The organism is Flagellimonas marina (assembly GCF_042651185.1).
Taxonomy (GTDB): Bacteria; Bacteroidota; Bacteroidia; order Flavobacteriales; family Flavobacteriaceae; genus Flagellimonas; species Flagellimonas marina.
In genome coordinates, this window is the sequence record NZ_JBHSCL010000007.1 from 57,299 (window position 1) to 287,984 (window position 230,686).

Below are 230,686 nucleotides of genomic sequence, written 5' to 3' on the forward strand. Positions count from 1 at the left end.
AGTTCCTTTGCGCTCTCTTACGGGGGATTAGCTCAGTTGGCTAGAGCGCTTGCATGGCATGCAAGAGGCCACCGGTTCGAATCCGGTATTCTCCACTAAAAATGAAGCACCTCACTAGGGTGCTTTTTTTATGGAGTATTTTGTCTACATCATATACAGCAGATTCGCTGACCGATATTATGTGGGTCATTGTCAAGATTTGGATGATAGGATGACCCGGCACAACGGAGGTAGGTCCAAATACACAAAATTGGCAACGGATTGGGAGGTAAAGCACACTGAGTGTTATTCAACCAGGTCTGAAGCTATGGCTAGGGAAAGGGAAATCAAAAGAAAGAAAAGTAGGAAGTACATTGAATTTCTCACAGCCAATAGCAAGGGCTAGAGCGTTCCGAAGGCTTTCGGAAAGGCACCGGTTCTCCCGATGGCTATCGGGACGGTATTCTCCACTAAAAATGAAGCACCTCCCTGGGGTGCTTTTTTTATGATGTATTTTTGACTATCGAGAAGTACCCGCAAGGTTGGCTACTTATCAAAAAGGGTTCATCTAGTGATAAAAAAAATAAAATATTTTTACTCTATTATGAGGACATTTTTCACAATACTACTGTTGACATTTATGACAAAACAGGGTTTTGGTCAGCTTGCGAAGAGTGCCCAAACTGTGAGTGTCAACGGTATAGAAATGTATTATGAAGTTTATGGCCAAGGAGAGCCACTGTTCCTACTACATGGCTGGACGCAATCTTCGCAGTTTTGGTCAGCTTATATACCTGAATTGGCCAAACATTTTCAGGTGTATGCTATAGACCTTAGAGGGCATGGAAGAACCTCTCCGCTAAAACCAGACTTTACCATTGAAAAATCTTCCAAGGATGTTCTGGGCCTTTTGGAATATTTGGGCTTTGAAAAAGTAAAAGCAATTGGCTTAAGTTTTGGCGGACTTACACTTCTCGAATTGGCTCGTAAGAATCCTGAAAAGATAGAATCAATGGTTTTAATTGGTGTTTCACATAACTATAACGGGTCGGATAATAGTGATGCTGCTGATTCATTTTCTTTTGAAAGCCTACCGGAGTCATTCGTAAAACAACTTAGAGAAACACATCATCATGGTGAAGACCAAGTAAAAGCGTTATTTGACCAAAACTTGGATTATCAAATTCACCTTGGTGAAGAAGAAGTGAGGGGAATAGATGCTAAAACATTCCTTATTCAGGGAGATAGTGATGAAATTCTAGGTGTGGAACCGGCCATAGAGCTTCATAAAAGATTACCCAACTCAGAATTATGGATTGTTCCCGGAACTGGACACATTGCTATTACGGGACCTAACCTAAATGATTTTCTTTTATATAGCGTTAAATTTTTCAGTAAGAATTAATTACAAAAATAGGATTGTCTAGATGACTAGGGTAATAGCGCATTTTTTGAAACTTTACCATCCTTTTAGGATGGATTTTTTGTTTTTGGCTGTTTCCTTTTTGAACTTTAGGGGATAAAACAAAAAACAAGATGAGCTTAGAAGGAAAAGTAGCATATATCACAGGAGGCACCAAGGGAATTGGATATGGCATCGCCGAAAGTTTACTGGAACAGGGAATAAAGGTTGCTATAAGTGGAAGGAGCCAGAACAGCGTAGATAAGGCGGTAAAAAGCTTGGGAAGCGATGATAATGTTTTGGGATTGGTTTCAGACGTTACCAAACAGAAGGACGAAATAGATGCCGTAGATAAGATTCTAGCCACTTGGGGTCAATTGGATATGGTCATGGCCAATGCGGGAGTGGGCATATTTGCACCAATCGACGAAATGAAGAACGAGGATTGGCACCAAATGATTAACACCAATTTGAATGGCGTTTTCCACACCCTTAAGGCTGCTGTGGAAGCCCTAAAGAAGTCTGAAGGCTATTATATGACCTTGGCCAGTTTAGCAGGGACCAATTTTTTCCCGACCGCAGCAGGATATAACGCCACTAAATTTGGGGTCGTTGGTTTTACACAAGCTGCTATGTTGGATTTACGCCCTTACAACATTAAAGTAACCACCATTATGCCGGGTTCCGTTGCCAGTCATTTTAACGACAATGATCCCTCGGAAAAAGATGCGTGGAAGATTCAACCTGAAGATATTGGAAAGTTGGTGGTTGATTTGTTGACCATGCACCCAAGAACTTTGCCCAGTAAAATAGAGGTTCGACCTACGCGTCCAGATTTAAAATAATCAGACGGCTTTTTCAGTAAGAGGCACTGCGGGATTGCAGATTTCCAAGATGAGCTGTTTTAGGGAGCCCTCAAAAGTAGATATAACTTCTGCATCAATAAGGGGGTTGTTCTTGTCCTGTGAGAAGGAGAATAACCCTTGGCCCAAATTTTTAAAGGAATAGATCCCAGCCAAAAGAGAATGGGTACCATGCTTTTTTGAATACAGCAATGCGTAGCACAATAGCTGGAACGCTTTGCTTTTATCGTAATCGGTAATAAGTGTTTCCCAGTCGGTGAGTTTTACATTTTTTGGTTCCACCTTTCCTGTTTTGTAATCAATAATTCTTGTGATGCCATCAAATTCGTCCACGCGATCTAGGGTTCCTTTGAGTTTTATGGGGAAGTCCAACTCCGGAATTTCTAGTGGTATATCATATTTTTCCTCTAGAGCCACTAATTTGATGGTGTGCCGTTGGAGTTGTTCAATTTCAATGGCCAGAAAATTCTCCAAATATTTTACAATGACATTATAGACCAGAAGAAACTTTCCTTTGGAAATATCAACTCCTGACAGATTCTTTTGAAAATGGCCCTTTACAACAGTTGGAATTTTAGGTTTTAGCAATTCAACGCTTTCTTTTGACAAGGTGGTTCCAAGTAGAGGCGTATAGAGTTCCTCCAGACTATCGTGTACGATTGTGCCAAAGGTGTTGGCTGCAATGGTTTCCTCAACTTCATCCAAATCGTTGATTTTAAGGATATTTCTCGTATAGAAGTCAATGGGATTTCTCACGTAGTTGCTGAGTGAGGTGGGCGAAAAACCACTATTGGCGAAGTCCATGATGTCAGCTATGAGCTTTGCGTCCTTGTTGATTTTCAAAGGTTGAGAAGGAGTAATGAGTGTCTGCGGAGCTGCAATAGTGTGTTTTACGAACGGTGCTATGTTTTCATCCGTCAGTAATTGGGAGATAAGCCGGCTTTTTTCACCACCCTCCAGAACATCGGGTTCGGTATTGTAAATAATGTGCACATTTTTGGCTCGCTGGATCAATCTGTAGAAATGGTAAATATAAATGGCATCTTTCTCTTTATAAGTGGGCAGGCCATAGTCCCGTTTTACATCAAAAGGGATAAAGGAATTGTTTAATTTTCCCGAAGGAAGGATACCCTCGTTAACGGAAGTGATAATAACCGTTTCAAAGTCCAGGTTTCTACTTTCCAGCATCCCCATAATCTGAAGGCCCGAGAGGGGTTCTCCAATAAAGTCCAAAGTTTCCATGGAAGCCAATTGTTTGAACAGACTTTTGATGGATTTGAGTTCGTTGATAAAATCCACGTTGGCCAAATAGTCTTTCAATTGGTTGAACAGGGTATAGAAGCGATATACCTGCTCCAGTTCCAAGGCATTTTTTTCGTTTTGAAAGATGTTCTTCAAACTATTAATGAGCTCAAGACAATTATCAATCCAATCGTTCACACAAATTTGGTGTTTGGGAAAGATAATTTTTAAAACAGCATTGGTTGTAGCGTAGTTGTTCAAGGCCTCACTGCTGAGGTATATCAAGTTTTGTTCCTTGATATCCTTGGCCAGAACTTGGGCAAAATCAACTTCACTAGCGGCAGAAATTGTTGCGCAATACGGATTTGAGATTAGTTCCAAAACATATTTATAGAACCAGCCCCTTTCTGAAGCATTGGCGTTGAGTTCCAAAAGTGCCATAAAAAAGGAGTACAGAACGGTTTTGTTTAAAGGAAGGCCCATGGTGATGTTAACTGCTTTTATAGATGGAGGCACAGCCTGCAGCATTGGTGTCAACAATGATTCATCGGCAAGTACAACAGCGGTTTTTGAAAAGTCAATAGCCTCCTTGGAATTCAAATCATTCAACAATTGCCCTACATATTTGGTCTGTGATACACTTTTGGGAACACCAGTAATGGATATGCTCTTTTCTGTCAGGAAATTGTGTTGTGGCTTCACGGAGCCTTTGTTTTTGTAGAAGGGCCAATTACGTTGGTATTCTCTAATAAAAAGCCCGGCGTCGTGAATGGGGTCATCTAAAAAATAGGAATCAATATCCCAATAAGCCTGTCCATGACCTTCTTGCAAAAAATGTTGTACAATTTTTGATTCTGCTGAGGTGAGTGCGTTGAAGCCTACAAAGATGATGGGGCTGTTTTTATGACTTTTTGAATATTCCTCCAAGCGCGTAACAGCAACTTTTGACAGCAACCCTTGATAGCCTCTCTTTTGTTGAAGTAAGGTTTCATTGAATCGGTTGTAAATGACTTCCAATTTGCTCCAAAGCTGTAGATAGTTAGCTACCAATTCGGTTTTCTCCTTTTTTACAGACCAGTGATTAATTTCTTTGATCGCGGAAAGATAATTGAGTAGGTCATGGGCCGGAATAAGGTAACCGTCCATTTCATTGAAGTCCTGCAATAGGGTCTGCCCCCATTTCAAAAAAGAAGGAAAATCATCTGGATGGTCAATCTGAATGGTTTTGTAGACCTCATACAACACCAATAACAAATCAAGGTTGGAGGTTTGCTCCATTCCTGAGATTTCTGCAATGAAATCTTGAATGGAAATGACTTTGGGGCTAAAAATATTTTTGGTCAGCTTCTCTACTAGGTATTTTTTTAAAAAAGTACCAGAACGCTTGCTTGGAAGAATAAAGGTACATTCGGAGAAATCCGTGCCCTTACTTTGGAGGTCGTTCAATACATATTCCAGAAAGCTGTGATGCATGCACTAAAATAAAAAAGGCCCCGCATTTGCGGAGCCTTTTTAAAGGAAAACTTTAGTTTTTTATTATTTGATCAAGTTGATTTCAACTCGTCTGTTTTGTGCTCTACCAGCTCTTGTGTTGTTAGTGGCGATAGGCTTAGCCTCACCATAACCAATAGCGGTCAATCTATCAGCAGCAATACCTTTGTCTACTAGGAAGTTTCTAACAGAGTTAGCTCTTTCCTCAGATAGTTTTTGGTTCAAAGACTCGCTACCTACGCTGTCAGTGTGACCTTCTACAGTAAACTTAGCGTTAGGATACTCGTTCAAGATTTGGATGATGTCAACCATTACAGAAGTAGATTCTGCTTTGATGGAAGATTTACCAGTATCGAACAAGATAGTTCTAGCGTAGTCGTTCAATTGCTTTTGAACTTCTTCAGTTACCTCAGGACAACCGTTGTTAGCAACAGTACCGGCAACATCTGGACACTGATCGTCTTTGTCAAGAACACCGTCACCGTCAGAATCTGGCCATGGGCATCCATTGTTTTCAGAAGGACCAGCTTCGTTAGGACAATCATCATCTTTATCAGCAACACCGTCACCGTCAGCATCAGGACAACCAGCTAGGGCAGGAAGACCAGGAGTGCTAGGACAAGCGTCATCTTTATCGGCAACACCGTCACCATCAGAATCAGGACATCCGTTCATTTCTTTTGGACCAGCTTCGTTAGGACAAGCATCTTTAGAATCTTCGATACCATCACCATCAGAATCAGGACAACCGTTGAAAGCTTCCAAACCAGCAACTTCTGGACAAGCATCGTCTTTGTCATAGATACCATCACCGTCAGTGTCAGTACCACCAAATTTGATGCTAAGACCTGCCAAGTGTTGGAAATGCTTGATTAGGTAGTCTTCGAAAGCATGCTTGTACTGGGTTTGCAAAGTAAGACCGATATTTTCAGAGAACCAGATGTTGATACCAACACCTCCGTTAACTGTACCGGCTCCAATTTCATCAACCCAAGTATAACCACCACCAATCTCAGCAAATGGGTCGATTGTTGTGTTCTTTAGGAAGTTGTACTTAATGGTACCATCAACAGCGTAGTGAGAAAGATCTTCTACAGACATGTCACCGATTTTCTCGATTCTGTTCAAGGAACCACGTGCACCTATGGAGAATCCGTCACCAATGTACTTGGAAACGCCTACATAGGAAACGGAAGGCAAAATATTCCAGTGGTCAGATACATTAAAGTACTCATCAAAAAGAGTAGTACTTGAAAATGGATTATTCTCGTCATTGGTTGGATATGCATCAATTGCATTCACCCCAAAACTAATCTGCCATGGATTATTCTCGTCTTGCGCTTGTATGCTGTTGATCCCTACAAATACCAGGGCAACAACCAATAATTTGCTAAGATGTTTCATGCTCAAAATTTTAAGTTTAAGTGTTTATCAGCAGCAAATGTAAGTTGTTAAGACTTATTAACAAAATCAAACTTTCTTTTTTTTTGACTCATTTGCCGTAAGAATTGATGTATTTCAACGATTTTAGACGATTTTCAACGACTTTCCTACTTTGATAAAGGCATTTATTGCATGGTCTAGATGCTCTTTTTGGTGCGCAGCCGATAATTGAACCCGAATCCGTGCCTTTCCCTTTGGCACCACGGGATAGAAGAATCCGATGACGTAAATTCCCTCATCCAGTAGCATATCGGCCATTTTTTGTGAGAGTTTTGCATCATAGAGCATCACGGGAACAATGGCAGAATCTCCGTCAATAATGTCAAATCCGGCTTCCTTCATACCTTTTTTAAAGTATTCGGTGTTGTTTTGGAGTTTATCCCGTAATGAAGTGTCCTTATCCAGCATATCAAAAACCTTTATGGAAGCTCCAACAATGGCAGGTGCCAAAGAATTGGAGAACAAATAAGGCCGTGATCGTTGGCGCAACATTTCAATGATTTCCTTTTTGCCAGTTGTATATCCGCCCATGGCACCGCCCAAGGCCTTGCCCAAGGTCCCGGTGATGATATCGATGCGGTCCATAACGCCCTTTTCTTCCAAGGTTCCCCGACCTGTTTCGCCAATAAAACCAGCGGCGTGGCATTCATCTATCATGACCATGGCATCGTATGTATCAGCCAAATCACAAATTTTATCCAATGGGGCTAAAAGTCCATCCATGGAAAAGACCCCGTCGGTCACAATAATTTTAAACCGCGCACCATCCTTAACACTCTGTTTTAACTGCTCCTCCAAATCAGCCATATTGCTGTTTTCATAGCGATACCGCTTTGCTTTACAGAGACGGACTCCATCAATAATGGAAGCGTGGTTGAGCGAATCTGAAATGATGGCATCTTCGGCGGTTAAGAGAGGCTCAAAAACCCCGCCATTTGCATCGAAGGCCGCAGCATATAATATGGTGTCCTCCGTGCCATAAAAATGGGCGATTTTTTGTTCCAATTCTTTGTGGATGTCTTGCGTACCACAAATGAACCGTACTGATGACATTCCAAAGCCGTGGGTGTCCATGACATCCTTGGCGGCTTGGATCACATCAGGGTGGGAGGAAAGCCCCAAATAGTTGTTGGCACAGAAGTTAATGACCTCCTCGCCTGTTGCTATTTTAATGACCGCGCCCTGCGATGAGGTAATGATACGTTCTTTCTTAAAAAGGCCTGCTTCCTTAATCTCTTCCAGCTCTTGGGCCAAGTGTTCTTTGATTTTTCCGTACATAGTTTTTTGTTTAGACGAAAACGGGTTTAATATTTTGGTCAATATAGACAATAATGACATTTTTAATAGTAAAATCCATCTCTTTTAGCACATCGGCATATTGGGTAATTTGCTCCTTATGCGATGGTGATGGTTTTCCGGTTTTGTAGTCAATGATGGTTGCTTCTTTATCTTTAACAGCAATCCGGTCAGGGCGAAGGGAAATCCCATTTGTAGTTAAGATTTCCCGCTCGTTGAGGATTTGATAATCTTTTGAAAAATAGGCATTTAAATCGGGATGAGTCACGACATCCATCAACTTTTGTTTGACTTCCTCCGAGGCATCCCTTTCAAAAAGCCCAGCCAATTGAAGGTTTTTCACCACCTGCGTAACTTCTTCAGCATAATTGATTTTACTGAGCGCAAAATGAATCAGGTTTCCGATTTCAATTGCCTCTTTCCGCTCATCATCCCATAACCTGCCAGATGTGGTGGCAATGGTAAATAAGGTATCTTCCTTCGGTCGGGTTATATAATCAATATGGGTGTCCAAAGAAGCGGTTGATTTAGTTTCATCCTCAGTTTCAGGAAAAGTGCCAAATGTGTAAACCTCCTGTTCATTTTTGGGAATGTTGTGGCCTTGGATATAGGCTTGAAACAAATCCGAGTAGGAAGTGGCATTTTCCGTGGAGGCTACCTCTTTTCCGGTTTCCGTAATAACAAAAAGCCCTTTAATGGGTCTGGTCAAGGCTACATAAAGCACATTCATGGCGTCCAAGACCGATTTTTGTTCTTCATCCATATAGATTTTGGCCGTTTTATCATTGTACTCCAACATGTCTTTGTTGGTATTGATGAGAAATTCTTCCAAGCCCAAATCTTTTTCGGCTTCGGTTGCAGGTACCCATGATTTCTTTTTCTTTCGTTTATCATCCAATAAAGCATTGGCAAAGGGAAAAATGACAAACGGAAACTCCAATCCTTTTGCTTTGTGGATGGTCATAATGCGCACGGCGTTCACATTATCGGGCGCGGCAATGGAAAGTGACGATTTTTTCTGCTCCCAATACTTTAAGAAGGAAAACACGCTAGGGCCCTGTCTTTTTTCAACCAGCAACACTTCGTCCATTAAAAAGGTAAGGTATGCGGTGGAGTCTGTGGCCAACTCAAATTGCACAATGGCATTTTCCAAAATAGTAAAGACCGATTGACCCTTGAATTGTGGAATTTGAAACCCATGTTGTTTGGCGAGAAAGGATTCCAACTGATTAATGTGATGTGAAATAAAGCTATGTTTATCTGTTTCATTGCGGGCTAAAAACAATAAAATTTGATAGGCTGCTTCCCGGTCATTGGCATTTTCGAATAGCCTTAAAAGGGCAATGAGGAATGTGATTTTGTCATTGTTATCCAGCAGCAACGCATCTGAAGAAATAATCGGAATGGAATGTTGCGCCAGAAAGTCTGCCAAGAGCATACCTTTATTATTATCCCTTACCAGAATACAAATATCTGAATAGGGGTGTTTGTTCGAGGTGATTTCATGGATGGTTTCCAAAACCTTTTGGCAATAGACATCGTTCTTATCCTCCACTTTGCTATCCAAAAAGGAGAGTTGGATGTACCCTCCAGGTTTGTTGTTGGTTTTTTGGTGCGAATCGTGCAGAAAGAGGTTCCGGTAGGCTTCATTTTGAAGAACGGAAGCCGCCGCCGTAAAAAATGAATTGTTAAACGCCACAATCTGGTCAAAACTCCTCCAGTTGGTGTCTAGCGAGCGTACTGAAGGTTCCACCACAAAAGGATGCGATTTCCCATTGATGAGTTCCAAAAACTGTTCGGCCCTGCCACCTCTCCAACGGTAAATGGCCTGTTTTACATCGCCTACCAAAAAGAGAGATCCTTTTTGATGGTGTTCATCCTCACTTTCGAGGGCATTGCCAATGAGGGGCACCAGATTTTCCCATTGCATTTGTGAGGTGTCCTGGAACTCATCAATAAAATAATGGCGGTATTTTTCACCCATCCGCTCATATATAAAAGGTACAGGCTGGTTTTTGATTTCCTTGGACAAAATGGCGTTCAACGCTGAAATGGGAACAATGTCGTTTTCTAGCTCAATGTTTCGTATTTCCTTGGCAATTTCGTTCAACACCGTCAGTGGGACGATGTTACCATAGATGTTCTGAAGGTAGCCGCGCTCATATATAAATTTCTTGATGGATAAAAACGCATTCAGAAGCGTCATGGCGAACTCGGTAACATCTCTTTTATCATTTGCTTTAAGAAGTTTGCCCTCAACTAAGTTGGGTTCTAACGTTTTGCTCGTATATATTTTTTTTGGGTCGAACTCGCCGTCCGCTATTTTTTTGAAATGATTGGGTAGGGTTTGTCTGGGAAAATCTGAAAACTCAAAACCCTGCAGAGCAATTTCATTCAGCATAGCTTTTGCGATTTCCGTTATTTTTTTCTCAAGAACAGTGATTTTGGAAACAATCTTTCTTTGAATCTCTTTGAAATCGTTGATGCACTTGGAACTAAGAACATCAATATGGACAGCATGGTTTTCTTGAAATAGCAACTTTCCAATGTCCAAAAGATCATAGGCAATATTCCAGCTTTTGTCATCATCAATTTTTTCCAAGGAGAAGTCAATGAGTACTTTCGTGAGTTCATCATCTGTTCCGGCTCGTTCCAGGAGTCGACCCACGGCCTCTTCCAACAGCAAGTCGGTGTCCAGTTCCACTTCAAAATTTTGCGAAAGTTGGAGGTCCCGAGCAAAAGTCTTAATCAGTTTATGGTTGAACTTGTCAATGGTGGAGACCTCAAAAAACGAGTAATTGTGCAAAATCCGTTTGAGCACCACTTTGGATTTTTGACGCAACTGATCTTCTGTCAATGATAGTTCTTGGGAAAGTTCCTGAAACAAGGCTTCCTGTTTTTTGGGGGTGGGGCTTTTTCCGAAGGCATAGAGGTTGTCCAGAATCCGGGTCTTCATTTCATCAACGGCCTTGTTGGTAAAGGTAATGGCCAAAATTTGCCTGAATGAGACTGGCGAATCATTGGACAACAATAACTTTAGGTATTCCTTGGCCAAGGCATAGGTCTTGCCCGAACCTGCAGATGCACCGTATATTTTAAAGCTGGAGTTCCCCAAGAAAACTTTTATTGCAAAATAAGAATTATCGATCTGAACTTAACACGGTTTTGGGTGCATTTGTTTGTTAAAACCCTTATTTTTACACGAATCAAGTAATAACATAAAAACACAATATTATGGCTTTTGAATTACCAAAATTACCGTATGCATACGATGCTTTGGAACCACATATAGACGCAAGGACCATGGAAATCCACCATACGAAGCATCACAATGGGTATACCACTAAATTGAACGATGCCATTGCCGGAACCGATTTGGAAGGCAAGGACATTGAGGATATTCTTTCTAATTTGGACATGTCCAATGGCGCTGTGCGAAACAATGGAGGCGGTTTTTACAACCACTCCCTTTTCTGGGAAGTAATGTCTCCCAACGGAGGAGGTGCTCCAACTGGGATTTTAGCTGCGGCCATTGACTCTGCCTTCGGTTCTTTTGAAGGATTTAAGGAAAAATTCACTACTGCGGCAGGAACTAGATTTGGTTCTGGATGGGCTTGGTTGTGCGTCCACAAAGGTGGAAAATTGGAAATTTGCTCCACACCTAATCAGGATAACCCCATTATGCCGGGTGTTGAATGCGGTGGACAACCTATTTTAGGGTTGGATGTATGGGAACATGCTTACTATTTGAACTACCAAAACAAGAGACCAGATTATATCTCAGCGTTCTTTAATGTAATCAACTGGGCAAAAGTTGCCGAGAATTACGAAGCAGGGAAATAAATACTGTTTTTTTAAGATATGAAGGCCGGACACGCAGTGTTCGGCTTTTTTTATGGATTTGATTTTTTAAAATAGAAAAGGGCGAGGAAGCCCCCGCCCTTTTCGTCCCAAATCTTACCATAAACTTAACCTACTTATGCTATGGCGAGACTAAAATACTGGTATTGTGAGAAATAACAAAGGGTTTTAGATAAATTTTTGAATTTTCAATGAAAAAGAAAACGTGCAGTTCATCGATAAAATGGATAAATCGTTGGTAGTCAAATATAAAGAAGGCGGAGTGTTCTCCGCCTTCTTTCCCCAAATCTTACCATGAACTTAACCTACTTATGCTATGGTTCTCCAAATGTAAGGCAAGGTACCATTTGCACAGTAAGCTTTTAGATGAAACCCCCTTTATTTGGTTAAAGTGTACAAAATGGGTGGTTAATTGATAAATGTCAAGAAAGGTGGACTTTTTTGGGTTTGGGAGAAGAGTAGAAAATAAAAAAGGTGGAATAGCTTCCACCTTTTTTGCCCCAAATCTTACCATGAACTTAACCTACTTATGCTATGGCAATACTAAAGTAGGTTTGCTCGTTGCCCATCGTATAAAAACCCGTTAATCTACTCGTTTCATCGACGAAATGCGCACATTGCTGCTTACGCAAAATGGAGCGTTAATACGCGCGTTCGTTTTTGCCTTCAAAAAAGTTAATGAATGCCCGGTTAACAACCCGGTTCCCTCCTGGCGTTGGATAATTTCCCGTGAAATACCAGTCCCCCAAGTTTTTTGGGCAGGCTTCGTGCAAACTCTCAATACTCTGGTATATGATGTCCACTTCGGCCTTTATACCTTCTGGACTTAGAATTTCTGCTATTTTTTTGGAAATCTGCTGTGCGGTAAAAGGCGCATAAAATTCCTTAACGTAGTTTACCACATCCTTATCCTTAGTATTTGTTTGGGTAAGACATTTTTCGTAAATCTCTTTTATCTTATGGGTAGTGCCTGCATCTTCATGAAGTGCCTTGGCCGCTTTAAAGGCCACAAAATCTTCGAGCTTGGCCATGTCAATTCCATAACAATCCGGATAACGGATTTGTGGAGCCGAAGAAACCACAATGATCTTCTTTGGTGATAATCGGTCCAAAATTTTAAGGATGCTTCGTTTAAGCGTAGTACCGCGCACAATACTATCATCTATAATGACCAAATTATCATTTTGCTTCACGGAACCGTAGGAGATGTCATAAACGTGGGTCACCAAATCATCCCTACTGCTATCTTGTGTAATAAAGGTTCGCAGTTTGGCATCCTTAATGGCCACTTTTTCTATCCTAGGCCGCACATCCAAAATCTTGTGCAGTTCTTCCCGGGTAATATTGGGACCCAGCTCAATGATTTGTTCTTCTTTTTTGTTGTTAAGGTAATTCTGGGCTTCTTTTACCATTCCGAAGAAAGAAGTTTCAGCTGTATTGGGAATATAGGAAAAGACGGTATTCTCCAAATCGTCGTCAATAGACTTCAAGATCTCTGGGAATACCAATTTGCCCAACATTTTTCGCTCCTGATAGATTTCTTTATCGCTTCCGCGTGAAAAATAAATGCGCTCAAAAGAACATGCCTTGCGTTCGGTGGGCTCCTGAATTTGTTTAATAGCGAAGTTTCCATCTTTTTTGATGATGACCGCATGTCCTGGATCCAACTCCATGACATCTTCATATTTTACATTGAAAACCGTTTGGATTGCGGGTCGTTCTGAAGCCACAACAGCAATTTCATCATCTTGGTAGTAATATGCTGGCCGTATTCCCGCAGGATCACGGATGACAAAGGCATCACCATGGCCTAGAAGACCTCCAATGGTGTAACCACCGTCCCAGTTTTTTGAGGCCTTTCTCAAGATTTTTGCCACGTTCAATCGTTCTGCGATCAAAGGGGAGGCCGCTCTTTTGTTATATCCTTCTTTCTTTATCTGTTTATAGAGCTTGGCCACGGCATCGTCCAAAAAGTGTCCGATTTTCTCCATAACCGTTACTGTATCTGCCAATTCCTTAGGGTGCTGTCCCAATTCCACCAAATTGCCAAAGAGTTCATCAACATTGGTCATGTTGAAGTTTCCAGCAACGATGAGGTTACGGTGCATCCAGTTGTTTTGTCTAAGAAATGGGTGGACACTTTCAATGCTGTTTTTACCAAACGTTCCATAGCGAACGTGTCCCATCAATAATTCCCCAATGTAGGGAATATGGCGTTTCTGCATCTCCACATCTTCCTCATATTCGGGGTGCTCGGTCATAGCCGAATTGATTCGGGCATTGATTTGGTCAAAAATATCCTGGATGGGCTGCTGTTGTGCAGACCGTACTCGGCTCATGTAGCGCTCACCAGGCTGCATATCTAGTTTAATACTGGCGAAACCAGCCCCGTCTTGTCCACGGTTGTGCTGTTTCTCCATCATTAGGTACATTTTATTTACGCCGTAAAAGGCTGTACCGTACTTTTCTTTGTAATACTCCAGAGGTTTAAGCAAACGGATCAGTGATATTCCGCATTCGTGCTTAATCGCATCACTCATAACAAACCAATACTAAAAATGCCCTGAAATTTTCAGGGCACAAATTTATGTTAATTCAATATTAAACTGGGTCAAATCCCTAAACTGCATCAGGCGGGCTTCTACCTCGTGTTTTTGTAATTCCAACATTCGTTCTGTTCCAAATTTTTCCACACAGAAAGAAGCTAGATTGGAACCATGTATAATGGCATTTTTCATATTCTCGAAGGAAATATTTCCCGTTTCCGCCAAATAGCCCGAGAATCCTCCAGCAAAGGTATCCCCTGCACCTGTAGGGTCAAAAACCTCTTCCAACGGAAGGGCGGGGGCAAAGAAAATGTTCTCTTTATGGAACAACAGAGCGCCGTGTTCCCCTTTTTTGATGACCACATATTTAGGCCCCATCTCCTGGATTTTAGCCGCAGCTTTTACCAACGAATATTCTTTGGTCATTTGACGGGCCTCTTCATCATTAATCGTAATGACATCTATTTTTTTGATGACATCCATCAGCTCATCCCAAGTATTGTCCATCCAAAAATTCATGGTGTCCAAAATGATAAGCTTTGGTCGTTCTACCATCTGATTAATTACACTCATTTGGGTATTGGGGTGCAAATTGCCCAACATGACCACATCGGCATTTTTAAAATCAGAGGGGACAACGGGGGTAAAATCTCCAAGGGTATTGAGTTCGGTGACCAAAGTGTCCCGGGAATTTAGATCATTATGATATTTACCCTGCCAAAAGAAGGTTTTGCCACCTTTTACTACTTCAATGCCGGAGATATCGATATTTCGGTCGGTCAACAAATCCAGATATGCTTGCGGAAAATCATCCCCAACAACAGAAACTATGGCGGATTTTGTCTTGAACTGTGAAGCAGCCAATCCTATGAAAGGTGCAGCACCTCCCATAATTTTACCAGTCTTGCCAAACGGAGTTTCAATGGCATCAAAAGCCACGCTACCAACAATCAGCAATTTGCCCATTCAATGAATTTTGGTGCAAATATACGCTTTGATATTCCATATTGGAATCATTGTGAAAGGATTTAAGAAAAAGAAGGGAATACAAGCTCAAGTGCAAGTTCAAAATTAAGTTCAAGCTTCAAGAGCAAACTCAAGTTCAAGTTTTCATGAGAATGATATTAAGTCTATTGTCTAGCATCTCACATCTCATGTCTATAAAACTGCTATTTCCTTCCAAAATCCGCTGGGATTTCACCCCAAGCCTTGGTCTCCCATTTTACAATAGGAGTGGTGTAGCGATTTTTTCTCAACCATTCTTCTGCACGTTCAATCAGTTCAAAAAGGACTGCGTTTTTTGGGCCTTTAGTTAGTTTGGTGCCGCATTTTCCCTTCCGTACCCATCCAATGGCAATTCGGGAATCTGAATACAGGATTCGGTCGCTGTTCTGTTTTTTCAGAAAAGCCAAACCATGTACCAGAGCCAAAAATTCACCCACATTGCTGGTGCCTTGTTGAAAAGGTCCTTGATGAAACAGCACTTTTTTGGTCTTGGTGTCCACTCCGCGATATTCCATTTTGCCAGGGTTGCCACTTGAAGCCGCATCCACGGCAATGGAATTGTAATTGGGGTCGCCAATTTTTAAAAGTTCTTCTTGGGTCAACTCCGATTTTCCTTTGGATTTGCCCTTGTATTCCAAATAATTGCTGTTGAAGGCTTTTTTGGCCTCATCAAAAGTGCCAAATGACTTGTATTGAGCACCCTTAAACCCTTCAATTTGTGCTTTGCAGTCATCCCACGACTCAAAAATACCAGGGTGTTTGCCTTTCCAAACCACATAAAACTTCTTTTTCTTCGCCATTATACAAGGAGTTTCTCTATCACTTTCGGAAAATGCTCATATTCCAATTGGTGCACTTTATCTGCTATCTTGTCGGCATCATCTGAGGGTTCCACCGCAGTTTTTGCTTGAAAAATAATGGCGCCTTCATCATAGTTTTCATTCACATAATGTATAGTGATACCTGTTTCTTTCTCTGCATTTTCCTTTACAGCCTGATGTACTTTGGCCCCGTACATGCCCTTCCCGCCATATTTGGGAAGCAAGGCAGGGTGGATATTGATGATTTTGTTGGGGAATGCTTCAATAATATTGGTAGGAATTTTCCAAAGAAAACCGGCCAGTACTATTAAATCGGGCTGAAGACTTTTTAGCACTCCAACAACAGCGTCAGAATTTTGAAAAGCAAACTTATTAAAGTAAAAAGCAGGAACTTCCAAGCGATCACACCGTTCCAAAACCTTGGCCGTTTTCTTATTGGTAAGCACAGCAGAGACTGTTACCTGTGGGTTTTCTTTAAAATAAGTGATAATGTTTTCGGCATTTGACCCGCTTCCCGATGCCAAGATGACAATTTGTTTCATCTGTTAGGAATTGATATGATTTTGGACTAACTTCAGGCGGCTAAAGTAAGATACTGAATCTTAAGATGTTTAATTTGGGGTACATTTTATCGACAAATAGTGTATTTAATCCAAAGTTTTATATTTTTGCCAACAATTAAATTTTTAAAACCACTATAATTATGTCAGACATTGCATCAAGAGTAAAGGCTATCATCGTTGATAAACTAGGTGTAGATGAGAATGAAGTTGTAGCAGAAGCTAGCTTTACCAACGACTTAGGGGCGGATTCCTTGGACACTGTTGAGCTTATCATGGAGTTTGAGAAAGAATTTGACATCCAAATCCCTGATGATCAGGCAGAAAACATTGCAACTGTTGGCCAGGCCATTAGCTACATCGAAGAAGCGAAGTAATTATATGATATATTACTAAAAGAGTATAAATTATCCATGTGATGATCGGCACATGGATAATTTTTTTTATAATTTAGGTTCAAAAGGGTAAAAAATAGTTCAATGCAGTTAAAGCGCGTAGTAGTTACTGGATTGGGAGCATTGACTCCCATAGGTAACAATTTGGAAGCTTATTGGGAAGGACTACGGACCGGAAAAAGCGGTTCTGCGCCCATCACATATTTTGATACGGAGAAGTTCAAGACAAAGTTTGCCTGTGAACTCAAAGGGTACAATCCGGAGGATTTCTTCGACAGAAAAGAGGCCAGAAAGCTTGATAGGTTTGCCCAGTATGCACTTGTATCTTCGGATGAAGCCATTGCGGATTCAGGAATAGACCTGAACGTAGTGGACAAATTTCGGGTAGGTGTTGTATGGGGTGCCGGTATTGGGGGTCTGGAAACTTTTCAGAATGAAGTAATTGGGTACGCCCAAGGGGATGGAACACCTCGTTTCAATCCTTTCTTTATACCAAAAATGATTGCGGACATTGCTCCGGGGAACATATCTATTAAACATGGATTTATGGGCCCCAACTATACCACGGTATCCGCTTGCGCCTCCTCGGCCAACGCACTTATCGATGCGCTCAATTATATCAGATTGGGCCATTGTGATGTAATTGTCACTGGAGGAAGTGAGGCCGCAGTAACCATTGCAGGTATGGGTGGGTTCAACGCCATGCACGCACTTTCCACACGAAATGATAGTCCAGAAACGGCATCAAGACCATTTGATGCAACCCGGGATGGTTTTGTGCTTGGTGAAGGTGGGGGCGCGCTCATTTTGGAAGAATATGAGCATGCCAAGGCAAGAGGCGCAAAAATCTATGCTGAGGTTTTGGGTGGCGGATTGTCCAGTGATGCCTACCATATGACCGCTCCACATCCTGAAGGTATTGGTGTGGTCAAGGTAATGGAAAACTGTTTGCAAAACGCTGGGTTAAAACCAGAGGATGTGGATGCTATCAACACTCACGGCACTTCAACTCCGTTGGGAGATGTGGCCGAATTAAAGGCCATTTCCAAAGTATTTGGAGACCATGCGCCCAAAATCAATATCAATTCCACAAAGTCCATGACTGGGCACTTGCTCGGAGCCGCAGGAGCCATAGAGGCCATTGCCTCCATATTGGCCATGGAACACAATATGGTGCCGCCAACCATTAACCATAGCGTTGTGGATGAGGAAATTGATCCCTCACTCAACTTGACCTTAAACAAGGCTCAGGAAAGAGAGGTCAATGTGGCTATGAGCAATACCTTTGGATTTGGTGGTCATAATGCCTGTATTTTGTTCAAAAAAATAGAGTAGTTTTGTAGACATGAAGCTCACCTCTAAAATATTCAATTCCCATCCGAAAACGGATGGGGATTTTTTTTTGGGGATCAAAAATATCCTTGGATTCAAGCCAAAGGACATTGAAATTTACAAGAAGGCGTTTCTCCATCGTTCCGTAAACAAAAAGGACCCAGAAGGAAACCCCATGAACTATGAGCGCCTCGAATTTTTAGGCGACTCCATGCTGGGGACCATTATTTCCAAACATTTATACAACGAAGTCCCCGAAGGAGATGAAGGCTATCTTACCAAAATGCGCTCCAAGGTAGTAAGTAGAAAACACCTGAACGAGTTGGGCAAAGACTTGAACCTTTTGCGCTTTGTAGAAAGCAGGATTCCCAAATCCCACTTTGGGGAGAACATCCACGGAAACGTATTTGAAGCTTTGGTCGGCGCCATTTATCTGGATCGTGGATATACCTATTGTGAAAAGTTTATCAATGAGCGTGTCATAGAACCCTATGTGGACATTGAGCAGCTGGAGGGTAAGGTCATCAGCTATAAGAGCTTGGTGATAGAATGGTGTCAAAAACAGAAGAAATCGTTCAACTATCATGTCTATGAAGACACAGGAAACGATGAGCTAAAACACTTCGCCGTAAAATTGACCATAGGTGATCGCATCATGGCAAAAGCTAGGGCCACTTCTAAAAAAAAGGCAGAGGAAAAGGCATCAAAAAGGGCCTATTTTGCACTTCAGAACAAAATTGAAAATCAGTAACTTTAAAAAAAGGTAAACTCAAACGTTTTCGTTGTGTTTATAAGTGTATTGTCTTGTTTCAACTAGGCAGTCAATAGGATTAAGAGTATATTTACAGTTCGTGTTAAGGGCATGTTGACAACGCATAAGATATCGGCAGACTTTTATGATGACAGCTTTAAGCTCATCGCCATACACAGTGATTTGGAGGATTATGCCATGACCTATGCCATAAATTCCAACTGCGGATTGCATTTGAAGAGGATGGCGCAAGACCTTCACCTTGATGAAAACCTATCATTTTCTGTGTTTGATTGGGACGATGAAATGAGCGACATCTACTGGACTTTGATTTCTAACAAGTGCGTTGTCGAGGAAGTTATACCTTCGGGTGGATTGTTTGAGAACAATGTTTCCGTACGAACCAGTCATTTGGTCAAAGAGCGAAAAGAGGTCGACTATTTTTTAAAAGTAGATGCCGCGGAAGATTCAGCATTCGCACAAAAGGTGAAAGCCATCAATAAAATAACCAAGGTCATAACGGCATATCCCATTGACACAGAAACCTTAAAATCAAAAAGAAATTTAATCTTTTAAAAATGCCAACTAGAAAGAAGACCAAAATTGTAGCAACGTTGGGCCCTGCCACCAGTAAGAAAGAAGTACTCAAAGAAATGATCGAGGCAGGAGTGGATGTTTTTCGAATTAATTTTTCACATGCCTCTTATGATGATGTTACAGAGCGTATTAAAATGATACGGGAGTTAAATGAGGAATTGGAGGTAAATACATCAATACTTGCAGATTTGCAAGGACCCAAATTACGAGTGGGTGTAATGGGTGGCGAGGCTGTTGTGTCGCCCGGGGATGAAATCACTTTTGCCACAGGTGAGCCTTTTGAAGGTACGGCCCAAAGGGTGTACATGAACTACAAAAGTTTCCCTGTTGATGTTAAACCTGGTGAACGTATTTTGTTGGATGATGGAAAACTCATCTTTGAGGTAAAATCCACCAATGGAAAAGATGAGGTAACGGCGACGGTAATTCAAGGGGGTCCCCTTAAATCCAAAAAAGGAGTAAACCTACCCAACACAGCTATTTCATTGCCAGCCCTTACTAAAAAAGATATTAAAGACGCCATTTATGCCATTGAACATGAAGTTGATTGGATTGCTCTTTCTTTTGTGCGTCATAGTCAAGATTTGATTGACCTACAGGAGTTGATTGCGAAACATACCGACCACAAGATTCCTATTGTGGCCAAAATTGAAAAGCCAGAAGCAGTTGATAATATCGATAAGATTGTGGCTTATTGCGATGGTTTAATGGTGGCCCGTGGAGATTTAGGGGTTGAAGTTCCCGCACATGAGGTGCCTTTGATTCAGAAAAAATTGGTGTTGAGGGCCAAAAAGGCAAGGATTCCAGTAATCATTGCCACGCAGATGATGGAAACCATGATTACCAGCCTTACGCCAACCCGCGCTGAAGTGAATGACGTGGCCAACTCCGTTATGGATGGAGCCGATGCCGTGATGCTTTCGGGAGAAACTTCTGTTGGAAACTATCCCGTTCAGGTTATTGAAAAAATGACCAGCATTTTAACCAGTGTTGAAGGTTCGAGCTTAATCAAGGTTCCACAAACACCACCGCATATACGTACCAAAAGATATATCACCAAATCGGTTTGTTACCATGCTGCGTTAATGGCCAATGAGATACAGGCAAAGGCCATTTCAACATTGACCAACAGTGGATATACGGCGTTTCAGATTTCGGCTTGGCGACCCAGTGCACACATTTTGGTGTTTACTTCCAACAAAAGAATCTTAACCCAGTTGAACCTGCTTTGGGGCGTAAAAGCCTTTTATTACGATAAGTTTGTATCCACTGACCAGACCATAGAAGATGTGAACCAAATTGCATGCAAAAAAGGATTTTTGGGGGTCGGAGACATGCTCATCAGCCTTGCGGCCATGCCCATAAAAGACAAAGGAATGGTGAACACCCTAAGGGTGACCGAGATAGAATCCTGTAACTTTTAAGAAAAGGAATTAAGCAACTTCTTTTTCAAAGGCGATAAAGTTGACCAACTTTCCGTCTTTATCCCAAATAGGGGCCCCTTTTATTTTACATTGATAAGGGGCTCCATTTTTTTTATAGTTCACCAGCATAACTTCGAAGGGGGTTTTGTTTTTAATGGCACTTGAAATAACCTGAGTGGTTTTTGGGCAGGTATCCTTCCCTTGGAATATCTTGGGTGTTTTACCTACCACCTCCTCGGGCCTATAACCATTCATGAGATACATGTTCTGGGAGGCATAAACAATGTTTACGTTGGCATCGGTTACCACCACAGTATGATTCTTATCCAAGATTTCGCGACGAAAAGGAAAAGGAGTTTTCCATTTTTCTTTCTCGGAAAGAGAACTTAGACTTTTTACGTCCTGCAGGTTTCGGCAGATACTGTCAAAAAAGGAGGCATAAAAATCCATGGAAGAAATTGGGGAGTTTCCCAACTTCATATTGCCGTAAAACTGTATAACAGCTTCTTCATAAAATCGTGCTTTCATACCCAATACTAAAAAATCATGGAAACGTGCGCAATATATTAACAGTCTTGTTTAATATTTTGTCTGGTAATGAGTGGTTTACTATCTGTAAGTATGAACAAAAAAGGAGGACTAAAAGTAGTGTAACGGAAGAATCGACCCATGAAATACGAATACAAAGATTCCAGATTAGGGGCCATTTTAGGCTTTACCGAGGATATAAAAAAAGATGAGGAACGATTTTCCATCACTTCCAAGACCATTAAATTTTTATGGAATCGAAATGATTGCCCCCTCACGATTCTGATTGATGGGATGGAATTGGAATTGGCTTCCAATCAAATGGTGACCGTTACCTATTTGCAGCATGTTTCCTATTCCCAAACACAGCTCCCCCTTTCCGCCATTCTTTTTAATAGAGAGTTTTATTGTGTTTTTGATCATGATTCTGAGGTCTCCTGTAACGGTATTTTGTTTTTTGGCACCCAAGACATTCCCATTATAACTATTCCAAAAGACCAACTGAACAAGTTCAATCTATTGCACGATATGTTTATTGAGGAATTTTCAACCTCAGATAATATCCAAGGGGATATGCTACAGATGCTCTTAAAACGATTAATCATTATGAGTACACGCTTGGCCAAGGAACAACTCATTGTAAAAACACTGGGTAACGACCAAATAGATACCATCCGACGATTCAATTTTTTGGTAGACCTTCATTATAAGACCAAGCGAAAGGTGAGCGATTATGCCGAAATGTTGTTCAAATCACCCAAGACACTCTCCAATCTCTTTTCCATTTATAACCAAAAATCACCACAGCAAATCATCTTGGAGCGTATAGCCTTGGAGGCAAAACGACTCATAAATTACACCGACAAGCAAAATCAGGAAATAGCATATGAACTGGGTTTTAATGACCCGGCACATTTCAGCCGATTCTTCAAGAAAATGACCCACATGACCCCATCCGAGTACCGTGAGAACCTTTTGACAGTAGCCTAGGGGAAAATTCATCAAGCCGTCGGGAAATCCTTCCTAACACCTGCCTTCTTTTCCGCAGCATCTTTGCCCTGTAATTTAAAACAGACAAAAGATGAAGCCCACGGAAAAATCCCTTTTCAATCTCATTGAGATTTTTAGAACGCCACAAAGAACCGAGTCACAAACCATAAAGGTCTCGGAGCATTGTGAGCAAAAGCATCATCATGATTTCTATTGTGATGCTGAGAAACCCTTTGTACAGACTTTTTAATCCATATATAATAATTCATTTAAAAATTTAAAATCATGAGCACAATCAACGTACTTAAAAGAGAAGAAGTAAGTCCGACCAATCAGGCTATTTTTGACAATCTGGAAAAAGCCTTAGGCTTTGTTCCCAACCTTTATGCCACCTACGCCCACTCGGAAAACGCGTTAGGAAACTACCTAACATTTGCCAACGCCAAAACCTCGTTGAAGGCCAAAGAAAAGGAAGTGGTAAACTTAGCGGTGAGCCAAGCCAATAACTGTTTGTATTGTTTGTCTGCACACACGGCCATTGGAAAAATGAACGGTTTTACCGACGAGCAGATTTTGGAACTAAGGGCAGGAAAGGCCTCTTTTGATGCAAAATTGGATGCTTTGGCACGTTTGGCCAAAAACATTACAGAGAGAAGAGGTGCCACAGACGCCCAAGTGTTGAACAATTTCTTTGCCGCTGGATGGACCAAGGAAAACTTAATTGACACCATTGTTTTGGTAGGAGATAAAACCATCTCAAATTATATCAACAATACTACCGAGATTCCTATTGATTTTCCCGTGGCACAGCCATTGGAAGCGGTGGAAGTTTAAAACTAAATAAGACCTGGTTTGGTCAATATGTCACATCGAGCGCAGTCGAGATGTTCTGTCAAAGGGTAACTTTTGGCGTTCTCGACTCCGCTTGAACTGGCATGTTTGGTGTTTAAAAACAATTTACCCTTATTCGGAATCTGTAAAAAGTGAAGGGGCTATATTTTTGGCCATATAAATGGGCCAATCGTTTTTAAAAAGGTGACTTTCTGTTATGGCACTTTCAAACAGTAAATAAAGCCCACCTGAAATCTTTTCAATCTCCGCTTTGGAAATTTTGGGAATGTTTTCCCCCACAACCTCACCCAAGTACAACAATAGGTCTTTCTTCTGTTTTTGAATGACACTTAGAATCTTTTTTTGCTTTGGGGAAAGTTCACCTAGGGTTTTTTGCGCCCAGCACCCTTGAAAGTTTTCTTCACGGTACATGTCCTGCAGAAGGTCAAATATGGCCAACAGTTGATTTTTGCCACTTTTTCTTCTGGCAACGTAACCTTTAAGTGAGTCCATAAAGGTATCATGACGATTTTCCAGATAGGCAACACAAATATCTTCCTTGGACTTAAAATGACTGTAGAGCGTGGCTTTGGCAATACCGCACTTTTCAATTATCTCATTAATTCCCGTGGAATTGTAACCGTTCACATAGAATAGATTGCCGGCAGTGGTAATGATATGTAAATGCAATTCAGGACGTTGCATGGCACAAATATCTGATACATTGATAGGGGCTACGCACACAAAGTAAGCAAGAAATTATTTTATGGCAATTTAAAAGTCAAGTTTTAGTTGAATGGACCCCCATTTACCAATATGTACAAGGCTCTAACTAATTAGAATAGCGAGTATTGTAAACTATTTCCTATATTGTGGAATTCAATTTTATCAATCAAAAATACAATCAAATGAGAAAATTACTTCTTGCCCTTGTTCTAGGGTTTTTATGTACACCTGTGATTTACGGACAGGGTTTTCAGTTTAAAGCGGATGATATTGACATCCCTTACAAAAAATTTACCTTAAAGAACGGACTCACCCTTTTGGTTCATGAAGATCACAAAGCACCCATCGTTGCTGTCAATGTGTGGTACCATGTGGGGTCTAAAAATGAGAAACCGGGCAAAAGTGGGTTTGCCCACCTCTTTGAGCATTTAATGTTCAATGGTAGTGAAAACTATAACACGGATTATTTCCAAGCTTTGGAAAGCATTGGAGGAACTGACCTTAATGGAACTACAAACACAGACAGAACCAATTACTTTCAGAATGTTCCCGTTTCAGCTTTGGACCAAGTGCTTTTTTTGGAATCTGACCGAATGGGACATCTCTTGGGAGCCATTGATCAAGCAAAGCTTGATGAGCAAAGAGGGGTTGTTCAAAATGAAAAAAGACAGGGTGAAAATCAACCTTATGGAATGCAATGGGATTATTTAACCAAAGCCATGTATCCAAAAGGGCACCCTTATTCTTGGACTGTAATCGGGGAGATGGAAGATTTAAACGCAGCTTCCTTGGAAGATGTTCAAGAGTGGTTTAAATCCTATTACGGAGCGGCAAATGCGGTGGTTGCCATTGCCGGGGATATTAATGCGGATGAAGTCCATCAAAAAGTCATTAAATATTTTGGGGATATCCCGTCAGGTCCAACTGTGGAACGACAAGAAGTGAACATTCCCAACAAAGTTTATGATTCTTATCAGGTTTATGAGGATCGTGTGCCCGAAACAAGAGTCCTTTTTGCATGGAACACCCCAGAAGGCGGCTCACGAGAAGACCTTCATTTTGATTTGATCTCTGCCATTCTGAGCAGTGGAAAAAATTCAAGGTTGTATAAAAAATTCATTTATGAAGATCAGTCGGCCAGCACTGCTGTTTCGTTTCAGGCGACCAGTGAAATTGCAAGTCGGTTTATAACATGGTTAAACGTAAAGCCAGGAAATGATGCGGATAAACTGGAAAAGGAACTTTGGGCGGAAATTGATAAGTTTATCAAGGAAGGCCCTACCGAAGCCGAACTCAAAAGGGTAAAAGCAAGCTACTTTGCCAATTTTATAATGGGTCTGGAACGCATAGGTGGTTTTGGAGGTGTTTCAGATATTCTGGCTTCCAATCAAACCTATCATGGTGACGCATCGTACTACAAAACAAGATTAAAATATGTTGAAGAGGCCACTACGGAGGATTTACGGAAAACTGCCGCTAAATGGCTCACAAAAGGTAAACACGTTTTGGTGTGCAAACCATTTCCGGAGTATAGTGTTGAAGAATCAACTGTTGATAGGAGCAAGCTTCCTGAACTGGGACCTCAAAAGAGCTCCAAATTCCCAGAGTTGCAGCGCACTCAACTATCCAATGGGCTTAACGTGGTTTTGGCCCAACGCAAAGGAGTTCCCACAATTGTCATCAACCTAGTAGCGGATGCAGGTTACAAAACTGACTATTTATCCAGTCCCGGAACCGCTCGTTTGGCCATGAACCTTATGGACGAAGGAACTAAGGATAAAACTTCATTGGAAATCAACGAACAACTGCAGTTATTGGGAGCATCACTGAGCACGTTTTCAAACCAAGATCAATCCAATGTACAAATGTCTACGTTAAAACAAAGCTTGGATGCAAGCTTGGACCTCTTTTTAGACGTTGTTCTGAACCCCGTGTTTCCGCAAAACGAGTTTGAGCGTTTGCAAAGCGAGCAAATCAACGACATAAAACAAGAAAAGTCTCAACCAGTAAGTATGGCTTTGAGGGTCATGAACAAATACCTTTATGGAGAAGGCCACCCCTATAGCAGCCCCTACACTGGAACGGGTTATGAGGATGCGGTTGCCAAATTGACGAGGGATGATGTGGTGAAATTTTATGACACATGGTTCAAGCCCAACAATTCTACCATAATTATTACGGGGGATGTTGAAATGAGCGAGTTAAAACCCAAATTGGAGAAGACATTGGGCAAATGGAAGCGGGGCGATGTGCCAAAAATTGCTTTCAACAAGCCAAACACCAATACCAAGAATACGCTTTATTTGATGAACAGACCAGAATCCCAACAATCTGTAATCCTAGCAGGACATTTGACCGAAAAATATGGCGATGTTTCCGAAATAGCGTTGGAGCAAATGGTGAGTATTCTAGGGGGTGATTTCACATCACGAATCAATATGAATCTGCGGGAAGATAAACACTGGTCCTATGGTGCAGGAGGTTTTGTGCTAGGCTCCAAAGAGGAACGTCCTTTTATAGTTTATGCTCCTGTACAAACCGATAAAACGGCTGAATCCGTAACTGAAATTCGAAAAGAAATATCGGAGTTTACATCTACCAGACCTGCAACCACCGCGGAACTTGAAAAAGTGAAGACCAATCAAGTGTTGAGGCTTCCGGGTCAATGGGAGACCAATAGTTCTGTTAATAGTTCTGTTCGAAATTTGGTCAGGTACGATTTGCCTGATGATTACTACCAAAAGTATGATCAGAATGTGCGAGGGCTTTCACTGGACGATATTAAAACAGTGAGTAACCAAGTGGTAAAACCAGAGGAGGTCAATTGGTTTATGGTGGGTGATAGAGCTGAGATCATTACAAAACTGGACGAACTTGGATTTGATAATATCATTGAGATTGATGCAGATGGAAATCCCATTAAGCCTGCGATGGAAACCAAGGAGGCGGACATGAAAAATTAAAAAGAGAACCTCCCACTTTGGGAGGTTTTTTGTTTCTAGCCGATATGTAGGCGTATTTAAAAATCGAACTTTAGTTGAACGGACACCGATTCTTTCTCGGGTTCCTCTTGCTTTTTTTCGGTATTTAGGTTGGCCAAAGAGATGCCCAACAATCGCACTGAATTTTGTAATTCTGATTGGTACAGCAGTTCCTTGGCCGTTTCCAGAATAAGTTCTTTGTTGGCAATATAATAGGGAAGTGTTTTGCTTCGGGTCTGCAGGGTAAAGTCACTGTACTTAATTTTCAGGGTGATGGTTTTCCCGGCAATTTTAGATTTTTGAAGCCTTCGCTCCAATTCGTTGGCAATGTTCTCCAGTTTTTCCAACATGAAGATTTCACTACTCAAATTTTCAAAGAAGGTTCGTTCTGCCCCTACGGATTTTGGGATGCGATGGGGCTTTACCGCGCTGTTGTGAACACCTCGAACCACGTAGTAATAGTATTTGCCACTTTTACCAAAGTGTTCATCCAAAAACTCAATGGACTTTTGTTTGAGGTCTTTCCCTGTAAAAATGCCTAAGCGGTACATCTTTTCAGCAGTGACTTTTCCCACCCCATAGAATTTCCGAATATCCAAATCTTCCAAAAACTGGATGACTTCCTCTGGATTCACCGTTTTTTGGCCGTTGGGTTTGTTGTAATCACTGGCCACTTTGGCAATGAATTTATTGATGGAGATTCCCGCCGAAGCGGTCAACCCAGTTTTGTCCAAAATTTTTTGACGGATTTCCTTGGCAATCAAAGTGGCGGAAGGGTTTCCTTTTTTGTTCTCTGTCACATCCAAATAAGCTTCGTCCAAGGAAAGCGGTTCCACCAAATCGGTATACTCAAAAAAGATACTGCGTATTTGCGATGAGACTTCCTTATAACGATCAAACCGAGGTTTTACAAAAATCAACTCCGGACAATTTCTTTGGGCTATGTAACCAGACATGGCACTTTTCACTCCAAACTTACGGGCTTCGTAGCTAGCGGCTGATACCACACCCCGCTTGGAGCCTCCACCTACGGCAACGGGTTTGCCCTTCAGCTCTGGGTTGTCGTGCTGTTCCACGGAGGCGTAAAACGCATCCATGTCCACATGAATGATTTTTCTTAAGGGAAAATCCAAGTCCATACTCAAATTTAGGGTATATTTAGTTTGATGGAACACTTGGAAATAGAGCGAAAATTTTTGGTGCTATCAGATGCCTACAAGCAGGAGGCTACATCACAAATACGGATAGCGCAAGGTTTTTTGAACACCGACCCTGAACGAACCGTGCGTGTTCGAATAAAAGGTGACAAAGGGTTTTTAACGGTGAAGGGAGCCAGCAACGCATCTGGTACCACGCGTTTTGAGTGGGAAACCGAAATTAGTTTACATGAGGCCACCAATTTGATTGACCTTTGCGAAGATGTGATTTTGGAAAAGGTTCGGTTTGAAGTGCCTTCGGGGAAGCATTTGTTTGAAGTGGATGAATTTTTGGGAGAAAACAAAGGCTTAATCGTTGCCGAAGTGGAGCTGAACCATGAAGATGAGGTTTTTGAAAAACCAAAATGGTTGGGGGAAGAGGTAACAGGCCAGTCCAAATATTACAATTCCCAACTCAGTAAAAATCCGTTTACGCAATGGTAATACAACCTAAAAAATGGCAAACAAGGATTAATCTGTTGAGTGTGGTTTTGGCCTGTACTGCCATTTATTTGGATTTTATGGGACATGATTTTTACCTGTTTTTTAAACCTTTGACTACCATTCTTATAGTATCCCTTTTGTTATTCACACCAAAAAAAGCCTATTCAAAATTTAAGTTGACCATGATGATTGCCTTTGGTTTTTGTCTTTTGGGCGACATCCTTTTACTCAATCCAGCTTATTTTGTTTTTGGATTGGTCGCATTTTTACTGGCACACATTCTGTTTATTGTAGCATTTATACAACACAAAGGCTTTCAGTTCCATGGGATATCTTTTATGGTAATCTTCGCGATTGGAGGCAGTATTTTCTTTTGGTTGAAACCCGATTTAGGGGATTTTATGATACCGGTTTTGGTTTATGTCCTGGTGATAACTTCCATGGCATGGCAGGGTATAAGAATGTATTTAAAAGATAAAGGAAAAGCCTACGTATGGATAGCGTTGGCCGTTATACTCTTCATGCTTTCTGATACGTTATTGGCCATCAACAAGTTTAAGGCGCCTTTCGCATATGCCAGTGTGCTGATTCTGGGGACGTACTGGTTGAGTATAGGACTACTTGTCAACTCTACTTTTACAATTGTTTGGGACAGTAAACTTAATCCAACTTCTTATCCAAAGCCAAAATAGTGTTCAACAGCACATTGGCACCGTTGGCCATATCTTCTGCAGAGGTAAATTCTTTTGGTGAATGGCTGATACCACCCTTACTGGGAACAAAAATCATTCCGGTAGGGGCAATTCGGGCCATATCCTGTGCATCGTGTCCCGCCCCACTCGGCATATATTTATAGGTAAGTCCCAGTTCCTTGGCAGAATTTTCAATCTCTTTGTAAACCAGAGGGTCTGTCAGTGCAGGTTCTGCTGTCGTGTCCAATGGATGAAACTCAATGCTAACATTGGAAGCTTCCGCGATTTCTTGGGCTCTGGCCTTTATCGCTTGGAATACCTTTTCGATAACTTCTGAGGACAAATCCCGAATTTCCAAACTCGTGACCACCTTTCCCGGAATCACATTGGGCGCTCCCGGTTCTGCCTTAATTTGGCCTACGGTTCCCACTTGTGCACCATCAAAACTGTTAGTGACTTCATTTACAGCTACAATAAATTTAGCTGCAGCCAAGAGGGCATCTTGCCGAGCATTCATTGGGGTAGTGCCCGCATGGTTGGCAAAACCGGTAAAGGTAACATCCCACCATTTTAAACCCACAATACCCTCTACAACCCCTATATCGAGATTTTCTTTTTCCAATATGCCCCCTTGCTCAATATGTAGTTCCACAAATGCCGCCATATCCCCTTTTTTTCGGATAGCTTTTGTGATTCGGGTAGTATCCCCGCCCAAACGCATAATACCCTCACCCATGGAATACCCTGTGGAGTTAACTACTTCAAAAGCAGCTCTAGTAAGATTACCAGACATAGCCCTACTGCCCATTACACCTCCTTCTTCGTTGGGAAAAATAATAACCTCCAGTGGATGCTTGGTTTTTATTTTACGGTTGTTCAGGGTTGCGATGACTTCCAAAGCAGCCATGGAACCTACACAACCATCATAATTCCCGCCATTGGGGACCCGGTCAATGTGTGAGCCAAATGAAATAGGTTTTTTGGAGGCATCGGTTCCTTTTCTTACTCCGATAATGTTTCCGGCGACATCAGTGGTGACTTCCATTCCAAAATCTTTCATAGTCTGTAACACCCAATTCCGGGCTTCAATATCAGCATCGCTAAATGCCACCCGCTCCGTTTCTCCGTTTTCTTGCTTTCCGAATTCTGCCAGATCAAAAATTCGTTTTTCCAGACGGTCTTGGTCTACCTTGATTTCTTTTTTCTGTGCGATTATGGTAGTTGCGAGCAACAACGCAAACAACGTAACGAGTCGATTAAGCATAGTTTTAGGTTTAGTGTATCCTTTTGAAAGATAAACAATTGAGGTGAGAATCACTTATATTCTAGACATTCTCAGTAGCAGGTCGGTCCAGTTTTCGGTCAACAAATTTAAGGTAAGCCCATATGGCGCTCAATCCATTACATAGGGAAAGTAGCAGCCCTACTGCCAAGAACAACCCAGCAATCAGAAAGATAGTATAGGATGAAGAGAAAAAAGTCCCGCTGTTGAGTACTCCGAGAATCAGCACGGTGGAAAACGGAAATGATAGGGCTAAAATGGCGATACCGAAATCATTGTTAAAGGTTTTTTTCTTAGGCTTGTTTTCCAATTCCAAACCGTCTACCGCGGCAATATGGGCGTAGGGCCAAAAACTACAGGCACTTAACCCGAATGCCAGGGTCAACAAGATTTCATTTTGGACTTGAATATCACCCATTATTACAAAAAGACCAGAAACCAACAAAACCAACCCTGCTCGTGCACATAGGAGTGAAAAAATCTGAAAGAACTGTTTTCTTTTGATTTTAACAGCCAATCCGATGAACAAAAGAACCAGTGGCGTCATAATGAGACTCAATTTTTCCAAGGTTTCATTCAAAAAGAAAGGGAGCGAATCCATGGTAAAACCGAAAACCAACATGAGCAGTGCCACACCTATAAAAATATTCACAGGTTCAGAAATCATAGCTTTCAGCATAGGCCCTAACTGCGCCCTTCCTTTTTTTCTTTGGTTGGATTGCAAGGCATAATGCCAATTCATGGCCACAAGATACAGGAAGAAAAGCACAAAGATTTTGTTTCCCAAATCCGCCATAGCTGCCTTTGCCAAATAATCTTCACCCAAAAATTCGAGTACAAAAGGAAAACAAGATAATCCAGGAGCCAATGATGGAATGAGGAGCTTAGCGGTTCTATATTCCGGAGTGCTTTTTCCAATGCCCATTAGAGGTAAAACTAAAGGCATGGCCAAAAACAGTAGTAGGTTGAGCCCAAGGGCGAGGAGGGGCAAAATAAGTAAATGAAGTTCTACTTTTATGCCCAACAGGGCAATAAAAATAGTGGCCGGCAAGGCAAGATTAAGAATGATTTTCTTGATGCCGGAAATTTCTTCCTTGGACTTAAATTTTACTTTAAGTAATACCCCAATGAAGATAAAAAATAGAAATACAACGGTTTTTTGTAGGCTGATATCCATTATGCTATACCAATACCTTGTTGATGGCAGCCGTGAACAGTTTCATTTCGTCCATGGTTCCCATACTTACGCGGCACCATGTTTTATCCATGAACTCAAAGGCACGAACCCCAACTTTTAGCTGGGTCATTTTGTCCAAGAATGCATTGCCATCCATTTCTATAGGGAAAATGAGGAAACTGGTATGGGAAGGCACATAGTCAAAGCCCATTTGATCTAGACTTTGGTAGACATATTCCCTACATTCTGAGTTCAAAGTTCGAGATGAATCAATGAAATCAGTGTCATCCATAGCGGCCATTGCAGCATAGACAGATGGATAGGAAATTCCCATACCACCACGGGTTATATTTTGAAGTTTTGCCAAGGTGGAATCTTGTGCTACGATATATCCAACCCTGAGACCAGCCATACCGTGAATTTTTGAGAAAGTTCTGGCAATGATGACATCCTTGCCTTCATTGATCAAGGAAACCATACTTTTTTTGGCACCCTCATCCAAGAACCATAGATAGGCTTCGTCAATAAAAACAGGCACTTTTTCTGAAACCTTGGAACAGAAATCCACAAGCTCCTCATGGTCTGTCATGGTTCCTGTTGGGTTATTGGGATTGCAGATATAAACCAATTTAGTGTCAGAATCCACAGCGGCTTCCATTGCTTTCAGATCGTGGGACCAATCATCTTTTAGGGGAACCGGTTTCCAACTGGCACCCACAGACTCAGCAACTCGAATCAAGGACATATAAGCGGGATCAGCGGAAACTACATTACCACCATTCATGAACAAGACCATGGCGGTTTTCTCCAACAAATCTGAAGATCCTGGTCCCATCATAATGTTTTTGCTTTCCACACCTTCAAAGTCGGCTATCTTATCAATGAGCTGAAATAATTCCTTCCAGGCATATCGGTTTCCTCCTGCAGCTGCGCTTTTAAATGCTTCCAAAGCCATAGGAGAAGGACCATAAGGGTTCTCATTGGCATTCAGTTTGGCCGCCAAATCTGGAAACATGGAATCTAGCTTCGGTAAAAACTCTTTAAAAAATGGACTGTAGACTGCATTTCCATTTGTGTCTAATTGCAAAGGAGCTCTTGGAGTTTCGGCTAGACCGATGTAGGGCAAGGCCATGGCCCCACCGGCGGTGAGCATACTTTTACGTAGCCAATCCCTTCTGTTGATGTTGGTTGTTCCCATGATGGTTGTTGTTTTTAGTAGTGTTCTTAAAATTAAGCGATTACAGCGCTAAATACAATCCTAAAAACATAAAAATCAACCTCTTAAATTCAATATTTTGAAAAATGGAACGTGTAATTTTTCGAAATTGAAAGCGTTTGGTGCACAATAATCTAAAAAAGTTGTCTTTTCTGCATGCAAGCTTGAAGATAAGGTAAAGGTACTGCTATAATGAGTTGCAACACGGGTACGACTTGATGTTTCCGGTTAAGAAATCAAATGGGAGATTACAATGCATTTTTGAATTGCTCCAAAAAGCGGACATCATTTTCACTCAACAAGCGAATATCCGAAATCTGATGTAAGAGCAGCGCAATACGATCTATTCCCATGCCAAAGGCAAAACCAGAGTAGACATCAGGGTCTATTCCACAGTTTTTCAGCACATTAGGGTCAACCATGCCACAGCCCATTATCTCTAACCAGCCGGTTCCTTTGGTCATTCGGTAATCGGTTTCCGTTTCCAATCCCCAATACACATCAACTTCGGCACTAGGTTCTGTAAACGGAAAGTAAGATGGACGTAATCTGATTTTTGATTTCCCGAACATCTCTGAAGTGAAATATTGCAAGGTTTGTTTCAAATCGGCGAAGGAAACATTTTTGTCTACATAAAGACCCTCCACTTGATGGAAAAAACAATGGGAACGGGCGGAAATGGCCTCATTTCTGTACACTCTTCCGGGAGAAATGGTACGGATGGGTGGTTTATGACTTTCCATATAACGTACCTGCACTGATGAGGTATGCGTTCGAAGTAAGATATCTGGATTGGTTTGAATGAAAAAGGTGTCCTGCATATCGCGGGCAGGATGGTATTCTGGCAGGTTGAGTGCCGTAAAATTGTGCCAATCATCCTCAATTTCAGGTCCTTCTGAAACATTGAAACCAATTCTTGAGAAAATATCGATGATTTGATTTTTAACAATGGAAATGGGGTGCCTGGCACCTAAGGCAATGGGCTCACCGGGACGGGTAAGGTCTCCATATTTGCCTTTGGTTTCCACTTGGCTTTCAAGCTCGGTTTTTAGCGTGTTTACCTTTTCGGTGGCGGCATTCTTCAGTTGATTAATTACCTGTCCGAACTCTTTTTTTTCACCATTGGGCACGTTTTTGAACTCGGCAAAAAAACTGTTCAAAAGCCCCTTTTTTCCCAAATACTTAATTCGGAAAGCTTCAATTTCATCTTTAGAGGTCGAGGTGAATTTCTCCACTTCAGCCAAATGTTCCTTTATGGTCTCAATCATGTTTGATGGCTGTATTGGCGGACAAATTTAGCAAATTGTCCTCGAATATGTAGGCAATTAGGCAATGTACTGCCACTCCGCCGAAAAAATGCCATAACCAGTGGGTTCCCATGGGAAAATAGGTCTGGGTAAGATCAATGCTTCTAAAGAAAATGGCAATGCCAAAAACAGCAAAGGCCAAAATCACCAAACCTATATTTCTCCCTTGGGTTTTTATGAGATACCAAACCAACGGGAAGAGTATGGTCGCCGCAGTGATTACATAACCCAATGTAATCCGCCACGGACCGGGAATGGGTAAAATGCGAAGCAAGAACGATATTCCCAAAAGCAAAACAACTAAAAGTGCGCGTTGCCACCACCGCCAAACCAATTTGAAGATAAAATAGATAACCAGCGCAGCACATAGTAGCATTATGGGCATCCAATCCAACTTTAGCCAGAATTCATGGCTTCGGGTAGCATGGTAGACTGTACCCCCAATATAACTTATACCAATGATGGGCAGTACCCAAGACAAGAAAAGATGCCTTTTTGGATTTTTGTACACTTTACACCCCCAATAGATTATCAAAGCCAAAAAAACAAGGTTACTATAGGTATTGAAGGGTTCCACGGGAAGCCTTCCTGAAACAGTTTCTAGATAAACTGGACCAGAATCGTTAGGGAACTTGAATATCAGCATTTAAAAGGTTATTAGGGTTGGGCATTGATATTATCCCCGATCCAATGTATACATGACTTAAAGGAGTCAAAAATATTTTCAGGTGGAATAAGGTCGGGTATAATGCCGATGCGTTCCATCATAAATTTGGGTTGATCTAGAATGTTCACCAAGAGTACATCAATGTTCTTTTGTTTTAGGTCTTGCAATACATCTTCCATGGCATACAATCCAGATTGGTCTAGGTACAGCATTTTTCCCATGCGGATGACCACAGTGGACGCGGTATCTGGTATTTGTGCGGCCAACTGCTGAAACTCATTGGTAGACCCAAAAAACAAAGGTCCCTTTATGTGCTTAATAAAAACTTCTTCCTTGATTTTTTGCGGAAGATCCTTTTCATCGGACCATACTTCTTCACGCAAGGGTTTTACATCTGACCTTTTTGCGGTGATATCTCCAATTTTTTTCATGAACATCAATGAAGCAATAATCAACCCTATGCCTACGGCATAAACAAGGTTCCAAGTAGAGGAAAGTACCATAACAACCAGCATTATGATAACTTCTGAACTAAGCTTCAACGGGCCTAACGTAACATCTTTTGGGAGATGGGGAATCGCTTTTAATCCTTTATAGTCCATAACCCCAATTCCTACTGTGACCAATATTCCGGCCAATACTGCAGCAGGGATTTGGGAGGCAACGGGGCCAAGGGCCAAAAGTATGATAAGAAGGAGAACTCCCGCGATCATACCGGAAAGTTTGGTTTTACCACCCGAGTTTATGTTGACCACCGTTCTGATTGTGGCACCTGCCCCGGGAATACCTCCAAAAATGGCTGCAATACTATTGCCAATGCCCTGCCCCACCAGTTCTTTGTTGGGCTTATGCTTGGTCTGGGTCATATTATCCGCTATTACCGAGGTAAGCAAGGAGTCTATGGCACCTAAAAGGGCCAGAGTGAGTGCCGTAAAAATGTAGGGCGTTATGGAACTAAGCTTAAAGGCCGTAAATATTTCTAGATTGGGAATAGGTAATCCGCTTGGAATTTGCTCAATGGGCCTGTAGTCCAAACCTAGGCCGTAGGCCAATCCAGAAACCACAACTAGCGCTACTAAAGTACTGGGAACCTTTGTGGTAATCCGCTTAAATCCATAAATGATGAATATAGTGGCCAATGCAAGCCCTAGTTCCAACCAATTGATGTTATTTAAAGCTTGAGGCAGTACCTTAAAAGTCCCTATGACCCCTGAAGCGTCTTTTGCAGCTAAGCTACTGGCTTCCTTTTGAATGTCTTCCGGGGTTATATCTTCTGCCCTTTTTATAGTTTCTTCAAAATTTTCCAACACCAAAATACCTTCACCAGCTTCTTCTTGAAGGATTTTTTCCAAGATATTTTCTTCGGCCATGGGTACAAACTGCTTTACATACGCTCCATCTTCCTTCGGATAATATCCTACGGCGGGCAGTATCTGTGTGACCAATATGATTATGCCAATGGCCGTCATAAATCCAGATATCACCGGATATGGAATGTATTTGATGTATTTGCCCAAACCAATTAGCCCCAGGCCAATTTGCATAAATCCAGCTAAAAGAAAAACGGTTAGGATAGCAGGTAATGCCTGATTCATATCTCCGTCATTGATGGCCACTATGCCAGCAATGACCACCATACTCACAGCTGTCATGGGGGCAGTGGGACCAGAGATTTGGGTGTTGGTTCCCCCAAAAAGGGCTGCAAAAAAGCTTATAAAAATGGCGCCATACAATCCAGCACTGGGCCCAAGCCCAGAGCTTACCCCAAAAGCAAGTGCCAGTGGTAAGGCCACAATACCTGCAGTAATGCCCCCAAATAAATCTCCTTTTAAATGTTTAAACATTGGTATGGTTACAATTGATTAGTTTGAAGATACTAATATTACTATACAAAAAGGCCGATGATACTAAAATCATCGGCCTCTTCAAAAGATTGTAAAAAGGGGATTACAAAAATGTTACCTTACCATCAGAGATGTCGTACATGGCACCAACAATGGCTATTTCACCATTATCTTCCATTTCTTTAAGCACTTCACTCTTCTTTCTGATGTCCTCTATGGCCATTTCAACATTTTTGACGGCAACAGCATCCACAAATTCCAGGTTTTTGGAGTTTCTTAAACTCTCATCTTGGGGTTCTGTTACGGCTTCAACCGCGGGTTCAATCTTATTGATAAGGGCAGTTAGGTTGCCCAATCGTGCATGATCACAAGCGCCTTTTACGGCCCCACAACTGGTATGTCCCAAAACGACAAGTGCTTTGGTTCCAGCCAGTTTGCAGGCAAATTCCATACTTCCTAAAATGTCATCATTAATGAAATTACCGGCAATCCTAACACTAAAAATATCCCCAACACCTTGATCAAATACCAACTCTGCGGAAACCCTGGAATCGATACAACTAAGGATGGTCGCAAAAGGGAACTGTCCATCTCTGGTGTCCTTCACCTGCTCCAAAAGGTTTCTATCGGCTTTTTGGTTTTTTTGAAAACGTTCATTGCCTTCCTTCAATAATTGAAGGGAGGACTCGGGCGTCAACTTTGCTTGTGTTTCTTTTGTATGTGCTTTCATATCAATATTTTATGCCGTTTTCTTCGGTCTTAGATTAAAAAATTCAATGTAACTCGGAGGGTTTTCAACTTCTCCTCTTTCAGAAATCAATTTTATATCGATGTTTCTGTTTTTGGCCTTGCTTGAAAAATCCTCTAGAATTTCGATGATATCATTATCCAAATAACGGGTTTTCCGAACATCCAATTCAAGATAGGAATTTTCAGGAATACGATCCAACTCTTTTAGGATGGCTCCTTTATTGATGAAGGTTACTTCTTCGGCCAAGGTCATCTTCATTCGGTTTGTACCATTGCCCTTTTCCTCAATATGAAGAAAGTGCGAGTTCTGGTAGCTTTTAATAAGGATAACTACAATACCAACACCTAGGCCCAGTCCAATACCAATCAATAGATCGGTAAACACAATGCCCACTACAGTAACTACAAATGGGATAAACTGCTTCCACCCCAATTGATACATAGTCTTGAACAGACTGGGTTTTGCCAACTTATATCCTACTATAAATAGTACGGCTGCCAATACAGAGAGAGGAATCATGTTGAGCAAGGTTGGAATCAGTAAAACCGAAATCAACAAGAAAAAACCATGAATAATGGCGGAAGCCTTGGTTCTACCACCAGATTGTATATTGGCAGAACTTCGTACAATAACCTGCGTAACGGGCAGACCACCAATCATACCAGATACGGTATTGCCCACACCTTGAGCCAACAATTCCCTATTGGTTGGTGTTACGCGCTTTTGGGGGTCTAATTTGTCAGTGGCTTCCACACATAATAAGGTTTCTAAACTGGCCACCAGTGCTACGGTAAATGCGGTAATCCAAATGTCAGGATTGCCTATTACCGAGAAATTGGGGAAGCTCAATAGGGTTCCAAAAGAATCTAAGCCATCCGGAACAGGTACGCTCACCAAATGCTCAGATGAGATACCCCAAGTGGAATTTCCCTTGGTGAACACGTAATAAAGGATACCCAATACTACCGCTACCAATGGACCTTGAATGAGTTGAAATATTTTGGCTTTCTTGCTCAGTACCCTATCCCATAAAATAAGTATGGCCAAGGCAACTATAGCAATAATTGTGGCTCCAGGGCTAATATAATTGATGGAATTGATGATTTCAGAAAAGGTATTTTCACCATCTACTTGGAAGAAGGCAAAATCGCCTTCTGGGTCTGAATCATACCCAAAAAAGTGTGGTATTTGTTTTAAGATTATGATGATTCCAATACCCGTTAGCATTCCCTTGATAACAGATGAAGGGAAATAATAGGCAATTACCCCAGCTTTGAGTAAACCAAATACAATTTGGATGATTCCACCCAAAACCACGGCCACCAAGAAATTTTGATAGCCGCCCAAGGTGCCTATGGCAGTCAATACAATGGCTGCAAGTCCTGCTGCCGGTCCGCTGACCCCAATTTGTGAGCCACTGAGTGAGCCCACGATGATTCCGCCGACAATTCCGGCGATAAGGCCAGAAAATAAAGGAGCACCACTGGCCAGTGCAATTCCCAAACATAGGGGAAGAGCCACAAAAAAAACCACTATACTGGCCGGCAAGTCATTCTTGATATACTTGAACATAATAATAAGTTAAATTAGTTGGGTCTTCAGCATTTAAATTATGTGAAGACATTTAGAAAATTGATTTGAATGTGCGCTAAGGTTACGCTAGTCTCTTGGGAGGAGGGTCAAGTATTTCAACGGTAAATTCCAAAATGGGGAAGATATACCCTAAAGCATTAAGGTTTTCTTTTTGTTGAAGTGATGAATTTAGTGGAAAAAAGTTTCGAAGCAAGAAGTACTTACTTTCAAAATTATTGACAGTAGATGGTTCGTGGTTATTGTTTTCCTCCTCTGAAGAACCTATGATCATCGCAGTACAGCACTCCCTGCCCAATAAGGGCACAAAAGGGGAGGCCATCAAAATTGTGACCAATATTACTGAAACAAAAGGAATAGCCAATAGCCTTAGCATAATGCCATTTTGAGCAAAAATAAGCCGTGGCACACAAAAAATTGTTAAATAACTTTTAAAAGTCCTTCAACAACTTGATATTATCGGTCAATAACCAGCCTGTTTGGCCGTCTGCAATCCTAATTTTACTCCAGTCGTCCAGATGCTCCAAAACGTTTACTTTGGTGCCTTCATGCAAGGTGAAGGCAGTTTCACTATTGTTGTTGGGCTCCGAGGACACCCCAACTTGTTTACTGAACACTATGGCCGGATTATCTTTTTTGAAACTTTGGTATTGAAGGTAGGCCATTAAAACACAAACAACAGCCAAGACAAGAGAAAGAATACTGGTGACAAAGGCAAATCGCTTTTGATTGGCATACCTGAGAAAGAAATAGGCCAAATAGGCCAAAACGAACAAAAAGACGAGTGAAACGGCCAAGTACGCCCATTGGTCAAATGAAAAAAGATTTACGGCAGTAGTATAAATTTGGGAGAGTTCTGTTTTGGGAATCTCCTCAATGGCATCCAAGCGCATATTTTGGGCATAGCCTAAATTATTGATAATCTCACTGTCAGTTGGATCTAACAGCAAGGCTTTTTCATAATAATAGATGCTGGGACCTATGGCGTTTTGTTTATAATAACAATTTCCAAGATTAAAATAAAGCTGTGCCGAGTGTTCCCCATTTTCCAAAATTTGCTTGTAATTCTCAATGGCCTTGGAATACTCACCTTTGTTGTATAGTTCCGTGGCTTGGTCAAATAGGTCACTGTTTTGGGAAAAACCCATTGAAAAAGAAAAGAGACCCAATACAATTAACTTCTTTAGATTCATAATTGCTTGTCCAAATTAGAGATTACCTCGCTCGCTGTATCATAATCCTTTTGCATTTGTACATCAGAAAATGGACTATAGCGTGCCATTTCGCAACTTTTCAGCAGTGCTATAAAGCCTTCCACATCATTGGCGTCTACTTTTTTATCGAGCAAGACAGAGGTGATTTTCTCCTTGCTGAATTCCGAGGTTTCAATTTTCAATTTGGCCTTTAAGTAATTGTGAAGACCTTTCTCCAATGCCACATAAAATGCCTCCTTATTGCCCAATTCTTTTTTGGCGGTGGACAGGTATTTTTTCGCCAGTTTATTGGCCTGTTTTACTTTATTTCCTTCCACATCACGTGCGATGGCCTCTCTTTTCTTGAATGAAAAAATGGCAATGGGAATCAGCAGTAACGGAACAAACATGAGCAAATAAAAAGTGTTAGAGCCAAAAAAGTAGTTCACGCCAATGGGGCTGAGGTTGGGGCTCAATTTGATAAAATGAAACTGTTTTCCTGTAGGCACAACTAGCTTCTGATTTGAAAGTGTTCCAACGGCATTGCCGGTGGAAGTGTTCATGGGTCCTTCCAAAACCTCAATATTGATTTCATCCGAATTAAGGGTCACATACCTCTGCGTATTTGGGTTGAAATAACTAAAGGAAATGCTTGGAATGGGATATTTTCCCCTAAAAGAAGGAACAATCGTGTAGTTGTTGCTCACTTTTCCCTCCATTCCAGAGGTATAGGTTTGGATGTTTTCTTCGTATTCCGGTTCATAGACTTCAAGGGAACTGGGTAGTTCCGGTTCAGGAAGTTGAAACAGCTTCAAGTTCCCTTTTCCTGAAACCTCAACAACAGCTTGAAGCGATTCCGAGGCGTTTAATTGGGTCTTGCTGGCCGTGACCGAGAAATCAAAATCACCCACAGCACCCCCAAAATTGGCTGGTTTTCCACTCTCGGGAAGTTGTTTTACGTTAATGGTCCTTCTTCCCGCAGAAACCGTTTTACTGGTTTGCGTGTATATGCGACCCCCAAAAAAGTCGCGGCGATTGGTGGGCACATCCACAAAAATTTCCAAGGAAAGGGGTTCAATTTCCAATTGACCAGCCTTCTGCGGATAGAGAACCACTCTCTTCAACACCACATAACGATACGGTTTACCCTCATACGTGCCGTTTTGGGCCGTGTGTTTGGTCACAGGAATCTCTTGGCTCCAAAAATTGTTGTACTTGGGGTTGTCCAACGGTCTATAGTTGGTGACACTGATGTTGGGACTCACGTAAAGCTTGTAAATAACGGTGACCGCTTCATTCAGGTAAGGATTTCCTTTGGAAACTTCGGCTACCAAATGAAGGCTTTCATCAGCAACATCGTCTACTGTTTTTTGATCGTTGGGCTTGTCCACTGCGGCGGTGACTTCCACCGTTTTTGGAAGCGTTTTATAAGTGTTTCCATCAATTTCTATGGTAGCTTGATTTATGGTGAAATTCCCCCTTGCCGAAGGCACCAAAATATAGGAATAGGTTTTGGAAAAACTTCGTTTTCCATTCACCCAAGAAGAACTGATGGATTGCGAGGGCCCCATCACCACCTTAAATCCTTCAAAGGGCGGCGGGCTGAAATTGTCCCCGTCTTTGTTCATGGTAAACTCTACCCGAAGCCGTTCGTTGATGCCCAGTTTTTCCTTGCTGAGGTTCATCTCAAAGGAAACCTCATCCTCTTGGGCATGGGAAGATTGGGCCACAAAAAATAATGCAGCTATCAACCATAGTATGTTTCCCTTCAACCTATACACTACCAGTCTTTTTCGTTTCTTATTTTTTTACCCTTCACTTTCATGGCCTCCATTTTTTCCTGCACCTTTTTCTCTTCGTTTTGCATGGCCTCTAACAAATTCTGAATCTGCTGTTCGGAAAGCTGATTGGGTCGTGGTTGCTGCTTTTGTTCCTGTTCATCAGGCTGGTCCCCTTGATTGGGTTTCTTCTCTTGTTCTTTTTTCTCATCACCATCACCTTTTTGATTTTCCTCAGGCTTGTCCTCTCCATTTTCGCCTTCATCACCCTTATCCTTGTTCTCATCTTCATTCTGCTCTCCTTCGTCCTGCTTGTCTTTGTTCCCTTCGTTGTTTTGGTCTTGGTTCTGATCCTTGTCTTGGTCTTGCTGATCTTGATTGTCCTTATTATCCTGGTTCTGATCGTTCTGTTGATCATTCTGTTCCTTTTCCAGCATTTTTTTGGCCAAGGCTAGATTGTATCGGGTTTCATCATCATTGGGATTGCTGCGCAACGCTTGTTTGTAGGCTTCCACCGCTTGTTGATATTCCTTGCGCTTCATATACACGTTCCCCATGTTATGGTACGCCTTATGTTTTGCAGGTTTTTCCTCGGTGGATTCACTGGCCATTTTGTAGCGCCCGAAAGCCTCACCATAACTTTCACGATTATAGTAGGCATTTCCCAAATTAAAGGGAGCTGCTACATTCTTTTTACTTTTGGAAATGGCTTTACGGTAATTGGCTTCGGCCATGGGAAAATCATTCGAGGTAAGTTCTTCATTGGCCTCGTAGGTAATGTTTGTGGAAGTTCTCAATGCTTTTTCGGCCTCTTTGTCCACAATTTCATCCTGTGCATGGGCAATTCCCACACAACAGATTAGGCCGAACAGCAATCTCATCTTACTCATCATCATGCTCATTAAAAAGATTTAGTTTTTTCAACCATTGTGTTTTTCGGTCCAAAAGGAAGATATCCAAAAATAGAAATAAAAAGCCTGCTGCGAGAAACCATTGAAATTGGTCCTTGTATTCTGCAAATTGCTTGGCTTCAAATTCTGTTTTGTCCATTTGGTTCAACAATTCCTTGATGCGGTCCACAGCTTGCTCTGTGTTGGTGCCATCAATATATTCGCCATTGCCCCGATTTGCAACCTCGGACAAAATGACCTCATTCAATTTGGAAATGACCACTTCCCCTTGATTGTCCTTCTTCAAACTTTCCACAATACCATTTCTTTTGATAGGAATGGGAGCTCCTTTGGTTTTTCCGACCCCAATGGTGAAGACCCGGATGCCATTTTGGGTGGCATTGTCCACCGCACTGATGGTATTGTCCTCTGAATGGTCTTCCCCATCCGACACAATAAATAGAACGCGGTTGGTCTGCTCGGTATCGTCATAATAGGTGCTGGCCAGGTCAATGGCGGCATCAATGGCCGTACCTTGTGACGAAAGCATATCCGTGTTCATGCTCTGCAGGAACATTTTTGCCGCACCATAGTCCGTGGTGATGGGCAATTGGGGATACGCCTGTCCAGCGTAGGCAATGATTCCTATTCTGTCACTGGCCAATTGGTTGATGATTTCTGAAACCAATCGTTTGGCCTTTTCCAGTCGGTTGGGCGCAATATCTTCTGCCAGCATACTTTTTGAAACGTCCACGGCGAAAACAATATCCACTCCTTCGCGTTTGACGGTTTCCAATTTTGTTCCGATTTTTGGGTTCACCAATCCCAAAATAAGAAAGGATAGTCCGGCCAAGAAGAAAATCAACTTTAGGGCCGATTTAAAACTCGACTTATTTGGGGCCAATCGTTTCAATAAATTGCTGTCCGCAAACTGGCGCTGGGTCCTTTTTTTCCAGAGTTGAAGAAAAAAGAAGGCCAGGACCATTACCGGAATAATGCCCAAAAGGTAGAAATATATTTTTTCGTCAAACTGAATCATTTCCTAAATAAAACTTTTGAACAGGGAATTGCGCAATCCCCATTCCAATAACAACAAGACCCCTGCCAAAAAAATGAGTGGTCTAAACTTTTCTTCGTATTTGTAATATTTGAATTCTTCTATTTCTGTTTTTTCCAAACTGTTGATTTCCTCATAGATCTCCTTCAATTTTTCGTTATCCGTGGCCCGAAAATATTTTCCGCCGGTCACTTGCGCGATTTCTTTGAGCAACTCTTCATCAATCTCCACTTGACGCATGCCATATCTAAAGGAACCATCTCGGTTATAGGCCACTGGAGAAAGGGCATTTCCATTTGTTCCCAATCCGATGGTATAGGTTTTTATGCCAAATTCCACGGCTAGATCGGCAGCGGTATTGGGCTCAATAAAGCCTGAATTGTTTACGCCATCGGTTAACAAAATGATGACTTTACTAATGGCTTTACTTTCCTTCAACCGGTTTACCGCGGTGGCCAATCCCATGCCAATGGCCGTTCCATCTTCCAGTTCACCGTAGGTGATTTGCTGTAGGGCATTGAGCACAATGGCCTTATCGCTGGTGATAGGGGTTTTGGTATAGCTTTCCCCAGCATAGCCCACCAACCCGATACGATCGTTGGGGCGCTCTTTGATGAAATTGGCGGCCACTTCCTTTAGTGCGGAAAGCCTGTTGGGTTTTAAATCGCGTGCCAACATACTTGAAGATACGTCGATGGCCATGACAATATCAATCCCTTTTGTGGTTTTGGTCCGGGTTGAAATATCTTCGGTTTGGGGACGGGCCATGGCAGTAATGATGGCCGCCAACGCCAACAACCGAAGCATAAAAAGTGCGGGTTTAACCTGGGAAGCCCAGTTGCTCACTGAAAAACCTTTGATACTGGAAATCCGTAATGAGGCCATCTCATTCTTTCGTTTGAAAAAATACCATAGCAAAGCCAGTGGAAGCAATAGAAGCAACCAGAAAAACTGTGGATTTGCAAATTCTATATTCTCAAACATTTATACCTGTGTTTTTACGTCCAAAGTGTTCAATATTCGGTCTACGATCTGTTCGGCATATTCATCGCCATCTTCCCAAGTGATGACCACCTGTTGCATAAAACCTTTTCCTCCAAAGGAAAGGATGTTGTACTTGGCCCTTTTGGAATCACTGCTCCCCGGGGCATCCAAGGTTCCCGTACCGTAGGTTTTTAATCCTTTTACACCGGATTGGGTGACAAATTCCTCTTGTTTGGTGATGATATTTTTAAGTCCAAATTTTTCAAAATTGGATAAGGTGGACCCAACAGCCGCATTAAAATCGGGGTCTGTTTCTTCTTTATAGGTCACCGAACTTGTGGATACCGAAAAGATACCGACATAACTTCCGTAGGAAAAACTTTGGAGTTCTTTGATCAGCTCTTCGGTTTCGGGCGGGAGTTTTACCTCTTGCCGGATAAGCACATCAGGTGTTTCCAATTCCACAGGAGGAAATCCGTAGGAGCTGGATACCCATTCGCCTTCCAAAAGTTCTTTGGTGGGATAGCCAAAAACAGTGTCCCGCACTTGCTTGAAACCAAAATAGGCCACGGAGATACCTCCGCCTAAAACTACCAATCCAGCAAAAATGGCTGCGGCCCAATAGATACGTTTTCGTTGTTTTTTCTTGGCAAGTTCTTCCAAGTATTCCTCATTCAACAGCAACTCCTCTTCAGTGGGTTCAGGGAGCGCCTCATGGGTTTTTACTACAATTTGCTCCACCAATTTCCGGTCTTGTTCGGCAACCGAAGTCGCTGGTTTCGATTTGGCAAATTTTACCAAATCTGCAGTTTCCAATATTTTTTTAAACTGATCTAAAGTATCATCATCAATTTTGAGTTCCCCTGCATCCCGAAGCATTTCCAATTTAGTGATTAATTGACCGGTGGTACTTTCCATGGCAGAAACGTGGACTTCATCTTCCAAATACATTCGAACGATATCTGTTAGCTCAGAATAGTAGCGTTTGTACTCATCCTGAATAAGGTATCTGGAATTTTCCAATTTTTTGAGCTCTAATAATGCACGATCATAGGGTGGAAGTAGGGCTTCTTTTTCTTCTTCGGTGAGTGGTTTTTTTCTAAGGAAGAACCAATATACCAGTCCACCAATAATAAGTAAGCCCAGCAGCACCCAAAATAATGTTTTCCAAAGTTTGGCATAACTTTTTTCTACTTGCATCAAGGGTTTGATGTCGTACATCTTTTGCTTGGTGGTGTCCACAACAACATCGGCTACTTTTATGTTGAAGGAATCCGTGAAAAAGGGTTGCTCATTTATGGCAATCCGTTGAGGTGGAATGGTATAGGCCCCACTATCAAATTGGGTAAGGGCATAAATGCGTTGAAGGGTGACTTTGCTGTTGTTTTTTAGGGTATCTCCAATAATGGCCTCTACGGTTTCTAGGGGAGAGAAAGTCTGTCCTTCCGGGAAATGGACCACATCGGTGGAGTCGGCCTCCACGGTGATTTTATATTGGATTTGCTCCCCGATTTTTATAGAAAGTGTATCCAACTCAACCGAAATATTGGGGTTTTCCTGCGAAAATCCAGAAAAGGGGTTTAGAAAAAGGCATAGCAAGATCATCAACACAAAGGGTGTCGGGACATTTCGAACTTTCAATTTTGAACTTTCAACTCGCATTATCCTCTTCGTTTAAAATAACCCAGCAATTTGCGCACATAACTTTCATCCACCCTACAGTTGATAACACCACAACCACTTTTTGTAAAGGAATCCATAAAATAATCCACTTTTTCTTTGTGGAATTGGCCATAGGCGTTCCGCACCTTTTTGGATTGTGTATTGACCAGTTGTAGCGTTCCCGTTTCGGCATCTTGCATTTGCACCATGCCCAAATTGGGGATGGACTCTTCGCGTTCATCATACACCCGAATCCCAGTAACATCGTGCTTGTTGCCCACAATGCGAAGCGTGTTGTTGTATTCATCTGCGATGAAATCGGACAGCACAAAAACAATGGCTTTTTTCTTCATCACATTGGTGAGGAACTTTAAAGCTTCGGCAATGTTGGTGCGGCTGCTCTTTGGGGTAAATTCCAAAAGCTCGCGAATGATTCGCAGTACATGGCTTTTTCCTTTTTTGGGCGGGATAAAAAGCTCCACTTCATCAGAGAACAGTATTACACCTACTTTATCATTGTTCTGCAAGGCCGAGAAGGCCAGCGTAGCAGAGATTTCCGTAATGATTTCTTTCTTGAACTGATTGGCGGTTCCGAAGAGTTCCGAGCCACTCACATCAACCATCAACATCATGGTGAGTTCACGTTCCTCCTCAAAAACTTTTACAAAAGGCTCATTGTAGCGGGCGGTAACATTCCAATCAATGGCTCTGACATCATCCCCAAATTGGTACTGCCGCACTTCACTGAAGGTCATACCCCTTCCCTTAAAGGTAGAGTGGTACTCCCCACCAAAAATGTGGTCGGAAAGACGCCGGGTCTTAATCTCAATTTTTCGTACCTTCTTAAGTAGTTCTTTTGTATCCATTGGGTTCAAGGAATAAGCTTTCTGGTTGGTTAAAGTATGTTTTTACTTTACCGAGAAACATTGAACCGTTACGGTACCTCTACCTCGTTTACAATCTTGTTTATGATTTCTTCTGAAGTAATGTTTTCCGCCTCAGCCTCATAGGTTATTCCAATACGGTGACGCAATACATCGTGGACTACGGCCCTAACATCCTCGGGAACAACATATCCCCTTCTTTTAATGAAGGCGTAGCATTTGGATGCATTGGCTAAATTGATACTTCCCCTTGGGGAGGCGCCAAAACTGATTAGGGGTTTTAGGTTTTCCAAGTTGTATTTCTCTGGGTATCGGGTAGCGAATACCAAATCCAGTATGTATTTTTCAATTTTTTCATCCATGTAGACGTCCCGAACGGCCTCTTGAGCACTCAAAATCTGTTTTAAAGTCACCACAGGCTTCACCGGCTCGTGGGCTCCTTTAAGATTTTGTCGAATAATGAGTTGTTCCTCGTTCAACTTGGGATAGTCAATAACGGTTTTTAGCATAAAACGGTCTACCTGAGCTTCAGGAAGTGGATAGGTTCCTTCTTGTTCCACTGGGTTTTGGGTGGCCATTACCAAAAAAGGAGGAGCCAGTTTAAAGGTTTCATCCCCAATGGTCACCTGCTTTTCCTGCATGGCCTCCAGCAACGCGGACTGCACTTTAGCGGGAGCTCTGTTGATTTCATCCGCCAAAACAAAATTGGCAAAAATGGGTCCCTTTTTAATGGAAAAGTCATTTTCCTTGATGTTGTAGATCAATGTTCCGATGACATCAGCAGGCAGAAGGTCGGGGGTAAACTGAATTCGGCTAAAACTTCCCTTTACCGCTTTCGCCAGCGTATTGATCGCTAGCGTCTTTGCAAGCCCGGGAACACCTTCCAAAAGAATGTGACCTTGGCCCAAAAGACCAATGAGCAATCGTTCAACCATGTGGGTCTGCCCTACAATGGCCTTGTTCATCTCAACCTTGAGCAGGTCGATAAAAGCACTTTCCTGGGCAATTTTCTCATTCACAGCACTAATATCAATAGTAGTGTTTTCTTCCATATGAAGCTTTATTGTTTGGTGTTTGTGTTGGCGTTTTAGCTAAGGGGTGCAAAATGAAAATTTATTTAAAATTCGCCTGTTAATTAATGGTTAAAAAAATTGGTAAAGCCCTAGTTTTATGAAGGATTTAAGGGTTTATTTTTATACTTTCACCCTATATGCAACAGACAGATACGTATTCCAGAATTATATCTGGAGCAATGACATGGGGAAGTTGGGGCAAAAAACTTTCCAAAAATGAAATGATCAATGTAATGCACCACTGCATTGATGCCGGATTGACCACCTTTGATCATGCTGATATTTACGGCAGTTATTCCACCGAAGCGGATTTTGGAAATGCCTTTGCTGAAAGTGGAATCAAGCGTTCAGCTATTCAACTGATTTCAAAATGTGGAATCCAAATGACCAGAGGGCGGGATAATCAGTTGAACCATTACCAATACGACAAGGATTATATCATTTGGTCGGCTGAACAATCCTTAAAAAAGTTGCACACGGAATATTTGGATCTATTGCTTTTACACAGGCCAAGTCCATTGATGGAGCCATATGAAATTTCCGAAGCTGTGAATGCATTGTTGGAAAGCGGAAAAATCAAATCATTTGGAGTGTCCAACTTTACGCCATCCCAAATCGCCATGTTGGAAAAAGCAATTCCAGTTTCGGGAAATCAGGTGGAATTTTCATTGACGCATGATGCCCCCATGTACGATGGCACTTTTGACGACTGTATCGCCAACAAACGATTGGCCATGGCTTGGAGTCCGTTGGGGAGCCTGTTCCGAGAAGACACCGAACAGACAAAGAGGATACGAAAAGCTATGAAACCTTTGATGGAAAAATATGATGCTGATGAAAGTCAGCTGCTCTTGGCGTGGATATTGAAACATCCGGCCAAGGTATTTCCGGTCATAGGAACCACAAATAAAGAGCGAATAACCTTGGCCGCCAAGGCCATAGGTTTGGATTTGGAACTTCAAGATTGGTTTGCCCTGCTTGTGGCGAGTCAAGGCCATGATGTACCTTAAAAACGAATAGTATGAAGGAGAAAATTGCACTGATTACAGGTGCTACTAGTGGAATTGGTAAGGCTACTGCCGAAATTTTTGCAAAGCAAGGAATCAATCTGGTACTCTGCGGACGCCGGAAAGAGCGGCTGGACGAATTGAAAGCAACTTTGGGAAAAACCGTAAAAGTTGAAACCTTAAGTTTTGATGTTCGGGATAGGGAAGCTGTTTTTGCATCGATAGAAAGTCTCCCGAAGGAGTTTAAATCCATTGACATATTAATAAACAATGCAGGAAATGCACATGGCCTCCACCCAATTGACAAAGGAAGTTTGGATGATTGGGATGCTATGATGGACATTAACGTAAAGGGATTACTGTACGTGACCAAAGCGGTGTTGCCCCAGATGGTGGAGCGAAAGGCTGGGCACATCATAAATGTTGGTTCCATCGCCGGTAAGGAAGTCTATCCCAATGGAAATGTGTACTGTGCCTCCAAATATGCCGTGGATGCCTTGAATCAAGGTATGCGTATCGATTTAAATGCACACGGGATTAGAGTGGGAGCCGTTAATCCAGGTATGGTTGAAACCGAGTTCAGTGATGTGCGGTTTAAAGGGGATACGGATAGGGCTGACAAGGTTTATCAAGGATTGCAACCTTTGGTTGCAGCGGATATTGCAGATGTTATTTTGTTTGTTGTCACCAGACCGTATCATGTGAATATCGCCGATTTAATGATCTTGCCCACGGCCCAAGCAAGCTGCACTGTTGTCAACAAGAAATAGATTTCTAGTTTTGGGTTGCGAGTTACGGGTTGAAAAAATATAGACATGAAAGGGTTTGAAGATTTGGAAATATGGAAATTGGCCAGAGAGATTTGCAACGATGTTTGGCATTGTATGGAAACTACTTCTTTACGCACAGATTATAGCCTTAAAAATCAAATGAACGCTTCATCAGGTTCCATCATGGACAATATTGCAGAAGGATTTGAGCGAAATGGAAATCGAGAGTTTCTACAATTTTTGAGCATAGCAAAAGCGTCTTGTGGTGAGTTAAGGTCACAATTGAACAGATGTTTTGATAGAAAACATATTAGAGAAGAAGGGTTTGAACGCATCCAATCAAAAACAATTCTGGAGGGGAAAAAGATTGGTGCATTCATGTCCTATTTAAAGAAATCTGAAAGAAAAGGGGCAAAGTATGATTGAGATGTATTTTGAGTTTAACCCGAATCCCGATTCTCGAAATCTTTAGCTATGATCAACAAACGCCTACTGGTTAAAAATCTTCTAGCGCATAACGACGAGAACAGCTTTTACGACAAAAAGCGCTTTATTTCCATAGGTGAAAAGGAAGGGAAAGCCAAGTTTTTAAAGCATGTCTGTGCTCTCGCCAACAGCAATCCCAAGAACAACAGCTTTATTGTAATTGGAGTGGAAGATTCGGATAATGAGATTGTTGGGGTTGACTTTTTTGATGATAGCAAGATTCAGAATTTGGTAAATGCCTATCTGGATAACCCGCCCATTATTTCCTATGAAAATATCCCTTTTCCCCATTTGCCCGAAGGGAAAGTAGTGGGCTTGGTCACCATTAGATCCAATGGAAAGGTCTGTGCCCTTCGAAAAAATATCTGGAAATATTACGGAGGGGCCGTTTTCTTTCGGGAAGGGAGCATAAGCCTTCCCAAGGCTTTTGATATTGAGTTGAAGGACATCAATTCTGAGGTGGTGGCCACAATTGAGCAACATGCTCGAAACAATATTGAGCTTACTCTGGATGCCGTGATCAACTTCATGAATACAAGACATCCTGATCTTACCAGTGATTACAAAGTTTTCAAGGAACAGTTTGTGGTCTGTTGGGCCGGGAACAAAAAAAAGGTAAAGAACAAGGTCTATTATTCTAGGGTGGATATTGAACTCATTAATGAACAGGTAAAGCTTTTCTACTCCGCTTTGGATGAAATCACTATTGATTACGACGATGACTCCTTCAGCACCTTGGAATATGTGCAATTGGGATTGGGTTCACAACAGAAATATTACCCTCTGGAGGAATTGATGATCACATTTTCTGAAAATGGCAAGTATACCATAAACAGCAAATTAGTGTTTGAGCCGCCCCAGTACGATAAAAAAACCTTGTACCATGTGTACAATACAAATAATGCTCTATTGCAAAAACTGGAAAAGCAAATTACCCTAACCCCCTCAGAGCAAGCGGACCTTTCCCATTTGCCAGCTACGTACCTTATTTGTTATCTGAATGGTTTTGAAGAGGCTAAAGAACAAATGGACCGCTCCAGACCCCTTCTTAAAACGTACGATGACAATGTGTATCAATCCTTGAAGGAATCACAACGAATTCTTAGAAAAGTTCGATACAATTAGGCTCTTTGCAGCCAAAACATTTGGTAAGGTAAGACTTCCAAGAGGCCACTGTTTATCTCTATTTTTTTGTTGGAAACCAAATCTTTGGGGTCACCTTGGGCAAAATACCCCAGCTTTTTGACCCAACTGGTTTCAATGACCTGCGGATTTTCGTCAAAATTGCAAATGACCAGCAGCCCTTCTTTTTTAGAATTGCTTCGCTCAAATACTAGAATGTGGTCATTACCTGTGTGATATAGTTGCACATCATTACAATCGGCAAAAACAGGGTTTTCCTTTCTGATGCGAATCAACTTTTGCAGTGCATGAAATATTTTGGCCTGGGGCCGTTTTTCGTCATCCAATTTGGCAATCATATCCCAATCCTGCATAGGTCTATTGAGCCATCTGCTGTCATTCTTTTTGGACTTGTCCTTCAGATAGGAGTAATCGTTTAGTGTACCAATCTCATCTCCAGCATAAATCAATGGAATTCCACCAAAAGCAAAAGTAATTCCATGTAGCATGATGATTTTTGCAATGGAACCTTCAATCATTTCCGGGTCATTTTGGGCCAACCCTTTTTCAAGCCCTAAGAGCGATGCAGCACTTCCAGTAATGCGCCCATCTCCCGTTTTTGGATTGTACATAAAGACTTGCCCCGTAGCGGGTGACCAATCCAACCGCTGACAATAGTAATCCAGCAAAAACTTGCGGTGCATTTCGGGGTTTAGACCTAATTCATAGAGCAGATTGTTTTCATATCCCAAACCAATATCATCATGGCAACGGATATAATTTATCCAAGTGCAGTCTTTGGGTTTGGGAGGCACATGGGCCCAACTTTTGTAGAGCAACTGTGTTTTTTTAGTGGCAATGGAATTCCACAAAAGTGCCATTAAAGAGGCATTGTATGCAATTTCACACTCGTTGCCTTCTTTTTGGTCTTCCCCAAAATATTTAATAATATCGGTGGGGGCCACAATGGCTTCGGCCAAAAGCACAACGCCAGGAGCCACCACTTGCAGGCACATTCTAAACAGTGCTATGAGATTATGGGCTTCTGGGAGGTTTTGGGAAATAGTGCCTATCTTTTTCCAAAGAAAGGCCAAGGCGTCAAATCGAACCACATCTACCCCCATGTTCACTAGTTTTACCAGATTGGCCAACATTTCCATGAAGACTTCTGGGTTGTTATAATTTAGGTCCCATTGATAGGTGTTGAAGACTGTCATGACCCATTTGTTCATCTCGGGGATATGGGTAAAGTTGCCCGGCGAGGTTTCTGGGAATACTTCTGGAAGTGTTTTTTCATATTCCTTTGGAATGGTATCATCCTCAAACGTGTAGTAATAGCCCTGATATTTTTTATCTCCTTTCATGGCTTTTTTGGCCCAAGAAAACTCGTTGGAGGTATGGTTCACCACAAAGTCCAACATGAGAAATATTCCTTGTTTACGGAACTCGGAGGTCAACTCCAATAAATCTTCCTTTGTGCCGTACTTTTTGTCCACCTCATGATAACTGTTGACCGCATAGCCACCATCGCTTTCGCCTTTGGGTCTTGTGGTGATGGGCATCATGTGGACAAAGTTGATACCCAATTCTTTTAAATAAGTAATTTTTTGCTGAAGTCCCTTTAGGTCTTTGTTGAAATGTTCCACATACAACTGCATGCCCATGATTTTTTCGGACTGGTACCAATTTCCGTCCTTCAACCGCTGTACATCTTGTTTTTTTAAGGCGTCAGGTCTTGTGGCAAATAATTTTGGGAGCTGATTCAACAACTTTTTAAAGGCTTCTGAGTGTTCTTCTTCCGCATAAAGCGAGAAAAATAAGTGTTGGATGAGACTAAGGTTCGTTGTCAACCGAAGGTCAAACAGCGCATTGGAATCTTTCTCCTTGAATTGATCGGAGACCAGTCTATGTAATTTGGCTTGGTTCATTTTACTTTTCCAACTGTTCTTTGGTGGGCAGGGATGGGATTGCGCCATAATTGGTCGTGGTAATGGCCCCGGCCTTATTGGCCATTACTACCATTTTTTCCAATACATCACAATCCTGAAAAACGGGATCAAAATTTCCCAAATCGGAGATTTGATAGAGCAAACATCCAATAAAGGCATCTCCGGCTCCAGTGGTGTCCACCGGACTTACCTCTATGCTGGGAATGAGTTTTTTTGAATCGGTGAGGCTTAATAAGGTACCTTCTTTGCCCAAGGTGACTGTGATGATTTTTGCCCCCATTTTATGAAAAAAATCACAGGCTTGGTTCACATCATCTTTTCCTGAAAGCAATTGTGCTTCCTCCAAACTAAACTTGCACAAATGGGATTTTTCAATGAAGGGCATACATTTTTTAATGAACTGTTCCTCATTTTCCTTCCAAAGATCACTTCTAAAATTGGGGTCAAAACTGATGAACATATCCTTGGTAAGCCCATCAAAAAGGTACTTTCCGTACGCTTTTTCTAAAGAACCTCCCAGAAGGGCTGTGGCCGCTCCCAAGTGTAAAATGTTGCCTTTAAGACTCTTTCGAAGCGTAGGGTCGTACTCCAGTTCTTTATCAGCTCCTCTGCTGAACACAAAATCGCGTTCGCCATCTTCGGCCAAAGAAACAAAAGCTAAGGTTGTGAAGGTTTTGGACAACTGCGCCATGGAAACATCAACACCTTCGGTTTTAAGCACGCCCAGTAAAAACTGCCCAAAAGGGTCATCACCTACGCAGCCTAAAAAAATGCTTTTTCCACCAAGTTTGGAGATGGCACAGGCCACATTGGCAGGTGCACCACCTGCTTTTTTGGTGAAATGGGTAGCCCTGGATAAATCATTTCCTTGCTTTTCCGCAACAAAATCTATCAATAATTCACCAATACAGAATACCTTTTTCATTGAACTTTTGTAATAACGTAAGGTACATAGAAAATTATTCGTTGACCAAAAAAAGATGAAGGCTTTTTGGAAATATTGGATTGTTTTGGGGCAAAACTTTAGGCAGAATTTCACATAGGTGGAATCTTTTGTCCGTATTTTTGTAAAAAATTTTCTATGCGAACATTGGTTGTGGGTGACATCCATTCTGGATTAAAGGCATTAAAGCAAATTCTATCCAAAGCAAAAGTTACCCCAGACGACCACCTTGTTTTTTTGGGGGATTATGTAGATGCTTGGAGTACTGCAGTGGAAACCATTGATTTTTTAATTGATTTACAGAAAGAGTTTAACTGCACCTTTATTCGGGGAAATCATGATGAACTTTGCAGGGATTGGTTGTTGACCAAAAAAGAGAATCCACAATGGTTGGCCCATGGTGGCACTGCCACCAGAGATTCTTATTTGAATGATGATAGGGAAGATTGGAGCTCCCATCTCGATTTTTACGCTGGGTTGGAGAACTATTATCTTGCCGATGATAACAGACTGTATTTACACGCAGGCTACACCAATTTAAAGGGGATAGAGTTTGAATATTTTGAACAATCCTTCTATTGGGACAGGACCTTGTGGGAGCTGGCCACGGCTATCGATTCAAACTTGGATCCAGAGGACCCTAAGTTTCCCAAAAGATTAACCCATTACAAGGAAGTCTTCATTGGGCATACCCCATTGTCCAAGAATACAGTGGTGGAACCACAAAGCGGTGCAAATGTCTGGAATGTAGATACCGGGGCGGCTTTTATGGGAGGACTTACCATAATGGACGTGCAAACCAAAGAGTTTTGGCAAAGTGATCCCGTTCACACATTTTATCCAGGGGAACGAGGCCGAAACTGAGACCAAAAGAGTTCAAAAATCTCATTAAACTAAAAAGCACTATATGTCAATAAAGAACATAAGATTGGAAGTAATGCAAGCCATTGAGCCCAAAGTTGAAGGGTTTATGGATTCATTTTTGATTCCAACAGAAAAAATATGGCAGCCCACAGATTTTTTGCCCGATTCCCAAAGTGAGGATTTCTATGCTCAAATTGAGCAGATTCGGGGTGAAGCAAAGGAATTGGGCTATGATTTTTGGGTGACACTGGTCGCCGATACCATTACCGAAGAAGCCTTGCCCACCTATGAATCTTGGTTGATGGATGTGGAAGGAATTGATCAGCACAGCGGAAAGGAAAATGGTTGGAGCAAGTGGGTGCGCGCATGGACCGCCGAAGAGAACCGCCATGGCGATGTTCTGAACAAGTATCTGTACCTATCTGGAAGGGTTAACATGCGGGAAGTTGAGATTTCCACCCAGCATTTAATATCAGATGGCTTCGATATCGGTACGGACAGAGATCCTTATAAAAATTTTGTATACACTACTTTTCAAGAGTTGGCCACCAATATTTCACACAAGCGCGTGGGGATGATGGCTAAGAAAAAGAGTAATGGCCTCTTAGCTAAAATGTGCAACATTATTTCAGGTGATGAAATGCGCCACCATTTAGCGTACCGGGAATTTGTGAAGACCATTTTGGAGCAGGATCCCAATGGAATGGTCCTTGCCTTTGCAGATATGATGAAGCGAAAAATTGTAATGCCTGCCCATTTTTTGAGGGAATCAGGGGGCAGTATTGGTACTGCATTTGAACAATTCTCAAATTGTGCCCAACGCTTGGGGGTTTACACGGCACAGGATTATATAGAAATCCTTAAAAAACTGAATGAGTATTGGGCCATTGGCCATTTACGAGGACTTTCGGACCAAGCGGAAAAAGCACGTGATTACCTCATGAAACTTCCAGACAGGTTGCAGCGTATTTCTGAACGCATGCAATTTTCTCCGGACCAGCATAAATTTAAATGGGTGGAGGCCAACGGAATGTTGTAGTTAAAATTTACCGGCTCTGTGCTTTTCTTGCCATTCGTGCAATTGTTCCCAATGCCCTTCATGGGCCATTTTAGCTTGCATGGGCCAAGAAGCAGGGTCATGGATTCTGTATCGTTTGCCACCAGAGTTGAGGATTTCTTGGCATTTATTGGCCGAAGTTTCGGAAAGTGCTTTCCATGTTTTAATGTCAAAATTGTGGAATAGTTCCTGAATTTTAGGCCCAATGCCTTCCACTATTTTTAAATCATCCTTTACAACTTTTTTGCCCATTGCCGCTTTGGCTACTTGTGCGTCAAAAGAGAGACTGGATTTGGTAGATGTTGAACTGGGTTTAGGTTTTGGCATCTTGGTCGCATCTGCTCGTTTTTGACAGGCCTCAAGATCTGATCGTAGTTTTGCATTTTCAATCTCCAATGTTTTTAAAAGTGATGTGTGATCAACAGTAGTGGTACTATTTCGTTTCCCAAGTAAATAGCCAATAATGCCGATGGTGATGGCGACTATCGCTAAAACAATCCAAAATAAGATGTCAAAAGTATCAGTTTCCATGGGGTTGCGTTTGATGGATACAACAACGCCATATCAAGAAGGATAAATACCTAAAATTGGGCTAGGGAAGACCTGGGGAAACAAGTCTTAAAGTATTAAAAAAACCTTAAAATTCCGAATTTAATTTATAGAATATGAGCGAGTTGCAAGCAGTTTTAGGAAAATAGAGCAAAACCTTGGGCTGAAAATCAATCAAAAAATACCAACCATACACTTTTTGAGACCACTGACACGATAGCCTCTGGAATATCCCTGAAAAGGTGGGAAATTAGCGGCAAATATTAGGTAAGAAACCCTATTTCTCCCGACAAGGTTCCGGCATTGGAGTAGGGTTTAACTAAGTTAAGTTTGAGTTAGTTAAGTTGGTTTTTTAAGATCGCCCATCCAGTGTTCATCCTAGATGGGCGGCTTTATTTTACAAGTCAAATTTAATGCCTTGGGCCAAAGGCAACTCTGTGGTATAATTAATGGTATTGGTCTGTCTACGCATATAGATTTTCCAGGCATCCGATCCACTTTCACGTCCGCCTCCAGTGTCTTTTTCACCTCCAAATGCTCCCCCAATCTCTGCGCCAGAGGTTCCAATATTTACATTGGCAATACCACAGTCCGATCCTTCTACCGAAAGAAAACGCTCGGCTTCACGCAAATTGTTGGTCATAATTGCCGATGACAGGCCTTGTCTAACACCATTTTGTATTTCCAATGCGTTTTCAAGATCACCGCGGTATTTTAAAAGGTACAAAACCGGGGCAAAAGTTTCATGCTGAACAATTTCAAAGTGGTTTTCAGCCTCGGCAATGGCAGGTTTTACATAGCATCCGCTTTCATATCCTTCACCTTCAAGCACACCACCTTCAACCAAAATGTTTCCACCTTCAGCCTTAACTTTTTCCAAGGCAGATAAGTAGTTTTTTACCGCATCCTTATCGATTAGTGGACCAACATGGTTGTTTTCATCCAACGGATTACCAATGCGTATTTGCTGATATGCATTGACAATGGCATCTTTTACTTTGTCGTAGACATCTTCATGAACAATTAGTCTTCGGGTTGAGGTGCAACGTTGTCCGCATGTTCCTACCGCCCCAAATACAGCTCCAATCACCGTGTTTTTGATATTGGCATCTGGTGTTACGATTATGGCGTTGTTTCCTCCGAGTTCCAAAAGAGACTTTCCAAGGCGTTCACCAACGGTTTTTGCCACAATTTTTCCCATTCGGGTAGAGCCTGTAGCTGAAATCAACGGGATTCGTTCATCCTTGGTCATAAACTCCCCTACGGTATAATCGCCGGTAATTAAACAGGAAATTCCCTCTGGCACACCATTTTCCGAAAAGACACGGGCAGCGATATTTTGGCAGGCAACGGAAGTCATTGGCGTTTTCTCAGAACCTTTCCAAATACAGGCGTCGCCACAAACCCAAGCTAGGGCGGTGTTCCAAGACCAAACAGCAACGGGGAAATTAAATGCAGAAATGACACCTACAACCCCAAGCGGATGATATTGTTCATACATGCGGTGGCCGGGGCGTTCGCTGTGCATGGTAAGTCCATGCAATTGTCTGGAAAGGCCCACAGCAAAATCACAGATATCAATCATTTCCTGAACCTCACCTAAACCTTCTTGGTAGCTTTTTCCCATTTCGTAGGAAACCAATTTGCCCAATGGTTCCTTTAAACGGCGGAGCTCGTCATTAAACTTTCTAACAATCTCTCCGCGTTGAGGTGCCGGCATGGTCCGCCAAATTTTAAACCCTTTTTGGGCAGAGGTGATAACTTTTTCGTAATCTTCGCGAATAGTGGCCTTTACCTTACCAACAAGGGAGCCGTCAACGGGTGAATAGGATTCTATGATTTCACCATTTGAGAACCATTCCTTACCGGTGGAAGTGCCATTATTTATTTCTTTGAGCCCAAGTTCTTCAAGGGCTTTGTCCATTCCAAAATCAATAGCAGTTTCTGACATTTATAACTTTTTATGTATGAATTGTTATATTTTTTCAAAATTACAAATAATCCTGATGGATAATGCTGTTTTAGAGGAAAAGGTGAAGCAGGAGCAGGACAATTCCGATTAAAGCTGGAAGCGCCTGTACCGTAAAGATTTTTTTTGATGCTGTTGCACCTCCATAAATTCCAGCCACGGCCACGCATCCCAAAAAGAAAAGCGCTACATAAATCTGCCAAATAGGGTCTGTAATAATCAAAGACCATAGTAAACCTGCAGAAAGAAAGCCATTATATAGCCCTTGATTGGCGGCAAGGGTCTTTGTGGGCTCAAATAAATGCTCCGGGAATTGCCGAAACACTTTTTTGGCCTTTGTGGTCCATGCAAACATTTCCAACCACAGAAAGTAGAGATGGAGCAAGGCCACGACGGCAACAATTATTTTAGCGAGGATAAGCATTATTCTTCTTTGGATACAAAGCGTTCATCAACTGGCATAACGGTGCCGCAGTTATCACAGGTGCGTAATTCTTTGGAGCCATAGAAATGTTTAAAATGGCCAAGAAAATCCTTTTCAATATCATTTAAGGTAAAATACACTTCGTAGAGTTTATGGTTGCAATTATCACAGAACCACAACAACCCATCATCGACCTTCATATCTGCTCTTTTTCGCTCCACTACCAAGCCGATGGAGCCCTCTTTCCGTGCTGGGGAATGCGGAATTTTAGCTGGATGCAGGTACATATCCCCCGGACCAAGCTTCATGGTCCTTTTCTCCCCATTTTCTTGGATATGGACTTCAATATTCCCTTCCAATTGGTAAAAAAGCTCTTCGGTTTCGTTATAATGATAATCTTTTCGGGCATTCGGCCCCGCTACGATCATAACAATATAATCGCCGGCCTCCTTATATAAGTTTTTGTTGCCAACCGGGGGTTTTAGGGTATCCCGATTTTCCTCAATCCATTTGTTCAGGTTAAAAGGTGCCTGTATCGCCATAGTGCAAGATTTTACGAAAGGTAAAAAAAACCTTTCTGGAAACATAGATTTTGCCAAAAGAAAAGCCCCTTCAGCGAGGGGCTCCATTGTTGCCTAAAACGAATGTAAAAGGGTCAGTTATTCCACTTTTAAGAATATCTGCGTGTAATAGGGTCTACCATCTTTGTCCAATTGCACGCTTAAGGTAGAATGGGTAAAATCTCCTTCCATGGCCTCTTTGTGCGATGAACTGTTCAGCCAGCCCTCTAAAGTTTTCTCTGCTGAGGTGTAATATCTTGCCACATTTTCCGATACACCTATAGCATCCGTTTCGGCTGCTATTCGGGTGGCACGGTCCTCAAAATTATCATGGCTTAACTTGCCTTTGGAAATCATGTATTGGTTGTGCTCTTCGGCATATTTATAGGAAGATGGACTGTTCTGAAGGACATTTTCACCAATTGAAGTTCTATGTTGGTTCACTAAATCCAGAAGATCTTTTTCCATTGACACGGGATCAACCGTTACTTTTTCATTGCCAAGAAATGCTTCTGTGTATTCCTGTTCGTCTTGTTGTGAGGTAGTGCTGCACATGCTAACAACAAAGGCAAGGCTTATGACCAGCAGTTTGCCATATATCTTTTTCATTTTCAGGGTGTTTTTCGGGAGTGTTCTACGTTCCCTAAGTGTTCTGCGCACTAATGTAGTTGAGAGGCTTGCATTTACCACAAAATGTCCGCAGAAGGCAAATTCTTACGTTGAATTGCAAACAGTGTCCATTTATCGAGAAAAGAAAACACTTTATATAACCTCCATGTTGGCGTCAGATGGATTTTTCTGCTCTTCTTCTTCCTCAAGTACGAGAGCAAAAACAAAGGCCCCAATTTCCTTGAGAGGCTCATAGAACACAGATTGTTTTTTGGTTTCTTCGTTAATGAGGTTCAAAGGAGTAGCAAGTCGTTCAAAAAATATCAGCATGGCACCTAATATAATGGCCACTTTGAGTGCGCCAAAAATTCCACCGGCAATCTTGTTTAATAGTCCCAACATGGCAAAATCCGCGATTTTGGTCAAGAATTTACCCGCAAAATTCACCAGAAGTATGATGGCAAAAAAGGTAATCAGGAATGCTGTCAATTTAATGTATTGGTCGCTCCAGTTCAATCGCTCTGCGAGATAATTCCCTGTGATATAGGAAAAATGGATGGCTCCATAAATTCCTGCAATGAGGGCCACGAGGGATGCCACTTCAACAAAAAGCCCATTTTTAAGACCTTTATACAGCCCCCAGACCAAAAGAATTCCCAAAACAATATCCAAAAAGCTCATACACGGGTTTTAACAAATATAGAATATTGATTTGTACCTTTGGAATTCTTATCAAGAACATGTCCAGAGACGAAAAATTAAAGGAACGGTGGGAGCTTTTGGTGGAAAAATTGTCCGCTCAGTTCTCCGATGGTGACCCCTTGGAAATGGATGGTATCATTTATTTGGTAGGGGTGCAGGAACTCGGCAATTTTCACCGAAATTTTAAAAAGGATGAGAAAATCAGCCTGATGCATATTGCCATTTGTAGGTTGTTGGAACCGTATGGCTACTACGATTTTGATTTTTTTGATGATGAAGGTTGGCCGCATTACAAAATCAAAGAGCAGTTACCACCTTTGAAGGCTGGAGAACAAACCGTTTTAATGAAGGAGGCCTTGGTCAATTATTTTTTGGAAAAAGAATATATTCTCTAATATGGAATTGCAAAAACCCTATTATGCCGTTATTTTCACCAGTACACGAACCGAGGGTGACAATGGCTATGGTCAAATGGCCGAAGAAATGGAACAATTGGCCCGACAGCAGCCCGGTTTTTTGGATTTTGAAAGTGCCAGGGATGGATTGGGGATTACCGTAAGCTATTGGGAAAGCTTGGAGGCCATTGCCAACTGGAAATCCAATATGGACCACAGAGTCGCGCAACGAAATGGCATTAAAACATGGTATTCGTGGTATAAGGTTCGGATTTGCAAAGTTGAACGGGAATATGAATTCACCAAATAAAATAATATGAGCCAGAACATTCCTTTTACAAACCTAAACCGAAAAAAGACGCTTCAAAAAATAGCAAAGGAGAACTTTGATCTTGTGGTTGTCGGCGGAGGTATTACAGGAGCCGGCATTGCTTTGGACGCCTCTTCCAGGGGACTCAAAGTCCTGTTGTTGGAAAAGGGCGATTTTGCTTCTGGCACCAGCAGTAAATCCACAAAATTGATTCATGGGGGACTCCGCTATTTAAAACAGTTCGATTTTTGGTTGGTGAAGGAGGTAGGTTCCGAAAGGGCCATTGTGCACAAATTGGCACCTCATCTTGTCATTCCCGAAAAAATGTTGTTGCCCTTAATTGAAGGGGGCTCTTATGGAAAATGGCTCACCTCCATCGGACTAAAAGTCTACGACATATTGGCCCAAGTTTCGGGGGATGATAAACGACAGATGTTGGAGAAAAAAGAGGCCTTAAAATTGGAACCTCTCTTGCCCAAAAAAATATTGAATGGAGCAGGCTATTATGCCGAGTACCGTACAGATGATGCCCGACTTACGTTGGAAAACATTAAGACCAGCCTCAAATTTGGAACACAGGCCTTGAATTATGCCCAAGTCACTGATTTTGTGTATGAAAATGAACGTGTGGCAGGCGTGCAATTTAAAGATGAGGTATTTGGGGATGAGTTCAGTGTTTCCTCAAAATATGTAATTAATGCAGCAGGACCTTGGGTGGATGAACTCAGATCCATAAACCATTCCAAAAGAGGTAAACGACTGCATTTGACCAAGGGAGTGCATCTGGTTTTTCCGAGGGAAAAGCTTCCCGTACAACAATCGGTCTATTTTGATATTCCAGATGGTAGGATGATGTTTGCCATTCCCCGTGGAAAAATTACTTATGTTGGCACTACGGACACCAATTTTAACTTGGATAAAGACCATGTGACCACAGACATTGCCGATGCCATTTATTTGATATCTGCCGTGAACAACATGTTCCCTGATATTAATTTGGAGCTAAGTGATATTGTTTCCTCTTGGGCTGGATTACGCCCTTTGATTCATGAAGAAGGGAAATCAGCTTCGGAACTTTCACGAAAGGATGAAATCTTTACCTCCGAAACGGGATTGGTGAGCATCGCTGGTGGAAAATTGACGGGCTACCGCAAAATGGCAGAACGAACGGTAAATCGAATTGCGAGGCATCTGGAAGAGAATCACGAAATGGAATTGGAACCTTGCACCACCGACAAAATACCCCTCTGTGGGAGCGATTTTAAAAAGTTCAAGCATGTGAAAAAATACATGGCCCAACTTTTTGATCGCATCAAGGACAGCGGTTTTACGGAATATGATGCTTGGTATTTGGCAACCACTTATGGCAAACAGACCGAGACCATTTTGGAGAACTATTCCGCTATTGGTGGTTCAGATGTGCACGAGCGCATGATTCGAGCCGAGGCACAATTTGCAATTGCCCATGAGATGGCCTTGAGCCCGTTGGACTTCTTTATCAGACGAACGGGGCGGCTTTACTTCGACATTGAAAGTGTACGGAAATACAATGCTCCGGTTTTTGAAGAGTTTCAGAAAGCGTACAACTATTCAAAAGAAGAAATGGATGTATTTTCCAAAGATTTAGATGTGCAATTAAAGGAGCATTCCGATTTTTCTTTGGAGCGGGATTAATCCAGCTTCTCCGTTAACTTTTCAAAAACTTTCTTGGGGTTTTTGTTTTTGTAGAGTACTTGGTAAACCGCATTGATGATGGGTGTTTTGGACTTTTTCTCCAATTTATCCATCAACAAGTGTGCACTTTGGGTTGCATAATACCCTTCGGCCACCATGTTCATTTCCATCATGGCACTTTTTACGGTGTAGCCTTTACCAATCATATTTCCGAACAAACGGTTTCTACTAAAGGTGGAGTAGCCCGTCACCAACAAATCGCCCAAATAAGCCGAAGCATTGATGTTGCGCTTCATTTTGTAGACGCGGTCAATAAATCGTTTCATCTCACGGATGGCATTACTCATCAACACACTTTGAAAGTTGTCTCCATACCCAAGACCGTGGGCAATACCTGCGGCAATGGCATAAATATTCTTCAGCATGGCAGCGTATTCGGTACCAATAATGTCATCAGAAATTTTGGTCCGGATGTAGTCACTTTTTAATGCTTGGGCCACCAGTTTGGCATTATTGGCATCGGCACAAGCAATAGTGAGATAGGACAGGCGTTCCAAAGCCACTTCCTCAGCATGACACGGCCCGGTTATCACGCCAATATTTTTAAAGGGCAAATTATAGTTTTTATGGAAGTGCTCTCCAACAATAAGTCCAGTTTCAGGAACAATACCTTTAATGGCCGAAAAAACAATCTTGTCTTCCAAAGAAGCTTCTAAGGCCTTGAGTTCGGTATCCAAAAAAGCGGATGGAATAGCGAAAATCAAGACGTCTGAGGTTTCCACAATTTGGTTGATATCATGACTGAGCACCAATTTGCCCACATCAAATTCCACAGAACTGATGTAGTTGGGATTGTGACCCTCCTTTAAAATGTGCCGAATGGCAGATTCATTCCGCATATACCACCCAACGGTAGCCATGTTCTCCGACAACATCTTTACCAGGGCGGTTCCCCAGCTTCCTCCTCCAAAAACACCAAACCTAAGTTTGTCTTCCATGCTCACAATTTAGTGAGCAAAACTAAAAAATATATCATTCTCTTTGTTAAATACTGATTATCAAAAAGTTATGTGTTTTGGCATGATGCTTGGTCTATGTAGGTTGAATGTTAAAACCTCGATTATGAAAAATGGAAAACTACTTTTTGGAATTTTACTGATAGCTTTTTTGGTCAGTTCGTGTTACACCGAGGTGATTTTGGAAGACGATTACATTGAGGCATCTCCCGTGAATACTGCTTTGGTTTTGGAATCGTATGACATTTGGTACATCGATATCAACGCTACCCAAGGAAATGGTGAAGTTCCCTTTCTGCAACGCGCCTTTACACTTTCTTTTGATAGGGGTGTGGTCTATGCCAATAACAACTTGGTGGGAATTGGAAAAACCGGAAACGGTCTGGGGATTGATGTGGGAACATACGGAACTTTCAGTGGAACGGTGGAAGTGGACCATGATGTAGATGGACTTTGGCTATTGGATGTCTATGCCGTAAACAACAATACCTTGGAATTGTACGACCCAAATTCAAATACTTCGTACGTATTGCGGGGATACCAAAGGAATAATTTTGATTATGACATGGTTTTCTATGACAATATTCACTATTTCTTACAGGAATATCAGGTTTGGGAGAAAACCTTTGTCAGTGAAGAAGGAGCCCTAAATGAGTTCGATGAAGAGAATTACCTACAGTTTTTTGCAGGCAACATAGGCACATTTAGATCGTCCATTGATGTTTCTGGAACGCCCTTGGTCAATTTACAATGGGACTATGAAGGTGATTATGAGGTGTTTGATGTGGCCAGCGACGTTACACTTAAAACTTTAACACTCGATTATGACTACTTGGGCAATGATTATTTTGAAATCTACGTTATTAATGACAGTACTATTGAGCTGTACCACGTGTCCAGCGGAACCATATATGAGTTTACAGGAAGAGGGTTCCAACAGTACTTGAAATCGGGCAATGAGACAGGTAAAATGAGGGTAAAAGCCAAGAATCCTGTAATGAATGTGGTCCGACAAAGAAAAATGTAAGGAAATAGTATGGTCCTCGACTATACAAACAAGTTTTTTGGTTGGTTATTTAGTTAAGTATCGCCCCGAGCACCTTTGCTCGGGGCGGTTCTTTTTTAGTGGTTTCTTGTTTTGTAGGCTGAAGGATTCTCCCCGCTGATCTTTTTAAAGGTTCTATTGAAATAGGACAAACTTTCAAAACCACATTCAAAACAGGTTTCGCCAATGTTCCTGCCCGTTAGGAGCAATCTCTTGGCCTGAGTAATGCGGTATTGGTTTAAAAAATTACTGAATGTACTCCCTGTATTTTTTTTGAAATATCTGCAGAAAGCTTCCTTACCAAGATTGACCGATTTAGCAATATCCTCCAAGCTAATCTTTTTGGAATAATTCTCATCTATGTAGGAATACACTTTTTGTAGACGCTCTTGTTGTTTATTGGCTTTGTCATTTATGATAGGATTTGCGTGCAATAGTTCAAATTCATCACTCTTTGCCAAAAGTTTCAGTAATTGTAAAATCTTAATGAACTGCTCAAACCGATTCATCGACTGCAATTCCATCATAATTTTTCCAACCACGGCTTTTGTTTTCCCATAAAAGGCAATACCATGTTGCGATTTGTCCAAAAGCTCATAGACATCTTCCAGTTCCTCAATTTCGGCAAAAACCTTCTCCTTAAAAGATGCGCTTATGTGAAGCACTTCTTTATGATAAGCTGTTTTAATGCCATAATCAAAATTGAGGTGGGGAATATTTGAGCCAATCAGAACCAGATCGCTACCGTTAAAGTTTGAAATATGGTGCCCTACATTGCGCTTACCATTGGCCCCTTCAATGTAGACCAACTCAAACTCTGGATGAAAATGCCAAAAAAAGAGATCGTTCAATTTAGGGTTATGCAACAAATGGAAAGAACTCTTATCGTTGGGCTGTATGTTTTCAAGTTGTATTTTCACTGAATTGCTTAAATATTTTTAAAAATAATCATTAAAAGTCAATATAGTTCAAATATTGGTCAACTCTAGGGTGGAACCCTGTACACAGCCCATGTAGTTTTGGTATATCAGTTTTAAACTAAAAAAACATGCAACAGAAAATGGAAATGGCCAATAAGGCCCATGAAGCAATACCTGGGAATCCATCCACAGCGACCAGTAGTAAAAAGAAGCTTAATGATAGATCCAATGGCGAACCCTTACGAGTGCTCTCCGAAGAAGATTGGGCCTTTTGGATAGAGAACGGCTACATTGTGATAAAAAATGCGGTTTCAAAAGAACAAGCCAAGGCTACTGCCGATTTTTTATGGGAGTTTGATGAAAAAGACCCGAGCAACCCAGAAACGTGGTACGCACCTCCGCGTGCGGAAATGAAAATGAAAGAACTCACGGGTACCGGAATGGTGGAAGTCTACAACCATCAACATTTGTGGAACAACAGACAGACTCAAAGGGTGTATGATGCCTTTGTGGACATTTGGGGCACCGAAAAGCTGTGGGTGACCATTGATAGGGCCAATTTGAATATGCCCCAACGCCCGGGAGAAAACAAAAAAGGGTTTATCCATTGGGATTATGACCCTGAGACCAGACCGCAAAATGTGCAGGGGGTTTTGGCTCTGGCTGATCAAACCGATGAAAATATGGGGGGGTTTCAATGTATTCCTTGGCTCTATCGAAATTATGATACATGGAAATTAACGCAACCTGAAGACCGTGACCATTTTCAACCTGATGTAACAGGGCTGGAAGACAAAATTGTAAAAGTAAAATTGGAAGCGGGTGATTTATTGATTTTCAACAGTACACAACCGCATGGCATCCGGCCAAATAAATCTGGAGATAAGGTTAGGATTGCGCAGTACATTTCTATGATGCCCGCTGAAGAAGAAAATATGGAAATGCGGGAATGGAGAATCAGTTCATGGAAAAATAGAATTGCTCCAGAGGGGTATGCTTTTCCTGGAGATCCAAGAAAATGGGAACAAACTAAATACAATACTGCAAAACTAAGTCCTCTTGGCGAAAAGTTATTGGGGTTAACTAACTGGTAGATTGTCAAATCCTTAAAAATCCTTGGTCCATTAGGGTCTTGTATTGAATAGTGTTATTTTTGCCCGCTTCAAGAAAGAAGCCATGAAAAAGTACCTCAATCTTTTCGACTTTTCACAAAAGGTAAACTACAGAACCGAAATATTATCTGGTCTCACCGTGGCCTTGGCCTTGGTTCCCGAAGCAATTGCTTTCGCGTTCATTGCGGGACTTTCACCTTTAACTGGACTATATGCAGCTTTTGTCATGGGTTTGGTCACCTCTATTTTGGGAGGTAGGCCCGGTATGATCTCAGGAGCAACCGGGGCAGTGGCTGTTGTCATTGTTAGTTTGGCGCAACAATACGGGGTGGAATATGTTTTTGCCACCGTAATCCTGGCCGGACTTCTGCAGATGGCTGCAGGATTGCTACGCTTGGGCAAATTGATGCGCTTGGTGCCCCAGCCCGTGATTTTCGGATTTGTAAACGGATTGGCCATAATTATTTTTATGTCACAGCTGAGTCAATTCCAGACTGCAGATGGAGCTTGGTTGACCGGCAGTACACTGTATATTTTTTTGGGATTGGTTTTTTTGACTATGCTTGTCATTTGGGGACTGCCTAAATTGACCAAGGTAATTCCTGCATCTTTGGCTGCCATTCTTTTGGTTTTTGGCATTGTGTTTTTCTTTGGGTTGGATACACGAACTATTGGGGATATTGCTTCAATTCAGGGAACCTTTCCTCCTTTCCATATTCCTGATTTGCCATTTACGCTGGAAACTTTGGAAATCATTTTTCCCTACGCCGCTATTGTAGCGGGAGTTGGGTTGATAGAAAGTTTATTGACCTTGAACATAGTAGACGAAATCACCGAAACCCGAGGTCGTGGGAACAAAGAGGCTGTAGCCCAAGGAACGGCCAATATTCTCTCAGGATTGTTTTCTGGGATGGGTGGATGTGCAATGATAGGACAAAGTTTGATCAATACTTCCAACGGTGCAAGAGCCAGATTATCTGGGATTGTAGCCGCTTTAATGCTCCTTGCTTTTATCATGTTTGGGTCTAGTTTGATTGAAAAGGTACCCATGGCCGCACTTACCGGACTGATGATCATGGTTGCACTGGGCACCTTTGAATGGGCCAGTTTGAGAACCTTTAGGCGTATGCCAAAATCTGATGTTTTGGTCATGGTTTTGGTGACCTTGGTAACCGTTTTTCTCCACAATTTGGCCTTGGCCGTTTTGGTGGGCGTTATTATCTCTGCCTTGGTGTTTGCCTGGGACAATGCCAAACGTATTCGGGCTAGAAAACGAGTTGATGAGGATGGGGTAAAACATTACGAAATCTACGGTCCCCTCTTTTTTGGAAGCACCACGCTTTTTTCAGAGAAATTTGACGTCTTGAACGATCCCAATGAAATCGTGATAGATTTTGCCGAAAGCCGATTAGTGGATATGTCGGCCATTGAAGCCGTTAACAAAATCACCGAACGTTACAAAAAAGTAGGCAAAAAAGTACACCTAAAACATTTGAGCCGAGATTGTAGAAGATTATTGGCCAATGCCGATGACATCATCGAGGTAAATGTTTTGGAAGATCCAACCTACAAAGTTGTGGTAGATAGATAAGTTATTCCCTCGTTTTTCCCATCAACACATTTACGTTGGGATTCTGCGGATTTCCACTAGCTCTGCGCATCAACACAATTTGCCCAGTGTGGTAAATGCAGTCCGAGAGCATACCGTTGAGCATGTTCCAAAAGGGAAGTTCGGTCTGCTGGTCGCTCCGCTGAAAAATAATTTTGAAAGACGCCATATCATCTGAACTTTTTCCTGATGAAGCTTCGCTGGCTGCCTTGAGATTTTCCAAGGTTTTTTGTCGTAGCTCTTCAAATGAAAAACCAGAAAGGTCTTGACGTACATTGGGTGTGGCCGAAGGGGCATTCAAGATGGTATAGGACATTCCGCAAATATGTTGCAAGGTTTCCATGGCGGTTCTTCCATCTTCCGAAGGTTTGTAGTCCAAATCTTTTTGGGTCAACCCCTCGGTAGCCCAATAAAATCGGTAGCCTAAACCATCAATCATTCGCGCTACAACATTACCGGGAGTGTATTCCTCGGCGTAATCAGGAATTTGATGATAGGGCAGTTCCATGTCTTGGGCTGTTGATTTTGAAACTAAGGTAAAGAAGAAAACTAAACCTAAAAAAGGTAGAAGGGAATGGTTTTTCATGATGCAATGCTTAGTCCATGATGGATTTTTTGGCCAAGGTAAGGCCAATTTCGTTTACTTCTTTGAGCGCTGCTGAACCGTACCATTCTTTCAATTCCATTACAAGGCTCCCTGCTTGTATGGCAGGGTCGGTTTCTGTGAGCATTTTGGCTTCTTCAATGGAATCCACATCAAAAATATAAATGCCTCTTAGGTCATCATTGCCAAAAAAAGGACCGGCCAACACCAGTTTCCCTTCTTGGGCCATTTTACCAATGTTCTGCATATGGGCGGCCTGCAATTCTGCGGCCTCTTCTTTGGAAAGGTCGCGGTTGGGACCTCGTTTCAGAAAGGCAAAAACGTACTTTTTCATCCCATAATCATCAGCACCGTACTTTTTGGCTTTTTCCGCATTATATACTACTTCTTCAGATTGAGCCCATGTTACGGAACAGCTCAATAAAACGAAAAGAAAAATTAATCTTGAATTCATAGTGATAGTTTTTACGTGTATGCCTATCGACCAAAAATAACGAATTGAGGGTCAAAACCTAGGAGTTTTATTGCCAAAAACCGGGGGTAAAAGTACGAGCTTTCATCGTGATTGCTCAATCAAAACATCCTTTATAAAAAACATTGAACGGGTGTACTTCAACATTAAAAAGTTGATTTTGAAGGGCAACATCCTCGAACAAAAGATTTTTGGCCGCTTCCAAATCCGTAGCTTCCAGAACTATCATTCCCGTATCGCTATAGCGAGCACCCATAACAATGGTATTGTCCTTTCTTAGTTTCGACAAAAATGCGGAGTGCTCCTTAAAATAGGCTTGGTCATTGGGAGCTTTATTTGTGTCCCAAAGCGAACCAATGGTATACAAGGCCACAAAGCGGGATTTCTCTTTTTCACTTTCCTGCGCAGTCATGAAAAAGGGCAAAAGGAGGAATAGTACAATGTATTTCATTATACTGGGTTTACATTTCGGGATTACAATCAGTCTTGGTCAGGGGCATTGAGGAACTGAAACTTAAGTTGTTTTTGTCCTTAAAGGCTGTGCCGGTTTCATCCAATTCGCCGTAGCCTTCAATCAACTGGTTATCTTTCACCAAAAAGGCTACTTCGCGAGTACTTTCCATACCTTCCGAAGCAAATGTATACCTGCCTATTAGAATGCTATCGTTTAAGGTTCCAGCAAAGGTTCCTGTATTTGCATCTTTTTCTTTAAGGGCATAATCTAAGTTTGCCAGAATGGTGTTGGACATATCGGTGATTTCCAAGCTGATTTTATTTCCGTTGGCATTATACGTATAGCAACCAACTTCCAATCTCGTTGATGGAGTTTCCGTTTCCTCCATTATTTCTGTGGAGGTTTCTTGTTCTGAACTTTGATTTGATTTCTCTTCTTTGGTTTTGCAACTGATTACCAGTACCGTCAAGAAGAAGGCTATTGTTATTTTTTTCATATCAATCTATTTTTTTGAAAATAAGGAGATGCTCTTTGCTGCCATTGGAAAGGGTCAGTCTATTATTTGCAATGGTATATTGGGTGCTGGCTTGAAGATTTTGCAAGAACTTTGATTCTTTATCCATCCCCGGACAGGCCATTTTGGTTCCTGCTACTTGGGTAAATCGTAAAACATCCTTCTCATAAAAAAGCCCACCTGTCATTCGGTTGCATCCTGAAAAACCGGAAAACCGATTGTTATTGATGTTTATTTCCATGTTGGGAACATCCTGTCCATTAAAGTCGGCTGGGGATACCGATTCGCCATTCATTTCTTCCAAAACCCAAATATCATGTAAACGATAATCCGTTATATAGGTCCCGCAACCTTCCAGCGCATGGGTTTCTTCATCCCCGGTTCGTTTATAGGCAATGGTTACTGTGTAAGGTGATTTTTCGCCAGACATGGCGTTGGTACATTCTTTATGGGCAATGATCACATCCAATTCCACGGCTTCCGTTTGGATGCGATACATGCTTATGTTCGAATCTTGGGCCTTAATCGGTTCGGCGTGGGGTGTATAAATGGTATCTTCCATCATGTTCAACTCCAAACTATTTTCCAGGATTTTTAAACCCCAGAAAGGTTCAGTTCCCGTAGCCTTAAAATAACTACCATCTGGGGTGACGGCCAAAGCCTCCATTTTTCTCACCTGTTTTTGTACTGTGTCGGTAGTTTTTTCAATGGCTTCATTCTCCTCGGGTGGCGACTTTTTATTTTCAATACAACCTATGAAAAGCAACAAGGTGCCCATCAGGACAATCAATTTTCTCATGGCTCAATTTTTTTGAAGCGCATCATGGGAATTTCACCTATCATGAGGTTGAGTTCACCATCTTGAATGATGTATCCATCAATCTTTTGCATCATGTTTAGGAATTGTCTTTCACCTCCACCACAGAACATCATGGTTGTGGGTCCGGGTTCTCCAAAAGAAAGAGAATCCCCATTCAATTCAAAGTCGGCAGAATAGCCATTGCAGCTATCGGTTCCGGTAACCATGTGGGTTTCTTTGTTGAAAGAAATTTGTGGTTTTTTCTCTGGGAAAAGGCCATCGAAAGCGATGCGAGGGCCAGAAATATAAATCAATTCCCAAGTGGAGTTAAAGAGTTCTTCAGAACTGTCCGGTTTTGTATTGCAGGAACCAGCCACAATCAGGACACCTAAAAAAAGGATAATAGAGGATTTCATTTGTACAGAAAATTATAGTTAATGGTACAGAAAAATACTAAAAAAAATGATGAAACCTTCAACAAATCAACTAAATACGGGAATGTTTTATTTCACTCTTTTACTCCAGACTTCATAGATGGGCTGCCCCTTGCTGCTTAATCCATAATGGTGCCAATCGCCATCAACAAGCTCATAATTGAACTGTAAACTGGCCCCCACCCGTGAGTCATCCCGAGAAAAGAAACCAATATTTTCAGTGTATTTTCCATTGGTTGTGGTATAGGTGCCACCACCGGTTCCCATAAACTCTTTGGTTTCGGTATTGAAGGCAATCCATTGGAAGCGTGTTCCGGAAAGTATTTTCATGGTCTTTCGTGGTCCGGAGGTATCTCTTTTTACAATTTGGCCATCGCGCTTGCGTCCAGATATCAACCACGCTCCTGCAAGATTGCCGGGAGAACCATCATCCAAACGGGTCCATGTTTTGTCATCTACATATAGCTTGTCTCCATCAAGCCTGTAAGGAAGACTATCTGAGGTTCCCACTAAATCGGGGTCGAAAGAGGCAAATTCCAAGGTATAGGTAAGCGATCCATTTTTAAGCGACAAGGCTCCGCCCATGGTGCCCATGAACTTACCGTTTTCTTTTTCAAAAAAGGCTTGGGAAAAATAATCACCAGAAACAATGGCCACATATTGCACCGAAACACCTTCATTATTTGTAACCGTTGACTGCCATGCGCCATTGAGGTCTTGGCCATTGGAAAGGGATATGGCCAGAAGGATGAGGATAAGGGATAGAACATATTTTTTCATAATCAATACATTTTATTGGCGTGTGCTGCTGTTTTTGGTATTTGTTGAATGGCATCCCAGTGCTCACAGATCTTCCCGTTGTTATCGAAGCGAAAAAAATCCATAGTTACATATTCGTCATTTTGGGGCCAAGTTTGATGTGTATGAAGGGCAACCAAATTACCTTCGGCGATACACCTTACAAAAGCTATGGATTTGTTGGGGTATTCTCGTTGCATTTTCTCAAAATAGGAGATAAATCCTTCTTTGCCATCAGCAACATCTGGGTTGTGTTGAATGTAGACATCCCCAACAAATTTTTCAACGGCTTCCCGTGGGCTTCCTTCATAGGCCATTTTGTAGAAGGCCATTGCATTGTTTTTGTTTGTTGCTAAATCCATGATCGGTATAAACAAAAATGCTGTTGCCTTTCAAGAAAACAACAGCATTTCAAAGATGTATGGTTGATTGTTATAATGTTCTTAGGTACTCGGCCACGTCCCTTGCCTCATCTTCGGTAAGGTTCTGGTTGAGCATAATAGCATTGTTATATTCTTTCAATAAGGCCTTTGCTATAGGGTCCTCTTTGAGCATTCCATCGGGGTTCAAGATCATGTTCATGACCCATTCCGGACTTCTTCGTTCATAAACTCCTTTCATAGCAGGACCGATCATACGTTTATCCACCATATGGCAAGCCACACAGATGGCATCGAATTTGGCCTTTCCGCGGGCAGCCATCTCTTCATCAATAGTATCTGGGAACGTCAAATCTTCAATAGGACCAACGCCCTTATTATCCAAATCCACGGGAACTCCTTCACTGGCTTTGGCATTTGTCTCTTCGGTTTTGGTGCGGCTCACTTCAAAGCCGTCGTCCTTCTTTTCTTCTTTTTTTCCGCCGCAGCTGGCCACAAAGGCTCCCAATGCAATAAAAAGGAGTAATTTTTTCATTTTGATCAATTCTGTTGTAGTTTGTGTTAATGCAGCTACTAAGATAGGTAATTGACGACTAATTTTATAGCGGTTTTTGCACTACCTCGTTCCTTTGTTGCATTTATAACCATTATTAGGGTAACTGATTGAAAAAATCCAATGCTTTTTTCTCTGTATAGGTGATGTTGTGCTTCCCCCAAAAGCCTACATGCCCACCATGTTTTGGAGTTTCCAAATACAGATTTGGATTTTGCTCCGCTTCAGAAAAGGGATAACATTCCGGGCCCAAAAAAGAATCGTCCAGTGCGTTGATGATTAAGCTGGGCACCTTTATGTTGGGCAAAAATTGGAGGGAACTGCACTGGGTGTAATAATCCAGTGCGTCTTTAAAGTTATGTGCCTTACTGGTGTAGATATCATCAAAATCCTTTAGGGTTTTTATTTTTTTGATATCAGAATCAGTGATGAGGTCAGGAAACCATTCTTGTTTTTCCCTAAGCTTGGCAATCAGGTTTCCCTTAAACCGAATGGCATATAGGATATTGTTGAATGTTAGCAATTTCTGACAAGAACTGTGCAGATTGCACGGTACGGAAACGGCCACGGCCCCTTTTATTTCTTTTGGAACAGTTTCATCTTCCCCCAAATATTTCAACACCAGGTTGCCGCCCAAACTGAAGCCTTTGATGTAGATTTCCGAATAATCCTTGGTTTTCAATATGTGGTCGATAACTTCTTTTATATCTTCCGTAACGCCAGAATGGTAGGAACGATACAAGGTATTGGTCTCACCGCTACACCCTCGATAATTTACGGCACAGGCATCATATCCATTTTGATTGAAGAGCTTGGCACTTCCTGTTATGTAAGGTCGTTGACCATCGCCTTCCAAACCATGGAGCAAGATGACCAATTTTTTTGAAGGTATTATGGAATCGCTCCAATCCAAATCCAAAAAATCTCCATCAGACAATGGTAAACGCTCCCTTTTTTGGAAAACCCCATTGACTTTTCTGAAAAGGCCGCAGTAAATGGTGGCAAAATGACCATTTTTAAAAAAGAGGGGTGGTGAATAATTGGAAGAAACGAGGGGCATTAATACAATATATTATGCTGAGGCTGCACTTTTTCGGGTAGATTGGCCTCATCCAACATGTCCCTAAGGTCTATCTCAATAGTGCGGCACAAGGCGGTCATAGGAACATCATTGATACGTCCTTCAAAGGGGTCCTCACTATTACTTCCAATTTTTTCCATGGTGGTGAAAATCCATGAGATCAATACGGAAAAGAAAACCATAAGCCCAAGGTACCACCAGTTGTGAACTTCATTTAGGCCTTGAAGCTGGGTTTCAAAAACATTAAGCAACCCAAAGGGGAGCAAAAGAATGAAAATCCAGGTAAAAACTGTACTGAAATAGGCGTATTGTCTTGGAAAAGGGGTGTTCTTAATGCGTTCGCACATTCCTTGAAGGTTATACATTTCTTCCAGGTTTCCATGCAGCACCTGTTTATCGAACTCTGTTATTTTTCCTTCCTTCAACAATTTTTTAAGTTGCTTCCCTTGATTTTTCACAAGATGGGTTGCGACATTTTTTCTATTCTCCAAATCGGATATTTCTTCTTGGGAGAGGAACAAATCCATTCCATCACAAGCAGGATTACGTTCCCCGTGCTTATCAAACAAGCGTTCCACGGCGCGGTTCTCCTTTATAGAAAAACTGTTGGGCTGGCGCAGTTGTATGCGAAGGGCATTGATCCAGGCAATATGCCTATGGATTAGGGTAATTTGGGCATTTCGGTCATTTTCCACAAAACACAATACATTGTTGGCCCAGGTACGCGAGTAATTTACGATGCCTCCCCATATTTTTCGCCCCTCCCAAAAACGGTCATAGCTTTGGCTGTTTTTGAAACCAATATAGAAGGCCACGGCAATACCTATTACCGAAAGTGGTTGGAAAGGAATATCGATGTGGGTCCAGCCCAAAGTGGCGTATACATAAAAAATAATGCCCGAATAAAGAACGAAAAAAATTAGATTTTTCCAGGCATAGCGCAGGATAATATGCCAGCTAATGTTCCTCTTGATGTACATGGGTTCAAGTGTTGGTTACACCGTACAAAATACAAAAGAAAATTACGGTAGGCTATTCTTCGGGAAAGTCTCCAAAAGTTTGGCCTGTTCTTCAATGGCCGCTTTAAATTCATTTTTAAGGTTATCAACCAATTCAGAGACGGGCAGTACATCGTCAATGGCCGTAACCCCTTGACCAGCGGACCAAATGGTTTTCCAGGCCTTGGCTTCGGTATCGAGTTCTTTTCCAAAATCGATTTTGTGGTCTTTCTTTAAATCTTCCTCGGAAATTCCGGCAGCCTTTAGGCTGGCGGCCAAAAAATTGGCATGTACTCCAGAAATGGCTGCGGTGTAGACCACATCATTGGCCCCTGCCTCAATGATCATTTTTCGATATTCGTCCGTGGCCTTGCTCTCTTCGGTGTTAATGAAACGGGTTCCCATATAGGCCAAATCTGCACCCATTTGCATGGCTGAGGCAATATCCCGTCCGGTGCTTATGCATCCGGAAAGAATGATGGTCTTGTTGAAGATTTTTTTCACTTCGGTGACCAAACTCATGGGGTTGATGTTTCCCGCGTGGCCGCCGGCACCTGCAGAGACCAAGATGAGACCATCCACCCCTGCTTCTGCCGCTTTTTCGGCATGTCTTTTTTTAATGATGTCATGAAATACCAATCCGCCATAGCTGTGTATGGCATCCACCACCATACTTACCGCACCGAGTGAAGTAATCACTAAGGGAACCTTATGCTTTATGCATAGTTTTACATCGGCCTCCAATCTAGGGTTGGTGGGATGTACAATCAGGTTTACCCCAAAAGGAGCGGCCTTTTTGCCCGTTTCTTTTTCAAATTGTTGCAGCTCTGTCTTAATTTGAATGAGCCATTCCTCGAATCCTTCGCTGGTACGCTGGTTAAGGGCGGGAAAGGTGCCAACAATGCCATTTTTGCAACATTCCACGACCAATTTCGGACCGGAAATAAGAAACATGGGTGCAGCTATTGCGGGTAGTGAAAGGTCTTTGATAAATTCAGCTTTTTGGCTCATGGACTTTGTGTTAAACTATGTTTAAAAATAGAATTATTAATGGTACTTCATTGGAATCAGTTTATAAAACTATGGTATTTTTGCCATCTATTATGCATGCATAACAAATTACCACTATGTTTTTTAAAGAATTTGAGATTCGATGGAGCGATTTGGACGCCAATCGCCATTTGGCCAACTCGGCCTATATCAACTTTATGAGCCATACTCGGATGGCATATCTCGGCCAGCTTGGCTTTAACCAAAAAAGCATGGCCGAACACAATATAGGTCCTGTGGTCTTCTATGAGCACATGTATTACTTTAAAGAGGTCTTTGCGGGAAAACCTATAAAAGTTTCCTTGGGATTTAAGGGAATGAGCGCAGATGGAATGTTCTTTGAGTTTGAACATAATTTTTACGACAGCAATGGCAAAAATTTTGCTCGATGTCAAATGATGGGGGCTTGGATTGATTTAAAGGAGCGAAAACTTATTGGATTGCCCGATGAATTTTTGGAAGCGTTCGGCAGAATGGAAAAGTCGGAGGACTTTAAGGTTCTGACCAAGGCTGATACCCGGAAGTTTGTTCAAATTCCGAAGGATCTTTAAGGTTTTGTTATTTGGAATAGCCAAACCAACTTGCCGCTTTTTTAATCAGCTTTCCAGAAATAATTTCATCTAGCCAATGCTCGTACCAGTCCAAAAAACTAGTATCTGGGGCAAAGGAGGGTTTTTGGTCCGCAGACATTTCTAGATTTACGACTTTGCCTTTGTGTGGCCCGTTCAAAATAAGTCCATGAACATAAGTACATCCTTGCGAGCCCAAAGGCAAGATTCCACCGTAGATTTTGGCAAATTCGAGATAGTAGGCTTTATCCGAAAGATTGTCCTCCTCTAAAGCTTTAGTTAGGTTTCTCCATTCTGCATCTGTCATTTTAGGAGAAAGTAGGCAGACATTTTTTAGAAATGCTTTTGGATTTCCGTAGACCAATGTGTCCAAATGATCTCCGAGGGGGTAGATTCCGTAATACGGGCCAGCTCCGGAGTTTTGGTATGATGCTCCCCCATTTCCAACCTGCAATACAAAAGCACGGTAACAATCTGGTAGCTGAATTCCAAGAGTTTTTTCAAATGCTTCCACTTGGGCAATGGTGGCCGGGGGATGAAGTTCATATTTGTGGGCCGCTGCTCCAAAGACCAAACAGCTTTTATCAACATGCTTAGCCTTCGGTAGCTTCTTCTTGATGCGGACAATTTGAGGATTCACGATGTCTTGATTCGTTCTATTACAGCTGTAATCTAGCTTTCAAAAATGGGATTTTGTCCTGCCAATTGATGAACAACCCCTTCAGCTTGACGAATAAGAAAGTGTGAAAGAATCTTTGGGGTCAGGCTCCCACCTTGGGTCTTTTCCCCGCCAAATATACCCCCAACAGCACCAGACAAGTGGCTAAGATCTTAATCAAGGTAAGATGGTCCTTGCCAGCAAATAGGGCAAACAAGATGCCAATGAGAGGTTGAATGTAGATAAACGCTCCTACGGTGGAAGCTTTAAGCTGCGTTAGGGCAAAAACGTTGAACAAATAGGTCATAAAGGTTGTGCCGATAACCACAAAGGCTATTGAGCCGTAGACCCAAAGGGGCATAGTGGTCCATTGTATTTCCAAAAACTCGGGCAAGGTTATGGGGAAATTCATAATAAAAGCCAAACTGAACAGCCATTTCATCAGATTGAAGGGATGGTACTTTTCCAACAGCTTTTTTACCAAAATAAGATATGAGCCATAGCAGGTGGCGTTCAAAATGAACAAAAAATTACCAAAGGGAATATTGGGGGCATCCTGCCTCACTTCAGCCCCAAAAAGAATGAGACCCAAAGCGCCAATAAAGCCTAAAAAAATTCCCAAACCTTTGTTCAAAGTAATTCGCTCACTGAGGAATAAGGCCGATAGAATCACCACAATAATTGGGGTAATGGTTACCAAAACCGCACTATTAATAGGTGTGGAAAGCTGTAGCCCTTTAAAAAAAGTCAACATATTGATCACCATTCCCAAAAAAGCGCAGGCAAGAATACGGCCCCAGTCTTTTTTCTCCAATTTTTCTTTGGGTCCAAAAAAGGAGATCAACCAAAATAAGAGCGTAGCCCCTCCCACCCGCAACATAATGAAGGCAAAGGGCCCAACATAATGGGGCATGGCACCTTTAGCAATAGTATGGTTTACGCCATAAATTGTAGTGGCACCCAAGGCAGCCAAAATGGCCAGTGTTCTTTTGTTCATCCGTGAAGGGCCTCTTTTGCGGCCTGGACCACTTTTTTGGAATTGCCGATAAAAATCTGTCCATCAGCCAAAACAACAGGTCGCTTTAAAAAGGTATAGTGTTCCAAGATAAGTTCCTTGTAATCGTTTTCGGAAAGCTGTTTTTCATGCAATCCTTTTTGGCGGTACAACATGGCCCTTTTGCTGAACAAGCGTTCATACCCACCGGCAAGGGTTGCCATTTCCTCCAATTGCTTCGTAGTCATTGCTTCTGACTTTATTTCTTGCAATTGAACACCCTTCAATGGCTCCAATTCTTTTAAGATGCGTTGGCAGGTAGAGCAACTGCCCAAGTGGTAAATCTTTTTCATGATCATGTTCTAAGGCACAAAGGAAGTTAAAAATGAATCAATTCGCATTAAGAAAGCGCAAATTCAACCGCCTTTTGGGCATGGATTTTTGTAGTGTCAAAGGTAGGGATTATCGCTTCATTGGCAGGAACGAGTAAAGGCAGCTCTGTACAACCCAAGATGGCACCTTCGGCACCTTGCCTAGCCATTTTTTTAATAATGTCCAGTGTTTGAACTTTTGATTCTTCGGTAAAAACTCCTTTTACCAATTGGTTATAGATGATGGACTGTAACGTATTTCTATCCTTTACATCTGGAACAATGACTTCAAGACCAAAATTTTCTATAAGTATTTTGGTGTAAAAATCATTCTCCATAGTGAATTTGGTGCCAAGGAGCGCCACTTTCTTCATTCCTTTTGCTTTAATGGCCTCTCCAGTGGCATGGGCAATATGCAAGAAAGGGATGTTGATAGCATCAGTGATGAAGTTGCTCACTAAATGAATGGTATTGGTGCAGAGCAGTACAACATCAGAACCTGCAACTTCCAACTTTTTGGCATGTGTTCCCATCAGGTTTCCAATCTTGTCCCAATCGCCTGAGAAAGAATGTTTTTCAATTTCATCAAAATCGACAGAAGTAAGAATAGCTTTGGCAGAGTGTGAGCCTCCTAATTTTTCACGAATCATTTCATTGAGATACTGGTAATATATTTTTGAGGATTCCCAGCTCATGCCGCCTATCATTCCTATTGTTTTCATATAGTGGTGTTTATTTGATTTTTGACATATTTTCTGCTCCTTCAATGGTAATGGAGGTTAGAAAATGAGATAGCTTTTGATTCATGACCCTCAGTGGATTTGGGATAGACTTCCTTGGAGGGGGACAAATACAACAATTTTCCATAATATTTATATTTCGCTAAATGTCAATATGATTGCTTAAAAAATTACAGTTCATTCTTTATAGCTTCCATATAAGCTTTGATGACTTCTTCATTTCTCTTGTAATAGGTCCATTTACCATGCCGGGTTGGAATGACCAATTTTGCATTCTGCATGGAATTGAGATAGGTTGAGACCGTGGATTGTGAGAGCCCGGTCTTATCTTGAATGTAACCCACACAAACACCATCATTAAAATGGTCAATATCTTGATGGGGCGGAAAATTTAATTCCGGGTTTTTTAACCATTTCAAAATATTAACTCTAGTTTTATTAGATAAAACTTTGTTGATTTCAACAATATCCATAGTGCAAATATAATTTAAATATTCACATATCTAAAAAAATAGAAATGTTTTAACAAAATGATGGCTTTTTAAACCTAAAAAATGGAAAAGATATTCGACATCCTCTATAAAAACAGAAAAATACTTCAAGATATCTTACAGCACACCCCAAAAGAAGAGCTGTACAAAATCCCAGAAGGATTCAACAATAATATCTGGTGGAATATTGCCCATGTAGTGGTGACCCCTCAACTTTTGGTCTATGGATTAAGTGGGTTGGAGTACACGATTGAGGAAGAGTTGATCAATACATACCGAAAGGGCACTTTTCCAAACGGAGAGCCTTCGGCCCAAGAAGTTGAAAAGGTATCCACTTATCTTTTTAGTACCGTGAAGCACATTCAGTTGGATTACGAGAAGGGCAGGTTACATGTAAAGAACTATAAAGAACTGACTACTTCGGTCAATGTTACGTTGACCAGTGCTGAAGATGCCATTGTCTTTAGTGCCTACCATGAAGGGATTCATTTAGGGGCCGTCCGTGGGCTGCAAAAAGCTTTGGCCAGCGAACATTAGGAATCGGTATTTGCTTAAAGTTAATGCTTCAATTTAGTTGAATATTCCCCATTTTGTATCTTTGAATGTATAAATGCGATTGCGCAGTACCCCAAATTGATAATACAGGTTTCTTTAATTCCAAATCGTAACCAAAATGCGAAAGACCTACTTCATCTATTTGGGCCTCTGGGCCGTGTTCGTAATTCCTATTCAGCAAATGTATTCCCAACGCGGCAACTTATCGGTTGGGGTTGTGCCAACCTACAAAACCGATGGCTATGGTGTTCAAGCCAGCTTGAATTATACCCATAGCACCACCGATTATCTTCAAGTAGCACTGGCGGCCACTTTTTCCAAAGAGCAGCCCAATTCCGGTGTTGAGTTTCCTTACCATGATTATTTGTTTAGTCTGGGGTATTTTACGACAATATTGACCTCACCCAAAAAAGGCTTCTTCTTTTATTTTGGAGGAGGGCCCTCCGTGGGGTACAAATACATCAATAACGGGGAAACCGAATTTGCTTTTAATGCCCTTTCCGCCGAAAGCAGTTTTATTTATGGGGGCTACGCTTCTTTTGAAATGGATTTCTTTATTTCTGATGCCTTTTCCTTGATTGTTCCGATAAACGGTTTTTACCATTTTAACAGCGACCTCAATGATACCACACTGTTGTTGGGGGTTGGTATTCGGTATTATTTGAAGTGAGTTGGCACAATTCTCTTTTAGGACTTTACCTTACGCTTCAAAAAAAGATTGACCTCAGCATAAGGAAGCGTTAGGATGATGGGGCCATCCGCATACGAGGCGACCTCATATTGGTTGTAGATCAACTGCACCCCATCTTTCGTATAGCCAATAGTGTTGGATAAATGAAATGCATCGCCCTCGAACATAAAACCTGTGGCATTGATGTTGCCATCTTGCGGAATTTTCTCCTGAATCCTGAACTTTGCTTCCGCAAACTTTTCAAATCCTTCAAGGTCATCAAAAAGTTCCCAGTTTTCCAGCTCGGTGCCTTTTGCTTTATCAAAATTGAGATAACTTGTGGAGCCATAGCCATGTGCACCACCCGTAAAGGTATAAGAGTTCACCACAATGGTGACCAAATGCTCATCCTCATAGATAACCTCACCATTGATTTTCGCTTCCCACCCTATTTCGTCAGTGAACTTGGTCTTCAGTTCTTTATAACTTTCAGTAAATGATGCCATGGCCTGATCAACATTCTCAATATCTTCGTTATCGCTGAAGGACAGCAAAGCAATCACCTCTTCCCGTAAACTTCGGTTTATGGCGGTGGCGACATTGGAATCATCCAAGGCATGTGGAAGGGCTATTGTGATTTCAGGACAATTCCCACAGGATTCCCCGTGCAATTCGAGCGGCTCAAAAGTAAGTTTCTGTTCTGTTTCACAACCAAAAGGAATCCAGAGGATTAAAAGTAGGCCGAAATACTTTTTCATGAGTGAGGTTTTAGGGTTCCCAAAAATAAGACTTCATTGAAAACTCCGAAAGATAGCAATACATTTGTATGAAGATCCTAAGAAAATGAGCAAAAAAGAATTACGATTCAACAGCAAGACCATTCACGGTGGGCAGCATCCAGACAAAGCGTACGGAGCCGTTATGCCCCCCATTTATCAAACCTCAACCTATGCCCAGACCACTCCGGGAGGACATAAGGGATTTGAGTACTCACGAAGTGCCAATCCTACCCGAACCGCTTTGGAGAATGCCTTGGCTAGTATAGAAAGTGGGACATATGGGTTGGCTTTTGCCAGTGGGTTATCGGCCATCGATGCAGTGATAAAATTATTGCAGCCTGGAGATGAAGTGGTCTCCACTAATGATTTATACGGAGGCAGTTACCGACTTTTCAAACAGATTTTTGAAAAATATGGCATAAAGTTTCATTTTATCGGGATGCAGGACATGGATGCCATTGAAGCTCACATCAACTCCAAAACTAAGCTGATTTGGGTAGAGACACCAACCAATCCCATGATGAACATCATCGATATAAAGGCAGCATCTGCTTTGGCCAAAAAGCATAAGCTGTTGTTAGCTGTGGATAATACGTTTGCAACACCCTATTTGCAAAGACCCTTGGAATTGGGTGCTGACATAGTAATGCACTCGGCCACCAAATATTTGGGAGGACACAGTGACATAGTTGTCGGAGCCTTGGTAGTCAAGGATAAGGAACTGGCGGATAAACTCTATTTCATTCAGAACGCCAGTGGTGCCGTGTGTGGCCCCATGGATAGCTTTTTAACGCTCCGTGGTATAAAAACGCTTCACGTGCGCATGCAACGCCATTGCGAGAATGGGGAAGCCATAGCCAACTATTTGGACAAACACCCTAAAATTGAAAAAGTCTATTGGCCTGGATTTGAATCACACCCCAACCACGACATAGCCAAGAGTCAGATGGGCGGTTTTGGTGGAATGATATCCTTTGTGCCAAAGGGGAGCAGTTATGAAGAAGCTATTAAAATTGTGGAAAAACTCAAAGTTTTCACTCTGGCCGAGTCATTGGGAGGTGTGGAAAGTTTGGCGGGTCATCCGGCAAGTATGACGCATGCAAGTATCCCCAAAGAAGAACGCGAAAAAAGTGGGGTAGTGGATGCCTTGATTCGTTTAAGCGTTGGTATTGAAGATGCCAACGATTTGATCGCCGATTTGGAGCGGGCCATAGGTTAGGAAATTGAAAAATTTTTAAAAAAAGCCCATTCAAATTGTGTAAATACCATAATTTTGCGTTCAAATTCAAAATATAATAAAACTGCCTCTTTTTAAAGTTGCAGAGACAACAAAATAGCAATCCGTTTTATGGAACAAAAAATTAAAGCATTTATGGATGAGGTCATCACTAGAAATGGCCATGAACCAGAATTCATCCAAGCGGTTCAAGAAGTCGCGGAAACCGTAATTCCGTACATCGCCAAACAAGATATTTATAACGGAAAGAATATCCTTTTGCGTATGGTGGAACCCGAACGATTGATTTCATTTCGAGTGGCATGGATAGATGATGATGGTGAGATCCATGTAAACCGTGGTTATCGTGTACAGATGAACTCAGCCATTGGACCGTACAAAGGTGGTCTTCGTTTTCATCCTACCGTGAACGCCAGTGTATTGAAGTTCTTGGCCTTTGAACAGGTCTTTAAAAACAGCTTGACCACGCTGCCCATGGGCGGTGGAAAAGGAGGTTCCGATTTTGATCCAAAAGGGAAATCGGACGATGAAATCATGCGTTTTTGCCACGCTTTCATGACAGAACTTTGCCGACATATTGGTCCGAACACCGATATTCCAGCTGGGGATATTGGCGTAGGTGCCCGTGAAATTGGATTCCTTTTTGGGATGTACAAAAAAATTCGCAATGAGTTTACTGGAGTATTGACAGGGAAAGGACTTTCTTGGGGAGGTTCTTTGATTCGTCCTGAAGCTACCGGATACGGCACTGTGTATTTCGCAGACAGCATGTTAAAGACCAAAAATGAAACCTTCAAAGACAAAAAAGTCGTAATTTCAGGCTCAGGTAATGTGGCGCAATATGCAGCCGAAAAGGTATTACACCTTGGAGGTAAGGTATTGACACTTTCCGATTCTGCCGGATTTATCTATGACAAAGACGGCATTGACGAAGAAAAGCTGGCCTTTGTCATGGATTTAAAGAATAACAGAAGAGGTAGGATTTCCGAATATGTGGATAAATACCCATCGGCAGAATTCCACAAAGGAGAAACGCCATGGAAAGTGGCTTGTGATATAGCTCTGCCCTGTGCCACCCAAAACGAGTTGGATGGAGATGCAGCAGCAGCATTGATTAAAAATGGATGTATAGCTGTGGCAGAAGGCGCCAACATGCCTTCAACCCCAGAGGCCATCCATGCATTTCACGATGCCAAAATACTGTTCGCGCCTGGGAAGGCTTCAAACGCCGGAGGTGTTGCCACATCAGGTTTGGAGATGTCACAGAACTCACTTCGCATTAGCTGGACCAGAGAGGAAGTAGATGAGAGATTAAAGGGAATCATGGGTGATATTCATGATGCCTGTATCGAATATGGAAAAGAAGAAGACGGCTATTGCAACTACGTAAAAGGAGCTAATATAGCTGGTTTCGTTAAGGTGGCAGACGCCATGTTAGCCCAAGGAGTGATATAATTCTTATAATCAACCAGAGTTTTTGGTTGGCAGTTACCGGAAGGAGTGCTTATTTTTACCCCTTTCTGTAACTGCCTTTTTTTGTACCCTATGCAAGTGACCACCAAGGCCATAGTGCTTTCCGCTTTAAAATATGGCGACACCAGCCTTATTGTTAAGGCATTTACGGCTTCAGATGGATTAAAATCTTACTTGTTGAAAGGTGTTATGGGGTCCAAAAAAGGAAAATTGAAACCTGGGTATTTTCAGCCACTCATGCAGTTAGAAATTGTAGCGTACCATAAGAACAAAGGCACATTGGAAAGCATTCGAGAAGTGAAGGTGGCCGTACCTTACAAGACCCTCCATACGGATATTGTAAAAAACAGCATTGTTCTTTTTTTGGCTGAAATGCTGGGCAATAGCATCCATGAAGAGGAACAGGATAAAAGTCTTTTCAATTATTTGGAATACGCGTTGCTTTGGTTGGACGAACACCCAACAAATCCCAATTTTCACCTTCTATTTTTGTTGAATCTCACCAAATATTTGGGCTTCTACCCAGATACTTCATTTCAAAACGCGCGTTTTTTTGATCTTCAGGAAGGAAGTTTTTGCAAAACACCGTCGCTCAACCCACTGATTCAGAATGAATTATTGAACGATTTCAAGGGGTTTTTAGGCACGGATTTTGATGTATTACACACAAAACAACTAACTAAGTCAAATAGGCGGGAACTCTTAAAAATGGTCATTCTTTATTTCCGGTTGCATGTGCATGGATTTAGGGAACCAAAGTCTCTTGCTGTATTAAATGCCGTTTTTCAATAACATGTTTAAACCAACCGTAGCCTTATTTTTTTTATTTATTTCCTTTTCGCTTTTCGCCCAAGAAGTAACTGTTCTGGATGCCGATTCAGGAGTGCCCATTTCCAATTTGGCCATTTTTAACAGGGACAAGTCCAAGATCACAGTTACCGACTTTAATGGAAAGAGTGATTTGGGAATTTTTAATCCCAATGAACGGATTACCTTTCAACACCTGAGCTATGAGATTTATGCTACCACAAAATCACAAATCGCAAAAAGAGGAAATAGGGTTTACCTTTATTTAAGGTCTGAAGAACTGGAGGAAGTGGTCTTGTCCGTTTCCAAATGGGAGCAACAAAAGAAGAACGTTCCCCAGAAAATTGAGACCATAGATGCTCGAAGTATTTCCTTTACCGCCCCGCAAACTTCAGCAGATTTATTGCAAAATAGCGGAAAGGTTTTTGTGCAAAAAAGTCAGTTGGGTGGGGGAAGCCCCATGATTCGTGGTTTTGCCACCAATAGATTGTTGTTGTCCGTTGATGGCGTCCGGATGAACAACGCCATTTTTAGAGGTGGGAACCTTCAAAATGTGATTTCCATAGACCCCTTTGCCGTGAATAAGACCGAAATTATATTTGGCCCCGGTTCTGTTATTTATGGTAGTGATGCTATTGGTGGGGTAATGAATTTCTACACTCAAAAACCCCATTTTTCTTTTACGGATAGCTTGGCTTTTTCGGGAAAGGCAGACTATAGATTTGCTTCGGCCAACAACGAAAGTACCACTCATGCAGAGTTCAATTTTGGACAAAAAAAGTGGGCTTCCCATACCAGTTTTACCTATAATAATTTTGATGATTTAAAAATGGGAGAGCATGGGCCAGATTCGTATCTCCGGAACAATTATGTTATTCAACAAAATGGAATGGATGTTTTGGTGCCCAATGATAATCCCAAAAAGCAGATTTCAACAGGATACGATCAAGTGAACTTCCTTCAAAAGTTTGCATATCGGCCCAACGATACCTGGAATTATAATCTGGGATTGTACTATTCTGAAACCTCAGATTTTCCAAGGTATGACCGGTTGATTCGGCCTACAAGTGACGGACAGGGGCTTCGCTCCGCTGAATGGTACTATGGCCCCCAAAAATGGTTCATGGGAAACTTTCAGATTACCAAAAAAGGGAATAGCAAATTTTACGATCGCGTAAAACTTACCACTGCCTATCAGTTTTTTGAGGAGAGTAGGTATGACCGAGGATTTGGCGATGTGGAACTTTTTTCTACAAAGGAGAAAGTCGATGCCCTCTCCATGAATTTGGACTTTGAAAACAAAAAATTGGGAGGCCTTCATCTCTATTATGGTGCCGAATATGTTTTGAACAAGGTAAACTCGAAAGGAAGCATGCAAAATATTGAAACCAATGCAACGGAACGCACCGCATCCCGCTACCCAGATGGGGCCACTTGGCAGACTTTTGCCGGGTACATTAACGGAGAATATCAAATAGAACCCAATTTTACCTTGCTTTCTGGGATACGATATAGCCAAGTTTGGGTGGATGCTGAGTTCGAGAAAACATTTTACCCGTTTCCTTTTGATGAGGCCGATATTGTAACCGGGGCCTTTACCGGAAGTGTAGGATTTAGTTGGTTTCCCAGGGACGACTGGCAGATTACCTTGAACGGATCTACGGGATTCCGTGCACCAAATATTGATGATATTGGGAAAATATTTGATTCGGAACCCGGTTCTGTGGTAGTCCCCAATCCAGATTTGGAACCCGAATATGCCTACAATGGTGAATTGGGAATCCGAAAAAACTTTGGAGATAGACTCGTTTTAAAAGGGGCAGCCTACTATACCTATTTGGTGGATGCCTTGGTACGAAGGAATTTCAGCTTTAATGGTGAAACCGAGATCGAGTACAACGGGGAATTGAGCAATGTGCAGGCTATACAGAATGCTGCGAAAGCCTATGTCTATGGTTTTGAATTTGGTATGGAAGCCTTTTTTGATGAGCATTGGTCATTTTCATCAAACTTGACTCTTACCGAAGGTATTGAGGAGGACGATGATGGTACTGACACACCAGCGCGTCATGCCGCGCCTACCTTTGGTGATGCCCATTTGGTTTGGCAGAATCAAAAATTGAAAGCAGATATTTTCGTGAATTACAACGGCGAGATCAGCAATGATGATTTAGCACTTTCGGAACAGAGCAAGGACTATATCTACGCCAGTGATGCCAATGGCAATCCGTTTTCCCCCTCTTGGTATACCTTGAATTTTAGATCACAATACCAAATTTCCCATGCCTTAAAGGCTACAGTTGGCTTGGAGAACATGACCAACCAGCGATATAGAACATATTCATCAGGTATTGTGGCGCCAGGAACCAATCTTATTTTGGGATTGGGATACGTTTTCTAGAAAACAAAAAAGGGCAAGGAAATTCCTTGCCCCTTTTTTCAAGGTTTTTATTCTTACATTTTAATACTGTCCATGGTTTTTTTAGCATCCTCGCCGACCTCTTTGACTTTTTCCATGGCCTCTTCACCGGCCTTTTTAATACTATCTGCGGCTTTTTCACCCATTTCCATGGCTTCATCCCCTGCTTTTTTGACAGCATCAACCGCATCATTGGTGGCTTCCTTTAGGTCCTGACCTGCTTCTTCAAACGTTTCGCTGGCCTCTTCAGAAGCTTCTTTGGCCTTGTCCGCTGCCTCTTTGCAAGAGGTCATCACAGACAGGGATAAAGACAGTGCCATTACGGCCATTACAACTTTCTTCATTCTTTAAATGGTTTAGTGTTAGTGAAGAATCAAGATAGTGAATTTAATGTAAACGATGATCTGAAGCATATCATATTTAGGTTAAGGGTATTAAGGAAATACTAATACCCAAAACCAGGGGTGTAATTCCATCTAAATTCATAATTTTGCAAACTTGGAATTCGAGAAGAAGTAGCAGAATATATGAAGTTTGCAGAATATAAGGGATTGGATTTACCGAAGGTTTCAGAAGAAGTTCTAAACTTTTGGAAGGACAAAGAGATTTTTGAAAAGAGTGTTTCCACTAGGGAGGGCAAGGAGAGTTATGTCTTCTACGAAGGACCGCCATCTGCAAATGGAATGCCCGGAATACACCACGTAATGGCCCGTACCATCAAGGATATTTTTCCTCGCTACAAGACCATGAAGGGCTATCAAGTAAAGCGAAAAGCAGGTTGGGATACCCATGGACTGCCCATTGAGATAGGTGTTGAGAAAGAACTCGGGATTACCAAAGAGGATATTGGCAAAAAAATATCGGTTGAAGAATACAACGCGGCCTGTAAGAAAGCGGTAATGCGCTACACGGACGTTTGGAACGAAATGACCGAAAAAATTGGGTATTGGGTAGATATGGATGACCCCTACATCACCTACAAATCCAAGTACATGGAATCTGTCTGGTGGTTGCTGAAGCAGATTTATGACAAAGGATTGCTGTATAAAGGCTACACCATTCAGCCGTATTCGCCAAAGGCGGGCACGGGATTGAGCTCGCACGAGCTAAACCAGCCCGGAACGTATCAAGATGTTACCGATACTACAGTTACGGCCCAGTTTAAAGCCAAGAAAGAAACTCTTCCCGATTTTCTCAAAAATGTGGATGGGGACGTCTACTTTTTGGCATGGACGACCACACCTTGGACGCTTCCATCCAACACAGCATTGACCGTAGGCCCAAAAATTGAATATACGCTGGTGAAGACTTTCAACCAGTACACTTTTGAGCCGATCAATGTTGTAGTGGCCAAAAATTTAGTCGGATACAATTTTTCTGGAAAGTTCGCTAAGGTCGAGACAGAGGAAGAATTGAACTCCTTTAAAGAAGGGGATAAAAAAATTCCATTTTTGATAGGCGAAAGTTTTGTCGGCAAGGATTTGGTCGGTATTCAGTATGAGCAATTGATTGATTACGTGCAGCCGTATCAAAATCCAGAAAACGCTTTCCGGGTGATTTCCGGCGATTTCGTGACTACGGAAGACGGTACGGGAATTGTGCACACAGCACCCACCTTTGGTGCAGACGATGCCCTGGTGGCCAAACAGGCTACCCCAGAAGTTCCTCCCATGTTGGTTTTGGATGAAAACAATAACCCTGTACCCTTGGTGGATCTTCAGGGACGGTTTAGACCAGAGTTGAAGGAGTTTGGCGGCAAATATGTAAAGAACGAATATTATGATGATGGTGAGGCACCAGAAAAGTCTGTTGACGTTGAGATTGCCATCAAACTAAAAGAAGAGAACAAGGCCTTTAAAGTTGAAAAGTATGTCCACAGTTACCCCAATTGCTGGCGTACGGACAAACCTATTTTATACTATCCGTTAAACTCGTGGTTCATTAAAGTGACGGACGTTAAGGACCGCATGTTTGCATTGAACCAGAGCATCAACTGGAAGCCCAAAGCCACCGGCGAGGGTCGGTTTGGAAACTGGCTGGCCAACGCCAACGATTGGAACCTTTCTCGTTCTCGGTATTGGGGTATTCCATTGCCCATTTGGCGTACCGAAGATGGCAAGGAGGAAATGATCATTGGTTCTGTGGAAGAACTTAAGAATGAAATGGCCAAAGCCGTGGAGGCTGGAGTTTTGGAAAAAGATGTGTTCGCTGATTTTGTGTCCGGAGACATGAGCGAAGCGAATTACGACAAAATTGACCTACACAAAAACATCGTGGATGGGATTACCTTGGTTTCCCCATCCGGGCAACCCATGAAACGCGAGGCCGACCTTATCGATGTTTGGTTTGATAGTGGTTCCATGCCCTATGCCCAATGGCATTATCCGTTCGAAAACAAGGAGTTGATTGATGAGGGCGTGGCTTTTCCGGCCAACTTCATTGCTGAAGGTGTGGACCAGACCCGGGGATGGTTCTATACGCTTCATGCCATTGCTACCATGGTTTTTGATTCAGTAGCCTACAGAAATGTGGTCTCCAATGGATTGGTTTTGGATAAAGAAGGCAAAAAAATGTCCAAACGATTGGGCAACGCCGTAGATCCTTTTGAGGTATTGCCAGAACATGGTCCCGATGCCACACGTTGGTACATGATTTCCAATGCCAACCCGTGGGATAACCTTAAATTCGACATTGACGGGATTGTTGAGGTAAAACGAAAGTTCTTTGGAACCTTGTACAACACCTACTCCTTTATGGCACTGTACGCCAATATTGATGAATTTGACTATTCTGAGGCTGATGTTGCCTTGCAGGATAGGCCCGAAATTGACCAATGGATTTTGTCTGAACTCCACACCTTGATCAAGAATGTGGATGAGGCGTATGCGGATTATGAAGCGACCCGGGCAAGTAGAATGATTTCTGATTTTGTGCAGGAAAATCTGAGCAACTGGTATGTTCGTTTAAGCAGAAGACGTTTCTGGAAGGGTGATTACCAGCAAGATAAAATATCCGCCTACCAAACCTTGTACACCTGTTTGAATACAGTGGCCAAACTATCGGCCCCTGTGGCGCCATTCTTTATGGACCGCTTGTATTTGGATTTGAATGCCACCACTCAAAAAGAAGATTTTGAAAGCGTTCATTTGGCAGAATTCCCAGTTTTTGATGCTTCCTTGGTGAATAAGAAATTGGAGCGGAAGATGCAGTTGGCCCAAAAGATTTCATCCTTGGTGTTGTCCATCCGTCAGAAAGAAAAAATCAAGGTTCGCCAACCACTCCAAAAAATCATGATTCCCGTTTTGGATGATGAGCAACGATTGGACATTGAAGCAGTATCAGGGTTGATAAAATCAGAAGTAAATGTCAAGGAAATTCAACTATTGGATGATGCTTCGGGTATTTTGGTGAAACAAATAAAACCTAACTTTAAGGTTTTGGGCCCGAAATTTGGTAAGGATATGAAGGCGATTGCCGCAGCTGTTGGTCAATTGGGGCAAGAGGATATCCAAAAAATAGAAAGAGAAGGGGAATTAATGCTACAGTTGGAAAATAAAAGCGTTAATTTACAGTTAACCGATGTAGACATCAGTTCCCAAGACATTGAGGGATGGTTGGTTGCCAGTGCTGGACCATTGACCGTTGCATTGGATGTGACCATTGATGACACGTTGAGAAAAGAGGGTATTGCCCGTGAATTGGTGAACCGGATTCAGAACATCCGAAAGGAGTCTGGGTTTGAAGTAACCGATAAGATTGACATAAAAATATTGAAGGACGGTTTGGTTGAAAATGCGGTTTCAAGTAATGAAGATTACATTAAAACAGAAACATTGACGGCCCAACTCAATTTCGAAGAGAAACTGGATGAAGGCATTGCAGTTGCCTTTGATGAAGTGAATACAAAATTGTTTATTCAAAAACATTAGAAAATGGCAGAAGAACTAAAAGTTAGATATTCAGATAAGGACCTAAATGAGTTTAGGGTCTTAATCGAAGAAAAAATAGAAAAGGCAAAAAGCCATTTGGACCTTTTAAAGAGTGCCTATATGAATGATGGAAACAATGGTACAGATGATACCTCACCAACATTCAAGGCTTTTGAGGAAGGGTCGGAGACCATGAGTAAGGAAGCCAACACGCAATTGGCCATTCGTCAGGAGAAATTTATCCGCGACTTAAAGAGTGCACTATTGCGTATTGAGAACAAGACCTATGGAATATGCCGTGTTACCGGAAAGCTCATCAATAAAGAGCGATTGAAGCTGGTGCCGCATGCCACATTGAGCATTGAGGCCAAGAACATGCAGAAATAATAAAAACGCCTCAGGGCGTTTTTTGTTTATGAAGCCACTGTTCTTTGTTGTTGGTCTTTTTTTTCTTGTGCACGTGCAAGCACAAAAACTGGTGAAGAAAGCCTTTATTGGTCCAAGAACACAATCCATTCAAATAGATTCGCAACATTGTTACCAGATTGATTTGCAAACGGCCCGAACCAAAGAAGTTCAGGTGGAGGCAAGCATAGAGGGCGAATATGCCAAGGATTTGCTCATTTCCATCGAAGAAAATGGCACTACAGTGCGCATCAGTGCAGGGTTTCAACCCAACTTCATCAACCCCAATGACAAACTAAGTGCACACAAAGTGGTTTCCATTGCCTTGCAGATTACAGTGCCCCAATACAAAGACGTCTCCATTTTTGGAACCAATTCCAATGTGGAAGTGGAGGGGAAGTATCAAAATCTCGATGTAACACTATCCGATGGCAGATGTGAATTGAACAATGTTTCGGAAACCGTGGAAGTAACCACTCAAAAGGGAGATATTTGGGTGAATGCGAACAGTGGTACCATCCTTGCTGAGAGCACCTACGGACTCGTGGAAAACGATCAAATTCCAATCGGAAATAACCAATATATCCTAAAGACGGTACAGGGCAATATCCATCTTAGGAAAACAAAATAATATACCTATTTTTGCAACCACTTTTTAATGGCATGAATCTAAAAAAATCCCTCATAATCATTGTATTGATTCTCCTTGTGGACCAAATAAGCAAGGTCTACATCAAGACCCATTTTATTTTGGGCGAATCTCATGACGTTTTAGGTTGGTTCAAGATACTTTTTATTGAGAATGAAGGTGCAGCTTGGGGTACCAAACTCAGTGATTTATTGCCTATTTCTGAATCTATTGGGAAACTTGTTTTGACCGTCTTCCGGATTTTTGCGGTCCTTGGAATTGGTTATTGGCTATGGGACATCATTAAAAAACAATCGCCTAGAACACTAATCTTGGCCGTATCCCTCATTTTTGCCGGGGCTTTGGGGAACATCATAGACTCTGTTTTTTATGGGATTATTTTTGATCACAGTAATGGGCAAGTGGCCACATTGTTTTCCAATGAACCCTATGGAAGTCTGTTCCATGGCAAAGTGGTGGACATGCTCTATTTTCCATTGATTGATACCACATGGCCCGATTGGGTCCCTTCCTTTGGCGGGCAACGCTTCCGTTTTTTTGAGCCCGTTTTCAACATAGCGGACACTGCCATTAGTACCGGAGTGGGCATATTGATTGTCTTCAATAAAAAGGCTTTTCCAAAAAAATCAGAAGATACACAGGAAGTGGTAGATCAAAATGCGTAAATCTTTTCTGGGGTAACACAGTAATCCAGTTGCACGTCATTGTCATGTACATCTGTGATGTATTCTTCCTCAGGCCCAAACAATGAAAGTCCAATCTTTATGGTTTCATCCCTGCATTTTCGCAAAAAAGTATCATAAAAGCCTTTACCGTATCCCACACGGTTGCCCTGTAGGTCAAACGCCAATAAGGGTACAAAGACGACATCAATTTTGGTTTCTGGGATTGTAATCCCATCCACAGGCTCAGGAATTCCCCATTTATTTTTTTTGATGACGGTACTGTCTGTCAATAAAAAGTTTTCCAAGGTATAGTTTTTCTGTGTTTTTGGAATCACAACATGTTTATCTTTTCCTTGGAGTAGCGTAATGAGCGGGAGGGTGTCTATTTCTTTATTTTCTTCTATGGTCAAAAAGATATGGAAATAAAAAAAATCCCAAACCGGTATTTGAAGTACATGATTCGTTAAATCCATACTTAAATCTGAGATTTGCGAAGAAGTAAGATTCGCTCTCAGACTTTTGTACTTTTTTCTTAGTTCATGTTTCAACATTTAAAATAATGTTGAAGATTTTAGGGGTTGTGTTTTGGGGGCAATACTGTTCTATTCTCCTCGAGTTGATACTGAGAAGAAGATTTTGAAGAAAAGCATCAAAATCAAATACATTCCCAAAACGATAACATAGTTTTCCATAGAATTGTATTTATACCGTTAAATATAGGTAAAGCAATTTTAAAATTCACCATGAAATGCACCTTTTATCGATGAAATGCATGATTTTTATCAATTGTTTAACAATTTAGATTCACTCTAAAAAGAAAATTATAGGTTTTCCATAGTTTTTTTAGGGGAAAACCCCAGTTTTTGATTTTAGGATTGGAATATGGCTCTTAAACTAAATAAATGGTATTGGTAAAGTGGAACGCCCCAGCGGTTAAATCAGACCAAGAAAGCATCAAGTTTAACAAAAAACACTGTAATTAAAACATAACTTTGTTAAAAGCCGATTAAGGAATATTTCCTGAAATATTTATGTCCTACCCATCCATCAATGTTCAAATCAGTGTGCTGCCCAATAGTCCGGGGGTATATCAATTTTACGATGCGGATGGAAAAATCCTCTATGTAGGAAAAGCCAAGAACCTTAAGAAAAGGGTGTCATCCTATTTCAATAAAAAACAGGAGTATGGAAAAACCCGGGTTTTGGTGAAGAAAATCCATAGTATAAAACATATTGTGGTGGCCACGGAGTCTGATGCGCTTCTTTTGGAGAATAACTTGATCAAGAAGCTAAAGCCCAGATATAATGTTATGCTCAAGGACGATAAGTCCTACCCATGGATTTGTATCAAAAAAGAACGTTTTCCCAGGGTTTTTCCAACCCGGAAACTTATAAGGGATGGCTCGGAGTATTACGGACCCTACACGAGCATGAAAACCGTGAGAACGTTACTGGATTTAGTAAAAAGCCTTTATCCTCTGCGAACCTGCAATTATGACCTCTCCGAAGAAAAAATAACCGCAGGGAAGTACAAAGTGTGCCTGGAATACCATTTAGGGAATTGTTTGGGTCCCTGTGAGGGCTTTCAGAGTGAAGCTGAATATCATGGGCAAATTGAGGATATCCGTCAGATTATTAAGGGAAATTTACGGAGTTCGTTACAGGCTTTTAAAGAGCAGATGCATGTTTATGCCGAAAAAATGGAGTTTGAAAAGGCACAGCGCATCAAAGAGAAAATTGATGTGCTGGAAAACTATCAGGCCAAATCAACGGTGGTCAACCCTAAGATCAACAATGTGGATGTGTTCAGCATTGTGTCCGATGAGACCCATGGCTATGTCAATTTTTTACAGGTCTCCCACGGTTCCATTGTTAGGTCCCACACCATGGAAATCAAGAAAAAATTGGAGGAGACCGATGAAGAACTCCTTCAATTGGCCATTACAGAAATCAGACAACGGTTCAATTCGCAGTCCAAAGAAGTTTACCTGCCCTTTCCCGTTGATGTGGAGGATACCCTAAAAGTGACCTTGCCCAAATTGGGAGATAAGCGCAGGATTTTGGAACTTTCAGAACGCAATGCCCGTTTTTATCGACAGGATAGGTTAAAGCAAATAAAAATTGTTGACCCAGATAGGCATACCAAACGCATCATGGCACAAATGAAAGCCGATTTGCGACTATCAGAGGAGCCTACACATATTGAATGTTTTGACAATTCAAACATTCAGGGAAGCAACCCTGTGGCCGCTTGTGTTGTCTTTAAGAACGGAAAGCCTTCCAAAAAGGACTATAGACATTTCAATATAAAAACTGTTGAGGGCCCAGACGACTTTGCTAGCATGGAAGAAGTGGTGTTTAGACGATATAAGAGATTGCTGAATGAGGAGGAGCCGCTTCCACAGCTAATTGTTATAGATGGCGGCAAAGGCCAGCTTTCATCTGCACTGAAGAGTTTGGAGGCGCTTGGGCTGCGGGGAAAAATCGCCATTATTGGTATTGCCAAGCGGTTAGAGGAAATTTATTTTCCAAATGATTCAGTTCCGTTATATTTAGATAAGCGGTCCGAGACGTTGAAAATCATCCAACAACTTCGGAATGAGGCTCACCGGTTTGGAATTACCCACCACAGAAACAAAAGGAGCAAGGGAGCCATTGGGTCGGAATTGGAGAACATTGACGGCATCGGCAAAAAAACCGCAGAGCAATTGTTGAAGAACTTTAAATCGGTCAAGCGTGTTAAAGAAGCCACAATAGAAAGTCTGGCCGAGTCTGTGGGAATGGCAAAGGCAAAAAAGATTTATAAATCCTTTCACTGACAGCATGGGTGTAAAAAAAATTCTTTTCGCGATAGCCTTTACTTTTTTTGGGGTTTTGGGCATGTCCCAGACTCCGGAAGCTGATGCTCCACCCAAAGTTGGGCTGGTTCTCAGTGGTGGTGGTGCCAAGGGACTCGCCCATATTGGTGCCATTAAGGTAATCGAGGAATCTGGTGTTAAAATAGATTATATAGGAGGAACAAGCATGGGAGCCATTGTGGGGGCTTTGTATGCATCGGGCTACTCTGCCCATGAGCTTGACTCTATTTTTAGGGTGACCGATTTCACTAAACTCATCCAAGATAACGTGCCCAGGGGTGCCAAAACGTTTTATGAAAAGGAGGATTCAGAGCGGTACGCACTGGCCTTGCCGTTCACTAATTTCAGTATTTCCTTTCCACAAGCTATTTCTGGAGGGCAGAACATCTATAATGAATTGGTGCGATTGCTCTACCATGTGAAGGACGTTCAAGATTTTAAAAAATTGCCCATTCCGTTTTTGTGCGTGGCCACCAATGTGGAAACGGGTGAAGAGGTCATGTTGGATCAGGGGTATTTGCCCGAGGCCATTATGGCAAGTGGTACCTTTCCATCACTTTTTGAGCCATCGGAGATTGATGGGGACATTTTAATTGATGGTGGCGTGGTAAATAACTATCCGATAGACAAGATACAGGCAATGGGAGCAGATGTTATCATTGGGGTGGATGTACAGCACAATCTCTCCACACGGGAATCACTGATGTCCGCCACCGAAATTTTGCTTCAAATCAACAATTACAGGACGGTCAATGATATGAAAAAGAAGGCAGCCAAAACCGATATCTACATCCGACCAGAGATTGACGATTTTTCTGTAATTGACTTTGGCAGAAGCAAAGCAATCGTAAAAAGCGGGGAGGAAGCCGCCAAGACCAAAGAACAGGAATTACAGGACTTGGCCCAAAGACAAAATAACCCAAGGGTAAGCAAGCAACGGGTACAGCCCATAGATAGCCTTACCATTAACCGGATGATTATTAGGGGAAATGATCAGTATACCCGGGGGTACATCAAAGGAAAATTGCGGTTCAATTTAGCTGAAAAAATTTCTTTTGATGACCTAAAACAGGGAATGAACAATCTTTCGGCCACAGGGAACTTTAAAGCTATCCGGTATGAGCTGATCTCCAATGGCCTTGGAACCGATTTGGTTTTAAAACTCAAAGAGAATCCAACAAAGATGTTCATGAAGCTATCAGCGCATTACGATGATCTCTACAAGAGTGCGGCGCTCATCAACCTCACCAAAAAGAATTTTTTCATGAAGGATGATGTGGCCTCATTTGATTTTATTTTGGGCGATCATGTGCGGTACAACATGCAGTACTATTTGGACAAAGGCTATTATTGGAGTTTTGGGGTAAATTCCAAGTTCACGGATTTTGATGAGGAAATTGACTTTGGATTGATTCAGTCCAATTTTAACGTGCCAAATGACCCCAACATTCGGCAGATCAATTTGGATGTTACCGATTTAACCAATCAGATTTACCTTCAGACCGTTTTACAAGAAGAATTTGCTTTTACCATTGGGGCGGAGCATAAACTTTTACGATACAGCACCCGAACCCTGAACCAGTTTGAAGGTGAGGTTGCCGAGGAGTCGTTGGCCAATCCGCCGGAGCGGACCTATTTTGAAAATTCCAATTACTTCAGCACTTTCGGAAAAATTACGTTGGACACCTATGATGATAAATACTTCCCAACCAAAGGCCTGTATTTTGACAGTGATTTTCATTTGTATCTCTTCTCTTCGGATTTTAATGAGAATTTCAAAGAATTTTCCGTGGGGAAGGCCAGGTTGGGTACCGTAATTCCCTTGTCCCACAACTTAAGTTTTAATGTTGAGACCGAAGGGGGTGTTAAATTTGGCACCTCTGGTGTCACCTCTTTTGATTTTGTTCTGGGAGGATTTGGGAACGATTTTGTAAACAATTTTGTGCCCTTTTTCGGGTATGATTTTTTGAGCCTGCCTGGGAACAGTTTTGTAAAGGCATACGGAAGGCTGGATTACCGATTTGCCCCTAAGAACCATTTATTGTTTTCAGCAAATTTTGCCAATGTGGATGACGATCTTTTTAGAACCGGTGATTGGTTCAGTGAACCCACTTTTTCGGGCTATGGATTAGGCTATGGATTTGAGTCTTTCATTGGCCCGATTCAAATTTATTATTCTTGGACCCCAGAGATAAAAAATGACAGTATTTTCTTTAGTATTGGATATTGGTTCTAGTTAAGGAAATATTCAGGAAACCCCATTTTTTCTTAATAAACTGCCAAAAATCAGCACGGAAAGCATCAATCTCATCGAAGTTAAGTTAAAGTCCGTTAAAAACTTATTTTCCTACAAAGGCTTAATGTATCTTTACAGCACATAAGGGGTGGTTCCCTTATAACTTTAAGTATTGGTTTTTCATAATTTAAAGTTTGGTTGGTTATTTAGGAAAAGCCCAGTTTTAAGACTGGGCTTTTTTTGTATTATAATATTTTGGAACAAGATTTGTTTAAGTAAATGTAAAGCGCATAGCCCCGAGAGCGATTTTATTAATTTTATAGCAATAAAAAGGTCATGAAAAAGACATTGATTGTACTTACCCTGCTTATTTCTGCAACTGTGTTGGGGCAAAAGTTCCAACCAGCATACAAGTCAGGTGAATGGCTAAAGTTCAGAATTCACTACGGATTTTTGAACGCAAGCTATGCCACACTACACCTTACCTCCGATACATTGGATAGTATTCCGGTGTATCATGTGGTCGGCGAAGGAAAAACCACTGGATTTGCCAGTATCTTCTTTAAGGTCGATGACACCTATGAAAGTTACTTTGGCCGCAAGAATGGAAAACCCTATAGATTTGTGAGAAAGATAGACGAAGGGGGCTATACCAAGGATATCGAAATCGACTTTAACTACAAAGAGGAAATGGCCGTTCTTAGGGATAATAAGAATGGGACCGAGCAGCGAATACCAGTGCACAATAAAATTCAGGATCTTATCTCGGCCTCCTATTTTATGAGGAACAATTACAATCTGGAAGAATTTGAGGAAGGCCAATCCATTAATCTTGATATGTTGTTCGATGATGACGGGGTTTTTCAGTTTAAATTGAAATATTTAGGAAAAGAAGTGCTCAGAACCAAGTTTGGAAAGGTGGAATGTCTTAAATTTAGGCCTTTGGTTCAGTCGGGTCGTGTTTTTAAAGAAAAAGAGAGTCTTACCCTCTGGGTTTCAAATGATTTGAACAAAATTCCGATAAGAATCAAAGCCGATTTGGCAGTAGGGTCGTTGAAAGCAGATTTGGAAGCCTACAACGGACTGCGAAACCAGTTTAAAATAATAATGGATTAGTTTGGATGAAGAATGATGAGCGAATTGAGTCCCAAATCAATAAGCTTGAGGAAAAGTACAAAAATTCGGGTCAGGACCTAAGCTCTTATCTGGATGGATTGCTCTACCAGAGATACCTTACCTATTGGGACTACATACACTTGGATACCCTGCTGAGCCTTCAGGTGCCGCGCACCCATTTCCCCGATGAGGAAATCTTCATCATGTACCACCAAATTACCGAACTCTATTTTAAATTGATCATCCATGAGCAAAAACAGATTGTAGAAGACCGCTCACAAGACATCCAATTCTTTATTGAAAAAGTAACTAGGATCAACAACTACTTCAAGGCCCTTATTTCTTCGTTCAGCATAATGATTAAGGGAATGCAACGGGAACAGTTTTTGCGATATCGAATGGCGTTGTTGCCTGCGAGTGGATTTCAATCAGCACAGTACCGAATGATAGAGCTCTATGCCACTCCTTTGCAGAATTTGGTGCACCATACAGAGCGCAATGATTTTTCGGCCAAAGACAGTATTGAGGAACTTTTTGAACATATCTATTGGAAAAATGGAGCAACTGATAAGGACACAGGAGAAAAGACCTTGACCCTCAAACAATTTGAGATTCGATACACTCCTCGTTTATTGCGCATTGCCAATCAGGTTAAGGAAAGCACTGTATATCAAAAGTACCTACAATTGCCCGAAACATCTCGGAATAATAAAGAGTTGATTAAGGCGTTAAAAGATTTGGATATGAACGCCAATGTAAATTGGCCGTTAATGCATATGGGTTCCGCTTACAGATATCTGGCCAAGGGAAACCAAGAAATTGATGCCACCGGAGGCACCAATTGGAAACAGTATTTACCGCCCAGTTTTCAGAAAATAATATTTTTCCCAACTTTGTACTCAGAAAATGAGCTGGATACATGGGGAAAACAATGGGTGGACCATATATTTAATCCGGCAAACAAGGAATACAAGGAACAAGAATAGCATGCAAAAATTTTTTGGGGCAATTTTGACGCTGGTGGTTCTAGTGTCATGTAAAGAAGAAAAGGTTGTTGTAAATGAAGAGTTGGCAAAGGTGGAAACCATAGAGAAACCACCTGTTTTGCATTATGGCTTTAACTTGGAAGATTATACCGTTGTTCATGATACGGTACGAAATGGTGACAGTTTTGGGGAGTTAATGTTGAAGAACAAGGTAGACTATCCAAAAATTGCAGCCATTTCGGAGAACTATCGTGACACCTTCGATGTCAGAAAAATTCAAGTAGGCAAACCTTACCTTATTTTAAAGTCAAAAGACACCTCTGAAGTTGCCGAAGTGTTCATTTACCAAAACGATAAGATCAATTATACCGTAGTTGACCTTCGCGATTCAACCAAAGCGTATAAGAGCAAGAAAAGAGTAAAATTGGTGGAGCGCGAAATAGGGGGTGTTATAGACCATAGCCTGTCCATGTCCATTGATACCTTGGGGGTGGATTATAACCTAACTTTTAGGCTTTCCGATATCTATGCCTGGACCATTGATTTTGGACGATTGGACAAAGGCGACAAATTTAAGGTGGTTTTTGAGGAACGCTATATCAATGATACCATTTATGCGGGAATTGGCGCGGTAAAGGCGGCCTATTTTGAGCACAAGGGTAAAACCATCTATGCTTTCCCATACATTTCAGATGCAACCAACAATATCTTGGAATATTTTGATCAAGATGCGAACAATCTACGAAGCACCTTTTTGCGTGCCCCAATTAAATTTAAATACAGAGTGTCCTCGCGCTATAATCTAAAAAGGAGAATTGCCTATTACGGTTATAAAGTAAGACCCCATAAAGGCACCGATTTTGCTGCACCCATTGGTACTCCCATTGTGGCCACTGCTGATGGTACCGTAACCGAATCTACCCGAAGGGGCGGAAATGGTAAATATGTAAAAATCAGGCACAACGATACGTACAGCACCCAGTACCTTCACATGAAGGCACAGAACGTTAAGCGAGGTGATTTTGTACGTCAAGGCGATGTGATAGGATGGGTTGGAATGACCGGAAATACAGGTGGCCCACACGTTTGTTACCGTTTTTGGAAATATGGAAGACAAGTGGACCCCTTTAGGGAAGAACTTCCTGCTGCAGAACCTATTGCAGACTCGTTGCGTACCGACTATTTGGCATACATTCAACCATTGCGAGATCAATTGGATTGCATAGAATTTGTGGACCAAACACCAGAACCAGAAGAGAACCTATTAACGTATAACCAGTAATGGCCCTACCCAAAATCAACCCTACAACCACCAACACTTGGAAAAAACTTTCTAAACACTACACCGAAAATAAAGACACCCACCTAAGACAACTCTTTGCCAAAGACAAGAACAGAGGCAAAAAGTTCAGTATTCAGTGGAACGATTTCTTGGTGGATTATTCCAAAAACCGAATTACGGAAGAAACCCTTTCGCTTTTGCTGGATTTGGCCGAAGAGGTAAAACTCAAGGAGGCCATGGAAGGATATTTCGGAGGAGACTTGATCAACCAAACCGAAGGAAGGGCAGTTCTTCACACTGCGCTCAGGGCAAAGAAAGGAGATGTTGTTCATGTGGATGGCAAAAATGTTGTTGAAGAAGTATACCAAGTAAAAGAAAAAATTAAATCCTTTTCCGAAGCGGTGATTTTAGGAAACAAAAAGGGATTTACTGGAAAAGCCTTTACCGATGTTGTCAACATAGGCATCGGCGGATCAGATTTAGGCCCTGTAATGGTAACTGATGCCCTAAAGTTCTATCAGAACCACTTGAAGACCCACTTTGTGAGCAACGTTGATGGAGATCATGTGCACGAGGTATTAAAAGAACTCAACCCAGAGACTACCTTATTTGTTATTGTCTCCAAATCCTTCACAACCCAAGAAACCTTGAGTAATGCCCTCACCATTAAAAAATGGTTTTTGGAAAATGCTTCCCAAGAAGATGTGGCCAAACATTTTGTGGCGGTTTCCACCAACCTTGAAAAAATTGAGGAGTTTGGTATTGCCGATGATAATGTGTTCCCCATGTGGGATTGGGTCGGAGGTCGATTCTCGCTTTGGAGTGCGGTTGGTTTATCCATAGCGCTTTCGGTTGGATATCAAAATTTTGATGACCTCTTGGTAGGGGCCCATACTATGGACACCCATTTTAAAGAAGCACCCTTTTCAGAAAACATTCCTGTTGTCTTGGCTTTGTTGAGTGTATGGTACAATAATTTTTATGGGGCCGAAACCGAGGCCATTATTCCTTATACCCAATACTTGCATCGTTTTTCGGCCTATTTGCAGCAGGGCATCATGGAGAGTAATGGAAAAAGTGTGGACCGAGCAGGCAACCGGGTCGACCTCCAGACCGGAACCATTATTTGGGGAGAACCGGGCACCAATTCACAACATGCTTTCTTTCAATTGATCCATCAAGGAACAAAATTGATACCAACAGATTTTATCGGATATAAAAAATCCTTGCACGGTGATGTAGACCATCACAACAAATTAATGGCCAACTTCTTTGCACAGACCGAAGCATTGATGAATGGAAAAACTGTTGATGAGGTCAAAAACGAATTGGAAGCACAGGGTGTGTCAGAAAATGAGCAAAAGTCCCTACTTCCGTTCAAAGTATTTGAGGGCAATAAACCCACCAATACCATACTTATTAACAAGCTTACACCCAAAAGCCTGGGAGCATTGATTGCACTTTATGAACACAAAATCTTCGTTCAGGGTGTAATTTGGAACATCTTTAGCTACGATCAATGGGGCGTGGAATTGGGCAAGCAACTGGCCAAAACTATTCTCAGCGACATTGAAAATTCAGAAATTGGCAAGCATGATAGCTCTACGTTACGTCTTTTACAATTTTTTAAGAGCTAATTAAGTAGGTTTTTATTTGTTAAGAAAAACCATAAACATTTGTTTGTCAACTGTTTTTGTTTGTTAATTTTGTGTTAACTGTACAAGTGTCATTTTAACCTTGACTTAATCGTTGAGTGTTAAAAATGCAGCACTTTTGCAGGGCAAATTAAACACTTAAACATTGAATAATGAAAAAAATCTACTTGGCTATTGTAGCGATTTTAGTGTCCGCAATGGCTTTTTCACAAGGAACAATTACTGGTACTGTAGTGGACGGCGAGCTTGGTGGCCCGCTCCCTGGTGCTAGCGTGGTGGTTAAGGGTACTTCCATTGGTACCTCTACTGATTTTGATGGAAACTTCACCTTGGAAGTCAACCAAGCTTCCGGGACTTTGGTGGTTTCTTATATTGGATTTGTTAAGAAGAACATTAGTTTTAGTTCTACTGGCAGTGTAGGGACCATTACCCTACAGCCCGATGCCGAAGAATTGGAAGGCGTAGTAGTGGTAGGTACCGGTATTATCGACCTTGCTGCTGATAGAAAAACCCCAATTGCGGTTTCTTCCGTTCCCGTAAAGATCATTCAAGAAAAAATTGGTACACAAGACGTTACCATGACCTTGGTAAACACCCCTTCTGTTTATGTATCAGGACAGTCAGGCGGATTTGGAGATACCAACATGAGAGTGCGTGGTTTTGACCAAGACAATACCGCTTTCCTTTTAAACGGTCAGCCTATCAATGGTATGGAAGATGGATTGATGTACTGGTCAAACTGGTCTGGATTGAACGATATCGCCTCTGGAGTACAGATTCAAAGAGGTTTGGGATCTTCAAAATTGGCTATTTCTTCAGTAGGGGGTACAGTGAACTTCGTGACAAAAGCCACTGAAATGAATGAAGGAGGCTTTGGATATGCCACTGTGGCCAACAACAACTATATTAAAACTTCTGCTGGCTACAACACCGGTATTTCTGACAAGGGTTGGGGATTGAGTGTAATGCTTTCGCACTGGTAAGGAGATGGATATAATGAAGGTAATTTTGGTGAAGGTCAGACCTATTTCATTTCGGTTGGATACACACCAAACGACAGCCATAACTTCAACTTTTTGATTACTGGTGCACCTCAGTTCCATGACCAAAACTTTACTAAGCCCATTGCTGACTATTTGGAATATGGATTGCGATACAATAATAACTGGGGTACTTATAATGGCCAATACCTTACTGAAAGGAGAAACTTTTATCACAAGCCTGTTGCTAACCTCAACTGGGACTGGAACATTGATTCATCCACTAGTTTGTCTACGGTTTTGTATGCCTCTTGGGGTAATGGTGGAGGTACCGGAGATCGTGGTAACCGAATTAGAACAGATGATGGCTATATAGACTATGACGCTATCTACGCTTTCAATAACAGTGTACCTAATGGTGCCGGCGGCTATTTTGCTGCAGGTGGAGGGTATATTACTAGAGCATCCATGAACTTGCACAACTGGTATGGGTTGATTTCAAACTTTGAAAAGCAATTATCTGATAATTTGACTTGGAACGTAGGTTTTGATCTAAGAACCTATTATGGAAAACACTTTAGGGTGGTTTCTAACTTCCACGGCCTAAACTCATGGCAAGAGAATATTCGTTTGAGAGATCAAAATAATGACCATCAGACTTATGGTACTTTTGGTACATACAAGCAAGTAATTGCTACTGAGTCATTTAGACCATCAGGATGGGCTGCAGCTTTCAATAGCTATCCAGAAGAGCAAAAAATTGCCTATAACAACGAAGAGCGTATTTCTTACGGAGGATTGTTCACGCAGTTAGAGTACGCTACCGATCAGTTTTCTGCTTTCTTCCAAGGGTCTATATCCAATCAGTATCACCAAAGATTTGATCCATACCAGTACGCTGATCAATCTTTGATCGATGGTACTTCTCCACAATGGACAGGAACTCCACTACCTGCCGGGATAGAGCCAGGGGTGGATTCAGAAAAAGTGAACAACTTTGGATATAATGCAAAAGGTGGATTCAGCTATAGCCCAACTGACCAACACAGTTTTTACTTCAACACAGGATACTATAATCGTCAACCGTATCACGATAACATTTATTTGAACTTTACCAATCAAATAAATCCGTTGACCGAAAATGAGAAAATCTTTGGTTTGGAAGCGGGTTATGGATACTCTAGCTCTATTTTTTCTGGTAATATAAACCTGTACCGCACTTCATGGAAAGATCGTGTAGTGACCAGTTCAGATGTTGTAGACGATGTGGTTACATTTACTTCTAACTTTGGTGCAGAGCAGTTGCACAGTGGTATAGAGTTGGATGCTAAAGTAAGACCTTGTAGCGGACTTAGCCTTAATGCTTTCGCTTCTATAGGAGATTGGCAGTACAAAGGCGAGACCGTAACCCAAGTGACAGACGAAGAGCGTAACGTAATTAGCACCGAGAACCAAGATATTGATGGAGGTAAAGTAGGTGGTGCTGCCCAGCTTTCTGGAGGTCTTGGCTTTGCATACAGAATTTCCAACATGTTCTCCATTGATTCTGATTTCAGATACTATGACAACCTGTATGCAGATGTTGGGGCTATCAAGGAAAACTTGGAGCTGCCATCCTTCAGCTTGTTGGATGCAGGGGTTACTTTTAACCTTCCTGTTGGAATTGACAAAACCAAAAACCTAAAGATCAGGGCCAATATGAACAACGTATTGGATAAAGAATATATCTCCAGATTGACCACGGCCAATTTTGCCGAAGCTGGTGATGAGCTTTATGAAGGGATTGCAGTTTCCAACCAAGGATACTTTGGTTGGGGAAGAACCTGGAACGTTACATTGCGTTACGATTTTTAATTGTATCTCAAAAAAATATAGGAAACCCTGCCAACCGGCAGGGTTTTTTTATTTTCAAATTCGTTATTTTTAAAACCGAAAAACTACACTCAAAATGGAAATTATCAAGAACCTACATTCGTATCTTGCCTACATTGTATTGGCTGTACTCATCATTGCTGTTGTAAATGCTATCATGGGCTGGCTTGGCAAAAAGGACTTTACCTTGCAGAAGGACCTTAGAATAAGTCTTTTCGCGCTAATTTTAAGTCACATTCAGCTTTTGGTGGGACTTATTCTGTACTTCGTTTCGGCAAACGGCCTAAAGGCCATACAAGCTCTGGGCATGGGTGGACTTAATGCTCCCGCTCGTCTTCTGGCCTTGGAACATCCGTTCACAAACATTATTGCACTTGCCTTGATCACCATTGGGTGGTCTCGCCATAAAAAGTTTATGGAAAGCAATAAAAAGTTCAAGACCATTACCATTTTCTATGGCCTTGGGTTGCTGTTGATCCTTAGCCGCATTCCTTGGGGGCAATGGTTTGCCTAAACCACCTTGCTAAGAATTAAGGTTTTGTCATCTTGAGCGCAGTCGAAAGATAGATAAAACCATCTCGACTGCGCTTAATGTGACGCCTAACGGTCTTTTTCTTTAATCAGAAACAAATACACCGGAAAATGGTCGCTGTATCCTGCCGTATAGCTTCCTCCAGAATATGTTCTTAAGGGATACCCTTTATATTTTCCGTCATTGGTTCTCATAAAGGAAGGGGAGAAGATACCCGCTTTCCAATAGGATAAGGTTTGTTTCTCATTATTGACCAAATTGGCGGTCATAAAAAATTGGTCAAACAAATTCCATTTATCGCGATACGCCAAGGAACCTATTCCCTTTTTGTACAATTGTTCCATGGGATTAAAGAGGTCCAAACTGTCCAGTTCTTTGGTTTTCCCCTTCGTTTTCAAAATACTTTTAAGACTGTTGTCTCGTGGGTCGTCATTTAGATCACCCATGCAAATAATCTTGGCCTTCCAGTTCAGGTTTTGGATGGAATCAATGATTCGCTTGTTCAACAGTGCGGCCCGCACCCGTTTGGGATTACTTTTGGAAGCACCACCCCTTCGTGACGGCCAATGGTTCACCACAAAGTAGACATCCTCGCCATCCATACGTCCACCAACCACCAATTGGTCTCGGGTATAAACGCGTTCGCCAAGGTCATCAAACAACAAAAGCCGATGACTTTTAAATGAACTGGGCAGATACGAAGCCTTTTTATAGAGCAGGGCCACATCAATCCCACGGGCATCAGGGGAATCAAAATGAACAACCCCGTAATTCTTGTCCCTTAAATTGGGATGTAGGATTAGATCTTCAACAACTTTTCTATTCTCCACTTCACATAATCCAATAACATCCGGTGAAGTTTTGGCCGTGTCCTCCCCTATCTTGGAAAGCACTTTTGTAACATGTTCAATCTTTCGGAGATACCGCTCATGGGTCCAATGATAACTTCCTTCGGGTGTGCGTTCATCATCAAAAGTGAGGGAGTCGTTCTCCGTATCAAAAAGATTCTCAACATTATAGAACGCAATGGTTCTTAGGGTGTAGGTTTTGGACGTTTGTCCATAAAGTGAGGTCGATATTAATACAAGTAGGCATATTAATAATCGCATTTTATTTTGATTTTGCCCCTAAAATAAGTAAGATTGCGAAATTATCGCGCAGCCTGTAAGGCAATTACAACCCCTTTTTATTAATTAACCTACTCAACGGCTATGAGAACAGCCATGTTCTTGGCTCTGTTCTGTTGCTTCAATTTGCAATATGGACAACAGGGCACTACCATTATGGGGCGCGTACAAGAAAAGGGGACAAATGTACCCATCCACAATGCTAAAATTTCAGCAGAAGCCCTATCCCAAGAAATTTTTACGAATGAAGACGGGAGTTTTGAGTTTGAGATTCATAATTCTGGGGATGTTTTGTTGTCCATTTCCGCACTGGACTTTATTACCAAACGCTTTTCGATATATCTGTCTGGCGAAACCATTGACTTGGGTAAGATTCTATTGGAAAGAGACATTGAACGGGAAAAAACGGACAATTTGATCACGCTTACGGATGGTGACCTTTTAGATGATGGAGAATCTGTTTCGGGAGCCTTGGGATTATTGCAATCCACCAAGGATATATTCCTGAATAGGGCTGCGTTCGATTTTGGCCAGGCATTCTTTAAGGTGCGCGGGTACGATTCCCAAAACGGCAGTGTTTTGGTAAATGGTATTCCCATGAACAAATTTTTTGATGGAAGACCGCAATGGAACAATTGGGGTGGACTCAATGATGTGGTCCGAAATCAGGAATATACCTATGGCTTAACGGAGAACACGCATGCTTTTGGAGGGGTTTTGGGTACTACAAATATTGATACAAGTCCGTCTGGGATGAGGCCGGGCATCCGTTTGTCCAGTTCTGCATCCAACCGAACCTATAGAGGTAGACTGATGGCTACGTATAATTCAGGTTTGGGAAAAAAGGGATTGGCCTACACCTTTTCCGCTTCTCGGAGATGGGCCAAAGAAGGCTTTGTAGAGGGTACATTGTATGACGCCTACTCCTTTTTTGGCTCCTTGGAATACCAATTTAATCCTAGGAACAGTATTATCCTTACCTCCATTTTGGCGCGAAATCGAAGGGGTCGTTCTTCGGCACTTACCGAAGAAGCTTTCCAACTTATGAGGAATCAATACAATCCCTATTGGGGCATCCAAGACGGACGAATTCGAAACTCTAGGGAGCGTGACATTTTTGAACCCCTGTTCTTGTTGAACTACAAATTAAACCTAGAGGGGTTGGACTGGAATTTGGGTGTTGCCTATCAATTTGGGTCCAATGCAAGGAGCCGACTGGGCTATTTTAATGCACCAAACCCAGACCCTACCTACTATCGATATCTGCCCAGCTATTACATCAACAGCTCTATCGGGGCCGACTTTATCAATGCAAATCTGGCCAAGGAGGCTCTTTTGGACAACCCTCAAATGGATTGGAATCAACTCTATGCCGCAAATACCAATCCCAACACCAATGGTAAAGCCGCCTATGTGCTTTACAACGATGTTGCCAGAGATGCCCAAATGACATTTTCAACCAATTTAGACTACCATCTTAATGAGATGATCAACTTGGGCTTGGGGGGTAATTATAGAAAATTGTCGTCAGATAACTATGCCAAGATTCAGGATTTGTTGGGCGCTGAGTTTCATGAGGATATTGATGCTTTTTCCAATACCCTGAATGATGCCAACGGCAGTTTGGAAAAAATTGAAGGAGAAATTTTTAATTATCACTATAGCTTGGATGCCTCTCAGTTTGAAGCTTTTGGTCAAGCTTCCGTATCGACCAAAAAGTGGAGTGGATTTGCTTCGGCTTCCATGACCGGTTTTTCTGTGCAACGAAACGGATTGTTCACCAATGAACGCTTTTTGGACAGTTCGTTTGGACCAAGTGAAAAAGTAGCATTCTCCACCGTGCGACTAAAAGGAGGGCTCACCTACTTTTTTACGGGGCGGCATTGGTTTACGGCAAACGGCGCAAAAATTGAACGCGCGCCTACACTCCAAAACACCTTTATCAATCCAAGGGAAAACAATGCCGTTGTTCCCGACCTTCAAAAAGAGACCATCACCACTATAGATTTGAATTATTTCATCAGATTGCCCGATGTAACCGGACGGATAAGTGCATTCTACACCCGCTTTCAAAATAGAACCGACATCAATTTCTTTTTTGTGGACTCGGGTCTGGGCTCCGACTTTGTGCAGGAGGTGATAACGGGTTTAGATCAATTGCATAAAGGAATCGAGTTTGGTTTAGAATATGAGGCGTCATCCAACGTAAAAATAACCGCTGTTGGTAATTTTGGACACTACGTGTACGCCAGCGACCCCTATGTTCAAATAAATTTCGATACGGCTGGGGCAGAAGAAGAACTCATAGCCCAGGAGGGCACCATCGATTTGGGCATTGCCGAACTAAAGGATTTAAAATTGGCCCAAGGCCCACAGACTGCCCTTGCCTTAGGGGTGGAATACAGAGCTCCAAAATATTGGTGGGTTGGCGCTACGGCGAATTACCTTACCAATAATTACATTAATATATCCACCATCACGCGTACGCCAAGCTTTCTTTTGGACCCAGACACCGGCGAGCCCTTTCCTGATGCCACAGACGAAAATGTTGAAGCACTTTTGAAACAGCAGCCCTTAGATGATATCTACCTGCTTAACCTCATTGGGGGCAAATCGTGGCTGTGGGGCAAAAAATACATCAGTGCTTTTGTAAGTATCAACAATCTCTTTGATTCGGTTTTTAGGACTGGAGGATATGAACAAAGTCGTAATGGCAATTTTGGACAATTGCAACAAGATAATTTGAGCGGTACCCCATCCTTCGCGCCAAAATATTGGTACAGCTATGGAAGAACCTATTTTTTAAACCTGGCAATCAGTTTTTAACACTAAAAATATGAGAGGACAACGATACCGCTATGCAGTTCTTTTTAGTATGATTTTGATGACATCTTGCGTGGGAAGCGTAGATTTTGACACGCCCAAAACCCAATGTGATACCAATTTGGAACCCAACCTAACCTTTTCTGAGCTGGATGAGTTGGTTAAGGATGAGGTTGTTCAGGTTCATGACGATTTAATTTTAGAAGGTTATGTGATTTCCTCTGACAAAGCGGGGAACTTTTTCAATGTGCTGTACCTACAAGATGCTCCAGAAAACCCCACTATGGGTATCCAGATTGAAATTGATTTCCGGGAATCCTATTTGTTTTATCCCGAAGGAAGCAAGGTGTTAGTAAAGTTGAAAGGCTTGTATATGGGAAAAAGTGGTGATGTTATAAAGTTGGGAGGAACGTTCACGTCTTTTGGGAATATTTCGGTGGGTCGTTTGCCCGGACTGAAGGTTCCAGAGCATATTTTTTTGGCCTGTGACGACAATGGTGTGGTTGAGCCTGTTAAAACCACAATTGCTGAGTTGGAAAATGTTCCTTGGAACACCTTGGTCCAAATAGATAGTTTGGAATTTGTGGAAGATGAATTAGGACAATCGTTTGCCATTGCCGAAGAGGAAACGGAGCGAATCCTAAAAGACTGCATGGAAGATGAAATTGGAATGCTGAACAGTGGTTATTCCGACTTTCAGGCCGAGTTGCTTCCGGAAAACAATGGGTCGGTCACTGGGGTTTTAATCAAAGACGGAAAGAAACATCAATTGGTAATTCGTGGTCTGGGAGACCTTGACTTTTCAAATGATCGCTGCCCAGAAATCATTACTGAATTCACATCAACCCAAATTTTTATTTCAGAATTGGCGGATCCAGATAATTCCACGGGAGATATCAACACACGTTTTGTGGAACTCTACAATTCAGCAACAGAACCATTGGATTTAAACCTATGGACACTTCGGCGCTATACCAATGACAATACCGAGGTAAGTTCCACCATTGATTTATCCGGGCTAATCATTGACCCTGAAAGCACTTTGGTGATTTCGCCAGATGCTGAAAGTTTTGAAATGGTCTATGGATTCCCACCAGATTTGGGTGTTTCCACCAACAGCCCGGCAGATTCCAATGGCGACGATAATCTGGAATTGGTAGACCCCTTCGGTAAGGTGATCGATGTGTTTGGAGTTATTGGGGAAGATGGTACGGGCACCAACCATGAATTTGAGGACGGTCGGGCTGTTCGCAATCCAGAAATAGTAGAGGGAAATCCGGTCTACTCTTTTTCAGAATGGACCGTTTATAACGATACAGGTGATGCAGGGACCATACAGCAACCCCAAAATGCCCCTGAAGATTTTACACCGGGCAAAAAGGAATAACAATACCATTATAAGAAGGTGAAAAAAACTATGTATATTGTACTGAACCTTAAACTTTTAACTAAATGAAAAAACTAACATTTGCAATATTGTTCGGTGTTGCCCTGATATGTCAATGTCAGGCACAGCGTACATCAAAAAATGCTCTTGGGATCCGTATAGGTGATGATGACGGGTTTGATTCCTTAGGAGCGGAAATCAGTTACCAATTAGGTATTTTACAAAACAATAGATTGGAATTTGATTTGGGGATAAGAAGTCAAAAAGATGTTTATGATGCTTTCAAGGCTGTAGGTCTTTACCAATGGGTGATGCCTTTAGACCAGTCATTTCATTGGTATGTAGGAGCCGGTGCAGGTTTAGGCAATGTGGACTATGATTTTGGTGGGTCAGACACTTTTGCGTTGCTGGCTGGGAATATTGGATTGGAATATAATTTCAAGATTCCTTTGCTTTTGTCCTTGGATATGAGACCAGAAATTGGTTTTGGGGATGATGCTTACGGAGATGGCTTTGATTTTGATTTAGGTCTTGGCATACGATATCAGTTTTAATATAAAAAGCCCCGTATCGGGGCTTTTTTTTTGTATAAGGTCTACGTCTTTAAAACGGTTTGTACCCAAATTTTTGTCCCCCCACTGAGGCATCGGCCATAAGACCAGCTTTTGGCAACGCAAAAACGGCAACACCATCTTTGTACTTGGCATTAAAAGCAATACCAGATTTAAGCGCAACGGCGGAAGTTTCTGCGGCAAATTGGAACTTTTCTTCCTTAAAACGCTGTAAGTCAACTGGGGTCTCAAAAAAGATAACCTCTATAATGGCTTGTCCGCCGGCTTGCAAACCAATATTCAATTTTTTAAGGTCGGCCATGCCTACGGCCACGCCACCTTCATAAACAACGCCGTTTCCAGAGGCACCACCAATGATAAAACCTCCTTTTCCAACATTGGGGAAAATGACATAACCGGCTGAGTTTTCAAAAAAACTTTCCAATCCGGGAACCGTGGTCAAAAGTGTTTGCTTTGCTTCCACAGCATCAGCCATAATTTTTTTATCTTTTTTATTTTGGGCGAAAACACTGGTGGTAGAGACTACCAATGCCACCAGCAAAATTGATTTTAAAACTTTCATAGTGTTCTTGTTTTATAGTGTTTCCCAAAGTTAAACAACAAACCCCTTCCAAAATGGAAAGGGTTTGCCAATTATTGTTAATGAAAGCTTATGGTTTTGTCTATTCGGGAAAATCAGAATGGGCCATTACCTCCTCCATTTGCAACACATGACGTTCCGTATGTGCGGCGGTGAACATAATGAGTTGAACCCCGTCAACGGTTCCAAAAGGAAGGTCTTTATTGTACCTGTTCCTTAAATCGTCGTCTGTGGTTTTTACGTAGTCAATGAGCTCACTTCGCTTCTCCAAAAAGGCTTGTAATGTTTCTTCATGGGAACCAAATTTGCCGCTGGGTTCAAAGGGCTCGGAAGTTTTCACTTTATTGCTTCGGTCTGTAATTACGGGCATGATTTGTTCATCTTTAAAGGCCAGCGAATCTTTTAGTGCAGGATTGGGTCCGGCAGCTACAGTTTTACCGATCAAGCCCCTAAAAGTACTTTCAACAACGGCAAGGTGCTCAACGCCTTCAGCAATGGACCAAGTGGTCTCGTCAGGTTTAAAGTTGAGCTGCTCATCCGTTAAATCGTCCAAGACATTCAGCATGTGATCTCGCGTTTCGGTGAGGTGCTTGTTCACCATTTCACGTTCTGCATCGGTAAGCTTGGGGCTATCAGCACTGAAACTGAAGAGCACCAAGGCTACTGCGGGTAGAATAAATTTTTTCATTTGTGTGGTTTTTGTGTCTGTTGAGACAGTGTTTTCGGATCAAAAGTGGAATCCATCGTAAAGATAATGTAAATAAACACCCTTTTAGGGGGTGATTATGCCAAAATGCGGGGTGTTTAAGCAAAAGATAAAATCTATGAAACTTAATTTATAAAATAAGATAAATCTATGATTTTATAATATTTTAATATCAATTGTCTATGCTCCTGGTAGGCAATTTTGTAAATTTATGGGACTGAAATTAAACATAAAACATACGAATAAAATGAGTAAAGAAATGGCTAACGGAACAGGTGAAGGCTCTTGCCCTTTTTTGAATGGGGAAATGAAACAAGTGGCCGGAAGTGGCACGCAAAATGAGCATTGGTGGCCCAACCGACTTAAGCTGGAGCTTTTAAGCCAGCATTCAGAGAAATCAAATCCACTTGGGAAAAAGTTCAACTATGCCGAAGAGTTCAAAAAATTGGACTATGCAGCACTCAAAAAAGATCTTTTGGATGTTATGACCGATTCAAAAGACTGGTGGCCTGCCGATTTTGGCAGTTACGCCGGTTTGTTTATCCGTATGGCTTGGCATAGTGCCGGAACGTATCGTTCTGGAGATGGTCGTGGCGGTGGAGGTCGTGGTCAGCAACGTTTTGCGCCTCTAAACTCATGGCCAGATAACGTGAGCTTGGACAAAGCTCGTCGTCTATTGTGGCCCGTCAAACAAAAATATGGTCAGAAAATATCTTGGGCAGACCTTATGATATTAGCTGGAAACGTAGCCTTGGAGTCAACCGGATTCCGCACCTTTGGTTTTGCGGGAGGACGCGAAGATGTTTGGGAACCCGACCAAGACGTATACTGGGGAAGCGAAACAGAGTGGTTGGCCTTGAGTGACACACCCAACAGCCGCTATTCCCACAATAAAGAAGAACGCGATTTGGAAAACCCTTTGGCGGCGGTGCAAATGGGGTTGATCTATGTAAACCCTGAAGGACCGGACGCTAACCCTGATCCAGTTGCAGCGGCACATGATATCCGTGAGACCTTTAAACGAATGGCCATGGATGACGAAGAAACAGTGGCCCTTATTGCGGGAGGTCATACCATAGGTAAAACCCACGGTAATGGCGATGCCGAATTGGTGGGCGTTGACCCAGAATCGGAGGATTTGGCATTGCAAGGATTTGGATGGCTCAATAAAAATGGTTCAGGAAAAGGCCCTGATACCTTTACCTCTGGTTTGGAAGTAACTTGGACCTCTACCCCCGTACAATGGAGTAATGATTTCTTCAAATTTTTGTTCAAATATGAATGGGAATTGACTAAAAGTCCGGCCGGGGCACATCAATGGGTGGCCAAAGATGCAGAAGCCATTATTCCTGATGCCTTCGGTGGACCCAATAAAAAACCAACCATGTTGACTACCGACTTGTCGTTGCGTTTTGATCCGGCTTATGAAAAGATTTCACGTAAATTTTTGGAAAATCCACAGGCCTTTGCTGATGCTTATGCCCGTGCTTGGTTTAAGTTGACCCACCGTGATATGGGACCACGTTCCCGTTACCTTGGACCTGAAGTGCCAAAAGAAGAGTTTGAATGGCAGGACCCCATTCCAGCAGTAGACTACACTTTAGTGGATGCTTCTGATGTAAAAGCGTTGAAAACAAAAGTTTTGGATTCCGGGCTTTCCATTTCTAATTTGGTGTACACAGCATGGTCTTCAGCTTCCACTTTCCGCGGAGGAGATAAAAGAGGAGGTGCCAATGGTGCACGTATCAACTTGGAACCAATGAACGGTTGGGAAGTGAACAAGGATACAGGAAAAGTAATTAAAGTGCTGGAAGGTATTGCCAACGAATTTAACAGCAATGCAAGTGGAGGCAAGAAAATTTCCTTGGCTGATATGATTGTTTTGGCAGGAACGGCCGCTGTAGAAAAGGCAGCTAAAGACGGAGGCTTTTCAACCGAAGTATCTTTTGAACCCGGACGTAACGATGCCCGTCAGGATCAGACCGATATTGAGTCCACTAACGATTTGGAGCCAAAATATGACGGCTTCCGTAACTATGTGAAGAAAGGTGTTAAGGTACCTGCCGAACATTTATTGGTGGATAAAGCCCAATTATTGACCCTTACCGCGCCAGAAATGACTGCTTTGGTTGGTGGTCTGCGTGTATTGGGCGCTAATTTTGACGGTTCTAAACACGGAGTGTTCACCGATAATGTTGGGGTATTGAGCAATGATTTCTTTGTGAACTTGCTTGACATGTCCACTGAGTGGAGTTCTGTTAATGAGGAAAAATCATTGTATGAAGGCCGTGATCGTGAAACCGGTGATGTAAAATGGACGGGTACCCGAGCTGATTTGGTATTTGGTTCCAACTCCATCTTAAGAGCCTTGGCTGAAGTATATGCTGCTGAAGATGGGAAACAAAAGTTTGTTTCTGATTTTATTTCGGCATGGACCAAGGTGATGAGATTGGATCGCTTTGACTTGAATTAGAAAAAAGCATTTCTATAGTACAGTAAGAAAAAGAAAATTAATTTGACAAGCTGCCACATCCCCCATAGGTTGTGGCAGTTTTTTTATAACTTCCACACATAGATGAGCAACACGGATAATTTATTCAATCATATTCGAAGCGGTGATACACAGCAGGTGAAAGACCTTTTGGAAAAAAACCACAAATTGTTGGAATCCAAAGACCAGCGGGGGTCAACACCCTTGTTGTTGGCGGCGTATTACGGCCATGATGAAATGGTGGACTTTTTATTGAAGAAAGGAGCGGAGGTGGACGCCAAAGATGGATCGGGCAATACGGCCCTAATGGGAGTTTGCTTTAAAGGATATACTGGAATTGCGGAAAAATTAATACACGCAGGAGCCAATATTGACCATATCAATGCAATGGGGTCTACTTGTCTTATTTATGCTGTCACCTTCAACCGTCAAGAGATCGCGAAACTGCTATTGAAACATGGAGCCACGGTTTCCATAAAAGATGCAAGGGGCAACACTGCTTTAGACTATGCGCAAGAGCAAGGAATCCAACCTTTAGTGGAATTATTGAAAAAAACCACATGATACCAAAACTAAAAATAGCACTTGTTCAAAGCCCATTGTATTGGGAAGACCCTTTGGGCAACAGGGTTATGTTTCAAGAGAAAATCGCTTCCATCCCCGATGACGTTGATTTGATCGTTCTTCCAGAAATGTTCACTACAGGTTTTACCATGGAGCCGCAGAACATTGCACATCCCGAGGGTGATGCAACTATTGCATGGATGCAAAGGTTGGCCAAACAAAAGAAGGCTGCCTTAGTGGGAAGTATCGTGTATCATGAGGACAATAGATATTTTAACCGGTTGTTTTTTGTTTTTTCTGATGGTGATGTAAAAACCTATGACAAAAAGCACACTTTTAGCTTGGCTGGTGAAGATTTGGTCTATGAGGCAGGCACGCAAAAGTTGTTCGTGGATTACAAAGGGTTTAAAATCTGTCCAATGATTTGTTACGATCTTCGATTTCCGGTATGGTCCAGAAATGTGGAGGAATACGATGCACTTATCTATGTGGCCAATTGGCCCAAGCCAAGGATTTCTGCCTGGGATACACTTCTTAAAGCAAGGGCCATTGAAAATTTGGCCTATACAATTGGCGTAAATAGGATTGGCTTGGATGATTTGGAGCATGAATATCCAGGACATTCGGCAGTGTATGACGCTTTAGGGAAACAGTTGGCCTACTCAGATGAAGAAGAGATTTTGTATGTCACATTGGACAAGAACCATATAGAAACCACACGAAATAAATTGCGGTTTTTGGAAGATCGAGACCAGTTTACTCTACTAGGATAAAGTTTTCTTCTTTTTCCCAGTTGGCACGTACTTCAATTACATCAGGATAGTAACTGATTTTTTCAGGTTGTATTTTTTTCAGGTAGTTTCCCGTATCCCATTTTCCGTTGGCATTGTCATCAAACACAACACGAGCAACATAATTTCCAGGATTAAGATTACTGAACTCAAATGTCTGGGGTTGGGTCGCTGCAATTTCGCGCTGAATCTCTTCTTTCTCGTTCAGGAGTTGCACAATGACCGGATACCGGGTGGCTCCACTAAGGTTAAAGCGCAAATTTCCGTAATCTGCATAGCTTCCAGTTGAAATGGTATAGTCCAATGTGTCGTTTTGAATACCAAAAAAATCGGTTACGGCACCGGGAAGAAAGGCAAAACGGTAGCTTTGGTTGGGTTCAATATCAAAATCAAAATCAATCTTGTTGCCCAATGAATCCAAAGAATAGCTGTAGGGCGCAATCAAGGAATCGTTCAATACAAGTCCAATTTTGGTGGAGTCTACCGAAGCAATCGGAGTATTTGCCAATACACTGAAGGTATCCTCAAAATTAAATTTACCTTTAACACCCGAACTTAAGGTAAGGGAGTCCAAAGGTAATTTTCGTGTTTTAACCGTGAAGGTATCGATCAACTCCATTTTTTGGTTGGATACCGTAAAAATTATCGAGTCCAAATCGGTGGGAGTGATCCAATAATTCAAGGTGTCCTTTTCCCGGTCTTTAAGAATTACGGTCTGCACAGAATCTGGAAGTTCGGTCAAGCTCTCTATGGTAATATCCTCATGATTGCCCTGATACCCAAAGATGATACGGTTTTTGGCAACATAACTGGGCACCGAAACACTGTAGTTAGGTAGTTCTTTGAATAGATTGAGCAAGTAAATAGAGTCGGTGGGAAGAGAAATGGTATCCTCTAGGAATGCTATTTTATCCAGACGTTGATCAAACCGATTGTTCTTGTTCTGATCCTTTAAGGCAAAAAGTGCATATGTGCCAGATTTCAGGTTTTTTAATTCAAAAAGTGGCAAACTATCGCCTGTATTGGCAATGTAATTGGGCAAGCTTTTGTACACCGTGGAATCCGTATAGGCCGTATCAATTTCATACAGCATAACACTCACAAACTCATCAGCTCTTCGGTTGTAGGCATCTTTCACCGCACCACTCAACGTCAAGGAATCAATATAGTCTCCTGTGGAAAATACGTAAGTTAAAAAGCTGTTCGGGTTCCCTTCGTTATTGTCCACCAAACTTTGCCCAAAATTTAGGGTATAGGTGGTGTTTTCCCGTAAGGTATCCTTTAGGATAATTTCTATAAATTTTCTAGGTCCACCTTGTGGTGTAATTTCAGGCTGGTGCTTTAAAGGAGGAGAAACCACCAGTTGTTGTTGCACATCCTGTAGCTTGATGAGCTCATCAAAATAGAGCCGTATTTTTTCAGACTTAAAATTGGTGGAGAAATTTTCGGGTTCGGCGCGGGTCAGTTTTGGCGGGGTAATATCCTCCGGACCTCCTGATGGCGAACCTCTTTGAGCACATTGCCAAAGAGCCAGTACCGCAAAGGCAAAAAACAGAAAACCCAGTATTTTTTTGATGTATGCCATACTCAAAACCAATGGGGCAAAGAAACAACTAATTTAAAAAATTGGGCCAAGGATTCACAAATTTTAACCCTACGGTACAACCGCAATGCTAAGCACGGAAACATCAACATTTTTAAGTTGCAAGAGCGCTTTTGCACACGACTCTATGGTAGCGCCGGTGGTAATGACGTCATCTACCAAAAGCACATGTTTGAAAGAGGAATCAGCCTTGGGGTTAAGTTGAAACGCCTCTTTGGAGTTCTCCCAACGCAACTGTCTATCTTTTTTGGTTTGTGTTTTTGTGTTTATGGTCTTCAGAAGCAGATCATCCCGGTAATCGGCCCCAATGGAAGAGGCTATCTTTTTGGCAAACAAAGCTGATTGGTTATATCCTCGTTTTTTCAATTTTTTGCGATGTAAGGGAACAGGTACCACAACATCCACTTTTTTAAGAGTCCCATCATTTTTCAAAAGAGCACCGCACCAATCACCAAAAAACCCTCCAATTTGTTCCTGATTTTTGTATTTTAACCAGTGCAACAGGTTTTTTACAATCCCATTTTTTGAGAAAAAAACGAAGGCGGCGGCCTTTTTTATAGGAATTCTCCCATAAAATATACGGTCTACTGTGTTTTCTTCCAGAAAGTTATGATCGGTGAGTGGCACATCATGTCGACAAACGGCACACAAAATGTGTTCTCCCCCAAATAATTGGGTATTACATCCAAAACATACCTGTGGCAATAGGATGTTGTTAATCACGTTTAGTATCTTAGCCAACCTTTTTGGTATCAAATCTTATATGCGTTAGACAAGTCTATTAACCCATGGGTCCCCAAGATAACAATTTCAACTACAAGATTATCTTTGCTGCACTTGTTGCGGTCATCGTGGGTATTCTCATAGCTTTCTATTATAGTTATGCACAGTCCAAGAACCAAATGTCATTTTTGGAGGACGAGAAATCCATTTTGGTAAAGGACCTTACCTTAATGAAAGCCGAAGTAGACCGTTTATCCGGACTTAATGAAGTCAACGAAATTGAACTGCAAACATCCAGATTTAGGGTACAGCAATTGTTGGATTCTGTGGGAAGGCTCAATTTCAGCATCACCAAATTAAAGGAGACCCGAAAAGAGCTTCGAAAACTGGAAATTCGGTTTGATAGCTTAAAACTCAAAAACAACTTCCTACGGTATAACAACAGCTTAATGGCAAGTCGTTATGAAGAGACCCGCAGACAGCTTGAGGAACTCCGGGGAAAAGCCAGTTCCATGGAGCAAACAGAATCATTGCTGCGTGAAACCAACAGGGAGCTTACCCGTGAACTTCGCATAAAAAGCTATCTAAAATTACAGGATGCCGAAGGCAGCGGTTTCCGACTGCGAGCAGGAAGACCCATAAAAACCAACAAAGCATCCACTATTGAAAAACTCAGAGGTTGCGTTACTGTCCTGAGCGACCCCAATGAACGAGGCGATGTAAAAGTACTCTATCTCCAATTTTTAGACCCCAACATGGCCGTTATTGAAGACAACGCCAATACCATTTCCGTGAGTGGGAATACATACAGTAAAAAAGTGGAGATTGTCTACACGGGTAAGGAAATCAGTATTTGTGATGCCATTACGGTTCCAGAAGGTTCCTTGCTGGAAGGAATTTATACCCTTAATGTTTTTGAGGACGAAAGATTGCTCGCTTCCACAGAATTTCAGCTAAAATAACGTACTTCTTTTTGGGTAAAATTCTATTTTTGCCCAATGGCAAATCAGGAAGACATTTTTAAGAAGGTTATCTCCCACGCAAAGGAATACGGGTACGTGTTTCAATCCAGTGAGATTTATGACGGACTCAGTGCAGTGTATGATTACGGACAGAACGGTGCCGAGCTAAAGAAGAATATTCGCGAATATTGGTGGAAAGCCATGGTGCAACTCAATGAGAATATTGTGGGCATCGATGCTGCCATATTCATGCATCCCACCACTTGGAAGGCCTCGGGCCACGTGGATGCCTTCAACGACCCGTTGATTGATAACAAAGATTCCAAAAAAAGATACCGTGCCGATGTTTTGATCGAGGACTATGTAGCCAAGATTGAAGCTAAAATCGAAAAAGAAGTTGCTAAAGCCGAAAAGCGTTTTGGTGATAGTTTTGATAAGGAACAATTTTTGACGACCAACCCACGGGTAATGGGTTACCAAGAACAGGCGGATACCATCCTGAAGCGCATGGCCCGATCTTTGGAAAATGAAGATTTGGCCGATGTAAAAGCTTTGATTGAGGAATTGGAAATTGCCTGCCCGGTTTCCGGTTCCAAAAACTGGACTGATGTAAAGCAGTTCAACCTTATGTTCGGCACTAAACTAGGTGCTTCTGCTGACAGTGCCATGGATTTATACCTAAGACCAGAGACTGCCCAAGGTATTTTTGTCAACTTTTTAAACGTCCAAAAAACAGGACGGATGAAAATTCCATTTGGAATTGCCCAAACTGGAAAAGCTTTCCGAAATGAGATTGTGGCTAGACAATTCATCTTCCGTATGCGGGAGTTTGAACAGATGGAAATGCAATTCTTCATCAAACCTGGCACGCAAAAGGAATGGTACGAAGCGTGGAAGGAAAAACGAATGAAGTGGCACCTTTCCTTGGGAATGGGTGAAGACAACTATCGTTTCCATGACCATGAAAAATTGGCCCACTACGCTGATGCGGCGGCTGATATTGAGTTTAAGTTCCCCTTCGGGTTTAAGGAGTTGGAAGGGATCCACTCCCGTACCGATTTCGATTTGGGCAACCACGAAAAATATTCAAGCAAAAAACTGCAATACTTCGACCCAGAGGAAAACAAAAGCTACGTACCCTACGTGTTGGAAACCTCAATAGGGCTTGATCGTATGTTTTTGGCCGTTTTCTCCAACGCATTGCAAGAAGAAGAATTGGAAAATGGTACCACACGAACCGTTTTGAAGATTCCGGCGGTATTGGCTCCAAACAAAGTGGCAGTTTTACCATTGCTCAAACGGGATGGACTTCCCGAAGTGGCCCAGAAATTGGTGGATGAGCTCAAATGGGATTTCAATGTGGATTACGATGAAAAAGATGCTGTTGGGCGTCGCTACCGACGCCAAGATGCTGCGGGCACCCCATTCTGTGTCACTGTGGACCATCAAACGTTGGAAGACGATACAGTGACCATTCGTCACCGGGATACCATGGACCAGAAGCGTGTAAAACTTTCAGAGGTGAAGGATATCATCTCCAAAGAAGTGGACATGCGGTATTGGTTGCAGAAAATTTAAGGAAAACGAGGGTATTTAAAGTAGGATTGGATTATTTTCATGATGAAAGAAGAGGTTATTTATCATAATACCTTATAATTCTTCTTAAACAATCCATAAAGATCCTGTGACTTGGGAATCTATAGTTAGGGCCATAGGTTATATCGAGCAAAAATTTCCTATGACTCCTATATTCAATATAAATTCTTTGCCATTCGATTTGGTGCCTGGCTGCACCAATACCTCCAGCTTTAATCTCTGAAAAAAACCTTTTAAACTCAGAAAAGGGGATAATGGTTGGTGATTTTATTGGTTTTGCAAAAATATTGTTCTTGCGAATAATGATGATCTTTTTACCAGTGTCCAAAATTATTTGCGATGAAGTTTTATAGAATCTGAAAACTAAGAAAATCATAGTTCCTAATATAATCTCAGTGGTCCAGAACCATATGTTTGTGGGATTAGTGATTATTAAAACGGTGGGTATACAGAAAAGTAAAAAGAAAACAATCATAAACACACAAGAAAATCCATCATAATGATTTTTAATAGTAAATTTCTTGTGGTTTCCTTCTATGGTAAAATCTTCTTCCCGAAAGAAAAGAGATTTTATTTTCTTTGATAGTTTAACCAATTCAATAAAATTAACCTCAGGATCTTCAGAAACTATTAAGGTATGACCGGCAAACTTTTTAATGGTGTATTTCATCATAGATACACTTCAGAGTTCATTTCAAATATCTTTTACTGTTGAGTTTTTTAAGCGTAGAGATCTATCAGTTTTTGAAAATCACTGGCCGTGTCATTTGAAATTTTATTGCGCTCAGGTCTATCTATGCTATCTAAACCGATTGATTTTCCTTTCTGCTCTAAGTTGAAAGAAATATCGAAACAAATGGGAAGTGTATGATGCGCAAATTCATCTATGGGCTATTTGATCTGATAAGAGAACACTTTCATACAACTATTCTAAGTGGTATTGGGATTGATTATCACTCCACTCGAATGCCGTTAGGCGTCGCTACCGACGCCAAGATGCTGCGGGCACCCCATTCTGTGTCACTGTGGACCATCAAACGTTGGAAGACGAAACCGTGACCATTCGCCATAGGGATACCATGGACCAAAAACGTGTAAAACTTTCAGAGGTGAAGGACATTATCTCCAAAGAAGTGGACATGCGGTATTGGTTGCAGAAGATTTAATTTGTCATATTTACTGAATGGTGTCAGGTCGAGCGCAGTCGAGACCTATTTTTTAGCAATTAGGTCAATGACCTCTCGACTTAAGTTTATATTGAGCGTAGTCGAAAGATTCTAGGTGATATCTTTGCAATGTAGATTGTTAAAACAAGCCGGTAATCTCTCCATTCTCATTGATATCCATTCCTTCCGAAGCAGGATGCGCAGGCAATCCGGGCATCCGCATGATGTCACCCGTGATGGGAATCAAAAATCCGGCACCAACCGCAATTTCAATCTCGCGTACGGTGATGATAAAATCCTTGGGTCTTCCCAACAACTTGGGATTGTCTGATAATGATTTTTGTGTCTTGGCAATACAAACAGGGAGCTGCTCCAATCCCAAATCGGAAATTTTCCGAAGGTTGGCCTTGGCCTTTGCCGTGTAATCCACATATTCTGCTCCGTAGATTTCGGTGGCAATGATGGCTATTTTATCCGTAACACTGGATTTCCAATCGTACAGGGGTTTAAAGTTTGAGGTGTTGGACTCCACCACATCAATGACGTGCTGGGCCAAATCCAATGCGCCTTCCCCTCCTTTCGCCCAAACATTGGCAACCGCTACGCGAATACCTTTTGATGCTGCCAAATCCCTGATCACTTGAATCTCTTCCTCAGTATCAGAAGTAAACTTATTAATGGAAATTACGGGAACCACTTGAAACTTGGCAATGTTCTCCAAATGCTTTTCCAGATTGGGCAACCCTTTTTTAAGAGCATCCACATTGGGTTCAGTGAGTGATTTTAAATCGGCCCCACCATGATATTTTAGAGCTCGGATAGTGGTAGTAAGTACAACTGCTTTTGGTTTCAACCCGGCACTTTGGCACTTGATATCGAAGAATTTTTCGGCCCCAAGATCAAAACCAAAGCCTGCTTCGGTAACGGTATAGTCGGAGTGTGACATTCCCATCAGTGTTGCAATGACGGTATTGGTCCCTTGTGCAATATTGGCAAACGGCCCTCCATGGATAATTGCTGGATTCCCCTCAATGGTCTGTACCAAATTGGGTTTTATGGCATCTTTCAGCAAAGCGGCCATGGCGCCTTCCGCTTTTAGGTCCTTTGCATAAATGGGTTTTTTGTCAAAAGTGTAGCCCACAAAAATATTTCCCAAACGTTCTTTTAGGTCACTGAGGTTTTCGGCCAAGCAGAGAATGGCCATAATTTCTGAAGCAGCCGTAATGTCAAAACCCGTTTCCCGGGGAACACCCGAAGTAGTTCCTCCCAGACCAACAATCACATGCCGCAAGGAACGGTCGTTCATGTCCATTACACGTTTCCATCCAATGGTTCGCGGGTCTAAGAGCAGGGAGTTCGTTTTACTTTGAATATTGTTATCGATAATAGCTGCCAATAGGTTGTGGGCCTTTTCAATGGCAGCAAAATCCCCAGTAAAGTGTAGATTGATGTCTTCCATGGGCAACACTTGGGAATATCCGCCGCCCGTGGCACCACCTTTTATTCCAAAGACCGGACCCAAGGAAGGTTCCCGAAGCACCACTGTTGTTTTCTTTTTTAGTCGATTCAATCCTTCGGATAAGCCGATGGACATGGTGGTTTTCCCCTCACCAGCTGGGGTAGGGGAAATGGCCGAAACCAAAATAAGATTGCTCTTTTTGGCCTTTTCCCTATCAATTGCTTTTAGGGGGAGCTTGGCCTTGTACTTGCCATACATTTCAATGGCATCGGCGGGAATACCGAACTTTTCGGAAATAGCGGAAATGGGTTGCAGTTCAACCTCCTTCGCGATTTGCAAATCGGTCATAGTGTAGAAATTTTTGTGTTTGAAGGAATCAACTCGTCTTCCACCAAACTGATTTACAATATACTATAATCGGCGAATTAAATCTAAGACAAATGTTCCCCTGGGTTTATTCAACCCGAATGCCTTTTGTGGTAAAGGAAAGGCCCTGTTGTCCCGAAGTGGAGATCATCACCCCTTCAAAATAGGGTTCGTGGGTGTTGGGTTTTATAGACCATTGAAACAAGAAATTGGCCCCCGTTCCCCCAGATTGGTCTTTTTCATCAATCACAATTTCCACGGTTTCCATGGGTTTAATATAGATGGGTTTGTCAAAATACGTGCGGATGGAATTGCCATGCGTGTCAAAATATTCCGCTTTTCGGATGTAGGTGGTGTCCCTAAGGTTGGTGTTCCGCATACTGATAGTTCCTGTAAGGTTGTGTGTACGATGCTCCGTTTCACTATAGATTTGGGAATACACAGAAAGGTAACTAATGCCCTGTACCAAGGAATCACTGGCCGAAAGGGTTGCCATGCGGTTATTCCAGTTTACCGGATGCATGGAACTCACCTCCTTTTGCGCTTTTTCGGCGCAGGAAAAGATAAACAGTGACAAAACAATCAAGACCAACTTTTGCATAGGATGATGTTAGGTCTGACTAAGATACGGAATAGTAAATGTTGTAAACCCGGTTCTCGATACTTTTCCTTCGGAAAAACTCGAACTGACGGGTTTTCTGTGTCACCCTGAGCGCAGTCGAAGGGGACGTGGGATGTTCATTAATAGAATTTCTCATTGTCATGCCGAACTTGTTTCGGCATCCCTTGGTGGTGCGACCCTGAAACGGGCCTACCCGTCCGGTTAGGCGGGTTCAGGGTGACAAAAAACTACTAATTCGTAGTAACAAAACTCAAATGCACCAACTATCTTACCGCCATGTTGAATGAAACCCAAATCGCACAGCTCCAAGCATGGATCACCGACACCTACGGCACCACCGAAGCCCTGGCCCATTATCTGGATTTGGCCGTGGAAATGTTGTTTTACTTGGAAAAAGATGCCTTTGAGCAGATTGAAGTGCAGGATGTAGTGACGGCGTTGAAGGGGATAAAGCGGGTTTTGGGTTAAAATTATAAATTGTTGTCTAAAAATTTATTTTCTCTCAATGGTAACCCATGATTTATCAAATCCTATTGCTCTAAGTACCTTTTCTTTATCCAGCGTTTCAGGTTGCTTAATTTTAAGAATCAATGTATGCTCTGGGACTTTTTCTATGATAGTAAATTGGGAACCATGAGGCTGCCAAACAAAACACTTTTCTTTGGTTCCCTTTATAAACCCTTCTAAATTGCCTCTTGGATTCCAAAAAAATTCAAAAAGTTCAGCATCGTAGCGGATGGTGTCAAACTCAAATACGGCAACTTGGGAAAGATTGTCTGATTTAACCAAGACAACCGTACGTAGATGTTTGTATTTCTCTCGAATTGCGGAAACGCGTTCATTCCAAATTTCCAAAACTTGTTCTCCTATTAGATTTGGTTCGATAGTAGTATCTATAGTTCCGCCGTAAGAATAAATAGGTGAATTTCTTCCAGAAATCAATCGGACTTGTTTTAAATTTCTAAAATCCTTCACCCCAGATTTGACTGTTTTTGCACCCCAAGCTGTATTACCCATTACAACATCATCAAGACCAACATTCGAGGGCTTCCATTCAGCTCCAATGCAAAGAGCAAATATTTGCTCCCACTCATTTCCTTGTAAATCGGCACGACCTTTACTGGAAAGTAGGTATACGATTTCTTGGCCTAAAATATATGGGAAGTCTTTATTGAATTCATTTAATGGATATGCAGCAATTGATTTATTGACTGTTCTCAGTTTTGGTGATTGCTTTTTTCCCATTTTTAACTAGCATTAAAGCGCAAATCATACTCCCTTAAAACAGCGGTTTGATCCATTCCAATAGCGACATATGGCAATAATTTTAAAGCAACAGCTTTGATCATGTTTACAGGAACAGCATTACCAGCCTGTTTTCTTGCTTGGCCATCACTTACTACAATTCTATAAGTGTCAGGGAATCCTTGTAATCTAAACATTTCTCTTGGTGTGAGCCTTCTTTCCCCATTAACCAAAAGGTAATTGTAAGATGCTCCTGCTCTCAAGGCACATGAGTATGGATAAGAACAGATATTTCCAGATTTATTTTCATGCCAAATTGATGGATAATAGGAGGATTTATGGCTATTTTTTCTCTTTTCTTGAATATAGTCTGAAGCAAAATACTTTTTATTTACATTTTTTTCTAATATTTCTGAAAGAGGCTTATATGGTTTTTCGGGATTCGGAAAAGTGAACATTATAGGTTCTCTATGGCCTACAATCACTACTCTTTCCCTTTTTTGAGGCAACCCATAATCCAATGCATTCAATACACTGTAATTGACATGATACCCTAATTCTTTAAGCGATTTGAGGATAACTTTTAAAGTTTTTCCTTTGTCATGTCCAACTAGTTGTTTGACATTCTCTAAAATAAATGCTTTTGGCTGTTTTGCCTTCAGAATTCGAGCTATATCAAAAAAAAGGGTTCCTCTTGTATCAGAAAGACCTTTCATTTGACCAATTATGCTAAATGGCTGACAAGGAAACCCAGCAAATAGTATATCATGATCAGGTATATCCTCCTCGTTTATTTTAGTGATATCTCCATATGGCCTTTCACCAAAGTTTTCTTCATAGGAATCTTGAGCAAATTTGTCTATGTCGGAAGAGAATACGCATTTTGGGACAATGTCATTTTCATAACATGCCTCTTCGAATGCAACTCTAAAACCTCCAATACCACAAAAGAGGTCAATAAATGTTAGTTTTTCTTGATACATATTTCAAAGATACATATCTAAACTAATGTTTTTTAATTCTTTGTAATTTTACTATTCCCTAACCCATCCATCAGACGTTTCCCTAAAAAAGATACCCCAAACGCACTCCAGCAAAATAGTTTCTGGCATTTCCGGGGTAAAAGAAACGGGGCTGCGCACCACCAAAGCCCGTGGCATTGATCAACACGGATTGCGCATAATTCGTGTCAAACACATTATTGATTCCCGAGTACACTCCCAACGAAAAGGAGTTGGATAACTGCGTTTTGTACCCCAATCGGGCATTAAAAACGTTAAAGGAATCACTGCTCAAAGTATTGGCATCGTTCAATGGAATGTTGTCTACATATTGGTGGGTAAGGTTCAGCTGTAAACCGTTGGAATGTTGCAAGTCCACCCCAGTATTCAATCGATGTTTGGGCACTCCGGTCAGCGGATTGCCGGAATAGTCGTTATCCTCATCCACAAAATCTACAAACACATGATCGTTGAAGGTATAACTGAAATAGGGCGCCAAGGAAAGTTGGTTGGAGAGTCGAGCAATGTATTTTACGTCCATTTCCACGCCTTGGTGACGGGTTTCCCCTGCGTTGGCACCCACAAACTGGTCCTCGCCCACGCGTTGGGCCACCAAAAGGTTGTTAATATCCATTCGATATAGGGCCACGTTGGCCGAAAAGCGTTTTTGCAACCAAGTCCATTGCGCCCCAATTTCGTAATTGGTACCCGTTTCTTGAGCAATATCCGGATTTATTACACCCTCAGGTGTCAAAGTCTCTTCCAAACCAGGATTGGAAAATCCACGACTGATGTTGGCATATAGATTCCCATTGTTCAGGGCGTATTGCAATCCAAAACTGGGCAGAAGGATGGCATCAAAATCTCGAATAGCAGAGGTGTTGGCCGCACCTTGATTGAACAAATCCTTAAAGTTGTAATGCGTCTTGTTGAGGTTGAGCCCCACTTGGGCAGATAAGTCGGTGGTCAAGGCGTAGGTGAAGGTCCCAAAAGCATTGAACTGTCTTCGGAACTCGGTATTTTGGCTCAAACGGTCACCTTGAAGACTTCCATTGCCATTGTTGTCTTGGTAGAGATTTTCAAACGTGCCCCAATGGTATTCATCTTTGTAAAGTTCGGCCCCAAAGGTGTATTCAGCTTTGTCAAAACTTCCCTCAAATTGACTTCGGAAACCAAAACCATTGGTGAATTCATCCAAAATATTGAATGGACGTGGCTCGTAATGGTCCGTGTAGGTATAAAAAATACTACTGGTGTTTTTGAACGCTTCCGAAAATTGATAGGTGTGCGACAAACCTGTGAGTACATATTTGTTAGCTTCAAAGCCTTGGGCTGCCAGCCAGTTTCCAGCGGCGCGGGTAGGGTCTTCCTCAAAATCGGTCTGGTTGATGGAACTGGCAATACCCGCAGTGTAATCGATATAATTCACCAATACACCCACACTACTTTTTGCATTGAGGTTGATGTTACTGGTCAATAAAAATCCATCACGCTCAAAATAACTGTTCTGCCGATAGCCATCCGTTTCCAAATGGTTGTAATTAAAAGTTAGGTTGAAGGTTTTTTCAGAATGGGTGAAAGAGAGGTTGTCCTTCAACATATTGTATGAACCCACAGTGGCGGTATTGATAAGTTGGGTCTCATCTGTTTGTGCTGATTTGGTATCCAAAATAATGGCACCGCCCAAGTTGGTACCGTAGGCCGTTCCTTTTGGGCCTTTAATGACTTCAAGAGAACCCAAATTTTCTAAATCGAAAGCCTCAATATCAGAAAAATTAGTACCGTTGGTCACAGGAATGCCGTTGAAATACATTCGAAGTTTGTCAGTTCCGTACAAGGTTCTTGCACCCACTCCGCGAATGGTAATCCGGTTGGTGTTGATGGCTCCGGAAAGAATGTACACTCCTGAAATTTGGTTCACTGCGGATGGAATGTCGGTTGGGTTAAAGCGCTCAAAGGTTTTGGTGCTGATGGTTGACGAAGCCGTAATTCCCGTAGCTTTTTTGGGAGCGAGATCTTCGGTTAAGATAATCTCATCCAGCTGTGTTATGGAATCTTTTTGAACATCTTGACCCAAAATATGGGCTGTACAGAGTAGTGCTAGACTGTAAAAAAGAAGTTTCATTGTGTTTGTAGGGGAGTTATATGCGAACAAAAGCTATTATTTTTTAAGATTGATGGTTTTGCCATTTTTGGCACTCTTTCGGGCAGCATCCAAAATTTCTACAACGATCATATTATTTTCCAAAGAAGAAAGGTCATGTGGCGAAAGGGTAATTTTACCTCGGACGACTGAGGCAAGCAACGAAAAGGGATCGTTATACGGAGCAGGTCTTTCCTCCAGAACCATTTTTTCTTCGTCATAGCCATCATACCCTTCCGCTATACGGATGCGCAAGGTGTTGCGGTTATCGGCATAAATGGCTCCGGTAAGTCCATAGAGTTCCATATCTTTTCTGCCAATGGGCCAGTTCCATGAGGGTTCCAAAATGGCCTGGGAATCATCATAGGTAAGTATGATGGTGGCATCGTCATCCACTTTGGGATTGTTTTCGGCCTGAAGTTGCTGGGTTACCGCCGTAACCGTATTGGGACGCACTCCTTTTTTGAGCCAAGTCATAAGATTGGCCCCGTAACAACCAAAATCGGTAATAGCGCCACCACCATTGAGAATAGGGTCTTGCAGCCATTCCAAAAATTCTTGGTTGACCCCTATTTTAACGGGTCCCCGGTGTCCATCCCGCACAATGACTTTGCGCAAATCCCCAATTTTTCCCTGATCCAATAGTTCTTTGGCCATGTGATTGGTAGGATACCAGGTAGTTTCATAGTTGGTGAGCAGATGGATATTATGTTTTTCGGCCAAGGCCTTCATTTTTGTAGCGTGGTCCATATTTACGGCCAAAGGTTTTTCAACCATTACATGAATACCTTTTGGGGCACAGGTCTGTACAACTTTCAAATGGTCATATATGGTCCCAAAGGCCGTTACTGCTTCAGGTTTCGCAGCAGCTATCATTTCTTCCAGCGAATCGTAGACCAAATCCATGGAAAAACCATGTTGGTCGGCATATCGCTGGGCCAGCTCCCTATTGGATTCAGCGATGCCCACAAGTTCTATATCACCAATGTCTTCACGGCCCAAAATCCAATGGACATGGGTATGGGTTAGCCCGGCCACTCCAATTTTTAAGGGTTTTTCTTGGGATAGACCAACCGATACGTTAATCGTGCAAAAAATAAGGGCAATGAGATTGCGAAGCATGTGTTTGTTTAATTGGGCTTAAAAATAAGAACTAATCTGCCAGTTCTTTCAACAAAGTTGTTGTATTCATCACTTTGGCAAACTCATCCTTGAGGTTGGCCAAGGCAGCATCGTGGATAATATCAGCACTTAACCGTTTGCCATCCACTCCAATTTTATCAAAAGCGGCAGTGGAATCTGAAATCAAGGTAACGTTGAAACCCAAATTGGCGGCCATGCGTACTGAGGTGGAAATACAGTGTTCCACAGTTAGGCCAACAATGATTAAATCGTTTATTTTTTCCGATTTCAACCGAGTTTCCAGATCTGTTCCGATAAAGGCACTGTTCACATTTTTTGGGATGATAGGTTCATTGTCCAAGGGCTTTACCAAGGGATGGAAATCATTTCCAGCTTTACTCGGATGTAGGGGCGATTCTGGATTGGTGGAGCAGTGCTGCACATGAAAGATAGGCCATTTTTTCTGTCGGAAAACAGTCAGGATTTTTGAACAGTTGGCCTCCGCATGCGGATTGCTTCGTTCCGTTCCGTAAAATTCCATTTCCTGAAGACCTTGTTGAATATCGATAAGGAGTAAGGCGGTCATTCCCTAAAAATTTAGATTTAAAAATAGGCATTAAAACCGGAAACCCACAGACAGTCCCCCGCGATACATAAAGTCATCCTGAAAATCCTCTGGATTAATGTTCCGACCCAAACCACCGAAAATTTCCACGGTGAATCGTTGGTCTCGGGTAGACCATTTGTTGCCCAGACCCAATCCTAAAGCTGTGGTGCTGTAATCCCTGTTCGGTTGAAGGTCATTATCGATTTCATCCTCACCTGTGTAGTAGAGTCCAAAGGCTTCGGCAAAGAATCCGCTCCTGGGTTGATAGCCAAAATAGGCCCTAAAATTGGGTCCAATTCCAAAATCACCGTTGTAATCGGTGGCATCATTATCAAAATAAACCGTTGCACCAATACTGGCGTTTTCACTAAAGTAGTATTCGTAGGAGCCTTCAACCGTGGAAGTGGCCAAGAACAAACCTATGTTCAGCTTGATTTCATTGCTATTGTAAAGTGAAGGGTAGGCTTGGGCCGACATAACAAAACCAGAGAGCAGGAACCCAAGAAGCAAAAGTTTTTTCATGAGGCATGTTTTTAAATTCAAGAAGGATAATCAATTAGCATTCCAAAAACAAAGGTACAGTATGAATGCAGACTTGCTTTATTTTAACAAAAGAGCTGCAATGGTTATTTTTAGGCAAAATTTGAGCATGAAGATTGTTTCATACAATGTAAATGGCATTCGCGCTGCCATCAATAAGGGGTTTGTGGAATGGTTGAAGACGGTAAATCCCGATGTGGTTTGCCTGCAAGAGATTAAGGCGATGAAGGAACAGGTGGACACCTCTGTTTTGGAGGAAGCTGGATATCCTTATCATTATTGGTTCAGTGCGCAGAAAAAAGGATATAGTGGAGTTGCATTGCTTTGCAAAGAACAACCGGACCATGTGGAATACGGCACGGGCATCGACTATATGGATTTTGAGGGGCGAAACATTCGAGCTGATTATGGCGATGTCTCCATTATGAGCATGTACTTACCATCTGGCACCAACTTGGCCCGATTGGACCATAAGCTGACCTATATGGCCGATTTTCAAAAGTATGCTGATGAACTCAGAAAAGAACGCCCAAACCTTGTGGTCTGTGGCGATTACAATATTTGTCACGAAGCCATTGACATCCATGACCCGGTGCGGAACAAAAATGTATCCGGTTTTTTACCTGTGGAACGGGAATGGATAGGGAGCTTTATAAAAAGTGGTTTTATAGACAGTTTCCGGCATTTCAACAAAGAGCCCCACAATTATACGTGGTGGAGCTACAGGGCCAATGCCCGGAACAACAACAAAGGTTGGCGTTTGGATTATGGCATGGTGAACGAGTCTTTGGCAGACCGATTAAAGCGCTCCGTAATTCTTTCGGAGGCCAAGCACAGCGATCATTGTCCCATTTTGTTGGAGTTGGAAAAATAACAATTGCTTTAAAACCCAAAAATTAGGATTGACTACCTTAGTCCTTTAAAAAATTAAGCTTGATGAAATACACGCGAATTCCACATACTGATATCAGAATAAGTAAGATTTGTTTGGGTACCATGACCTGGGGGCGCCAAAACACCCAGGATGAAGGTTTTGAGCAGATGGATTATGCATTGGACCAAGGCGTCAACTTTTTTGATACTGCAGAACTGTATCCCATTCCTGCCAAAAAAGAACTGTATGCTGTTACCGAAGAAATCATAGGAAACTGGTTTGCGAAGACAGGCAATCGAGATAAGGTTGTATTGGCCACAAAAATGGCAGGTCCAGGTGGACCGGCTTCGTTCATCAGGGATGAAGGATTCACCAAAAAGGAAATTATTGAATCTGTGGAAAAGAGTTTAAAGCGACTCCAAACGGATTATCTTGATTTGTACCAACTGCATTGGCCAGAACGGAACACCAATTATTTTGGGCAACGCGGCTATAATGCCCATGCCGTAGATTCGTGGGACGATAACATTCATCAAGTCTTGGAAACTTTTCGGGATTTGATTGCCGAAGGAAAGATTCGGCATTTGGGTCTTTCAAACGAAACACCTTGGGGAACCATGCGATTTTTAGAGGAGAGCAAGGTGCACAGAACCTTACCTCGAGTAAAGACGATTCAAAACCCATATAGTTTATTGAACCGACTTTTTGAAGTGGGACTTTCAGAAATTTCAATGCGGGAGCAGATAGGACTTTTGGCCTATTCACCGCTTGGATTTGGTGTGTTGTCCGGGAAGTATCTGGATGAGATTCCTCCCAGAAAAGGAAGGATTACCCTTTTCCCAAATTATAATCGATACAGTGGTGAAACTGCTGTAGAAGCAACTAAAAAGTATGCGGAATTGGCCCAGAAGCATGGGTTGAGCATGGCGCAAATGGCTTTGGCCTTCGTGAATACCCGTCCGTTTGTAACAAGCAACATTATTGGGGCGACTACCATGGAGCAGCTCAAAGAAAATATTGGCAGTATTGAAGTAAATCTTTCGGATGAGGTGCTGAAGGGTATTGAGGAAATCCACAATGCTATTCCGAATCCGGCGCCATAATTTAACCGAACAGTAACCCAACTACATCTTCAATCTTATTCACTTTCTGAATCTGGATTGCAGAACTTTTTAGTCCTATTTTGTTGCTTTTGGAGATAAAAATAGTTGTAAAACCCAACTTTTCGGCTTCAAGAATACGCTGATCAACCCGTTGTACAGGCCGAATTTCCCCAGCGAGACCCACTTCAGCAGCAAAACAGACCCCTTTTTCAATGGGAATATCGGCATTGCTGGAAAGAATGGCGGCCATAACGGCCAAATCTATGGCCGGGTCATCCACAGAAATCCCTCCAGTAATGTTCAAAAAAACATCCTTGGCAGCCAGCTTAAAACCCGCCCGTTTTTCCAGCACAGCCAGGAGCATGTTCAATCGTTTGGCATTGAATCCCGTAGCGGAACGCTGTGGTGTTCCGTAAACGGCAGTGCTGACCAAAGCTTGGATTTCAATTAGTAAAGGCCGCATACCTTCCACAGTTGCGGCAATGGCCGTACCACTGAGGTCTTCCTCGTTTTTGGAAATGAGCACTTCGGAAGGGTTGTTCACTTCACGAAGTCCGCTGCCCTGCATTTCATAAATGCCCAATTCTGCGGTGGAACCGAAACGATTTTTGAGGGAACGGAGGATACGATACACGTAGTTGCGGTCACCCTCAAACTGAAGTACCGTATCCACCATATGCTCTAATATTTTTGGTCCTGCAATGGTGCCATCTTTGGTAATGTGTCCCACCAAAATTACCGGAGTATGACTTTCCTTTGCAAATTTGATAAGCTCCGCAGCGCATTCCCGAATCTGCGAAATGCTCCCGGCGGCCGATTCAATATAATCGGTGTGCAGGGTTTGGATGGAATCGATTACGACCAGATCCGGTTCCAGCGATGCAATTTGTTGAAAGATGTTCTGGGTTTTGGTTTCGGTGAGAATAAAGCAAGTTTCACTGTTAGGTTGAATGCGGTCTGCTCTCATCTTAATTTGCCGTTGACTTTCCTCGCCCGAAACATACAAAGTTTTAAAAGGCAACTTTAACGCAATCTGAAGCAGCAGCGTACTCTTTCCAATGCCCGGTTCACCGCCCAACAAGGTCAGGGAGCCGGGAACCAATCCACCACCTAAAACCCTATTGAACTCTTGGTCTTTCGTATCCAACCGAAGCTCGCTTTCATGTGTGATTTCGGAAACGCGGAGGGGTTTGTTGGCCTTTTTGTCTGAAACGCTACTGGCTTTCCAACCTCTTTTGTCCTCTTTTTGGACCACTTCTTCCACAATGGTGTTCCATTCCTTACAGGCAGAGCATTGCCCGACCCACTTAGCGTATTGGGTGCCGCAGTTTTGGCAAAAAAAAGCAGTTTTGGTCTTGGCCATTCCAAAGTTATGAGGGGCCTAAAGATATGGATTTTGATTGTTGGATTTATGGATACTTAGCTAGTTGGATTATTGGATTGCACCGCCTAAAGATCCAAAAGTCCAACTTTCCAATAATCTAATATCCAAAGTCTGCTTTGAGGGCATCAATTTTTTCAAGGGCCATATCCTTCGTCAAAAAGTCGATTTCCTCCATTTGAAATGCTTTTTCAAAGGTCTTGTAGGCTTTTTTAGGTTCACCAATTTCCTCGTAGTACTCGCCTTCAAAATAGAAGCCCATCATGGTCTCGGGATATTGTTCCTTGCAGAGTTCTGCCAATGGTTTTAGGGATTCAAAATCGTCCTTTTTTCTACAGGCGGCATAAATGGCCATAACATCATTGAGTTCCACGGGTTTTTCAAAACCGAAAAGTTTTTCGATCAAAGCATACCTATCCTCCAAGTATTTAAAAGCAGGCTCATCAGAAGTAATAATTTCTGTTTTGTACTCTTTTGGCGAAATGGGCCTGAACATGTTGAACACATTATCAAAAGCCTTTCCGACTCCGTAAGCTACAATGGAAACATGATCGGCATTTTCGTACTCATCAAAGAAATAATGTAAGGATTCCTTGGTGATGGATTTGATATTGTGATTCATCTGAAGGATAAGCTGTCTGTCATCCGATGCTTCTTTTTCTACAATGACATTGTAAAAAATCTCTTGGTCCAAAGCGGACAACCGGGCAGGAACCCTATTTTCCATTTCAGGGGCCAAAATAGGAGAGATACTTACATACGAGTTGAAAAGAGATCGGTCTTTGAATAGGTAATAATTACCAAAATTGGCAGTAATGTCGTACCCAACAAACATTTTGAATGGGGCAATATTGTAATTGGTCTCGATATAGGGAATAATTTCGGTTCCCAAAAACTCAAAGAACATTTTTCCTTTGTCTGAAGGAAGTCCGGAATCCTCTTCATAAGCGCAATCTTCCCAACGGATATCGTTTTTGCCTTGATCAATGCCCACAACAATGGCTTGGGGCATGTGCCCTAATCTGCTCTGGAATTTTACATTGGCCACAACAAGGTCAAAGAGGTATTCGGCATCCAAAACAATTAGTAAGGGATATTTTTTCTCATCGGTATAATCTTCGGGAAAATAATAGGAGACGTCCCTTCGTTCCTGAAGTTTGAAGGATTCAAAGATTTCTTTTTTTACCTGTGCTCCAAGATTAAGACATACGAAGCCCATCAAAAGAAACAATAGACATTTTTTCATTGGTTAAGATTTAGTTGGTCGGGGCCTACCTATTTCTATTCAATAACGGTAGGACGATGAAGGATATTGTACCGAAAACCACAACCATTAGGGTCTGTGCAATCCACATGATCCAACCAAAAGCATCGCCAGAAACTGAGCTGATTCCGAAAATACCCAAAGCGGCACTTACGGCAATAGGATAAAGGCCAATGCCACCGTTGGTGGTGGACATGGCAAAGGCGCCTCCCACAAAAGCAACTAGAAGTTCACTCAGGGATAGCGATATAGTTTCGGTGACGGTGTGTTTGATGACCCAAAACATACCGATATAGGCGGCCCAAATAAAGAACGTATGAAAGATAAACGCCCATTTTCTCTTCATTTTGAAGACACTGAGGACGCCATCGAGCAGGCCGTTCAAGAAGGCCTTGAGTTTTTTGGCAAATCCCGATTTGGACTTTCGGATGACAGCAGTGGCTACAAAAAGTCCAACAATGCCAACCAGCAGAATACCAAAGGCACCGATAAGATTGACCCCTTTTTCTTCTAAAAAGGCCAAGATGATATCGGTTTGGAGCAATAGGGTTATAACAATGACCAACAACAACATCAATAGGTCTATCACCCTTTCGGTAACGATGGTGCCGAATCCTTTTTCAAAAGGGACCTTTTCATAGGTGGTCAAAGCGGTGGCCCTTAGAATCTCACCTGATCTTGGAATTCCCAAGTTGGCAAAATAGGAAATAAGGACAATAAAGATATTGTTGATGATTTTGGGGCGATACCCCATGGGTTCCAAAAGATAGTTCCATCGAACGGCACGGGAAATATGGCTTAAAATACCCAAGATTACGGAAACGGTCACCCAAAAAGGGCTTGCATTGGAGATGTAATTGATAATTTGTTGTCGTTCTTCTGGGGTGGTGGAGTTATAGGAATACCAAACCAAAAAGAGCCCAACGGCAATGGGGACAAAAATCTTCAGGAATTTTTTTAGGGATGTGCCCAAAATTAGTTCAAAAGATTGGTGGCTTCGTTGGGGAAGACCAAAGCGGGATTGAATGACTTGGCCTCTTCAATGCTCATCCAGGCATAGGTGATCAGAATCAATACATCGCCCACGGCCACTTTTCTGGCTGCGGCACCATTTAAGGTAAGTTCCCCAGAACCACGAGGGCCGGGAATGGCGTAGGTTTCCAGCCGTTCACCGTTGTTGTTGTTCACAATCTGCACTTTTTCACCCCTAATGATATTGGCGGCATCCATGATGTCTTCATCAATGGTGATGCTGCCGATATAATTAAGGTCGGCTCCTGTTACTTTTACCCTGTGGACTTTAGACTTTACAACTTCTACTTGCATGGTGCAAATGTATCAATTCAATCTTAGATTATCTATGAGGCGAACACCATCGGCATAAACGGCAATGAACGCCCTATATTTTGTGTCATTCTGTTTTTTGAGCATTGGAGTGAGCGTGTCCTCATCTGCAATTTGAAAATATTCCAATTCAAACAACGGATTTTTTTCAAACCCATCCTTTACCCAATCCGTAATATTCTTTGCACTTTCCGTGCCAAATTTTGATTTGGCAGACTGTAGGGTTTCATAAATGAAACTCGCCTCTTCCCTAGTCGTTTTTGAGAGCCTTTCATTACGTGAACTCATGGCCAGGCCGTGGGGTTCCCGCTCTATGGGGCACCCAATGATTTTGCAAGGTAATTTCTTGGAAGCTGCCATCTTGCGAATGATTTGGAGTTGTTGGAAATCCTTTTCCCCAAAATAGGCTCTGTTCGGTAAAACGGTTCTCAGAAAAAGTTCCACAATGGTACCCACACCGTCAAAATGACCGGCTCTAAATTCACCTTCCATCACCTTGTCCAGACCATCGAACTCGTATGTTTTAGATTTAATGTCTTTGCCATAGATTTCATCCACAGAAGGAATAAAAGCAATTATATTTTCTGATACGAGCCCCAAAAGTTTTAGATCCCTTTCAAGATTCCGGGGATATTTTTCAAGATCATCTTTTTTGTCAAATTGGGTTGGGTTCACAAAAATGCTTACCACCACCAAATCATTTTCCAAAAGTGCTTTTTTGACCAAGGAAATATGACCTTCATGAAGTGCGCCCATGGTGGGCACCAGCCCAATGGTACGGTTGTTGTTGCGCTCTTTCTGTAGAAAGAACATGAGTTCTTTTTTATGGTCAAAAATGTGCATTACATAGTTTAAAAGCGTGCAAAAATACTATAAATACTGGTAATCAGCATAATTTTTGTACTTTTGCAGCTACGTTTTTCGGATAAACAAAAGAAAGTGTTTATGAATGGTAAAAAGATATTGTTTGTATCTTCTGAATTAGTTCCTTACCTCCCAGAGAATCCGGTTTCCTTAATGTCGTACGAAGCGCCTCGCATGGTCAATAGCAATGGTGGGCAAATCCGCATTTTTATGCCAAGATATGGAAACATCAATGAAAGGAGACATCAATTGCATGAAGTAATTCGTTTGTCGGGAATGAACTTGGTCATCAATGACATGGATATGCCGTTGATCATCAAGGTTGCATCCATTCCAAGGGAGCGAATTCAGGTATACTTTATAGATAACGAAGAATATTTTAAGCGGAAGGCAACATTTACTGACAAAGAAGGAAATCTATTTCAAGACAATGATGAAAGAGCCATTTTCTTTGCCAAAGGAGTTGTAGAGACGGTTAAAAAGTTGAACTGGTCCCCAGATATCATCCATGTGCACGGCTGGATGGCTTCTTTACTTCCATTATACCTTAGAAAATACTATGCTGACGAACCGTTGTTCGCTGACAGCAAAATAGTGACCTCCATCTATAACAAAAGTTATGAAGGGGAGTTGGATCCAGAGATGATCAATAAAATTGCTTTTGATGGAATTGATAAAGCACACATTTCATCTCTTGAGCACCCCGACTATAATAATTTGTTAAAGGTTGCCGTAGATCATTCCGATGCCATTATTTTAGCCGCGGAAGAGGTGTCAGAGGATTTAAAGAACCACATAGCCAATCTTTCCAAACCGGTGCTGCCTTATGTTTCTCTTCAGGAAGCAGAGGAAGCATACACAAATTTCTATAAAACAGAGGTTTTAAAATAAATTGCATGAAATTTTCCAGGATGATGAAAGTTTCAACCTTGGTTGGAGCTTTATTTTTGATGACTGCTTCTTGTGAAGATGAACTGGACACCATTGGGGAAGGTGTTGTGGGAGGAGAACCCTTTACCACCGGCAAGGCAGAGTATGATGTTTTTGCTTTTAACAAGGGCATTGCTGCTGTGCAGACCAATCGTTTGCCCTTATACCAGTTGGGGACTTACAATGATCCTGTTTATGGAAAGCGAAAGGCAAGTATAATAACCCAAGTGACCCTGCCAAGCTCCGAACCTATTTTTGGAGATTTTTCCCAAACTACGGAGAACAATGCGGACTCCGACGATAATGATTCTACCATTCCCGAAGAAGAAACGGTAAAAGAGGTTTATTTATTTATTCCTTTCCAAACACCGCCATCGGTATCCAACGATAGCGATGGGGATGGTGTGGCGAATGAGTTGGACGACGATCCTTTCGACCCTACCTCAGATTCAGATGGCGATGGTGTAACGGATATTGATGAAAAGAACATTGGCTCGAACCCCCTAGATCCAGATGAAGATGGCTCGGGAGAAGGTTTTGTGGCCAATATTTTTCCCCGAACCTTTGATTTGGACAGTATTTACGGTGATAGGACCCAAACTTTTGATATTACTGTATCAAGATCCACCTATTTTCTAAGGGATTTGGACCCCAACACCAACTTTGAGGAACGGCAGCGTTATTTTTCCAATCAGGATTTTTCAAGTTTTGTTGGCGAGGAACTTACGATTCCCGGTCAAAAAACGGTAACAATTGACAATCAAGAAACCTTGATTTTTGCGGAGGATGACCCTGATACTGATGTGGACGAATCTGAAACTGTGGTGGCAACACGGAGGCCTCCAGGAATTCGTGTACCGTTGAACCCTGATTTCTTTCAAGAGAACATTTTAGATAAAGAAGGGCAACCGGAGTTATTGAGCCAATCCAATTTTGCCAATTTCTTCAGAGGAATACATATTTCTGCTGCCGACACTGATTTAGAGCAATTAATGTTTCTGCTCGATTTGACCGAAGCCAATATTACCATCACATATGAATACGATGATTACAATACCGAGGATGGGGAGGTTGAAACGGCTGAAAGAGACTATACGCTTAATTTATTGGCGGTCAGTAACAATTCATTTGTTGGGAATGCCATCAATATTTTTGAGGAAGATCCCCTAATGCCAGATATTGAGGGAGCGTTGGACAATGGTGAAAATGCATCGCGTATTTACGTTAAAGGAGCAAAGACCCTTGCAGAGATACGCTTGTTTGAAGAGACCTTGAACGGAGGTGGCGCAATAATAAACCAGATTCGGGAAAACAATTGGATTATAAACGAGGCCAACTTGGTGTTTTATGTGGATAGAACTGCATTGGGAAGCGTTGTTGATGAACCGCCCCGTCTTTATCTCTACAATGCTGAAACTAATGCACCTTTGTACAACATTGCCACTGAGAACATAATCAATGAAGGGCCATTGGGGCTCTATCTTAACTACGATGGCATTATTGAAAAAGAAAATGAAAGGGGAGTAAAATATACTATCCGGATAACGGAACATCTTAACAACATAATTGTTAGGGACGCCACAAATGCCAGTTTGGGACTGACCTTAACTTCTAACATTGACTTCGCCACGGTACAGGAAGGCATGGATAGCAGCGGTGATGGAATTGACATACCGATTCGGGCATCTATTAGCCCCTTGGGCACCATACTTTACGGCAGCAATGTTGACGCCGCAAACGAAGACAAGAAATTAAAACTTGAAATTTACTATACCGAAGCGAACTAGGCATTGCTTCTAATGGTTAATTTTACGTTGTTCGTCGTTAAATATATGTCGTTTAGTTGATTTTTGGCACTAAGGTTATAATTTTACGAGCCAAAACCCAGCAACAACCTTTCATTAAATATCTAGATTATGTGTGGAATAGTAGGGTATATAGGTCATAGAGATGCCTATCCCATCATAATAAAAGGTCTTCAAAGGCTTGAATATAGAGGGTATGACAGTGCCGGCATCGTACTTTTCAATGGAGAAGACACAAATTCGTCCAAAACAAAGGGCAAGGTTGAAGACTTAAAGAACAAGGCTGAGAATACAATATCCACTGAAGGAAAATTAGGTCTCGGACATACACGATGGGCAACCCATGGTGTGCCCAATGATGTAAACTCACACCCACATTACTCAAACTCAGGTGATTTGGTCATTATTCACAATGGCATCATAGAAAACTATGAGTCCATTAAAAAAGAGTTGATCAAAAGAGGATATACCTTTCAATCCGATACTGATACAGAAGTATTGGTTAATCTAATCGAAGAGGTCAAGAAAAAGGAGAGCGTAAAACTTGGCAAAGCGGTTCAGATTGCATTGAACCAAGTTGTTGGTGCCTATGCCATTGCGGTTTTTGACCGAAACAAACCTGATGAAATTGTGGTGGCCAAATTAGGTAGCCCATTGGCCATTGGAATTGGTGACAACGAATATTTTATTGCTTCGGACGCCTCCCCGTTTATTGAATTCACCAACAATGCCGTTTATTTGGAGGACGAAGAAATGGCCATTGTTCGTATTGGGAAGGAAATAAAATTGAGAAAAATTAAGGATGATGCCATTGCCTACCCCAATATTCTTGAGCTTCAGTTGAACCTTGAAGAAATTGAAAAAGGGGGATATGAGCATTTTATGCTGAAGGAAATCTATGAGCAGCCAAGGGCCATTTTGGATACCTACAGAGGTCGATTGCTCGCAGACCAAGGCATTATTAAAATGGCAGGAATTGATCAAAATTTGGAGAAATTCCTTAACGCCAATAGAATTATCATAGTTGCCTGCGGAACATCATGGCATGCCGGCCTTGTGGCCGAATATATTTTTGAGGACTTGGCCAGAATCCCTGTTGAAGTGGAGTATGCCTCCGAATTCAGATATAGAAACCCGGTAATCACAGAAAATGATGTGTTGATTGCGATATCCCAATCTGGGGAAACCGCGGATACGCTGGCAGCCATTAAGTTGGCAAAGGAAAGAGGGGCCTTTGTTTTTGGAGTTTGCAATGTTGTGGGGTCATCAATTGCCAGGGAAACAGATGCTGGGGCCTATACCCATGCTGGACCGGAAATTGGAGTAGCTTCAACAAAGGCATTCACAACACAGATTACGGTACTCACCCTTATCGCATTAAAACTGGCCCAAGAAAAAGGAACATTCTCCCAATCAAAATACCACGAGTATCTGACAGAATTGGAGAGTATTCCTTCAAAAGTGGAAAAGACATTACAATCCAATTCAATCGTAGAGCAGATTTCGGAAATATATAAGGATTCCACCAACTGTTTGTATTTAGGAAGGGGCTATAATTTCCCCGTCGCACTGGAAGGTGCTTTAAAGCTGAAGGAAATCAGTTATATCCATGCCGAAGGATATCCTGCCGCTGAAATGAAGCATGGGCCAATCGCTTTGATTGACGAACAAATGCCTGTCATTGTAATAGCCACCAAAAAAGGACATTATGAAAAGGTGGTCAGCAATATCCAGGAAATCAAGTCCAGAAACGGACGAATAATAGCCGTAGTCACTGAAGGCGACGAAACGGTAAAAGAACTGGCGGACCACGTTATTGAAGTCCCTGAAACTTCAGAAGGGTTATCGCCGCTTTTAACCACCATACCACTACAATTGCTGTCGTACCACATCGCTGTAATGCGTGGATGTAATGTGGATCAGCCCAGAAATTTGGCTAAATCAGTTACCGTGGAGTAACTTTTAACATTATTAAATTACTAGAGAAAGGCATCCATTTGGGTGCCTTTTTTATTAAATACATAGATATAGCATCTAAACTTTACGAAAAAAGTATTATGCATGCATAATTTTTTTCATATTTGTGGAAATCAAATAAAAAAAAATGTATCTTCCACCTCCAATGCTTAACAGATACTTAAAACTTATTTAACTCTAATTCAAAGCTGATGAGAAGACTTTTATTCATTGCCCTGATGATGTTTGGAGTTGTGTCCTATGCGCAAACAACCATCCAGGGTAAGGTAGTTGATGATAACAATGAGCCCATACCTGGTGCCAATGTGGTCTTAGTGGGAAAAGCAGAAGGAACCACTACTGACTTTGATGGAAATTTCACCTTCAATACTTCGGAACAGCCCCCATTTCAACTTCGATTTACCAGTATTGGATTTTCAGATTTTGTGGCCAATGTCACTTCTAACAACCAGACACTTACCATAACCTTATCAGAGGCCAATACCTTGCTGGATGAGATTGTGATTTCTGCTTCAAGAACCCCGGAACGTATTTTTGAGTCCCCCGTTTCCGTGGAAAGATTTGGACTCAGGGAAATAAAGAACACTACCGCCGAATCATTTTACGGCGGTCTTCAAAATTTAAAGGGTGTAGATATCAACACCAACAGTTTAACCTTTCAATCCATTAACACAAGAGGTTTTGCCACATTCGCCAATAACCGTTTCTTGCAATTGGTAGATGGAATGGACAACACCGCGCCGGGTCTAAACTTTGTACTCGGTAACTTGGTGGGTATGTCCGAATTGGATGTACAAAGCGTGGAAATACTGCCAGGAGCTTCCTCTGCACTGTATGGAGCGGGGGCCTTCAACGGAATCTTGTTCATGTCGAGTAAAAACCCGTTCGACTTTCAAGGGATAAGTGCCTATGCCAAAGGCGGATATACCGTTCAAGAAGCTGCAGGAAGCCATTTTTATAAGGATTTTGGCATACGTGCCGCACACGCTTTCAATGATAAATTGGCCGTAAAAGCGAATTTATCTGTACTAACCGGTGAGGATTGGCATGCCAACAGAACTATGGATTTAAACAACCCAGGTGCCGACCGTTCCAATCCGGCGTACGACGGATTAAACGTCTATGGAGATGAAGTTTCAACAACCCTGAATTTTGACGCTGCGGCCGGGTTGCCTACCGGAACTGTTGGGTCGGCAGTTGTTTCCAGAACGGGGTATGATGAGGCCGACTTGGCCAATTACAATGCGGAAAGTGTCAAATCCGATTTTGCATTGCACTACAGACCCTTTGGTAATGACTTGGAGGTCATTTTTAACAGTAGAATCGGTAGAGGTACCACCATATATCAGGGTGCCAACCGCTATGCCGTTGCAGGATTTACCATGCAACAGCACAAAGTTGAAATCAAAAACAATAATTTCTTCCTTAGAGGATACATTGTTTCCGAAAATTCAGGAGATGCCTATGATACGCGTTTTGCGGCCATCAATATAAATAGGGCATGGAAGTCGGACACACAATGGTTCACAGATTATGCAAGCACCTATATCCCTACCTACCTTGGAGGGATTCAACAAGGAGGGTTAACCCCTGAACAAGCTTCCACCCAAGCGCACATTGCAGGAAGACAAGCCGCAGACACTGGAAGGTTGGTGCCTGGAACACCAGAATTCCAAAGTGCATTCAATAGGGTAACGAACGATGGAGACCTGACCACGGGAGCAAAGTTTATCGACAGGACCAAATTTCGTCATGTTAACGGTAACTATAATCTGGCCCACTTGATTGATAATTGGGCAGATATACAAATCGGTGGATCGTTTAGGGAATACGAATTAAATTCCAACGGAACCATCTTTACCGATATTGACGGCCCAATTACCTATAACGAATATGGTGCCTATCTACAAGTTCAAAAGAAATTTTTGGATGAACGATTGAAGTTTACAGGTTCTGCTCGTTATGATAAAAACGAATTCTTTGATGGATTTGTTTCTCCAAGACTCTCCTTGGCTTATACCTTGGGTGAAAAAAGAAACCATAACATCCGGGTATCAGTGCAACAAGGTTTTAGAAACCCAACCACACAAGACTTGTTCATTGGTTTGAATGCCGGTCGAGCTATTTTGGTGGGTTCTGCCCCTGCGAATTTGGATCGTGATGTCCGAACGTTTAATGTAAGTCAAGCAGCGCAGGATAATTTGGGTCAGCCAGCCACCGTAGAGATTGTGGGTCGTGAGGCCTATGAAAATGCATATTCTACCGCTTCACTTCAAGCTGGTGCACCTGAAGCTGTTAACACGCCTTTGGTGCAACCTGAAGAAATTACAGCTTATGAGGCTGGGTATCGTGCACAGTTAGGTAGGTTTACCATTGATTTGAGTGGGTATTATAACAGTTACAAGAATTTCTTGGCCAATACCACTACCGCTGTGCCATTTTATGGTGAAGCTGGGGATGGAGGATTGTCTTTATTGGCCATTCAGAATGGAGACTTTCAAGTATATCAAACCTACACCAATTCAGATGAGGACATCAACTCCTACGGGGCAACGGTAGGTGTGGACACCAAATTGGGCAACTTTGATTTAGGGGTCAATTATACCTATGCCGAACTGGATATCGATGAAGGTAGATTGTCTGGGTTCAGAACCAACTTCAACACTCCAAAACATAAGGTCAAGGCGTCATTTGGGAATACGGCGCTTTTTGAGAACTTCGGCTTTAATATAAACTATAGATGGAGCGATACCTATTTCTGGGAAGCTTCCTTTGCAGATGGTCAAATTCCGGCCTTTACGGTGTTGGATGCACAGATAAACTATGCTGTGCCTAGCCTTAAATCCATATTTAAGGTTGGTGGCTCCAATATTTTGGGAGACGAATACTTCACGGCAATAGGTACAGGAAATATAGGATCTATTTACTATGTATCTTGGACTATCAATCCATAATAAAACTAAACAACAAAGTAACAAAGGCACTGATTTTCCCAGTGCCTTTTTTCTTGGTAAAAAAAGAGGAATTTAGTTTCTTATTAAAAAAGGAAAAAGCATATCTTTGCAGCCGGAAAAAAACCAGTTTTTTTCGTGTATTCAATTAAAAATAAACACAGTAATGTCTAAAGTTACAGGTAAGGTTGCCCAGATTATTGGCCCGGTCATTGATGTTGAGTTTGAATCAGGAGTAGAAATTCCAAGAATTTACGATTCCCTTGAAATTGCAAAAGCCGATGGCTCCAAATTGGTATTGGAAGTACAATCCCACGTTGGAGAAAATACGGTACGAACCATTTCCATGGATTCTACTGACGGATTGAGCAGGGGTGTAGACGTAGTTGCTACCGGAAATCCAATTCAAATGCCTATTGGAGAAGAGGTGTATGGACGACTTTTCAATGTAATCGGTGATGCCATTGATGGTATGGAAAACCTTCCTAAAGCTGGAGACAATGGACTTCCTATCCACAGGGAAGCGCCAAAATTTGAAGATCTTTCCACTTCAACAGAAGTGCTTTTTACAGGGATTAAAGTAATCGACCTTATAGAGCCTTACGCAAAAGGTGGTAAAATTGGATTGTTCGGTGGTGCTGGTGTAGGAAAGACCGTATTGATTCAGGAATTGATTAACAACATCGCTAAAGGACACGGTGGACTGTCAGTATTTGCCGGTGTAGGTGAACGTACCCGTGAAGGAAACGATTTGCTTCGTGAGATGTTGGAGTCTGGTATTATTAAATATGGAGACGATTTCTTGCATTCTATGGAAGAAGGCGGTTGGGATTTGTCCAAAGTGGACAAAAAAGCGATGAGGGAATCAAAGGCTACTTTCGTGTTCGGTCAGATGAATGAACCTCCCGGTGCTCGTGCCCGAGTGGCATTGTCTGGATTGACCATTGCCGAATATTTCCGTGATGGAGCAGGTGACGGACAAGGAAAAGACGTACTTTTCTTTGTAGACAACATCTTCCGATTTACACAAGCAGGTTCTGAGGTATCCGCGCTTTTGGGTCGTATGCCTTCTGCGGTAGGTTACCAACCAACTTTGGCAACCGAGATGGGGGCCATGCAGGAACGAATTACATCAACCAAAAGAGGTTCCATTACATCTGTACAGGCGGTTTACGTTCCTGCGGATGACTTAACGGATCCTGCACCAGCGACAACATTTGCCCACTTGGATGCCACTACTGTACTTTCACGTAAAATTGCTGAGTTGGGTATTTATCCTGCGGTGGATCCTTTGGATTCTACTTCTAGGATTTTGACTCCCGAAATTTTGGGTAAAGAACATTACGCATGTGCACAACGCGTAAAAGAGTTGTTGCAACGTTATAAGGAGCTTCAAGATATCATCGCCATCTTGGGTATGGAAGAACTTTCAGAAGAAGATAAATTGGCGGTAGGTAGAGCAAGACGTGTACAACGTTTCTTATCCCAACCCTTCCACGTTGCTGAGCAGTTTACCGGTATCCCAGGAGTTCTGGTAGATATTAAGGACACCATCAAAGGATTCAACATGATTATGGACGGTGAATTAGATCACTTGCCAGAATCTGCCTTTAACCTTAAAGGAACCATAGAAGAGGCCATTGAAGCTGGAGAGAAAATGCTCGCTGAGGCATAGCCGAAGCGAGTGCTGAGCGAAGTCGAAGCATCATTAATTACAAAAGATTCCCGTTTTCACGGGAATGACTAGAGAAAATATGTATTTAGAAATAGTATCACCGGAAGCCACTCTGTTCGCAGGAGAAGTAACCTCGGTTACCGTGCCTGGCGTAAACGGGGAGTTTCAAATGTTGGAAAACCACGCACCCATAGTTTCTTTGCTTCAAGAAGGCAAAGTAAAAGTGAAAGGTAATCTTGCAATTGAGGAAGCTTTTCAAAGCAAATTTTCCAAAGGAAACGATGGAGAAACCATACTTTCCATTACGAGCGGTACCGTGGAGATGAAAGACAATAAAGTGATTGTCTTGGCCGACTAAAATAAATGAATTCATACTAAAAAAGCCGCTCAATTTGAGCGGCTTTTTTTATTCCAAAATAATAAGGTGCCAATTCTTTCCTCCGGATTTATACACTTTTAAGGTTTTAAATCCCACAGCAGCATGTGCTGTAAGCGACCTTTTGTTTTTTCCATCTACTTCCGTAATAATAGCGTCGAAACCTTCGGGCAATCGGTTTTTCATGGTTAGGTATAGGTTTCTAAAAATACCCTTGCCCCTATGACTCTTGGCCACGCAAATCTGGCCCATAACTATATAATTGTTTTTTTCGGGCATCACCTTGTTGATTTCGGCGAACATGGGTCGTAATACTTCAATGGAATCGCCAAAAATGGGGTGCATGCATAGTGCATAACCAACCACATCCCCATTTTCAACCGCAATGATGTGGCCACATTCGTCGTTCATGGCTTTTAGGATTTCTAGGGAATGTTCTACGGTTACAAAACCTTCTTTCTCCTGTTCTTCGTGCGATAGACTCTTGATGAGGTTTTTTTGCTGTAGCGATAGAATTTGTTCCAATTCTTGATCGCTGGAGGCTTGTTTGTAGTAAATCATCCAGAAGTATTGAGACTTAGGTATTTTTAGCAAGGTTTCTGAAGAACCAAGATACGGTTTAAAAACAGTAAGTGCTACATTTGCGATATGGAGAAATTGCCCAGAAAATTACGGCAGAAACTATCTGCACGATTGGTGAACGATGCCTTACGAAGCCTATCATCTGTTGAGGGATTGGTAGATTTTTCCTCTAACGATTATTTGGGCTTTGCCCGAAACCAAGACCTGTCCAAAGAAATTTCCAATTTTCTGACAATCAAGCCTCAAAAAAGTGGGGCCACGGGCTCAAGATTGCTCTCGGGAAACCATTCTTTATATGTTGAATTGGAAAATTTTTTGAAAAAGCACCACAAATCGGAATCAGCGTTGGTATTTAATTCTGGCTATGATGCCAATGTTGGATTTTTCTCTTCCGTGCCACAGCGTGGAGATATTGTTCTATATGATGAACTGGTGCATGCTAGCATTCGGGATGGGATACAAATGGGACATGCCAAGAGCTACAAATTTGCCCATAATAACATTGGTGATTTACGCCGTCACATTGAGCGGAGTCGAAATGTAGAGGGCGAATCCGAAATTTACGTTGTTACAGAGTCGGTTTTTTCCATGGATGGTGATTCTCCAGATTTGCAAGCTTTGGCTAATTTTTGTTCGGATAATGGTTGCCATTTGATTGTTGACGAGGCCCACGCCACTGGAATTTTTGGGGAAGGAAGGGACTTGACATGTCAATTGGGGCTGGAGGAACAGGTTTTTGCCCGAATCATTACGTTTGGAAAAGCTTTGGGGTGCCACGGAGCGGCTGTTTTGGGAAGCGAAGCGTTAAAAAACTATCTGGTCAATTTTGCTAGAAGCTTAATGTATACCACCGCTTTGCCTCCCCACACAATTGCAAACCTTCTGGTTTCGTACCAATATCTAAAAGATGTAGGAAGTGAAAAATGCCAGCAACTTCAACAGAATATTGACTATTTCAAACAACAAGTGGAAGAATTGGGAATAGCAGCTATATATATCAAAAGTGACTCCGCGATCCAATGTGCCATAATTTCAGGGAATTCTAAAGTGAAATCAATTTCAGCCCAATTACAGCTTGAAGGCTTTGATGTTAGGCCTATTCTTTCCCCAACGGTAAAAGAAGGGAAGGAACGCTTGCGATTTTGTTTACATGCCTTCAATACACAAGAGGAAATTTCACGAGTTTTGAATACGCTAAAAAATGAATTTCAGTGAAAAAGGAATTTTACACGCTTGACTCATTTTTTCTGGAGTCCGACGCCCAAATCGCCAAAGCAAAGCTTGAGTCTGAGGGTATACCGGCTTTTATTTGGGAAGAAAATCTTAATTACCATACCGCCACAAGCTACTCAAGGATTCGGCTCCAAGTCTATCTGTCTCAAAAGGATGAAGCACTACGCGTATATGAGGAGGTTAAAAACTATGCGAGGGACAAGCATGGCAACCTGATTGTTTGCCCTAATTGCAAAGCCACAAAATCAGAGACCTATTATTCTAGAAAAGGACTTTTCTTCAAATTGTTTCCATTTTTTGAATCGACTAAATACAGATGCATGCAATGCAATTTTATCACAAGACCGATATTATGAAGCTATTTGTAACTGGAATTTCAACTGAAGTAGGAAAAACGGTGGCTTCTGCCATTGTGGTGGAAGCGCTCCACGCCGATTATTGGAAGCCTGTCCAAGCTGGGGATTTGGGCAATTCGGATAGCCATAAAATTGAAAGCTATATTTCTAACACCAAAACCGTAATCCACCCCAATAGTTATGCGTTGCAAACCCCAATGAGCCCGCACGCCGCTGCTGATATTGACGGAATAACCATTGACTTGGAAAAAATTGTTCCCCCAGAAACGAATAACCATTTGGTCATTGAAGGGGCAGGTGGGTTGTTGGTGCCCTTAAATGATACCGATACTATTTTTGATCTTATCCAACCCAATTACAAAGTAATTGTGGTCTCCCGGCATTATCTGGGAAGCATTAACCACACCCTTTTGACTTTGGAGAAGCTCAGGGAAAAGGATGTAAAAGTGGGAATTATTTTTAGTGGTGACGAACACCCAACCACCGAGGAAATCATCTTAAAAAAATCTGGAGTTACTTTTTTGGGAAGAATCAATGAGGAGCCGAATTTCAACAAGGAAGTAATCCGAAAATATGCGGAGCAATTAAAACTTGCTTTGGAATCATTCTAGTCGTTGGTAAATCAGCCCCCTTCCTACAGTACCCACCAAAGCATAATGTTCCATCAGATAGGCATCGATATAGGCATTGTACTCTAGTAGTTTCTTATCAAAAATTTCCTTGTTTTTTCTAGCCACCAAGGTCTTGGGCCGAATCACTTCCATAATATACCGCAATTCTTCCATTCCCGTTTTCCTTGGATTTTGCATGTAAGGGAAAAGCTCTTCACGGGTAATATTGCTAGGGTGCGTAGCGGCTTTGGTTGGAGGGCTTTCATTCAGTAGCCAATACCCAATATGGTACTCCGTAAAAAAAATGTTTTCAGTTTCCAGATTATGGGAAGTGATATAGTTGGGGACATCAATGCCCTCTCCATTAAAAAAGGAACCCTTTTGCGCTTTGTTGGAAATAATATTGGCGTATTCCAGATAGGATTCCATCGGAATTAATAGGAGCAATACTATAATCACGGGCCTCCACTTTTTCGTTAAGACAGGGATTTTAGAAATTCCCATTCCAATGGGTATCAAAATAAAAGGATACAGCTGAATCAAGTAATGTCCATTTACTTTTCCCGCTTGCATGAACGATAGTAAAACCCCAACTACAATGAAAGTTAAGATTTGCAGTTCCCCGTTTTTCCAATCAATTATTTTGGTCATAAACCCAGTGATGAGCAATCCCAAAATCACAATTAGAAATGGCAAAGTTTTGATTGGCGAATGAAACTTCCCTGTTGAATAAGCCAGTGGTGCTTTAAAAATAGATTCCCACCACAATGCGGTACTGTTCTGTAGATAATAGGGCAATGCCGTTAATGCAATGGTAAGTACAAATCCTACCCCCATAAAAATTAAATTCTTAAGGTTGGCCCCGATTTGCTTTTTATGGAATCCTTCCCATAAAAAATAAATGCCCAAAAACAATACAGGGTAAACCATGTTCAGCTTGGTCATGACCGAAAGTCCAAAAAGAAGACCTGCAGTAAAAAACCATTTGGCATCATGCTTCCAAAACAAAATAAAGAGTCCCACTATAAAGAAGAAGGTGCAGATATGTTCGGACATTACGCCTTGCAAACTCCCAAAAAGACTTTGAAAAAAGACACAGAATACTGAAGTCCAGAACGCTACTTTTTTACAGGTTATTTTGGATGCAATTCCGAACGTAAACAAGGCAGTCAATGCTACGAGCAAAGTCCCGAACAACCGTATGGCAATGAAACTTTTTCCGAATAATTTTATGACGAGGGCAAAGAAGAAAAACGTAACCGGAGGTTTTAAATCCCAAAGCTGGGTGTAGGGCAAATGGCCATCCACCCAAGACTGCCCCATAATAATAAAGGTACTTTCGTCCCGATCTATATAATCCCGGAAGAAAAAAGGAAAACGAATAAAAAGGGCCGCCAAAAATAAAATCAAGAAAACCGCCTTCCAGTCAAAGCCTTCATATCTTGGAGAAGTAAGAGATCTGATTTTAGTAAACACGTTCCGGATTAAGTTTTTTGGCTATTAATTGTCATCTTTGCAATATAGATAAATTAAGGGTTTTGCGTAAGACAGTAGCGTTGGAAAAATTATCGGATAGGGACAAAAAACACCTTTGGCACCCGTTGACCCAGCACAAGGTGAGTCCAGATATGTTGGGTATTGCAAAAGCTAAGGGAGCCTTACTTTTTGATGAGGATGGAAAGGAGTATGTGGATGGCATTTCATCCTGGTACACCTGTATGTACGGACATTGCAATCCCTATATTTTGAAAAAGGTTTCGGATCAAATGCAACATTTGGACCAAGTGGTGTTCAGTGGGTTTACACATGAACCTGCGGTTCGGTTGTCCGAGGAACTCATAAAAATTCTACCCAAAAACCAAGAGAAACTTTTCTTTTCAGACAATGGTTCTACGGCCACGGAGGTTGGCATAAAAATGGCTTTGCAGTACCATCATAATAAAGGCGAAAAACGAAATGCTTTATTGGCTTTTGAGGAAGGATTCCACGGAGACACCTTTGGAGCGATGTCGGTTTCAGGACTTTCGGTCTACAATGGCCCGTTTGCTGATTTCTTTATTGAGGTGGAGCGGATTCCTGTGCCCACAGAAACAAATATCAATCAGATTTTGATGTTTCTTGAAAGGCGCTTGGAAAAGAACAATATTGCTGGATTTATTTATGAACCTTTGGTTCAAGGTGCGGCAGCCATGAAAATACACGATTCAGATGGCTTGGATAAAATTCTCGCATTTTTAAAGGAACACGGTGTACTCCTGATAGCCGATGAAGTAATGACCGGATTTGGCAAAACAGGAAAAAATTTCGCATCAGACTATGTGCAGACCAAGCCAGACATCATGTGTCTATCGAAAGCGTTGACAGCTGGCCTGATTCCCATGGGACTTACTACTTGCACAGAAGAAGTTTATATGGCCTTTTATAGTGATGATATAGCCAAAGGCTTGTTCCATGGGCATACGTATACCGCCAATCCGTTGGCGTGCACAGCGGCCTTGGCAGCACTGGAACTCCTCCAAACGGATGAAATACAGACCGGAATTCAAAATAGTATTAAATGGCATCAAAAATTTGATGCGGAAATAAAAAACCACCCCAAAGTAGCCAACACCCGTCAGTTGGGGGTCATTTATGCTTTGGATTTAAAGGTGCAAATGGAGCGTTATGGCAACTTGCGAAACAAACTCTTCAATCATTTTATGGAGCAAGGGGTGTTCCTGAGACCTTTGGGACATACCATCTATATTTTGGCGCCTTTTGTCACAACCAAGGAGCAAATGCAAAGGATTTATGGGGCTATCAAGTCGGCCTTGGATTTGGTATAAATTGAATTTATGTTGAAAGAACCCATTTCCATTACCGCATTGTCATCCATCTCTTCATTGGGAGATGGTACAGAAGAAGTTTGGAATTCCTATTTGGATAAAAGCCACCATTTTACAAAAACTGAAGTTGGAAAACAACACGTCTGGGCATCTTCACTATCAGAAGAAATCAAAAAATCAATTGAAACACTTCGGCAATCCGACCTTAAGTACAAGGATTTGGATGACTCCGTTTTGTTTGCGATTTACGTGTCCCGCAAGGTGATTGAAAAAGCCGGGTGGAAATCAGGCTCCAATTTTGGGGTGAATATTGGATCATCTCGGGGAGCTACGTCCCTTTTTGAAAAGTACCATCACGAGTTTTTGGAACAAGGGAAATCATCCACCCTCACATCACCAACTACCACCTTGGGTAATATTTCGTCTTGGGTGGCGCACGACTTAAAATCAAAAGGACCTGAAATATCACACTCCATTACCTGTTCCACTGCGCTGCATGGATTGTTAAATGCTGTGGCTTGGATTCAAAGTGGATTGACAGACCAATTTTTGGTCGGCGGAAGCGAAGCGCCACTGACACCGTTTACCATTGCACAAATGCAGGCCTTGAAAATCTATTCCCGGGTGTCACCTCGAGCGCAGTCGAGAGGTCTTTATCCTTGCAAAGCCATGGATTTGGAAAAGAACCAAAATACCATGGTTTTAGGTGAAGCCGCGGGATTGGCTTGTTTGGAAAAAGGAATAAAAACCGATGCTTTGGCTTTGGTTGCGGGTATAGGTTATGCAACAGAACCTTTGGAGCACAGTGTATCAATTTCCACGGATGCCCAATGTTTTCAAGATTCCATGAAAATGGCCCTTAAAAGTGCTGGGGTAAATCAGGTAGATGCCATTGTTATGCACGCCCCAGGAACCATTAAAGGTGATTTGACCGAGTTCAATGCCATCAAAAAAGTATTTGGCACCAACGTACCTTTCTTGACCACCAACAAATGGAAAGTGGGCCACACCTTTGGTGCATCAGGCTTATTGAGCTTGGAATTGGCTGTTTTAATGTTGCAACATCAACACTACATTCCAACACCATTTTATCAAAATAAGGGAGAACAAAATAAAGTGGAAACGGTACTGGTAAATGCTGTGGGCTTTGGCGGAAATGCCGTGACTATTCTGCTAAAATCTCCAAAGTAATACAAAAAGACTATTTCTAAATCTGTCCATTCTTGGTTTTAATACTAAAGAATGCCTTATTTTTGAATCAGATTCCGAGTATTATGAGTAGTACAAAACATAACTGGACCAAGAAAGAAATTCTGGAAATTTACAACAAACCATTGATGGAATTGCTGTATGAAGCGGCTACCGTTCACAGGCAATATCATGATCCGAACACGGTTCAGGTTTCAACCTTACTTTCCATAAAAACCGGAGGATGCCCAGAAGATTGTGGGTATTGTCCACAAGCTGCGCGCTACCACACGGATATTGAGGGCAATGATTTAATGACCGTTCAGCAAGTAAAGGCCCAAGCCTTGCGTGCCAAGGCTTCTGGAAGTTCCCGTGTCTGCATGGGAGCTGCTTGGAGAAATGTAAAGGATGGCCCTGAGTTTGATCAGGTGTTGGACATGGTCCGTACCATCAATAAACTGGATATGGAAGTGTGCTGTACCTTGGGGATGGTTACCGAGAATCAGGCCAAACGTTTGGCCGAAGCTGGATTATATGCCTATAACCATAATTTGGATACTTCAGAGGAATATTACAAAGAGGTCATTTCTACTCGTGGCTATGAAGACCGACTTCAGACCATTGAGAATGTTCGGAAGACCAACGTAACCGTTTGCAGTGGTGGAATTATTGGAATGGGTGAATCTGAGGAAGACCGCGCGGGAATGTTGGTGGCACTTTCCACCTTAAATCCGCAACCGGAGTCGGTGCCGATAAACGCTTTGGTGGCGGTTGAGGGCACACCTATGGAGGAACAAAAACCTGTGGAAATCTGGGAAATGATCCGCATGGTGGCCACCACTCGAATTGTGATGCCAAAAACCCAAGTTCGCTTATCCGCGGGAAGGACAGAAATGAGTAGAGAGGGCCAAGCCATGTGCTTTTTTGCTGGCGCGAATTCCATTTTTGCTGGCGATAAATTATTGACGACTCCCAATCCGGATGTAAACGAGGATATGGCCATGTTTAAACAATTGGGCTTGAATCCGCAGAAAGCCTTTGTAAAAGCGCCACAACCACAGACTGTTGAAGCCGTCGAGTCACAATTTCAGCCTTTGGGAGAAAAACCCAAATGGTCCAGACCAGGACATACCATCGACCGAAATGAAGCGGCCAAGCAAAAAAAAGGGTTGGTCTCCAAGGAATAAGGTTTCAATATTTTATAAAACCTTTTTACTAATTTAGTAGTTTCAAACTCATTGAAATCTTGAAACTAAACCTTGAACAAATTCCCAGGGAGGAGACCCTTTCCAAGAAGGAGTTTATCCAAAAGTACTTCAAACCTCAAAAGCCAGTTGTTATAGAACGCTTTATTGAGGATTGGCCCGCTTATTCCAAATGGAGTTTGGACTATATGAAGGATGTTGCAGGTGAAAAGGAAGTTCCCCTGTATGACGATCGTCCAGTAAAGCACGATGAGGGATTCAATGAGCCCCATGCTAAAATGAAGATGCGGGAGTACATCGACCTGCTAAAAAGCAAGCCCACCAAATACCGAATTTTTCTGTGGAATGTGTTGAAGGAAGTACCCCAACTCCAAAAGGATTTTTCATACCCGGATTTTGGCCTGCCCTTGATGAAAGGCCTGCCCATGTTGTTTTTTGGCGGAAGTAATTCGCACACTTTCATGCATTACGATATTGATTTGGCCAATATTTTCCATTTTCACTTTGAAGGAAAAAAGCAGTGCATCCTGTTTTCCCAATCGGAAACAAAGTTCCTTTATAAGATTCCACATTCTTTGATTACAAGGGAAGATATTGATTTTGATGCCCCAGATTTGGACAAATGGCCCGCCTTAAAACATGCCAAGGGACACGTGGCCCAGTTGGAACACGGAAATGTGCTTTATATACCCGAAGGGTATTGGCACCATATGAAATATGTTACCCCAGGATTTTCAATGAGTCTGAGAGCCATCGCCCGAAAACCCAAAAATTTTGGGAAGGCAGTCTATAACATCTTTTTTATGCGGCATTTTGATAATTTGATGCGAAGGCTAAAGGGTCAGGAGTGGATTGATTGGAAGAATGAGGAGGCAGTTGTTCGTACCGAAAGACTATTGGCTCAGAAATAGTTAAATCAATTCTTGAAGCTTTTCGTAGACCAAATGGCTTTCCCAGCCTCGATATAGCAAATAGTCCGCCAATTTTTTCTTTCTTTTTTGGATGTTGTTTTCCTGAATCTGGCCCAATCTTTTTTTGGCAAGCTCATCCAAGGTGCTATGGTATTCTTCTTCCGGTATTTCTGCCAAGGCAGATTTAATGTTGAAGGTTGAAATTTGTCGCCGTTTCAATTCAAGGACAATTCGTTTTTTACCCCACTTTTTAATTTTGAATTTCCCCCGGGCAAAACTTTTGGCAAAGCGTTCCTCGTTCAAATAATTTTCTCGGATCAAGTGGGTCACAATTTGGTCAACGGCTTCGGGAATCATGCGCATGGCCTTTAATTTTTCAACCACCTCAACATGGCAACGCTCTTGGTAGGCACAATAATGCTCCATTTTTTTTGTGGCTTCAGATAGGGTGTAACTTTTGGTATGCAGCATATTCAAATGTACATAAAACAAAAAAGCGACCCCATTTCTGGAGTCGCTTCTTGTTATGGTCGTATTGTTTTACCGTCTTTATCCTTAAAACGGTACTCAAGATATTTGTAGGCATCCCTAGGTTGTACCTTAATCCATTTTTTATAGGTCTTAAACCACTTGGAACGGATTGAGGGAAATCCTTTGGTAATATAGGCCGCAATGAACGGGTGTATGTTCAATACAATTCCGTTGTTTTTGTGGTCCCCTTTCAGGATTCGCTCTAAATCTGCTTGGATGTGATCGATCAAGACAATTGGAGCTTCCACTTCGGCACCGGTGCCATTGGGATTTTCCTCGCTGGTCTTGATGTTCATTTCCGGACGTACCCGTTGTCTTGTAATTTGTACAAGTCCAAACTTACTGGGCGGCAAAATCTTGTGTTTTGCCCTATCGTCCTTCATTTCGTTCCGTAGGTGATCAAACAGCTTTCTTCTGTGTTCACCTCGGGTCATGTCTATAAAATCTATTACGATGATTCCACCCATGTCGCGCAAACGCAATTGCCGTGCAATTTCTGTTGCGGCGAGCAGGTTTACCTCTAAGGCGGTATCTTCTTGGTTCTTGGCCTTGTTGGAACGGTTACCACTGTTCACATCAATAACGTGAAGAGCTTCGGTATGTTCAATAACAAGATATGCCCCACGGCTCATGGAAGCCGTACGTCCGAATGAGGTCTTTATTTGACGCTCAATCCCGAACTTTTCAAAAATGGGAGCTGAACCGGTGTATAACTTTACAATGGATTCTTTTTCGGGTGCTATTTCGTGCAAATAATCCTTGATTTGGTTGTAGAGCGTTTCCTCATCAACATGGATTCCCGTAAAGGAATCGTTGAAGACATCCCTTAAAATGGAAGAGGCTCTATTGAGCTCTATCAATACTTTGGAGGGATGCGGTGCTCTTTGCAATTTCTTGCACATTGTTATCCATTTGGAAAACAAGTTCTGAAGATCTTTGTCTAGTTCTGCAACTTTTTTGCCTTCTGCTACGGTACGGATAATGACTCCAAATCCTTTGGGTTTTATGCTCTTTACTAGTCGTATGAGCCTGTCCTTTTCTTCCTTGCTCGCTATCTTTTGCGACACCGAGACCCGGTCTGAAAAAGGCACCATGACCAAATATCGCCCAGCAATGGATAGTTCTGAGCTGATTCTTGGCCCCTTGGTGGAAATGGGTTCCTTTACAATTTGTACCAATAATGACTGATTGGCTTTGATAACATCGTTGATGCTGCCATTCTTGTCTATATCTTTTTCAAATGGAAAATCTTTAAGGGCATAGTCTTTTAACTTCCCTGTTCTAACTTTTTTAATGAATTTAAGCATGGAGGACAGTTGCGGACCAAGGTCATGATAGTGCAGGAACGCATCTTTTTCATAACCTACGTTGACAAATGCCGCGTTTAGGCCTGTAACGGGTTTACGTATCTTGGCTAGGAAGATATCCCCTACGGAAAAGTTGTTGTTGTCCTCTTCTTTGTGTAATTCTATAAGTTTTCCATCCTTGAGTAAGGCAAAATCGACTGCTTCAGGACTAGATCTAACAATTAATTCTCTATTCACCTGAATCGATTTTGTATTTATCCCATACCAATTTTTGGGATAAATGATTAAACAATATATAGAATCGGTTCTATTTCAAACCGACTGAAATTCGTTTCTTGAATCTCTATGTCAAAGAACGTGTAAATACAAAATGAAAAAGTAGTTGGCTAACAACTACTTTTTCTTGTGTCGGTTAGCTCTCCTGCGTTTTTTACGCTTGTGGGTAGCTACCTTATGTCTTTTTCTTTTTTTACCACTCGGCATAGTACTTCTCCTTTTGTGTTAGTTATTTCTATTTTACTTGTACGTTGCTCTTAACGCCTTCAACAAACACTTTTGCTGGTTTAAAGGCAGGAATATTGTGCGCGGGGATTTTAATGGTAGTGTTTTTTGAAATGTTCCTACCTGTTTTTTCGGCTCTTGTCTTGATGATAAAGCTTCCAAAACCTCTTAAATAAACGTTGTCTCCGTTTTCCAAGGAAGACTTAACCTCCTCCATAAAAGATTCCACTGTTGCTTGTACGTCTCCTTTTTCAATTCCTAGTTTTTCTGAGATTCTAGTTACAATATCTGCTTTCGTCATTTCTCTTGATTATTTTTCTTATTTTTTCGGCTTGCAAATATAAAAATTAAAATTAATCTTTCGTTTAAAGCCTTTAATTTTAAGTATATAAACTCATTCATTTTGGCAATAGTATTTTTCTAGATGTCTTTTTCTGAGAAAATTTTAGACTGGTACCACATAAATAAGCGGGAACTGCCTTGGCGTTCCACCCGTGATCCCTACAAGATTTGGCTATCTGAAATCATCCTACAACAGACACGAGTAGTACAGGGAATGCCTTACTACCATAGGTTTTTGGAAGCTTTTCCCTCGGTTCATGATTTGGCCGATGCCTCAGAGGAAAAAGTCTTAAAGCTCTGGCAGGGACTGGGGTATTATTCGCGGGCAAGGAATCTTCATGCCACTGCTAAAATGATTGTTGAAGATTTTAATGGTGAATTTCCAAATACGTATGAAGGGTTAAAATCATTAAAAGGTGTTGGCGATTATACGGCAAGCGCTATTGCATCCATCTGTTTTGATGTGCCAGAGCCTGTGGTTGACGGAAATGTGTATCGTGTGCTTGCAAGATATTTTGGTGTGGACCTGCCCATCAATAGTTCTGAAGGAACCAAATATTTTAAAGAGTTGGCCAGAGAGGTCATGGAAACCAAGGATGTAAGGGATTACAATCAAGGTATCATGGAATTCGGTGCCATACAATGTGCGCCCAAAAAACCGTACTGCCTCTTATGTCCATTGCAAGATAGTTGTGTTGCGCTTAAGGAAAACAAGGTTGAGAGTCTTCCCGTAAAACTGAACAAAACCAAAATCAAAGAGCGTCATTTTAATTATTTGGTTTTTCTTGATGAGGATGAAAATACGTTGTTGGAGCAACGAAAAGGTCGGGGAATATGGCAAAATCTGTATCAATTTCCATTGTTGGAATCAGAAAAGGAGCTTCAAACCGACGAGATGGAAAGGGAATTGACCTACAAAACTGATTTTCCCAATACAGAATCCCTTTCCCTATATAACATCGAACCCATCATACATAAACTCTCCCATCAACATTTGTATACGAAGTTCTGGATTCTAAAAACAGAAGATGTGTTGGAAGAAGGTACACCATGGAAGAAAATAATGGCCTATCCCGTTCCAGTTTTGATTGCGGATTTCATTAAAAAATTTAAATTTTAGTACTTTTGACTAATTAAAGACGTATGAGCGGAACATTGAACAAAGTAATGCTGATTGGGCATTTGGGAGACGAAGTGAAAATCCACTATTTTGAAGGAGGCAACTGCATTGCTCGATTTCCTTTGGCCACCAATGAAACCTATACCAATAGGCAGACAGGGGAGAAGGTTACCAATACGGATTGGCACAATATTGTGGTACGGAACAAGGCCGCGGAAATTTGTGAAAAGTATCTGAGCAAGGGAGATAAGGTCTATGTGGAAGGAAGACTAAAAAATAGACAATGGCAAGGTGAGGATGGCAATATGAGGTACACTACGGAGGTGCATGTACAGGACTTTACCTTTTTGACCACAAAGAACGAAAGCCAAGCTAGTGGACAGCCAGGTATGGCCAATGCACAGCAGTCTTCTGGGAATCCAACCCAGAATAACCCTACCAAACCAAATGCACCCGAGGTGCCGATTGACGAAACCGAAGAGGATGACGATCTACCCTTTTAAATACAAGCTTAAAGCAATATAATTTGGACCCTGAGCCCGATTGTTTGGTGTTTTTCTTTGCAGCGACTGGTGGTATCTTCACCTTAAAAATAGTTGTGCTTTTGCTTCTATTATGCGGATCAGCGTTGATTTCGGCTGCTGAGGTTGCCCTTTTTGGCCTATCCCAAACTGATTTAAACGAGATGCAGGAAAGGGATACCTCCCGAGGTAAACTTATTGTTGAATTGTTGGAAAAGCCCAAAAAGCTCCTTGCTACCATTCTTATTACCAATAATGCCATCAATATTGGTATTGTATTACTGTTCAGTTCCATTGGAAATACCATTTTTGCAGAGATTGATGGAACTTGGCGTTTTTTGCTTGAAGTTGTTGTCGCTACCTTCTTGATTTTAATGTTCGGGGAGATTCTCCCAAAGATTTACGCGAATAGAAACCGGGTGCAATTTTCCCATTTTATGGCCTTGCCCTTAAAAGGGTTGAATGTACTGTTCACACCGTTAAGTGCGCCCATGCGCTCCGCCACCCTGTTTTTGGAAGATAAATTAGGGAAACAGAAATCCAGCTTCAGTGTCAACCATTTATCGCAGGCTTTGGAATTGGCCTCCGAAGGAGATACCACAAGGGAAGAACAGCGAATATTGGAAGGAATTGTAACCTTTGGGAACACTGATACCAAACAGGTCATGCGGCCCCGTATCGATATTTTTGCACTGAACGAGAAAATGAAATTCCCAGAGGTGCTTCAAGAAATCAAAAAAAATGGGTATTCCCGAATTCCTGTTTTCTCCGAAAATATGGATAATGTACTTGGTGTACTTTATGTGAAAGACCTATTGCCGTATATAGATCGTAAAACTTTCAATTGGATGTCCTTGATCCGGGAGCCCTATTTTGTGCCGGAGAACAAAAAATTGGATGATCTCTTGTTGGAATTTCAGGATAAGAAAAACCACTTGGCCGTAGTAGTGGATGAATATGGAGGGACTTCGGGAATTGTTACCTTGGAAGATATTATTGAGGAAATTGTGGGCGATATCAGTGATGAGTTTGATGATGAAGACCTTGTTTTCTCAAAATTGGACGACTACAATTACGTTTTTGATGGAAAAACGGCACTGAAAGATTTCTACCGGGTGGTAAAGATTGAAAATGAAGAAGAGTTTGAGTCGAAAAAAGGTGAGTCAGAAACCATCGCCGGATTTGTGTTGGAGATTTCTGGCGGTTTTCCCAAACGAGGAGAGAAAGTATTCTTCAATGACTATCAGTTCATCGTGGAAAACCTGGACAAGAAAAGATTAAAACGCATAAAAGTAACCTTGCCCCATGAAGCATAGTCTCCTTATTATTCTTGTACTGATGATTTTTACGGTTGGTTGTAAAGATGATGTGCAGCCCAAACCAAAAGCCATGCTTCGATTGGACTATCCAAAGGCAGATTATGCTGAATCCAACATTGACTGCCCATATACGTTTGATCAGAACCTGCTTTCCACCGTTAAGGAGAACCAAGATTGCTCTTTGGTTCTGGATTATCCCATGATGAAGGGTTCCGTTTATCTTACCTATAAACCTGTAAAGGGCAATTTGGACACCTTATTGATTGATGCGCAAAAACTCTCCTATGAGCATGTTCGGAAGGCGGACAACATCATTGATCAGCCCTTTGTGAACCCCGAGGATGGTGTCTACGGAATGTTTTATGAAGTAAGTGGAAATGCAGCTTCCCAATCCCAATTTTATGTAACCGATAGCACTGAACACTTTGTTACTGGGTCGCTCTATTTTTATGCCAAGCCTAATTACGATTCCATTCTCCCAGCCGCCATGTACCTACAAAATGACATCCGTAGGATTATGGAAACCTTGCGGTGGAAAAAGTGATTATTGCACGGAGTCTTTTGCAAGTAGTGCCTCAGCCCTTTCAATACTACCATTGATTTGTGATTTAAGGGCATTCACTTTTTCTTCCTCTTCATCCAGCCATTGTTGCTTTTGCTCAGAAAGCTCCTTGCCTTGGAGAATTTCTTCATGATCAAAACGGTTGCCAAAGTTTTGCATCCAATCCATCATGGAAGCATGTGCATCCTGTAGATCTTTCATGGCAGTGGCGTACTGTTGTCCGGTTTCAGTGGTATCTACCTTGGTTTTCAGCTCACCGACCAATTTGCCGATTGTCCCCATTTTAGGCATTACCTCGTCATGTACAGCCATAACCTGTTCCATTTGGGATGGGCCGTCAGAGGCTTTTTTTTCTTGTTTGCAAGAAAGAGTTATAAGAATGATAGTGCTGATACATATTGAAAGTATTGTTTTCATATCGTTGGTCTTTTTTCAAAAATACTATATTCCTGCGACGCATTTTGTATGCCCCGCAGGAAGTTAAAATTTAAAATGAGTATTGTGTTCCCAATGTAACAGACTCTTTGGTTCTTAGTTGAATTCCATTTACGTCTTGAAACAATGGCATGGCCCATTCAAAACCAAACCGAAGGTTTTTTAAAGCACCAGTAGGGACATAGAGGTTAAAACTAAGGCCACTGTTGATGAAAGTCCCTCCAGAATTAGTCGTGTCTGCTGTAATCACCATCATGGGATTCAGGTCTGGATCGGTACCCTCAATTTTGCTGATGGCCAACCCTTCCAATCGAGCTGAAAAACTCAACCAATCTGTGGTTTTCACTGCAAACCAGTTATTCCAGCTATATCTATTTCCCAAACGGTACTCCCGGTCATTTTTTCCAAAACGAAACAGACCTCTTACTTGACTTCCCCAAGAAACAGAATTACTTTGGCCCAAATAGGTCAAGGCCAAATTGGTGTCAAATGTTCCAGAACCCAATTGCATGGGGTAGGGCAATTCGGTTTCATTAGGTGCTGAAGCAGGAGTAATATCACTTTCCGAGATGCCCCCTGTTGGGATTGAAAAGCCCAATTGTGCGTGAAGTGACTGTAGGTTTGCATTAAAGAATTTGTACAAAACCGAAAGCTGAACATCTCCAAAGCCCTTGGATTCGGTGGTGAATGTCCCCCCCATGCGATTTATATGCTCCATTTCCATGGTAATATAATTGATCATGGCCATTAGCGTAATTTTATCGCTTGGTGCAAACATGGTGCCCAACATGTGCATGTTCATTGGCATACTTGTAGGGGTTACCATATAGTTTTCCAATGCATTGCCATAGGAGGCATTATCCGTGCCCTGTTTCAGTTCATCCATGTTCATGTACATATAACGGTAGGAGAACATCCATTCCCCTTTACCATGCATGTGGTCACCCATCACCGAAATGGGAGCATGTCCATCCGGTCTTCCAGAAGACCATTTTTCTGTATTGTCATTAATTTCTTGTGCGCACAAGGCAATTGTGGCCATAACAAGGATGGCCGAAATATATATTTTCATTCGATTTATATGTTGAAGTTGATGGCAACCGTTTCATGTAAGGGGTTGCTCTAAAAAAAGTATGTTCAAAAATTAACCAACAGAGCTGGGAGGATGAAAATTAAGAGCACAATAGAGGTATGCGTAAGTGTTGATGTAATGAAAGCCATTGGGAAGTTGATCACAGAAAATATCTTCTGAATCTAAATCGAATATCTCAACAAATCCTATGGGATATTCTTCCAATACAATTCTGGGAAGATTCTGTTTTTTTTGTTCGTTTTGTTCCGAAATACGCTGCATCAAGTAACACTTACCATTACATTGTAATTCAGTATTGTCTTTATTGATACAAAGAAATTCCGATATATAGTCCTCATAAATAATGTACTCCAACAATGGTGCAACGGGGCGTGCCATGGCTAAAAAGTAGAGTGCTAGAAAAATATGGGCAATGAGCCGGTTCAATAGTGAGGATTTTGCGCTGCAAAATTATGGATAAGGAGAAATATTGCAATAAAAAAGCGCCCTTTTAGAGCGCCTTTTAACAATTGTGTGGTCTGCTCACTCAAAATCCGAAGCATTTACTCCGTCATTCACCTTGAGTTCCGTAACAGTAAACTCAAAAGTTTGGGGACCCATACTCTGTGATAATTTAAAGGGGAATTTGACTCCTGAGACTTCTTGGTAGTCAGTAAAACCCATTACATTCTCCATTTGCTGCCCTTGGATTTCTTCCACAGAAATTTCCTGAATCTTCAAACCGGATTCAATATCATAAAAAGCTGTTTTTTTGTCAGTAATCTTAAGCTTGTATGCCTTTTTATCACCGACAGGCTCAATGCCTTCCAAAGAAACATTGCCAACAGATAAATAGTTCAATTCAGGAAACGCAGCGGACTCTTCCTTGATTTTCTCAATTTCTTCCGGGGAAAGGTCTTTGCGTTGCCCTTGAACCACCATGTATCCTGATTCTCCATCCAAAACTTGTTTTTGCATAGAGTTGCCCATTACCTTTATGTTCTGCATAAATTGGTCTTGTGAGGTCTTCTTCATCTCAAGTTCCAATTTCATGCCTTGCATTTCTGCTTCGGCCACCATAGCATACGATTCTACACCCTCTAATTTGGATTTTCCACCGATGGCTTCAATATACTTTTCTAGGACCGAATTAGCGGTCATGCCTTCTGGAACTGCTGCATTATACTCAGGTTTTTCGGTTTTGTTGGCAAACTTATCGTAGTGGAATACGGGAACTTCCTTGCCTTTAAAAGTGACTTTCTCAAGGTTTTCCACAATATCGCTTCCCTTCCCAACAACCACTACTCTGGCATTTGACGTGGTAAGATGTTTTTGGGCAGCTTTTTGCACATCATCAATGGAAACTGCATCAAGTCGCTCCAAATAGGTTTTGTAAAAATTACTGGGAAGGTCCTCCGTATCAATGTTGAGGGCATAAGCCGCAATGGTTGTTGGATTTTCCAAGGCCATTACAAAGCTTCCTGCATATTCTGCCTTAGCATTGGAAAGTTCTTCTACGGATACGGGCTCGTTGATGATTTTATCGATTTCTTTTAGTATTTCAACCACGGCACTATCCGTAACCGCATTTCTCACTTGAGCAGAGGCGTCAAAGCGAATAGGGCTGTACTTGTTGTCCCTTATGGCTGAGTAGGACCCATACGTGTACCCCTTGTCTTCCCTAAGGTTTAACTGCAACCTGCCTTGTGATCCTCCACCTAAAATCCGGTTTGCCAAAAGGGCGTGCAAATAGTCGGAATCCTTCATTTTTAGTTCTGTGATGTTTTCCACGGCCACTTCAGACTGTACGGCATTGGGTGCATCTACAAAGTTGATTTGCGTGTACTGTACATCTGTAGGTTTTGAATAACTGAATGATGGAGGTACCGCTTTGGACCATGATGTGAAATTTTTGGTGATGAGCGCCTTAGCAGTTTCAAAATCTACATCGCCAACAATGACCAAATAGGCATTGGCGGGCACAAAATAGTTTCTGTAGAATTGTTCCACATCTGCCAAGGTTACGTTGTTTACGGTTTCTTCTGAAGTGATTTCCCCATACGGATGGTTCTTACCATAGGCCAAGGCCAGTTGAACCCTGGTGGCAATGGCGGAAACATCCTTTTCTTGACTTTTAAGTCCAGTTAATAGTTGCTCCTTTTCTTTTTCGAACTCCTCTTGGGTAAAATTGGGATTTAGGGCTGCATCGGCCATGAGTTCCAAAATTCTAGGAAAGTATTTGGAGAGGCAGTTTGCGGATGCGCTCTGACTGCTAATATTTATAGACGCTCCCAAAAAGTCCACTTCCTCATAAAAATCGTCTTTGGGGATGGAAATAGAACCTTTCCCCAGCATACTGGAGGTTAAATCGGACACGCCAGCTTTGTCGCCCTGTAAAATAGGTGGGTTGTCTATGGTCAAATACATGTTTACCCGTGGTAACTTATGGTTTTCCACTACCATTACCTTTAGCCCGTTGCTCAGTTCAAAGCGAGCGGGTTCCTTTAGGTTTATTTCAGGAGCGGGGCCTTTTTTTGGAGGGGTGGTACGATCAATTTGTGCGTTAGTAGCTGCCAAGAAAAGCGACAGTACGGAAAATAGGATATACTTTTTCATCTTAATTGGCATCTTTTTGTTCAGGTAAATACTCCAGTTCCAATCGCTGATTGACTTTTAGGTACTTCAGGGCCACCTCACGGATTTCTTCCCGGGTGATGGAGCGGTAAATGTCAATCTCTGTGTTGATGAGGTTGGTATCATCATAGAGCATATAGTCTTCAGCGAGGGAGCTAGCAATTCCTTCCACACCACTGTTCGCATTCACATACCCGTTTTCAAACTTGTTTCGGAGCTTTTGGTGGTCTTTTTCCGAAATAAGGTCGGTCTGGAGTTTTAAGATTTCAGCATCAATCTCATCCTTTAGATCCTGAATGGTGTATTCTCCCAAGGGAAGTCCACCCAAAATATAAGCACTGTAATCCTCACCATCCAAGGGGAACGCAAAAACCTGGAGTGCCATTTTTTTATCGTCCACCAACTTTTTGTAGAGCTTGGAACTTTCCCCATCACTCAAATACGTGGAAATCATATTGATGACATACGCATCTCTTTCAGCCTGGCCGGGAGTTCGGTATGCCAGAAAGATGGCTGGAATCTGAATATTTGGGTCATGATAGGTGGCATATAGGGTTGAGGTAATTGGCTCTTCTTTTATTTTGGGTCTATCAATTTCAGCACCTTTTGGAATGGGGCTAAAATAATCGGAGATCATTTTCTTGGTCTTTTCGGTTTCAAAATCCCCCGCTACGACCAATACCGCATTGTTGGGGACGTAGTAGGTTTTGTTGAAGTTTTTAAAATCATCCAAAGTGGCACTGGCCAGATGTTCCAGAGAACCTATTACCGCCCATCGGTAGGGATGTTTAATAAAGAGATTCTTACAAATTTGCTCAAAATAGGCACCATAGGGCGAGTTGTCTACCCGAAGTCGCCGCTCTTCCTGCACCACTTCTTTTTGCGTATCCACACCCACTTGACCAATAATGGGATGCATCATACGCTCTGACTCCAACCAAAGACCCGTTTCCAAATTATTGGAGGGAAAGGTTTCATAGTAATAGGTCCGGTCTAAATAGGTATTGGCATTGCCTCTTCCGCCATTGGAGGAGACTATTTTGTCCCATTCGCCCCGTTCAATGTTTTGGGTGCCTTCAAACAGCAAATGCTCAAAAAAATGGGCGAATCCAGTTTTTTGTGGGTCTTCGTCCTTGGAACCCACATGGTACATCACCGCCGTGGTCACCACAGGTGCCGTGTTATCCTGATGTAAAATTACATGTAGGCCATTGGGCAGATCATACTCTTCAAAAGCTACTTCCTGCGCAGATAACAGGTTGCCCATGAAAAATATGAAAAGCATTGATGGTAATCGTCTTTTCATCTTACCTTATTTTAATGTTGGTGTACGTTGAACTACGAGGTTGGTATTGATTGTTTGACTGATGTTACACTAAATATAGAACAAAATTTACAAGACCAACGGGGAAGGTGCAAGTCTTTGTAGGAAAGTATGGGATAATTCGTAAACATTCATTAAATTAATCAACGCATCCAAAAATAAAATGAGATGAAAAATGTAACCCTTCCGATTCGGTTTGGGATAGTCACCAGTGCTATTCTTATTGCGTATTTTTTGATTTTGTCCCTTATGGGCAAGCACACCAACGTGTTCTATAGTTTATTCAATGGGGTCATTACGGGATTTGGCATTTACGAGACCATCAAGTACACCAAAATTAGACAAGGAAAGGGATTCAGTTATGGTAAGGGGTTCACGGCAGGAATCACTACAGGGTTTATAGCGACCCTATTGTTCACCATTTTCTTTGCTTTGTACAGTACGGAATTGAACAGCTCTTTTTTGGATGAGCTCTCCAAAACATGGTCCAAAAACTATAAAAATTTTCAAGGAATCGTATTCTTTACGGTGGCAATCATGGGTTTTGCCACGACCTTGGTTTTAACACTTTCCTTCATGCAGCTCTTTAAATCCTCCAACAACCACAAAAAATAATGGCCCAAAATGGGATATTGCACTTGTGGATTAAGGATTTAGCAGTATATTTGCACCCGCTAATTTAATAAAGCGACCATAAAATTAATTCTAATTAACGCATTATGTACGCAATTGTAGAGATGGCAGGGCAGCAATTTAAAGTTGCAAAAGACCAGAAAGTGTACGTTCACCGTTTGCAGACTGAAGAAGGCAAAAAAGTTACTTTTGACAAAGTTCTTCTTTTGGATGACAATGGAAACGTTACCATTGGCGCCCCAGTCATAGAAGGTGCGGCTGTTGAGGCCAAAGTTGTAAAGCATCTTAAAGGAGATAAGGTAATTGTCTTCAAAAAGAAAAGACGTAAAGGATACCGCAAGAAAAACGGTCACAGACAATATTTGACTGAGATTCTTGTTGAAAGTATCGTGGCCAAAGGAGCCAAGAAAGCTGCTGCTCCTGCTAAGGCCAAAGCTGAAGAGAAACCTGCTGCTGAACCTAAGAAAGAAGTAGCCAAAAAAGCAGAAGCTCCAAAAAAGGAAGCTCCAAAAGCTAAGGCTACCGAGGATTTAAGCTCCAAAACCGTAGCAGAGTTGAAGGAAATGGCAAAAGCTAAGGAGATTACCGGCTACTCTTCCATGAAGAAAGCCGAGTTGATTGAAGCGTTAAGTAAATAAGACACGAACTAAAATTTATATATCATGGCTCACAAGAAAGGTGTAGGTAGTTCAAAAAACGGTAGAGAATCAGAATCGAAACGCTTAGGTGTTAAGATTTTTGGTGGCCAGGCAGCAGTTGCTGGTAACATCATTGTTAGACAACGTGGTACCAAGCACAATCCTGGCGAAAATGTTTACGCAGGAAAAGACCATACTTTGCACGCCAAGGTAGACGGTATTGTTAAGTTTGAAAAGAAAGTGGGTGGAAAATCCTATGTTTCCATCGAGCCTTTCCAAGCTTAATAAAAAGATTTATATCATACTAAAGGCCCCGCAATAGCGGGGCCTTTCTTTTTCCCCTAACCGATTGGTAAAGGTTTGTTAACCTAACGGTGATATTTGGGCGAACGTAATTGTGTTTCTTGAACCTTCTTTGCCAATTACGTTCAATGAGAACACTTTTTGGACCTTTTTTTCTTTTGATGGTGATGGTCCTGATTCATAATAATGGTTTGGCCCAACAAACGACTATTGACCTTACTTCGGCAAAAACATCAGACCCAACCTATCTGGAGCTTCAAAAGCAGTTGGAGCAATCCAAAAGTAAACCCAAGTTTCCAAAACAAATCGCCCAAAGCCACCTAAAACTGGGGGAATACTATCGCTCTTTGGGATTGTATTCTGAAGCCATGGAACAATACAATAGGGCACTGGAACAGATTGGCACTGATTTCAACGATACCCTCTACCTCACCCTAAACAATAATATTGGTAGGGTCTACCTCTCCCAAAATAATTTTGAGTTGGCGGAACAACACTTCACTGACACCATGAACACCACAGTGAATTTGGATTACGGCAAAGGACAGGCTGAATCCATGGCATTGCTCGGAGCATGCTATGAAAAACAAGGGGAGTACAACAAGGCTTTGGCTTACCAAAAGGAAAGCCTGCAGTTGTTTGAACAGTTGAACGACAAACATGGGGTGGCCATGACCAATGAGAACATTGGGAGTATTTATGAGGATTTGGAACAGTTTGACTTGGCCTACGAATATTTTAATAAAGCCTATGCGTATTTGCAAGGTAGCACTACAACCGAAGAAATCAATGTGCTCAATAACTTGGGCGATAGTTTTCGAAAAACGGGAAAGTATGATTCAGCCATTGAATATACCAGCAAAGCCCAGGAAATTGCAGAGAAGTTGAACGATTTTCATCAGTTGGAAAGTGCCCATAAAGACCTTTCTAAAACCTATGCACTCATGGGCGATTTTAAAAATGCCCATGCCCAGCTGATGGAAGCCGAAGAATATAACAGTGCCATGCTCACCGCGCAGAACACCAATCAGCTCAATGTGCTCCAGACCATTTATGAGACCAATAAAAAAGAAGCGGAAATTAAATTGCTGAAGGAACAGAACAAGGTAAGTGCTGCCAATCAAAACTTATTGTGGGTGGCTTTATTTGCCCTAGCGGCTATTCTCACCATTTTGTACAGTTATTTGGGCAGAAAACGGAAGGCCAAACTTAAGATTCAAGAATACAAACAGCGAATGCTCAAGGCCGAACTCGATAAAAAGGCTATTGAGGAAAAGAACCTGCAAAATGAGGTGCAGCTCAAAACGGCTTCACTATCCCGGTACAGCCTGCACTTGTCCCAGAAGAACAAAATCTTGCTCGATTTGGCCAATACGCTTCGCAATATCGCTTCCCGAAAAAACATGGATACTTCGGAAAAAATAAAAGCCTTGGTTAAGGAAATTGATTTTAACCTTCAACAGGAAGACAAATGGGATGAATTCATGAACTTCTTTAAGGAGATACATCCAGAGTTCATCAAAAAACTATCCACACTTTCTGATGCCAGTCTCTCTCCCGCAGAACTTCGCTTGGGTATGTTGTTGCGTTTAAACCTTTCCTCCAAGGAAATCGCTTCTATCTTAAGGGTGACCCCAGATAGTGTTCGCGTGGCCCGACACCGACTTCGCAAAAAATTGCCCATTGATCAAAAAGATGAACTGGTAAATTTTATGATAGAGCTTTGAGTCAATTTCACTCCAATTTTTTGAAAAGGTTAGCCCTATGTAAAAAAAATGTAATTGTTGCCCTCTTGTTTCTGCCCTACTACCGATTTGTTTCCTTTTTGTTTCCCTTTATTTTAAATCTTAATAAGCTGATATACATAGTTTTGGATTGCATTCTAACTAGAACCAAAATGAAACCAATGAACGCAAGAAAACTACTTTTTGTAACGCTTTTTTTGATGTTTGGCTTTGCAAAGGCACAAGCACAAACAGGTAATATACAGGGAACCATAACCGATGAAAACGGGATTTATGTTCCGGGTGCTAATGTCTATATTGAATCACTTTCAAAGGGAGCCATTACCGATTTTGATGGAAGGTTTACCCTTGTTGGTATTCCTGAAGGGAGCTATGCCCTAAAGATTACCTACATGGGCTATGCTGATGTTGATCAAGAAGTCTCTGTATCTGGTGGGCAAACTACAGGTGTTAGCATTGTATTGAACCCCAGTAACTTTGAACTGGATGAGGTTCAGGTAAGTGCTTATGGACTTAGTGGTCAAGCCAAAGCCTTGAACACGCAACGTACCAATCTGAACATTACCAACGTGGTTTCCACAGACCAAATTGGGAAATTCCCCGATGCCAATATTGGGGACGCCGTTAAGCGTATTCCCGGTATCACCATGCAGGTAGATCAAGGTGAGGCAAGGAACATTATCGTTCGTGGTCTTTCACCGCAATTAAACTCGGTAACCTTGAACGGAAGCCGTATTCCATCCGCAGAATCGGATAACAGAAACATCCAAATGGACTTGATTCCTTCGGATATGATCCAAACCATTGAAGTGAACAAAGCGGTGACTCCAGACATGGATGCTGACGCTTTGGGGGGTTCTGTAAACTTGGTGACCCGTACCGCGCCGCAAGGATTTAGGATTTCTGCCACCGCAGGGTCGGGAATCAATTTTATTACCGATAAAAGAATATGGAATGGTTCTCTCTTAATTGGTGACCGCACCAATGATGGAAAATTCGGGTACATGTTTTCAGCAACCATCAACGACAATGATTTTGGTTCGGACAACATTGAAGCCGAATGGAGCGATGAATTCGAATACTATACTGGTGAAGACGATGAAGAAGGAGATCCTATTTTGGAAGAAGCGGATGTAGACCCTTACACTAACGTAACTGAACAACGAACCTATTTGGTTCAGCGGGTACGAAGAAGTTTCTCTGCCAATTTTGATTACCAAATCAATGCTGCCAATAACATTTACCTAAAAACCATGTACAACTGGAGGGACGATAGGGAAAACCGATTCGCCTTTGCCCAAGAGATATTGGATGGGGAGGATATAGAAGAGGGAGATTTTACCATAACCAATGGAATCCCGACCCGCTTCCCTATTGAAGCCGTACGTGAGTCTAAAGGAGGAATCGCAGGAGGAAGAAACAAAAACCGCAGGCTGGAAGATCAGCGTATGCAAAACTATACCTTGGGAGGTAACCACCTTTTCGGAAATTTAAAGTTCGATTGGATGGGATCTTATGCTAAAGCTTCCGAAGAGCGTTTGAACGAGCGTTATGCTGCTTATGCTGCTGAATATATCGTCAACAATGACAACAGCAACCCAAAGTACCCCATAATGACGGCTTCAGACCCAAGTGATTTTAACAATTTGGACAACTTTGAGTTCGATGAAATCACCAACGAGAATCAGTATACCGAAGAAGAGGACATCAACTTCTTTGCAAACTTTGAGTTGCCCGCTGATTTCTTTGGACAAGGGAATGGAACCATTAAGTTTGGTGCAAGAGGTCGCTTTAAAACCAAATTAAGAGACAACGATTTCTTTGAATACGATTTGGAAGATGATTTCCCAACCTTGGGCGCAGTTCCCATAAAAAGCTACACCAATCCAGATTTTCTAGCGGGTGAGAAATACCAAGCGGGAACCTTTGCCAGTGAGGAATGGTTGGGCAGTTTGAACTTGAACAGTACCAACGGTGAAGCTTTACCGGATGAATTCTTGCCAGGGAACTTTGAGGTAAAGGAAAATGTATTGGCAGCCTATATAATGTTCAATCAAAAACTATCTGATAAATTGAGTGTATTGGCTGGTGCAAGATTGGAGAACACTAAACTGGAAACGGATGGCAATAGGGTCGTTTACATTGAAGAAGATGAGGACGCAGGTATAGAGGAAGGTATTGAAGTTGAGCCTGTATCTGATGAAAACTCCTATACCAATTTATTGCCAGGAATCCATTTCAAGTACGATGTGGACACCAACACCATCCTTCGTTTTGCATGGACCAACACTTTGGCCCGTCCAAACTACGAGGATTTAATCCCAAGAGCTGAGATTGTGAACGAGGATGAAGAAGTCATTGTTGGGAATCCAGAATTGGACCCAACCACTTCCATGAACTTTGATTTAAATGCAGAGCATTATTTTCAAAGTGTGGGGATTGTTTCCGGAGGTCTTTTCTATAAAAGGATCAATGACTTTATCTATACCTTTATCACAGAAGCCGAAGATGATTCTTTTGGTTCGGGAACTACAGGCTACGATGTGTTTCAACCGTTAAATGGAGATTCTGCTTCCATTTTTGGGGCTGAACTATCTTTTCAACGTCAGTTGGATTTCTTACCTGGTTTCGCCAGAAACTTTAGTATTTATTTAAACTATACCTACTTATCTTCCAGTGCCGATGGTATCCGCAACGAGGATGGTGATGAGCGTACCGATTTGGATCTCCCGAATACCGCGCCTAACATGTTCAACGGATCTTTGGGCTATGCCGATAAAAGATTTAGCGCGCGACTTTCTGCCAACTTCTCCGATTCGTATATCGATGAAATTGGAGGAAACGCTTTTGAAGACCGCTACTATGATACCCAGTTTTTCTTGGATTTCAATGCCAGCTATGCCATTACCAACAACTTGAGAATTTATACCGATGTGAACAACATCACCAATCAACCCCTACGGTATTTCCAAAGTGTGAAAGAAAGGACCCAACAAGCGGAATTTTATGATATCCGTTTTACATTCGGGTTGAAATACGATTTGTTCAGAAAATAATTCAGGTAGTATTTTATATACTAAGTCATGATGAGTGCCCGCCCACCAAGGGGTGGGTACTTGGAGTGACGACCATTACCCATAAAGTTTAGAATATGAAAAAACGGTATATCCCATTTATTTTGGTACTGGGAATTATCTCGTGCAAGCAAGGCAGTCAATTACCAGCAATAGCACCGGACATAATCACCGAAAAAACCCCTAATGATACCGATGATCCTGCCATTTGGGTCAATCCGGATGATGCGTCAAAAAGTATTGTTTTTGGAACGGACAAGGAAACCAACGGCGGTATCTACGCTTTTGACTTGGAAGGCAAAATCATTAGGGAGAAATCCATCACAGGGATTCAACGCCCCAACAATGTGGATTTGGAATATGGTTTTCAATTGAATGATTCCGTTGCTGTGGATGTGATTGCCTTTACGGAACGGGAGAAACAACAGATACGGTTGTTTTCCGTTCCAGACATGAAACCCCTCGACGGTGGCGGTTTTCCCGTTTTTGAGGACGAAACTGATGTGGAACAACGTTTGGCCATGGGCATCAGCCTATACAAATCCCTTAAAGATTCATCGGTTTATGCTATTGTAGGAAGAAAAATTGGACCAAGTGGTTCCTATCTCTATCAGTATAAGTTTGAATCCGATAGCACAGGGATTTCAGCCAACTTGGTCCGAAAATTTGGAAGTTTTACCGGTGGAAAAGAAATTGAGGCCATTGCGGTAGATAATGAAATGGGCTACGTTTATTATTCCGATGAAGGCGAATGCATAAAAAAATACTATGCCGAACCAAGTATGGGTAATGAGGAACTTTCTTGTTTTGGAGGAGAACTATTTTTGGAAGACATTGAAGGGATTGCTATTGCCAGATATCCCAATGGTGAGGGTTATATAATTGTTTCTGACCAGCAGCGTGGTCAGTTCAATATTTTTTCAAGAAAGGAGAATTCATTTATAAAAGCAGTCAATCTTTCCACCCTTGAAACAGATGGTTGTGATGCAGTTACGGTTCCATTGAGCGATACCTTTCCCAATGGACTTTTTGTTGCCATGAACGACCAAAAGGACTTCTACTTTTACGATTTGGGAAAATTCTTGGACTTGAAGTAAAGTTTAAAATGCCTTATATGTTGTTATCAGTAAAAAATTTGTCAGTTCGAGTTGTTTTTCGAAGCAAAGTGTAGAAAATAAGTATCGAGAACAGAATTTTTTCTTGGAAAACCGTATTCTCGATATAAAATTTTTGCAAAATTCCACTCGAATTGACGGTTTTCATGTTACATGATGTACAACGTGTTTAGAAGGTAAGTTTTCGCTTTCGAGCTGTAATGGCCCAAGTATCTGTTTTCATTCCATTTTCAATGATAGATACCTCATCATGAAGGTTAATAGTAGGACAAATGTGATACGGAATGCCATACAGGACATCCCCAACTTTATAGTTGTCCCAATCTTTTACTTGGATCACGCCATGCTCCTCACTTTGTGAAAGCAATTCATAATCTTCAAGATTCAGGAATTTTACCCGTTTGTTGATTGGGTTTTCCGCGGCAAGGGATTTATGTCCCAAATCAACAGTGATGATCCCCTCCGTAGGCTTGGAAATGATTCGGGTCACCAGAAGGGCAGCATATTTGAAGTTCTGCTCCGTTAATTTTTCACCGTAGCCCCAATCCCAAAGCACACAGGTGCCTGGGCTGGTTATCCTTTTTTCATTTTGTAGATGCGAAGTAAAGGAAGGCGTTCCCCCACAAATCAATTCGGCATAGGGATAACTTTCTTTCAACGCTTCAAAATAGATATCAACATCTTTTACGCCGGCCTCTATCTTTTGGTTACGAACGGTAAATTCAGAATCCCTTAAATGACCGTCATAGGCATGAAGCCCTTTAAAAACCAAACCCTTGCATATTTTCAAATAGGCCATGAGTTCATCCAGCCCAGGGCCAATTGCAATCCCCGAGCGGTTCATTCCATTATTAATATCAATATAAACAGCAACGGAAAGCTCTTGCTCCAACGCTTTCTGGTTTAAAAGCTCAGCACTGTCTTCATTGTCCAAAATGGTGGAAAACATTGTATTTGGAAAATGGTTAATCAAATTAAGAAAACGCTCTACTTTAGGCCCAACCAGTTGATGGGCAATCAATACAGATTTAGCTCCGGATTCAGCGGCAATTTCAGCTTCAGCAATGGTGGAAGCCTTAAAATTGGAGATTCCCGACTCCAACATAACCTGCATCACCTTGGGCATTTTGTTGGTTTTGATGTGCGGCATCAAACGGTCTGTATCGCCATCGATCAAAGTAATCATTTCACTGACATTGTGTTTCAGGTTTTCCAGGTAGAGGGCTATGGAAGGTGAATCTACCGTTTCAATGTTCTCAATAATAAACCAATCTCTTCCCATGACTTGCAATTTTGTGGGAATAAAGGTAATAATCACAAAGGCACGGGCAACCATTTTTAATTATTGACTTGTATGCTTCTTGCTAAAACATGAGTAGAAATCTTTTTGTAGCTTTAAGAGCATTAACTATAAATCTTATATCATGAAAAAAGCAATTATTTCTTCTTTACTGGCCTGCTGTATGTTGTTTACAAGTTGTTTGGGTTCATTTAAAGCCTTCAATAACTTGAAAGATTGGAACCAAGGTGCCACCAACAGTAGGTTTTTGGACAACTTAATTTTTTGGGGATTGAACATTGTACCGGTCTACGGACTATTTTTTCTGGGGGATACCTTGATTTTCAACGTTATTGAGTTTTGGTCGGGATCTAACCCCATAGCCATGAAACCGGGTGAATCCGAAACCCAAATGGTAGAGCACGATGGCAACACCTTTAAAATGGTTGCTACACAAAACCGTGTTAAAGTTACGGTCGTAAAAGGGCCGAAGAAGGGCAAGAAATTGGAATTGTTCTACAAGCCCGATGAAAAATCTTGGAATGCCATCCGGCCCAATGGTGAAATCATCAAACTATCCTCATTTGAGGAAGGCTTCTATATTGTGTACATGCCCAATGGCGATAAAGTCAAAATTGACCCCATGAACACCCGCGAAGAAGGTTTGGCCATTCTACAGGAAAGCAAGACCTGTTATTATTCCGAAAGCTTTTTGGCCGACTAAAAAAAACGTACAACCCACAAAAAAACCCATGGCAAACACCATGGGTTTTTATATATATTGTGATTTTCGGTCTTCTAATATCTATAATAATCCGGCTTAAACGGGCCATTGACTTCCACACCAATATACTCCGCCTGGTCTTCCTTAAGTTCAGTGAGCTCTGCACCCAAACGGGCTAAATGCAATTGGGCCACTTTTTCATCCAAATGTTTGGGAAGCATATATACTTCGTTTTCGTATTTATCGCTATGGTTCCAAAGCTCAATCTGGGCCAAGGTTTGGTTGGTGAAGGAGTTGCTCATCACAAAACTGGGATGACCTGTAGCGCATCCTAAGTTCACAAGTCTGCCTTCAGCAAGAATTACCAAATCCTTCCCATCAATGGTATACTTGTCCACCTGTGGCTTTATCTCGTCTTTGGTATTCCCATAGTTTCCGTTCAACCAGGCCATATCAATTTCATTGTCAAAGTGTCCAATATTGCACACAATTGCCTTGTCCTTCAAAGCACGGAAGTGCTCTTCACGAATGATATCCTTATTTCCCGTAGCGGTAATCACCACATCGGCGTTGGAAATGACAGTCTCCAGTTTTTTAACCTCAAAACCGTCCATACAGGCCTGTAGGGCACAGATAGGGTCGATTTCAGTAACGGTAACAATGGCACCGGCACCACGGAATGAAGCTGCGGTTCCTTTTCCAACATCCCCATAACCAGCAACCACTACACGTTTTCCGGCCAGCATGGTGTCTGTGGCTCTTCGGATGGCATCCACGGCACTTTCACGACAACCGTATTTATTGTCGAACTTGGATTTGGTCACGGAATCGTTCACATTTATGGCAGGCATGGGCAGCGTACCTTTTTTCATGCGCTCGTACAAACGGTGTACCCCCGTAGTGGTCTCTTCAGATAACCCTCTGATTTCAGCGGTCAATTCTGGATATTTATCCAAAACCATGTTGGTGAGGTCACCCCCATCGTCCAAAATCATATTTAAAGGCTGTCGGTCCTCGCCAAAAAACAAAGTTTGCTCAATACACCAATCAAACTCTTCCTCGGTCATACCCTTCCAAGCATACACGGGAATGCCAGCGGCGGCTATGGCTGCTGCTGCATGGTCTTGAGTTGAGAAAATATTACAAGAACTCCAAGTTACTTCGGCACCAAGGGCAACCAAAGTCTCGATCAAGACTGCTGTTTGTATGGTCATGTGCAGACAACCGGCAATTCTAGCACCTTTTAGGGGCTGCTCCTTACCGTATTCCTCACGCAATGCCATTAGCCCGGGCATTTCGGCCTCGGCAAGCTCAATCTCTTTTCTTCCCCATTGGGCCAGGGAAATATCCTTTACCTTATACGGTACATACGGAATTGTCTTTGTGCTCATAACTTTAATATAAATTTACTTTTGTAGCTTCGCTTTTAGTGCGACAAAGATACGAATTCGCTTAATTTTTGGTCATGCCCATTTACAAAACCATAACAGTTTCTCCAACAACATCCGTATATATTTGGAAGGTTGATGAACCCGAAGAGGATTTAGCTAGTGGAATTGAGCTAACGCCGCATTGCCAAAGCCGTATGGATGGTATGAAATCAGAAGCTCACCGAAGGGCTTTTTTGAGTATCAGACACTTAATGGCAGAAGCAGGATATGAAGATCATGATTTATTTTATGACGATTTTGGAAAGCCTCATTTAAAGGATGGCAACCATATTTCCATTACCCATTCCCATAATTTTACAGGGATTATTGTGAGCGAAACGGATGAGGTTGGTATAGATATAGAAATGCAGCGCGAAAAAATCCTTAAGATTGCCCATAAATTTACACCAATAGAGGAATACAAAACCTTGGCCAATACCGAGGCGCTCATTCGGAAACTTACTATTGTTTGGGGTGCCAAGGAATCGCTCTACAAAATATATGCGCAACAAGGGTTGAGTTTTTTAAGGCATATCAACGTAATGGATTTTACCTTTGAGGATTCCCGCACTGTGGCCGAAATTTTATATAAAGGAAAAAAATCGCACTACGAGATTGAATTTTTGGAGTTTGAAGGTTTCACCTGTGTATACGCCTTAAAAATGATGGGAGGATGACGATTCCTTTTTGTAGTTTTGCTCCTGAAAATTCTGCATAGCCCATGAAAGTTTCCGTTGAACTTACCCTTACCCCCCTTCAAGATAATTTTGAACCACCAATCATTGATTTTATCAAAAAATTGCGTGCTTCCGGACTCACGGTTTTGGAAAACCCGATGAGCACACAAGTGTATGGGGAGTACGATATTGTGATGAAGTTGCTTCAAACCGAAATAAAGGAAACATTTGAGAAGCTAGACCATGTAGTGTTGACCATGAAAATGGTTAAATCTGACCGAAGCGACTATGAACCCCATTTTTGATTTCTTCCTTGGGCCATACGAGGATCGTGAACTCTCCCTCATTATACTGGAGGCCACTGCCTTTTTCTTTGGAATAGCCAGTGTGGTCTATGCCAAAAGGGAAGATATCATGGTTTATCCCACAGGTCTGGTGGCCACGGCCATAACCACCTATATTTTCTTTGTAGATCGACTCTTGGGCGATATGATGATGAACTTCTACTTTTCTATAATGAGTATTTATGGTTGGTGGAACTGGGCCCGAAGAAAAAATAACCGAGAGTTTGTGGTGAAGATTTCCAGAACCAACAAAAGAGAAAAATGGGTTGGATTCGGTCTTTTCCTCCTTACACTATTGGTCACTTTTGGAGTGTATAAAGCCTTTGGGGCGGAAATTAAGGCCACTAACTATGTGGACATTCTCACTTCGGGAATCTTTTTTACCGGAATGTGGTACATGGCCAACAAAAAACTCGAAAACTGGACCCTTTGGATCATAGGCGATATCATAACCGTGCCCTTATACGCATATAGAGGATGGGGCATGTTCTCATTGCAATACCTTATCTTCACGGTATTGGCCATTCAGGGATATTTAGCATGGAAGAAAGACTTGGACAAGACCCTACAAACCTCATCAAAGTAGTCCTTTTTGGACCAGAATCCACAGGGAAGACCACACTTTCCATAGAATTGGCTGAACACTACCAAACGGAATGGGTTCCGGAATATGCTCGTGAATACCTACAAGACAAATGGGACAGGGAACAAAAGACCTGTGAGCCCAAAGATCTTCTGCCCATTGCCCACGGACAAATGAAATTGGAAAATGAGTTGGCCAAAAAAGCACATAAAATTCTCATTTGCGATACCGATCTTTTGGAAACCAAAGTATATTCAGAGGCGTATTATTTAGGTTCTTGTGATCCAATTTTGGAGAAATATGCGTTGCAGAATTCCTATGACCTATATCTGCTGACTTATATTGATACTCCATGGGAAGCAGATGATCTTCGGGACAAACCCAATGAACGGGAACGGATGTTTGCGTATTTCAAAGAGACTTTGGAAAAATATCACAGGAATTTTATTATTTTAAAGGGAGATAAAGCATCTCGGCTTTCAACAGCAATAAAACACATTGATAAACTTCTCCATAACATGATCGATTTAAGTCCAAAAGACTTGGAACAATTGCAAAGCAAAGGCATTTCCAAAGAAAAAGTAGCCCGCCAAATTGAAACCTTTAAAGAGGGAATCCCGTTTGTAGATTTGGTGAAAGCCGCTGTTGTTTCCAATGGTATTCTCCGATTTTCAGAACAGGAGCAAGAGGAACTTATTCAATACTTTGAAAATTCAAGGGGTGACTTGGATCTTTTGAAATTTGTTCCAGCCTCGGGGGCCGCATCCCGAATGTTTAAGGCCATGTTCAATTTTGTGGATGCGTATGACCCATCCAAAGAATCGCTTTCAGCCTACATTGAGCGAACCGGGGATTCCGATGCCAAAAAATTTACCGATAATCTGCACAAGCTGCCCTTTTACGATTTGATTATGGGACGAAATAAGGGCAAGGCGGCCAATAAAGATGAGGAAGCCTATCTCTTTGTAAAGGAAATGCTTATGGAAGATGGACTCAACTACGGATTCTATCCAAAAGGCTTGTTGCCATTTCACCAGTATGAATCAGGCAGTGCCACTCCATTTGAGGAGCATTTAAAAGAGGCCGCCCTATATGCCAAAACGGACGGTAAAGCCAATCTTCACTTTACGGTTTCAGAACAGCATGATGAAATGTTCGCGGAGGAGGAGTCCAAAGTAGGACCAAAAATTTCAAAATCTACCGATACCGAATTTCAGATTTCCTATTCCAATCAAAAACCATCCACGGATACCATTGCGGTAGATATGGACAATAAACCATTCAAGAACAGTGATGGTTCCATTTTATTTAGGCCAGGAGGCCATGGTGCACTCATTGAAAACCTTAACGATCAAGATGCAGACATCATTTTCATCAAGAATATAGACAATGTGGTGATTGATAAAAATTTGGAAGCAGTAGCCAATAGTAAAAAGATGTTGGCCGGAGTACTTAAAAAAGTTCAGGATAAGGCGTTCGCCCATTCTGAAATGTTGGATAAAGGCAATGTTCCACCAGAAACAGCAGATCAAATCAAGGCCTTTTTGGAAAAGGACCTTAACGTTCGCATGCCTGATAACTATGATGACCTGTCGGTTGATGAGCAATTGAGAATTTTACAGGAAAAACTAAACAGACCTATTCGAGTTTGTGGTATGGTCAAAAATGAGGGCGAGCCCGGAGGCGGTCCATTCTGGATAAAGGATGGTGAGGGGAACATTTCACTTCAGATTATTGAGTCTGCACAAATAGATATGTCCAATGACAAACAAGCCGCTATTTTAAAAAATTCAACCCACTTTAACCCGGTAGATTTAGTTTGTGGTGTACGCGACCACAAAGGTAAAAAGTACAACCTGTTGGATTTTGTGGATGAGAAGCAAGGGTTCATAACGGGCAAAACCCAAGAAGGAAAAGAACTAAAGGCTTTGGAACTACCCGGTCTTTGGAATGGTGGCATGGCCTTTTGGAACACCATTTTTGTTGAAGTTCCGTTGGTTACCTTCAATCCGGTAAAAACAGTCAATGATTTATTGAAGCCTTCCCACCAGGCCTAAAAAATTGAATCACAGATAGTTGAAATCCGCTCTCCAAAAAGGGCGGATTTTTTTGTTCAATATGTGACCTTGTCTAAAAGATGGTGTCAAAAAGATAACGAACCATCCCATACAAAAAACAAAATGGGACAGACTGTAAATGACAGGTACCGGTTATTTGAAATTAGGTTGGTTGATTTGGTTAGGAGGCCGTGCACTATGTACGGCTTTCTTTTACAACCATAAAATGATAAAGGAACGAAACAACAATGCTGTACAAAATAATTCTATTCCTAAACATCATCTCATTGGCCATTGTTATTTATGTATTGGCATCTTATGTAAGGGATATGAGAAGAAGAAACGAACATAAAAATCAGGATGATGCTATGCAATAAACACTAACCATGCATTTTCCACCATGCCAAACCTGTTGATAGTCTTTTTCCTTGGGACTATGATCTTGGCATTGAAAGGCTGCTTCGGCGGCCTTTCTTGTATAAAAATTATACGGTTTTGGGAATTCATTACACAGTTTTACACAGTTTGGCTAATTGAACAAAAACTATAAAAATCTTTTATTCAGGTAGTTACATTTATTTTTGACTGATTAAAAATCTTGGCACTGGTTTTTCATATAGTTAGTCAAGTTTAACAATTAAAATCATATACCATGAAAAATCTAGTTTTAGCAACCGTATTATCTTTTGTTGGATTCACAGCTTTTGCCAGTGTAGAAGCACCTGAATTGAGTGTAGATAAAGCAACCGTAATCACCGTTGGGGATTTTGAGGAAATCAATGTTTCTGACCTTCCTGAAGCCGTAACAACTGCTGTGGCACAAAATTACCCCACTGCAACAGTGGACAAGGCATATAAAAATGACAAAGACCAATATAAATTGGAATTGTCCTTAGAAGATGGTACCCAAGGTACCGTATATGCTGATGCCGAAGGAAATTGGATTGAGATGTAATAGTTTTCGATACCGTGTTAGGTTAGTTAGTTTGGTTAGAAAGGGCTGCATTTGCAGCCCTTTCTTTTTGTGATAATTTTATAAAACTTGGGGCGTCTCTTAAAGTGTCGTCATCGTATATTAGTTACTGACACGATTATGCCCAAAATCTTGATCATCGAGGACGACACTTCTTTCTGTCAAATGCTGCAAAAGTTTTTGACCAGGCATGGTTTTGAGGTTAACACAAGTTATTCCATACAAGAGGCAGAAGAAGAGTTAAAAGATTCAACCTTTGATGTTATTCTTTCCGATGTGCGGCTTCCAAAAGGAAATGGGGTTTCATTGCTCTCACAGATAAAACAAAATTCTTCAAAAACCCAAGTAATTTTAATGACGGGTTATGCTGAGGTAAAAACGGCTGTAAACGCCATGAAAAAAGGAGCGTTTGATTATATTTCCAAGCCATTTACCCCAGAGGAGATTCTTTTGGTCATCCAAAATGCGCTGCAAGCTAAACCCGATTCAAAATTTGAGCCCAACAAAAGGCAACCTCAGAAAAAGGAGGGGCCACGTCAATTTCTGGTTGGCGAAAGTGAAAAATCCAAAAAACTACAGCAGTATGTACAATTGGTGGCCCCCACCAATATGTCCGTTTTATTGACTGGGGAAAGTGGAACAGGAAAAGAAGTAACAGCCAAGTCCATTCACGAAGCCAGTAAGCGAAAGGGCGAAAGATTTGTGGCCGTGGATTGCGGGGCCATTCCCAAAGAGATAGCCACCAGTGAGTTTTTTGGTCATGTAAAAGGTAGTTTTACGGGTGCCATTGAAGATAAAATCGGGCATTTTGAAGCAGCCAATGGGGGCACTCTTTTTTTGGATGAGGTTGGGAATCTTTCGTACGAGCATCAAATTCAATTGCTTCGCGCCATTCAAGAACGAAAAATAAAACGGGTGGGCAGTACCAAAGAGATTCAATTAGACCTTAGAATCATTGCCGCCACCAATGAGGATTTATTGGAAGCTGTTGCAGAAGGGAGTTTTCGGGAAGACTTGTACCACCGCTTGAATGAGTTTTCCATTGAGGTGCCTTCTTTACGGGAACGCAACGAGGATATCTTGTTGTTTGCCAACTATTTTTTGGATAAATCCAACATCGAATTAGATAAGGAAGTATTGGAATTTTCGGAAGAGGTGAAACAAATGTTCTTGCAGTATTCATGGCCGGGGAACCTGCGAGAGATGAAAAACATGATAAAACGAGCTGTTCTTTTCACAGAAGGTGATACCGTACTGCCAAAATCAGTTCCTGATGTTGTAGCCAATGGCGCGGGAACCAGAACTCCTCAGAACTTTTCAAAATCAGAATTTGAAAAGGACAGGATACTGAATGCTTTAAAGCAGACCAACTTCAACAAGACCAAAGCGGCCAAACTCCTCCAAATGACCCGGAAGACGCTCTACAACAAAATCAGTCACTACCAACTGAAAGTCTAGCCAAATACCCCGTAATTGCCTTTTCTAGCTGCAAGACCTTTTTTTTCAATTGGGTTACATCTGAAAAGACCTTCTTGTTGTGGGCATCCCCATCCAAATGTTCCAATCGCTCAAGAATTGGGATAATCCCATGAACTTCCAATTGGCGGAACATGGGTAGCATTTTATGTGATATGGACCGTATCTCATCCGCATCGTTCTCTTCAACGGCCAGAGTAATGAACTCCATGTTCTTGTGGGTACTCTTCATAAAAACTTCAAGTACTTCCATAACGGCATGTGTGTCTTCCAAAAAGCTGACAATACTTTCTGTATTGAACAGGTTTGAGGTTGGCTTGGGAATTTCCTCCTTTAAGTGAGTTTCATGCTGTGGTGACTCTACATTGCCATTTACTTTTGACAGAATGCTTAATAACGTATCGCTGGAGAACGGTTTTTGAAGAACATCAATAAAACCTGCTTTAAGATAAGGGGTCTTATCCTTGACTTTTTGACCTGTCATGGCAATAACCGGTTGGCCCTTATAGTTGGCAATCCGATTTCGTTTTAATTTTTCCATCACCTCAAAGCCGTCTTTTCCGGGCATTTGAATATCAGTTAGGATAACATCGTATGCTTCGGGAGTGGCTTCCGTAAGTTTAGAATAGTGATTAAAAGTACGGACTTCAATTTTATTGACTTGGCATATTTCTTCCAATAGGCCCAACATATTTTCGTCGTCATCAAGAATGAGCATTGATAACTTTTTTTGGACGCCCCGTTTTTCGGGCACCTTATGGGGAAGGGGGGTCGATGAAAACTCAAGTGGGAGTGATAGAGTAAAGGTACTACCCTTGTTTTTCTCGCTTTCCAATAGCAAATTCCCGCCCAAAAGTTCCGTTAGTTTTTTGGAGATGGTGAGGCCCAGCCCGTAACCGCCATATTTCTTTTCGGTGTCATTTCCGGCTTGGGTAAACTCCTTAAAAATCAATTCTTGTTTTTCTCTTTCAATCCCAATGCCGGTATCTGCGACCTTAATAATTACTTTATTTCCTTTAACGTAGCAATCGATTTTCACAAACCCTTCGTGTGTAAACTTGAATGCATTGCCAATGATGTTGGTTAGGATTTGACGGATTCGGAAGGGGTCACTAATGATGGGTTTGTCCAATGCCTCGGAAATATCCAGACGGAGTTCCACGCCCTTTTTTGAGTGAATTTCCCTAAAATGTAGTGCGGCGTCCTCAATAAGTGTGGAGAGCACAAAAGGAACCTTATCCAAATGTATCTTTCCAGCTTCCAATTTTGAGAAATCCAAAAGATCGTTGACCAGATTCTCAACATAACCTGAAGCTGATTTTACGTTCTTCAGGTATTTCTGTTGCTTTTCATTAAGGCCACTGTGCTCCATTAGCTCGGTATAACCGCTAATTGTGTTTAGTGGCGTTCGAAGATCATGACTTACCGTTGCGATCAGTTGTTCCCTGCTTTTTAATAGGGATTCCGAGTTTTTCTTTTCCCGCTCTAATTGATCTCGATAGCGTTGAATTTTCCAAAAATCCTGAGAAATGAGAAAGGTGAAAATAATTACGATCAATAGTCCCAAAACAATTGCACCCCCTGCCAACCGGGTACTCCGTCTTAGAATTTGTTGCTGTTGAAGGTTGTCTCGAAAAGCCTTTTGAACTATATCGCGTTCAAACGTGGAAATTATACTTCGCATTTTCTGGGAAAGCTCCAAGTCTGTTCGATAAATTTCCAGCTCTTTTTGAAACATAGAGCGCTCAAGTGCCGCATTTTCCACTTTTGCCTTATTTAGAATTGACTTGGAAACCTGAAGAATGGAATCTATGTTGTTGGCATTGGTGTTTCCATTGGGGTCTGGAATATTTTTGTTAAGGATGGCCACATATTTACGGATGGATTCCTGATTTTCAGCTGATAGCTGATTAAAGTTGGGCACAAAGTTCTCTGGGGTAATCCGTCCCATATCTACCTCCATTTTATGGAAAGCTTCAAGTATGGAATCAATGGAGGTGGAATTTTCATTCTCCACTTTTAATTTTCGTAGTTCCGCGCTGTTGTACACCTTTTGCTGAAGTAATCTTTGCACACTGTCCAACTTTGCCACTTGGGTTCCTGCTTTATTATCAATCAACGGCTTTAATGAATCAATAAGGACATTTATGGAATCCACTTTTTGGGAATAGACCCTAAGATCTTTGGTCTTTTTTGTCTGTAAAGCCAGTTTGGACAGGTTTTCAGCCTCGTAGAGATTGGTTAACAGCACATTGGTTTTTACCAATTTTAAACTGTCGTCCTCTTTGTTTTGTGAAGCTGTATAACTTTTGAATTCCGAATAGATAAAAGCAGCGGCCAAACAGGCCAGTAGCCCTAAAACCAAATAGCTGCTTATGATTTTTAACGTGAATTTCCTTTTGGATTTACGGTCCATAGCCATCAGTTGATAAAGTATATACGCTTTGAGGTATACCACATAGTTGTTATCAAAAGTTAATTTCTGTGGATTCTTATGAAAAAAGATTGCTGCTTTTTACATTTGCAGCCATCTCAAAGGGGTGCTTAAACCTCGAACTTGAATTGGGCAGGTCCTGAAACAAGTTCAGGACAAGCTGAGATTATACCCAATGAACCTGGGCGGGTAATGCTGCCAAGGGATTGCGCCAAAGCGCATCTTGGAATTTCTATGTTTCCTTAGAAACAAAAAATCAACTAGTAACAAGAATAATGACCCCTTTTATTCGTAAAATTTTTACGGATGAAACCGCTTTATTCAATTATTCAGTGCAGGACCGCAGCACTAAAATGCGGCACAACACGACCGACAAAAAATAGCAAACGGTATCGTGTTAAAAATCTGTTCGCAACATTGGTCCTATCAGGGCTAGCACTTGGAATGAGTGCCCAGGAACAGCAAACCGATTCTTTGGAAGGAACAAAAGTGGTGCTGGACGAGGTTCTTGTCCAAGCCATTCGGGCGACCAAGGAATTTCCCATTACGTTTTCCAATTTAGATCAGGAGGAGATTACACCTCGAAACTTGGGGCAGGACATTCCCATTTTAATGAACTTTTTACCAGCTGTGGTCACAACCTCCGATGCAGGTGCTGGAGTGGGATACACAGGCATTCGAGTGCGGGGCAGCGATGCTACCCGCGTCAACGTTACCATCAATGGTATTCCCTATAATGATGCGGAATCGCAAGGCACCTTTTGGGTAAATATGCCCGATTTTGCCTCATCAACCCAGAGTCTGCAATTGCAACGTGGGGTGGGAACCTCTACTAACGGGGCTGCCGCTTTTGGGGCCAGTTTAAACTTGTTGACGGATGCTTTTTCGGAAGAAGCCTATGCCCGGATTTCTTCTTCCGTAGGAAGTTTTAACACACTGCGGAACAACATTAAGTTCAGTACGGGACTCCTTAGCGATCACTTTGAAATATCGGGGCGATTATCCAGAATTACTTCCGATGGTTATGTGGATAGGGCAAGATCGGATTTGGACTCTTATTTTCTGCAAGGGGTTTATCAAGATGACAACACATTGGTGAAAGCGTTACTTTTTGGCGGGCATGAAATCACCTATCAAGCATGGAACGGAATCACGGCAGAAGAATTGGAAACCGATAGAACATTCAATTCTGCTGGTATTTATACCGATGAGAACGGAAATGTACAATTCTACGACAATGAGGTCGATAACTACAAACAAGACCATTTTCAATTGCATTGGAATGAAACTTTAAGCTCTGAATGGAGCACCAACCTGGCACTGCACTATACCCGCGGACGTGGTTTTTTTGAGCAGTACAGGGAAGATGAGGATTTTTCTGAATACGGTTTGGAGCCCATCGCTATCGGAGGAGAAACCATTGAGACTACGGATTTGATACGCAGGAGATGGCTGGACAATGATTTCTATGGTACTGTTTTTTCGGCCACTTATAATAAGGACAACCTTCAGTTGATTCTTGGTGGAGGGTATAATGAGTACAAAGGAGACCATTTTGGGGAAATCATTTGGGCCCGTTATGCAAGCGATAGTGAGATTGAAGAGCGCTATTACGATGACAATTCAACAAAGACAGATTTGAATCTATATGCCAAGGCTAACTATCAATTAAACCGCAAGTGGTCCATTTTTGGCGATGTTCAATACCGCGGAGTTAGCTACCAGGCCAACGGTGATGATACCGGTTTGGTAGATGACACCTTTAATTTTTTCAACCCAAAAGCCGGAATTACGTTCGATTTGAACCAAAACAACAATTTCTACTTGTCGTACGCTAGGGCCAACCGGGAACCCAACCGTAACGATTATGAAAATGGTAGCCCAAAACCCGAAAAATTGAACGATTTTGAGCTGGGGTGGCGTTACGTTTCCCCAGATTTCCAATTGAATACCAATGTATACTACATGCGCTATAAAGATCAATTGGTACTTACAGGCGAACTCAATGATGTGGGCGCACCTTTGCGTGCCAATGTGGGTGACAGCTACCGTTTGGGCTTGGAAGTGGATGCAAATTTACGATTGGGTAACAAGTTTAAGCTACGGCCTAACATTGCACTGAGTGATAACCGAAACCTCGATTTCTTTTTTCAGCGGGATGGAGAGCTTCAGGATTTGGGAAATACCCACATCGCCTACTCACCCCAAGTGGTTGCTGGAAATGTTCTCGCATTTCAGCCCAATGAAAACTTGCAGGTATCATTGTTGTCGAAATTTGTAGGGAAACAATATATGGGAAATATTGATTCAGAAAACTCCACCTTGGATAGCTATACACAAACCGATTTCAATGTACAGTACGTGATTGAAACCGGTTCGTTTGTAAAGAGTATTGTGCTTTCGGGCTTGGTGAACAACATTTTTGATGCCGACATTGTTTCCAATGGTTATTTCTTTACGTATGATGATGATTTTTCCAATCCCGGAACCATCACCACCATTGAGGGGGCAGGGTATTACCCACAAGCTGGAATCAACTTTTTGGTTGGTGCCACCGTAAATTTTTAAATAGTTTGAGGTAAAAAGGTGTCAGTTCGAGTGAAATTCTGAAAGAATTTAGTATCGAGAACTGTTTTTTGAGACATTATTTTTAATGGGATTCTGTACATTTATAACCAATGACAGAATCCCATTTTCTTTTTTCCGAAGACAAGCCCCTTAAATGGGGGGTAATCGGTTGCGGAAGCGTGGCCGAAAAGAAAAGCGTACCGGCCTATCAAAAAACGTCTGGTTTTGAAGTGCATTCCGTAATGCGGCGTGATGCCCAAAAGGCTGAAGATTATGCAAAAAGACACCATATTCCAAATTGGACCACTGATGCTAAATCGGTTATTGACAATCCTGATATTGATGCCATATACATAGCCACACCTCCGGACACCCATAAATTGTACGCACTACAAGTAGCAGCAGCGGGAAAACCCTGTTGTATTGAAAAGCCCATGGCTCCGAATTATAAAGATAGTTTGGAGATTTACCATGCGTTTGAAACCAAAGACATTCCTCTTTTTGTTGCTTACTATCGCAGGTCTTTACCCCGTTTTCTCAAAGTAAAACAATGGCTGGATGAGAAACAAATTGGTGAGGTACGGCATATCCATTGGCAAAAGACCCAACCACCCAATGAATTTGATTTGAGCGGAAAGTACAACTGGCGAACTGATAAAATTGTTGCACCCGGTGGCTATTTTGACGATTTGGCAAGTCACGGCTTGGACTTGTTCACTTTTTTATTAGGAGACATTGAGGAAGCCCATGGCGTAGCCACCAACCAGCAGGGGTTATATTCCGCCTATGATGCCATTGCAGGTTCTTGGTTGCACTCCAATGGTACCACCAGTGAAGGGGTTTGGAATTTTGGAACTCAAAATCGTGTTGACAAGGTTGAACTATTGGGTTCCGAGGGAACGATAACCTTTTCAGTATTGGATGAGGCTCCAGTGGAGTTAAAAAATGCAGCTGGACACCAAGTTTTGGAAATCCCGCATCCAGAGCATGTGCAACAGCATCATGTGGAAAATATCAGAGACCATTTTCTGGGAAAAAGTAAACATCCCTCTTTGGGGAAATCAGCTTTGCATACCAGTTGGGTCATGGACCGGATTTTGGGTGTGATTTGAATCTTACCAGAGCTGATGTACCTCTTTTTTAATGTACTTTTCGTAAACGGCCTTGATTGCCTGATTTTGCTCGGTTGTTAGCGGCGGAAGTTTTGTCGCCTCCAAATTGGAATGTAAATGCTCCGCTTTTGAAGCCCCCGGAATGATGCAGCTGACCTCAGGAAAGTCCAAAATCCACCGCAAGGCAATAGGGGCTAAATTATCATGATCAGGAAATAGTTTTTTCAATTCTTCAACAGCTTCCAGACCCAATTCAAAAGGAATCCCGGAAAACGTTTCACCTTTATCAAAAGCTGCACCCTCGCGATTAAAAAAGCGGTGGTCCTCCTTTTCAAAAGTGGAGTTGGAAGAAAATTTACCCGTTAGCAGACCGCTCGCCAAAGGCACACGAACAATGACACCAACATCTTTCTTTTTGGCCTGTTCAAAAAATAGTTCGGAAGGCCGTTGCCGAAACATATTGAAAATGATCTGTACGGTGGTTACATTGGAATATTCCATTCCTTTCAAGGCTTCCTCAACTTTTTCAACACTCACCCCCAAATTCTTTATTTTTCCTTCATCTTTTAATCGGTCAAAAAGCTCAAAGATTTCCGGTCTGTAAAAGACTTCGGTGGGTGGGCAGTGCAGTTGGATGAGGTCCAAACACTCCAACCCTGAATTTTTAAGACTATCCTCTACATACTTCCGCAACACCTTTACGGTGTACCCTTCGTTTACATGTGGGTTGATTTGCCGTCCACATTTGGTAGCCACATAAATTTCTTCAGACCTGGATTTTATCACCCTGCCCACGGCAGCTTCACTGGCCCCAGCTTCATACACATCGGCCGTGTCTATAAAATTGATTCCGGCATCAATCGCTTCATTGATAATGCGTTCCGCAAGGGTATCATCAAAACCAGAGCCCCACTTGCCTCCCACTTGCCATGTTCCCAAAGAGATTTCAGAGACATTAAGTCCCGTTTTTCCAAGTTTTCTGTATTGCATGCTACTTTTTTAGTTGGATATGGTTACAATGTTTCCGCTTTGTGTGGCGCGATAAAAAAGAAGGTCGTAGTATCTCTTCCCATCATCGGGACGGTCCAATTGCTGTCCTGTGAAAAGGCTATACGTAAAACCTTCGCAATCGCAAACCACATTTTGTCCATCAATGCTCATGGTAGAGCAATTGTTGGGGGTATGGTTGGGACAACTGGCTTCGAAGGCATAATAGCTGTCCAAACTGGATTTTATAACAAAAGCGCCCCGAGTGCCCACTCCATTGTTGCCTACATATACAGGATTGCCTATGGTGTTCAGTCCACTGTAGAGTGGAAGGTTTAAGTTCAGCTCAAACCTGAAACTCACTTCTTGGAGATAGGGATTTCTGTTGGTACTATCTGAACTACAGGAGATTAGAAGGATAAGTAGGACGCCGCCCCAAAACTGCTTCATAGTATGGATTTCAATTCATCGCTCTACAAAGTTGAACAAAAATTGCCTATATTTGCGTTAAATCCTCGCAAAAAACCATGCAGGTCATGGTAATCGTTGAGGATTTTTTGTATTTGTAGAGAACAAGACCATTGGGGAAATTTTTTGATTTTCTTCGATGTTCTTTTGCATAAAAATATGACGATATGAGCAAAGTATCTTATTACACTGCGGAGGGATTAAAAAAATTAAGGGATGAACTGAACCATCTTAAAGATGTGGAGCGTCCCAAAGCTTCTCAGGCCATTGCCGAGGCACGGGACAAAGGAGATTTGTCCGAAAATGCAGAATATGATGCTGCCAAAGAGGCACAGGGCCTGTTGGAAATGAAGATTTCCAAAATGGAGGAGACCCTTTCCAATGCCAGGTTAATAGACGAATCCCAATTGGATACTTCAAAAATATTGGTGCTGTCTACCGTCAAGCTAAAGAATCAGGGTAATGGCATGGAAATGAAATATACCCTGGTGGCTGAAAGTGAGGCAGACCTAAAATCAGGTAAAATTTCTGTGACCTCTCCTATCGGAAAAGGACTGTTGGGGAAATCTGTAGGAGATGTTGCTGAAATCAAAGTGCCCAATGGAACGTTAAAGTTGGAGATTTTGGAGATTAGCCGTAACTAAAAGTTTATAGAATCCCTATATTTAATCCTGTCCACGACAGGATTTTTTATTTAAAACCAAACCAACATGCCCAGTATTTTCACCAAGATCATCAATGGAGATATCCCTTGCTATAAAATTGCAGAGGACGACGACAATTTTGCTTTTTTGGACATTAACCCCAACGCCGAAGGCCATACGCTATGCGTACCTAAAAAGGAAGTGGACAAGATTTTGGACTTGGATGAAGAAGCGTACATGAAACTCATGGCTTTTTCAAGAAAGGTGGGTAAGGCTATAGAGGCAGCAATTGATTGTAAACGAGTGGGAATGACGGTAATTGGTTTGGAAGTGCCCCATGTGCACGTGCATCTAATTCCATTGCACAGCATGAAAAACGCAACATTTCAACATAAAGAAAGTTTGGAGGCCCAAGAATTTGAAGCCATAGCCCATAAAATAAAGGAGCAGCTTAAATAAGGCCTTCCAAATAAAAGTAAATGCCAGCTGCCACTAGGCACAAAATTAAAATAAGAAGGATAAAAAAGAGCATGGTAAACCGGACTGAAGGTCGGTCTGGGCGTACCAATTTGTTATAATAGTCAAAGACACGTTCAATATCTGGCGTCCAATTTACGGGGTAAATGATGGAATGGCATTTCTTGCACTTAATCTCATGGGTAACCTCACCGGTGGTCCGGTGATACAATGGATTTAAAGTATGTTTTTGGTAAAAGGTAAGCTTCAATTCTTGGTTATAACACTCGGGGCAGTTATTGGTAATGTCGGCATCCTTAATTACAATTCTTTTTTCCTTTGACATGGTGCACTGTTCATTTTACTCTTAGTGTAATTTGCATGATTGTTCCTTCTTTACTCGACGAAAGTACTTTAATTTTTCCTTTGTGGTACTCTTCCACGATTCTTTTTACCAACGAAAGACCCAATCCCCATCCTCTTTTTTTGGAAGTTACTCCCGGACTGAAGATGTTCTGAAAATCACTTTTTGGGATACCGTGCCCCGTATCCGATACCAATATATTAACATTTTGGCCTTTTTTATCAATTTGTATGGCAATATTTCCCTTTCCCTTCATGGCATCGATGCCATTTTTCACCAGATTTTCTATGCTCCAATTGTACAACGGCGGATTCAATAGCACGTAAAGTTCATCCACATTGGAGCTAAAGGAAAAGTGTATCAACTTAGAGCTACGTTTCTTTAGATACTCGTACGCTTTTTTCGTCTCCTCCACAATGTCATGCACCTCCAAGTCTGGTATGGATCCTATTTTGGAAAACCGTTCTGTAATGGTCTGTAACCGGTCTATGTCTTTGGCAATCTCCAGCGTAATATCTGGATTGATACTTTCTGACTTCAATAACTCGTTCCATCCCAAAAGCGATGTCAATGGTGTGCCGATTTGGTGTGCCGTTTCCTTTGCCATACCGGCCCAAAGCTTGTTCTGTTCCGAGGCTTTATTGGTTCGGAAGAAGAAGAAAATGACCGCTCCGAATAAAAATATGATTAAAAGAAGGGCAAGGGGATAGTATTTTAATTTGTTCAATACTTCAGAATTTCCGTAGTATAGCGTTTCTAAAAGTTCCCCATCCTGAATGATCTCAATGGGTTCGTTTTCATTGCGAAACTGTTGTATTTTTTTGCTGATATAACTGCTATCGGAAATTCGTTCTTGCGGGATGTTATGGGTTTTATAGGAACCTTCCTCATTCATCAAAATCATGGGTGTGGATGTATTGTTGCCCATTACCTTCAAGGTAAGGTTTCCCAGTTCTTGATCTACAGAAGATTGAATAAGTTCCGATTGGGCCGTGGCCCATATCTCCATTTTTAGACGCTCCTCCTCCTTGAACTTCTTAAAAAAGCTGTTGGTGTTCCACAAAATCAAGCTAACAATAATGAATGCCGAAATCAGCAAAGTGATATTGGAAGCTTTTCGTTTGGGATTGAAGTTCATTTTTGGCAGAATTGTGATTAAAGATAGCGGAAAATGGAAAATATGTTGATACTTCGTGATAAACTTGGGTTTCCATTGGAGATCATTTTGTGTACATTTGAAATTCATTGAAAATTAGCATACATGGAAGTTCAGGGAAGAATTAAAATGATAGATGAGACCAAGACATATGGGAACAATGGTTTCCGTAAAAGAGAGGTGGTCGTTACTACGGAAGAACAATATCCACAGCATATTTTGGTGGAGTTTGTGCAGGATAAATGCGATTTGCTGAACAACTATAGTGTAGGACAAATGGTGAAAATCAGTATCAATCTTAGAGGAAGGGAATGGGTAAATCCACAAGGAGAAACAAAATATTTCAATTCCATACAAGGTTGGCGTATTGAAAACCTTCAGACAGAATCCGGTTCTGGTGATATGCCTCCGGTTCCACCTATGGAAGCCTTTGAGCCCGCTGATGACCTCAATGAGGAAGACCACGACGACCTTCCTTTCTAAATTAGAGCATTGGACCTTACCAAGGTCATAGAGCACATTTTTAGGAGGTATTTGCCCTCCCCGTTCACTATTGCGGTATTGCTCACCGCGCTCACGCTACTTTTAGCCTTGATTTTTACGGAGAATACTTCCGACGGAAATCATTTCACGGCCCTACTTTCCTATTGGGAGGCAGGTATTTGGAACAATGGGCTTTTGGTATTTGCCTATCAGATGATGCTCATTTTGGTGTTGGGCCATGTTTTGGTGCTGAGCAAACCCATGGAACGGTTGATTTTAAAAATCACGGGCTTAGTCAAAAATACGTCGAATGCCGTGATATTGGTGGTATTGCCCACACTGTTGGTTTCCTTCTTCAATTGGGGGCTTGGACTTATATTTGGAGCAATTTTGGCCCGAAAAGTGGGAGAATATGCCCAAAACAACAACATTTCCATCAACTATCCACTCATAGGGGCCTGTGGTTATTCTGGGTTGATGGTCTGGCACGGTGGAATCAGTGGGTCTGCCCCCATAAAAGTGGCAGAGGCAGGACACCTGAAGGAGTTGATGGGAAACTATGCAAGCGGCGATGTGTTGGCCCAATTACCCGATTCCATTTCCACGGCACTCACTGTTTTCAGCTATTGGAATTTGACGCTATTTGCATTGGTAGCCTTGTCCATTACCGGATTGACCTATTATTTGAGCAAAAGGACAAGTACCACATCCACGGATTTGAAGGGTTATCAATTTAAATCAATGGAAAAGAAGCATTTACAAGGTGCGGAAAAATTGGAGTATTCCCCATGGGTCTCCACCCTATTTGGAATTTTGATTTTACTTGCCTTCTTGATTCAATATGTGCCAGCGCTCAAAACATTGAATATCACACCAAACATGCTCAATTTCTTTATGTTGGGATTGGCAATCATACTTCATGGTAGTTTTAAGAGTTTTCTAATGGCGGTTGAGGAGGCCATTGGGGATACAGCGGGCATACTGATACAATTTCCCTTGTATTTTGGCATTATGGGCATCATGTCTGGCAGCGGAATGATTCAAAGCATTTCTGACTTTTTTGTATCCATAAGCACAACAACGACCTTGCCGCTTTTTACTTTTTTAAGTGGTGGGCTCGTCAATGTTTTTGTCCCGAGTGGTGGCGGGCAATGGGCCATTCAAGGGCCATTGGTACTACAATCTGCTCTGCAGTTGGGTGTTCCACTGCCGAAAGCTATAATGGCTTTGGCCTATGGCGATCAAGTAACCAATATGCTTCAACCTTTTTGGGCGCTACCTTTATTGGGCATTACCAAATTACAGGCCAAAGAAATTTTGCCATACACAGTTCTTTTTATGGTTGTTGGCAGTTTGATTTATATGGCTGGGCTGCTTGTTTTTTAGTCCTGTTCGGTTTCCGTATTTTAGTAAAAATTGCGTTTTGGAAAATAACCAAAATTACTTTCCCCTTCACTTTTTGGGGGACCGTTTGGAATTCCCGCCAGTGGAGACAGCCAATGCAGACGGCCTTTTGGCAGTAGGCGGCGATTTGTCTCCAGAACGATTGCTGCTGGCCTATAAAAGTGGCATTTTTCCTTGGTTCAATGATGACGCCTTGATATTATGGTGGAGTCCGGACCCACGCATGGTCCTTTTTCCAAAAAAGGTTAAAGTGTCCAAAAGCATGCGCAAGGTTATGCGTGATGGGGCTTTCAAAATAACCCAAAACACTTGCTTTAATGAGGTCATACAGCAGTGTGCTTTGGTGGAGCGCAAGGGGCAGGATGGCACGTGGATTACATCAAAAATGAAAAATGCCTATGCCGAACTTCATAAAAAAGGATTTGCCCGTTCGTATGAAGTATGGAAGGGCAACAACTTGGTAGGCGGCTTATATGGTGTGGATTTGGGCCATGTGTTTTGTGGGGAAAGTATGTTTAGCCTTGAACCCAATGCTTCCAAATTTGCATTTATTAAAATGGCTCATGAATTGGATGCAAAAGGGTATCACTTTATTGATTGCCAAGTGCATACCGATCATTTGGAACGTATGGGTGCAGAATTGATCTCGCGCGAGAAATTTATGGATTTATTACAGGGAAATCTGGGCACTGGTAAGTAAGAAAACCACATTTTGTGGCACTCCCGATGAAAAGTCTTCCAACCTATATTCTAAGCCTGTTTGAAGCTTTAACCCTCCTTGAAGCTGCCACCCAATTTGCCCGGTCAAGCGAACATCATATTCTGGAGAAGCCATTTTGGAAACACTTAGCAAATTTTCCAAATTTCCCACAAAATAGGCTTCACCCATATTCAAGGTTTCTCCTTTTAATGCAAAATCCATGGTAAACCGATACCGAAATCGATGAATTGTTGGGGATTTTGTGATACGCTGTTCCGCTCTAAACCGATGCCCAAACCGGATAGTCATTGGTTTTTTCGTAAAGTTGTATTGTTGCGTAAACCGTAGCTCATCCCCTCTTCCCTCAAAAGCATTCCTAAACCGATATTGGACACCCAACGCAATACTTTGGTTGTCTTGTATTTTAAGGTTAGAAAAGTGTGCAACGTCCAATTGCCGAACACTTAATTGAACCTCACTGTCATTTAGCACATAATTTCGGTTGGTCACAGAAAAATTATGTGAGTACAGTGGGGCCACATCATAATTGATGGCGACTTGAGGCTGCCAATACCCCGTAAGGTTATCTTGCGCATTCATCATCGTGTGGATACACAGAAAAACAAGTAGAAAAGAAACCCATTTAGTATAGGACATGGTCGTAGCTTGGCGGGAATGATTTACGGATGTTCAACAGACTGCCTTCAGCATTGAACAATGCTTCATACGACTGAAACTTTTTCTCTTTCTTTGATGAAAAAATAATTTCATAATTGATATGGGGCAACATTAAGTTCTGGAAGGCTTCGCGTAGTGTCTTTTTTGAGCCTCCCATTCGTGGATGCTGTTGCTGTATTTTCTTGATGCGCAACTTTGGGTATTGCGAGTTGAGGTAGTTTTTGATCCTGTTCCAAGTATCCTCTGGAATGTCGTTTTCATTTATAATGAACTCAACATCTTCCAAATCACCCTCTTGGTTGAACTCCACGCTATAATGTAATCGCCCTTTTTTGAACTTTGCCTCAAAACTTTTCTTGGTACTGTCCGTTTCTTGGTAGAATCTAATGCGCTTGGCGTCCTCTAAATAACTTTCTATGAGCGCAAACGCATTCTCAGGGAAGGCATCCTTTTTTATTCTGGATTCCTTCTCGTACTTGTTTTGTGCGAATCCTATCTGGATAAAACACAAAAAACCTATAAAAATGAAATTAAACTTCATCATATCTAAAGCAATGAATTTCATGATCATTCACCATGCCCGTGGCTTGCATGTGGGCATAGATCACGGTACTACCTACAAATTTAAAGCCACGTTTCTTTAGATCCTTGCTGATGACGTCCGAGATTTCGGTAGTGGCAGGGGCCTGTTTGTAATTTTCCCATGTGTTTTTAACGGGGGTTCCGTTCACAAAACCCCAAATATACTTACTGAAACTTCCAAACTCCCTTTGGATGTTCATGAAAGCTTTGGCATTGGAGACCGTGGCATTTACCTTTAGTTTATTTCGGATGATTCCAGGGTTTTGCAAAAGCTCATCAATTTTATCCTGATTGTATCCGGCAATTTTTTTATAATCAAAGTGATCAAATGCTTCCCTGAAGTTTTCCCGCTTTCGCAGAACTGTAATCCAACTTAACCCTGCTTGGAAGGTCTCCAGGATCAAAAACTCAAAAAGAGTGTCATCATCTTTAACCGGAACTCCCCATTCTTGATCATGATATGCTTCATAAAGCGGGTCGCCCACGCACCAACCACAACGATGTTTATCCATGGTGAAAATTTTAGCTAAAGTTAGGGGAAGTTCCGAAGAACAGAAAAGTATCCATCAAAATCCGTTCAATGAAAAGGTGTAAGGTTTCCTTGTGCAATACAACAAATGACAAAAGTCAGCGGATAGGCTGTTTTTGAAGGATAAATTTGCAGAAAGAAGTTTATGGAACTATTGGATAAACGCAAACAACAGAGTAAGCCCACATTGGTGCAACAAGGCATTTCTATTGGAATGGATTATGAAAAGTATAGGGATTTGGTGCATCATTTGGCGGAAACTGAACAGACAACGGGTCATGTACAAACCGAAGCCAACGTTCACTATACCCAACTCAATGATCGCCGAATGAAACGATGGCACAAAACCTTTGCAATTCCTGATGAGGTTCAGCAAAGGATAATCAAAATAAAATCTAGACTTACTTTCTTAACCATCACCGAAAGTTGGTGTGGGGATGCAGCCCATAGCATGCCGGTTTTTAGCAAGATTGCCGAACTCAATCCAAATATAGATCACAAAGTTGTTCTCCGAGACGAAGTTCCTGACATTATGGATGCTTTCTTGACCAACGAAGCCCGATCTATTCCCAAGGTGATTCTTTGGGACGGGGAAAGCAAGGAAATTGTAGGTGACTGGGGACCAAGACCTCTTGCTGCAACTGAAATGGTGGAAGCCTACAAAAAAGAACATGGAAAGCTTACCCCTGAGTTCAAACAGGACCTTCAGGTGTGGTACAATAAAGACAAAGGGAGAGGTATCTTAAGGGAGGTTTTAAATCTACTTCCCTTGAAATAGGTAGGTAATTGTTCCAATTTGCGCAGCCTTTGAATCTGGGCTGAACCGTGCTTTTAAAGCATAGGTAATAGCATTATCTACCAAACAACCGTTGCTAGTTCCGGAGCTTTTATCATTGAAAGTAGCTTCGGTTACATAACCATTGTTGTCTACACTAATGTTAATGACCACTTTACCGCCCTCAATACAAGTGTAGATAGGAGGTGGTAGGTGGTATGCATTCCGCTCTACCAATGAAAACGAAATGGAGGTGCGTCTATCTTTTAAATAATTGGTGAATTCTTCCTTTTGCGCATCACGTTCACCCAATTTTTGCTTTTTCTCGTCGCGTTGGGCAGCTAATTTTTTTAACTGTTCCTCAAAACCGGAATTATCAGCATATTCGCCGGTTTCACTGTTTAATGCCCTTTCTTCCAAGAGTTCCTCCAAAGTTTTTAAAGGTTCGGGGTTTCCAACGGATGGTTTGGCAGTTTCGTTAAAGGCCATGTGACTTTTGATTGGGTCGTTGGCCGCTTTCATTTCTTCCAAGCGCTCCTCTTCTTGTTCCAATAACTTCTCAATATCCTCATCGGCCAGACTCATTTCAATCACATATTCCTCTTCCTGCATGCCTCCCAAGTGAATGTTGAACAGCAACAATATCACAATGGACATAGAGAGGAACGTGATCAATAATGATAACTGGCTTCTATTGAGATTAAAGTTCATGGTTTTACTATAACCGCTTTTTTTCAAAAATATTTTACCCCAACGCTTATATGTAACCTACTCTTCAGGTGGTTTTTAGGCATATAATCACAGGTTTTCTTTGAAAACCATGGGGCTTGTAGCATTATTTACGTTGAAATCCCCTATTTTGGTTCTTCTCAGGGCCGATAAATAGGCTCCCGATTCCAAAGCTTTACCAAAATCGTGCGCCAAAGAGCGAATGTAAGTGCCCTTGCTGCAAACCACCCGAAAATCTACCTCTGGTAGTGCAATGCGAGTGATTTCAAACTCCAATATCTCGATTTTCCGGGATTTTATTTCGACTTTTTTGCCTTCCCTTGCAAGTTCATACAATCGCTTACCATCTTTTTTTAACGCAGAAAAAATGGGAGGAATTTGGTCGATTTCCCCTAAAAATTGATGGGTCGCTTCTTTAATAGCCACATCGGAAAGATGTTCTGTGGGATAGGTCCGGTCCACTTCAGTTTCCATATCGTAAGATGGTGTGGTGGCACCCATGGTAAAAGTTCCTGTATATTCTTTGACCTGACCTTGAAGCTCTGGAATTTTCTTGGTGAATTTTCCGGTGCAGATGATTAAAAGGCCGGTGGCCAATGGGTCTAGGGTGCCTGCATGGCCAATTTTTATCTTTTTAAGGTCAAATTTTTTACGGATGGCCCATTTTAGGGCATTAACCGCTTGAAAGGAACTCCATTCCAACGGTTTATCGATTAATAAAATCTGACCATTCAAGAAATCTTCTTTGGTTTTCAAAAGCTTTGGGGTTTGAAACAAAAATAGGGATCTATCCCCAAATACTCCAAGCCAGGGCAATCAACCCCACAACAAGGCAATAGATGGCAAAATAGGTGAGTTTACTTTGGCGTACCAGTTTAATCATCCAGGTGCACGCAGCAAGTCCTGCAATAAAGGCTGCAATGAATCCAGCGCCCATGGCCACTGCTTGGTCACCATGAAAATTGATGTCGCCACTCATTAAGTCTTTGGTAACCTTTCCCAAAATAAGGGGAACGACCATCAAAAAGGAAAATCGGGCGGATTTACTCTTATCCACTCCCAAAAGAACGGCAGCGGAAATGGTAGCGCCACTTCGTGAAATCCCTGGTAATATGGCTACGGCTTGCGCCATTCCAATCACAAAAGCACTTCGGAACGATACGCCTTTTTCGGTAGTTTTGGCCAAATCTGCCAAGTACAATAAGAAGGCCGTAATAATGAGCATAATACCCACAATCACAATGGCTCCGTCAAAAAAAACTTCAATAAAATCATTCAAAAAGATGCCCACAAGCGCAGCGGGAATCATGGAAATAATGATTTTTAAGGAAAATTGGGTCTCTTCATTCCATTTAAACTGAAAAAGTCCCTTAAAAATCTCTAAAATGTCTTTGCGAAATACCACAATGGTACTCAAAGCTGTGGCAAAGTGAAGAATTACCGTAAATAACAAGCTCTCTTCGGGAACGGCGTGTGCACCCAATATAGCTTTTCCCAATTCTAGATGTCCACTGGAAGATACGGGTAAAAACTCCGTCAATCCTTGAATTATACCAAGAATTATGGCGTCAATAAGTTCCAAATCAGTCTTTCTTTTTGTTAGGGTTCAACAAAATGGCATACACTTGAATGCCAAGACCTATCAGCACTAAAGTGGGTGCCAAACGAATTCTTCTAAAGTTGTAGATATCCGGATTGAACACCTCGGGGTCGTCGCTGCCACCACCACTCATCAAAATAAAACCTAAAGCAATGAAAATGATGCCGATAAAAAGAAAGAGATAGTTCTTCTTTTGGAAAACAAATTCCTTGGTGGGCTTTTGAACGTTTTTGTTTTTCTTGTTCATGGCTCAAATTTAGTGAAAAGTTTTCCAGAATTGACCGTGTAGATACTTTATGACGTCTGTAGTCTTTTGTCCATCAGCGAAGCGGTCTTATATCTTTTGTCTAATAGTATAGATCATCCGTTCTCAAATTCAAAAAACGTTGGGTGGCAAAATGGGTGCTGGCCCATGAAATGAGTACGCCAAGTCCAAAAACACCCACAAACAAAAAGATGAGCACCATATAATCTTGGAGCAGATTCAACTCAGGGAAATTTTTGTTGATATAATAAACAAGAATGCCCAATGAAATTAAGGCCACGGCCGCTCCCACCATGCCCAATTTTATGTTTTGCCAAATAAAAGGTCTTCGTATGAAGGTCTTTGTGGCTCCTACCATCTGCATGGTCTTAATGATAAATCGTTTGGAATATATGGACAACCGAATGGAACTATTGATGAGCAGAACGGCTATCACGGTGAAAACTGCACTGGCCACCAAAATCCAAAGACTAATTTTTCGGGCATTGTCGTTGAGCAGCGAAATCAACGGTTTGTCGTAGCTCACCTCGTCCACATAGGTTTTGGCGGCCAAATCCTCTGCGATTTCGGCAATTTGTTCGGGAGAGACATAATCAGCTTTTAAATGTACATCAATGGAGTTTTTCAACGGGTTATAGCCCAAGAATTCCACAAAATTCTCCCCAATGTCCTCACTGTATTGCTCTGCGGCATCTTCTTTGGAAATGTAATCCGCCGACTTGGTATACTCGGCCAACGTCAAACTTTTTTGCAATTGGTCAATTTCCACAGGTTTGGCATTATCTTTTAAAAAGACCGAAATGGTAATCTGTTCCTTAAAGTGGTCTGCCAGTTTTTTGGTATTCAGGACCAAAAGACCAAGGGTTCCCAAGAGGAACAGCACCAAAGCGATGCTCAAAACCACGGAAAAATAAGAGGAAATCAGTTTTCTTCGCTGATATCTTTCAATATATTGGCTCATAGAGTGGAATCAATACGTAAAAATAGAAAAGTAAATTGTATTTAGGGGATTAAACCTATTTTTGCAACTCGAAAAGAGATACAGTTTTTTGTCATTTCGAGCTTGTATGAAATCTAAGCGAGAAATCTCTTCCCTTCTGCTTGGGACATCTCGATTGGAGCTCGCCCTGAGCGAAGTCGAAGGGCTCGATGTGACAAATTGAACATAAAGAAGTATGATGAATTACGATTTCCGTCAGATTGAAGAAAAATGGCAGAAGTATTGGGCTAAAAACAAAACGTTTAAAGCGTCCAACACTTCCGACAAACCCAAATTTTATGCATTGTCCATGTTTCCCTACCCTTCTGGGGCCGGTTTACATGTGGGGCATCCACTGGGCTATATTGCCACGGATATCTATTCACGCTACAAAAGACATAAAGGTTTTAATGTGCTGCATCCCATGGGGTACGACTCCTTCGGACTGCCAGCGGAGCAATATGCGATTCAAACGGGTCAGCATCCGGCCATAACCACAGAAAATAACATTAAAAGGTACCGCGAGCAGTTGGACCAATTGGGTTTCTCGTTTGATTGGGACCGAGAAGTGCGCACCTCAAACCCACAATATTATAAATGGACACAGTGGATTTTTATCCAGTTGTTCAATTCGTGGTACAATAAAACATCAGATAAAGCAGAAGATGTTTCAACCTTGGTTGCTCTGTTTGAAAAATCGGGGAATTCAAAAGTTGAAGCTGCCTGTGATGACGATACTCCAGCTTTTACTGCTGAAGATTGGTCTGGGTTCTCGGAAAAGGAAAAGCAGGAAATCCTCTTAAAATATAGATTGACGTATTTGGCGGATACCGAAGTCAACTGGTGCCCGGCTTTGGGAACGGTTTTGGCGAATGATGAGATTGTAAATGGGGTTTCCGAACGTGGGGGACATCCCATAATACGTAAAAAAATGACGCAATGGAGCATGCGGATTACGGCGTATGCCCAACGTTTATTGGATGGTTTGGATAAAATTGACTGGCCACAGCCGCTCAAAGATTCCCAAACCAACTGGATTGGTCGCTCAGAAGGTGCTTCGGTGACTTTTAATGTAAAAATGACGGATGAAATACTGAAACAAGTTCAGCAGGACGATGTCACTTCGAGCGCAGTCGAGAAGGCTCGCAAAAATGTGATTTCGACTTCGCTCAATCACCCCTATCAAATCGAGGTTTTCACCACACGCCCCGACACCATTTTTGGCGTAAGTTTTATGACCTTGGCCCCTGAGCATGATTTGGTGGCCAAAATCACAACGCCAGAACAAAAAGCTGAGGTGGACGCCTATGTGGAAGCTACGGCCAAACGCTCCGAAAGGGATCGTATGGCCGATGTAAAAACGGTTTCAGGTGTGTTTACGGGAGCGTATGCGGAGCACCCCTTCACCAAAGAGCCCATTCCCATTTGGATTGGCGACTACGTGTTGGCCAGTTATGGAACTGGTGCGGTGATGGCGGTACCCTGCGGGGACCAACGGGATTACGATTTTGCCAAATATTACAACATTCCTATCCCCAACATTTTTGAAGGAATCGATATTTCCGAAGAGGCTTTTGCCGATAAGGCGACGACCGTTATTGCCAATTCCGACTTTTTGAATGGACTTTCCTATAAAGAAGCCACCAAAAAGGTCATTTCGGAGTTGGAAAAGATTGGACACGGGGTAGGAAAGGTGAATTATCGCCTTCGGGATGCGGTTTTTAGTCGTCAGCGCTACTGGGGCGAACCCTTTCCGGTATATTATGTGGATGGGATGCCGCAAATGATTAATGAGCAATATTTGCCTTTGGAACTCCCAGAAGTGGAAAAATACCTTCCCACCGAAACGGGCGAACCGCCCTTGGGCAATGCTACGCATTGGGCTTGGGATGCGAAGAACAATAAAGTAGTTTCCAATGACCTTGTCACCCTGAGCGCAGTCGAAGGGTCAGACAAGGAGGATGAGATGCTGAATCAAGTTCAGCATGACGGCATCTATCCATTGGAATTAAACACCATGCCGGGTTGGGCAGGAAGTTCACAATACTTTAATCGGTATATGGACCCGCGTAATGATGAAGCTATTTTCTCCAAGGAAGCGATTGATTATTGGCAGGATGTGGACTTATATATAGGAGGAAGTGAGCACGCCACGGGCCACCTGTTATATTCCCGGTTTTGGCAGAAGTTTATGTTTGATAGGGGCTATGTGCCCAAAGATGAGTATGCCCAAAAGTTGATCAATCAGGGGATGATTACGGGGACATCAGCAATTGTTTATCGTATTTCTGGAACCAATAAGTATGCTTCATACGGATTGAAAGATGAATATACAACTGAGGAACTTAGGGTCGACGTTAATTTGGTTAATGTTTCGAATGAACTAGACGTTGAGGCTTTGAGGGATTGGCAGCCAGAATATCAAGAAGCAGATTTTATTCTTGAAGATGGGAAATACATAGTTGGCAGGGAAGTGGAAAAAATGTCCAAATCCAAATACAATGTCGTCAACCCCGATGCTATTTGTGAGGAGTATGGAGCAGATTCCCTTCGGTTGTATGAAATGTTCCTAGGGCCTTTGGAGCAATCCAAACCATGGAACACGGCAGGGATTACCGGAGTACATTCTTTCTTAAAAAAACTCTGGAAACTCTATTCCCCCCTTGAGGGGGGCGAGGGGGGTGTTGAACCCACTACGGAAAACCTAAAAACCCTCCACAAGACCATCAAAAAAGTGGAAGAGGATATTGAGAACTTCTCGTTCAATACCTCAGTATCCACATTTATGATCTGTGTGAATGAATTAACGGCCCAAAAATGTACCAGTAAATCCATTTTGGAACCCTTGGCCATTTTGGTGTCGCCCTATGCGCCACACATCGCCGAGGAACTTTGGGATCGATTGGGTCATAACGAGTCCATTGCAGAAGCCCCATTCCCCAAGTTTGAAGAAAAGTACTTGGTGGAGAGCAGCAAGGAATACCCTATTTCCTTTAATGGTAAAATGCGCTTCAAATTGGAGCTTCCCTTGGATATGGGCAAGGATGAAATCGAAGCCGCTGTCATGGCGCATGAAAAAACCCAAGAACAATTGCAAGGGCGTACCCCTAAAAAGGTGATTGTAGTGCCAGGCAAGATTGTGAATATCGTAGGATAGTTTTAGATCAAATTTGATTCTACGTCATTCCGAACTAGTTTCGGAATCCCATCAGACTCATGACTAGTCTTATGAGAACCTGAATCGAGTTCAGGTTGACGAAATTGTAGTTTTGTAATACAATCAATGCGATTTTATAAAATACTTCTAAAATGCATGCCTTTTGGCATGTATTTTTTTAAAGCACTTAACCCCTAAAAATTATAGGGGAGTAAGCAAATAAAAAATTTTATAATGATTAATACCCCTGTTAAAATAGGGGTATAAATGTTAAAAATGATAGTTTTTAACCAATACACCCCACTTTTTGTCGATTTTCTTTCTCAGTTTGTTTTTTTTGTAACAACTTTGGGAGGGTAATCATAAAACACAACAAAATGATTGTAGGGGTACCAAAAGAAATCAAGAACAATGAAAGCCGGGTTGGGATGACACCAGCTGGGGTTTTTGAACTGGTAAAGAACAACCATACTGTCTATGTGCAGTCAGGTGCGGGTGAGGGCAGCGGTTTTTTCAATCAAGATTACCAAAGAGCTGGGGCAACCATTTTAGATACTATCGGTCAGGTTTATGCCATGAGTGATATGATCGTAAAGGTAAAAGAGCCTATAGCTCAAGAATACAGTCTTATTCAAAAAGGGCAGATTGTGTTTACCTACTTTCATTTTGCTTCAAGCGAGGCATTGACCCAGGCTATGATTCAAAGTAAATCCATATGTATTGCGTATGAAACGGTTGAGGATTCAGATGGAAGCCTTCCGCTTCTTACACCAATGTCTGAAGTGGCCGGACGAATGGCGATTCAACAAGGAGCCAAATATTTAGAGAAACCCGTAAAGGGCAAAGGTGTGCTTTTGGGTGGTGTTCCTGGGGTGTCACCGGGTCGTGTACTGGTTTTGGGAGCTGGTACTGTTGGGATTCAGGCTGCAAAAATGGCAGCTGGTCTAGGAGCCCAGGTAACCATTTTGGATGTGAACATGAAGAAACTCCGTTATGTGAACGATATTATGCCAAGTCACGTAATCACCGAGTTCTCGAACGAATTCAATATCAGAAAACATATTAAAACCCATGATCTTATCATTGGTGGTGTACTTTTAAAAGGTGCCAAAGCGCCTAACCTGATCACTAGGGACATGCTCAAGGACATGCATCCCGGCACCGTGATCGTGGATGTGGCCGTAGATCAGGGTGGATGTGTGGAAACCACTAAACCCACAACCCATGAGAACCCCACCTACATCATAGATGATGTGGTTCATTACTGTGTAGCCAATATGCCAGGGGCAGTGCCTTATACTTCTACAGTTGCCTTGACGAATGTAACACTGCCCTATGTGCTAAAATTGGCCAATATGGGATGGCGAAGCGCATGCAATTTAGATAAATCACTGGCCAAAGGATTGAACATTGTGGAAGGCGAAGTAGTCTATAAAGAGATTATTGAAGCCTTTCATTGGGAGCCAGCAGTGGCGTAACATACATTTTGTCAGTAAAAAGACCCTGCTAATATTTGGCGGGGTTTTTGCATTTATGTGGTATATTTAAATTACCAAAATAGAAAAGCTATGATGACATATTATATATTGATTGGTGGAATTGCGTTGATCAGTTGGCTGGTAAGTAGCAAATTGAAGAGCAAATTCAAGAAATATTCCAAGGTGCATCTCCGTAATGGGATGAGTGGGGCCGAAATTGCCCAAAAAATGTTGGATGATCACGGAATCAGGGATGTAAAAGTAATCTCTACACCCGGAATGTTGACAGACCACTACAATCCAAAAAATAAAACCGTGAATTTAAGTGAGGGTGTATACAGCCAACGTAACGCCGCCGCAGCGGCTGTTGCGGCCCACGAATGTGGCCATGCCGTGCAACATGCACAAGCTTATGAGTGGTTGACCATGCGTTCCAAATTAGTGCCTGTGGTGAGTGTGACCTCAGGAATGTCCACTTGGGTTGTCTTTGGTGGTATTATGTTGATGGCTGCCACAGGAGTCGCTGGGGGTATAGGCTTTTATATTGCCGTGGCCGGATTAATCATGATGGGAATGGCCACATTATTCAGTTTTGTTACGCTTCCTGTGGAATACGATGCCAGTAGAAGGGCTTTGGTATGGTTGAAACAAAAAAACATGGTAAGCCAGCAAGAATATGCAGGGGCAGAAGATGCTTTAAAATGGGCTGCCCGTACGTATTTGGTCGCTGCCTTAGGTGCATTGGCATCCTTGCTCTATTGGGCGGTTCAAGTATTTGGGGGACGAGACTAAGATAATTTTCAAGACACATAATTAAGGAGCCTGTTTGAATTCACCCAAACAGGCTTTTTTTATTGAACTTAAATACGGTTTGTGTACAATGCTATAATATTTGTAGCTTTGCTATAAAATATGTAGCATTATGGATATTCCTAAACCTGGGGCTCCCGTTCGCGGTTCAAAAAGTGGGCAACCCATTATGGCGTTATTGGATTTATTGGGTCGAAGCTGGGCCATGGGCATTGTTTGGCATTTGTATGCCGGCCCAAATACGTTTCGGGGCTTGCAAGACTATTGTGAGTCCATCTCGCCTACAACACTTAACACAAGACTAAAGGAGTTGCGAGACTGCAACCTCATTAAAAGGACCTTGGAAGGCTATGCCCTTACGGAGTATGGCCAAGAACTGTATGAACTTTTGGAACCCATGGGAGGCTGGGCGCGGCACCGATGGGCAAAAAGCTTTACCCATAACAATGAAAAAAAGCAAGCGAAATGAGATATATCAAAAAGCCAGTTAAGGGCGAGTATCCGGAATACTCCCATATTTATATGGATCTATTGGAGGATGATGGTATGGTATTGAAACATCTTTGGGAAAATTTTGTCAAAATCAAAGAGTTTGTGTACGCCCTCCCGAAAGAAAAACTTGAATATAGGTATGCCGATGATAAATGGACCATTAAGGAGATATTGGTGCATCTTATTGATGATGAACGGATTTTTGCCTATCGGGCTTTGCGGTATGCCAGAAATGATGACACCCCGCTCCATGGATTTGACCAAGATGCGTATGCCAAAAATTCAAAGGCCAATGAACGGAGTTTGGAAAGTATTTTTGATGAATATGAATCGGTTAGAAGGTCTACACTGACTCTTTTTAAGTATCTGCCAGAGGAGAGTTTTATGAGAGGTGGCAAAGGAGTTGATATTGACGGTAGTATTATAAATCAAAGAACAGTTCGGGGACTAGCCTATCATATTGCAGGTCATGAACTCCGTCATTTCAATATCATAAAAGAAAGATATGTAAATTAAAAACGGGGCCACTGGCCCCGTTGTATTGCAAATATTTTGTTGGATTTATTCAATCCAATCAGCAACTTTGTTATCAATCATTTGGAGACCAACACCTTCAGTTCCGGTTACGGCGATCATATCCAAAATATCGCGGATGGTGTTTTCTTCCTCAACTTGTTCCAAAACAAACCAATCCAAGAATCGCTCCGTTGTAATATCGCCTAATTCACGGGCCTTTCTCACAATATTGTGAATTGATTTGGTCACTTTTACTTCATGTTCCAACGTATTTTCAAATACATCCACAATGGAAGAGTAATCGTGATTGATACCAGTAACTTCTGGTGAAACTGGATTTCCGCCCGTATCGACCAAAAATTCAAAAATCTTCATCATGTGCCCGCGTTCTTCTTCAGATTGCTTATAAAAAAATTTGGCACTGGTAAAAAACCCATTTTGCTCGCACCATGAGGCCATGGCCAAATAAGTTGCGGAAGCATGGGCTTCCATTTTTATCTGTCCGTTGAGCAAATCCATGGATTCCACTTTTATGCTCATACTTTGTCGTGCTATATCTTTCATACCTGTATCTTTTATTATTAGAATATACCACAAAAATACGGAATTCTTGCAGCATACCTTGGCTAAGTATCTAATTTTAAGCCAATTTAAGACTGAATAAAAATAATGGTTTTTGGAGTGATTAAGCGCTTACGGTTTCCGCATCAACGGATAGACCCAAGGCGGTAAAACTTTGTTGTACAAATCCCTTTAAGTCCAGAATTTCATAGGTATTAAGCACAAATAAATGCTCTTTGTTGCACAACGTTAAAATTTCAAAACCATGTTCGTTCAAGTCGCCGTCAAAATGGCTTTCAATAGGGATGGACATGACTTTGTAGCGAAGCGCAAGCAATTGGCAAAGTGACATGCGTACCATTTTTTGACCGAAATCCACATAGAAGCAGCGCTCCTTTGCGGATTGGTATAAGGTGTAATATGAAGAGGCAACTATTACATTCATGGGTACAAATGTAAAGTTTATTTAGATTGAATACAAATATCAGATTTGAATTTGTCGATCTATTTGTTGATTCAATGAAATAAAGGTCTCGGTTCGGGAAACGCCCTCGATTTGCTGTATTTTTTTGTTCAGTACCTGCATAAGGTGCTCGTTGTCCCTACACAATACTTTTATAAGGATGGACCAGTTTCCAGTGGTGTAATGACATTCCAATACTTCGGGAATCTTTTCCAATTCCTTAACGGCTCTTGGGTTGGCCATGGCTTTGTCCAAGAAAATACCAATGTAAGCCATTGTGGTATAGCCCAATACACGGGGATTAACGACAAATTTGGACCCTGCCAGCAAACCGGAACTTTCCAATTTACGAAGCCGCTGATGAATGGCCGCTCCAGAAATGCCAATATTTCGAGCAATTTCCAGGATTGGTTTTCGGGCATCTTCCATCAGATATCTTAAAATCTTTTTGTCTATGCCATCAATTTTAACCGAACTGTTATGGTTTTTCACAAAAACTGTATAAAATTGAAGCTAAATATAGATAAAATCCTTTAACATCAGCTGGCCACAGAGTCTGGATTGTAGCCTAAATACGGAACTTCAAACTCTTTAAATGTAATTCCGTTTGTTTTTAGTTCAGAAAGAATTGGGCTGTACACTTCCTTATGAATTGGAATCTGTACCCCAGGTGTGGTTATTTTACCATTCAAAATTTGAAGGGTGGCAATGGCCACGGGGAGTCCAACCGTTTTGGACATGGCTGTGTAGGCACGATTTTCACCCATGACCACCATGTGGGCATCCAATTGCTTTTTTTTGCCGTTTAGTTCATAACCAAATTTATGGTACATGACGATCATGTCCTTTTCGTTTTCCTTTAAGGTCCAACTGTCTTCCAAAATGTACTGCAATATTTGGGCGGGAGAGGCATTTTTCAACGGTATTTTTTTGGAATGATCAAAAAGGTTCAATTCCTGAAGTTTTTCCCAGCGAATATCATCCTGGTCAATTTTAAGGTAATGCCTAAGCTTCAGTTCCACAGAATCGGTTGGGGAATAGGGTAAAAAGAGGTTTACAAATTCGCGGTAAGACATTCCTTCAGAATTTTCTATGGTGTAGCTGTCATCCGTCATGCCCAAAATAACAAACATTTGCCATGCCTTGGAAAACCCAACCCTGCGAATGGTGCCTCTGTAAAGGGTCAACACATCCTGCAAACCATAAGCTTCCCTATAATTCAGTGAATCCCGGTTGGCATAGACCTCAAAGATGCCATGGCCTTCCACCGTTAAGAATTCTGTGCGTCTGAACAATTTTTGATAAGGAATGTATTTGTAGGTGCCCTCTTGAATGAATTTAGCCACCCCACCTTGGCCGGCCAACACTACGTTTCTCGGATTCCACGTAAACTTATAATTCCACAAATTAGAATCGCTTTCCGGCGCAACCAGTCCGCCCGTAAAGGATTCAAACAGCAGCATTTTTCCGCCTTCTTCCCGGATGCGGTCAATCACTTCCATGGCACTCATATGATCAATCCCAGGATCCAGACCAATTTCGTTCATGAACACCAGTCCATGCTTTTTGACCTCGTCATCCAGCGCCTTCATTTCCTTACTGACATAAGATGCGGTGACCAAATTTTTCTTGAAATGGAGACAATCTTCCGCGATTTTAATATGTAAACTCGCTGGAAGCATGGATATAACAATGGTTGCGGATTCAATGGCCTTTTTGCGGTCCTCCTCATTAAAAATGTCCAAACGCACCACGCTGCAATTGGGGTGGGCCGAAAATTTCTCCGGAATATGCTCAGGGTGAAGATCTCCAATGACCAGGTGAAGATTTTCGGTATTGGACTTTTTTAAAAGGTAATCTAAAAGATATGAGGTTGATTTACCAGCCCCAACAACCAAAATAGTGCGGACCATAGGTTTTGTGTAATTTTGAATAAAACGGATACTAAGGTATCAAATTGTTATATCTCTAAAAAAACAAGTACTATAAGTTATGAACAGAACAATAATTCTGACGGGGGTGGTATTTGGTCTATTGGCCATAGTTTTGGGTGCTTTTGGGGCTCACGGATTGGAAAAATTGGTGGATTCCGATGCTGTTGACACTTTTGAGACCGGAGTTCGCTACCAGATGTACCATGCGCTGTTCCTGCTTTTTTTGGGGATTTGGAATGGGCTGGGGATAGCAATGAAAAAGAGAATCTTTAGTATGGTCCTTGTGGGCGTTATTCTGTTCTCTTTCTCAATTTATCTGCTGGCTTTGAACAGTTTAACTGCATTTGATTTTAAAATCATTGGTTTTTTAACGCCAATAGGAGGGGTTTTCCTAATTCTAGGTTGGTCACTTTTAGGATACTATACCTTGGTTACCAGAAATTCATAATTATATATCAACATGCTATGGAGCAGATTTTGTTTAATGATAAGTCTGATCTTAGTTTCTTTTCTTGGTGGTATAATATCCGAAAACCCACCCCTCTTTTCCTTTGAAGTTGATTTTGTACCAACGATCTGTTTGATTACCAACTTTTTCCAATGAACCTCCTTGCTCAATGATATGGCAAATATCTCCTTTCACCAATTGAAAAAGAATGTTGCCTTTTGAGTTGGGTTCGCTTCTAACGTTGGCCATATCAGCTTTAATTCCAAGCTTGTTGGAAGAGAGATTTTCAAATGAGTCAAGCTCTTCAATATAAAATGCTTCACCTCCATCTTCATTCTCATAAAGCGCTTTGTTCACGTGCTCAATCAATTTTGACTTTTTAAAGTTGGGATTGGCCAAGATGTTTTCCAACAATTTAAATTTCTCTTCTGTCGGTTCTTCCATGGCCCGCCAATACAAGATGCCCAATTTAACATCAATGTCATCCTTAATGGCATCAATATCCCCTTGTATCCATCCATTATCATCTCTTTTCATGCTTGTAACTTCGTGCCATCCCTCATTTTCTTCATTTTCAAAAATTACGATCATGTCCATTGGTTCCAATTTTTTGCCTTCAAAAGTCATAATGTCAGGCCTTTTGTAGAGCTCTGTTTTCTTATCAATTATGGCCAGTTCTCCGCCAAGTGCAAACAGATGTTCATACACCCAGCCCTCGCTTCCATCAGAAAGCCGTATTTTCAGATATTCCTTGTCATCTTCTGTCTTCTCTTTTTCATTGAGATATTCCACAGATTCCCCAAAGTATATTGTAGTGAGATATTTGGCGTCCTTTCTTCCCGGTTTGTCCCTTAAACCCACTTTGGGCCACAAACATATTGCGGAAACCCGATCTTTGGACAGTGCTGCGTTTTCTGAAATGCCAGATTCGGAAACATCTGAATTTTCAGAGGATTGATTGTTCTTTTCTGATTTGGGGCCGCAACTAAAAATTAAAAAAAGCACGATACAAAATAGGATTCTACTTTTTACAGTTTTCATAATACTTAAAGTTTGGAGGGGTGCAATGTCATACTAAACATTCAAATTAGTATGGTGCGATTGATGGATTCCTGTTTTGAATTGACGAAAAGAAGGGTTATGGAGTTACTTTCTACACTTGGTTTTTTGGATTTGGTGGTTGATATTGAAGCGTTTAAATACGTTTCGTTTTAAAACTATTGGTTTTTTAACGCCAATAGGAGGGGTTTTCCTAATTCTGGGTTGGTTTCTTTTAGGATACTACATTTTGACGCAAAAACGGCTCAATTAGCCTAGAAATGCAGTTGTGAAATCGTATTATTTTCTAGTTTTGTGTTGCAACTAAAACAAAACAATGAAGAATTCTGACTCAATAACGAAAACGATTTCGTTAAAACCCTACGGAATTACACACAACAATTTTCAGTACCAGCTTTCTCCTGATGAACTTCACGACATCACTATTGAAAAGGACATGGGAAAGGAAGCTTCCTCAGGTGCCCTTGCAGTAAACACAGGGGAATTTACGGGAAGATCTCCCAAAGATCGCTTTATTGTAAAGGACGCCATTACCGAGGATAAGATTTGGTGGGGAAACATAAACATCCCTTTTGAGAGTGAAAAGTTTGATAAACTGTACAATAAGGTAATCGATTACCTTAATACTAAAGAATTGTTTGTACGGGATTCGTATGCTTGTGCAGACCCAGATTACCGGATGAACCTCAGGGTTATCAATGAATATCCTTGGTCCAATATGTTTGCGTACAACATGTTTTTGCGGCCTACCGAAGAGGAATTGGAAGATTTTGAGCCAGAATGGACGGTAATCAATGCTCCTGGCTTTATGGCCAACGCAGAGATAGATGGAACCCGTCAGCATAATTTTGCCATTCTCAATTTTACTAGAAAGATTGCTTTGATTGGAGGAACGGGATACACGGGCGAGATTAAAAAAGGAATTTTTTCGGCATTGAACTTTATTCTTCCGGTTTATAAGAACACGCTTCCCATGCACTGCTCCGCCAATATAGGTGAAGATGGTGATACCGCAATTTTCTTTGGACTTTCTGGAACTGGTAAAACCACGCTTTCCACAGATCCTGATAGAAAGTTGATTGGGGACGATGAGCATGGTTGGACCCCGGATAACACGGTTTTCAATTTTGAAGGTGGATGTTACGCCAAAGTCATTGACCTTTCCCAAGAAAATGAGCCTGAAATTTACGGGGCCATTAAAAAGGGGGCCATATTGGAAAATGTTGTCATGGATAAAAACGGTGTGGTTAATTTTTCCGATACTTCCATTACCCAGAACACACGGGTAAGCTACCCTATTTATCATATTGACAATATTCAGGAACCCTCTATCGGCAAAAATGTCAAGAATATCTTTTTTTTGACGGCGGATGCTTTTGGGGTCTTGCCTCCCATCTCCAAACTTACGCCAGCACAGGCGGCGTATCATTTTATATCGGGATACACAGCAAAAGTTGCAGGAACGGAAGCTGGCGTGGTTGAGCCACAACCATCATTTTCAGCTTGTTTTGGTGCTCCGTTTATGCCATTGCACCCTGCCAAGTACGCTGAAATGCTTAGTCGCAAGATGAAGGAATCCGGAGTGGATGTCTGGTTGATCAATACAGGATGGACAGGTGGGCCTTACGGTGTTGGTACCCGTATGAAGCTAAAATATACCCGTGCTATGATCAGTGCTGCCCTTAGTGGGGAGTTGGGGCTATACAGCTATGATAAGTATCACATCCATTCCGTTTTTGGAGTGGCACAGCCCCGGGAGTGCCCCGGAGTTCCCACCAGCGTTTTAAGTCCCAGGGCAACTTGGAACAATGATGAAGCATACTATAAAACTGCATTTAAATTGACGAATGCGTTTCGGGAGAATTTTAAAAAGTTTGAGGCCTATGCCAGTGAAGAAATCCGTAGGGGAGGACCGCAGCGGTATGCTTTCTAAAACAAAACGCCCGATCATTGATCGGGCGTTGATTTTTTTTCCAATAAAATAGTTTACTTATTTACACTGGTAATGTACTTCTGTAGCGCCATAGTCATGGATGGTGTTTCCGGTGTTGGCGCCTGAATGTCTATTCGAAGTCCGGCTTCCGTAGCTGCGTTTACGGTACTGTTGCCAAAAACGGCAATTCTTGTGTTGTTTTGTTCAAAATCCGGGAAATTCTTCAAAAGCGATTCAATACCAGAAGGGCTAAAGAAAACCAATATGTCATAGTAAACGTTCCTAAGGTCCGATAGGTCACTGATGACCGTCTTGTAAAACACACCTCGTTTCCAATCTATGCTGATTTCATCCAAAGCTTGCGGCACTGCAGGCTTCAATGCATCAGATGATGGCAAAAGGAACTTTTCATCCTTATACTTTTTGATCAAGGGAATCAATTCATTGAACGTTCGCTTGCCCACATAGATTTTACGTTTTCTGTACACTACATATTTTTGCAGGTAATAGGCCACCGCCTCTGACTGACAAAAATATTTCATGGTGTCCGGAACCTTAAAGCGCATCTCTTCGGCAATCCTAAAAAAATGATCCACAGAGTTTCTGCTGGTCAAGATGATTGCCGTAAAATTGTTCAAGTCAATTTTTTGCTGCCTAACATTTTTGGCCTCAACCCCCTCAACGTGAATAAAAGGTCTAAAATCCACTTTAACCTTTTCTTTTTCGATCAATCTTGAATAGGGGGAGTTTTCGACTTTAGGTTCTGGTTGGGAAACCAAAATTGTTTTTACTTTCATAAGTTTTTAAACTTTTAGATAGCTTCCAATTATCACCAAGGGCGCAATTTCGAGTGCGCAAAGGTACAAAATAAAATAGACAAAATACGGAAACATAGCTTTTTGATAGTTCTTCAACAGCTTGACCACCCCTATGCCATTAATCAATAAAATTAAGATGATCGTAGTGTATATTATGATTTTTGAGTCCTTGAAGATGTATACCAAAATTACATTGCTGATAAATAAAATGATGCTGCTATGGTTGAGATAAGAGGTTTTGTTGAACACCAATTCTGAAATGAGTTCTTGGGTATTGAAAACAAATCCGTTGATAAATTGCAATGCCAATTTGACTATTTGGAAAAGAACCACAAATAGTAAAACCAAGAAAAAAATAGTCATCGGGTTCCCGCTCGGTAAGGCATCAAAAGTTCTCAAGAACAGAAAAATGAAGAATGATAGGTTTATAGCTTGGAAAATGGAGAGCAGCACATGGAACCAATTGAATAATTGCCCTTTTTTCTTGTGCAACAGCACGTACTTGTCATTGAAGGGAAGGATAACGAAATTGAGGAATTTGCTGTAGTTCAAATATTTGCCCAAGGCAAAAACCAACATGCTGATGAACAGCACCATGGTCATCCAATCCAATGAAAAAATGGTTCTCTCAATTGGGTTCATTCCGTCATCTTGATTGGTTTTCCATTGAGACCGGGAAGCAATCCATTTTCCGATATTCCGATTCTAAAATACCCCGGATTTTGCATTTTTGGCAGCGGAAGTTCAAATTCATAATAAAGCGTGTCCTTTGTCTTTAGAAATGAGGTTTTGGGATAGAGGTTTTGGACCTTCAAAGGCAACATTTCCTTAACTTGTTTGTGTTCATTGGAATAGGAGATAGTGTATTTTAGTTTTTCTAAGGGAATATCAAAAGCATAGGGATTATAGACCTTTAAGGAATGTTTTATTCCACTTTGGGCCTTGGTCACAATACATTCCAGCTTTCGGTACGATTGAAAATCCTCAATAAAATTCCCGTAAAAAACCGTACTGTCCAAGTGCATATAATTTATATCCCCAGTTTTGCGATATTGACTTACATAGAGCACCTTTTTGCCTCTCACACGCTCTTCGGAATCATCAATGGAGTATTGGTTTTTTCGGTACATAAAATTATTGAGGGAGAATGCGGGAATTCTGGAATAAAACTCATACATGGAAGCGCGCCGGTACGAATTATCAAAAATAACCGGTATCCCCCCTGCTTTTTCCGTGAGTTCCGCTACCCATTCCTTGTTTCCATGGGTTTCAAAAATCATCGGGAACAAGGGTTTATAAATCAACCATACGCGTGCATAGAAAAGAAGGATGGCACTCACCATTCCAATCCTGAACATCCATTTTCGACCTTTGGGATTTTCCAAAAGATAAGTAAAGGCAATAACCGCCATGGGAATTGAAATCACAATAGCCCATTGTGCCTGTACCCTTCGGTTGAAACTGGATATAAAAAAGAAAATGATAATACCGTACACCAAGAAGATCAATGCTTTTGAAAAGGTATCTGTAGCCCTGAACTTAAAAAAAGCGGCATATACCCAATAAAAAAGTAGTCCAATAATGATGATGAGGTTCAAGAAATACGCAAGGGTAAAGCCCTCAAACGAGTAGGCTTGGTTAGGGCGTTCATATAAATGAAAGGTGATGGAAACAAAATCGTTTTGGTACAGCCACACAAAATGGGGCATGTAGCACAGCAAAGCCAAAACCACGGCCACCCAAGCTTTTTTGTTGGTGACGAGCTTGATGTTGGACAGAAACACAAATAATATAACCAGTACCGCGTGGTATTTGCTATACATCAATGCGGCCATGGTCAATCCCAAAAGGATGGTAGTCCATGCCGAAGGTTCTTTCAAAAAGCGTTTGTATAGCCATAAAAACAAAGCCGTAAAGAATAACAGAGGGGTGTCTGGCAAGGTTAAGAAACCATAGGCATTCATCAAGGTAAAGGAGAATACCAATATGAAAAAGTGAACTACATAATCCTTTTTCTTTGGATGGTCTACCAATAACCAAAGAATGAGATACGTACCTGCCGAGAGCACACTGCTCATAAAACGAACTCCTAGTTCTCCATCAAACAAAAGGCTGCCCACTTTAATTAAAAAAGCCACCATTGGAGGGTGGTCAAAATAGCCCCAAGCCATGTTTTGGGCATAATACCAGTAGTAGGCCTCATCATAAATGATTCCTGTAAAATAGCTCTGCACAAGGTTTAAAACAAAGAGAAAAGCCAGTAGAACAAGAAAGAGTCTGGGAAACTTTTGGGTCATCAAATGGATTTTAGATGGCGCAAAGTTACAAATATTGACCAAGAGCATACGGGTCTTTGAAGTAAGCTGTTATGGCTAACTAGAAAACCGTATTTTTACCCCCTAATCCAGTACGAATGGCAGACGGCTTGGTCATAATTCCCACCTTCAATGAGATTGAAAACATTGAGGCCATAACCAAAACGGTTTTTGACCTTAAGAAAGATTTTCACGTGCTTGTGGTAGATGACAATTCGCCCGATGGTACTGCTGACGCAGTCCGATCACTGCAAAAGGACTTTCCGGATAGGTTGTTCCTTGAAGTACGAAAAGAAAAATCTGGTTTGGGAACGGCCTACATCCATGGATTTAAATGGGCATTGGAAAAAGGGTATGAGTACATTTTTGAAATGGATGCGGACTTTTCGCATCGCCCTGCCGATCTATCCCGTTTGCACCGCGCCTGTCTCAACGGAGCAGATGTTGCCATTGGTTCGCGATACAAAAAAGGCGTCAACGTGGTCAACTGGCCGTTGTTCCGAATTTTGTTGTCCTACGGAGCCTCTTTTTACGTGAAGTTCATTACGGGAATGAAGGTTCACGATCCCACAGCTGGCTTTATCTGTTACCGACGGAAGGTTTTGGAGACCGTCAATCTGGACAATGTTCGGTTTATCGGCTACGCTTTCCAGATAGAAATGAAGTACAGGGCATACCTCAAAAAATTCAAAATAGAAGAAGTATCCATCATTTTCACGGATCGGGTCAATGGAAAATCAAAAATGAACTCAGCTATAATCCGCGAAGCCATTTTTGGGGTCATTGCCATGAAGTTTAGGAGTATATTTTTCAAAAAGAACTTTTAGAAATGTCAAGAACGCTATTAAAAAATGCCAAAGTTGTCAATGAGAATCGCATTTTTGAGAACGATGTTTTGTTGGAAGGTGATTTCATTGCCCGTATTGCTACTGACATTTCGGATACCCATGCCCATGTCATTGATCTAGAGGGCGATTTATTGCTTCCGGGAATCATTGATGATCAGGTGCATTTTAGGGAACCCGGTCTCACCCATAAAGGTACTATTGCCACGGAAAGTAGGGCAGCCATTGCTGGCGGAATCACCACTTTTATGGAGCAGCCCAACACCAATCCGCAGACAACCACCATAGAAAAGTTGGAAGAAAAATTTGCCATTGCCGCAAAGGATGCCTCGGCCAATTATTCCTTTCTTTTTGGTGGAACCAATGACAATCTGGAAGAGTTGAAACGTTTGGACAAAAATGCATGTTCCGGTGTAAAATTGTTTTTGGGTTCGTCCACTGGAAACATGTTGGTGGATGATGAAGCCGTTTTGGAGAAGATTTTCAGCAATACGGAAATGGTGATTTCCGCCCATTGCGAGGATGAAGGAACCATTCGGGCCAACATGGCCAAATATCAAGAAATGTATGGGGAAGACATTCCTATTGAGCTTCACCCCATCATTCGGAGTGCTGAGGCCTGTTACCTTTCATCTTCCAAAGCCATTGCCTTGGCCAAAAGAACGGGAGCAAGATTGCATGTGTTCCATGTATCCACAGGAATTGAAACGGATTTGTTCACCAATGAAATTCCGTTGGAAGAGAAGAAAATTACCGCTGAGGTCTGCATCCACCATTTGTGGTTTTCAGATGCTGATTATGCGGACAAGGGCACGCTCATTAAGTGGAATCCTGCCGTAAAGACTGAGACAGACCAAGAAAAACTGTGGGAAGCGCTATTGGATGACCGTATTGATGTAGTGGCGACAGATCATGCGCCACATACCTTGGATGAGAAGAATAACCCCTATACCAAAGCACCTTCTGGTGGGCCATTGGTGCAACATGCGCTGTTGGCCATGCTTCAAAAAGAAAAGGAGGGAGTCATTACCTTGGAGAAAATGGTGGAGAAAATGTGTCATAATCCAGCTAAATTATTTGATATTGACCGAAGAGGATATATCCGGGAAGGGTACTATGCTGACTTGGTCCAAGTGAGCCGAAATTCGAAAGAGACCGTTAAAAAAGCCAATATTTTCTATAAATGCGGATGGTCTCCTTTTGAAGGCATTACTTTTGACTCCAAAGTGCTGCGCACTTTTGTAAATGGACATTTGGCCTATGACCAAGGAACTTTTTCGGAAAAGAAAAATGCAAAACGACTAACGTTCAATCGGTAGACCATGAAAAAGGCAATACTATTTATTTTTGGACTTTTATTTCTTGCTTGTGGAGAGAAGGTGGTGGAAGAACCTGAAAACTTGATTCCAAAGGAAAAAATGACGGACATTCTTTACGATTTGGCCATTTTGAACGCCACAAAATCATCATTCTCCAGTGTTTTTGAAAAAACGGGTATTGACATTATGGAGTTTCTTTATGAGAAATATGATATAGACAGCATTCAGTTTGCAGAAAGTGATCTGTATTATGCTTCTGTTCCCCTAGAATATCAATCCATTTATGAGGATATAGATGCAAGGATTGAAAGAAGAAAGGAAGCTATGGAAAAAGCAACCACAAGAAGGAATGATAGTATCCGGGAGGCACAAAACAAAAGAAGGGATTCCATTCAAGCACTACAAAAAGAGAAGGATTCCGTTACCTCTTAAATTTCCTACAGCAAAAGGCTATTGCCGTATCCAAGTCCTCAAATTTGAAATTAAGGGCGTCCACTAACTTTGCATGGTTGTACATTTCTTGATGATAAAGTCCTTTTGTCATGGTTTTGGTCAATCTTCTTCTTTTTCCAAGCAAGTTACTTCGGAGCCAGTCCCATCGCCAAAATACTTCTAAAAGCCAAAACGGTATTTTTTTTGCTGGAGGTGCCACACCCAGTTGAGGGGCTATTTTTTGAAAAAGTTCTTCATACGTAAGGTTCTCGTTGACCAAAATGAACCGTTCTTGGGCAATATTGGAGTCCATTAGTGAAATCATAGCTGACACCACATCGCTAACAGTAACAAAACCGGTGCCACTGGGAATAAAGGACTTTTTGCCCTTTGCTGCATATGTGAAAAAAGTTCCGCTGCCAGATTTCCAAAAACCAGGACCAATAACCACACCGGGGTTTACTATAACAACACTCAGCCCTTCTTGCGAACCCCGCCAAACCTCCAACTCAGCATCGTGTTTTGTAATGCCATAGACAGAAACATTGGTGTCGTTCCATTCGTTGTCTTCCGTGACGAAACTCCCCATGGTACTTGAACCTATAGCCGCAATGGAACTTACATAACACAATTTTTTAATATCATGTTTTAAGCAAAGGTTTACCACGTTGGCTGTTCCTTCCACATTGATTTTGGCCAAAGCCTTGTACATTTTTGGATCAAAGGAAATCAAAGCAGCGCAGTGATAAACATAGTTTATGTCTTTAAAAGCAGCTTCAAGCCCCGCAATGTCGGTGATATCTGCCTTAACCCATTCTATATGCTCCATCAAAACCGAGGCTTTATCGGAATAATACCCAAAAACCTTTGCCACTTTGTTAAGGGTGTTCGCATTTCTATAGATTGCCCTTACCTTCTCTCCATCCTTAATCAAATGAAACAGTAGGTGCGAACCAATCAATCCAGTGCCTCCGGTAACCAATATCATGCAATAAAAGTACCTATTTGTATCGGATTTATTGAGGGAAGTGCCAAGTTCATTTTATATTTGCAGCTATCCTAAAAGACAATCATGACGAAGAATTTTGTTCAAGAACTGCAATGGAGGGGAATGGTGCATGATGTAATGCCCGGAGCTGAGGAACATCTTATGGAAGAGATGCGAGCCGCCTATGTGGGTATTGACCCAACAGCAGATTCCCTACATATTGGGCACTTGGTAAGCGTAATGATGTTAAGGCATTTTCAATTGGCCGGCCACAAACCGTTTGCCTTGGTGGGAGGTGCCACGGGGATGATCGGTGATCCTTCGGGGAAATCAGCGGAACGGAATCTTTTGGATGAAAAAACCCTTCGACATAATCAAGAGGCCATCAAGGGGCAGTTGAGTCGCTTTTTGGATTTTGAGAGTGCTGCGGAGAATGCTGCGGTGCTGGTAAACAACTACGATTGGATGAAGGATTTTTCATTCTTGGGATTTATTCGTGATGTTGGAAAACACATTACCGTAAACTACATGATGGCGAAGGATTCCGTAAAAAAGCGTTTGTCTTCAGATGCCAAAGAGGGGATGTCCTTTACTGAATTTACCTATCAATTGGTGCAGGGGTATGATTTTCTATACCTCTATCAAAACCATGATTGTACGCTACAGATGGGAGGTAGCGATCAATGGGGGAACATTACCACGGGTACTGAACTTATCCGTAGGATTGGTGGTGGAAAGGGTTTTGCCTTGACTTGCCCCTTGATCACCAAGGCCGATGGGACCAAATTTGGAAAAACTGAAGGAGGCAATGTATGGTTGGATGCCGAACGTACCTCACCCTATAAATTTTACCAATATTGGTTGAACACATCAGATGAGGATGCTGAGAAGTACATCAAGATATTTACTTTTCTTGGGAAAGAAGAAATTGAAGATTTGGTAGCGGAGCATACAGAAGCACCGCACCTACGAACGCTTCAAAAGAAATTGGCAGAGGAAATCACCACCATGGTCCATTCCAAGGAAGATTTGGAAAACGCCATGAAGGCCAGTGATATTCTTTTTGGTAAATCAACCTCCACCGATTTAAAACAATTGAACGAAAAGACCTTTTTGGATGTTTTTGAGGGTGTTCCACAAGCCCAAATCTCAATAAGCGAACTTACTCCAGGACTGGACATGATCGGAGCACTTGCGGCCAAGACCAATTTTTTGAGTTCTAATGGTGAGGCCCGCAGGGAATTAAAACAGAATTCCATTTCTGTCAATAAGGAAAAGATAAAAGAGGATTATCTGATCACAGAAGATGATTTGATCAACAACAAGTTTGTTTTGCTGCAACGAGGCAAGAAAAACTATTTTGTGCTGGTGGTGGAGTAAAATGGAATTCCTAAAAGTGCCCCATTTGTCATTTTGAGCGAAGGCGAAAAATCCCAATAAGTTCTGTACAATGGATATGTACGCATTAAAGATTCTTCATTTCATTCAGAATGACACTTTTAGGGCACTCTTTTGTATCATGAAATAAAAGTAATTCCATATCGGCCACAAATCTCGGCCACTTTTGGAAAATCTGGTGGGCCAGGTGGTAGCGCTCCCAATTCTGCGAACATATTTTCCAGACCAGCAGGAAAAACGCTTAATATGGTTTTGCAATCTTGATCGCCAACCACTTTCCATGTGTGGGGCACATTTCTGGGAGCAAAGGCCAAATCCCCTGCCTTTAAAATGGTGGTTTCATCACCAACGGTTACCTCAAGTTCACCCTCCAATACTTTAAAGATTTCATCCTCTTTGGTGTGTACATGTGGGGGAATCATGGTGCCTGGCGGGTTGACCTCTTCAATTAGTGAGAAGAGACCGTTGGTGTCCTCGCTGGTTAGTTTAAAGGTTTGTTGGTCTCCAAGGACATTTACTTTTTGGCCTTCCCCTTTTCGAACAATTTTTGGAGGTAGGGGTTCACCATCTTTTTCCCGTTTTGGTGAAAAATGGGCGAACGCCGGCAACGATGCGAGGGCTGCCGCGGATAACGCCCCTCTTTTTAAAAATGCACTTCTGTCCATAATGTATTTGTTTGGTTACTCCCATAAGATATAAAAACTTCTTACAGAACGTATTGAATCTACATGGTTGAACGATAAATATGTATGAACGGTAAAAAGGGAAACAAGGAGGAGCTAGAACACCATCAAATTACAGCCCCGGATATCCGAATTGTCAAAACGGCCCATAATTTCAAAGGAACCATCTGAATAGGTTTTGCCCAAATCTTGGGTGGCAATAAAGGAGCAGGAGTACACATTGGCCAAATCAATAATATTTATTCCTCCGGTCTTCGTGTGCGATTGCAGGGTCAACGGGTCCTCGGTATCCCGAGTGCTGATTTTCATCCAAGGTGGTGTCCTGAAAATTCCATCTCCATGGGAATAGGCTTGTGATAAAAGTTCTGTCATCCCATATTCTGAATGTATATGACGTACACCGAACGCATTTTTAAGAATTTGGTGTAATTCCTCTCGAATCAATTCTTTTCGCCTGCCCTTCATTCCCCCGGTTTCCATAATAGTGGTGTTTTTTAATGCGAGTGGAGCTTTTTCCGCCAAATCCATTAAAGCAAAAGATACCCCAATCAACAGGGTTTTGGTTTGCTTTTTCTCCAAATCAATGAGTTTTTGGTGCAGTGCTTGCAGATTATGGAGGTAAAAACCACTATCCGGATGATTGGAGCGGGCAACAAGGTCATTTACCATATAGACCAAAGAGGAACCCTCGCGTTCCAAATAGGAGGGCAATAAAGCAAGAATGCAATAACCCTCAACAGGGCCATAAAATGTGGTAAAGCCTTTCCGGAAACTTTGCTCATAGATTTTTAAATCTGAAACATGGTGTTTACTTGTCGATGCTAGAGTGGTGCCACTGCTCTCAAA

General features: G+C 41.8%; 220 protein-coding genes, 1 tRNA gene and 1 pseudogene (1 of these 222 only partly in view). 109 read left to right on the plus strand and 113 right to left on the minus strand.

Going from position 1 to position 230,686, the window contains the following annotated elements; translation table 11 throughout:
- The first annotated feature begins 21 nt into the window (after positions 1–21).
- The 4 genes from ACFOWS_RS11445 to ACFOWS_RS11460 all read left to right on the plus strand — a co-directional run bounded on the left by ACFOWS_RS11445 (position 22) and on the right by ACFOWS_RS11460 (position 2,226).
- Positions 22–95, plus strand: a tRNA-Ala gene (locus ACFOWS_RS11445).
- A gap of 35 nt (positions 96–130) precedes the next feature.
- Complete coding sequence (locus ACFOWS_RS11450; RefSeq protein WP_379764651.1) at positions 131–385, plus strand: GIY-YIG nuclease family protein; 255 nt, start codon at positions 131–133, stop codon at positions 383–385.
- A gap of 234 nt (positions 386–619) precedes the next feature.
- The gene (locus ACFOWS_RS11455) at positions 620–1,384 is read left to right on the plus strand and encodes an alpha/beta fold hydrolase (RefSeq protein WP_379764653.1); all 765 of its coding nucleotides are present in this window, start codon (positions 620–622) and stop codon (positions 1,382–1,384) included.
- 131 nt (positions 1,385–1,515) lie between these two features.
- A complete protein-coding gene (locus ACFOWS_RS11460; protein ID WP_379764655.1) occupies positions 1,516–2,226 on the plus strand; it encodes an SDR family oxidoreductase in 711 nt (236 codons plus the stop codon).
- Here ACFOWS_RS11460 and ACFOWS_RS11465 read toward each other — a convergent pair whose 3' ends face one another.
- The 4 genes from ACFOWS_RS11465 to ACFOWS_RS11480 form a co-directional block, all read right to left on the minus strand.
- Positions 2,227–4,959: a PD-(D/E)XK nuclease family protein gene (locus ACFOWS_RS11465; RefSeq protein WP_379764657.1), complete on the minus strand. Its 2,733-nt coding sequence runs from the start codon at positions 4,957–4,959 to the stop codon at positions 2,227–2,229.
- Between the two features lie 63 nt (positions 4,960–5,022).
- Positions 5,023–6,381, minus strand: a complete 1,359-nt coding sequence (locus ACFOWS_RS11470; protein WP_379764659.1) for an OmpA family protein — start codon at positions 6,379–6,381, stop codon at positions 5,023–5,025.
- A gap of 123 nt (positions 6,382–6,504) precedes the next feature.
- Positions 6,505–7,698, minus strand: coding sequence for a glycine C-acetyltransferase (gene kbl / locus ACFOWS_RS11475; RefSeq protein ID WP_379764661.1), 1,194 nt, complete (start codon positions 7,696–7,698; stop codon positions 6,505–6,507).
- 10 nt (positions 7,699–7,708) lie between these two features.
- Entirely contained in the window at positions 7,709–10,831 is a 3,123-nt protein-coding gene (locus ACFOWS_RS11480) for a UvrD-helicase domain-containing protein (RefSeq protein WP_379764663.1), read from the minus strand.
- 119 nt (positions 10,832–10,950) lie between these two features.
- On the opposite strand from ACFOWS_RS11480, the gene ACFOWS_RS11485 reads away from it, so the two are divergent.
- The gene (locus tag ACFOWS_RS11485) at positions 10,951–11,559 is read left to right on the plus strand and encodes a superoxide dismutase (RefSeq protein ID WP_379764665.1); all 609 of its coding nucleotides are present in this window, start codon (positions 10,951–10,953) and stop codon (positions 11,557–11,559) included.
- Positions 11,560–12,218: 659 nt separating this feature from the next.
- Here ACFOWS_RS11485 and ACFOWS_RS11490 read toward each other — a convergent pair.
- The 4 genes from ACFOWS_RS11490 to purN form a co-directional block, all read right to left on the minus strand.
- Positions 12,219–14,117, minus strand: a complete 1,899-nt coding sequence (locus tag ACFOWS_RS11490) for an amidophosphoribosyltransferase (RefSeq protein ID WP_379764667.1) — start codon at positions 14,115–14,117, stop codon at positions 12,219–12,221.
- Between the two features lie 45 nt (positions 14,118–14,162).
- Positions 14,163–15,089 (minus strand): PfkB family carbohydrate kinase, encoded by a 927-nt coding sequence (locus tag ACFOWS_RS11495; protein ID WP_379764668.1) that lies wholly within the window; start codon positions 15,087–15,089, stop codon positions 14,163–14,165.
- A 203-nt stretch (positions 15,090–15,292) separates the two neighbouring features.
- On the minus strand, positions 15,293–15,928 hold the full coding sequence (locus tag ACFOWS_RS11500) for a ribonuclease H1 domain-containing protein (RefSeq protein ID WP_379764670.1): 636 nt from the start codon (positions 15,926–15,928) through the stop codon (positions 15,293–15,295).
- The gene (purN, locus tag ACFOWS_RS11505; protein ID WP_379764672.1) at positions 15,928–16,491 is read right to left on the minus strand and encodes a phosphoribosylglycinamide formyltransferase; all 564 of its coding nucleotides are present in this window, start codon (positions 16,489–16,491) and stop codon (positions 15,928–15,930) included. Before purN ends, ACFOWS_RS11500 begins: the two co-directional genes overlap by 1 nt.
- A 161-nt stretch (positions 16,492–16,652) precedes the next feature.
- On the opposite strand from purN, the gene ACFOWS_RS11510 reads away from it, so the two are divergent.
- From ACFOWS_RS11510 to pyk, 5 genes are all read left to right on the plus strand, one after another.
- Positions 16,653–16,886: an acyl carrier protein gene (locus ACFOWS_RS11510; protein ID WP_009778413.1), complete on the plus strand. Its 234-nt coding sequence runs from the start codon at positions 16,653–16,655 to the stop codon at positions 16,884–16,886.
- Between the two features lie 102 nt (positions 16,887–16,988).
- Positions 16,989–18,239: a beta-ketoacyl-ACP synthase II gene (fabF, locus tag ACFOWS_RS11515; protein WP_366585698.1), complete on the plus strand. Its 1,251-nt coding sequence runs from the start codon at positions 16,989–16,991 to the stop codon at positions 18,237–18,239.
- Positions 18,240–18,249: 10 nt separating this feature from the next.
- The gene (gene rnc / locus ACFOWS_RS11520) at positions 18,250–18,987 is read left to right on the plus strand and encodes a ribonuclease III (RefSeq protein ID WP_366585696.1); all 738 of its coding nucleotides are present in this window, start codon (positions 18,250–18,252) and stop codon (positions 18,985–18,987) included.
- Positions 18,988–19,098: 111 nt separating this feature from the next.
- On the plus strand, positions 19,099–19,563 hold the full coding sequence (locus ACFOWS_RS11525; protein WP_366585694.1) for an IPExxxVDY family protein: 465 nt from the start codon (positions 19,099–19,101) through the stop codon (positions 19,561–19,563).
- A 2-nt stretch (positions 19,564–19,565) separates the two neighbouring features.
- A complete protein-coding gene (gene pyk, locus ACFOWS_RS11530; protein WP_366585692.1) occupies positions 19,566–21,008 on the plus strand; it encodes a pyruvate kinase in 1,443 nt (480 codons plus the stop codon).
- A 9-nt stretch (positions 21,009–21,017) separates the two neighbouring features.
- Here pyk and ACFOWS_RS11535 read toward each other — a convergent pair whose 3' ends face one another.
- A complete protein-coding gene (locus ACFOWS_RS11535; RefSeq protein WP_379764677.1) occupies positions 21,018–21,536 on the minus strand; it encodes a PAS domain-containing protein in 519 nt (172 codons plus the stop codon).
- A 141-nt stretch (positions 21,537–21,677) separates the two neighbouring features.
- Here ACFOWS_RS11535 and ACFOWS_RS11540 point away from each other — a divergent pair, with 141 nt between their 5' ends.
- From ACFOWS_RS11540 to ACFOWS_RS11550, 3 genes are all read left to right on the plus strand, one after another.
- On the plus strand, positions 21,678–22,526 hold the full coding sequence (locus ACFOWS_RS11540; protein ID WP_379764679.1) for a helix-turn-helix domain-containing protein: 849 nt from the start codon (positions 21,678–21,680) through the stop codon (positions 22,524–22,526).
- A 91-nt stretch (positions 22,527–22,617) separates the two neighbouring features.
- Entirely contained in the window at positions 22,618–22,776 is a 159-nt protein-coding gene (locus ACFOWS_RS11545; protein ID WP_379764681.1) for a hypothetical protein, read from the plus strand.
- Between the two features lie 35 nt (positions 22,777–22,811).
- Complete coding sequence (locus tag ACFOWS_RS11550) at positions 22,812–23,360, plus strand: carboxymuconolactone decarboxylase family protein (protein WP_379764683.1); 549 nt, start codon at positions 22,812–22,814, stop codon at positions 23,358–23,360.
- A 129-nt stretch (positions 23,361–23,489) separates the two neighbouring features.
- Here ACFOWS_RS11550 and ACFOWS_RS11555 read toward each other — a convergent pair whose 3' ends face one another.
- Complete coding sequence (locus ACFOWS_RS11555; RefSeq protein ID WP_379764685.1) at positions 23,490–24,062, minus strand: TetR/AcrR family transcriptional regulator; 573 nt, start codon at positions 24,060–24,062, stop codon at positions 23,490–23,492.
- A 203-nt stretch (positions 24,063–24,265) separates the two neighbouring features.
- Here ACFOWS_RS11555 and ACFOWS_RS11560 point away from each other — a divergent pair, with 203 nt between their 5' ends.
- Positions 24,266–27,046, plus strand: coding sequence for a M16 family metallopeptidase (locus ACFOWS_RS11560; RefSeq protein WP_379764687.1), 2,781 nt, complete (start codon positions 24,266–24,268; stop codon positions 27,044–27,046).
- 56 nt (positions 27,047–27,102) lie between these two features.
- Here ACFOWS_RS11560 and dinB read toward each other — a convergent pair whose 3' ends face one another.
- Positions 27,103–28,203 (minus strand): DNA polymerase IV, encoded by a 1,101-nt coding sequence (dinB, locus tag ACFOWS_RS11565; RefSeq protein ID WP_379764689.1) that lies wholly within the window; start codon positions 28,201–28,203, stop codon positions 27,103–27,105.
- 27 nt (positions 28,204–28,230) lie between these two features.
- Here dinB and ACFOWS_RS11570 point away from each other — a divergent pair, with 27 nt between their 5' ends.
- Positions 28,231–28,704: a CYTH domain-containing protein gene (locus ACFOWS_RS11570; protein WP_379764691.1), complete on the plus strand. Its 474-nt coding sequence runs from the start codon at positions 28,231–28,233 to the stop codon at positions 28,702–28,704.
- Positions 28,698–29,396, plus strand: coding sequence for a lysoplasmalogenase (locus ACFOWS_RS11575; protein ID WP_379764693.1), 699 nt, complete (start codon positions 28,698–28,700; stop codon positions 29,394–29,396). The genes ACFOWS_RS11570 and ACFOWS_RS11575 overlap by 7 nt, the downstream gene beginning before the upstream one ends.
- On the opposite strand, the gene ACFOWS_RS11580 is transcribed toward ACFOWS_RS11575, so the two are convergent.
- The 17 genes from ACFOWS_RS11580 to ACFOWS_RS11660 form a co-directional block, all read right to left on the minus strand.
- The gene (locus ACFOWS_RS11580; protein ID WP_379764695.1) at positions 29,365–30,660 is read right to left on the minus strand and encodes a Zn-dependent hydrolase; all 1,296 of its coding nucleotides are present in this window, start codon (positions 30,658–30,660) and stop codon (positions 29,365–29,367) included. The genes ACFOWS_RS11575 and ACFOWS_RS11580 overlap by 32 nt on opposite strands.
- 61 nt (positions 30,661–30,721) lie before the next feature.
- Entirely contained in the window at positions 30,722–31,855 is a 1,134-nt protein-coding gene (locus ACFOWS_RS11585; protein WP_379764697.1) for a permease, read from the minus strand.
- A gap of 4 nt (positions 31,856–31,859) precedes the next feature.
- A complete protein-coding gene (locus tag ACFOWS_RS11590) occupies positions 31,860–33,053 on the minus strand; it encodes a pyridoxal phosphate-dependent aminotransferase (protein ID WP_379764699.1) in 1,194 nt (397 codons plus the stop codon).
- A 266-nt stretch (positions 33,054–33,319) separates the two neighbouring features.
- On the minus strand, positions 33,320–34,339 hold the full coding sequence (gene pheS, locus ACFOWS_RS11595) for a phenylalanine--tRNA ligase subunit alpha (protein ID WP_379764701.1): 1,020 nt from the start codon (positions 34,337–34,339) through the stop codon (positions 33,320–33,322).
- Positions 34,332–35,024 (minus strand): hypothetical protein, encoded by a 693-nt coding sequence (locus ACFOWS_RS11600; protein WP_379764703.1) that lies wholly within the window; start codon positions 35,022–35,024, stop codon positions 34,332–34,334. The genes pheS and ACFOWS_RS11600 overlap by 8 nt, the downstream gene beginning before the upstream one ends.
- Before the next feature lie 11 nt (positions 35,025–35,035).
- Positions 35,036–36,889 carry a SulP family inorganic anion transporter gene (locus ACFOWS_RS11605; RefSeq protein ID WP_379764705.1) on the minus strand — a complete coding sequence of 618 codons (1,854 nt, stop codon included), beginning with the start codon at positions 36,887–36,889 and terminating at the stop codon, positions 35,036–35,038.
- Between the two features lie 103 nt (positions 36,890–36,992).
- A complete protein-coding gene (locus ACFOWS_RS11610; protein WP_379764707.1) occupies positions 36,993–37,619 on the minus strand; it encodes a carbonic anhydrase family protein in 627 nt (208 codons plus the stop codon).
- Positions 37,620–37,628: 9 nt separating this feature from the next.
- Positions 37,629–39,212, minus strand: a complete 1,584-nt coding sequence (locus ACFOWS_RS11615) for a SulP family inorganic anion transporter (RefSeq protein ID WP_366585660.1) — start codon at positions 39,210–39,212, stop codon at positions 37,629–37,631.
- Between the two features lie 82 nt (positions 39,213–39,294).
- Positions 39,295–39,606: a hypothetical protein gene (locus tag ACFOWS_RS11620; protein ID WP_366585658.1), complete on the minus strand. Its 312-nt coding sequence runs from the start codon at positions 39,604–39,606 to the stop codon at positions 39,295–39,297.
- Positions 39,607–39,661: 55 nt separating this feature from the next.
- The gene (locus ACFOWS_RS11625; protein ID WP_379764709.1) at positions 39,662–40,423 is read right to left on the minus strand and encodes an SH3 domain-containing protein; all 762 of its coding nucleotides are present in this window, start codon (positions 40,421–40,423) and stop codon (positions 39,662–39,664) included.
- Positions 40,420–42,195, minus strand: a complete 1,776-nt coding sequence (locus tag ACFOWS_RS11630) for a BatD family protein (protein ID WP_379765604.1) — start codon at positions 42,193–42,195, stop codon at positions 40,420–40,422. The genes ACFOWS_RS11625 and ACFOWS_RS11630 overlap by 4 nt, the downstream gene beginning before the upstream one ends.
- Positions 42,196–42,203: 8 nt before the next feature.
- Positions 42,204–43,097 (minus strand): tetratricopeptide repeat protein, encoded by an 894-nt coding sequence (locus tag ACFOWS_RS11635; protein WP_379764711.1) that lies wholly within the window; start codon positions 43,095–43,097, stop codon positions 42,204–42,206.
- The gene (locus tag ACFOWS_RS11640) at positions 43,084–44,130 is read right to left on the minus strand and encodes a VWA domain-containing protein (protein WP_379764713.1); all 1,047 of its coding nucleotides are present in this window, start codon (positions 44,128–44,130) and stop codon (positions 43,084–43,086) included. Before ACFOWS_RS11640 ends, ACFOWS_RS11635 begins: the two co-directional genes overlap by 14 nt.
- A 3-nt stretch (positions 44,131–44,133) precedes the next feature.
- Positions 44,134–45,132 carry a vWA domain-containing protein gene (locus tag ACFOWS_RS11645; RefSeq protein WP_379764715.1) on the minus strand — a complete coding sequence of 333 codons (999 nt, stop codon included), beginning with the start codon at positions 45,130–45,132 and terminating at the stop codon, positions 44,134–44,136.
- A complete protein-coding gene (locus tag ACFOWS_RS11650; RefSeq protein ID WP_379764717.1) occupies positions 45,133–46,794 on the minus strand; it encodes a hypothetical protein in 1,662 nt (553 codons plus the stop codon).
- Positions 46,794–47,660 (minus strand): DUF58 domain-containing protein, encoded by an 867-nt coding sequence (locus ACFOWS_RS11655; RefSeq protein ID WP_379764719.1) that lies wholly within the window; start codon positions 47,658–47,660, stop codon positions 46,794–46,796. Before ACFOWS_RS11655 ends, ACFOWS_RS11650 begins: the two co-directional genes overlap by 1 nt.
- 68 nt (positions 47,661–47,728) lie before the next feature.
- Positions 47,729–48,730: an AAA family ATPase gene (locus ACFOWS_RS11660; RefSeq protein WP_036380602.1), complete on the minus strand. Its 1,002-nt coding sequence runs from the start codon at positions 48,728–48,730 to the stop codon at positions 47,729–47,731.
- A gap of 158 nt (positions 48,731–48,888) precedes the next feature.
- Here ACFOWS_RS11660 and ACFOWS_RS11665 point away from each other — a divergent pair, with 158 nt between their 5' ends.
- From ACFOWS_RS11665 to ACFOWS_RS11680, 4 genes are read left to right on the plus strand one after another with little or no spacing between them, the layout of a single operon-like run.
- Positions 48,889–49,761, plus strand: a complete 873-nt coding sequence (locus tag ACFOWS_RS11665) for an aldo/keto reductase (RefSeq protein ID WP_379764722.1) — start codon at positions 48,889–48,891, stop codon at positions 49,759–49,761.
- 11 nt (positions 49,762–49,772) lie between these two features.
- Complete coding sequence (locus tag ACFOWS_RS11670; RefSeq protein WP_379764724.1) at positions 49,773–50,528, plus strand: SDR family NAD(P)-dependent oxidoreductase; 756 nt, start codon at positions 49,773–49,775, stop codon at positions 50,526–50,528.
- Positions 50,529–50,573: 45 nt separating this feature from the next.
- Positions 50,574–50,954: a four helix bundle protein gene (locus ACFOWS_RS11675; RefSeq protein ID WP_379764726.1), complete on the plus strand. Its 381-nt coding sequence runs from the start codon at positions 50,574–50,576 to the stop codon at positions 50,952–50,954.
- A gap of 48 nt (positions 50,955–51,002) precedes the next feature.
- Positions 51,003–52,139 carry an ATP-binding protein gene (locus ACFOWS_RS11680; RefSeq protein ID WP_379764728.1) on the plus strand — a complete coding sequence of 379 codons (1,137 nt, stop codon included), beginning with the start codon at positions 51,003–51,005 and terminating at the stop codon, positions 52,137–52,139.
- Here ACFOWS_RS11680 and ACFOWS_RS11685 read toward each other — a convergent pair.
- Positions 52,136–54,112: an alpha-amylase family protein gene (locus ACFOWS_RS11685; protein ID WP_379764730.1), complete on the minus strand. Its 1,977-nt coding sequence runs from the start codon at positions 54,110–54,112 to the stop codon at positions 52,136–52,138. The two genes, ACFOWS_RS11680 and ACFOWS_RS11685, sit on opposite strands and share 4 nt — an antisense overlap.
- Positions 54,066–55,010, minus strand: coding sequence for a carbohydrate kinase family protein (locus tag ACFOWS_RS11690; protein WP_379764732.1), 945 nt, complete (start codon positions 55,008–55,010; stop codon positions 54,066–54,068). The genes ACFOWS_RS11685 and ACFOWS_RS11690 overlap by 47 nt, the downstream gene beginning before the upstream one ends.
- 156 nt (positions 55,011–55,166) lie before the next feature.
- On the opposite strand from ACFOWS_RS11690, the gene ACFOWS_RS11695 reads away from it, so the two are divergent.
- Both ACFOWS_RS11695 and ACFOWS_RS11700 read left to right on the plus strand, forming a co-directional pair.
- Entirely contained in the window at positions 55,167–55,892 is a 726-nt protein-coding gene (locus tag ACFOWS_RS11695; RefSeq protein ID WP_379764734.1) for a metallophosphoesterase family protein, read from the plus strand.
- A gap of 43 nt (positions 55,893–55,935) precedes the next feature.
- Positions 55,936–56,931, plus strand: coding sequence for an acyl-ACP desaturase (locus ACFOWS_RS11700; protein WP_379764736.1), 996 nt, complete (start codon positions 55,936–55,938; stop codon positions 56,929–56,931).
- Here ACFOWS_RS11700 and ACFOWS_RS11705 read toward each other — a convergent pair whose 3' ends face one another.
- From ACFOWS_RS11705 to ACFOWS_RS11730, 6 genes are all read right to left on the minus strand, one after another.
- Positions 56,932–57,480: a hypothetical protein gene (locus tag ACFOWS_RS11705; RefSeq protein ID WP_379764738.1), complete on the minus strand. Its 549-nt coding sequence runs from the start codon at positions 57,478–57,480 to the stop codon at positions 56,932–56,934.
- A gap of 415 nt (positions 57,481–57,895) precedes the next feature.
- Positions 57,896–59,449, minus strand: coding sequence for an L-piperidine-6-carboxylate dehydrogenase (amaB, locus tag ACFOWS_RS11710; RefSeq protein WP_379764740.1), 1,554 nt, complete (start codon positions 59,447–59,449; stop codon positions 57,896–57,898).
- 70 nt (positions 59,450–59,519) lie between these two features.
- Positions 59,520–59,891 carry a DUF1304 domain-containing protein gene (locus tag ACFOWS_RS11715; protein ID WP_379764742.1) on the minus strand — a complete coding sequence of 124 codons (372 nt, stop codon included), beginning with the start codon at positions 59,889–59,891 and terminating at the stop codon, positions 59,520–59,522.
- A complete protein-coding gene (locus tag ACFOWS_RS11720; protein WP_379764744.1) occupies positions 59,891–60,433 on the minus strand; it encodes a 3-hydroxyanthranilate 3,4-dioxygenase in 543 nt (180 codons plus the stop codon). Before ACFOWS_RS11720 ends, ACFOWS_RS11715 begins: the two co-directional genes overlap by 1 nt.
- Before the next feature lie 117 nt (positions 60,434–60,550).
- Positions 60,551–61,060 carry a CAP domain-containing protein gene (locus tag ACFOWS_RS11725; protein ID WP_379764746.1) on the minus strand — a complete coding sequence of 170 codons (510 nt, stop codon included), beginning with the start codon at positions 61,058–61,060 and terminating at the stop codon, positions 60,551–60,553.
- A 153-nt stretch (positions 61,061–61,213) separates the two neighbouring features.
- On the minus strand, positions 61,214–61,741 hold the full coding sequence (locus tag ACFOWS_RS11730; protein WP_379764748.1) for a CvpA family protein: 528 nt from the start codon (positions 61,739–61,741) through the stop codon (positions 61,214–61,216).
- Between the two features lie 59 nt (positions 61,742–61,800).
- Between ACFOWS_RS11730 and ACFOWS_RS11735 the strand changes: the two genes are divergently transcribed.
- The 3 genes from ACFOWS_RS11735 to ACFOWS_RS11745 are packed head-to-tail and all read left to right on the plus strand — an operon-like array spanning position 61,801 to position 64,141.
- Positions 61,801–62,157, plus strand: a complete 357-nt coding sequence (locus tag ACFOWS_RS11735; protein ID WP_379764750.1) for a hypothetical protein — start codon at positions 61,801–61,803, stop codon at positions 62,155–62,157.
- A 1-nt stretch (position 62,158) separates the two neighbouring features.
- Positions 62,159–62,467: an antibiotic biosynthesis monooxygenase family protein gene (locus tag ACFOWS_RS11740; RefSeq protein ID WP_366585618.1), complete on the plus strand. Its 309-nt coding sequence runs from the start codon at positions 62,159–62,161 to the stop codon at positions 62,465–62,467.
- Positions 62,468–62,473: 6 nt separating this feature from the next.
- A complete protein-coding gene (locus ACFOWS_RS11745; RefSeq protein ID WP_379764752.1) occupies positions 62,474–64,141 on the plus strand; it encodes a glycerol-3-phosphate dehydrogenase/oxidase in 1,668 nt (555 codons plus the stop codon).
- Here ACFOWS_RS11745 and ACFOWS_RS11750 read toward each other — a convergent pair.
- Complete coding sequence (locus ACFOWS_RS11750) at positions 64,138–65,139, minus strand: NAD(P)H-dependent glycerol-3-phosphate dehydrogenase (RefSeq protein ID WP_379764754.1); 1,002 nt, start codon at positions 65,137–65,139, stop codon at positions 64,138–64,140. The two genes, ACFOWS_RS11745 and ACFOWS_RS11750, sit on opposite strands and share 4 nt — an antisense overlap.
- 124 nt (positions 65,140–65,263) lie before the next feature.
- Between ACFOWS_RS11750 and ACFOWS_RS11755 the strand changes: the two genes are divergently transcribed.
- Positions 65,264–66,184 carry a nicotinic acid mononucleotide adenyltransferase gene (locus tag ACFOWS_RS11755; protein ID WP_379764756.1) on the plus strand — a complete coding sequence of 307 codons (921 nt, stop codon included), beginning with the start codon at positions 65,264–65,266 and terminating at the stop codon, positions 66,182–66,184.
- Between the two features lie 95 nt (positions 66,185–66,279).
- On the opposite strand, the gene ACFOWS_RS11760 is transcribed toward ACFOWS_RS11755, so the two are convergent.
- Positions 66,280–67,122 carry an AraC family transcriptional regulator gene (locus ACFOWS_RS11760; RefSeq protein ID WP_379764758.1) on the minus strand — a complete coding sequence of 281 codons (843 nt, stop codon included), beginning with the start codon at positions 67,120–67,122 and terminating at the stop codon, positions 66,280–66,282.
- 128 nt (positions 67,123–67,250) lie between these two features.
- Here ACFOWS_RS11760 and ACFOWS_RS11765 point away from each other — a divergent pair, with 128 nt between their 5' ends.
- On the plus strand, positions 67,251–68,216 hold the full coding sequence (locus tag ACFOWS_RS11765; protein WP_379764760.1) for a phytanoyl-CoA dioxygenase family protein: 966 nt from the start codon (positions 67,251–67,253) through the stop codon (positions 68,214–68,216).
- Positions 68,217–68,298: 82 nt separating this feature from the next.
- Positions 68,299–69,825 carry a SulP family inorganic anion transporter gene (locus ACFOWS_RS11770; protein ID WP_379764762.1) on the plus strand — a complete coding sequence of 509 codons (1,527 nt, stop codon included), beginning with the start codon at positions 68,299–68,301 and terminating at the stop codon, positions 69,823–69,825.
- Between the two features lies 1 nt (position 69,826).
- Here the strand turns inward: ACFOWS_RS11770 and ACFOWS_RS11775 are convergent, their stop codons facing one another.
- The 12 genes from ACFOWS_RS11775 to ACFOWS_RS11830 form a co-directional block, all read right to left on the minus strand.
- Positions 69,827–70,429 carry a DinB family protein gene (locus ACFOWS_RS11775; protein WP_379764764.1) on the minus strand — a complete coding sequence of 201 codons (603 nt, stop codon included), beginning with the start codon at positions 70,427–70,429 and terminating at the stop codon, positions 69,827–69,829.
- A gap of 10 nt (positions 70,430–70,439) precedes the next feature.
- Positions 70,440–70,901, minus strand: a complete 462-nt coding sequence (locus ACFOWS_RS11780; protein ID WP_366585602.1) for a YciI family protein — start codon at positions 70,899–70,901, stop codon at positions 70,440–70,442.
- 115 nt (positions 70,902–71,016) lie between these two features.
- Complete coding sequence (locus tag ACFOWS_RS11785; protein WP_379764766.1) at positions 71,017–71,370, minus strand: YciI family protein; 354 nt, start codon at positions 71,368–71,370, stop codon at positions 71,017–71,019.
- Positions 71,371–71,380: 10 nt separating this feature from the next.
- Positions 71,381–71,869 (minus strand): hypothetical protein, encoded by a 489-nt coding sequence (locus ACFOWS_RS11790; RefSeq protein WP_379764768.1) that lies wholly within the window; start codon positions 71,867–71,869, stop codon positions 71,381–71,383.
- A gap of 1 nt (position 71,870) precedes the next feature.
- On the minus strand, positions 71,871–72,686 hold the full coding sequence (locus ACFOWS_RS11795; protein ID WP_379764770.1) for an META domain-containing protein: 816 nt from the start codon (positions 72,684–72,686) through the stop codon (positions 71,871–71,873).
- Positions 72,683–73,102, minus strand: coding sequence for an META domain-containing protein (locus tag ACFOWS_RS11800; protein ID WP_379764772.1), 420 nt, complete (start codon positions 73,100–73,102; stop codon positions 72,683–72,685). Before ACFOWS_RS11800 ends, ACFOWS_RS11795 begins: the two co-directional genes overlap by 4 nt.
- Positions 73,103–73,189: 87 nt before the next feature.
- Positions 73,190–73,900, minus strand: a complete 711-nt coding sequence (locus ACFOWS_RS11805; protein WP_379764774.1) for a membrane or secreted protein — start codon at positions 73,898–73,900, stop codon at positions 73,190–73,192.
- A gap of 2 nt (positions 73,901–73,902) precedes the next feature.
- Positions 73,903–74,280, minus strand: a complete 378-nt coding sequence (locus ACFOWS_RS11810; RefSeq protein ID WP_379764776.1) for a nuclear transport factor 2 family protein — start codon at positions 74,278–74,280, stop codon at positions 73,903–73,905.
- Positions 74,281–74,350: 70 nt separating this feature from the next.
- Positions 74,351–74,833 (minus strand): c-type cytochrome, encoded by a 483-nt coding sequence (locus tag ACFOWS_RS11815; protein WP_366585588.1) that lies wholly within the window; start codon positions 74,831–74,833, stop codon positions 74,351–74,353.
- A gap of 115 nt (positions 74,834–74,948) precedes the next feature.
- Complete coding sequence (locus tag ACFOWS_RS11820) at positions 74,949–75,911, minus strand: YheT family hydrolase (protein WP_379764778.1); 963 nt, start codon at positions 75,909–75,911, stop codon at positions 74,949–74,951.
- A complete protein-coding gene (locus tag ACFOWS_RS11825) occupies positions 75,911–76,912 on the minus strand; it encodes a bestrophin family protein (RefSeq protein WP_379764780.1) in 1,002 nt (333 codons plus the stop codon). Before ACFOWS_RS11825 ends, ACFOWS_RS11820 begins: the two co-directional genes overlap by 1 nt.
- Positions 76,913–76,954: 42 nt before the next feature.
- Positions 76,955–77,941 carry an NAD(P)H-dependent flavin oxidoreductase gene (locus ACFOWS_RS11830; RefSeq protein ID WP_379764782.1) on the minus strand — a complete coding sequence of 329 codons (987 nt, stop codon included), beginning with the start codon at positions 77,939–77,941 and terminating at the stop codon, positions 76,955–76,957.
- 116 nt (positions 77,942–78,057) lie between these two features.
- Here ACFOWS_RS11830 and ACFOWS_RS11835 point away from each other — a divergent pair, with 116 nt between their 5' ends.
- Positions 78,058–78,531, plus strand: coding sequence for an acyl-CoA thioesterase (locus tag ACFOWS_RS11835; RefSeq protein WP_379764784.1), 474 nt, complete (start codon positions 78,058–78,060; stop codon positions 78,529–78,531).
- Between the two features lie 7 nt (positions 78,532–78,538).
- On the opposite strand, the gene ACFOWS_RS11840 is transcribed toward ACFOWS_RS11835, so the two are convergent.
- The 5 genes from ACFOWS_RS11840 to ACFOWS_RS11860 form a co-directional block, all read right to left on the minus strand.
- Entirely contained in the window at positions 78,539–79,189 is a 651-nt protein-coding gene (locus tag ACFOWS_RS11840) for an SMI1/KNR4 family protein (protein ID WP_379764786.1), read from the minus strand.
- Between the two features lie 121 nt (positions 79,190–79,310).
- Positions 79,311–80,204: a DMT family transporter gene (locus ACFOWS_RS11845; protein ID WP_379764788.1), complete on the minus strand. Its 894-nt coding sequence runs from the start codon at positions 80,202–80,204 to the stop codon at positions 79,311–79,313.
- A complete protein-coding gene (locus ACFOWS_RS11850) occupies positions 80,201–80,554 on the minus strand; it encodes an arsenate reductase family protein (RefSeq protein ID WP_379764790.1) in 354 nt (117 codons plus the stop codon). Before ACFOWS_RS11850 ends, ACFOWS_RS11845 begins: the two co-directional genes overlap by 4 nt.
- 47 nt (positions 80,555–80,601) lie before the next feature.
- Complete coding sequence (locus tag ACFOWS_RS11855) at positions 80,602–81,294, minus strand: aspartate/glutamate racemase family protein (RefSeq protein ID WP_379764792.1); 693 nt, start codon at positions 81,292–81,294, stop codon at positions 80,602–80,604.
- Positions 81,295–81,482: 188 nt separating this feature from the next.
- Positions 81,483–81,731, minus strand: coding sequence for an ArsR/SmtB family transcription factor (locus ACFOWS_RS11860; RefSeq protein ID WP_379764794.1), 249 nt, complete (start codon positions 81,729–81,731; stop codon positions 81,483–81,485).
- A gap of 135 nt (positions 81,732–81,866) precedes the next feature.
- On the opposite strand from ACFOWS_RS11860, the gene ACFOWS_RS11865 reads away from it, so the two are divergent.
- On the plus strand, positions 81,867–82,340 hold the full coding sequence (locus tag ACFOWS_RS11865) for a DinB family protein (RefSeq protein ID WP_379764796.1): 474 nt from the start codon (positions 81,867–81,869) through the stop codon (positions 82,338–82,340).
- A 136-nt stretch (positions 82,341–82,476) separates the two neighbouring features.
- Positions 82,477–83,028: a conjugal transfer protein TraO gene (locus ACFOWS_RS11870; protein ID WP_379764798.1), complete on the plus strand. Its 552-nt coding sequence runs from the start codon at positions 82,477–82,479 to the stop codon at positions 83,026–83,028.
- 17 nt (positions 83,029–83,045) lie between these two features.
- Here ACFOWS_RS11870 and ACFOWS_RS11875 read toward each other — a convergent pair whose 3' ends face one another.
- Positions 83,046–83,786, minus strand: coding sequence for a DUF3298 and DUF4163 domain-containing protein (locus ACFOWS_RS11875; protein ID WP_379764800.1), 741 nt, complete (start codon positions 83,784–83,786; stop codon positions 83,046–83,048).
- 85 nt (positions 83,787–83,871) lie between these two features.
- Here ACFOWS_RS11875 and ACFOWS_RS11880 point away from each other — a divergent pair, with 85 nt between their 5' ends.
- From ACFOWS_RS11880 to ACFOWS_RS11895, 4 genes are all read left to right on the plus strand, one after another.
- Positions 83,872–85,026 carry a cystathionine gamma-synthase gene (locus ACFOWS_RS11880; RefSeq protein ID WP_379764802.1) on the plus strand — a complete coding sequence of 385 codons (1,155 nt, stop codon included), beginning with the start codon at positions 83,872–83,874 and terminating at the stop codon, positions 85,024–85,026.
- A gap of 129 nt (positions 85,027–85,155) precedes the next feature.
- Entirely contained in the window at positions 85,156–86,499 is a 1,344-nt protein-coding gene (gene gdhA / locus ACFOWS_RS11885; protein WP_379764804.1) for an NADP-specific glutamate dehydrogenase, read from the plus strand.
- A gap of 90 nt (positions 86,500–86,589) precedes the next feature.
- A complete protein-coding gene (recO, locus tag ACFOWS_RS11890; protein WP_379765607.1) occupies positions 86,590–87,309 on the plus strand; it encodes a DNA repair protein RecO in 720 nt (239 codons plus the stop codon).
- Position 87,310: 1 nt separating this feature from the next.
- On the plus strand, positions 87,311–89,725 hold the full coding sequence (locus ACFOWS_RS11895; protein WP_379764806.1) for a TonB-dependent receptor: 2,415 nt from the start codon (positions 87,311–87,313) through the stop codon (positions 89,723–89,725).
- A gap of 53 nt (positions 89,726–89,778) precedes the next feature.
- Here ACFOWS_RS11895 and ACFOWS_RS11900 read toward each other — a convergent pair whose 3' ends face one another.
- Complete coding sequence (locus tag ACFOWS_RS11900) at positions 89,779–90,087, minus strand: hypothetical protein (RefSeq protein WP_366585563.1); 309 nt, start codon at positions 90,085–90,087, stop codon at positions 89,779–89,781.
- 183 nt (positions 90,088–90,270) lie between these two features.
- Between ACFOWS_RS11900 and ileS the strand changes: the two genes are divergently transcribed.
- The 4 genes from ileS to ACFOWS_RS11920 all read left to right on the plus strand — a co-directional run bounded on the left by ileS (position 90,271) and on the right by ACFOWS_RS11920 (position 95,391).
- Complete coding sequence (gene ileS, locus ACFOWS_RS11905; RefSeq protein ID WP_379764808.1) at positions 90,271–93,672, plus strand: isoleucine--tRNA ligase; 3,402 nt, start codon at positions 90,271–90,273, stop codon at positions 93,670–93,672.
- A gap of 3 nt (positions 93,673–93,675) precedes the next feature.
- Positions 93,676–94,059 carry a TraR/DksA family transcriptional regulator gene (locus ACFOWS_RS11910; protein ID WP_366585560.1) on the plus strand — a complete coding sequence of 128 codons (384 nt, stop codon included), beginning with the start codon at positions 93,676–93,678 and terminating at the stop codon, positions 94,057–94,059.
- A 91-nt stretch (positions 94,060–94,150) separates the two neighbouring features.
- Entirely contained in the window at positions 94,151–94,708 is a 558-nt protein-coding gene (locus ACFOWS_RS11915; protein WP_379764810.1) for a hypothetical protein, read from the plus strand.
- A gap of 32 nt (positions 94,709–94,740) precedes the next feature.
- On the plus strand, positions 94,741–95,391 hold the full coding sequence (locus ACFOWS_RS11920; RefSeq protein ID WP_379764812.1) for a lipoprotein signal peptidase: 651 nt from the start codon (positions 94,741–94,743) through the stop codon (positions 95,389–95,391).
- Here the strand turns inward: ACFOWS_RS11920 and ACFOWS_RS11925 are convergent.
- Positions 95,379–95,942, minus strand: coding sequence for a 5-formyltetrahydrofolate cyclo-ligase (locus ACFOWS_RS11925; protein ID WP_379764814.1), 564 nt, complete (start codon positions 95,940–95,942; stop codon positions 95,379–95,381). The genes ACFOWS_RS11920 and ACFOWS_RS11925 overlap by 13 nt on opposite strands.
- A gap of 480 nt (positions 95,943–96,422) precedes the next feature.
- Here ACFOWS_RS11925 and uvrC point away from each other — a divergent pair, with 480 nt between their 5' ends.
- The 9 genes from uvrC (at position 96,423) to ACFOWS_RS11970 (ending at position 108,890) form a co-directional block, all read left to right on the plus strand.
- The gene (gene uvrC, locus ACFOWS_RS11930) at positions 96,423–98,210 is read left to right on the plus strand and encodes an excinuclease ABC subunit UvrC (protein ID WP_379764816.1); all 1,788 of its coding nucleotides are present in this window, start codon (positions 96,423–96,425) and stop codon (positions 98,208–98,210) included.
- A 4-nt stretch (positions 98,211–98,214) separates the two neighbouring features.
- On the plus strand, positions 98,215–100,485 hold the full coding sequence (locus tag ACFOWS_RS11935; RefSeq protein WP_379764818.1) for a patatin-like phospholipase family protein: 2,271 nt from the start codon (positions 98,215–98,217) through the stop codon (positions 100,483–100,485).
- A 336-nt stretch (positions 100,486–100,821) separates the two neighbouring features.
- The gene (locus ACFOWS_RS11940) at positions 100,822–101,601 is read left to right on the plus strand and encodes a DUF3108 domain-containing protein (RefSeq protein WP_379764820.1); all 780 of its coding nucleotides are present in this window, start codon (positions 100,822–100,824) and stop codon (positions 101,599–101,601) included.
- Between the two features lie 5 nt (positions 101,602–101,606).
- Positions 101,607–102,587, plus strand: coding sequence for a tryptophan 2,3-dioxygenase family protein (locus ACFOWS_RS11945; RefSeq protein ID WP_379764822.1), 981 nt, complete (start codon positions 101,607–101,609; stop codon positions 102,585–102,587).
- Position 102,588: 1 nt separating this feature from the next.
- On the plus strand, positions 102,589–103,869 hold the full coding sequence (locus ACFOWS_RS11950) for a M23 family metallopeptidase (protein ID WP_379764824.1): 1,281 nt from the start codon (positions 102,589–102,591) through the stop codon (positions 103,867–103,869).
- Entirely contained in the window at positions 103,869–105,506 is a 1,638-nt protein-coding gene (pgi, locus tag ACFOWS_RS11955) for a glucose-6-phosphate isomerase (protein ID WP_379764826.1), read from the plus strand. Before ACFOWS_RS11950 ends, pgi begins: the two co-directional genes overlap by 1 nt.
- 170 nt (positions 105,507–105,676) lie before the next feature.
- Positions 105,677–106,507, plus strand: coding sequence for a carboxypeptidase-like regulatory domain-containing protein (locus ACFOWS_RS11960; protein WP_379764828.1), 831 nt, complete (start codon positions 105,677–105,679; stop codon positions 106,505–106,507).
- Positions 106,508–106,600: 93 nt separating this feature from the next.
- Positions 106,601–108,358, plus strand: coding sequence for a TonB-dependent receptor domain-containing protein (locus tag ACFOWS_RS11965; protein WP_379764830.1), 1,758 nt, complete (start codon positions 106,601–106,603; stop codon positions 108,356–108,358).
- Between the two features lie 94 nt (positions 108,359–108,452).
- Positions 108,453–108,890, plus strand: coding sequence for a hypothetical protein (locus tag ACFOWS_RS11970; RefSeq protein WP_379764832.1), 438 nt, complete (start codon positions 108,453–108,455; stop codon positions 108,888–108,890).
- 86 nt (positions 108,891–108,976) lie between these two features.
- On the opposite strand, the gene ACFOWS_RS11975 is transcribed toward ACFOWS_RS11970, so the two are convergent.
- Positions 108,977–110,017, minus strand: coding sequence for an endonuclease/exonuclease/phosphatase family protein (locus ACFOWS_RS11975; protein ID WP_379764834.1), 1,041 nt, complete (start codon positions 110,015–110,017; stop codon positions 108,977–108,979).
- A gap of 102 nt (positions 110,018–110,119) precedes the next feature.
- On the opposite strand from ACFOWS_RS11975, the gene ACFOWS_RS11980 reads away from it, so the two are divergent.
- From ACFOWS_RS11980 to ACFOWS_RS11990, 3 genes are all read left to right on the plus strand, one after another.
- Positions 110,120–112,861 carry a carboxypeptidase-like regulatory domain-containing protein gene (locus ACFOWS_RS11980; RefSeq protein WP_379764836.1) on the plus strand — a complete coding sequence of 914 codons (2,742 nt, stop codon included), beginning with the start codon at positions 110,120–110,122 and terminating at the stop codon, positions 112,859–112,861.
- A gap of 10 nt (positions 112,862–112,871) precedes the next feature.
- Positions 112,872–114,245: a DUF5689 domain-containing protein gene (locus ACFOWS_RS11985; RefSeq protein WP_379764838.1), complete on the plus strand. Its 1,374-nt coding sequence runs from the start codon at positions 112,872–112,874 to the stop codon at positions 114,243–114,245.
- A 65-nt stretch (positions 114,246–114,310) separates the two neighbouring features.
- The gene (locus ACFOWS_RS11990) at positions 114,311–114,799 is read left to right on the plus strand and encodes a hypothetical protein (protein ID WP_379764840.1); all 489 of its coding nucleotides are present in this window, start codon (positions 114,311–114,313) and stop codon (positions 114,797–114,799) included.
- A 49-nt stretch (positions 114,800–114,848) separates the two neighbouring features.
- Here ACFOWS_RS11990 and ACFOWS_RS11995 read toward each other — a convergent pair whose 3' ends face one another.
- The gene (locus ACFOWS_RS11995; protein WP_366585530.1) at positions 114,849–115,379 is read right to left on the minus strand and encodes a lipid-binding SYLF domain-containing protein; all 531 of its coding nucleotides are present in this window, start codon (positions 115,377–115,379) and stop codon (positions 114,849–114,851) included.
- Between the two features lie 100 nt (positions 115,380–115,479).
- Complete coding sequence (locus tag ACFOWS_RS12000; protein WP_366585528.1) at positions 115,480–116,085, minus strand: DinB family protein; 606 nt, start codon at positions 116,083–116,085, stop codon at positions 115,480–115,482.
- 265 nt (positions 116,086–116,350) lie between these two features.
- Here ACFOWS_RS12000 and katG point away from each other — a divergent pair, with 265 nt between their 5' ends.
- The 3 genes from katG to ACFOWS_RS12015 all read left to right on the plus strand — a co-directional run bounded on the left by katG (position 116,351) and on the right by ACFOWS_RS12015 (position 119,931).
- On the plus strand, positions 116,351–118,576 hold the full coding sequence (gene katG / locus ACFOWS_RS12005; RefSeq protein WP_379764843.1) for a catalase/peroxidase HPI: 2,226 nt from the start codon (positions 116,351–116,353) through the stop codon (positions 118,574–118,576).
- A gap of 102 nt (positions 118,577–118,678) precedes the next feature.
- Positions 118,679–119,158: an ankyrin repeat domain-containing protein gene (locus ACFOWS_RS12010; protein WP_379764845.1), complete on the plus strand. Its 480-nt coding sequence runs from the start codon at positions 118,679–118,681 to the stop codon at positions 119,156–119,158.
- Positions 119,155–119,931 carry a nitrilase family protein gene (locus ACFOWS_RS12015; RefSeq protein WP_379764847.1) on the plus strand — a complete coding sequence of 259 codons (777 nt, stop codon included), beginning with the start codon at positions 119,155–119,157 and terminating at the stop codon, positions 119,929–119,931. Before ACFOWS_RS12010 ends, ACFOWS_RS12015 begins: the two co-directional genes overlap by 4 nt.
- On the opposite strand, the gene ACFOWS_RS12020 is transcribed toward ACFOWS_RS12015, so the two are convergent.
- Both ACFOWS_RS12020 and ACFOWS_RS12025 read right to left on the minus strand, forming a co-directional pair.
- Entirely contained in the window at positions 119,915–121,534 is a 1,620-nt protein-coding gene (locus ACFOWS_RS12020) for an Ig-like domain-containing protein (RefSeq protein WP_379764849.1), read from the minus strand. The genes ACFOWS_RS12015 and ACFOWS_RS12020 overlap by 17 nt on opposite strands.
- 69 nt (positions 121,535–121,603) lie before the next feature.
- Positions 121,604–122,275, minus strand: a complete 672-nt coding sequence (locus ACFOWS_RS12025) for a ComF family protein (protein WP_379764851.1) — start codon at positions 122,273–122,275, stop codon at positions 121,604–121,606.
- Between the two features lie 65 nt (positions 122,276–122,340).
- Here ACFOWS_RS12025 and ACFOWS_RS12030 point away from each other — a divergent pair, with 65 nt between their 5' ends.
- The gene (locus ACFOWS_RS12030; RefSeq protein WP_366585518.1) at positions 122,341–123,237 is read left to right on the plus strand and encodes a hypothetical protein; all 897 of its coding nucleotides are present in this window, start codon (positions 122,341–122,343) and stop codon (positions 123,235–123,237) included.
- A 36-nt stretch (positions 123,238–123,273) separates the two neighbouring features.
- Positions 123,274–124,815: a glycine--tRNA ligase gene (locus ACFOWS_RS12035; protein ID WP_379764853.1), complete on the plus strand. Its 1,542-nt coding sequence runs from the start codon at positions 123,274–123,276 to the stop codon at positions 124,813–124,815.
- 55 nt (positions 124,816–124,870) lie between these two features.
- Here ACFOWS_RS12035 and ACFOWS_RS12040 read toward each other — a convergent pair whose 3' ends face one another.
- The gene (locus tag ACFOWS_RS12040; RefSeq protein ID WP_379764855.1) at positions 124,871–125,506 is read right to left on the minus strand and encodes a hypothetical protein; all 636 of its coding nucleotides are present in this window, start codon (positions 125,504–125,506) and stop codon (positions 124,871–124,873) included.
- Between the two features lie 292 nt (positions 125,507–125,798).
- Here ACFOWS_RS12040 and ACFOWS_RS12045 point away from each other — a divergent pair.
- Positions 125,799–125,999 (plus strand): annotated as a pseudogene (locus tag ACFOWS_RS12045) (His/Gly/Thr/Pro-type tRNA ligase C-terminal domain-containing protein); the annotation flags it as partial.
- 139 nt (positions 126,000–126,138) lie between these two features.
- Here ACFOWS_RS12045 and ACFOWS_RS12050 read toward each other — a convergent pair.
- Entirely contained in the window at positions 126,139–127,806 is a 1,668-nt protein-coding gene (locus ACFOWS_RS12050; RefSeq protein ID WP_379764857.1) for a formate--tetrahydrofolate ligase, read from the minus strand.
- Positions 127,807–127,912: 106 nt separating this feature from the next.
- Positions 127,913–128,425, minus strand: coding sequence for a DUF3124 domain-containing protein (locus ACFOWS_RS12055; RefSeq protein ID WP_379764859.1), 513 nt, complete (start codon positions 128,423–128,425; stop codon positions 127,913–127,915).
- 297 nt (positions 128,426–128,722) lie between these two features.
- On the opposite strand from ACFOWS_RS12055, the gene ACFOWS_RS12060 reads away from it, so the two are divergent.
- Entirely contained in the window at positions 128,723–128,914 is a 192-nt protein-coding gene (locus tag ACFOWS_RS12060; protein ID WP_379764861.1) for a hypothetical protein, read from the plus strand.
- 24 nt (positions 128,915–128,938) lie between these two features.
- On the opposite strand, the gene ACFOWS_RS12065 is transcribed toward ACFOWS_RS12060, so the two are convergent.
- The 6 genes from ACFOWS_RS12065 to ACFOWS_RS12090 form a co-directional block, all read right to left on the minus strand.
- Complete coding sequence (locus ACFOWS_RS12065; RefSeq protein WP_379764863.1) at positions 128,939–129,691, minus strand: hypothetical protein; 753 nt, start codon at positions 129,689–129,691, stop codon at positions 128,939–128,941.
- A gap of 2 nt (positions 129,692–129,693) precedes the next feature.
- A complete protein-coding gene (locus ACFOWS_RS12070; protein ID WP_379764865.1) occupies positions 129,694–130,674 on the minus strand; it encodes a DNA cytosine methyltransferase in 981 nt (326 codons plus the stop codon).
- Between the two features lie 82 nt (positions 130,675–130,756).
- Positions 130,757–132,817, minus strand: coding sequence for a TonB-dependent receptor family protein (locus ACFOWS_RS12075; protein ID WP_379764867.1), 2,061 nt, complete (start codon positions 132,815–132,817; stop codon positions 130,757–130,759).
- Between the two features lie 36 nt (positions 132,818–132,853).
- The gene (locus tag ACFOWS_RS12080; protein ID WP_379764869.1) at positions 132,854–133,957 is read right to left on the minus strand and encodes a Gfo/Idh/MocA family protein; all 1,104 of its coding nucleotides are present in this window, start codon (positions 133,955–133,957) and stop codon (positions 132,854–132,856) included.
- A gap of 31 nt (positions 133,958–133,988) precedes the next feature.
- Positions 133,989–134,543, minus strand: coding sequence for a cysteine hydrolase family protein (locus ACFOWS_RS12085; protein WP_379764871.1), 555 nt, complete (start codon positions 134,541–134,543; stop codon positions 133,989–133,991).
- Positions 134,544–134,573: 30 nt separating this feature from the next.
- The gene (locus tag ACFOWS_RS12090) at positions 134,574–135,086 is read right to left on the minus strand and encodes a hypothetical protein (RefSeq protein ID WP_379764873.1); all 513 of its coding nucleotides are present in this window, start codon (positions 135,084–135,086) and stop codon (positions 134,574–134,576) included.
- Between the two features lie 127 nt (positions 135,087–135,213).
- Here ACFOWS_RS12090 and ACFOWS_RS12095 point away from each other — a divergent pair, with 127 nt between their 5' ends.
- A complete protein-coding gene (locus ACFOWS_RS12095; RefSeq protein ID WP_379764875.1) occupies positions 135,214–135,978 on the plus strand; it encodes an exodeoxyribonuclease III in 765 nt (254 codons plus the stop codon).
- Between the two features lie 62 nt (positions 135,979–136,040).
- Positions 136,041–137,081 (plus strand): aldo/keto reductase, encoded by a 1,041-nt coding sequence (locus tag ACFOWS_RS12100; RefSeq protein WP_379764877.1) that lies wholly within the window; start codon positions 136,041–136,043, stop codon positions 137,079–137,081.
- Position 137,082: 1 nt separating this feature from the next.
- Here the strand turns inward: ACFOWS_RS12100 and radA are convergent, their stop codons facing one another.
- From radA to panC, 5 genes are all read right to left on the minus strand, one after another.
- Positions 137,083–138,444 carry a DNA repair protein RadA gene (gene radA / locus ACFOWS_RS12105; RefSeq protein ID WP_379764879.1) on the minus strand — a complete coding sequence of 454 codons (1,362 nt, stop codon included), beginning with the start codon at positions 138,442–138,444 and terminating at the stop codon, positions 137,083–137,085.
- A 118-nt stretch (positions 138,445–138,562) separates the two neighbouring features.
- Positions 138,563–139,708, minus strand: a complete 1,146-nt coding sequence (locus tag ACFOWS_RS12110) for an alpha/beta hydrolase (RefSeq protein ID WP_379764881.1) — start codon at positions 139,706–139,708, stop codon at positions 138,563–138,565.
- A gap of 25 nt (positions 139,709–139,733) precedes the next feature.
- Entirely contained in the window at positions 139,734–140,699 is a 966-nt protein-coding gene (locus ACFOWS_RS12115; protein ID WP_379764883.1) for a lysylphosphatidylglycerol synthase transmembrane domain-containing protein, read from the minus strand.
- Positions 140,700–140,701: 2 nt separating this feature from the next.
- Positions 140,702–141,052, minus strand: a complete 351-nt coding sequence (gene panD, locus ACFOWS_RS12120) for an aspartate 1-decarboxylase (protein WP_036380451.1) — start codon at positions 141,050–141,052, stop codon at positions 140,702–140,704.
- 12 nt (positions 141,053–141,064) lie between these two features.
- Entirely contained in the window at positions 141,065–141,913 is an 849-nt protein-coding gene (gene panC / locus ACFOWS_RS12125; RefSeq protein WP_379764886.1) for a pantoate--beta-alanine ligase, read from the minus strand.
- 102 nt (positions 141,914–142,015) lie between these two features.
- On the opposite strand from panC, the gene ACFOWS_RS12130 reads away from it, so the two are divergent.
- The 6 genes from ACFOWS_RS12130 to ACFOWS_RS12155 all read left to right on the plus strand — a co-directional run bounded on the left by ACFOWS_RS12130 (position 142,016) and on the right by ACFOWS_RS12155 (position 151,630).
- On the plus strand, positions 142,016–142,825 hold the full coding sequence (locus ACFOWS_RS12130) for a glycogen/starch synthase (protein WP_366585480.1): 810 nt from the start codon (positions 142,016–142,018) through the stop codon (positions 142,823–142,825).
- Between the two features lie 5 nt (positions 142,826–142,830).
- Entirely contained in the window at positions 142,831–144,651 is a 1,821-nt protein-coding gene (locus ACFOWS_RS12135) for a DUF4270 family protein (protein ID WP_379764888.1), read from the plus strand.
- A 129-nt stretch (positions 144,652–144,780) separates the two neighbouring features.
- The gene (gene glmS / locus ACFOWS_RS12140; protein ID WP_379764890.1) at positions 144,781–146,628 is read left to right on the plus strand and encodes a glutamine--fructose-6-phosphate transaminase (isomerizing); all 1,848 of its coding nucleotides are present in this window, start codon (positions 144,781–144,783) and stop codon (positions 146,626–146,628) included.
- A gap of 209 nt (positions 146,629–146,837) precedes the next feature.
- Complete coding sequence (locus ACFOWS_RS12145; RefSeq protein ID WP_379764892.1) at positions 146,838–149,600, plus strand: TonB-dependent receptor; 2,763 nt, start codon at positions 146,838–146,840, stop codon at positions 149,598–149,600.
- Positions 149,601–149,763: 163 nt separating this feature from the next.
- Entirely contained in the window at positions 149,764–151,272 is a 1,509-nt protein-coding gene (gene atpD, locus ACFOWS_RS12150; protein ID WP_379764894.1) for a F0F1 ATP synthase subunit beta, read from the plus strand.
- A 79-nt stretch (positions 151,273–151,351) separates the two neighbouring features.
- The gene (locus ACFOWS_RS12155) at positions 151,352–151,630 is read left to right on the plus strand and encodes a F0F1 ATP synthase subunit epsilon (RefSeq protein ID WP_379764896.1); all 279 of its coding nucleotides are present in this window, start codon (positions 151,352–151,354) and stop codon (positions 151,628–151,630) included.
- Positions 151,631–151,678: 48 nt separating this feature from the next.
- Here the strand turns inward: ACFOWS_RS12155 and ACFOWS_RS12160 are convergent, their stop codons facing one another.
- A complete protein-coding gene (locus tag ACFOWS_RS12160; RefSeq protein WP_379764898.1) occupies positions 151,679–152,209 on the minus strand; it encodes a GNAT family N-acetyltransferase in 531 nt (176 codons plus the stop codon).
- Positions 152,210–152,296: 87 nt separating this feature from the next.
- Here ACFOWS_RS12160 and ACFOWS_RS12165 point away from each other — a divergent pair, with 87 nt between their 5' ends.
- Together ACFOWS_RS12165 and bioD are read left to right on the plus strand one after the other, a co-directional pair.
- Positions 152,297–153,445, plus strand: a complete 1,149-nt coding sequence (locus ACFOWS_RS12165; RefSeq protein ID WP_379764900.1) for an aminotransferase class I/II-fold pyridoxal phosphate-dependent enzyme — start codon at positions 152,297–152,299, stop codon at positions 153,443–153,445.
- A gap of 370 nt (positions 153,446–153,815) precedes the next feature.
- Positions 153,816–154,430, plus strand: a complete 615-nt coding sequence (gene bioD, locus ACFOWS_RS12170; RefSeq protein ID WP_379764902.1) for a dethiobiotin synthase — start codon at positions 153,816–153,818, stop codon at positions 154,428–154,430.
- Here bioD and ACFOWS_RS12175 read toward each other — a convergent pair.
- The gene (locus tag ACFOWS_RS12175; protein ID WP_379764904.1) at positions 154,422–155,906 is read right to left on the minus strand and encodes an ArnT family glycosyltransferase; all 1,485 of its coding nucleotides are present in this window, start codon (positions 155,904–155,906) and stop codon (positions 154,422–154,424) included. The genes bioD and ACFOWS_RS12175 overlap by 9 nt on opposite strands.
- A gap of 62 nt (positions 155,907–155,968) precedes the next feature.
- Between ACFOWS_RS12175 and bioA the strand changes: the two genes are divergently transcribed.
- The 4 genes from bioA to ACFOWS_RS12195 all read left to right on the plus strand — a co-directional run bounded on the left by bioA (position 155,969) and on the right by ACFOWS_RS12195 (position 160,559).
- Complete coding sequence (bioA, locus tag ACFOWS_RS12180) at positions 155,969–157,255, plus strand: adenosylmethionine--8-amino-7-oxononanoate transaminase (protein WP_379764906.1); 1,287 nt, start codon at positions 155,969–155,971, stop codon at positions 157,253–157,255.
- 9 nt (positions 157,256–157,264) lie between these two features.
- Positions 157,265–158,446, plus strand: a complete 1,182-nt coding sequence (locus ACFOWS_RS12185; protein ID WP_379764908.1) for a beta-ketoacyl synthase N-terminal-like domain-containing protein — start codon at positions 157,265–157,267, stop codon at positions 158,444–158,446.
- Between the two features lie 83 nt (positions 158,447–158,529).
- Positions 158,530–159,630, plus strand: a complete 1,101-nt coding sequence (bioB, locus tag ACFOWS_RS12190) for a biotin synthase BioB (protein ID WP_379764910.1) — start codon at positions 158,530–158,532, stop codon at positions 159,628–159,630.
- 59 nt (positions 159,631–159,689) lie between these two features.
- Complete coding sequence (locus ACFOWS_RS12195) at positions 159,690–160,559, plus strand: cupin-like domain-containing protein (protein ID WP_379764912.1); 870 nt, start codon at positions 159,690–159,692, stop codon at positions 160,557–160,559.
- Here the strand turns inward: ACFOWS_RS12195 and ACFOWS_RS12200 are convergent, their stop codons facing one another.
- From ACFOWS_RS12200 to ACFOWS_RS12210, 3 genes are all read right to left on the minus strand, one after another.
- Entirely contained in the window at positions 160,560–160,985 is a 426-nt protein-coding gene (locus tag ACFOWS_RS12200; RefSeq protein ID WP_379764914.1) for a regulatory protein RecX, read from the minus strand.
- Positions 160,986–161,083: 98 nt separating this feature from the next.
- On the minus strand, positions 161,084–162,634 hold the full coding sequence (locus ACFOWS_RS12205) for a ribonuclease E/G (protein ID WP_366585450.1): 1,551 nt from the start codon (positions 162,632–162,634) through the stop codon (positions 161,084–161,086).
- Positions 162,635–162,908: 274 nt separating this feature from the next.
- On the minus strand, positions 162,909–163,199 hold the full coding sequence (locus ACFOWS_RS12210; protein ID WP_036380395.1) for an HU family DNA-binding protein: 291 nt from the start codon (positions 163,197–163,199) through the stop codon (positions 162,909–162,911).
- Positions 163,200–163,322: 123 nt separating this feature from the next.
- On the opposite strand from ACFOWS_RS12210, the gene mutY reads away from it, so the two are divergent.
- The 4 genes from mutY to gldD are packed head-to-tail and all read left to right on the plus strand — an operon-like array spanning position 163,323 to position 166,744.
- Positions 163,323–164,360, plus strand: coding sequence for an A/G-specific adenine glycosylase (gene mutY, locus ACFOWS_RS12215; protein WP_379764917.1), 1,038 nt, complete (start codon positions 163,323–163,325; stop codon positions 164,358–164,360).
- Between the two features lie 23 nt (positions 164,361–164,383).
- Positions 164,384–164,863, plus strand: a complete 480-nt coding sequence (gene ssb / locus ACFOWS_RS12220; RefSeq protein WP_379764919.1) for a single-stranded DNA-binding protein — start codon at positions 164,384–164,386, stop codon at positions 164,861–164,863.
- A gap of 23 nt (positions 164,864–164,886) precedes the next feature.
- Positions 164,887–166,197, plus strand: coding sequence for a gliding motility-associated protein GldE (locus tag ACFOWS_RS12225; RefSeq protein ID WP_379764921.1), 1,311 nt, complete (start codon positions 164,887–164,889; stop codon positions 166,195–166,197).
- Positions 166,187–166,744: a gliding motility lipoprotein GldD gene (gene gldD / locus ACFOWS_RS12230; RefSeq protein ID WP_379764923.1), complete on the plus strand. Its 558-nt coding sequence runs from the start codon at positions 166,187–166,189 to the stop codon at positions 166,742–166,744. Before ACFOWS_RS12225 ends, gldD begins: the two co-directional genes overlap by 11 nt.
- Here the strand turns inward: gldD and ACFOWS_RS12235 are convergent, their stop codons facing one another.
- The 5 genes from ACFOWS_RS12235 to ACFOWS_RS12255 all read right to left on the minus strand — a co-directional run bounded on the left by ACFOWS_RS12235 (position 166,745) and on the right by ACFOWS_RS12255 (position 172,209).
- Positions 166,745–167,179: a hypothetical protein gene (locus ACFOWS_RS12235; RefSeq protein ID WP_379764925.1), complete on the minus strand. Its 435-nt coding sequence runs from the start codon at positions 167,177–167,179 to the stop codon at positions 166,745–166,747. It lies immediately after the preceding gene.
- Positions 167,180–167,249: 70 nt separating this feature from the next.
- Complete coding sequence (locus ACFOWS_RS12240; protein WP_379764927.1) at positions 167,250–168,269, minus strand: transporter; 1,020 nt, start codon at positions 168,267–168,269, stop codon at positions 167,250–167,252.
- A gap of 72 nt (positions 168,270–168,341) precedes the next feature.
- The gene (locus ACFOWS_RS12245; protein WP_379764929.1) at positions 168,342–168,716 is read right to left on the minus strand and encodes a hypothetical protein; all 375 of its coding nucleotides are present in this window, start codon (positions 168,714–168,716) and stop codon (positions 168,342–168,344) included.
- A gap of 96 nt (positions 168,717–168,812) precedes the next feature.
- Positions 168,813–170,885 carry a M16 family metallopeptidase gene (locus ACFOWS_RS12250; protein WP_379764931.1) on the minus strand — a complete coding sequence of 691 codons (2,073 nt, stop codon included), beginning with the start codon at positions 170,883–170,885 and terminating at the stop codon, positions 168,813–168,815.
- Between the two features lies 1 nt (position 170,886).
- Positions 170,887–172,209, minus strand: coding sequence for a M16 family metallopeptidase (locus ACFOWS_RS12255; protein ID WP_379764933.1), 1,323 nt, complete (start codon positions 172,207–172,209; stop codon positions 170,887–170,889).
- 186 nt (positions 172,210–172,395) lie between these two features.
- Here ACFOWS_RS12255 and ACFOWS_RS12260 point away from each other — a divergent pair, with 186 nt between their 5' ends.
- The 6 genes from ACFOWS_RS12260 (at position 172,396) to ACFOWS_RS12285 (ending at position 179,717) form a co-directional block, all read left to right on the plus strand.
- Positions 172,396–172,842 (plus strand): DUF4199 domain-containing protein, encoded by a 447-nt coding sequence (locus ACFOWS_RS12260; RefSeq protein WP_379764935.1) that lies wholly within the window; start codon positions 172,396–172,398, stop codon positions 172,840–172,842.
- A gap of 104 nt (positions 172,843–172,946) precedes the next feature.
- Positions 172,947–173,498 (plus strand): 50S ribosomal protein L21, encoded by a 552-nt coding sequence (gene rplU, locus ACFOWS_RS12265; RefSeq protein WP_379764937.1) that lies wholly within the window; start codon positions 172,947–172,949, stop codon positions 173,496–173,498.
- Positions 173,499–173,522: 24 nt separating this feature from the next.
- Positions 173,523–173,783, plus strand: coding sequence for a 50S ribosomal protein L27 (gene rpmA / locus ACFOWS_RS12270; protein WP_366585426.1), 261 nt, complete (start codon positions 173,523–173,525; stop codon positions 173,781–173,783).
- 146 nt (positions 173,784–173,929) lie between these two features.
- On the plus strand, positions 173,930–175,528 hold the full coding sequence (locus ACFOWS_RS12275) for a tetratricopeptide repeat protein (protein WP_379764939.1): 1,599 nt from the start codon (positions 173,930–173,932) through the stop codon (positions 175,526–175,528).
- Between the two features lie 170 nt (positions 175,529–175,698).
- Complete coding sequence (locus tag ACFOWS_RS12280; protein WP_379764941.1) at positions 175,699–178,602, plus strand: TonB-dependent receptor; 2,904 nt, start codon at positions 175,699–175,701, stop codon at positions 178,600–178,602.
- Between the two features lie 95 nt (positions 178,603–178,697).
- Positions 178,698–179,717 (plus strand): phytase, encoded by a 1,020-nt coding sequence (locus ACFOWS_RS12285; RefSeq protein ID WP_379764943.1) that lies wholly within the window; start codon positions 178,698–178,700, stop codon positions 179,715–179,717.
- Positions 179,718–179,904: 187 nt separating this feature from the next.
- Here ACFOWS_RS12285 and ACFOWS_RS12290 read toward each other — a convergent pair whose 3' ends face one another.
- Complete coding sequence (locus ACFOWS_RS12290) at positions 179,905–181,017, minus strand: D-TA family PLP-dependent enzyme (protein WP_379764945.1); 1,113 nt, start codon at positions 181,015–181,017, stop codon at positions 179,905–179,907.
- Positions 181,018–181,159: 142 nt separating this feature from the next.
- On the opposite strand from ACFOWS_RS12290, the gene ACFOWS_RS12295 reads away from it, so the two are divergent.
- The gene (locus ACFOWS_RS12295; protein ID WP_379764947.1) at positions 181,160–181,738 is read left to right on the plus strand and encodes a DUF3332 domain-containing protein; all 579 of its coding nucleotides are present in this window, start codon (positions 181,160–181,162) and stop codon (positions 181,736–181,738) included.
- Positions 181,739–181,812: 74 nt separating this feature from the next.
- Here the strand turns inward: ACFOWS_RS12295 and ahcY are convergent, their stop codons facing one another.
- On the minus strand, positions 181,813–183,129 hold the full coding sequence (ahcY, locus tag ACFOWS_RS12300) for an adenosylhomocysteinase (protein WP_379764949.1): 1,317 nt from the start codon (positions 183,127–183,129) through the stop codon (positions 181,813–181,815).
- Positions 183,130–183,203: 74 nt separating this feature from the next.
- Between ahcY and ACFOWS_RS12305 the strand changes: the two genes are divergently transcribed.
- From ACFOWS_RS12305 to ACFOWS_RS12335, 7 genes are all read left to right on the plus strand, one after another.
- A complete protein-coding gene (locus ACFOWS_RS12305; protein WP_379764951.1) occupies positions 183,204–183,845 on the plus strand; it encodes a 4'-phosphopantetheinyl transferase family protein in 642 nt (213 codons plus the stop codon).
- A gap of 44 nt (positions 183,846–183,889) precedes the next feature.
- Positions 183,890–184,150 carry a thiamine-binding protein gene (locus ACFOWS_RS12310; RefSeq protein WP_379764953.1) on the plus strand — a complete coding sequence of 87 codons (261 nt, stop codon included), beginning with the start codon at positions 183,890–183,892 and terminating at the stop codon, positions 184,148–184,150.
- Positions 184,134–184,775 carry a nicotinamide riboside transporter PnuC gene (gene pnuC, locus ACFOWS_RS12315; protein ID WP_379764955.1) on the plus strand — a complete coding sequence of 214 codons (642 nt, stop codon included), beginning with the start codon at positions 184,134–184,136 and terminating at the stop codon, positions 184,773–184,775. The genes ACFOWS_RS12310 and pnuC overlap by 17 nt, the downstream gene beginning before the upstream one ends.
- On the plus strand, positions 184,730–186,829 hold the full coding sequence (locus tag ACFOWS_RS12320; protein WP_379764957.1) for a DUF4301 family protein: 2,100 nt from the start codon (positions 184,730–184,732) through the stop codon (positions 186,827–186,829). Before pnuC ends, ACFOWS_RS12320 begins: the two co-directional genes overlap by 46 nt.
- A 248-nt stretch (positions 186,830–187,077) precedes the next feature.
- Positions 187,078–187,206, plus strand: a complete 129-nt coding sequence (locus tag ACFOWS_RS12325) for a hypothetical protein (RefSeq protein WP_379764959.1) — start codon at positions 187,078–187,080, stop codon at positions 187,204–187,206.
- Between the two features lie 275 nt (positions 187,207–187,481).
- The gene (locus tag ACFOWS_RS12330; RefSeq protein ID WP_366585399.1) at positions 187,482–187,784 is read left to right on the plus strand and encodes a hypothetical protein; all 303 of its coding nucleotides are present in this window, start codon (positions 187,482–187,484) and stop codon (positions 187,782–187,784) included.
- Between the two features lie 138 nt (positions 187,785–187,922).
- Entirely contained in the window at positions 187,923–189,260 is a 1,338-nt protein-coding gene (locus ACFOWS_RS12335) for a sigma-54-dependent transcriptional regulator (protein ID WP_379764961.1), read from the plus strand.
- Here the strand turns inward: ACFOWS_RS12335 and ACFOWS_RS12340 are convergent.
- On the minus strand, positions 189,235–191,694 hold the full coding sequence (locus ACFOWS_RS12340; protein WP_379764963.1) for a hybrid sensor histidine kinase/response regulator: 2,460 nt from the start codon (positions 191,692–191,694) through the stop codon (positions 189,235–189,237). The two genes, ACFOWS_RS12335 and ACFOWS_RS12340, sit on opposite strands and share 26 nt — an antisense overlap.
- Before the next feature lie 324 nt (positions 191,695–192,018).
- Here ACFOWS_RS12340 and ACFOWS_RS12345 point away from each other — a divergent pair, with 324 nt between their 5' ends.
- Positions 192,019–194,280: a TonB-dependent receptor gene (locus ACFOWS_RS12345; protein WP_379764965.1), complete on the plus strand. Its 2,262-nt coding sequence runs from the start codon at positions 192,019–192,021 to the stop codon at positions 194,278–194,280.
- A 110-nt stretch (positions 194,281–194,390) separates the two neighbouring features.
- A complete protein-coding gene (locus ACFOWS_RS12350) occupies positions 194,391–195,392 on the plus strand; it encodes a Gfo/Idh/MocA family protein (protein WP_379764967.1) in 1,002 nt (333 codons plus the stop codon).
- 3 nt (positions 195,393–195,395) lie between these two features.
- Here ACFOWS_RS12350 and ACFOWS_RS12355 read toward each other — a convergent pair whose 3' ends face one another.
- Together ACFOWS_RS12355 and ACFOWS_RS12360 are read right to left on the minus strand one after the other, a co-directional pair.
- Complete coding sequence (locus tag ACFOWS_RS12355; RefSeq protein WP_379764969.1) at positions 195,396–196,382, minus strand: aldo/keto reductase; 987 nt, start codon at positions 196,380–196,382, stop codon at positions 195,396–195,398.
- Positions 196,383–196,391: 9 nt separating this feature from the next.
- Positions 196,392–196,829, minus strand: a complete 438-nt coding sequence (locus ACFOWS_RS12360) for a hypothetical protein (protein WP_366585389.1) — start codon at positions 196,827–196,829, stop codon at positions 196,392–196,394.
- Between the two features lie 185 nt (positions 196,830–197,014).
- On the opposite strand from ACFOWS_RS12360, the gene greA reads away from it, so the two are divergent.
- Positions 197,015–197,491 (plus strand): transcription elongation factor GreA, encoded by a 477-nt coding sequence (gene greA / locus ACFOWS_RS12365; protein WP_366585387.1) that lies wholly within the window; start codon positions 197,015–197,017, stop codon positions 197,489–197,491.
- Between the two features lie 66 nt (positions 197,492–197,557).
- Positions 197,558–197,950, plus strand: a complete 393-nt coding sequence (locus ACFOWS_RS12370; protein WP_366585385.1) for an HIT family protein — start codon at positions 197,558–197,560, stop codon at positions 197,948–197,950.
- Here ACFOWS_RS12370 and ACFOWS_RS12375 read toward each other — a convergent pair.
- Together ACFOWS_RS12375 and ACFOWS_RS12380 are read right to left on the minus strand one after the other, a co-directional pair.
- On the minus strand, positions 197,943–198,293 hold the full coding sequence (locus tag ACFOWS_RS12375; RefSeq protein ID WP_366585384.1) for a hypothetical protein: 351 nt from the start codon (positions 198,291–198,293) through the stop codon (positions 197,943–197,945). The genes ACFOWS_RS12370 and ACFOWS_RS12375 overlap by 8 nt on opposite strands.
- 10 nt (positions 198,294–198,303) lie before the next feature.
- Positions 198,304–199,449, minus strand: a complete 1,146-nt coding sequence (locus ACFOWS_RS12380) for a sensor histidine kinase (RefSeq protein ID WP_379764972.1) — start codon at positions 199,447–199,449, stop codon at positions 198,304–198,306.
- A 123-nt stretch (positions 199,450–199,572) separates the two neighbouring features.
- On the opposite strand from ACFOWS_RS12380, the gene ACFOWS_RS12385 reads away from it, so the two are divergent.
- The 3 genes from ACFOWS_RS12385 to aat are packed head-to-tail and all read left to right on the plus strand — an operon-like array spanning position 199,573 to position 202,054.
- On the plus strand, positions 199,573–199,950 hold the full coding sequence (locus ACFOWS_RS12385) for a DUF3127 domain-containing protein (protein ID WP_366585380.1): 378 nt from the start codon (positions 199,573–199,575) through the stop codon (positions 199,948–199,950).
- A gap of 9 nt (positions 199,951–199,959) precedes the next feature.
- A complete protein-coding gene (locus tag ACFOWS_RS12390; protein WP_379764974.1) occupies positions 199,960–201,336 on the plus strand; it encodes a short-chain fatty acid transporter in 1,377 nt (458 codons plus the stop codon).
- Between the two features lie 37 nt (positions 201,337–201,373).
- Positions 201,374–202,054, plus strand: a complete 681-nt coding sequence (aat, locus tag ACFOWS_RS12395; RefSeq protein ID WP_379764976.1) for a leucyl/phenylalanyl-tRNA--protein transferase — start codon at positions 201,374–201,376, stop codon at positions 202,052–202,054.
- Here aat and ACFOWS_RS12400 read toward each other — a convergent pair.
- From ACFOWS_RS12400 to ACFOWS_RS12410, 3 genes are read right to left on the minus strand one after another with little or no spacing between them, the layout of a single operon-like run.
- Positions 202,025–202,711, minus strand: a complete 687-nt coding sequence (locus tag ACFOWS_RS12400) for a DUF2490 domain-containing protein (RefSeq protein ID WP_379764978.1) — start codon at positions 202,709–202,711, stop codon at positions 202,025–202,027. The two genes, aat and ACFOWS_RS12400, sit on opposite strands and share 30 nt — an antisense overlap.
- A complete protein-coding gene (locus ACFOWS_RS12405) occupies positions 202,698–203,276 on the minus strand; it encodes a hypothetical protein (protein ID WP_379764980.1) in 579 nt (192 codons plus the stop codon). The genes ACFOWS_RS12400 and ACFOWS_RS12405 overlap by 14 nt, the downstream gene beginning before the upstream one ends.
- The gene (locus ACFOWS_RS12410; protein WP_379764982.1) at positions 203,263–203,826 is read right to left on the minus strand and encodes a DNA-3-methyladenine glycosylase I; all 564 of its coding nucleotides are present in this window, start codon (positions 203,824–203,826) and stop codon (positions 203,263–203,265) included. The genes ACFOWS_RS12405 and ACFOWS_RS12410 overlap by 14 nt, the downstream gene beginning before the upstream one ends.
- Before the next feature lie 162 nt (positions 203,827–203,988).
- Between ACFOWS_RS12410 and ACFOWS_RS12415 the strand changes: the two genes are divergently transcribed.
- Positions 203,989–204,621: a thioredoxin family protein gene (locus ACFOWS_RS12415; RefSeq protein WP_379764984.1), complete on the plus strand. Its 633-nt coding sequence runs from the start codon at positions 203,989–203,991 to the stop codon at positions 204,619–204,621.
- Here the strand turns inward: ACFOWS_RS12415 and ACFOWS_RS12420 are convergent.
- From ACFOWS_RS12420 to ACFOWS_RS12440, 5 genes are all read right to left on the minus strand, one after another.
- Positions 204,604–205,329 (minus strand): hypothetical protein, encoded by a 726-nt coding sequence (locus tag ACFOWS_RS12420; protein WP_379764986.1) that lies wholly within the window; start codon positions 205,327–205,329, stop codon positions 204,604–204,606. The two genes, ACFOWS_RS12415 and ACFOWS_RS12420, sit on opposite strands and share 18 nt — an antisense overlap.
- An 87-nt stretch (positions 205,330–205,416) precedes the next feature.
- Positions 205,417–206,103, minus strand: a complete 687-nt coding sequence (gene truB, locus ACFOWS_RS12425) for a tRNA pseudouridine(55) synthase TruB (RefSeq protein WP_379764988.1) — start codon at positions 206,101–206,103, stop codon at positions 205,417–205,419.
- A 31-nt stretch (positions 206,104–206,134) separates the two neighbouring features.
- Positions 206,135–206,929 (minus strand): undecaprenyl-diphosphate phosphatase, encoded by a 795-nt coding sequence (locus ACFOWS_RS12430; RefSeq protein ID WP_379764990.1) that lies wholly within the window; start codon positions 206,927–206,929, stop codon positions 206,135–206,137.
- Position 206,930: 1 nt separating this feature from the next.
- Positions 206,931–207,194: a DUF3098 domain-containing protein gene (locus tag ACFOWS_RS12435; protein WP_366585360.1), complete on the minus strand. Its 264-nt coding sequence runs from the start codon at positions 207,192–207,194 to the stop codon at positions 206,931–206,933.
- A gap of 100 nt (positions 207,195–207,294) precedes the next feature.
- Positions 207,295–208,173: a cell division protein FtsX gene (locus ACFOWS_RS12440; RefSeq protein ID WP_379764992.1), complete on the minus strand. Its 879-nt coding sequence runs from the start codon at positions 208,171–208,173 to the stop codon at positions 207,295–207,297.
- 217 nt (positions 208,174–208,390) lie between these two features.
- Between ACFOWS_RS12440 and ACFOWS_RS12445 the strand changes: the two genes are divergently transcribed.
- The 5 genes from ACFOWS_RS12445 to ACFOWS_RS12465 all read left to right on the plus strand — a co-directional run bounded on the left by ACFOWS_RS12445 (position 208,391) and on the right by ACFOWS_RS12465 (position 214,644).
- Entirely contained in the window at positions 208,391–211,348 is a 2,958-nt protein-coding gene (locus tag ACFOWS_RS12445) for a leucine--tRNA ligase (protein ID WP_379765610.1), read from the plus strand.
- Between the two features lie 377 nt (positions 211,349–211,725).
- Positions 211,726–212,826: an alanine dehydrogenase gene (ald, locus tag ACFOWS_RS12450; RefSeq protein WP_379764994.1), complete on the plus strand. Its 1,101-nt coding sequence runs from the start codon at positions 211,726–211,728 to the stop codon at positions 212,824–212,826.
- Positions 212,827–212,916: 90 nt separating this feature from the next.
- Positions 212,917–213,618 carry a zinc metallopeptidase gene (locus ACFOWS_RS12455; protein ID WP_366585354.1) on the plus strand — a complete coding sequence of 234 codons (702 nt, stop codon included), beginning with the start codon at positions 212,917–212,919 and terminating at the stop codon, positions 213,616–213,618.
- Between the two features lie 130 nt (positions 213,619–213,748).
- Positions 213,749–214,105 (plus strand): winged helix-turn-helix transcriptional regulator, encoded by a 357-nt coding sequence (locus tag ACFOWS_RS12460; protein ID WP_366585352.1) that lies wholly within the window; start codon positions 213,749–213,751, stop codon positions 214,103–214,105.
- On the plus strand, positions 214,102–214,644 hold the full coding sequence (locus ACFOWS_RS12465; protein WP_379764997.1) for a DinB family protein: 543 nt from the start codon (positions 214,102–214,104) through the stop codon (positions 214,642–214,644). Before ACFOWS_RS12460 ends, ACFOWS_RS12465 begins: the two co-directional genes overlap by 4 nt.
- Positions 214,645–214,689: 45 nt before the next feature.
- Here the strand turns inward: ACFOWS_RS12465 and ACFOWS_RS12470 are convergent, their stop codons facing one another.
- The 4 genes from ACFOWS_RS12470 to ACFOWS_RS12485 form a co-directional block, all read right to left on the minus strand.
- The gene (locus tag ACFOWS_RS12470; RefSeq protein ID WP_379764999.1) at positions 214,690–215,208 is read right to left on the minus strand and encodes a ferritin; all 519 of its coding nucleotides are present in this window, start codon (positions 215,206–215,208) and stop codon (positions 214,690–214,692) included.
- 121 nt (positions 215,209–215,329) lie between these two features.
- Complete coding sequence (locus ACFOWS_RS12475) at positions 215,330–215,650, minus strand: hypothetical protein (RefSeq protein ID WP_379765001.1); 321 nt, start codon at positions 215,648–215,650, stop codon at positions 215,330–215,332.
- 39 nt (positions 215,651–215,689) lie between these two features.
- Positions 215,690–216,160: an Lrp/AsnC ligand binding domain-containing protein gene (locus ACFOWS_RS12480; RefSeq protein WP_379765003.1), complete on the minus strand. Its 471-nt coding sequence runs from the start codon at positions 216,158–216,160 to the stop codon at positions 215,690–215,692.
- Positions 216,161–216,207: 47 nt separating this feature from the next.
- Positions 216,208–217,581, minus strand: coding sequence for a saccharopine dehydrogenase family protein (locus ACFOWS_RS12485; protein ID WP_379765005.1), 1,374 nt, complete (start codon positions 217,579–217,581; stop codon positions 216,208–216,210).
- A gap of 79 nt (positions 217,582–217,660) precedes the next feature.
- Between ACFOWS_RS12485 and ACFOWS_RS12490 the strand changes: the two genes are divergently transcribed.
- Complete coding sequence (locus ACFOWS_RS12490) at positions 217,661–218,050, plus strand: DUF423 domain-containing protein (protein WP_379765007.1); 390 nt, start codon at positions 217,661–217,663, stop codon at positions 218,048–218,050.
- A 51-nt stretch (positions 218,051–218,101) separates the two neighbouring features.
- Here ACFOWS_RS12490 and ACFOWS_RS12495 read toward each other — a convergent pair whose 3' ends face one another.
- Entirely contained in the window at positions 218,102–219,091 is a 990-nt protein-coding gene (locus tag ACFOWS_RS12495) for an SH3 domain-containing protein (protein ID WP_379765009.1), read from the minus strand.
- A gap of 334 nt (positions 219,092–219,425) precedes the next feature.
- Here ACFOWS_RS12495 and pckA point away from each other — a divergent pair, with 334 nt between their 5' ends.
- On the plus strand, positions 219,426–221,042 hold the full coding sequence (gene pckA, locus ACFOWS_RS12500) for a phosphoenolpyruvate carboxykinase (ATP) (RefSeq protein WP_379765011.1): 1,617 nt from the start codon (positions 219,426–219,428) through the stop codon (positions 221,040–221,042).
- 53 nt (positions 221,043–221,095) lie between these two features.
- On the opposite strand, the gene ACFOWS_RS12505 is transcribed toward pckA, so the two are convergent.
- Genes ACFOWS_RS12505 through ACFOWS_RS12515 form a run of 3 tightly spaced genes read right to left on the minus strand, consistent with a single transcriptional unit; the run spans position 221,096 to position 224,157 of the window.
- Positions 221,096–221,839, minus strand: coding sequence for a uroporphyrinogen-III synthase (locus ACFOWS_RS12505; RefSeq protein WP_379765013.1), 744 nt, complete (start codon positions 221,837–221,839; stop codon positions 221,096–221,098).
- Positions 221,840–221,845: 6 nt separating this feature from the next.
- Positions 221,846–222,502: a DUF4271 domain-containing protein gene (locus ACFOWS_RS12510; RefSeq protein ID WP_379765015.1), complete on the minus strand. Its 657-nt coding sequence runs from the start codon at positions 222,500–222,502 to the stop codon at positions 221,846–221,848.
- Positions 222,499–224,157 (minus strand): ArnT family glycosyltransferase, encoded by a 1,659-nt coding sequence (locus ACFOWS_RS12515; RefSeq protein WP_379765017.1) that lies wholly within the window; start codon positions 224,155–224,157, stop codon positions 222,499–222,501. Before ACFOWS_RS12515 ends, ACFOWS_RS12510 begins: the two co-directional genes overlap by 4 nt.
- 116 nt (positions 224,158–224,273) lie before the next feature.
- On the opposite strand from ACFOWS_RS12515, the gene ACFOWS_RS12520 reads away from it, so the two are divergent.
- Genes ACFOWS_RS12520 through ACFOWS_RS12530 form a run of 3 tightly spaced genes read left to right on the plus strand, consistent with a single transcriptional unit; the run spans position 224,274 to position 226,771 of the window.
- Entirely contained in the window at positions 224,274–225,002 is a 729-nt protein-coding gene (locus ACFOWS_RS12520) for a polyprenol monophosphomannose synthase (protein ID WP_379765019.1), read from the plus strand.
- 2 nt (positions 225,003–225,004) lie between these two features.
- Positions 225,005–226,339, plus strand: a complete 1,335-nt coding sequence (locus tag ACFOWS_RS12525) for a dihydroorotase (protein WP_379765021.1) — start codon at positions 225,005–225,007, stop codon at positions 226,337–226,339.
- Between the two features lie 3 nt (positions 226,340–226,342).
- Positions 226,343–226,771 (plus strand): DUF4296 domain-containing protein, encoded by a 429-nt coding sequence (locus ACFOWS_RS12530; RefSeq protein ID WP_379765023.1) that lies wholly within the window; start codon positions 226,343–226,345, stop codon positions 226,769–226,771.
- Here the strand turns inward: ACFOWS_RS12530 and ACFOWS_RS12535 are convergent.
- Positions 226,761–227,759: an SDR family NAD(P)-dependent oxidoreductase gene (locus ACFOWS_RS12535; RefSeq protein WP_379765025.1), complete on the minus strand. Its 999-nt coding sequence runs from the start codon at positions 227,757–227,759 to the stop codon at positions 226,761–226,763. The two genes, ACFOWS_RS12530 and ACFOWS_RS12535, sit on opposite strands and share 11 nt — an antisense overlap.
- An 84-nt stretch (positions 227,760–227,843) precedes the next feature.
- On the opposite strand from ACFOWS_RS12535, the gene tyrS reads away from it, so the two are divergent.
- Positions 227,844–229,139 (plus strand): tyrosine--tRNA ligase, encoded by a 1,296-nt coding sequence (gene tyrS / locus ACFOWS_RS12540; protein WP_379765027.1) that lies wholly within the window; start codon positions 227,844–227,846, stop codon positions 229,137–229,139.
- Between the two features lie 137 nt (positions 229,140–229,276).
- Here tyrS and ACFOWS_RS12545 read toward each other — a convergent pair whose 3' ends face one another.
- Complete coding sequence (locus ACFOWS_RS12545; protein WP_379765029.1) at positions 229,277–229,822, minus strand: quercetin 2,3-dioxygenase; 546 nt, start codon at positions 229,820–229,822, stop codon at positions 229,277–229,279.
- Between the two features lie 114 nt (positions 229,823–229,936).
- Positions 229,937–230,686, minus strand: the 3' portion of a protein-coding gene (locus tag ACFOWS_RS12550; RefSeq protein ID WP_379765031.1) for a LuxE/PaaK family acyltransferase. 228 nt of this gene lie beyond the right edge of the window; the window shows 750 of its 978 coding nt (coding positions 229–978); the start codon falls outside the window, past its right edge; its stop codon occupies positions 229,937–229,939.

Coding starts and splice junctions, on each gene's coding strand:
- ACFOWS_RS11985 (WP_379764838.1), top strand. CDS start 112,872: ATGAGAGGACAACGATACCGCTATGCAGTTCTTTTTAGTATGATTTTG.
- ACFOWS_RS11735 (WP_379764750.1), top strand. CDS start 61,801: ATGTCCAGAGACGAAAAATTAAAGGAACGGTGGGAGCTTTTGGTGGAA.
- panC (WP_379764886.1), bottom strand. CDS start 141,913: ATGCACATTTTTGACCATAAAAAAGAACTCATGTTCTTTCTACAGAAA.
- ACFOWS_RS11650 (WP_379764717.1), bottom strand. CDS start 46,794: ATGCGAGTTGAAAGTTCAAAATTGAAAGTTCGAAATGTCCCGACACCC.
- ACFOWS_RS11490 (WP_379764667.1), bottom strand. CDS start 14,117: ATGAGTGATGCGATTAAGCACGAATGCGGAATATCACTGATCCGTTTG.
- ACFOWS_RS12130 (WP_366585480.1), top strand. CDS start 142,016: ATGAATGGTAAAAAGATATTGTTTGTATCTTCTGAATTAGTTCCTTAC.
- ACFOWS_RS11715 (WP_379764742.1), bottom strand. CDS start 59,891: ATGCTTATCCTCGCTAAAATAATTGTTGCCGTCGTGGCCTTGCTCCAT.
- ACFOWS_RS11900 (WP_366585563.1), bottom strand. CDS start 90,087: ATGAAGAAAGTTGTAATGGCCGTAATGGCACTGTCTTTATCCCTGTCT.
- ACFOWS_RS11545 (WP_379764681.1), top strand. CDS start 22,618: ATGAAGCCCACGGAAAAATCCCTTTTCAATCTCATTGAGATTTTTAGA.
- pheS (WP_379764701.1), bottom strand. CDS start 34,339: ATGATTGAGACCATAAAGGAACATTTGGCTGAAGTGGAGAAATTCACC.
- ACFOWS_RS12440 (WP_379764992.1), bottom strand. CDS start 208,173: ATGAGCCAATATATTGAAAGATATCAGCGAAGAAAACTGATTTCCTCT.
- ACFOWS_RS12155 (WP_379764896.1), top strand. CDS start 151,352: ATGTATTTAGAAATAGTATCACCGGAAGCCACTCTGTTCGCAGGAGAA.
- ACFOWS_RS11535 (WP_379764677.1), bottom strand. CDS start 21,536: ATGAAAGCACGATTTTATGAAGAAGCTGTTATACAGTTTTACGGCAAT.
- dinB (WP_379764689.1), bottom strand. CDS start 28,203: ATGGACTTGGATTTTCCCTTAAGAAAAATCATTCATGTGGACATGGAT.
- ACFOWS_RS12235 (WP_379764925.1), bottom strand. CDS start 167,179: ATGAAAACAATACTTTCAATATGTATCAGCACTATCATTCTTATAACT.
- ACFOWS_RS12505 (WP_379765013.1), bottom strand. CDS start 221,839: ATGAAAGTAAAAACAATTTTGGTTTCCCAACCAGAACCTAAAGTCGAA.
- ACFOWS_RS11745 (WP_379764752.1), top strand. CDS start 62,474: ATGAGCCAGAACATTCCTTTTACAAACCTAAACCGAAAAAAGACGCTT.
- ACFOWS_RS11485 (WP_379764665.1), top strand. CDS start 10,951: ATGGCTTTTGAATTACCAAAATTACCGTATGCATACGATGCTTTGGAA.
- gldD (WP_379764923.1), top strand. CDS start 166,187: ATGAAGCATAGTCTCCTTATTATTCTTGTACTGATGATTTTTACGGTT.
- ald (WP_379764994.1), top strand. CDS start 211,726: ATGATTGTAGGGGTACCAAAAGAAATCAAGAACAATGAAAGCCGGGTT.
- ACFOWS_RS11495 (WP_379764668.1), bottom strand. CDS start 15,089: ATGGGCAAATTGCTGATTGTTGGTAGCGTGGCTTTTGATGCCATTGAA.
- ACFOWS_RS11660 (WP_036380602.1), bottom strand. CDS start 48,730: ATGGAAGAAAACACTACTATTGATATTAGTGCTGTGAATGAGAAAATT.
- ACFOWS_RS11680 (WP_379764728.1), top strand. CDS start 51,003: ATGATCAACAAACGCCTACTGGTTAAAAATCTTCTAGCGCATAACGAC.
- ACFOWS_RS12165 (WP_379764900.1), top strand. CDS start 152,297: ATGGAGAAATTGCCCAGAAAATTACGGCAGAAACTATCTGCACGATTG.
- ACFOWS_RS11780 (WP_366585602.1), bottom strand. CDS start 70,901: ATGAATTCAAGATTAATTTTTCTTTTCGTTTTATTGAGCTGTTCCGTA.
- ACFOWS_RS12400 (WP_379764978.1), bottom strand. CDS start 202,711: ATGTCCTATACTAAATGGGTTTCTTTTCTACTTGTTTTTCTGTGTATC.
- ACFOWS_RS12090 (WP_379764873.1), bottom strand. CDS start 135,086: ATGAAAAAACTTTTGCTTCTTGGGTTCCTGCTCTCTGGTTTTGTTATG.
- ACFOWS_RS11995 (WP_366585530.1), bottom strand. CDS start 115,379: ATGAAAGTTTTAAAATCAATTTTGCTGGTGGCATTGGTAGTCTCTACC.
- ACFOWS_RS11555 (WP_379764685.1), bottom strand. CDS start 24,062: ATGCAACGTCCTGAATTGCATTTACATATCATTACCACTGCCGGCAAT.
- ACFOWS_RS11570 (WP_379764691.1), top strand. CDS start 28,231: ATGGAACACTTGGAAATAGAGCGAAAATTTTTGGTGCTATCAGATGCC.
- ACFOWS_RS11850 (WP_379764790.1), bottom strand. CDS start 80,554: ATGAAAAAGATTTACCACTTGGGCAGTTGCTCTACCTGCCAACGCATC.
- radA (WP_379764879.1), bottom strand. CDS start 138,444: ATGGCCAAGACCAAAACTGCTTTTTTTTGCCAAAACTGCGGCACCCAA.
- ACFOWS_RS12345 (WP_379764965.1), top strand. CDS start 192,019: ATGAAACCGCTTTATTCAATTATTCAGTGCAGGACCGCAGCACTAAAA.
- ACFOWS_RS12290 (WP_379764945.1), bottom strand. CDS start 181,017: ATGGGAAGAGATTGGTTTATTATTGAGAACATTGAAACGGTAGATTCA.
- ACFOWS_RS12080 (WP_379764869.1), bottom strand. CDS start 133,957: ATGCTTCGCAATCTCATTGCCCTTATTTTTTGCACGATTAACGTATCG.
- ACFOWS_RS12050 (WP_379764857.1), bottom strand. CDS start 127,806: ATGACCGATTTGCAAATCGCGAAGGAGGTTGAACTGCAACCCATTTCC.
- ACFOWS_RS11615 (WP_366585660.1), bottom strand. CDS start 39,212: ATGTTCAAGTATATCAAGAATGACTTGCCGGCCAGTATAGTGGTTTTT.
- ACFOWS_RS12210 (WP_036380395.1), bottom strand. CDS start 163,199: ATGACGAAAGCAGATATTGTAACTAGAATCTCAGAAAAACTAGGAATT.
- ACFOWS_RS11610 (WP_379764707.1), bottom strand. CDS start 37,619: ATGAAAGCACATACAAAAGAAACACAAGCAAAGTTGACGCCCGAGTCC.
- ACFOWS_RS12465 (WP_379764997.1), top strand. CDS start 214,102: ATGAGATATATCAAAAAGCCAGTTAAGGGCGAGTATCCGGAATACTCC.
- ACFOWS_RS11460 (WP_379764655.1), top strand. CDS start 1,516: ATGAGCTTAGAAGGAAAAGTAGCATATATCACAGGAGGCACCAAGGGA.
- ACFOWS_RS12335 (WP_379764961.1), top strand. CDS start 187,923: ATGCCCAAAATCTTGATCATCGAGGACGACACTTCTTTCTGTCAAATG.
- ACFOWS_RS11470 (WP_379764659.1), bottom strand. CDS start 6,381: ATGAAACATCTTAGCAAATTATTGGTTGTTGCCCTGGTATTTGTAGGG.
- ACFOWS_RS12310 (WP_379764953.1), top strand. CDS start 183,890: ATGAAAGTTTCCGTTGAACTTACCCTTACCCCCCTTCAAGATAATTTT.
- pgi (WP_379764826.1), top strand. CDS start 103,869: ATGGCCCTACCCAAAATCAACCCTACAACCACCAACACTTGGAAAAAA.
- ACFOWS_RS12010 (WP_379764845.1), top strand. CDS start 118,679: ATGAGCAACACGGATAATTTATTCAATCATATTCGAAGCGGTGATACA.
- ACFOWS_RS12320 (WP_379764957.1), top strand. CDS start 184,730: ATGGAAGAAAGACTTGGACAAGACCCTACAAACCTCATCAAAGTAGTC.
- ACFOWS_RS11690 (WP_379764732.1), bottom strand. CDS start 55,010: ATGAAAAAGGTATTCTGTATTGGTGAATTATTGATAGATTTTGTTGCG.
- ACFOWS_RS12110 (WP_379764881.1), bottom strand. CDS start 139,708: ATGAAAAAATGTCTATTGTTTCTTTTGATGGGCTTCGTATGTCTTAAT.
- ACFOWS_RS11450 (WP_379764651.1), top strand. CDS start 131: ATGGAGTATTTTGTCTACATCATATACAGCAGATTCGCTGACCGATAT.
- ACFOWS_RS12535 (WP_379765025.1), bottom strand. CDS start 227,759: ATGATATTGGTTACCGGAGGCACTGGATTGATTGGTTCGCACCTACTG.
- ACFOWS_RS12085 (WP_379764871.1), bottom strand. CDS start 134,543: ATGACCGCCTTACTCCTTATCGATATTCAACAAGGTCTTCAGGAAATG.
- ACFOWS_RS11640 (WP_379764713.1), bottom strand. CDS start 44,130: ATGATTCAGTTTGACGAAAAAATATATTTCTACCTTTTGGGCATTATT.
- ACFOWS_RS11525 (WP_366585694.1), top strand. CDS start 19,099: ATGTTGACAACGCATAAGATATCGGCAGACTTTTATGATGACAGCTTT.
- fabF (WP_366585698.1), top strand. CDS start 16,989: ATGCAGTTAAAGCGCGTAGTAGTTACTGGATTGGGAGCATTGACTCCC.
- rnc (WP_366585696.1), top strand. CDS start 18,250: ATGAAGCTCACCTCTAAAATATTCAATTCCCATCCGAAAACGGATGGG.
- ACFOWS_RS11455 (WP_379764653.1), top strand. CDS start 620: ATGACAAAACAGGGTTTTGGTCAGCTTGCGAAGAGTGCCCAAACTGTG.
- ACFOWS_RS12020 (WP_379764849.1), bottom strand. CDS start 121,534: ATGGCATACATCAAAAAAATACTGGGTTTTCTGTTTTTTGCCTTTGCG.
- ACFOWS_RS11950 (WP_379764824.1), top strand. CDS start 102,589: ATGCAAAAATTTTTTGGGGCAATTTTGACGCTGGTGGTTCTAGTGTCA.
- ACFOWS_RS11550 (WP_379764683.1), top strand. CDS start 22,812: ATGAGCACAATCAACGTACTTAAAAGAGAAGAAGTAAGTCCGACCAAT.
- mutY (WP_379764917.1), top strand. CDS start 163,323: ATGTCTTTTTCTGAGAAAATTTTAGACTGGTACCACATAAATAAGCGG.
- ACFOWS_RS12455 (WP_366585354.1), top strand. CDS start 212,917: ATGATGACATATTATATATTGATTGGTGGAATTGCGTTGATCAGTTGG.
- ACFOWS_RS12260 (WP_379764935.1), top strand. CDS start 172,396: ATGAAAAATGTAACCCTTCCGATTCGGTTTGGGATAGTCACCAGTGCT.
- ACFOWS_RS11775 (WP_379764764.1), bottom strand. CDS start 70,429: ATGAAAAACCATTCCCTTCTACCTTTTTTAGGTTTAGTTTTCTTCTTT.
- ACFOWS_RS12035 (WP_379764853.1), top strand. CDS start 123,274: ATGGCAAATCAGGAAGACATTTTTAAGAAGGTTATCTCCCACGCAAAG.
- ACFOWS_RS12460 (WP_366585352.1), top strand. CDS start 213,749: ATGGATATTCCTAAACCTGGGGCTCCCGTTCGCGGTTCAAAAAGTGGG.
- panD (WP_036380451.1), bottom strand. CDS start 141,052: ATGCAAGTAGAAGTTGTAAAGTCTAAAGTCCACAGGGTAAAAGTAACA.
- ACFOWS_RS11990 (WP_379764840.1), top strand. CDS start 114,311: ATGAAAAAACTAACATTTGCAATATTGTTCGGTGTTGCCCTGATATGT.
- greA (WP_366585387.1), top strand. CDS start 197,015: ATGAGCAAAGTATCTTATTACACTGCGGAGGGATTAAAAAAATTAAGG.
- ACFOWS_RS12065 (WP_379764863.1), bottom strand. CDS start 129,691: ATGGGAAAAAAGCAATCACCAAAACTGAGAACAGTCAATAAATCAATT.
- ACFOWS_RS11845 (WP_379764788.1), bottom strand. CDS start 80,204: ATGAACAAAAGAACACTGGCCATTTTGGCTGCCTTGGGTGCCACTACA.
- ileS (WP_379764808.1), top strand. CDS start 90,271: ATGAAGTTTGCAGAATATAAGGGATTGGATTTACCGAAGGTTTCAGAA.
- ACFOWS_RS12475 (WP_379765001.1), bottom strand. CDS start 215,650: ATGAATGTAATAGTTGCCTCTTCATATTACACCTTATACCAATCCGCA.
- ACFOWS_RS11865 (WP_379764796.1), top strand. CDS start 81,867: ATGGAAAAGATATTCGACATCCTCTATAAAAACAGAAAAATACTTCAA.
- ACFOWS_RS11670 (WP_379764724.1), top strand. CDS start 49,773: ATGAAGGAGAAAATTGCACTGATTACAGGTGCTACTAGTGGAATTGGT.
- ACFOWS_RS11685 (WP_379764730.1), bottom strand. CDS start 54,112: ATGGCGCAATCCCATCCCTGCCCACCAAAGAACAGTTGGAAAAGTAAA.
- ACFOWS_RS11920 (WP_379764812.1), top strand. CDS start 94,741: ATGAATCTAAAAAAATCCCTCATAATCATTGTATTGATTCTCCTTGTG.
- ACFOWS_RS11830 (WP_379764782.1), bottom strand. CDS start 77,941: ATGAGCCAAAAAGCTGAATTTATCAAAGACCTTTCACTACCCGCAATA.
- ACFOWS_RS12160 (WP_379764898.1), bottom strand. CDS start 152,209: ATGATTTACTACAAACAAGCCTCCAGCGATCAAGAATTGGAACAAATT.
- ACFOWS_RS12295 (WP_379764947.1), top strand. CDS start 181,160: ATGAAAAAAGCAATTATTTCTTCTTTACTGGCCTGCTGTATGTTGTTT.
- ACFOWS_RS11945 (WP_379764822.1), top strand. CDS start 101,607: ATGAAGAATGATGAGCGAATTGAGTCCCAAATCAATAAGCTTGAGGAA.
- ACFOWS_RS11540 (WP_379764679.1), top strand. CDS start 21,678: ATGAAATACGAATACAAAGATTCCAGATTAGGGGCCATTTTAGGCTTT.
- ACFOWS_RS11585 (WP_379764697.1), bottom strand. CDS start 31,855: ATGGATATCAGCCTACAAAAAACCGTTGTATTTCTATTTTTTATCTTC.
- ACFOWS_RS11500 (WP_379764670.1), bottom strand. CDS start 15,928: ATGGCGAAGAAAAAGAAGTTTTATGTGGTTTGGAAAGGCAAACACCCT.
- ACFOWS_RS11785 (WP_379764766.1), bottom strand. CDS start 71,370: ATGAAATACATTGTACTATTCCTCCTTTTGCCCTTTTTCATGACTGCG.
- ACFOWS_RS11855 (WP_379764792.1), bottom strand. CDS start 81,294: ATGAAAACAATAGGAATGATAGGCGGCATGAGCTGGGAATCCTCAAAA.
- ACFOWS_RS11925 (WP_379764814.1), bottom strand. CDS start 95,942: ATGTTGAAACATGAACTAAGAAAAAAGTACAAAAGTCTGAGAGCGAAT.
- ACFOWS_RS11465 (WP_379764657.1), bottom strand. CDS start 4,959: ATGCATCACAGCTTTCTGGAATATGTATTGAACGACCTCCAAAGTAAG.
- ACFOWS_RS11875 (WP_379764800.1), bottom strand. CDS start 83,786: ATGAAAAAGTATTTCGGCCTACTTTTAATCCTCTGGATTCCTTTTGGT.
- ACFOWS_RS11635 (WP_379764711.1), bottom strand. CDS start 43,097: ATGATGATGAGTAAGATGAGATTGCTGTTCGGCCTAATCTGTTGTGTG.
- ACFOWS_RS11750 (WP_379764754.1), bottom strand. CDS start 65,139: ATGGAAGACAAACTTAGGTTTGGTGTTTTTGGAGGAGGAAGCTGGGGA.
- ACFOWS_RS11600 (WP_379764703.1), bottom strand. CDS start 35,024: ATGCTGATATTCAAGTTCCCTAACGATTCTGGTCCAGTTTATCTAGAA.
- ACFOWS_RS11665 (WP_379764722.1), top strand. CDS start 48,889: ATGCAACAGACAGATACGTATTCCAGAATTATATCTGGAGCAATGACA.
- tyrS (WP_379765027.1), top strand. CDS start 227,844: ATGACGAAGAATTTTGTTCAAGAACTGCAATGGAGGGGAATGGTGCAT.
- ACFOWS_RS12470 (WP_379764999.1), bottom strand. CDS start 215,208: ATGAAAGATATAGCACGACAAAGTATGAGCATAAAAGTGGAATCCATG.
- ACFOWS_RS12055 (WP_379764859.1), bottom strand. CDS start 128,425: ATGCAAAAGTTGGTCTTGATTGTTTTGTCACTGTTTATCTTTTCCTGC.
- ACFOWS_RS11770 (WP_379764762.1), top strand. CDS start 68,299: ATGAAAAAGTACCTCAATCTTTTCGACTTTTCACAAAAGGTAAACTAC.
- ACFOWS_RS11575 (WP_379764693.1), top strand. CDS start 28,698: ATGGTAATACAACCTAAAAAATGGCAAACAAGGATTAATCTGTTGAGT.
- ACFOWS_RS11765 (WP_379764760.1), top strand. CDS start 67,251: ATGCAACAGAAAATGGAAATGGCCAATAAGGCCCATGAAGCAATACCT.
- ACFOWS_RS12200 (WP_379764914.1), bottom strand. CDS start 160,985: ATGGAGCATTATTGTGCCTACCAAGAGCGTTGCCATGTTGAGGTGGTT.
- ACFOWS_RS12075 (WP_379764867.1), bottom strand. CDS start 132,817: ATGAAACTTCTTTTTTACAGTCTAGCACTACTCTGTACAGCCCATATT.
- ACFOWS_RS12325 (WP_379764959.1), top strand. CDS start 187,078: ATGCTGTACAAAATAATTCTATTCCTAAACATCATCTCATTGGCCATT.
- ACFOWS_RS11940 (WP_379764820.1), top strand. CDS start 100,822: ATGAAAAAGACATTGATTGTACTTACCCTGCTTATTTCTGCAACTGTG.
- ACFOWS_RS12135 (WP_379764888.1), top strand. CDS start 142,831: ATGAAATTTTCCAGGATGATGAAAGTTTCAACCTTGGTTGGAGCTTTA.
- ACFOWS_RS12000 (WP_366585528.1), bottom strand. CDS start 116,085: ATGAAAAAATTTATTCTACCCGCAGTAGCCTTGGTGCTCTTCAGTTTC.
- pyk (WP_366585692.1), top strand. CDS start 19,566: ATGCCAACTAGAAAGAAGACCAAAATTGTAGCAACGTTGGGCCCTGCC.
- ACFOWS_RS12530 (WP_379765023.1), top strand. CDS start 226,343: ATGAAAAAGGCAATACTATTTATTTTTGGACTTTTATTTCTTGCTTGT.
- ACFOWS_RS12525 (WP_379765021.1), top strand. CDS start 225,005: ATGTCAAGAACGCTATTAAAAAATGCCAAAGTTGTCAATGAGAATCGC.
- ACFOWS_RS12355 (WP_379764969.1), bottom strand. CDS start 196,382: ATGCAATACAGAAAACTTGGAAAAACGGGACTTAATGTCTCTGAAATC.
- ACFOWS_RS12520 (WP_379765019.1), top strand. CDS start 224,274: ATGGCAGACGGCTTGGTCATAATTCCCACCTTCAATGAGATTGAAAAC.
- ACFOWS_RS12485 (WP_379765005.1), bottom strand. CDS start 217,581: ATGGTCCGCACTATTTTGGTTGTTGGGGCTGGTAAATCAACCTCATAT.
- ACFOWS_RS11755 (WP_379764756.1), top strand. CDS start 65,264: ATGAAAAATGGAAAACTACTTTTTGGAATTTTACTGATAGCTTTTTTG.
- ACFOWS_RS11980 (WP_379764836.1), top strand. CDS start 110,120: ATGAGAACAGCCATGTTCTTGGCTCTGTTCTGTTGCTTCAATTTGCAA.
- ACFOWS_RS11580 (WP_379764695.1), bottom strand. CDS start 30,660: ATGCTTAATCGACTCGTTACGTTGTTTGCGTTGTTGCTCGCAACTACC.
- ACFOWS_RS11880 (WP_379764802.1), top strand. CDS start 83,872: ATGAGCAAAAAAGAATTACGATTCAACAGCAAGACCATTCACGGTGGG.
- pnuC (WP_379764955.1), top strand. CDS start 184,134: ATGAACCCCATTTTTGATTTCTTCCTTGGGCCATACGAGGATCGTGAA.
- ACFOWS_RS12490 (WP_379765007.1), top strand. CDS start 217,661: ATGAACAGAACAATAATTCTGACGGGGGTGGTATTTGGTCTATTGGCC.
- kbl (WP_379764661.1), bottom strand. CDS start 7,698: ATGTACGGAAAAATCAAAGAACACTTGGCCCAAGAGCTGGAAGAGATT.
- ACFOWS_RS11695 (WP_379764734.1), top strand. CDS start 55,167: ATGCGAACATTGGTTGTGGGTGACATCCATTCTGGATTAAAGGCATTA.
- amaB (WP_379764740.1), bottom strand. CDS start 59,449: ATGTCAGAAACTGCTATTGATTTTGGAATGGACAAAGCCCTTGAAGAA.
- ACFOWS_RS11815 (WP_366585588.1), bottom strand. CDS start 74,833: ATGAAAAAATTACTCCTTTTTATTGCATTGGGAGCCTTTGTGGCCAGC.
- ACFOWS_RS12350 (WP_379764967.1), top strand. CDS start 194,391: ATGACAGAATCCCATTTTCTTTTTTCCGAAGACAAGCCCCTTAAATGG.
- ACFOWS_RS12030 (WP_366585518.1), top strand. CDS start 122,341: ATGGGTCCCCAAGATAACAATTTCAACTACAAGATTATCTTTGCTGCA.
- ACFOWS_RS11605 (WP_379764705.1), bottom strand. CDS start 36,889: ATGTTTAAACATTTAAAAGGAGATTTATTTGGGGGCATTACTGCAGGT.
- ACFOWS_RS11975 (WP_379764834.1), bottom strand. CDS start 110,017: ATGCGATTATTAATATGCCTACTTGTATTAATATCGACCTCACTTTAT.
- ACFOWS_RS11810 (WP_379764776.1), bottom strand. CDS start 74,280: ATGGATTTAGCAACAAACAAAAACAATGCAATGGCCTTCTACAAAATG.
- ACFOWS_RS11960 (WP_379764828.1), top strand. CDS start 105,677: ATGAAAAAAATCTACTTGGCTATTGTAGCGATTTTAGTGTCCGCAATG.
- ACFOWS_RS11805 (WP_379764774.1), bottom strand. CDS start 73,900: ATGAAAAAATATGTTCTATCCCTTATCCTCATCCTTCTGGCCATATCC.
- ACFOWS_RS11645 (WP_379764715.1), bottom strand. CDS start 45,132: ATGTTTGAGAATATAGAATTTGCAAATCCACAGTTTTTCTGGTTGCTT.
- ACFOWS_RS12415 (WP_379764984.1), top strand. CDS start 203,989: ATGGAACTATTGGATAAACGCAAACAACAGAGTAAGCCCACATTGGTG.
- ACFOWS_RS12100 (WP_379764877.1), top strand. CDS start 136,041: ATGAAATACACGCGAATTCCACATACTGATATCAGAATAAGTAAGATT.
- ssb (WP_379764919.1), top strand. CDS start 164,384: ATGAGCGGAACATTGAACAAAGTAATGCTGATTGGGCATTTGGGAGAC.
- uvrC (WP_379764816.1), top strand. CDS start 96,423: ATGTCCTACCCATCCATCAATGTTCAAATCAGTGTGCTGCCCAATAGT.
- ACFOWS_RS12375 (WP_366585384.1), bottom strand. CDS start 198,293: ATGTCAAAGGAAAAAAGAATTGTAATTAAGGATGCCGACATTACCAAT.
- ACFOWS_RS11560 (WP_379764687.1), top strand. CDS start 24,266: ATGAGAAAATTACTTCTTGCCCTTGTTCTAGGGTTTTTATGTACACCT.
- ACFOWS_RS11870 (WP_379764798.1), top strand. CDS start 82,477: ATGCGAAAGACCTACTTCATCTATTTGGGCCTCTGGGCCGTGTTCGTA.
- ACFOWS_RS12275 (WP_379764939.1), top strand. CDS start 173,930: ATGAGAACACTTTTTGGACCTTTTTTTCTTTTGATGGTGATGGTCCTG.
- ACFOWS_RS11655 (WP_379764719.1), bottom strand. CDS start 47,660: ATGGATACAAAAGAACTACTTAAGAAGGTACGAAAAATTGAGATTAAG.
- bioD (WP_379764902.1), top strand. CDS start 153,816: ATGAAGCTATTTGTAACTGGAATTTCAACTGAAGTAGGAAAAACGGTG.
- ACFOWS_RS11620 (WP_366585658.1), bottom strand. CDS start 39,606: ATGCTAAGGCTATTGGCTATTCCTTTTGTTTCAGTAATATTGGTCACA.
- ACFOWS_RS12095 (WP_379764875.1), top strand. CDS start 135,214: ATGAAGATTGTTTCATACAATGTAAATGGCATTCGCGCTGCCATCAAT.
- ACFOWS_RS11935 (WP_379764818.1), top strand. CDS start 98,215: ATGGGTGTAAAAAAAATTCTTTTCGCGATAGCCTTTACTTTTTTTGGG.
- pckA (WP_379765011.1), top strand. CDS start 219,426: ATGAAGAATTCTGACTCAATAACGAAAACGATTTCGTTAAAACCCTAC.
- ACFOWS_RS11795 (WP_379764770.1), bottom strand. CDS start 72,686: ATGAGAAAATTGATTGTCCTGATGGGCACCTTGTTGCTTTTCATAGGT.
- ACFOWS_RS12185 (WP_379764908.1), top strand. CDS start 157,265: ATGTTGAAAGAACCCATTTCCATTACCGCATTGTCATCCATCTCTTCA.
- ACFOWS_RS12285 (WP_379764943.1), top strand. CDS start 178,698: ATGAAAAAACGGTATATCCCATTTATTTTGGTACTGGGAATTATCTCG.
- ACFOWS_RS11825 (WP_379764780.1), bottom strand. CDS start 76,912: ATGTACATCAAGAGGAACATTAGCTGGCATATTATCCTGCGCTATGCC.
- ACFOWS_RS12495 (WP_379765009.1), bottom strand. CDS start 219,091: ATGAAAACTGTAAAAAGTAGAATCCTATTTTGTATCGTGCTTTTTTTA.
- ACFOWS_RS12070 (WP_379764865.1), bottom strand. CDS start 130,674: ATGTATCAAGAAAAACTAACATTTATTGACCTCTTTTGTGGTATTGGA.
- ACFOWS_RS11725 (WP_379764746.1), bottom strand. CDS start 61,060: ATGAAAAAGATATATGGCAAACTGCTGGTCATAAGCCTTGCCTTTGTT.
- ACFOWS_RS12145 (WP_379764892.1), top strand. CDS start 146,838: ATGAGAAGACTTTTATTCATTGCCCTGATGATGTTTGGAGTTGTGTCC.
- ACFOWS_RS12060 (WP_379764861.1), top strand. CDS start 128,723: ATGTTGAATGAAACCCAAATCGCACAGCTCCAAGCATGGATCACCGAC.
- ACFOWS_RS12240 (WP_379764927.1), bottom strand. CDS start 168,269: ATGAAAATATATATTTCGGCCATCCTTGTTATGGCCACAATTGCCTTG.
- ACFOWS_RS12385 (WP_366585380.1), top strand. CDS start 199,573: ATGGAAGTTCAGGGAAGAATTAAAATGATAGATGAGACCAAGACATAT.
- ACFOWS_RS11700 (WP_379764736.1), top strand. CDS start 55,936: ATGTCAATAAAGAACATAAGATTGGAAGTAATGCAAGCCATTGAGCCC.
- ACFOWS_RS11625 (WP_379764709.1), bottom strand. CDS start 40,423: ATGAATCTAAAGAAGTTAATTGTATTGGGTCTCTTTTCTTTTTCAATG.
- ACFOWS_RS11675 (WP_379764726.1), top strand. CDS start 50,574: ATGAAAGGGTTTGAAGATTTGGAAATATGGAAATTGGCCAGAGAGATT.
- ACFOWS_RS11790 (WP_379764768.1), bottom strand. CDS start 71,869: ATGAAAAAAATAACAATAGCCTTCTTCTTGACGGTACTGGTAATCAGT.
- rplU (WP_379764937.1), top strand. CDS start 172,947: ATGTACGCAATTGTAGAGATGGCAGGGCAGCAATTTAAAGTTGCAAAA.
- ahcY (WP_379764949.1), bottom strand. CDS start 183,129: ATGAGCACAAAGACAATTCCGTATGTACCGTATAAGGTAAAGGATATT.
- recO (WP_379765607.1), top strand. CDS start 86,590: ATGCAAGTGACCACCAAGGCCATAGTGCTTTCCGCTTTAAAATATGGC.
- gdhA (WP_379764804.1), top strand. CDS start 85,156: ATGGAACAAAAAATTAAAGCATTTATGGATGAGGTCATCACTAGAAAT.
- ACFOWS_RS11705 (WP_379764738.1), bottom strand. CDS start 57,480: ATGGAAACTGATACTTTTGACATCTTATTTTGGATTGTTTTAGCGATA.
- ACFOWS_RS11590 (WP_379764699.1), bottom strand. CDS start 33,053: ATGGGAACAACCAACATCAACAGAAGGGATTGGCTACGTAAAAGTATG.
- ACFOWS_RS12250 (WP_379764931.1), bottom strand. CDS start 170,885: ATGAAAAAGTATATCCTATTTTCCGTACTGTCGCTTTTCTTGGCAGCT.
- glmS (WP_379764890.1), top strand. CDS start 144,781: ATGTGTGGAATAGTAGGGTATATAGGTCATAGAGATGCCTATCCCATC.
- purN (WP_379764672.1), bottom strand. CDS start 16,491: ATGAAACAAATTGTCATCTTGGCATCGGGAAGCGGGTCAAATGCCGAA.
- ACFOWS_RS12330 (WP_366585399.1), top strand. CDS start 187,482: ATGAAAAATCTAGTTTTAGCAACCGTATTATCTTTTGTTGGATTCACA.
- ACFOWS_RS12515 (WP_379765017.1), bottom strand. CDS start 224,157: ATGACCCAAAAGTTTCCCAGACTCTTTCTTGTTCTACTGGCTTTTCTC.
- ACFOWS_RS12445 (WP_379765610.1), top strand. CDS start 208,391: ATGAATTACGATTTCCGTCAGATTGAAGAAAAATGGCAGAAGTATTGG.
- ACFOWS_RS12420 (WP_379764986.1), bottom strand. CDS start 205,329: ATGAACTTTAATCTCAATAGAAGCCAGTTATCATTATTGATCACGTTC.
- ACFOWS_RS12370 (WP_366585385.1), top strand. CDS start 197,558: ATGCCCAGTATTTTCACCAAGATCATCAATGGAGATATCCCTTGCTAT.
- ACFOWS_RS11510 (WP_009778413.1), top strand. CDS start 16,653: ATGTCAGACATTGCATCAAGAGTAAAGGCTATCATCGTTGATAAACTA.
- ACFOWS_RS12380 (WP_379764972.1), bottom strand. CDS start 199,449: ATGAACTTCAATCCCAAACGAAAAGCTTCCAATATCACTTTGCTGATT.
- ACFOWS_RS12435 (WP_366585360.1), bottom strand. CDS start 207,194: ATGAACAAGAAAAACAAAAACGTTCAAAAGCCCACCAAGGAATTTGTT.
- ACFOWS_RS11970 (WP_379764832.1), top strand. CDS start 108,453: ATGGAAATTATCAAGAACCTACATTCGTATCTTGCCTACATTGTATTG.
- ACFOWS_RS12410 (WP_379764982.1), bottom strand. CDS start 203,826: ATGGATAAACATCGTTGTGGTTGGTGCGTGGGCGACCCGCTTTATGAA.
- atpD (WP_379764894.1), top strand. CDS start 149,764: ATGTCTAAAGTTACAGGTAAGGTTGCCCAGATTATTGGCCCGGTCATT.
- ACFOWS_RS12340 (WP_379764963.1), bottom strand. CDS start 191,694: ATGGACCGTAAATCCAAAAGGAAATTCACGTTAAAAATCATAAGCAGC.
- ACFOWS_RS12280 (WP_379764941.1), top strand. CDS start 175,699: ATGAAACCAATGAACGCAAGAAAACTACTTTTTGTAACGCTTTTTTTG.
- ACFOWS_RS11730 (WP_379764748.1), bottom strand. CDS start 61,741: ATGAGCTTTTTGGATATTGTTTTGGGAATTCTTTTGGTCTGGGGGCTG.
- ACFOWS_RS11835 (WP_379764784.1), top strand. CDS start 78,058: ATGTTTTTTAAAGAATTTGAGATTCGATGGAGCGATTTGGACGCCAAT.
- ACFOWS_RS11720 (WP_379764744.1), bottom strand. CDS start 60,433: ATGGCGATACAGGCACCTTTTAACCTGAACAAATGGATTGAGGAAAAT.
- ACFOWS_RS12305 (WP_379764951.1), top strand. CDS start 183,204: ATGCCCATTTACAAAACCATAACAGTTTCTCCAACAACATCCGTATAT.
- ACFOWS_RS11820 (WP_379764778.1), bottom strand. CDS start 75,911: ATGCCCCTCGTTTCTTCCAATTATTCACCACCCCTCTTTTTTAAAAAT.
- ACFOWS_RS11895 (WP_379764806.1), top strand. CDS start 87,311: ATGTTTAAACCAACCGTAGCCTTATTTTTTTTATTTATTTCCTTTTCG.
- ACFOWS_RS11910 (WP_366585560.1), top strand. CDS start 93,676: ATGGCAGAAGAACTAAAAGTTAGATATTCAGATAAGGACCTAAATGAG.
- bioB (WP_379764910.1), top strand. CDS start 158,530: ATGAGTAGTACAAAACATAACTGGACCAAGAAAGAAATTCTGGAAATT.
- ACFOWS_RS11800 (WP_379764772.1), bottom strand. CDS start 73,102: ATGAAATCCTCTATTATCCTTTTTTTAGGTGTCCTGATTGTGGCTGGT.
- ACFOWS_RS12255 (WP_379764933.1), bottom strand. CDS start 172,209: ATGAAAAGACGATTACCATCAATGCTTTTCATATTTTTCATGGGCAAC.
- ACFOWS_RS12360 (WP_366585389.1), bottom strand. CDS start 196,829: ATGAAGCAGTTTTGGGGCGGCGTCCTACTTATCCTTCTAATCTCCTGT.
- ACFOWS_RS12510 (WP_379765015.1), bottom strand. CDS start 222,502: ATGAACCCAATTGAGAGAACCATTTTTTCATTGGATTGGATGACCATG.
- rpmA (WP_366585426.1), top strand. CDS start 173,523: ATGGCTCACAAGAAAGGTGTAGGTAGTTCAAAAAACGGTAGAGAATCA.
- ACFOWS_RS12545 (WP_379765029.1), bottom strand. CDS start 229,822: ATGGACAGAAGTGCATTTTTAAAAAGAGGGGCGTTATCCGCGGCAGCC.
- ACFOWS_RS12040 (WP_379764855.1), bottom strand. CDS start 125,506: ATGATGAAATACACCATTAAAAAGTTTGCCGGTCATACCTTAATAGTT.
- ACFOWS_RS11740 (WP_366585618.1), top strand. CDS start 62,159: ATGGAATTGCAAAAACCCTATTATGCCGTTATTTTCACCAGTACACGA.
- katG (WP_379764843.1), top strand. CDS start 116,351: ATGAGTAAAGAAATGGCTAACGGAACAGGTGAAGGCTCTTGCCCTTTT.
- ACFOWS_RS12405 (WP_379764980.1), bottom strand. CDS start 203,276: ATGATGAAGTTTAATTTCATTTTTATAGGTTTTTTGTGTTTTATCCAG.
- ACFOWS_RS12015 (WP_379764847.1), top strand. CDS start 119,155: ATGATACCAAAACTAAAAATAGCACTTGTTCAAAGCCCATTGTATTGG.